Origin of the sequence: Nocardia sp. CY15 (genome assembly GCF_009829295.1) — a bacterium.
In the GTDB taxonomy this organism is placed as follows: Bacteria; Actinomycetota; Actinomycetes; order Mycobacteriales; family Mycobacteriaceae; genus Nocardia; species Nocardia sputi.
Genome location: NZ_VUOT01000004.1, coordinates 56,173 through 286,858, shown reverse-complemented (window position 1 = coordinate 286,858; position 230,686 = coordinate 56,173). Strand labels below are relative to the sequence as shown.

Genomic DNA, 230,686 nt, shown 5'->3' with positions numbered 1-230,686 from the left:
TGGTCTCGGAGAACTTGCTGGGCAGCAGTGCCGGGATGGTCAGCGCGACGAGACCGATCAGGCCGAGCGTGTAGCTGTAGCGGGCCAGGGTGCGGTAGTCGCGCAGGGCGATCAGCAGCGTGATGAACACGAGCGTGCCCAGCGCGGTCCACAGGATCTGCTGCGTGGCGTCGGGCGAGGGGATCGCCCACGAGTTGTACGCGGCAGTCTGCTGATCGGCCAGATCGAGCCGATGGATCAGCACGAGACCGAGCCCGTTGAGCAACGCGACGATCGGCAGCAGCAGCGGATCGGCGAACGGAGCGAACCGCCGCACGGCCAAGTGCGCGATGGCGAACAACGCCAGATAGGCCAGCCCGTACTTGGCGATGTCCCAGGTGATCGACTGTTCCTGACTGGCCTCGACCAGGAACAGGGACACGGTGGTGATCACCGCCGCCGCCGCGAGGAGCAACAGCTCGACATTTCGTCTGGTGCTCGGCGGTGGCGCGGGAGCGAAGCCGCCCGGGGGACTGGGAAAAGCTCCAGCCGACGGCGGTGCCGGCGCGGACATCAGTCCGTCACCCGGCAGTTCTCCCCCGTGGTCTGGGGGTTCGGCGATGCGCTCGACGGCGCGGCAGGAGCCTCCGACTTCGTCGGCGTCTTGATCTCGGAGCCTCTGGCGTCACCCGGTTCCGGCGCCGGGGCCGGCGCGGGTGCACCGGTTGCCGGGGCGGGCGGCGCGCCGTTGGGCGCGGGAGGTGCGGGCTCGGCGGGCGGGACGATGCCCGGCTGCGGTGCCGTCTCCTTGACCGGGCACGGCGGCAGCAGCTCGCGCTGGGCGAGATAGGTCATCGAGTCTCTGGCCTTGTCCAGCGAACCCGGCGGCAACCCCTTGTCCACCTGATCGCGTCCGGTCTGCTTCAGATCGCTGACCTTCAACGGCTTGCACGAGGACGGCACATCCGCGCCGGGCTCGGTCAGGGTGAGTTCACCGTTGCGGGTGACGCAGCCGACCAGATTCACGTCGTGGATCGAGTAACCGAGGATCGAACCGGGCAGCCCGCGCAGGATCACCACCGAGCCGTCGTCGGCGCCGACGTAGTAGTTGCTGCGAATCATCTTGTAACCGACCACGAGCCCCACGCAGACGGCGACGACGAGCGCGAGTGCGAGCACGATCCAGCGCAGCCGGTGCGACTTCTTCGCGGGCGGTTCGGGGGCGGCGGCGGCCCGGCGCGGCGCGGCGCGCGGCGGACGCAACGCCGACGCCCGGCCCGCGGCCGTGTTGGGCGGAGGCGAGTCCTCGTCGACGCCGGACGCGGCGCCCGCCACGATCGGGTGGCTCTGCCCGTAGTCCAGATCGATGACGTCGGCCACGACGACGGTCACGTTGTCGGGACCGCCGCTGCGCAACGCCAGCTCGATGAGACGGTCGGCGCACTCGTCGGTGGTGCCCTCACGCATCGTGTTCGCGATGGTCTCGTCGCTGACCACATCGGAGAGACCGTCGGAGCACAGCAGGTAGCGGTCACCGGCGCGCGACTCGCGCATGATCAGCGTAGGCTCGATCTCGTTGCCGGTGAGAGCTCGCATGATCAGCGAACGCTGCGGATGCGTGTGTGCTTGCTCCGGTGTGATTCTGCCCTCGTCGACCAGCGACTGGACGAACGTGTCGTCCCGGGTGATCTGAGTCAGCTCGCCGCCGCGCAACAGGTAGGCGCGCGAGTCGCCGATGTGCACGAGCCCGAGTTTCTTGCCCGCGAACAGGATTGCGGTGAGCGTGGTGCCCATGCCGTCGAGCTCGGGCTCCTCCTCGACCTGATCGGCGATGGCGGCGTTGCCTTCCCGGGTCGCCGCGTCGAGCTTGCCGAGCAGATCGTCGCCGGGCTCGTCGTCGTCGAGGTGGGCGAGCGCGGCGATCATCAACTGCGAGGCGACTTCTCCCGCGGCATGGCCACCCATGCCGTCGGCGAGTGCCAGCAGGCGGGCGCCCGCGTACACGGAGTCTTCGTTGTTGCCTCGGACGAGACCGCGGTCGCTGCGCGCTGCGTAGCGGAGAACGAGTGTCACGATCGCAGCTCGATCACTGTCTTGCCGACACGGACCGGCGTGCCGAGCGGAACGCGGACGGCGGTGGTGACTTTCGCGCGATCGAGGTAGGTGCCGTTCGTCGAGCCGAGGTCCTCCACGTACCAGTCGTCACCACGCGGAGACAATCGCGCATGCCTGGTCGAGGCGTAATCATCGGTGAGTACCAGCGTGGAATCGTCCGCACGCCCGATCAGCACCGGTTGGGTGCCGAGCGAGATGCGGGTGCCGGCGAGTGAACCCTGAGTCACCACAAGAAATTTGGCGCCCTTCTGGCCCCGGCTGAAGGAAGGCAGCACCGCGGAACCGCGAGCGGCCCTGGGCTGAATCCGAATGCCGGATGCCGCGTAGATGTCGCTGCGCAATGTGCGCAGCACAGCCCACACGAACAACCACAACAGCAGAAGGAACCCCGCACGGGTCAGTTGCAGGATCAGTCCCTGCACGGCGCTCCACCTCCTGTTCGACCGTGTACGTCGGTGCCGTAGGTGCGGTTCGACCACCCCCACCAGCCTGCTGGTCTTGCCGGCCCCGGTGTCGGCGCCGCGCGTGTGTTGGCAGCATCATAGGGCCGTCGGTCGACTTCGATCACGATACGACCGACGAATCCCTCGAGAGCCATGTCGTGACCTGCACCGCGAGCTTACGGGATCAGACGATACGGATCAGGATCTCGGAGTGCCCGGCACGGATGACATCGCCGTCGGCGAGCTGCCAATCCTGCACGGGAGAGCCGTTCACCAGGGTGCCGTTGGTGGAGCCCAGATCGGACAACATCGCGGTCTGCCCGTCCCAGCGCACCTCGATGTGCCTGCGCGAGACGCCCGTGTCGGGCAGGCGGAAGTGCGCGTCCTGGCCGCGGCCGATGATGTTGCTGCCTTCCCGCAGCTGGTAAGTCCGGCCGCTGCCGTCGTCCAGCTGGAGGGTCGCCGAGTAGCCGGAACCGGCCTGCGGCGCGGCGCCGTAGCCCGGTGCGCCCGCGTACCCCTGCGGAGCGCCGTAGCCTGGTTGCTGCGAGTATGCCTGACCGTAGCCGCCCTGGTCTTCCTGAGCGTAGCCACCTTGATCGGCGTAGCCCTGGTCGCCGTAGCTCGGATCTGTGTATCCGGACTGACCATAGCCGGGCTGTCCGTAGCCCGGCTGCCCGTAGCCGGGTTCGGCGTAGCCCTGCTGGCCGTAGCCCGGTTCGCCGTAACCTTGCTGGCCGTAGCCCGGTTCGCCGTAGCCTGGCTGACCGTAACCCGGCTCGCCGTAGCCCGGCTGACCATAACCGGGTTCGCCGTAGCCCGGCTGACCGTAACCCCGGTCGGCGTAGCCGCCCTGCTGGCCGTAGCCCGCTTCGCCGTAGCCCTGCTGGCCGTAGCCCTGGCCACCCTGCTGGTAGTCGTAGCCGTTCTGGTAGTCGCCGTAACCCTGCTGCGCGTCCGGGGCCTGGTAATCCGCCCCGTACGCGCCGCCGCGGCCGTAGTCGTCGCGGTACGCGCCGTTCTGCGGACCGCCGCGACCGGCAGGTGGTGGGGCGTACCCGCGGTTGCGTGGATCGGACTCCGCGGGCTCACGGCTCGGGTCGTAGCCTGAGTTCTGCGTCATGGGGCCAGCTCCTGGTTGCGGGTTTGCAGGTCGTTGTGGCGGTGATTCGGGGCCGCGAGCCGCGCTGGCTCTGTGTCCGACGTCGGGATCGACGCGGCCACTCGCCCTGAACTGTCCGGTGTGCAGCGTAGGTGATGCCTCGAACGCCACGTGTACTTCGCCGTAGGTCTGCCAGCCTTGGTCGCGGATGTAGTCCTGGAGGTGTTTGGCGAACGCGCGGGTGGTGAGGTCGTGGTCGGCAGCCAGCTGTTGGTGATCGGAGGAGTTGATCGTGATCACATAGCTGTTGGGTGCCAGCAGATGCCCGCCGCCCAGTTCCTGGACATGGTCGGCGGCCTCGCGTTGCAGCGCCGCCTCCACCTCCTGGGGTACGACACTGCCGCCGAATGCTCTGGCGAACACGTCACCGACGGCGCCTTGCAGGCGACGCTCGAATCGCGAAACGATGCCCATCTCGGCCTCCCTTCGGTGAGCGTCTCTTCCTGATTCGTAACAACGACACGCGAGTATGGCGTGTCGTCAATCGACCACGTTCATTGCATGATATCCACGATCGTCCACACCTGTAACTCTCGGCGACGGCCCGAGGTTCCCAGGTCTGTCCAGCCCTCCGGTCAGGCCTCTGAAATGGCGATTTCGTATCCGGAGCGCGGCCGTGATACTGTCTCCCAGTCGCTCGGGCGAGTGGCGGAATGGCAGACGCGCTGGCTTCAGGTGCCAGTGTCCTTCGGGACGTGGGGGTTCAAGTCCCCCTTCGCCCACAATATCGACGCAGATCAGGGGCATAACCCACGGGTTATGCCCCTTCTGCGTCCACACAGCGGTCCACACGGAATCTGAAGGGATTCGGCCTGAGTGCAAGGACCCATGCCCAATGGGGACTACACCCCCGCATCCTTTCATGAAGTCCCCTCATCGGCGCGCAGGACGCGGTTGTCGTCGAGTGCGTCGTTGGCGTATCGATCTGCGCTACAGAATGCGCCCGATCCTCGATTTGGAGGCGGCCGCAGCCCGAGCCCGGACGTGGAGCGGCCCCACCCGGAAGGGGATCGGGTGGGGCCGCTGTATCAGATTTACCGGTCTACTTCTCCAGCTTCGCCAGCATCCAACTGCCGACGGCATGCATGTCGTCAGCGGGAATGGCGCGCGTGTAGTGCAGCGGCGGGGTTATCCAGCGGACCCGACGCCACCCGATGGATGGACGGATGACCCAACCGCCGTATTCGCGGCGAGAATTCCACTGGAGTTTCCTGGTGTAACCGGGCTCCCGGGAGACATCCCGAAACCGGTAGTAAAGGTAGAAGCGCAGCCGGAACCACCGGGTCGACCATGTGGCAGGGCCGCTACTGATGTAAGCCACCTTCATCGGGGTCAACCTAGCACGGGATGATGATGGGCGTGGTCTCCTTGCAGACCTCATCAGTCCCGGTGTCCCAGGCAGCCCGCATGACGATCTTGCCCTGCCACACGCCGGGCAGGCAGTCCAACGCCATTGCGGCGACGTGGCGAATGGGGTTAGGGATGTCCTTAACAACGGCTGGCTCCCCCTTCGGCGTGGGATTGCTGTGGCTCGACCGGTACCACAGCTGCAACGTGAGGTGGAACTCGATCGGGGCGGAATCGCATTTCACCGTGCCGCCGACGACGACGGCGTTGTGCAGCAGGTAAGGCTCCTTGTTGAAGGCGAACCCGCAGGCACCGCCAGCCGCCTGCGCGACCGGCGTGGTGGTGAGCGTCTGCCCGCCGAGCAATGCGGCGCTGACAGCGACGACCGTGACGACTGCCCGAATCGCGTTGTATCTCATGGATATCCTCCAGGTTGCGATATGCAGGTAACACTGAACGGCGGCGGTTCCGGCGATGGCGGTTCACCGCGTGTGTGGACCAGCGACCGCGGTACGTACGTCGTCCAGGGCTGGAAAACCGACCGCGACGAGCAGATCGAAATCCCGCACCGGCTGCTCATGTTCACCGCCGAGGGAACATGTCTCACAGGGTTGACGGACACCAACCGGGGCACGTTCCTCGTGACCGGCAAACTGGTCACCGATGTAGAAGCGTTGGAAATCATGAAGATCCCCGCGCACGAGGCCGCCGTCGAGGTGGAGATCGGACGAGAGGTGATGCCGGATGCGGCTGTACCAGCGTGATGGGCTCGCGGAGCTGTTCGCGGGCGCGAAACATCGCGCGTTCCACTTGGAGACACGCGACGAGTACTTGTCCTCGTCTGAGCACAGTGCCATGTCGGAGTTCCTCGCCAACGAGACGATCGACCCCGGCGGGCCCTGGTTCGAACCGTGGGCGGTACTAGTGTCGGCGACCACCGAGCGAGGCGTCGCGGTCGAGCGCGCCCGAATCGTCACCACACCGCATGGCGCATACACGCGATACCTGCTCGCACTCACCCCACACAACATTGCGGCGGGCGAAGAGGTCCGCTGGCTGCCACGCCAGGACGCGATACCAGCGGACGCGGCAGCAGATGACTATTGGCTGATCGACGACGATCTCGTTGCCTACAGCGTGTTCGACGAGAACGAGTGGTGGTCCGGTGTCGCCGCAACCACAGACCCCGTGATCGTCGGCTACGCCTGCGAACTGCGCGATCGGGTATGGGCGGCAGCGACGCCGCACCAGCAGTACCAGCAGTGACCGGAGTAGAACAGGCCAAACAGGCCCTGGGGGCGCGTCTCCGCGAACTTCGCAAGGAGGCGCGCCTCTCCGGTGCCCGGCTGGCCGATCTCGCGGGGTGGCAAGCCAGCAAGGTTTCCAAGATCGAGCACGGCCGCCAGGTCCCGACCGAGCAGGATCTCGTCGACTGGTGCCAACTCACCAATGCCGAGCTTGCACTGCCGGATCTCGTCGCCACGGTGCGCAACGTGAACGCCGCATACCTCGAATGGAAGCGTGTAGTTGCCGGTGGGCACGCCCGCCGCCAACGGCAGAGCATCGAGCTCGAGGGGGTAACACGCCTTATCCGCGGGTTCGACCCGCTGATTCCCACTGGGCTACTACAGACGCGCGCCTACGCCGAGGCTATCCTGCGCCGCTGCATCGACTTCGTCGGAGGCACCGACGATCTCGCCGAAGCAGTCGAGGCGCGAATGCAGCGGCAGCGCGTGCTACGCGAGGGCGTGCATCAGTTCCATTTCCTGATCGGCGAGGCCGCGCTGTACACCGGCGTCGGCGACGAAGCCGTGCGGATCGAGCAACTCGAGCACCTGCTCGACCTCATGGGCTTGACGCGCGTGGTGCTCGGCGTGGTGCCGAAATCGGCCGAGTTCCTGTACACGGTCACCAACTTCGTCATGTACGACCGCCGACGGGTGCACGTCGAAACCGCGACGGCACAGTTGACCATCACACAGCCCCGGGAGCTGTCCTACTACGACAAGGCGTTCGCTGCGCTCACCGAACGAGCCGTCTACGCCGAGGCCGCGCGAAAATTGCTCACTGCGGCAATGATTCGCCCCTCCGGCGTCTCGGCGTAGCGCCTGCAACGTGTGTGGACCCCGTCCACGAAACGGGCTATTCTTGCCCCGACCAATCCCGGTGAAACCCGATGAAACCCCAGTTCACGCGCTGTTGGGGTGATACGACGGTTCAAGTCCGCGGTTGCCGATGGAGCTCCTCGTCGGCGGCAGGGGACCTGTTACGCCCCTTCCACGGCCGGGAGTACGCCCAATTGCTGTAAGAACCCGAGCACGTCCTTGTCGGACCACTTCTCGGCGATCTTGCCGTTTTCGATCCGGTGGATCGCGGTTCCGGTCATCCTCAGATCGTGACCCGTCGCCGGGATTCCCGGCAGGTCTCCGGTGTGGCGACCGTAGGCGGTGAGGCGGGTGACGACCCGGTCGCCTTCGGCGAGCTGATCCTCGATCTCGTGCCGCCCGGGAGTGGCGTCCCAGAACATGCGGAACGTCTGCTTCAGGCCCTCGCGGCCCGGACCGATGCCGGGGAACGGAGGAGGCGAATGATCGAGGTAGTTCTCGGCGACCAGCTCGTCCATCGCTTCGATGTTTCCCGCGTCGATCTCGTGATAGAACCGGCGGATCAGCGCCTTGTTGGCCTCCAGCGACATGATCGACCTCCTCCTCGAGTGCCGGGCCGTGAGTGGCGGCGGCGGTCACCCGAGTCTCGCGCATCTCTGGCTGCGGCGATACAGCAACACACATTTTCAGCAGCATCGGACGTTGAAAGGTATAACAGCGAACTTTCAGCAAGGTGTCCGTTCAGTTCTGCGGACCGTGGCGGTCGACAAAGCGCTGTTCCAACGCCGCGATGACTCTCGCCTGATCCACCGCTGACGACGACGGCGCGAACTCGCCGTCGTCGATGATGTAGAAGACGGCTCGTTCGGCTGCCGGCGCGTTCTCGGGCACGGGCACGTACACCTTCCAGCCGAAGCGGAAGCGGTCGGCGGTCAGCTTCGACAGCGGGTAACCGGTGGTGTCCAGCTGCCGTCCGGTGATGTAGTCCCGCACCCGGCTGATCGCCTGCTCGGCGGGCATCGGCTCCGGCGCCGTGGACATCAGCCCCGCCACCGAGAACTGATAGAGCGCGCCGTCGATGTCGAAACGGCCGTCATCACCGAAGACCGCGACCAGTGCCGCCCGCGTTACTTTCCCCGCCTCTGCGGCGGACAACAAAGCTCCGATCGCCTCGGCCGCGTCCTGGCCCAGGCGGTCGGAAAGGGTTCCCGCTACGATCTTGATCGCCGTCTCGCGCGTCCACACGCCCGGCACCGCGGGCGCGCACTCCTGGGCGGGCGGCGACTGCCCGCGGTACCAGCGCCCTGCCTCCCACCAGTAACAGAACGACAGCAGCCCCGAGGCCGCCCGCGGATTCAACACCGGGTCGGCGACCCAGTCCGGCGCACCGCCGTACAGCTCCGGCATCGGTGCGCCCGCGTTGTAGACAGCGTCCAAGGTGGGTGCGTTCCACACGCCACCCGAGAGCACGGCCCGCCCCGCCGGAAGCGCGTGCAAGGTCGACCCGCCGCGTGCGGTGCCTTCGAACACCCCGACCCAGGGCAGCATCCGCGGCCCCCATTCCGACTTCGCGGCCACGAAGGCCGCGGCGATCGTCGTCCATCGCGCCCACATCTGCGGGAACGGCGGGAACTCGTTCTCCGCCAGCACCGCCCACACCTGCTCGGCCCGATCCTTACGAGCCTGCGCGGCGGCTTGCTGCGGAGTACGCCGCTGCCGGTCGCCATGCCCGATATACGCGGCCAGCCACACCGGCAGCTTTCCGCGCGGATACGCCTCGAGGTCGGCGCGATATGCCTCCGGCACGAACAGCTGACCGTCCGGGAAGGGCTCGTCGCCGTAGTCGTAGGCGACATCGATCTCGCCGGAGCTGGTCATCGCCATCACCATCCGCCACCACGGTTCCGCACCAGAGCCGGCCGCGATCGCACGATGCTCCCGAGCGAGGGCAAGCGCCGACTCCGGCGGGTCCACCGACATCGCCTGCTCGCCGACGGCATACACGAGCTGGGCGATCTCGCCCGCCACCGTGACCGCGAACGCCGCGTTCACCCGCGTCCACCCCGTGGGCGCGTGCGCCGCCAGCGCACGAGCGAGCGGGTGTTCGACGGTCAGCCCACCTGATTCGTCTGCCACGTCGTCCTCCTCATTGATGTCGAGCCATCCGTTATCGGCACCGCCGAGTAAGTTATGCCGACTTCGTCGGCGGTGGCACCGCGAACGTCGTAGATAGTTGGGGTACGACCTGACGTGCGGCCGAATCCGGTATCAGAGCATCGGACGACATCATCGGCCCCAATTCCTTCAGAGTGGTCAGTCTTGACGCCAGGCTCCTGTGGTCAACGCAGCAACTCTGGTGGCGTCCCAGCGTTCGGCCGGACCAGTCGCCCGTACGGCCGACTGGCGCAGATTATCCAAGCCGCCTGCGGTAGCGAATCAGGTCCTCCCATCACTCGGAGGCTTCGTACACCAACTGAAGGATTCTGGGGACACCGAGCGGTGCAGGCCGCCACGCGGGCGACACCGCCGACTGTAGGGTGCCGAGCGCGCTGTTGACGTAGTGGGCGAGTTCGACCGCCCGGTTGTCCGGCGGCCCGCCGGTCAGCCGACGGTATTGGATCAGGCGAGTGAGGTCGTGTTCGGCGCGCTCTGCGGCGTTCACCGCGGTGTATCCCCGCAGGTGCCGGGGAACCGCCCGGATAGCCGGAAAATAAGGGGCGGGAGCGCCGCGGTGCACGATGAGTGATTCTTCGTAATCGGGCGGTCCGAAGGTTGCGGAACCAAAATCCAGGACCGCGTACTTCTCCTCGTCGCCTCGGGTGACTTCGGGACCTTCGCCGTCGACGAAGAAGTTTCCCCACAGATCACCGTGCAACAGACGGAACCGCTGGGGCCGCACCGATGCGATATGTCCCTCCAGACCGTCGTACAGCGACGCGGGAAAACCCAAATTGTCTGCCACCCAGGCGAATAACGGGTCCCGCTTGCTTTTCTGGAAGTGCCGCTCGGTGTGGCCGAGAACGGTGTACAGGAAGCCTGCGGAGTCCCCCGATGCCGGCCAGTCCGGTGGCAGCGGCGGAAGCGACTCCAGCGGCACTTGCTCGAATACCTGCTCGAGTCCTCGCAGCGCGGCCTTGGGTCCCGCAGTTTGCAGAATGTCCACCCGCCGTCCGAGTCTCAAACGGGTGAGTACGGTGAAGCGTTCGGCGATATCGGGGGAATCGGCCACATACAGCACCCTGGGGATCTTGGGTGCCCGGGACACCTGGTCGATGTACCGGCCGACCGCTCCGAGGATCAGATGTTGTTGGCCTGGCCAAATCTCCATGTCGATCTGGGTGTAGTCGGGGCCGTGAAGGCGGGGGCTGGAGACAGCGATATCCCGCCACAGATCGACGTTGTTGTTGTTCCCGTGCCGACGTATTCCATGCCGTGCCGACGTCTCCCGCAGCGCCCTCGCCACATCGTCGGACATCACAATGGCACCGCGAGCTTCCCGAGTCTCGCGAGGCTCCCCGAGGTAGGTGTATTCCCCGGCCGGCCGTTTATCCGCCAGTCCAGGATGGTCGTCGCCCGCGCCGTCGGTGATCGACCATGCGCTGTCTGGAGAAGGCGCTGCCGGGCTGCTCCACACCGACGTTTCCGGGATGTTCGCGTCGTCATTCACAACCCTGAGACCGGGAGGAACGACAGACGGTTGGGATTCGTCGATGACAAACCAAAACGTTTTGGCGCCGTCGGCGTGGTGTTCGATGTCATGCGCGTGGGTTAGCGGATCCAGCAACTCGACCCCCAGAAACCACTCCTCGAACAGTGGGAACAGAGCTCCTGCGGCCTCGGACCTCGGGGCCCGGCGGTCGGTGATCGCGACTCGCAACCGCCGTGCGCCGGGATCTCCGGAGACGGTGACGTCTGAGGTGACTGTGTCGGAGTCGACTGCGGCGGGATCGAGGTGTGGGCGGCTGAAAACCTGGCTGAACAAAGTAGCGAGAGCTGATCCGGCGTTCCCCCTGTGTGACGGTGGCCACCCATCTCGCTCGAGCCGTGAAACCAGGTCGTACCGCTCGGCGTAGATGCGCGCGAAAGGTGTTCCATGGAAAGCCTCGGTCGACTTCGAGGCGCTCGCTGCCGTGGGTACCTGTGCGGTCTCATGTTCTTCCGGCTCAGTTGGTAAAGCGGTTACTACATAAGTCGGCTCCTCGGGATCCGTTGTCACATAGAGAGGTTCTTCGACATAAAGAGGTTCCTCGATCACGTAAAGAGGCTCTTCGATGTCGATGTCGGTGTCGGTGGATTGGCATCCATCGGATACCTGCAGTGCGTCCGGTGTCGTGCTGGAATGTAGTTGGGTGCGCAGCTGGTCGGCGATATTGATTACATCGAAATAGGTTGGCACCGGTTTTGTAGAGCCGTACCAATTATCGTGTGGGCGACCGAGTGCGAAAGCAATACTCTCGACCAGCTTGGTTATTTTGCTGCGTTCGGGATCGGGCGTGGTCAGCAGGTCCACGAGGCGGATCGTATCGTGCAGGACTCGTGCAGTGTCGAGTAGAACCAGCCAGGGTATTTCATATCTCTTAACTGGATCCCCCCGATCTGCGCCGGGATTGCGATGCTTGAGAACGGTGCCCTCGTAATCAGCAGGCGCAGGATGCGCCAAGCCGACGTCTACTATCTGGTACCCCGTGGCCGTCTCCAAAACATTGTCCTTGGTCACATCGGCGTGGCGGGGGAGAAGGGGCTGAGCCCGAATATCAGCGGCGTATCTCTCCATGTTGTGAGTAAGAAAATCAGGGAATCCCAGTTTGCGGAACATGGTCTGATACGGCTCGAGAGTGCGGTGACGTTGATATACTTCTTCCAGGTGTTCCTTCCTCATCAAGAAGTATTCCAGTGCATTTGTCGGGTAATCCTCGGGAACCCGCAGGTGGCCTTTGCGTCGTGGTTCAGAATCACGCTGCAGCCGCACTCGTTCGAACTGCTTGCCCATCGCGCCCAATGTCTCAATTATTCGTCTGTCGTTGAGGGAGTTCACGGGCATGCCATCGCTGCGCGGTTGAACTTCCCACAAGACGCTGCCGTCGGCGTCCGACTCCACATACAACACCCGAGGTAGCAGCAGTTCTTCGGTGCTCGGTTTGGCTTCCGCGACCGCCTGCAGGACCTCGTACTCCTTCGGCCAGAGCACGTAGTCCAGCGAATTGCGTGATCGTTTGGGTATCAGCACCGCGAAGTCGCCGATCAGGTAGACGTCTTTCTGGGTTCCCGAACGCTTTTCGCCGTACCGTACCCCGTACTCCCGCAACCCGCGCGCCACCTCGGGCGGCATCACTTCGCCATCGTCACCACCGAGGTGTCGGTACTCCTGGGCAGAACGCCGGTTCCGCAGGGCAGGATGCTCGTTCAGGAGCACGTCGGCCTGAACCACCAATATCGGTTCGTCGAAGTCGCCATCGTCTTCGGTCGCACCGCGGTTGGTGGCGACATCGGGTGTTCCTGCCTCGGTATTGCGTTCCCCGGCTTGTGCTTCGGGCGCAGGGTTGTCGTCGCCGGGGGCACCAGTGCGGTCCTCGGATGCAGGGTGATTCCCGGACTGCGCTGTGACCGCCGGCGCCGGGGTGTGATCGGTTCCAGTGAAGGCGCCGTCCTCTGGGCGGTTCGGGCCGGCGGCATGTGCCACCACTCCGTCGGGCAGACCGCGCGGCACTCCGCTGAATGGATCGGCCACTGCGGATGGCGGACCGAAACCCAGCCCATCCAGACCACGGGCACGGTGCGGCGGAAGATCCAGCACCGCAGCCGGATCGAATGGCGCATGTGTGCCGGGACCGAGCGCTTGCGCATGCCGGGCAATCCTCGGGTCGTATGCCACGTCTCGCTGATCGACCAGGGGCGCGAAAAGGTCTTCGGCCTTAGGAGTGGTGTTCGCATCTTCGACAGGCAATTTCTCATCCCTGGACTGCGCTGCGACCGATGGTGCCGGGGCGTGAGGGCTCACCGCGAATGCGCCGTCCTCTCGGCGGTTCGGGTCGGCGGCATGCGCGACCGCACCGTGGGGCACTCCGCGCGCCACTCCGCTGAATGGATTCGGAACTGGGGATGGCGGATCGAAACCCAGCCCATCGAGACCACGGGCACGCTGTGGCGGAAGATCCAGCTCGTAGTCCGGTACCGAGTCCCATCGGCCGCGTGCCCAGTACATCCACTTCGGAAATGGCAGTGGGTCGGATTCGGCGCGCCGGATCGCTTGTATCCGCTGTTCGTCCTGCCGGAAGGCTTTTTTCGCCCACGCGTCTCGTTCGGCACGGAAGTGGCTCGCGATGACGGGCAGCGCGTCCATGCCCATCATGTGGGAGACGCCGCGGAAGAGATACAGCTTTGATGTCGGGATCAACCTGGCGTTGTTATGGCTGTGGTCGACAGGTGAGAATTGGTCCGAGGTGCCGTGCACGATGTCTACCGGGACGCGGTACCGGTCGAACCGGATTCCCCAGTGGCCGGTCAGCTGAATGGCGTCGTCGGCCCATGCTTGCAGGTAGTTGCGCAACGCGCGTTGATAGCCGCGTGCGAGCTCATCGCGGTGTGTGCCCACCCACATGTGGTCCATCGTGGTGAAGGCATTCTGGTTGTAGCGGAGCAACCACTCCCCGTCCCGCGCGATGTTCTCGGCCATGTGGGTGAGCGTCGCGGCCATGGCTTCGGTGTCGGGCCTGGCATAGATCCGCTGGTTCTCCTCGGCCATAGCTGCCATCCACTCACCCATATCGTCTAGCCGCGGAGCGGTGCCCACAAGGGAGACGACCCGGTCGACGTGGTCGGGGTCGAGCGCGCCGACCGCGATGGCCACCGATCCACCGCCGGATCGGCCGAGCACGGAATAGCGTTCGAACGCGAATAGCTCGGTCGCGATGTGAATGATGTCGCGGGCGCAATCGGCCACGGTGCGCCCAGGCAGCGGATCCGAGTCGCCGTAACCGGGTCTTTCCACGACGATTACCGTGAATCCGCGATCGTACAGTTGGTGATGATCCGGCAGCGGACCATCGATTCCGACCGGTGTGCCGGGCGAGAGTAGGACCGGGTAGCCGTATGGATGGCCCAATAGGCGGAAATGAACAGTCCTGCCGTCCGGCATCCGGGCGGCGTAGAGCTTCGAAACACGGCCCAAGTCGGCAGTTTCATCGGGCTCGGGAACCGCTCGTACTGTCTCATCCGGCAGTGCTGCTCGGTGGCCTCCATGACGGGTCCGCTCGCGCCGCGCCTCGATCGAGTCGTGATCCGGTCCAACGGAAATGGCTCGCATCGAGTTCGCCGGAGCGATCTCGGTGGCCGCGCCTGTGTCACTGTCGGCGGAATCGAGCAGTTGTGTCGCCGTTCTTTCGGGAGCGGCGGCACCCCGCTGCTCTGCCTGTTCGCTCTCGGGGAGGAGCAGTCGACCGCCTGAGTCGGCTTGCTCGGTCCATTCGAAAATTGTTATGAGGAGTTCGATCTCCCCTACTTCTTCCGCGCGGCCTGCGTCAGCGGCAAGCTCGGCGACGCGGTCGATCGACCGTCGAATCTCGGCCAGCAGGTCTTGGGCTTCGGCTGGTGCCAAGGTCGCGCGGACGAGGGGATAGCCGAGCAGCCTGTTCATGGCGTCACGGTAGGCCCGTTGGTAGGCGCGTTGCGGATGGAAGACCGAGTCCATCGCTAGTCGGTGGTCCGGGCCGGCGACCACCGGCACGTCGTCGATCACTGTGCCGGTAGTGCTGAGACGGGCGAGTTCAGCCTCGATCTTGTTGTACGCCCGATTCAACCGATCCGCGCTGACCGCCTTGCCCTCCCGATGGCGTTGCACGGTGATCCCGTTCATTTCGGCCATCCGCGCCTGTAGGTTTTCGATCCGTTGGGTGGCCTCCGGGCTGGGGTCGACCGCCGCACCTCGTTCCGCGATCGGTGTTTCTGGCTCGCGATCGCGAGGATCGGGCGCGGTGGAGTGCTGTGAAGCAAGGCGGTGCGCGCTGGAGCCGTCACCGGCGGGGCCGGGCGGAACGATCAGCTTGCGGCCGCCCAGGCTACTGTCCACCCCCGGGAGAGCCGCAGCGGAGTTCCGGCAGGCCGCACAGTTCTCCAGGTGCTCCTCGACCTCGGCCCCGACCTTCCGGCCCATGCCTATGAGTGCCCACATGCCGAGTTGCTCGACTGTGGATCGGCATGAGTTCCTCGCGTGATGGGAGAGTTCGTGGAGCAAGACCCGGCCGGCTGCTAGACCCTGACGGCGCAAGTACGGACGGACGACCTCATTCAAGTACTGCACCTCGAGCGGCTTGGAGGCGATCTTGTCGAATATGGCAACGGTCAGATAGCGCGTGAGCAGGAACTCGGGGGACTGCGGTTCCAGCTCCCGGCAACCGGGATAGTGCACAGTCCACAGGGCGTCGTGGCTGAACATCAGCCACAATGCGTACTCTTCCGGAGTGAGGACGGGGTCGCGGTCCGCCACCATAAGGTTGTAGTCTTCGGCATAACGCCCCGCCACCATGAAGTTGTGCCCCTCCGCGCGTAGTAGGCGTCCCCCGACGTAGGCCATATCTCCCTGGCGAATTTGCTTGGTCTGGGGCAGCTCATCCCCGGACACTCCCCGCCAGAATTTCTCGAAAGCCGTCATCTCCTTCACATCGGCGCGATTCGACTCGCGTTCCTGCGCGTCAACCCGCATGGTCCGCTTCTTCAAGGCATCGATTTCCCCCCTGCCCGGAATGACGCGTCGTTGCTGGAGCGTCGCCGGTCCGGAAGTCGCATGGGGCGCGTTCAGCAATCTCTCGGCTCCGAGTGTCAACCGTACGGCTGCGTCGACCCCCGCGTAGAGCGGAGTCCGTCGGATCGCCCGCCGCCGCATCCAAGCTTTTCGCTCGGCGCTTTCGATCCACTTCCGGCCGGACAGCTCACCCTCGCGAGGCAGCGGGAATTCCCAGAAGTACCAGAAGATCTCCTTCCACGGACGCAACCGCTCCATGAGTTCTTCCAGCGATGGATCGGCGGGCAACACGTGCACGTCGGGCACGATCAAGTTGCGGGTGGGGTCGGCGGGCACTATCAGGCCGGCGGGAGTAATACGAATGCCGTTGCTTGTAGCCGCGTATGCACCTGACTGTCCGGTGCTGCCGACGGCGCCGGATTCTGTCTCGTGAACTGCCGAATCGGTGTGTTCCCGACCGGGCCTCTCGAACGCATGCCCATCCAGCCCCACGCTCGGATCGACCGCGTGCAGCATGCCGAAGTCGAACCGCTGCCCGCGCGGCGGCGGGACGGCGCCCTCGTTATCCCATTTCTTTCGCTCGGGTACATCGAGACCGAAACCGGCTTCCGCTTTGAAACCGGGTACCTCACCTCGCAAAGCGAGAACGTCGTCCGGTCTGTGGCCTCGCTCGTCGTCGGGCGTCTGGTCTGTGGCGTCGTCCGGTGACATGGGCGTGGAAGTTTGCGGCAACTCGCGTGCGGCTCGGAAGAGATCCTCTGGATCGCCGTCGCGAGTGGGGAAAACGGACTCGTCCACCATTCCCTGGCCGACCATCCGCATGCCCAACTCGGTTTCGTACAACGTGTGGTGGTGCGGGATCATGAACGCTGCCACAGCGCCACGGAACGCTCCCTCCCACTCTTCCGGCAGCCCCAGCCAGGTGAAGCGCGACATCAAGCGGGCCGCACTGCCCGAAATGCCAGCTGCCAGCGGGATGCCTCGCTCGACAGCGACTTCGCGGAACCATGGGCTGCCGGGTTCGAATTCGACAAGTGCCACGCCGGGGCGCCAGGTCAGTGGAACGGCATAGCGATCGGGATCCAGCGCCAGTGCTGTCGCCGCGTCCACCACTCCTTCGTCGCGGTAGACGAGCACAGCCTCGACTACTGCGTCCCCGGCGTCATCGCGGACGCGGCGACCGTTCTCGTCGTAGCGGTAGAGCGGGAGTACGTGACTGACCGTGTCGTCCTCGGCCCGCATGGTAGTTTCCAGCTTCACCACATCGACCCGGCCTCGGCGACGGGGAAGACTCGCGTCGAGGTCGAGCCGATCGATGCGCAAGGCATGCAGTTCGTCGGGGATCGCCTCGAGTTCGCGTTGTGACAGGGGCATGCCGAGCAGCGCCCAGTCCTGCACCGTCAGGTGTCTGCGCAGCATCATGTCGGGCGTACGGTTCTTGCTCGCCTCGACCCTGCCCTCGTATTCCGCGAACGCCTCGCGTGCCGCGGCGCTGTCGAGCACGGCATGTCTCACGTCGCGCAACTCGGCCGCCGTGACCGTCGGATCGTTTCGCAGGATCGATGCTCGGACGTCGCGCAGCGCGGCGACGTCCAGTCCCAGTTCGCCTGCCTTCTCCACCCAATCCGGCCGATTCACCAGTTTCGCCAGACCCTCGTCCAGCGTCGTGCCAGCGGCGGCATCGCCCAGCTGCGCGTTCCGGATCATCGCGTTGAGCACGGCCGACATCAACTCACGGGGATTGCCGTCGCGGCGAAGTTCCGCCAAGGACACCGAACGCTCGACCATGCCGCCCCACAGCTTGTTCTCCGGTGCGTAGAAAGCGGCGTCGATTTCCTCCGGCGTGGCCTCGGGATGCAGGGCGCTCAACAGCTTTCGTAGCCGGTCCAGCACTGCGACAGTCACCTCCCTGGTCTCCGGCCGCTGGTACAGCCGGCGCCCCAGTTCGACCTCGTCCCGCATGCGCAATGGTCGCCATCCGGGACGTTCCGCGGTTTCGGGTGGGGTAGCGGGTTCGTTCGTTGTCGGATCGTCCCGCGTCCCACCGCGGGCGAATCCACCGCCGTCCGCGTGGGGTTCCACCAGCCTATTTATTCGCTTGTGCTTGGAGACCGGGCCGCCACGGTCCCATGGCTTGCCCCGGTCGTCGAAGGGATCGACGAGGTCGGGGACGCCGCCGATCAGGCCGACGCGCCGGGCAGCGGCAGGTCTGCGCATCGGGGCGTCGGTACCATCGGCCGCCGCGGGTACCCGCCCCGCATCCGCTTCACCGTCAACCGTTGCGGATCGTTGCCGGTCATCGGAATCGGTGACACCTTCGGTGGCCACCGTCGTCCCCTTATTCTCGGCCGTCGCCCGGAGGTACAGCTGATCCGCGAACTGGGGCCGCGGCCGTTGCACCGCGTGGGCTTGCTCGAATGCGTAGGCGTAGCCGATCAGCGTGGGTTCGCTCCATGCCGCGGCCCGGAAGGTTATGTTGACATGCTCGCCCGCTGGATGGTCGTGGTCGGCCGGGGTGCGGCCTGCTGGGACGATGATGGCTGGGTATCCGGCCTTGTCGCCCATGATCGTTCCGTACTCGTAGACGGATACCAGTGCGGTGAGTTTGTGCTCGGCCATCACCGCGTCGATCCGGGTTTTGCTTTCGGCGAGGTCCAACTGGAGGTCTGCGTGGTATTTCGCCGTGTCGATGCTGCCCGGGTCGAGGTCTATCGCCTGCGCGGCGAGGGCGAGGTCTTGGCCGTACTTCAGCGCTTTGTCGGCGTGGGCGTTGTTGTAGGCGATGATGTCGGCCAGGTTCTTCATCGGGGCGTTTGCGGGCAGCCGCGAAAGGTATGCGTTCAGGTCGCGCTTGAATTCGTAGGTGAAAACACTCGACCAGGGCGGGTCGTTGTCTTGGAAGCTGTGTGAGGTGTCGAGATCGACGGTGACCAGGGTGGCGCCCTGGGCCTTCAGCGTATCCAGCGCCGCATCCCACAAGGGGCGCTTTATGGAACCCTCCGATTCGATCCCTACCGTCATCACGCCGATCCGGGCACCGTGGAGGGCTTCCGGATCCAGATCCGCGGTGAAATCGTGGCCCACCAAGGGATTGCTCGCGGTCGCAGGGTCTTGTGGATCGACGCCGACGAGCGCCGTCAACAACATCGCGGCTCCGGTGACGTCCGGACTGATCGCCCCTGGGGTGTCCCGGGTAGCGGCCGTGGGTACGACGCCCGTGCGAGGCACAGCACTAACAGTGGGTTTGAGCCCGACAATCGAGTTCCAGTTGCACGGAGTCGTTATCGACCCGGATGTTTGGGTGCCTACGGCGAGCGGTGCAATCCCGGCCGCGACACCGACGGCAGGTCCTGAGCTCGAACCCCCCGGTACTAGCGAGGCGTCGATCGGATTGAGGGTCTGGCCGCCGTAGGAGCTGTACCCGTAAGGAAACGTGCTGCTCAGGTAGGTCCCGAGCTCGGTGAGATTGCCGTGGCCGAGGATAACCGCGCCCGCCGCACGCAATTGCGTCACCAGAGCGGCATCCGCGGCGGGGTAGGAGTCGGCCAGAGCCACCGAGCCTGCGGTGGTCGGCATGCCCGCGATGTCGATGTTGCCCTTGATCAGGACCGGTACCCCCAACAGTGGGCCGTGCGCGGCGCCGGTCCGCCGGAGTTCGTCTGCGCGGGCAGCCTCCTCGAGTGCTCGGGGGTTGATGCCGATCACCGCATTCAATGTCGAAAGCGCCTTTATGCGTTCCAGACACAGCTGGGTCAATTGCACGCTGGTGATCTGCCCACTATCCAGCAGTTCGATCAATTGCAAGCTCGTCACCGATACGAGGTCCAGCGCTGGTAACACGTTCGGGCTGGAGTCGCCGGGCGATCGAGCGGGACCCGATGCGGTCTCGTGGGGACCGGAATCGGTCTTTTCCCGACCGGGCCTTCTGAACGCGTGCCCACCTGGGCCCACGTGCGGGCCTGACGTGCCCTCTGGATCGCTGCCCTCGACGCCTTCGTCGTTTCGCAGCGTGATCGCGGTGACCAAGGTGCCGTGCTGGAGGTGGAAGCGGCCCGAGAGTGCGGTCAGCGATGGGTCGGACGCCGCGTCGGTTGTCACCCGCGCTTCGAACGTCCCAGCCGGAGCGTCGGCGGTATCGGGATGAAGGGTGATTTCCACCTGGTTGTGCTCGAGCTGCTGCCCGGTCAGCCGGTGGTACAGGTCGATGACGTTGTCCTCGGCCGAGACCACGACCGAATCCCGGTGGAGTTCAGCCGTCGCGTGGTCTTTGGCGTCCAGGCTGATCGCTCGGTACGTTCCTGCGGGACCGAGCGCCACGGCGGCATACTTCTGCGTGCGTGCGGTGGCACCGGTGAGATCTCCTGGCCAGAGCGCTGAACCATCGTCTCCCGTCCGAATCGGCTCGTCGCCGTAGCCGAGCGCCTGGAGTGCCTGCTGGGCATTCAGCCATACGCTCAACACGGAGCTGCGCTCGTTGCCGAACGTTTCCACCGCATGGATGTCGTCCGGCAGTACGTGTCGGATCAAAGCCCCGTCGGTCGCTGTTTCGACGGACGCTGGGATTGCGTCGTCCCCCCTTACCCCCTCGGGCGATTCGACGTGCTGTGGCGGCGCTTCCCGCTTCGGGGTCGCCACCGCGTGGTCATCACCGTCGAGTAGTCCGAGGCGCAGTGCTTTCATGAAGCTCGGAATCTTCCCGCGGACTCCGAGTTTCTCGCCCAGACTTACCCGGCGCTCGCTGATGCGGCGTACCGTCATCTGCTGCCTTTCGGCGATCTGCTCATCCGTCAACCCCCCCGCTGTCAGGCGGAGCAATTCCATGTCCTTGGCGTTGAGACCGAAGAGATCCGGTGTCGCGGAGGCGGTGACGACGCTGCTGAGCAGTCCGCGACGGCGTGCCTCTACCACCGTCGGAATCGACTTGCTCACACCCAGTCTCGTGGCGGCTGTTATTCGGTGGTAGGTGACCATCCGTGGTTCCATGCCGAGTGCGGTCGCGATCTCGCTGAGCGACAGACCTTGATAAAGCAGCGTGAGCACGGTGATCTCCGAGCCGGTGAGGCCACCGCGACCGGGCAGCATCCGAATCTCCGGGGCTGAAGTGCTCGTGTCGGTCGCCTCGTCCTCACGCGATTCCGGGGACGTGAGCGAAGGCGAGTCCACCCCGGGCCGGGGATGCAGTTTGGTCCGGATTCGTGACTGCAGAACCCGTACAGTCGAGGCGGCGATATGCAAACTCTCTGCGATCTCAGCGACTGTCCGGCCCGCCGCCTGCAGTCGGTTCACCTCGAGTTCTCGATCGGTCAGGGCTCGACGAGGCGTCGGCTCGACCGGCAATGTCGCGCGCACGCCCTGTCCGGCGGCGATGGCGATACCCAACGCGCGAGCCGCGTCCCACAGGACCGGAGACTCGTTCGCGGGATCACCGGGCAGACGCAGCTGTGTGGCCGTCGTTGTCCGCTGCGCGGTCTGGAACCGGCGCAGCGGGGCTCGGTGATATGCGGGGAGTGCACTCAATTCCCGTCGCATGTCCGCGGTGGTCGCCTCGTTCCACGCCGCGATCAACGGGTCGGACTCCGAGAGACTCGCGCCGAGCACCAGAAAACGCCGGACACTCCACCACATTTCGGCGATCCGGCGATGCTCAGCAATGACGTTACGGGCAACGAGGACGACCCATTCCTCGAGACTCCGATCACCGATCTGGCCGAGATGGGCGACCACATTGCCGGCAACCTCTTCGAGAATCTCAGGCGCATGTCGGCTCCCGAGTGCACTGCCGGCCAGCTGAACGACGCGGTCGCCGAACACTTCCTGAATGCGGTGGGTGGCCTGCTCGGCGTGGCCGTTGGCGACATCCTGCGCGATGAGTTCCTGGAGTTGATGGGACGGCGCCGTGTGCGCGTTGGATTCAGGCGCAGGACTTGTGGCACCGTTTTCAGACGCCAGGATTCGATCAACCGAGTCGTCGCCGGCCTGCCCGACGCTTCCGGTCGAGCGAGATGCCGACTCGTGTGTCCCGGGACCGGCGGTCTCGGCGCTTTCACTCGAAGTGGGTCGGGATCCACGTCCACCGACCGCCCATCCCTCCGGATGTGGGCCCATCGCGTGGACAAGGCCGGGATCGAACCTCTGCCCACGCGGTGGCGGCACCGTGCCGATGTCCCAGGCTTTCCGCTCGGCAATATCCAGCGCCGACCCGGCGGCACCTGAGCGACTTTCTCGCGCCGCACTGGGTGATCGGAGCGAATCAGGCGTCGCAACCGGAAGGTCGGTCATCACCGGGTGGTGGTCGGCCGTCTCGACCGCGGCCGCCCGTGCGGCGGTCGGCCACTGCGTCGCTACGCGGTCTATTGCGGTCCGGACCAGTTCCTCGTCAGCCGCGGTCCGTGGGTCACGCACGACGACGACGGTGATGTCGTCGACTTCTCCTTCGGCGTCCGCCCGGTCGACCACCTCGGACGCGATCGCGCCGGGGTTACCGGCGTGACGGCTGACGGCGTCGCCGAGCGTCTGGAGGCCCGGCATCGTCTTCACCGCGCCGTCAGTGACTGTCACCGCGACACCGCCGCGCGGCACGGTTATCGTGCCGTCCTCGGCGACCACGGGCGCGTCGATGTCCTCCGACACCAGAACGGTCGTGATGTATTCCCCCGGCGCGGCGTGTTCGTTGAGCCCCGCCGGGATGCGGCCCTCCCGTCCGAGCGCGTATTCGATTGCGTGCCGGTAACCCTCCAGCCACGGGTTCCGCTCGAGCGCCACGCGCTCGGTTATTCCCCTCTCCGTCGCGAACATCCGGATGGACGAGTGGTCCTCGGTCAACCACATCGCATGCCGACCGTCCGTGGACGCCCAGCCCACTCGACTGTCCCCGACCCACCCAATGGTGAACCGATCCGATTCCACGATCACGACCGCGACCGTGCACTGGGGCTTGTCCGGGTGGTCGGCGTACTCCGGCTGTCGGCCGAAAGCCTGCATCTTCGACTGGACATGATGCAGCGCTTCCTGCAACAGCGCCTCCCGGGTGAGTCTGCGCCCGAACCGCGCCCGTGACCAATGCTCTTCCAGATACGCCCCGAGCTCGGTCGCCGCCTCCTGCGCCGCGCGGTGGCCATCCGGCGCTCCGCTCACCCCGTCGAACACCGCGGCAACCACAACCCGCTTCCCGCGGCGGGTGAACTCGGTGACCATCATCGCGTCCTCGTTGCGGTCGTGGGAAGCGCCCCTCTTGCTGACCCCCGCAGCGGACCGGGTTTGCCCGGCCAATCGCTCGGCACGCTCGGGTTCGTCGAGTTCCTCGACCGGTCGGCCATTCTGGTCGCGCAGCCCGTGTTTCGGTCCGAAGGCAGAGTCGCCGCCATTGGTCGATCGCGTCTCCGGGGCCACGTTCCGGGACGCCGATTCCGGGCGGCGAGCCGGATACCGCGCCAGCGCGATGGTGATGTTGCCGAATTCTGTGTTGGCCCGGGCGTGGTCGACCGATGCCCGCGCCGCGCCTGCCCGATCACCAGCACGCTGCCGGACGATCGCGCCGATCGCGTCCGGCAGTGTGCCGGCCAGCCCTTCCGTACCGGCAACCACCGTGCCGTGCTCGGGGATCCGGTGGTTGCGAACAGTGACAGCGCCGTCGCCGTGCCGTCGCCCGGCCCCGCGGACGGCCGGTTCGGCGACCGCCGAACGCACCGGGGTCAGTGGGCGTGAATGGGAGTCGGGTTCGGCGGGAACGAACAACACCTGGCTGTCGCCGATCGCGCCGGTGGTGATCCGGTCTTCTTCGACTAGAGCGAGGGCAAGCGAGCATTCCAGCCCGGATTCCGCAACGACCACCGACCGCTGCGCCGCGTCGATCGCGCCGGCCACCGCCTTCTCCGGATCGAAGCGACGCCGCCGAATTGCGCGCTCCAGGTGAGTCATCGCCTCATCTCGCGCCGCCGCAGCGCTGTCGGTCGAGCCGCCCGCCACGTTGAGCACCAGCACAACCTCGACCGGTTTTCCGTTGCGTCGCTGCAACACCGTGGCCGCCATAGCGGCCTCGCTCTCGGCCGGTGCACCTCCGTTGTCCGGTGGTAGCGCGCCGGCGTCGGCTGGGCGTAGGGCGCGCCCGCGTGCGGGGTCGGGGTCGGTGTGGGGGTTGCCAACTTGCAGTTGGTGTTGTCGTGATTCCAGGGTGCTGGTGCCAGTGAGGCGGGTCAGTTGCAGCGCGTGTGTGGTCTCCGGTGTGAAGGGTGGGTTGTCGGGGTCGTAGACGGTTTCGGGTTGTCGTGCGTGGCGGTCGTGGATCCAGATGTGTTCGCCGTCGTTGTGCCACAGCGTGAGGTGTCCGATCGGTTCGCCGACTGGGCGGGCGTTGACGAGCATTCCGGCGCCGGCTCCCAGCTCGGTGAGCAATTGGGCTATTTCGGTGAATCCGCCGTCGAACCGTTGGTGGTGGGCTCCGGCCAGCCAGGCTACTGCTGTTGGGGGCACGGGTCCTGTCACGCCGACTGGTTGTTGGACGTCGAATCCCAGGTCGCGGGCGTCGGCGAAGGCACCTACCGCGCAGACGGGGTGCACAGCGCCCTCCGAGGAGTGAGGGACATCGGCGGCGTGTGGGTTGGCCGGTGGTTGTGGCGAGCGTCCCTTGACGACGTTCTTCTCATCGGGTCGGCCGAATGCCGTGCGCAGCCTGTCGCGGGCTTCGTCGAGCAACTGTCCAGCGTAGTCGGTTGTGATCCCCAGTGAAGTGGCCACGTCATCGAGCGACTGGTCCTCCATCAGATGGAGCACTATCTGCTTCGTGAGGTTGGGCTGGGTGAGATCCGACAACGCACTGTCCAGTGTGTCCTCGAATTCCACGTCATAGGCTGCAGAAGAGGGCCCGTCCTCGTTCGTGAAAACCGAATGCGCCCTGACATCGTGTCGGCTTGTTCCGGATTCATCACCAATCGGTTCGTCCAACGACCGCACCCGCCGCGCGAGCAAGGTCCTCGCCTCGGTAACTTGGGCTGCGGTCAGGTTCGTGGCCTGCTCAATCTCGTAATTGTCGGGTTCCCGGCCGGTCTCATCGACATGCCGGTTTATATACGCGGACACCGCGCGGAGCATCTCGGCAGTTTGTTTGTCATGATCCGGATCTCTGGACTCGGCGTACGCTCTGCGCATGGAGAAAAGCGCATCCGCCAATGACAGAGCGCGCATGTTCGTACCGGGAGTGGCGTTGCGGATAGCAGAGAGAATCATCTCGTTGCCGCGTTGCACGAGATCTTCGTGCTCCCCGGCATTCCGCCATCGCCGGGCGGCGATTTCAGCGATCCAAGCATATTTTTCGAATAGCTGATCGCGAGCTGCCGCTTCCTCCTGTGATCCGACCGGGGCTTCGATGTGCTTCCATATCAGGTCGTCGTCGGTGGTGTGGCCGACAATATCGCGACGCTGATAATAACGCAGCACGGCTGCTCTCATGCTGTCTCGAGGTATACCCAGATTGTCGCGGATTCTACGCAAGTAGGTAAGGAGCGGTCTGTGTCCATCTGCACGCAGGTAATATGCGAGCTTAGCTACTCCAACTTGTGCATCGAATTCGGCTGTAGTCATTCGACGGTACAGCCGCTGTGCTTTGAGCCAATCGTTCACAGAATCGTAGGCCGCCGGATCCGGGTCTGTTTCGCCTGCTGGATCCATCCGGTATTCGTATCCCCACGCTTCGGCAAGCTCGTTCCAAGGTCCCGCACGGTGTAAAACGTGATCGTAGACCTTCAATATCTGAAGCTCTCGACTCCTTCCTATTTGGTTCTCATAGTCGCTCAGCGCGTAGGCTCGGATCGCAAATATCGACGCGGTCTCCGCCTGGGACAAGTGATTGACCGCGCGGAAGTGGAGGCTGTACTCTCCGAATGATCCGGCGACGGATGGGTTCGGGTATCTGAGAGTCGTCCTCGCCAGATGGGCATAGCATTCGGCAATTTCGTCTTCGATGACTCCGTAAGGCGGAGGTATTGTGGCGAGCAGCTTTTTTGCGATATTTCCAGACGGACGGTCTCGGCCCTTCTCGATATCATCGTAGTAAGAAGATGAAATTCCGGCCGATTGTGCGACTTCCGCCTTGGTGTATGTCTCGAATCCAAGGAAATCGCGGGCGGACTCGAAGAAATCCTTGATACGTTCACTATGGTATCTACGGCAGAACGCCAAGTATTCGCCGATATGCGCATAGCCTTCCGGGTAAGCCGGTTCACCATCTGCTGTCAGCAAAGCGGGATACATTTGTGCCACTTGCATGTAGGTCTCGCGCGCGCCGGGTACTCGGCGCAGGAGGGCTCGGACATGAGTGATCTTGAGCTGCCGGCTTCCCTCTTCTGCTGCTTTCCAGGTCCACGCGGCGTCGATCAGTTCGTCCATCTCGTGGTGCGGCACGCCGAGATATCCGCGCACTCGGTGCGTCCACGTTGTGGAATCATCGCTGTCCGGGCGGGGGAACTGTCCACTCGGCGCCGAGGCGAGTGCTGTCTGGTCGAGCCCCGCGCGTGCCAGCCACCTGTTCACCTGTGACGGCAGCAGGTGGTGCATCTCCATGTACTGAGCCATGCTCTGTCGTGGTTGTCCGGACTTGTCCGCCAGTCGCCGCCGCACCCACCGGACGAACCGCTTTTCCTCACTGGATGTTGGAGGGCTGGACTTCGATGAGCCGAGTCGTGAGTTAGCGACCTGGCCCGAATTGTGTTCGTTGGGCGCAACTCGACCGGCGTCATCGTGCGATGGATGCGGTCGTTGTGAGGTATGGCTTACCGGTTCTTCTCGGGTGGAAGCGGGATCAGCCTCCGCAGTGGAGGTCGCAAGGTCGACATCCAAGTCGATGCTGTTGTTCCGTGCCGCCTCTACCAGGTCGGACTCCGGACCTACGCCGAGCTTTCCGCGGATTCTCCGCACATAGGTCAGTACAGTGCCCTTGGCTATTCCGAGTTCCGTTGCGATCTCGCCGTATCCCGCGCCCATCGCAATCCGCCTGAGCACATCGACTTCACGCTCGGACAATTCGGGCGGGCTCGGCTCTTCCGGGTCGGCGATGTCCATGCCGCGACGCCGGGCGGCTTCCATCAATGCTTCCCGAGTCGAGGCTCCGAGCTTCCTGTGCACCTTCTGTCGGTAGGCTCCGACGGCTCCGGGCGATAACCCTAGATGCTCGGCAACAGACGCATTCGTCATACCTCTGGCCAGTAATTCGAGGACCGCTGCTTCGCGCTCGGATAAAGTTGTTTCGACGCCGCTCGGATCACCCCACCGCGACCACTCGGAGCCATCGACGTCGAGGATTCCTTCCCGGAACGCGACCGAAACAATTCCGGCTCGATCGCGAATTCCGAAAGCCCGGCCGACTCGGTCCATGATTCCCTTCACGTTCCCGGGGGAGACCGTTCGGCTCGTCGACGCCGTCATCGTCTTCGCGATCGCCGCGCCGGTGAATCCTTTCGCCGTCAGGATCAGGACGGTCCTGTCGTCGGTCGATAGTGCGATGGGATCCTTCTGTGTAAAGGGAAAATCGAGAATGTTCAGAGACCCTCTGCGTGTGGCCTCCGCTACAGCCGCTGCTTTGTTTTCTGCCCTGAATTTCGTGACAATCCCATCGATCACCTCCATTGCGGTTCTCGGAGAACATCCGACCGTTTCCGCAATTTCTGTGGCCGTCAACCCCTGAGCCAACAGCTCGAAGAGTTGGGTCTCGTTCGGGGTCAGCTTGTCGTCTGTGTCCGGAACGCCACGCTCGGCGGCGATCGATCTGGCCAGTCGCCGTATCGCACCGGACACCAAGGTTCGTGTCGCGACATCCCCGAGCGGCTTCGTCGGCTCCGCAACCGCGTTCAGCACGTGTGCTGTCTCGGTTTCCGAGCGGCCTTGCTGATATCGAAGGACCACGGCTGCTTGCTGGACCGGCCGAAGTCTATGGAAATGAGCTGCGAAGTCCTCATTGGACGCTTGGAAAAGCGCTTCGACGACAGGGTCGGACTCCTCAACACCTTCGAGATCCGTGTATGCCGCGGTGACGGCCTGCTTCAATTGCCGCAGCACGCCGTCGATGCCGCCAGCGGGCATCCCCGGCTCGGCCTGGAGGGCTGGGCGGCCACCCGAGGACTGTTCACCGGACGGGGCGCGGGAATCTTGTGCCTGGTTGTCGGGAGGTGATGCGCCGGCGTCGGCTGGTCGCAGGGCGCGCCGACGTGTCTTGTCCGGGTCTACGTGGTCGGTCGCCTGCTCCGCTCGGTGCCGCCGTTTCGGGTCGTCCCACGGCACGCGGTCACCGGGGATCTCGTCGTTGTCGATATGTCCCAGGTGCTGGTTCGGCATGTATTCGGCCCGGTTCAGGCCGGCGGCGCGGTGGCGTTCGGGGGCGAGGGGGTTGTGTCCGGGGTGATGGAACGCCATGTCGGCGTGCGGCTCGGCGACTGTGATTCCTCCTGTCGGATGTGTGGTCCCACGCTGCGCGGTTGTCTCGGTGGTCGTATCGGTTGAAAGAGCCACCTCGGGTGCGGCCGAGCTGCTTTCCTGCGCCGATCGTGTCGTTTCACCGGCTGCGGGCTCGCTGTCCGCGTGTGGCTCGGTGCGCTTCCGCGCAGGCGGCGCGGCATCCGGCAGTGGTTGCCGAACAGCGATTCCGGTGAGGATTACGCCGCCGTCGACCAGGAATCGACCGTGGAATTCGGTCAGTGGCGGGCCGTCGAGGGTGGATCGGTCCTCGACGAGCAGCCGTGCGATGAAGGTGCCCTCATCGAGATCGAACGTGATCAGCGCGTCTTCGAAGTCCAGTGCGCGGTGGGTGAGCGGGTACCACGCCTTGTAGACGCTTTCCTTGGCGGAGAACAGCACTCGGTCCCAGTGAACGCCGCGGTGCGTCCCGATGCGGCCCAGCCAAGCTTGTTCCTCGGGCAGCGCGATGCGATTTCGCAGCACATCGGAGATCGGCTCGTTGTGCGCGGCATCGATGCCGATCGATCGATGGTGTCGAGATACCGCGGCCACGTAGTACCCGGTTTTCTGGGTGAGGGTGAAGCCCAGTGTGTGGCTGATACTTCCCACGATGCCGGGCTGCCACAGAGGCATTCCGCCGGGCACGTTCCCCCCCGCGCGCAGCACCGGTTCGACCGGCACGCCCAGGCGCGCCAATGCCCGGTGGGCGCACGTGCGTCCGTACACGATCTCGCGTTCGCGCACCCCCTCCGGATCCGACTGGATCGCCTCGATCAGCACCTGTTCCTGTGGCAGTAGCGCAGCGGTGGGGTCCTCGCCGATGATCTCGGCTGTGACAACCTCGGCGGGCAGCCCGAGATCCTCGACGATCGTCCGTCCCACTGGTGCGCGCACTTGGCCGGGTTCGACGGCATTCGTCCCGGCTGTTCGCGTGTCGAGTTCGTGATATGTGGTGGTCGCCTCGATCAGGTCGTGGAGTTGGGCCGCGCGCCGACGGTCGGCGCGCTGCTCGTCGGTCAGCTCCGACCGCGGCACGCCGGCCAGCGGTGCCAGCTTGGTCCGCAACTCGTTGAGTTCTTCCCGCAGCTCGACGATGCGCAGGGAGCCCGGTTGAAGCTCTGCTGGATTGATCGACAATTCCTCGGCAACGGAGTCGCGACGTCCCCGTATCTGCTGAACCAGATCCCGGTCGGGAGTGATCCTCGCCGCATCTCGCCCGTGGACTGGGGTCGTTTCGTTCGTTTCGGGACCGAGCTTCTCGGCTGCGCCCAACTGCTCCGCGTCATCAACTTCCCTTAGCGGCACTACGGACGACAAGCCCTCGCCGGACTTGTCGAAGAAGATGGCCTGTAAACCCGGCGATCCCGGCGATGCTGCCGGTGGCACGTGATTGGCATACAGGATGCCCTCGGCCGGATTGCGCAGCTCGATCCGGACTGGGCCGTCCTCGGCGACGCGGCGCACCAGTAAGTAGGCGCGGCCGTCCGGCTCGATGACAATCGCCGATACACCATCGCCGCGATCGTCGTCTCGACCATCTGGCGACTGCCTCGAGGCGCGCAACTCGGCGTCGATTTGCCCGACATCCGTGAAACGGCGCAGCTGCCCGCCGGTTGCGGCCGCCAGAACGTCGGCTGTCGTGTGCTCAGGACGGAGACGGGTTGGTATCGCGACATCGTCCCGGCCGGTGAGGTCGCGGAAGTCCTGCAAAAGTAGTGATACGTCCGGCTCGCCCGATGCTCGCCGCTGTGCCCATCGTGCCAAGAACTCCGCCGGCGACGATCCGTCACGTGTCACCGTCAGCCAATGCAGCACTCGTGCCGGATCGGTCAACGGCAAGGACGATACGACCGCACCGGTCCTGGCTCCTTCGGCCACACCCTCGACCGAATCGAACATATCCAGGAGCGGGTGTACGAACGACAGCAGTGCGTAATGAGGTAGCAGGGCAAGCCAGTCGGTGAATTGGACCTCGGCCGGTAACAGATCGAATCCACGGTAAAGCTCGTAGGCCGCCCGCAGCATCGCCGGTGCGAGGTCATGGAGCGTCCAGTTACCCTCGTCCGCCACGACATGAATGAACTCGTGGTGCGTCAACTGGTAGATCATGTCCTCGGCCGACTCCGCCCAACGGTGGTCGGCAACTTGATCCGCCCACGACTGGGCGAATTCCGGATCGGTGAAGATTCTTCTGTTGAGCCTGATCGACGCGTAGTAGTCCCTGGTGTCAGGAGTGGTGGTGCCGAAACTTCGGGTCACGCCGAAGCCCTCGGTTTCTTCGTCGAACCTGAAATCGCGCAGTGCGAATCGGCCGCCGTATTCCGCGATCAGGTGTCGCAGCGCACGGTCGACGGATTCGACGGCTTGCACCGTGACGACCGGATCTTCCCACTCGGAGAAACGGATATGGTGGTCGTCGTACAGTTTCCGAACGATGCGGGCCTTCGCTTCGAGATCGCTCCGAGGCGGCGGCGCGACGCTGTCGCCGCGCGGTTCCGACCGCGGCTCGTCGAACCGAGCCCAGACCTCACCCCACTGCTCGACACCCGACACGGTGGCCGAGTCGAGCAGTTCCCGCACCTCGGTTCCGACCTCGGTATGGCTGAACAGCGGCGCATGCCACGTGAACAGCTCGATGTCGGGAGATCGCTCGGGACGGTATTGGTCCACGTCGAATGACACGTACAGCGACCGAGCATCGGCCTGCGTGGACATCCGCAGTGTGAGCCGAGCCTTCATGTCCTGCACGGCGGTCTGTTCCTCATACCACTCGACGCCGGACCGTTGCAGCGAGCGGGTATACCGCTCCATGTACGTCATCGCGTTGCGCCCCGCAACGCGCACCAGCTCGGAGGCGGCTTCGATCTGACTCCGATCTCGCCAGCCACGCTCGTGCATCAGGTCGCCCACGGCCGTCGCGACCGCCTCCAAGTCCTCCTCGGTCCGCAGACCATCGGGTGCGTAGAGCGGGAAGAATTCCAGGGTGAGATCCGGGTTCAGATCTCCCCGATCCGTCGGCAGATCTCGTACCGCGGCAACGGCGGCCTCGTAGGGATCGAGATAGTTCCGGCCGGAATAGCGGAACCCATCGTTCGAATCCGGAGACACGGCACCGTCACCCTGCTCGTGCTGTCGCCCTCCTCCGGAGACCCAACCACCCCCATCTATGTGGGTCTCGCTGAGCTCGTGCAGCCGTCTGCGCACTTGGCGCGGTTTTCCGAGATTCGAGAGGCCACCCTCGGAGACGGCACCGGCGCCGTCGATGTCGTTCCAGGGGGGGACGCTTGCGTGCCCGATCATGCCTACGTGCCTAGTGACATGCCGTGGTTCGGAGCCGTCGCGCTTGTTGGTGGAGCCCTCCGGTTCGACATCGGTCGGCGGTCTACGGCTCTTGTGGTCTTCACCGGAAGCGTTGCGCGCCTCGAGATGGTCGTGGTCGCCGATGATCCGTCTTTGCTTGGCTACCGCCACGATCTCCGCTCGATCACCGCTGAGGCCGAGCTTGACGCGAATACGTTCGAAGCTGTAATTCACCTTGCTCCGAGGGACACCGGCGGCCTCGGCGATCTCTCCGACGGACAGGCCTGCCGCGGTCAGCTCGAGCACTTCGACGTCGAGATCGGACAGGCCATGCCCTCGGGGAGGCGTCGCCGGAGGCGGGGTCGACCATCGGTTCCGACTTTTAACCGTCGTTCCCAACCCGGGAGTGATGGCTACATACCCCTCCACGCTCAACTGACGATAAGCCTTCTCCACGGGGCCTCTCGACATATACATAGCGGCGCCGAGTTGCTCTGCCCGAGGCAGAATCCGACCGGCCAAACGATCCGAGAGCACCGCTCGGCGCAACGCGGACAAGACCATCACTTTCAAGTTCCCCCCGGCTGCCTGCAACAACTCGCTCATCGGCGCCTCCTCCGTGAAGATCCCCAGCATCTCTTCGGGAGTAATCGGCGAAGCGACCTCCGATGGCGGCGTACCAGGCCATTGATCGCGGCTCGCTACCTTCGTTCCGACCCCTCCACGGTGGACCACCACATAACCCTCGCGGGAGAGCTGCCGATACGCGCTATCGACAACGTCTCTGGACGAGAGGCCCAAGTGCTTGGCCAATGCGTCATCGACAGGCAGCAAACGGCCTGCGGCCAACCGACCCGACAGGATCGCCGCCCGTAACGTTTGGGTCAGCGCGGTCTGCCAACTGATCCGGTCGGCAAGCTCCACCAGGGTCGCGTTCGGCGCTGCTGCGTCGAGACTGTCCAGCAACTCTGCCGGGCTCACCGGGAGCACCGCGGCGAGAGCGTGGACGGCGCGGCGCCGTAGCGACTTGGCAGCATCAGCCGTACGGTTGGCGCTGATCGCGGCCGTGGCGTCGGCAACCGTCAGATCCTGCAGAAAACGGAGTTCGAGGTACTGCTCGTAGTCGGGGTTGCCGAGTTGTCGGATGGTCCGTCGCAGCCGTTTGAGCTGGCGCTCGTCCCCATTGGCGGCTGCGTCCAGAGCCGCCTTGGCCGCTGCTTCGACCGCCAGCAATGCCTCGCCGGCGCCGGGGTCGGTGCTGGTGTCCCGAGCGTCCTTCGGATGTGGTTCGTTCCACAATCGGTCATCGCCGTTGCCATGGTGGTGGAATTCGAGAAGGTGTTGGTTGAGGTTTCGTTGTTTGTTCGCTCCGATGCCGTGTGGGCGGTGTGGGAAGTGGGCGTCGATAGGGTTGGGGTCGACATGGTGGAAGAGTTCTACCCCCGGGGGTAGCGGATTGGGTGGGAGTCCGCCCGGGGTGGTTGACGGTTCAGCCACCTGGCTGGGCGGACGCACCTGCGGCTGTGCCGCCTGCTGCGGCGGCAACTCTGCGGGGGCATCCTCCCGAGGAGATCCGGGAGCGCGCGTAACGTCGAATGGCGGAACCATGGTGCCGTCCGGTGCCACTTCGATCCGAATACATACATGCCCCTCATCACTCGTGAGCATGATGTCTCGGCCGCCCCAGACATCCCCTGTGAAACCTTGTTCGTGCAGATAGTTCGACAGCAACCGATGTGCGTGTCCGGCCGCCGCGCTGCACCCGATCAGCAGCAACTGACTTCCCGGGTGTTGGGCGGAAGCGGTTTGGAAGTAACCACTCGACCACACAATACGGCCGAATACGATTCCGTCGACGAGGACTCCCCGACGCTGCCCGGTCTGCCGATCTTCGATATTGATCAGATAGCCGTTTTCTTCTGCGTGCGCGAACAAGACGATCGGCTCAGAATTCGTATCCGCATCGAAGTACGGCGCTTTCTCGGGCTGCGGGTCCTCAGCCCACTGCGATGTCGGAGCTATATCCGGCATTCTTGTTGCCACATCCGACACCGGCCAGACGGGTATAAATTCTCGGTTTCCGGGCCTGTTGTCCGTCAGGCCCCACGCTCGGATCTCATCGGCATTTTGCTCGTCCCCTGGAAATCCTGCGCCAGAAATCTTCCCGTCGGACGAAGACACGGGAATGATCCAAATATCGTCGAACTCGAATTCGATGTAGCCACCAGTATCGTCCCAACCGTAAAAAGGAGCCTGCGGCGACGAGCCGGAGTCGACCACACCGGTGTCGGACAGCGTTGGTTCGTCTGGCTCGGACGCGGCATCGTCCGGTGCTTCGGTAGCTTCCGCTCGCCCGCGGCGGCGCTCGCTGCCGGCACGCATCTCATTCTCGAGCCGAGTGACGGCGTGGTCGGCGAGCAGGAAGTTCTCGATCGCATCGACGAGTCGCTGGAGGTCCGGGTTGCTCGTCGCATCGGCGAGCGCGCGTAGCTCTATCAGTGAATTGTCGGCGGATGCGTGGGCTGTCGGGCCAGGTTCCGATAGTCCTAGTAGGTTCGCCAATTTGCGATCCAACTCCTCGCCTGAATCTGCGAGCTGCTGCTGTGTCACCGGATCGGCCTGCGCCGCATTCGCGGCTTCGATGTCCCGAAGCACGGCAAGCCGCAGTGCGACCCAGTCGATGACAAGATCCATCTCCTGGGCTGTAGCTACCGCCGCCCAGCCTGTCTCGCTCAGCCCCCGAATCCACCCCTGAGCGATGGTCACCGCCTGTCGCACCCACCCGGCTCGCACCAGATCCGTGAGCACGCCGCCCAATGCCTCGGCGAGTTCGGCCCGTGTCGATTCCAAACGAATGCGCAGTTCTTGCAGGCGAGCTCCCGGATCATCGGCCGCGCTGTCCACAGGCGCATCGCTGCCGGTGAAAATAGCTCCCGACCTGGCCAGCCACGGATCCACAGCCCTGGTGTGGAATTCGTCGATCGCGGCGGATACCCGATCGGCGTCCTCGCCGAGGACGACATCCGTGTATTCGGCCGTGATTACGTCATCTTCGCGCGTGAGTACGAGGGTGATCCGGCCCTGCTTACCGAGAACCGGGTTGATCGAAAATACGATCGACAGCGAATCATCCGCCGGGACAACGGCCGTGACGTACATCCAAAACTGAGCGGTGGCCCCCGGGAACATAGCGCGAGCATCGGGAACTGCTGGGTGGGGGCTTTCGCCGCGCTGGTCGATCAGTTGACCGGCGGTCGGCACGCCGACCGGAATCTGCTTTCGCCACAGGTCACCGAGGATGGTGTCGTCGAATTCCACCGGTACACCGCGCTCGGCCATTTCGAACAGGCCTTGGGCGACGTACTTCAAGTCGGCCGATGCCTTCGGGAGCATATTACTGCCGAAGATAATGTATACCTGCCGACCGCCGTCGATGAACCAGTGCCCGAATGAATATACATGTATGTCGGGCTCGGGAAATGAACTGTATAGCAAGGCATGCGTTCCAGCCGGGGTCGGCATCGAGCGGTCGCCATTGGCGGTCAGGAAGAATACATCACCTTCCGGGCCGGTGGTATAGGGCGCGTCTTCGTCGTGAATCCCGCCCCCGACAGCGGTATACACATTTGTGTAGTCCAGCGATGCGGCGACTTCCGGCGTGTACATGTACTTGTCCGACGGCAGTGACACGGCATCGTATTTCGTGCGGACCCCAGTTTCTCGGCCGGTTGTGTTTGCGGCGGCATCGGCCGTGCCGGCCTCCGGTTCCGAGGTCGCATCGCCCAGTCGGCGAGTTCGTTGCGGATCACCGCCGCCATCGGCCCTGTCGCCGCTCTCGGAACCACGCGCTCCACTGCTGTCCTGTGTGCCGTCCGGATCGACGACGGCGCCTTCACCTTCGGACTCGGCTTTCCCTGTAGGCGTGCCGGTCGATGTCTGCGCCGAGATCGCAGCGGTCTCGCGCGCGGTGCGTGTGCGGCGGTTCCATGGGGTGGTGCGCGCGGTCGGGCTGTGCTGCGGCGTCGGCTCGGCGGGCTCGGTCCGCGCGATCTCCGGCACCGCATCGGTGTCGGGTGAGTCGCTAGGCGCAGGTCGGTGATCGCTAGCAGCGGCGGTACCGGGAGCCCACGGGTTCGTGGTGGATGTCGGCGTGTGTGTGGCGCCGGTGCTCTGCGACCGAGTGCCATTGTCCTGTCGATCGGGAGTGCCGGCGGTCCCCGATGCGTTGCTTGCCGGCTCCGGTTCGTGGTCTCGCGGACTCGGCGCCCCGTCTGCGGTGTTCGTTTGCGCGGCTCGATTCCAAGGGTTCGTTGCCGGAGCTGCAGCGGCCTGGGCGCTGGGATCGAGTGCGGTGGTCGCTGCGCCGCCGTCGTTGGTGCTCGTCTGCTGGGTTTGTACCTGGTCCGAGCCGCGCGTCGTCGCCGCGGTGGGATGACTGCCCCATGGTGTGCTCGAGCGGGATGTCGGTTGGGGTGTGGTGGCGTTGCCGTCGGTCGAATCGTAATCCGGTACGGCCCCGTGGACGGGCGTCGATGTAGTAGCTGAACCAGCTTCGGCGGCACCCCGAGGGCGATCAGGGCTGTCCGACGGTCGACCGTTGTTCGGCTGTCGCGGGTTGCTCGAGTAATCGGAGGCCATCGACCATGGGATGCCGTGGGCAGCAAGCGCTGCCTGTAATGCCCTGTCCGGCGGATCTCGATGGAAGACGACGTGTGCGATATCGGCGACCGGGACACCACCGTGAATTTGGGCCTCGATATAGCTGTTACGGAGAAACCTCTCCCCGCCATAATCGCGGCCGATGCCTTCGAGCCCGAAGTAGGCGAGTTCGCGATGGTTGCTCGGGGTGGCCGCGAAAGACTCGGGCTGCGGGTCGGTGATGCTGCTCGGGATCGCCTTCACGCCCCATGGGTCACCGACGCTCGCCGTTGTACGCTGTAACACAGTCGATTTGAGTATGACGTCCACGTCGCCGTGGTCTTTGGCGATATCGCCTTCGTGAGCCCACGATCCCTGGGTCGTACGAACACGGGCATATACCGGCCGTAGTGTCGCCGCCAGGTCGTGTGCGTATCCGAACAGCTTCTGTTCGATCTCCGCCCTACGCGCCAACTGCGCTCGCCCCAGAAGGCTTTTAGCCGCGGTCTCGAAAATGGTTTTGAATCTGCCGCTCTCGAGAATGCGCACCAGAGTGATGGCCCTGGTGCGAATAACGATCTCCCCGCTGAATGCCTGCCTCAGCTCCTCGGTCATCGACACACGCAGCTGCTCCGGTGTCATTCCCAGCTCCGCCGCCAACGCCGCGGCCCTGCGTTCATTGCCGACGTAACGTTCGAGGTAAGCACGCTCCCCGTCATCCGGGATGCGCCGTTCAGCCTCTGCCCGGAGTTCGGGCGCATGCGGGTCATCGGCCTGCTCCGCGTCGAGTATCCGATGGAACAGCTCCACCGCCTCATCGCTCGGCCTGCGGAAATCCGGAACCTGGCCGGCAGCGGCAGGCGACGTCCGGCCCTGTGCCGCAGGGGTGACTGCGTGGTCGGGCGTGTGCCGCTGATTGGGCGATGACGTCAGCGTTGCTTCCGCTGACTGCGTGGCCGACGGGGCAGCGTGGTCCGAGTTCTCCGGCGCGGCCTGCTCGCTGCCCGGTGTAGCCGTGCGAGGCGCAGCACCCGGCGTAGGCTCAGCTTTCTCGCCGGCCTTGTCCGGCCACAATGGTCGTCGCACAGGCGGATCGTCGCTTCCCGCGTGTGCGGAGCCTTCGGTCCCATGGCCGGAAGCGGTGGGTGACGGTTCGCCCGCATCGGGCGGGGTAGGTGGTACGGCTTGCCCGTAGGGTCGGCCCAGCCGATCGTTCTCGTCGTGATGGAAGACGCGGGGGTCGGGTCCGGCTCGGCGTCCGATGCGCTGGTTTCGGGCGGGGGTATCGAGGGCCGCGTGCGGGTCGACGTCGTCGTAGAAATGCGGTTGCTCGCGTGGAGATGGCGTCGCACCTCCTCCGACTTGCCGACCAGGCGTGGGAATGTCGCTGCCGTCGGGCTGGTCGGGTTCGGTCGCTTCCGTGACTGGTTTGGTGAACAGCACCCGGACGTGGGAATAGTCACCGAGAGAGCCGACCAGTCCTTCGAACGAGACATGGGTGAACCCGTAACGGACGGCGATCTTTCCGGTGAAGGTACCCCGGGCCGCGTCCTCCGGGGACGACCACAGATCCTGGATCAGCGCGTTGAACGTGTCGAGATTGTCGCGTTCCCCGAGACCGACTTCCCAGGCTCCCCGGATTCCTCGCACGTGATGGCCGATCTCGTCCATCATCTGGTCGAACATCACCGACCCGCTCGGCGTGCGTTCGGTTGCGTAGACGTTGGCTTCCAGTACTCCGTCACGATCGACCTCTCCCGCGATTCCCTCGGGAGGGTGGAATTCATCGATGGGCGTGTTCAAGCCGTATCTGTTGACGTACCTGTCCAGGGGGGCATGCCGGGCAGCCTGGCGCATCTGCTCGATGACCTGGTCATGGAAAGTGCCGGCACCTCCGCTCAGCAAAGCGAACTGCTGCTGATAGACCTCGATCTCCCGCTGTGTCAGGCCGTCGGCGTCGAACACGGCAGCACCGCGGCCGTCGAAGACCAACCGTTCGGAGATCTGGTCGAGCACTTGCCGTAGGTTCGAGTTCTCTCGGCGGCCCGATTCGCCATCGTCTTGATGCCGTGCGCCCGGGCCATCGGGCCGACCCAGCGGATCGTCTTCGTGGTGATGGAAGTCTTGGGAGGCGGAGTGTGCCGACCCGCGCTCTGGAGTGGGCGCAGCGTCGAGACGCGGCGGTGTCGCGGCGCGGTCGTCGTGGAAGACATCGGGTGCGTTCACCTGTGGCGGCACGAGGCGAGGCTCAGCTGCGCTGTCCTGCGCGGATGCGGAGGGCGTGGTGGGGTGGGGGACTTGCTGTGGCTGGTCATCCGCCCCGGCTGCTTGCCTGCGTTGCTCGAGGTCGGTGATTATGGCGTCGACGAATTCATCGAGCGGCAGCGTTCGATCGTCGCGTCCGGTCAGGTTCAGCTGACTCAGCCCGCTCCGGAAGTCCTGGTCCCAGAACGGGTAGATATTGAGTTCCACCACGGAGTCGCCGGAGCGGTACAAGGTCGGTTCGGCCAGGACATTGCGGAGCGACGCGTGCAGTCGCCCGCGGTTGATTCGCGCCCGATGACGCAACCCGCGGTCGATATCGTCCTGTGCGACATCAGCCGGGGCACCGAGATGGTTGTGCGGCGCGAGTGCTTTGGCGATCTTGGGGATGTCGCGGAACCGCACTGCGATAGCCAGCTCCCCAGGCACATTCAGGCGCACGTGACGTACCGGTGCGATGATCTCGGCCAGCCACTGCGGCAGCTCGTGAGCTTCCCGCAATTCGAAGGTCGAATCAGCCACTGTCACGCGGAGAAGGCGCTCGCCCGGGTTGCCGCTCTCCTCCAGTGCTACCCGAACGCTGCCGCCATCGCTGTCCTCGAGGGCGGTCACCACGCGCTCAGCGAGTTCCAACCCCAAGTCGTCGATCGTGTCGGCGGGCCAGTCGAACAGCAGCTCACTCAGCTGATCCCAGGCATGCGAGCCCGCACGCATGCGTGCCAGCTCGCTCCGGGGGTCAGGACCTTGCGCGCGCACCGTGAACTGTGTGTTGTGGGCGGGCGGGCCGGTAGTGGTGTCTTCGCGGGGGACTGGTTGCTGGTTCGCTCCGGTGAGCCCGGATGTGGTCGCGGCGCTCTCCGAGTTCGAGTTGTCGGCGGGTTCCTCGGGCTCGCCCATACCCGAGAGCTGGCCGGTGACGGGATTCTTGTAGTTGACTACGCCCCAATCGAGTCCGTCGGGTCCGAGGATGCCGGTCAATGTGCGGTGACGCCTGCGGGCGGGCCGCTCGGGGGCGAAGGGATCGACGGCTTGGAAGGACACCACCGGGCCGGGGGACGGACTGCCGCCTCCAGGACGCTTTTGTTGCGCGGGGTGGCTCGAGGGGGCGTCGGTGTTCGGCGCCGGAGGGGGAACCAGCACGCCGTTCTCGTCGTAGAGCGCGACCCAGACTTTGCGGACGACCGAATCGTATTGCGCGGCACCCGTGGAGCGGTCGATCGGCTTCATGCGGGCTATCGGGGGGCTGATTTCGATGACCGGGCCGCCGCTGTCCTTGGTGAACACCACCACGTTGTCGGTATTGACGTTCGACAGCGTTCGCACGATCGCTGTCGCTTTGGCGGGCATCTGGTCGATGAGGTCGAAAGCTCCGGTCAGGGAGGAGAACTCATGCAGGTTGTCGTCACCTACCGCCCGCGTGAGATCTCCCCGGGAATGGATGAGAGCCGTTCGCACACCGGTGGGTATGGGGACCACCTCGCGTCCGTAGCGGTCGTTGACCACCTGAAAAGCCAGTCGCGCTTCCTCCGGCTGCATGATCGACGACTGGAGGCGCGCATCAGGCGGCGTCCCCAGCAGCGCGGCCGGATCGGTGTGTCCGGGGGCCAGCGCCCGGCCGGCGCGTTCGACTTCGGTACGCAGCTCGTCGCGCCGGCGAGTCAGCTCGGCCGCGGTGGCTGGGGAGAGACCCGGTGCGGCCAACTGGTGTTCCAAGGTGAACATGCCCAGTGCGAGCGTCAGCCAATCGTGGGCCAGTGCGTCGCGTCGAGCGATATCGGCGGCCGAGCGCTCATGCTCGGGTGTTCCGGGCTGGAGTTCCCCTAGCTGGATATACGCGGCCAGACGTTCTCGCGGCACGTCGGTTTGCGGTGGGCCTTCCCGAGCAGCGAGGTCGGCTGATAATTCGCTGCCCTGAGCAGCCGCGGGCCCGGGACGATCCGCGATCTCGTAATGCTCGCCGACATCGGTTCCGCGTTTCGCCATGCGCTGCTCGGCATCGGACGCTTCGGGATCATGTGCGGCGAGTGGCTCGCCACTTTCGGTCGCAATGGGTAGGGAATTCGCGGTACCAGGGTTCTGGAAAGGGCTGTCGATCAGCACGGCTGTGACGTTGTCGTGCTCTTCCGCATCGATGGCGTGCTGCACGAACGCTCTCGCCGCACCGAGCAGATTGCCCGACGATTCCGCCAGCTTCTGGCGGAGCGTGTCGGCGATCCTCTGCTCGGGACTGTCCGCGCTCGACTCGTCTTCGTAGTAGATGTTCACCGCGCCGTCCGAGAACAGTGCTACGAATCCGTGCTCGGTGACGTCATGGACAAGGGGATTCAGCTCGCCCGATTCGGTGTCCTTACCGAGGTAGTCCCGCAGGCTCGAGGCCAGCCAGGAGTGTCTGAGCTCGTCGACACTCATACCGAGGCTCTCGGCCAATTCGACCATTGCCGGGTCGACCTCGGTCAACGGGATCGCGGGGCCGCCGTCGCGAGGAATCCAGAATGCGGGTGAATCACCGCGGGATAGTGTGATGAGCTTTGCCGAAGTGGCGATGGTGAGCACCAGCGTGGTGGCCGGCGGTACTTCGGAATCAGCGTATTTCGTCGATATCAACTCGTGAACGGCACGCTCGGCGGCCTCGAACGCTCTCTTCGCGGTTGCCTCGGGGTCCGGCCTTTCACCGCGTGCGACACGGGCTGCCTCCGTATGCAGGACTGCCGTGGCCGCTTGGGTGGCCGCCTCCGAGGCCTCTTCGCTGTGCCCTTGAGTGGACACACCGTCGGCAACTGCCGCCGCGGTCCACTGCTCGTCGCCGACTCGGGCTGTCGTGAGCCCGAAGGAATCCTCGTTCCCGTCGTGCCGCTCACCGACCCGCCCGCCCCGGTCGGTCACACCGGCTGCCGAGATCAGATCGACTTCGTGATGGTCCCGCCACGCGAACGAGCCCGCAGGCAGCCAGGGATGGTCGGGATCCACGTCGGCCGCGGCCAGTGTGGTGAGTGCCTGCTGCCGGAATGCGGCGAAATCGCCGTCGGCTTCCAGAGTCGATCGAAGCGCGACGAAGATGGCTTGCGAGCGCACCTCGCCGAAGCTCAGCGGATAAACCGGTTCCGCACCGAGGCTCACGCCGGGCAGCACCTGAAAAGTCATCGCCGGTACGGACCACAGGAATGAGTCAGGATGGGCTTGCTGATAATCACGCAGCCAGTTGAGGACCCGTACGGCATCCGCCAGGGTGTTCACGTTGGTGACGATGCCGTCATTCCTGGGTACAACCGGTCCGGCGATCTTCGCGCTGCGGACACCGGGGAACCGATCCGGTTGGTCGATGACCTCCCGCACGAACTCGCGCATCAGATCGGGCGCGGTGTCCGGAGCCGGATGAATATAGACGCGGAAGCCGCGCATCCGCGGTTCGCTGGGGCGGGAGAATCTCAGAAAGGGAAGTGCGGCAGGATCTCCGGTCACGGCAGCCAGGTCGCCGAGGCGCACCTCGAGCTCGCCGGCAGAAGTTTGCGAGTAGGCGATCCTGTTCTCCGGAGAGCGATGTTCGAGGATTTCCACCAGCTCGCGGAGATAGGAGACGGGATCAGAGGTGGAAACACCTTCCCCGTAGCCGATCTGTATGGAGTAGATCTGGAACGGCGTACCGATCTCCGCTCGCCTCTCCCATGCTTTGCGCAGCAGGATTTCCAAACTCTCGCGGGAACGGTCTGGTGCGCTCGTCCCACTCCGCTGGAAGGACAGTTCGCGCAACGCGACGATGTCGTCGAACGAGGCGTTCGGAAACATCTGCCGGAGTGCATCGAGTAGCTGCGGGGTGTCGAGAGCTACTTCGCTTCCCGCCTGCGGCGCCACGACCGGTCCGGGTACCGGTACTTCGGATGCCGTCCCCGGCTTCGGCTGTGCAGGAGCCGACCGGGGGGGCGCGTCGTCCGGCGCGCTCGGGAACAGGGCATGCGTCAGCGAGCGAACACGCTCGTCGGCAGTGCGGAAACGGTCAACCGCTGCCCTGACCAGGTCTTCTCGTCCACGCACGTAGGCGTTCCGGACGCTCGTCGCATCGGCATCGCTCGCGTTCTCGAATGCCACCCACTCCGTCGCCGCGTGGAAGTGGAAGACCAGGTTCCGCAGGCGATCCTGGGCGATCTCCGCATCCGGGTCGTCCGCTGTCCTCAGCAGTTCGTCGACTAGGCGGAACATACCGCTGAGCTTCTGATATCTCGCTATCTGCGCCGGTGTCGCTGTACGCGGATCCACCCTCGCGGCATCGCGTGCCGTCTGGAGGTGCGCCTGCAACGTCCGCAGCAGACCGATGTCGACAGTCTCCAGCAGACCCCGGTCTCCAGCGTTCGTCGGTGCGCTGGCCGGGGTCGAGTCCAACCTCGCCGCGAGCTGATCGACCCGGCTGTCGGCTTCGGCGAACCGCTGTCCGGCTTCGGCGACCCGCTGGCTGCGGTCGCGAAGGTCGAAAACCTGTTGCACTCCGCCTGAAGAAAGGTGGTTCGCGGTGGTGAGATTGTTCGCGTCCGTCAATGCCGCCAGTCGCTCCATCACCGCGTGGTAGAGCTGTACCAGTGTCTGGAAATGCGTCGGCGAGACCTGGACGTTCGGTTGACCCATCGCGGCGCGCAGCTCGTAGAGCCCGGCAAGCATCTGTTCGATCCGCTCGACCGGCTCCACCTCCGTGGGCACGCCCACCGCCGCGGCTTCGCGTTCCGCCTGGACCCCCTCGATCACCAACTCCAGTTGGTCGGTATCGACGGCGGCACGCAGTCGGGCGAGGGCATCGAGGCCGCCGTCCGCATCCTGACCCGACGTGCCTCGACCAACGCCTGGTACATCACCGGGCGGTGTGTGAAAGACCAGTGGTCCCTCGATTGGCAATCTCTTCGCATAGGGAGCTACGGCCATTGCACCGTCACCCCGCGCTACGCGCCCCGGGGGCGCATCCAACGCGTCGTCCGGGGTACCCGGATACTGCTTCGGCGCAGCCTGCGGCTCGACCGATGCGTCGGGATCCGTCGGCGCTACAGTGCGCCCGGGTTCCGGATTCCCTGCCGCTTGGTTCTCACCGAGACCGGTCACGCCATTCGCTGGGGAGTCTTCAGCCGTGGCCGCGATGTCATGTGGCGGTTCTGTCCGTGGAGGTACCTGCGACACCTGGCCGGATCGTGTATCCGAAGGGAGCTGGGGAGCCGCCGGAGAGGCGCCCGGTGCTCCGGGATCGGTCTGGGCGGTCCCCGGTGGGATGTTCCGTCGCACCTCGAACCAGATCGTCTTGCCCCCGGTGCGGGCCAGGTCTACGCCCCACGCGGTGGCCATGTCGTCCAGCAGCCCGTAGCCGCGGCCGCGCATGCCCGGTTCTCGCTGACCCGCCATCAGTGCGTCCAAATCGATGGCCTTCAGGAAGTCGTCCACCTCGAATTCGGCCGCCGCCTCGTCAGGGCTGCTTTGTGAGGTGTCCTCCAGTGCGGCGAAGTTGCTCTCCGGCTGCCACTTCGGCAGACCTCGGCTCTGGTCGGCGACCTCTACTCGCAACACATCGTCGAACAACCAGTACCGGACCTCGGCGTCCCCTGCTTCGTGCACGTGCACATTGGTGACCAGCTCGGTGACCGAAAGCTCCACGTCTTCGATCTGGTCGGTGTCCTCCCACCCCGCGCCGGTCAGCACCTCGCGGACGGCATGGCGCGAGGTCCCGACTCCGCGTGGCACCGATTCGCTCGCGAAGTTCAGCTTCACGATCGGGTCGGTCAGCACATTCGACGGGTCATGCTGCCCGGGAGATTCGAAAAGCTTGAACCACCTCTTCCTTCTTCCTCCGTGTCCGCTGCGGGCGTGCTGCCCGAAGTGACTCAACTCGTAGCCCCAAGCCGCGGCGTTCGCGTCGAGCAACGCTGTGAGCCGGCCCGCGTCCGTCGATGCGCCGGGTGCGTCGCGCACGGGCAGCGCTGGTTCGGACGCCACGTCGAACGACGGGTCGAATTCCTCGATCACCTCGACCACTACCCACCGGTTGCCGCGATCTCCGAAAGCACCGTGCCGCACCTGTGTACGCCCATGAGTCGACGACAGCAGGGCGGCCAACATCGCTTCGGCGGCATCGATGTGTCCGTCCGGGAAATCGGAGAGAGATGCACGGATGGGGGCGAACCGGCCCTCTAGCGGATCATCGTGAGAGCTGTTGTCCCGTCCCGGCCCGCGATCGCCGGTGGGTTCGGCGGAGGGCCCCGGCTGCTCGGCGTCCGGGCGCGAGGCGTCAGTGGGGTCACCATCCCGCTCGGCGACGTAGACCTGCCGGATGCTTTCGGTGGCCCTCGCTATCAGGTCCTGAGCCGATTCTTGCCCGATATCCAGTCGCGTGCACATCTCGGCCAGCGAGATGTCCTGTATGAGGTAGAGCAGCACGGCGCGCCGCGCTGCCTCGGACAGATCGGGCAGGGCTTGTCTCAGCTTCACCGCGAAGTCCTCGTCTAAGAGTTCTTCTTCCGAAGAGGAGCGGGTGCCGTCGGGTGCCACGACGTCGACCGGGAAAGTATTGTCACTCCCGTCTGGCTCGGATTCGGCGGTGCTGTGATTCGAATGCTCCAGGAATACCGGTTTGCGCAGCTGGATCCACTGTTTCGCCTTCTTGACGGTGGCGAGATCCAATCCGAGAGCCGCACCGATCTCGGCGTCATCCGGTTCGGCCGATCCAGGGACATCGGTTCGATTCCTGATGTACGTATCCACGGTGTAGATCAGCTCGAAATCCTTCGAACCGAAGTTCGGATACATCTGCTTGTAGTAGTTGAGCTTCATGGCCCAGCGGGCATTCGCCATGGCGGCCCGGGGAAATTCGCCAGGCGGAACAAAGGTACTGGTGGCCGTCGCGATGGCCTCGATGGCTCGATGGACGAGATCTTGGTACTCTTCTCCCGGCACTGTCCAGAACCGAGGCGCTGCCTCCGCAATCCAGAGATATTTTTCCAGAAGCCGGCTTCGAATTTCCCGCTCCTCGGGAGACTCTGGCCGAGTTGCTATCAGATCCCAGAGCAGGCGAGTATCCTCTTCGTCTCCGATTCCCACGTCCTGGCGGGCGTAGAATTTCTGCAAGGCCTTCACCAGGGTGTCGTTGGTGAAAGGTTCTCCCGGCAGTTGTTCATCCAGATTTTCGAGGAGGTCCCGCAGTTGCCGGAGAGCCACCACGCTCGGTGTGGTTCGCCTCTCTCGTAGTGCGACCGTGTTCTTCGTTACTCCGATTAGCGAGGCGAAATCCGACCGGCTCATTCCGTAGTAAAGACGTACTGCGGTCAGCCAATCATGAACTGTCGAGAAAAAGGCCGGGTCGGGGACGGTCTCACCTGCCGGGTCCATCCGGTAGGTGAGACCCCACGCCTCGCCCAGATCATTCCATCGGTCGATCCCGCCCCCGCGCAGAACATCACGGTACATTCGCAGAATCGTCAATTCGTCGATCTCTGCACCCTTTTTGAGACGCCCGATCTGTACTCGTGTCAGTCCGAAAACGCGCGCAGCGTCCGAGTCCTTCATCTGGTTGACTCGGAGGAAGTACCGGACATACTCGCCGAAGGATGCGACGGCGCGTGGATCGGGCAATGCCGGGGTGGCTCTGGGGAGATATGTAAAGCACTCCACAAGTTCGTCATAGGTGGCGTTGTGCGAGAACGGCGAGGCTTCGGTAACTATTCGAACCGCTGTTGCCGGGGGCCAGATATCTCCTATTTCCCATTTCTTGACGGTGCCGCTCGACTTGCCTACCGCAGCAGCCAAGTCCTCTTCCTCCAGCCCGGATTCGGTGCGCAGGGATCGAATGTATTTCCCGATATCAGAATAACCTTCGGGATATGCGGCAGCGCCGTTGTCGGTGAGTAGCTCCGGATAATAGGACGACGCATCCGTGTACATTCTCCGGGCGTACGGCACCCGACGGAGCAAGGCTCTGATCTGCTCGAGTTCGAGGTCCCGAGTCCCCTGCTCGATTGCCTCCCACGTGCCATGCGCCGCGCCTACCAGTGCGTCCATCTCCGCTGGTGCAACCCCGAGATATCGGCGCATTTCGGACAGCCACGCCGTTTTGTCGCCGTCGCCCGGCCATGGAAGCTGCCCGATCGGCTCCGCCGCGTGACTACTCGCCTCGATCCCCGCTCGTGTCAGCCATCGCCGCACCTGATCGAGCTCGAGGCGGTGCATTTCGACATACTCCGCCAGGCTTTGACGAGGCAACCCTGATCGATCGGCCAGCCGCCCTCGATACCAGTCGAGGAAGCGCTGTTCTTCGGGAGCCTGCCGCGGCTGCTCGATGTCAGCGGATGCGTGCTGTGTGACAGCCGTCCCGGCATCGGAGACGGAGGTGGGCGCGGGGGAGTCGTCCGCACGGGGCGACGGCTCCGCAGCATCCTGCCGCGGGGAGATGGGCGGCTGGAAACCGATAGGCGGCGGGTGTTGTGGTTGCCGGGCGCTTCGGTCGGTGGGTGTGGCGGGTGGTCCGCGTGTGGTCGGGCCTGCGGTGGGATCGGTGGGTGAATGGGTGTGCTGGTGTAGCAGGGCAGCGAATTCCTGAAGCGGGTCGACGAGGGCGCGGAGGCCGTCTTCTGCCTGGTTGAGCGCTGCCTCGGTTTCGGAAGTCGGTTGGGTCTGATGCTCGGCGGCGGCTTGGGTGTACTGGACGACGACGGTCTGTACGAGCGGATGAGGGGACAGGGCGTAGAGGTCGTCCTCGGGTGAGGTGTAGTAGCGGGCGCTGCCCGGGTCGCCGTTGCGGGCCGAGCGGTTCTCGGCCTGGATGTCGATGTCGCGGGAGCGGGCGGAGCGGCCCGTGACGATGACGTGCAGGCCGCCGAGTTCGCGGATGGCGTCGGAGATCGGGATGTCGACGCCGCGAGCGCCTTGCATGTTGATGACGAGCACTTTGCCGTGTTCGCCCGCGTGATCGAAGATCGCTTGCAGGTCGGCCTCGGCATCGGTGCCGTGGTCGAGGAACCATTTCGCGTCGACGGCGGTATGTGCGACGTCGAGGTCGTCGAGGAGGGTGGACAGCGGATCGACGAGATCGTTGCGGTCGGCCAGGACCAGTTGCGGTCGGCCGGTCTCCTGCATCGACTTGATGTCGGCGGCGGCGGTCTGCAGTTTCGAAGCCTCGTCCGGGGAGATGCTGTCGTCGTGGACGAAGAGCCGGGATTCGTGGAAACGGTCGATCTTGGCGACCTCGCCCATGCCGTAGCGCTGCTGTAGCTGAGTGGCGGAACCCTCGGCGGTGCCGGAAGCGCCGGTCACGTGATCGTAGTTCTCCTGGCTGAACAGTTGCTGCGCCGTGATGGATTTCGAACTGGCGGGGTCGTTGCGGATTCGCAAGCCGTGTTCGGCCTCGATGGCTTGCGCGAGGCCGCCGTTCCAGCGGCTCTCGGAGGAGGTCTGCGGATCGAAGAGCACTTTGTGGGTGGTCTGGTCGATGATGAACACCCTGTCGTTGTGCACGACGTAATGCACATTCTCCACGTATTCCCACCGTGCTGCGGCGGCCATGGCGATACGGGTCGATTCGGTCTCGGTGGGCGCACGACCGAGCAGTTGCTCCAGCTTTTGCCTGCCGTCCTCGGTCAGCCGCGCCGATCCGCCCCGTTGGCCGGGGGTTCGTCCGAAATCCGCTTCGGTGAGCCGATTGTCGCGCAGTGCCGCGGTGAGGAAATCGCGGGCATCGGTGACCTGGGCGGCAGTGGCGGCGTCGGCGAGTTGGTCGGCGCCGTCGGAGAGGATGTACTGGGTATCGGCGTGTATGAGGGCTTCGTCGATCTCGTCGATCGCCGCACTGCGGCCGGGAACCCAGTTGTCGCGTAGCGCGGCGAAGCCGACGTCCTGCTGGGTGCCGATGTAGATGGTGGGTCGGCCGGGTTCGGGGGGCCGAGGGGCATGGTCGGGGTTCATGCGGACGACATCGATGCCGTATTCGGCCAGGACCGTGACGTATCTGGCTACTTCGCGGTTGGCGAGGTTGTCACGGGTAGTGATGACCTGTACGGCACCGTGTTCGATGGCCTCGCGGATGGCATGGGCGAGGAAGACCAGGGATTTGCCCTCTCCGGCGTCCATATTCACCGGGACTCGACGCATCGCCGTCACGGCGGCGACCTGGGTCCAGCGCAGGATTTTGTCTTCGCCGCGGCGAATCACCTCGATCACCGCTGCCGTGGCGTCGGCGGGGTCCTCGCTGCGGAGCATCTCCGCGAGGGTGGCGGCCGGAATGTTGTTCAGCCGGTCGGCCTCTGGAATATCGGGTCCGGATCGGGCGTAGTAGTCCGCGAGCACCGCTTCCGCGGCCTGACGCATCGCATCGACAACTTGGTCGGCGCCCTGTTCGACCTTTGGGGAGTTGTCGACCGGGGGCTGATCATTTGCGGCATCGCCTAATTGATCGTCGGGAGTTGCCAAGGTGGCATTGTCGACATCCGGCGCGTGCGCGCCGTACGACGGGCCGATCGCGGTTCCGTTCGCGACGGCAACTGCTTGGGCGACCGGGGCGGCAGGACGCCCCACATCCGTGGTGGCGTCCACCGGGTTACCGGACTCGATGGCAATGGGGCTTCCGGTGGAGACCTCGTGCAGGTCGGTGGGCGCGGCCGATTCGGCCGCCGCTGTGTCCGGCATTCCCCCGAGGACGCCGGATTGGATGAAAGCATCATCCGCGACGCGGCGCAACCAACTGCCCACATCCTCCCCCGCGGGGACAGGCCACCGCTGTTGTTCCGCGAACCGGAACACGGTGCCGTTGATTGCCCCTGCGGCCTGCGCCAATTGCTCGTCCTGGTCGGTCGACTGCGACTCGGATACTCCCAATGCCCGGCGCACGTGGTGGAGGGTGTCGAGTCCGTACTGCTCGCGCAGCTCGTTGAACGCTTCCGGATCACCTTGTTGTGCCCGTTGCAGGAGCGAACGCTGATCCGATTGTCGGGCAGGCTTTTCGGGGCTTACATCCGACTGCGGACGTTTACGGTCAGAGCCGTCGCGCGCGGTCGTGGAGGCGCGCTGACCTTCCGCACCGACCGCTCCGGTCGCTGCGGCGCTCTCGCGCTCCCCCAGCTGCTCAGGGACCGGCGGTGTGGAGGGCTGGCCACGCTTGCGCGGCTTCGGCCGCGGATCCGGTTTCGGTGTGGGTGCCGGAGGTTCGGGCGTCGGCTGTGGTGGTGTGGGCGGCGGATCCGGTTCGGGTGAGGGTTGTTTCTTGCGCCGTCGGGGTTTGTCGCCGCCACCCATCTGGGCGATGAGGCGCTTATGCTCCGTCTTTCCACTCGGTTGGGGGGCAGGTTGGAGGTGCGGAACTCCGCCTACGGCGGGTAGACGGCTGGGGTCCTGATGATATTCGAGGGAATGCGGGTTCAGGTGCGGCCCCGCGGGTGTCTGCGGAGCACCAGGGGTCCCGGGGTTCGGTTCGGTGGCATACCGCGATGGCATGGTGAGTGACGCGGGCGGTTTGTCGAGCCCGGCGTCCAGACCGGTTTCCGGTGCGGCGACGTGGCGATCCGACAGGGGGTTGGCGATGTCCGGAGGGCGTGGTGACGCGGAGTCGGGGTTGTCGGGGTTCTGGAAGGCACGGCCCAAGCCGACGGAATCGACAGGCAGCGGACTCAGCGCGGGTGTGCGCGGGATGACAGGTATGGCGTCGGCGGGTGGTTCGTCCTCCAGCGGGTAGGAGACACCGGGAATGGTGACGTGATCTCCCGCCGGCTTTTTCTGGACGCTGTGGTCCCGGGGGTCTTCCCAAACGCTGTGCTCCCGCGGGTCTTTCCAGACGTTGTGGTCGCGGGGGTCGTCCACGACGGTTCCCGGTGGCGTGGGGAACTCCTCTGGATCTGCATCGGGTTCGTCGGCGTCTGGACGGCCGGTCGCGGCGATGGGATCCGGTGGCGTTGCGGCTGGCTGGGGGGTTTCTCCGGGGTTGTTTGTCAGGAATCCTGTGGGTTGAGTCGACGTGCTCGTGTGCGTGGCAGAACTATCCGGTGTGTAACCCGACAGCGCCGCCGGTGCGGCGTAAGGGATGGGGTTCGGCGGGGTTGCGCCAGAGGGTGTTCTGCCCGCCGTAGCTTGCGCGGAAGCGGTAGAAGGGGCTTGCGGTGACCTCGTCTGTCGCGCAGGGTCGCTCGTTTCGGCCCCGCCGCGGCCAGGAGGCTGCGGATGGCCCGGGGACGATGGGGGGTGCGTGGCGGAGTTGTTTGCGCCCGGGGCGGAAGCGGTCGACGCCGATGGTGTGGGGGCGGTATCCGATTTCGACGAGACAGGGGGGGTGCCGGAGCTGTTCGTGTCGGTTCCGGGGCGCGGCGGCGACGGCGTGGCATCCGGAACCGGCCGCGGTGGGTTCGTATGACCGACCGGGTTGTCCGCCTCTGCGGTGGGGCGTGCGGTCGCCGCCGTTGGTGTGACCTCTTGCTTCGGTGTGCTCGGCGGTACTTGGGGATTGCTCGTATCGGGAGTCGGTGATGCCTGCGGCGTGACGTCGACGGCTTGTTTCCGCGCATCCACCGAGGCGGTGGGATCGCTCGAACCCGTCTTGTCCGCGGTCGCCGTGAATTCCGCTGCCATGCGCGCGAATTCCGCGTCGACGTCGAGGAGCGGCTGTTCCTCGGGGGCGGTGGTTCCTTCCTCCAGCGTTTTGCCGGTAGACGGGGGTGTCGTCGCGTCCGGGGCAGTGCCACCGGCCGTCTGCTCCGGCGACACCATGTACAGGCTTCCGTCAGGCCCGTGCTTGATCATGTACGGACTCTCATAAGTACCGCTCCCGTCGGCGAGCACTTCGGCGCCGAACGCGGGCGTGTCCGGTTGGGCGACGGTTCCTTCGGTGATCACCGTGATCCCCCTTTGGTCCGGACGGACCTGAGGATCGCTGATCTGGAACTGACGGGTCTGCATCGGTGTCGCCGAGCCGCCCTCGGGATGTGGGACCACGGCGGACGAGGTACGTGCGACTGCGGTATCTCCCCAGGCGGGGAAGGGGCCGCCGCGTCCAGAAGACGAGGGTGACGAGGGATGCGCTGGCCCTCCCGACGGGTGGTTCGGCGCGTTCCCGGGCAAGGTGGTTCCGCCGCTTCCGTCCGGCAGCTGCCCAGGGCCGTCGCTGTCCAGGAACCGGGCGAGGTCGTTGCGCTCCGACACCGTCGCGTTGTCGAACATATCGCGGAAGATCTGCTCGCCCTCCGCCATCAGCTCGGGAGTCAGGCCGTCCGGCGGCGGCACGGAGCCATCGAACCCGGCCGCGGGCCGCCCCGGTTGCGGCGGGCCTACCTCGCTGGTGGTGGAAATACCTTCAGGACTCGCCGCCAGCGTTTGCGGCGGCTGACCATCTCCGGGCGCGGAGATCCTGGTCAGTGGCCCGGCAGCGTCCGGGGGCAGCGCCGGATTCTCCGACGCGACCCGTTCGGGCGAACCCATGTACGCACCGGTCCGAGCCGCCCGCACCGATGCCCCGAGCGACCCGACGAGGCCGGAGCCGAACCCCGTCCACACCATGGTGGCCAGGTCCTTGCCGCGCAGTTCGCCCTCTGTCAAAGCGAATGCGGTCAGGCCGCCCGCCAGACCACCGGCCATACCACCCACGCCGCCCGCGGCCACGGTGCCGAGCACCCGGCCGCCCACTCGCATCACCGCGGGCGCGACGCGACGACCGACCTCGACACCGACCAATCCACCGACGGCGCCTGCTGCCGCCCCGATCTTGACCTGCTGCCAATCCACCACCTGCCGGTGGCCTTGCGCCATCTGAACACGCTGCGCGACATAGGGAACCCCACCACCGACGGCCGTCCCGAAGAACACACCTTTCGTGGCGAGCGCCAGCCGTGGATGCTCCGCGACGAACCGCGCGGCCTTTCCCAGCATGGCCAGCACCAAGTCGCGCTTGGCGAGTTCCATCCCCGCTCTCGCCTCGGCGCGATCGGCGATCGCCTTCACGATGCTGCCGGGCGGAGGCATCGCCATATCGATGATCACCTGGGCCAGCAGCGCTCCCGCGATGCCGATGATGACGTACTGCTGGTACTCGATGGCCGTGGCGTTGTCGTACAACTGCTTGGCCATGGTGTTGTTGAACTCGATCTGCGACTGGGTGTGGGCGATGATCTTGCGGTACTGCTCTTGGATCGCCGCGCCGGTCTCCCCTTCGACCGCCCTGTCCAACCGCTCCGCCGCCGCCCGGGTCCGCTGCAGCACCACCACGAGCGTGTTCGCCGAGTCCGACCAGGCGTCCCCGTCGCGCCGCATTGCCTCCGGGTCCCCCTCCGGAAAGTGACCCAGCACCATGGTGGTCAGCCACTCGGGAAAATAGTCCGGGATCTGTACCACTAGCCGCTCGATCGCCCGCGTGCGTGCTCGATGAGCAATCGGTGCAGCACTTTCGCCGGTGCGCACGCTTTGTCGCCACGTAATTCGACCTCGGTGAACGCTTCCACCACCGCCGTCAGCGGATCGAAAAGGCCGTCTGGGAAGCAGGCCCGGATCAATTGGGCGCGCCACTGGCGGTACCCGCGCACGACCTCCGCCAAAGTGTCGCCGCGGTCCCACGGACCGCTGATGCGCCGGTACTCCATGACCAACGACCGGTGCGCCGACTGCCGGACATGGGGACCAGCGCCCGCTTCGAGTATCCGGCCGAGATCGCGCACGACGGTCGCATACATCGGCCGATCCTCCGACCCGGCCACACGCTCGCCCGACCGAATTGCGGCGCCGACCTTCTCGGCCAGCAGCACGGGACTGGCCGCTGCCACGCGGTCGAGCAGGATCCATCCGCCGGGGACCGGCTCTTCCCCCTCAACGATCTCGCGATCCCAGACCACGCGGGACACGGCGCTATCCGGCAGATCGGTGATCTCGATTCCGGCCGGCTGGACGAACGGGTATTTGCCGAGGATGGTGTCGACGGCAGCCGCGATCTCCTCGACCGTGGGCTTCGCTACGCCGGAGGTACCGAATCCGGCGATCCGCAGCTTACGGCGGGCCGCGAGCGCGTCGGCGGCGGCCACGGCATCGGGGTCGGTCCGCACGCGGGAGCGCTTCGCTCGCGTCGAGGTCGGCTTCGGCTTGCGCTGTTTGCCTTCCTTGCCGGATTTCGCCGGTTTCGCCGCGTCGGACTGGGGACCCCGGCGGTGCGGAGGGGGGACCTGGCCGGGTGTGGAGCCGCCGCGCGACCACGGCGTGCCGGGGGTGTTTCGCAGCCAAGGTGAATCGGCGGGTGGCCGCGACCATCGGTTCTCCGGCGGGCGGCGCACGGCTGCCTGGTCGGGTGCCCCTGGTTTGGGGGTCGCTGTCGCGGCGGGTGGGTTGGCCGGGGGTGGCGTCGCGGCAGGACGTGCGGCAGCAGGAGGTGCGGAAGCGGTGGGTGCCGTCGGTGTCCGGGCGCTCGGGGCGGGGTTCGGAGCGCTCTGCGTCGGCCGGTCGGGGAACGATGGTGTGGGTGTGGAGTTGGAAAATGGTTGCTGGCCGGCACTGTTGTTCGGGCCGTACTCGCCGGGGTACGGCTGCTCCGGCATCACCGGGTTGCTGCCCGGCTGGGAACCGGACTGGTTCGATGTCTGGACGGCGTCGGGGTCGGGAGTCCGGCCGGGTGCGGCGGTGCGGGGGGCGGAATCCTGGCCGATGACATCCGGCGCGACGACGGGCTGGGTCGCCGGGCTCTGCCACAGCGGTTGGTCATAGGAGGGGCTGATAACCGGGACGGAGGAGAACGGGTCCTGCTCGCGGAGTTGCGAGCCGAAGTTCTGGTCCTGATCCTGCAGGTTGTGGCCGGCGTCCGCGACGCTGCTACTCATTCCGCGCAGATTGTGGACCAGGTTCTCGAATCCGGTGATTCCCTTCTCGGCCGCGGGTTCGTAGCTGTCACCGAAGACCCGGCCCGGCTCGTCCTGGCCCCAGCACTTGCCCTCGCTCGCCAGTCTTTCCTTCAGGCGCGCGAGTTCCTGCTGTGCCGTTTCGGCGATGGCGGCGAGTTCCGGGGTCAGGGCTCGCAGCAGGTCCGCATCCACCCGCAACGATTGAGCCATACCGCGGCAAACCCTTCACCCTGCGTCAACGACACCGAGAGAAGACATTGTCCTATTGGAACTTTTTTGGCGGCGCGCTACCTCTTCCCTCATGTGGGAATGACTCGACCGGGGTCGGCAAGCCACTACTTCTGGGGTGAACTCAGCTGCGGTTCATGCAGGTCGAAGTAGGTGGCGTCGCCCATCAGCGCGTTCTCCTCCTCGAACAGCGACCGCAGATCGTCCGGTATCTCCATCTTCTCGTGTTCGCGGGCTTCGGCTTCGGAGGTGAAGTACACCGTCTCGACGAATCCGTCGTCGCCGAAGGTGGCCAGCGTGCCGCCGAGAATCTCCGGGCGTACTTCGTGCACCCGATCGCCCGACTGCGCCAAGATCTCGCGCATCCGGCGCGCGTCACGCGTGTGACCCTCGATGACCTGCACGAATCCGGCGCGGTCCGAGCCGCCGCCCATCCACTGCGTGACATCGGCGCAATCCATGAAGGTGACCGGGCCGTCGAAGCATTGCTTGGTCTCCTCCCACCAAGCGCCCTGTTCGGGACGCTCGCTGTTGCGGCGGGCGGCCTCCGCGGATTCGAATCGGGCCAGCGCGATGAAGGTGCCGTCGTCGCACAGTCCGCTCGTCGTGCCGAGATAGCCGACGGCTCCCGGCTGCAGTTCCTCGTTCCACCGATCCATGCATCGGCGCAGGCGGGCGGGGTCGGCGGTTTTTCCTTGAATGACTTGGATGAACATCGGTTCCTCCTGGGGCGGAGTGACCACTCCGCGGTGTCGCCGGCCCGTCACATCGTGGTCCACCGAGGGGCGGGACACCGCACGGCCCGCGACGGCGGCCGGCGCACAGTCAATCGTTCGCCGCTCGGTGGCCGCACGCAAGTGCCGGACGCCGGTGCATCGATGAGGCATCGGCCCAGCGGAGAATCGGGCTACGCGCCCGCCGAAGTCGTGCGGCAAGCAGGACGAATCGGAGCGGAAGCGGCGGCCTGGCCGCTCGCATTTCCGGCGGTTCTCCACCAGGCCGCTCAGGCGGCGGAAAGAGGCGTTTCGGCGCAGCGGGCTGCCGCGTTGTCGCGTTCGGCGATGCGGGCGTACAGCCGGATCAGCACCTCGCGCAGGGTGAGGCCCAGCTCGGCGGCGTGAATGGCGGCCACTTCGAGGGCGAGGTCGCTGGTGAGCGTGCGGGGATCGCTGAGCATTTCGTCCAGGACCATGCCGCTGACTGCCTGTGCGCGAGTCCATCCTACGGTGGGCAGCCAGCTCAGTTCCCAGACTTCGCCGGAGGAAAAGGAAAGCAGCCGCGCGCTTTCCGGGGTGATGTCGCTGGTGATGATCGAATCGGTGATGTCGAGTGCCATGATCCGCTCTCATTCACTCTGTTCCGGGATGACGCGGACCCGCCGCTCGTCACGGGGACGGTGGCCGTGCTCGGCCACGGCCCGAACGCGGCGGAATCGTCCGTGCCTGAATTGCTCGGGCCCGAGGGTCTCGGGCAGATCGGCGCGAGCGGCGGAAGTCGGTCGATCACGCCTGGCCGCAGGTGCGGCCCGGCCCGCGCCATATCGAGGTATCCGTGTCCGGCACCTCCTAGAGCTATCGGGCCACCGAGGTCGGCGAATGTAGGTGGAACACGTTGCGCCGAAATCGAATTGCGGTGGCTTTGACACAAGGCTAGGTAAGGACACCTCGTGCTGTCAATGAAGCTTCAACGCTTTCTGAAGATACTTCTTAAGCGTCAGAGTTCGAGAATGGTCATATGGCTCAACAGATGTCACGATCTGTGGTTTCTCATCACTGGGCGGACCTTGTGAAGCGGAAATTCGAGCTTGTGTGGCAGTCTGGCTTCACTCGGCTTCGGGTCGCTGCTCGTGCGGTCGAATCTCTTGTTGGCAACGAAATTCGGCGAAAGCGTTTCATCCGACGCCGCTTGACACTTGATGATTAGAATGTCGCAACGTGACACTGCGTGAGCATGCGTACGCAAGGTGCAGGATGGAGGCTCGGTATGGCTGGCTCCGGCTCCCGTGAGCAGGTCGGCAACTTGGTTCGCAGGCTACGACTGGAACGCGGCTACACCCAGGCGACGCTCGCCACCAGGGCGGGCTGCTCTCGCAGTCTCATTCAGCAGATCGAGAACGGCAGCCGGATTCCGCCGCTCGCACTGCGGGAACGTCTGAGCCTCGCCCTCGGCGCGGAATTGCCCACCGACGGCAGCGCCGATCCCGCGACCGATCCGACCAGTAGCGCCTACTACGACCTGCGAATGCGATTCAACGTGCTGCTGGGCAAAGATCCCGAATTGGTGGAGCGGGCGCTGGGTATAGCGCAGAGCCTGATCGACGCGTCCGGGGCGCGAGAGGAGATCGAGCCGCTGCGATCTATCGCCGATCGGCAGTTGGAACGCGCCGAAGAGATTCTCGCGCAGATTCCCTCACGCAGTGCCACGGTGTGGGAGTGGAACACCGTCATCGACTGGCTGACGATCCTCGAGCAGGCCACCACGTCGGTTCGTGCGATCCATACCGCGGACCTGGGCACGATCGGCGGGGACGTCGGCGACGACTATCACGCGGCGATCCTGCGCCTGGCCGACAAGGCTCATCCGCCGAAAATCGATGTGCGACGGATGTACGTGCTCGATGACATCTCCGATGTGTGGCCCTATGACGACAAGTTGTGGAAACAGGCGCGCTCGGGCGTGGAAAGCGTGCTGGTCAAGCGCGAGTACGCGCGCAACGCGCAGAGCATGCTGGTGGTCGACGACCGCTACGTCGCGGTGGGCGAGTACGACTACTCGCGCCAAGCTCGGGTGGCGACGCGCTTCTCCGCGCTGAAGCACGACGTCGCGTTCGCGGTCCGGCGGTTCGAGAAACTCTATGACCTCCGACGCGCCGGATCGGCCGTCGTGGTCGACCAGATCGTCGCGCAGCCGCCCTTGGCGGAGTTCGACCGGCTCTCCGACGGCGACTGCCGCACCCAGTTTCGCGCCGCGCTGCAAGACAAATGGAACACCGTGCCCGCACCGGGAGACTATTCAGAAGGCGAGGTTCCGTGACTCAGAGCCAGGTGCTCACCGATCCGCTCGCCGACCTGGCGACGCTGACCAATCGTTCCGAGGCCAGGAAACGGGAAGTGCGCGGGCGGATTTCGCGGGACGCGTGGTTCGCGGGCACCGGCGGCCGCCGCTATTCCGGCGTCATCGACGCCTACCACGGCGAAACGGGCCGGGCGCCGGACGCGCACGCCGTCGCGGCGCTGGATCGAGCGTGGCGGGAGAGCCTGCACATCGCGCCGTCGGCGGAGTATCTCGACGGCAGGCTGTACGACAAACGACAGCCGCTGATCCTGCGCGAGCTGGCGGCCCGCAGGCTGTTCGACCGGCTGTCGCACCCGGTGGAAGGTGTGCCCGGCGTCCGGGTGCACGCCGAAGAGGTGATCGTCTGCCCGTACTCGAGCACGATGCTCCTGGAGGAGGCCGTGGCCACCCTGGCCAGGCCCGGCGGGGTCATCGTGTGCCCGGAGGGGTTCTACAAGAGCTCCAGCATTCACGTGGAGAAATCCGGCTTGCGGATCGTGTCGTGCCCGGTAGCCCCGGACGACGCGTTCAAGATCGATCCCGCCCGGCTGGCCCGCTGCCTCGACGAGCTGCGTGCCACAGGCGAACTGTGCGGCGTGCTGCTCACGCTGCCGGGCAATCCGGTGGTCGCGGACTACACCGCGGCCGAGCTGGCGCAGATCGGACGGGTGCTGCTCGACTGCGGCGCTCCGGTCATCTGCGACATGGCTTTCGACCGGCTGGTGGCCTCGCACATCCCGATCGCCGCGTTGCACGTGGAGACCGAGCAGGGCATCCGGCGACTGTATGACGTCATGCTGACCATCACGGGAAACTCGAAGGGCTACAACGCCTTCGGTCCCTGCAAGATGGGTGCGGCGTGCACCGGCGATATCGTGTGGCTGGAGCGTATCCGCAAACGGCTCACCATCTCGTTCCAGCGCGAGACCACCCATCTGGCGCGTGCGATCCTCGAGCACACTCCCGAGGATTACTTCGACCGAAATCACATGCTGATGCGGGCGCAGATCGACCGGGCTCGCGGTCACATCGCCGCGATCAACAACCGGTTCGGGGCCGATGTGCTGCGACCGCTGGGCAACCCGGAAGGGATGTTCGTCTCGCTGGTGTTCGATCGCATTCTGCTCGACCGGGCGGGCGTGCACACGAGTGCGCAGGTGGAGGACATGGTGCTCGCCGTGGCCGGTGTCGACAGCGTCGCGCTGGACCGGACCGGCTCGCTGCGTCCCGGCGTCCGGTTGAACGTCCTCGCTCCGCGCAAAGCGCCCCGCCACGAATCGCCCGCTCTGATCGAGGAACTCTTCGACCGGCTCGAGCAACTGATCCGCGATATCGCAGGCGGACTCACCTATCGCGAAGCGCTGGCCGATCGCGGCCTGACCGCCCTCGTGGCGGAATCCGGGGCCACGCGGTGATCGTCGGGGTGCTGCGTGAGACGGCTCCCCGGGAGACCCGCGTGGCGCTCACACCGGAGGGCGTGCGCACACTTTCGACGGCGGGACTCCGAGTCGTCGTGGAGGCGGGCGCGGGGCAGGGTGCGGGGTTCGCCGACGCGGCCTACCGCGCGTCCGGGGCGGTCGTCGCGGATCGCGCCACGGTATTCGAGCGCGCGGGCATCGTGGTGTGGGTGAAACCCCCGGCGTACGAATTGGACTCGTTGCCGCTGCGCGCGGGGACGACGCTGGTGGGCTTCCAGGATCCGCACTACCGCCGCCACGAGATCGATCGGTTGCGCGCCCGCGGTATCGAGTCGGTCGCCTTCGACCGGGTGCCGCGCGACGAGACGACCACCGAGATCGACGCGCTGACCACCATGAGCCGGATCGCGGGCGGGGTGGGTTACGCCGAAGGCAGGCGATTGCTCTCCCCGTCGCGGCGCACCGGCCCGGTCCGGGCTCTCGTGCTGGGGTGCGGGGCGGCCGGGCTCGCCGCGATCGCGGCCGCGCGCACGTTCGATGACGAGAAACCGACGGCGGTCGGTAATCGCCTCGCGCAGCGGGACGCCGCGTTCGAGGCGGGCGCCGGGCGTTTCGTGCCGAACCGGGACGACAACGCGGCACTGCTGGAATCGCTCGCCACGACGACGCCCGACCTTGTCGTCTGCACCGCCGTGCACCGTGGCTCCCCGGCCCCCCGTCTGCTCGACCAAAAGGCTTTGGACCTGCTCGGCCCGGGGGCCGTGGTCGTGGACCTCGTGGCCAAGGCGGGCGGCAATTGCGTCGCGACCGTCGCGGACCGGACCGCCACCCTGCCCAACGGCGTCGTCGTCACGCATCGCTCCAACTATCCGGCCAGCCGTCCGGAGCCGGCCAGCCATGCCTACGGTTCGGCGGCGGCCGCCATGGTGCTGCGGATCGCCCGGGGAACGGCGGATGTCCCTTGACGCTGGATGAGAACGTGTTCTAATTTTTGGCATGCGCAGATTTGACGGCCGCCGCGTGGTGGTGACGGGAGCTGGATCCGGCATCGGTCAGGGCATCGCCCTGCGGCTGCTGGACGAAGGGGCGCAACTGGTCGCCGCCGACATCGACGCGGCGGGCCTGGCGGCCACCGCGGAAAAGGCGGGCGACGGCGCCGAACGACTGCGAACGGTCGAGGTCGACACGTCCGATCCGGCTTCGGTGCGCACCGCGACCGCGGCGGCGCTCGACTTCCTCGGAGGACTGGACGTGCTGGTCAACGCGGCGGGCATCCTGCGCCCCGCGCGCACCCACGAGATGCCGCTCGAGGTGTGGGACCAGGTGATCAGGGTGAATCTCACCGGTACGTTCCTGATGACCCAGGCCGCGCTGCCCGCCCTGCTGGACACCGGCCGTGGCGTGGTGGTCAACATCTCCTCGACGGCGGCCTTCAGCGCGGCCCCCTACCTCGCCTCCTACGCGGCGTCCAAGGGCGGCGTGACGGCCTTCACCCACGCCATCGCCCTGGAGTACGCCAAGCAGGGCTTGCGCGCGGTGAACATCGTTCCGGCGGGCATCACCAGCGGTATCACGACGAAGTCCATCCTGGATCAGCCCGAAGGGTTCGACCCGCAACTGTTCTCCCGGATGACCGGATGGCTGAACGGGGGAGCGCTGGGCAGCCCGGAGGACATCGCCGGGGTGGTCGCCATGGTCGCCTCCGACGACGGGCGGTACATGACCGGCACCGAGATCAGGGTCGACGGCGGCGCGCTGATGTAGTCAGCGGGGCGTCGCCACCAGAAGGTGATGTGGGATCGGCGTATGCGCCGGCCGCCGGTGCTCGACGTAGCAGCCCGCCTGTTCCAGCGCCGCGATGACCTCCGGCACCGGACGCAGTGTGAAGCCGTAGGACGTGAACGGGAGCTTCGCCATCGCGTCCGGGTCGCCGATACCGATCACCAGACGGCCGCCCGGCCGCACCACCCGCGCGAGTTCGGCGCAGGCCGCCGTGAGATCCGGGACGAAATAGACGGTGTTGACGGTGATCGCGGCGTCGAGACCGTCGTCGGGCAACGGCAGCGCGGTGAGCGAACCCTCGATCAGCCGCAGGCGACCGGCTTCGATATCGCGCGCGTGGCCCGAGCGGGCTCGCGCCAGCATGTCGGCGGAGATCTCGACGCCGTGCACCACGCCGTCGGCCCCCACCCGCTCGAGCAGCAGGGAAAGTCCTGCTCCTCCACCGAATCCCACGTCCGCGACGGTGCTGCCCGGCACGATGGCCGCCGCCTCGACCGCCCCGGCGATCGCGGACTTGTTGCCGCGATTGAGCGCGAAGGCGATACCTTTGCCGAGCACGCCGTGGGGATTCCCGAGCTGGCCGGCCAGGGCGGACAGCAGACGGGCCCGGACAGAGTTCATGGCGCCCATCGTAGCGAGCGGGCTGTGCCGCCTCGCGCCCTCGAAACACCGATTACCGCGAGCGAAGGATGATCCGAATGCGCCGACCGGTGATGCTTCTCGCCGCCTGCCTACTGGCCTTGCTGCCCGGTCCGTCCGCATCGGCGGCCGAGCCTTGGGGGCCGCTCGCTGCGCCGAATCCTTTCCTCGGACCGTCCGGCACCGCCACCATGCACGGCGACGCGGGGTCCTCGGACGTGACGCCGCTCGCCGGTCCGGCCGCCCGCGCCGCAGTGGTCGGTGCGTATCCGCTGGCCTCCGCCTGCCCCACGCTGTTGGAAGGATCGGACCGTCTCGTGGTCGCCCTGTGCACCGCTATCGCGGGACAGATCCCCACTGTGCATCTGCTCGACCCCGCGGCGCCGGGGCCGTTGGCGTACTCGCTGGCCGCGCTGCCGTTGACCAGAGGCAGCCTCCTCGGCGGGGTGTACGCCTACCTGGATCAGGCCGACCGCCTGGTGGTCGTGGACGGCTCCGACCGGTTGCTGCGGGTGCGGCACGAGCGTGACGCGGCAGGGACATGGCGGCTGATCGGCGAACACTACGCCGATCTCGGCTCGGTGATCCCGTCCTGGGACAACGTGACCGGCCTCGTGCCGGACTGGTCGGGCAATGTGTGGTTCGCGACCGGCCAGGCAGTCGTCGGGTTCGTCACCACGACCGGGCGGGTCACGGCGATGGCGCTGCCCGCGGGAGAACACGTGGCCAACAGCATCTCCGCTGCGCCCGGCGGGCAGGTCGCGGTCGCTACGACGCACGCGTTGTACGAAATGCGCGTCGGCGCGTCCGGCGGTCCGGAGATCGTGTGGCGTGCGGCGTACGACCGGGGATCGGCGCGTAAGCCGGGGCAGCTGAGTTGGGGGACCGGCTCGACACCCACCTACTTCGGGCCGGAGACCGGCGCCGACTATCTGACCGTCGTGGACAACGCCGACGAACAGGTGCACGCCCTTGTATTCCATTCGGGTAGCGGCCGATTGGTGTGCTCGGTTCCGGTGCTCGGCGCGGGTGGTGCGGGGAGCGAGAACTCGCCGGTCGGGATCGGCCGCTCGGTCTTCGTGGCGAGCACCTACGGTTATCCGTACCCGGCACTGCCCGAGGGAGCCGGTCCGGCGGTGCCGCCGAGCGCGCCGTTCACCGGCGGGATGACGCGGATCGATGTGGCCGCCAACGGATGTCGCGTGGTGTGGGAGAACACGGTTCGCAGTGCGGCCGTACCGCGTTTTTCCACCGCCGACGGCGCGCTCAACACGGTCGCGCGCATCGGCCCCGACCACACCACACCGATCGACGGATACGCCTTCACCGTCCTGGACCCGGAAACCGGTGCGGTCACCGCGTCGCACCCCCTCCCCGGCACCGTCGTCGACGATCCACTTCAGACCGCGCCGCTGATCACCCACGACGGCCGCCTGCTGCAAGGCACGGTCACGGGAATCCTCCGCATCGGCTGAGCCCGATGACGGGAGAAGGTGACTCGGGTCACCAAGCGTCGAGTGGTCCGTGGCTGTCTTTCCGGTTCCGGACCCGCGCATTGCGCGAGCGGTCTTCGGCGGTTGTGGCACTGTGACGTGCGTCTCTCGAAGCTGGTTGTGGCCGAGGTGATTTCGCGAGGTCCCGGCTGCTGAGGGTGGGGGTGAGGCGAAGATCACATACCTCGTTGTGGTTGCGGCCGAGGTGCCGACGGGGTGCGCGAAGCGGGGATGCGCGGGCACTTTTTCGCAGCCGGTTAATCCGGAGCCTGTCGGGGAACTGGCCGGTCTTCCTCGGGAGCCACTATGTCCTTACCCGGTTTATTACCGCGTAAACAAACTTGTGGTCTCTTTCCATTCCTCGGTTGTCAGCAACTGGCAATTTGTGCATATGAACGTGCAGGTGGGAGTGGGTGCCAGCAAACCGTAGAGGGGTCTATCTCGATGCTCGGCTAACTGCTGGGAAGAGTTCCGAACCGTTGCCGAGCGCGATTCCCGACGATCTTTCGGCGGCTTCGCCGGGACGGCGCACACCTAGTGAAACCGCTATTTCGCGGGTCGCATGCGGTTAGCTGGCACGGGGCGAAAGGGTGGCTTCGCAAGGGTTTGCTGGAGTGCTGCTTTATACGCTTGACCTCGGCGGGGAGGGTTGCGTAGGGATAACGATTGTGTAGAGTTGACGGTAACGCTGGCCGCAGCTCGAGCACGACTCGCTGCGGCCAGCGGAACTCAATCGGGGGAGTTCTCAACCAATCTGGAAGCCACGTAGCTACCGATTGTCCCAGCGGCGCCACTCAGGGTGTGCTGATTGTTGGCTGTGTCACAGGTGATGGTTGCCCGCTCGATACCGGGGCCTTCGGGTTCGCGGGCTCGATGACGGCTCGGCGGCCCAGCCCGAACACGTACACCAGGAACAACGCCTCGGCGGTGAACCCGATGGCGATGCGGATCGGCGCGGGCAGCGGGCTCGGCGTCACGAATCCTTCGATCCAGCCGCAGACCAGCAACACCCCGACCAGCCCGAGCGCCACGGTCGCGGTCGCCCGTCCCTGCCTGGCCACCGCCTCCACCCGGCTGAGCCGGCCCGGATCGATCAGCGTCCAACCGAGTTTCAGGCCGACGCCGCCCGCGACGAACACCGCGGTCAGCTCCAGCGTGCCGTGCGGAAGGATGAAGCCGAAGAACGAATCCAGCCGCCCCGCGTCGGACATCAGCCCCGCGGTGACACCCAGATTGAGCGCGTTCATGAACAACAGGTAGATCGCGGGAAGGATCAACACCCCGGTGAACAAGGCGATCGCCGCGACCCACGCGTTGTTCGTCCACACCTGCGCGGCGAAGGCGCCCTGCGGATGCTCCGAGTAGTACGTCTCGAACGCGCCGCCGGGCGCGGTGAGGCTCGCGGTGTCGCTCGGAATGCCGAGCACGTCGCGCGCCGAATCGAACCGGTCCACCCAGATCGCCAAGCCGGCCGAGACGAGCAGGAACGCCGCGGCGACGCCGACCCACCACGGCCAAGACCGGTACAGCGCCGCCGGGAAGCGATGGCTGAAGAACCGGCCGACCTCCCGCCAGGTGTCGGCTCGCGTCCCCAGCACCCGGCCCCGCGCACGCGCCAGCAGTGCACTGAGCCCGGCGATCAACTCCGGGTCCGGGCTGTGCGACTGCAGTCGCGCCAGCTGCTGGGACGTGCGGCGGTAGAGCATGACGAGTTCGTCCGCCTCCGCGCCGGTCAGCTTGCTCCGCTTGGACAAGTAGTCGAGCCGGTCCCACGCCCTGCGGTGCGCCAGGCTGTATGCGTCCACGTCCATTCGGTTGCCTCCCACTCCCACCGGTCGCAAGAATGCTATCGACATGGCTGAATTCACCACCGGCGAAGCAGTGGCCCTGGAGCTGCCGATCGCTCGCATCCCCACCAGGGCCACCGCGTTCCTGATCGACGTGCTGGCCCAGTGCACGCTCGGGTTCGTGCTGCTGCTGGCGATCGTCACGTTGCTGCTGCCCGCGGGTGTGGACTCGGCGTGGCTGGAAGTAGTGACGCTGGTCACCATCGTGACCGTGCTGGTCGGGTACCCGGTGACCTGTGAAACCGCCTGGCGCGGGCGGACCCTCGGCAAATTGCTGCTCGGGCTGCGCGTGGTGCGCCAGGACGGCGGGCCGATCGACTTCCGGCACGCGCTCACCCGCGGGCTGGCGGGCGCGATCGTCGACTTCTGGATGCTCGGCGGGTTCGGCGCCATCGCGGTGGTGACCTCGATGTGCTCGCCCCTGGCGCGGCGCATCGGTGACGTGCTCGCGGGCACCGTGGTGGTGCACGCGCAACGACCACTGCCGCCGCCCGCGCTCGCCATCGCGCCGCCGTGGCTGGCCGCGTGGAGCGCCCAGCTCGACCTGGCCGGGCTGCCGGAGGATCTCGCGTTGGCGGTGCGGCAGTACCTCACCCGTTTGCGTACTTTGACTCCCGCGGCGCGGCATCATCTCGGCACGGCGCTCGTGGCCGAGGTGTGCGGCCGGTTGCGCGTCGCGCCCCCGGCCGAGTGCCCGCCGGTGCAGATCCTCGGTGCGGTCATCGCCGAACGACAGCGCCGGGCGCTCCCGCCGCCGCTGTTCCCGGTGTTCCCGCCGCGGCTGCCGGCGCCCGCAGGTCAGCCGTTCGCGGCGACGTAGTCGTCGATCTCGCGGAGAAAGACGTCCTGACGAGCGGGCGTGATCCAGGAGGCGCGGAAGGAGTTCCTGGCCAACTCGGCCAGCCGATCGGTCCCGAGACCGGCGTGCTCGGCGAGTGCGAGGTAGTTGTCGGCCACGTACGCGCCGAAGTACGCGGGGTCGTCGCTGTTGATCGTCACCGTCAGCCCACGGTCGAGCAGGCCGACGATCTCCTGCGCCTTCATCTGCGCGGTGACGAAAGAGTTCGACACCGGACAGCAGGTGAGCGGGATGCCGTTGGACCGGGCCAGGTCGACCAGGCGATCGTCCTCCACGATGTTCGTGCCGTGGTCGAGGCGGTCGACGGCGATGTCCTCCAGCGCCTGGCGGATGTGTTCGATCGAGTTCGGCTGGTCGATGTCGCAGTGCATTGTCAGCAGGAAGCCTTCCGCGCGGGCGCGCTCGAAGACGCCGGCGAACTTGCTCGGCGGGTTGCCGCGCTCGTCGGAGTCCAGCCCGACCCCGAGGATCCAGCTCTTGTACGGCAGCGCTTCCAGCAGCGTCGCCATGGCGAACTCCGCGGAATGGTCGCGCAGGAAGCACAGGATCAGCTCGGCGGAAATCCCCAGCTCCCGCCGCGCCCGGGCGATCGCCGACCGATATCCGCTGATCACCGTCGGGAACGGAACCCCGCGCCCGGTGTGCGCCTGCGGATCGAAGAACAACTCGACATGACGTACGCCTTGGGCGTGCGCCCTGCGCAGATAGTCATAGGCCAGGTCGTGGAAGTCCTGCGGGAGCAGTAGTACGCGCATTGCCGGGTAGTAGACCTGGAGAAACGACGTCAGGTCGTGGAACCGATAGGTCTGCGCGACCTCGTCCACGTTCTTCTCCGGCAGTTCGATGCCGTTGCGCCGAGCCAGGCGGAACTTCAGCTCCGGCTCCAGCGTCCCTTCCAGATGCAGGTGCAACTCCGCTTTGGGCAGTCCGCGGACGAAGGCGGCGAGATCCGGTGCCATGGGGACATGATCCTCCTAGAGGGCGCCGGACTGCTTCAGTTCCAGGTATTCGTCCGCCAAGGCCTCCGGCAACCGTTCCGGGGACGCGGCCACGACCGCGATCCCGATGCGGCGCAGGGATTCCTGGACCAGCGCGCGTTCGGCGAGGACGGATTCGGCCGCGGCCGCGGCGTAGAGGTCGGAAAGGTCGTCGCGCCGGGTGGCGGCCGCGGCGATATCGGGGTCGGTCACCGAGACGATGAGCACTCGGTGCCGCTGCGCGAGCACCGGCAGCACGGGCAACAGGTTCTCCTCGACCGCGGCGCCGTCGAGGCTGGTGAACCAGACGACCAGGCTGCGCCGGCGGGTGCGCTGAATGGCCGCGCGCACCAGCGCGGCGCTGTCGGTGTCGACCAGCGCCGGGGTGACCCCGGCCATCGCGTGCATGAGCTTGTGCTGCAAGCGCTTTCCGCCGACACCGCGGACCTCGGCGCGCGGCTGCCGGTCGAAGGCGAGCAGGTCGACCGAGTCGCCCGCGGCGGCGGCCAGACCGCCGAGCAGCAGGGCGGCCTCGATGCTCGCGTCCAGGCGCGTACCGTCGCCGACCCGACCCGCGCTGACCCGGCCGGTGTCCAGCAGCATCAGCATGTGCCGGTTGCGCTCGGGCCGCCAGGTGCGGACCAGTACGTCGGTGGCGCGTGCGGTGGCGCGCCAGTCGATGGCGCGCACGTCGTCACCGGCGACGTACTCGCGGAACGAGTCGAATTCGGTGCCCTGGCCACGCAAGTTGGCCACATTGCGGCCTTCGAGATGTTGCAGCCGTTCGACTTTCGACCGCAGCAGCCGTTCGGCGCGGAACGCGGGCAGCGCGCGTACCCGGGCGGGCACACTGCGCCGTGTCTGCCTGCCTGCCAACCCGAGGGGGCCGAGCAGGCGCACCGTGACCGGTCCCGCGACCCGATCGCCACGGTAGGTGGGCGTGAGCGTGGTGCGGAAACGGACTTTGGTGCCGGGGGCGAGTTCCAGCCGGTGCGTGCGGTTCTCGGGACGGGCACTGTCGGGCCAGTCGTCCCACACCGTGCCGCGCAGCACGCGTGTTCCGGCGTTGACCGCGACGAGTTCCACCTCGGCGGAGCGCCCGAGCCGCACCGTGGTCAATGCCTCGCGGGAAAGCGTCAGATCTCGCGCCCGGCCCACGGCCAGGAGATCGAAGAGCAGCCCGGCCGTCAACACACACGTCACCACCACGACGCCGAGCAGGGACGGCATGACCAGAGTGACGAACAGGGCCGCCATGCCTGCCGCGGCGGCCAGCCGACCGGTGACGACCATCCGCTACACCGGGACCGGAACCGACAGCAGCAGCGACGACAGCACGCCCTCGGTGGTCACGCCGTCCAACTCCGCCTCCGGGCGCAGGTGCAGGCGGTGCCGCAACACGGCCACCGCGACGGCTTTCACGTCGTCCGGCGTGACGAACCCGCGACCGTTGAGCCAGGCGAACGCGCGTGAGGCCGCCATCAGCGCGGTCGCCCCTCGGGTGGAGGCGCCGTGCTGCACGGCGGGGGAGGTGCGGGTGGCCCGGCACACGTCGACGGTGTAGGCGAGCACCTCGGGGCTGATCGTCGTCTTCGCGATCGCGGCGCGCGCGGCGCTGATGTGCGCCGGTCCCGCCACGGGACGCAGGCCGGCGGCGGTCAGGTCGCGTGGATCGAAGCCCGCGGCGTGGCGTTGCAGGATGCGGAACTCGTCCTCGCGGCCGGGCAGGTGGATGTCCACCTTGAACAGGAACCGGTCCAGCTGTGCCTCCGGCAGCGGATAGGTGCCCTCCTGTTCGATCGGGTTCTGGGTGGCGACCACGACGAACGGATCAGGCAGCGGCTGCGGCTTGCCGTCCACCGAGACCTGTCGTTCCTCCATCGATTCCAGCAACGACGACTGGGTTTTCGGCGGCGTGCGGTTGATCTCGTCGGCGAGCAGCAGGTTGGTGAACACCGGACCCTGCCGGAAGGTGAACTCGGCGGAATGCGGATCGTAGATCTGCGATCCGGTGACGTCGCCGGGCATCAGATCCGGGGTGAACTGCACTCGCGCGTGGTCCAAGTCCAGTGCGGTGGCCAGCGCCCGCACCAGCAGTGTCTTGGCGACCCCCGGCACGCCTTCGAGCAGCACGTGGCCACGGCACAACAGCGCGAGCACCAGGTACATGACCGCGCTGTCGTTGCCGACCACCGCTTTGCCGATCTCTGCGCGCAGGGCGTGGAACGCGGCGCTCGCCTGCTCGGCCGTCGGGGTGGTCTCGGTGCTGGTCATTCGATCTCCTGTGGTTCGCGGGCGCTCCGGCGCGCGGGGGGCCGGACAAGAATTGGGCGAGAGGGTCTCATCCGACCTCCGATTCGATCCATTCGAGCTGAGCGGCGACCACTTGTAAGGTCCCCGGATCGGGCACGGGGCCGAACAGCGCGGCGCCGATCCGGGCGGGGTCGGCTCCGATGCGAGCGGCGACCACGGCGACGATCCGGTCCGGCGCCGTGTCCGCCGTGATGCCGAGCGGGGAGCGGACGCGGCGCAGCGTGGCCGCCCGCAGCTTCCCGGCGACGTGGTCGTGGTCTTTCGAGCGCCGGTAGAGGGCGGCCTGTCCGGCGAGCAGTTCGTTCGCCGCCACCTCGACCGGACGTGGCTCGCGCACCAGAGCGCCCCGCCTGCGGGCACGCCACCACACCACCAGCGCGGCGGCGATCAGGAACTGCAAGCCGCCGTAGAAGACCGGTGCGAGCAGCCGATCCCAGAGCGGGTCGTCGCCCGCTCCGAAACCGGGGCCGTCGTAGGAGTCGTCCGGCGGAGGGGCGTCGGGCAGATCCGGCGGCGGTTGCGGTTGCGGTGCGGTCGGCGCGCCGCACGATTGCAGTGCGCCGTAGGCCAGCACCAGCAACGCGGCCGTCGCCGCGAGTACGCCCCAGAACCGTGGGTCGCGCAGCAGATTCGGCAGCGGTGGCAGTTTGCGCCTGGTGCGCGGCGCCTTCTCCACCGCTTCGACCTCGGTCGGTTCCGGTGCGGGCGGCGGCGCGGAGGCGGAGAACCGGTCGGCGTATTCCAGCCTGCGGTATTCGTCCTCGGTGGCGCGCCGTCCGCCGTACACGACCTCGTCGAAAGTGTGCGCGGCTGGCTGGATCTCGGTGGCGACCTCGAGCGGCAGCACGGTCGTCACGTCGTCGGCGGTCTCCCGCGCGGTGCGCGAGCGCCGGACCTCGAGCACGCCGCCCTGTTCCAGGCCGCGCAGCACGGCACGGAAGCGTTCTCGCAGGGCACGGTCGAAATCCCGGTGCCGGGCGGCCGTTTCCGCCGCGGCGCGATGGTCGGCGGCGGCGCCGAGCCACGGTGTGCCGGGAGCCGGATCGCCTGCCGTGTGAGGACCTTCGGTCAGAGCGATCTCTACCGGGTCCGGCGCCGGTGGGATCCGCGGATCGCTCATCGCGTCTCCTGCCGGGGGATGCGAATGTCCATTCCCTCCCTGCGGCAACGACGGTCGACGTAGCAGACCACCCGTGCGGAAGCCTCGACCACTTCGCCGAATGCCGTCAGCAGCAGCACCGCCGACGTGGCCAGCACGATGACCGGCCACCGGTGGGTGCCGGAGAAGTCCGAGACGAACAGCGGGATGGCCAGCAACGGGATCGCGAGCAGCCCGTACAGTGCGCGCTGGGCGATCCACAACCCGGTTATCGACCACTCCGCGCCCTCGGCGAGCAGTTTCGCGCGCGCTACGCCGTGGCGGTGCGAGGTGTGCTCGGCGAACAGCACCGGCGCCGCGACCCAGCGGCGGGCGCGCAACCAGCCCAGCCAGATCGCCGCGAGCGGCAGCGTCACGATCAGCACGCCGCCCACCGCGAGGACGCCGAGGCCCACCAGCGTGAACAACAGCTGGAACACCAGCAGCGGGCCGAGGGTCGCACCGAATCGGCGCAGGGCGGTCCGCAGGCCGATCGGTGCGCCGCCGACGGTCGCGAGTCCGAGCGCCACGGTCGTGCCGCGCAACGCGAACCGCAGCAACCACGCACAGGCCGCGGTGGACAGGATCGCCGCCCAGGCGGTGCCGGAGTCGGAGCCCTCGGTCAGCCCGGAGACGCCCGCGGTCACCGCGACGACCACGGCCTCGGCGATGAACAAGCCCGTCACGCCCGATCCGGCCAGGGCCCGGATGTTGGCCTGGATCAGCGCGAACGGCACATCGAGCAGTTCACGGAAACTCAGCGGTCGGATCGGCACCGTCGTTCCAGGAGACCCCGGTACCGGATCTGTTCCCGCCCCGACGGCGCCGGCCGGTTCGGCGGCTGGCAGCACGGGCCGAGTCTAACCGTCACCGCCGCAGCAGGCGGTCCACCACGTGCCGGTAACGGGCCGGATCGATGGACGGAAGGCCCAGCAGCGCGCGCAGGTATACGCCGTCGCCGACCAGCCGGATGATGTCGGCCTGGACCGGGTCGGCGACCTCCTCGTCCAGACCGTCCGACCAGGAGTTCATCAGTTCCACCAGTGCCTGCTGTACCTCGTCGGGCTCCGGTGTGGCATCGATGGTGCGCATGGTCGCGAGCATGGATCGGTAGAGCTCGAGTTCGACCGCTTCCGCGGCGTCGTCCGGGTTCGGCGTCTGGAGGTACCACTCGGCTACCGAGCCGCCTTTGGCGACGGCGCTGTCGAGTTGCTTGCCCGCCCGCTCGGCCAGTCTGCGCACCAAGCCCGCCAGCAGCGCGTCCTTGCTCTTGAAGTGGTAGAGCAGGCCGCCTTTGGAGACGCCCGCCGTGGCCGCGACGTTCTCCAGCGTCACGTGCGACATGCCTTTTTCCAGCAGCAGGGTCTCGAGCGCGTCCAGGATGCGGTCGCGGGTGTCAGCCGTCACGCATTCGACTATACCGTCTGGACGGTCGGTCGATTACTATACCGTCTGGACGGTAAGAAGAATTGACGACGGAAGTCGAGAAAGACCATGACCACCGAGACCGCGCACATCCCCGGACGATCGGCCGGTCCGCCCCGAGCGGGGACCCGCGAGTGGGCCGGATTGTCCGTGCTCGCGCTCGCCTTGCTCCTACTCGCCGTCGACGCGACCGTGCTGGATCTGGCCGTGCCCGCGATCAGCGCCGATCTCGCGCCGACCACGCCGCAACTGCTGTGGATCATCGACGTCTACTCGTTCGTGCTGGCCGGGTTGCTCGTCGTCATGGGCAACCTGGGCGACCGGATCGGGCGGCGCAGGTTGCTGCTGCTCGGCGCGGCCGGATTCGGTATCGCCTCCGCGCTCGCGGCGTGGGCGGTGACGCCGGAGATGCTGGTCGCGGCACGCGTGTTGCAGGGTGTCGCCGGCGCCACGCTGATGCCCGCGACACTGGCCCTGATCAGGTCGATGTTCCTCGAACCGCGCCAGCGGACCGTCGCGATCGCGGTGTGGAGCGCGATGGCGGGCGGCGGCGCCGCGGCCGGACCGCTGCTGGGCGGCTGGCTGCTCGAGCACTACTGGTGGGGTTCGGTGTTCCTGGTGAACCTGCCGGTCATGCTGGTGCTGATCGGTCTGGGTCCGGTGCTGATCCCGGAGTCACGTGATCCGCGGCCCGGTCGCTTCGATCTGGTCAGTGCGGTGCTGTCGATGTCGGCGCTGGTTCCGGTCGTGTACGCGGTGAAGGAGTTCGCGGCGCACGGTCCGAGTCTCGGCACCGCCGTGATCGGCGCGATCGGTGTGCTGGCCGGCGTGTGGTTCGTACGCAGGCAGCGACGGCTGGCGCAACCGATGCTCGACCTGGCGTTGTTCGGGCTGCCGAAGTTCCGTACGGCGGTGCTGACCAATCTGCTGGCGGTGTTCGCGCTGGCGGGTGTGCTGTTCGTCGGCTCGCAGTACCTCCAACTGGTGCTCGGCCGCTCACCCATGCAGGCGGGATTGCTGCTGCTGCCCGGTCTGCTGGCCGGCATGATCGCCTCGCTCGTCGCGGCATGGTTGGTGCGGCGCCTGCGGCCGGGCGCGGTGCTCGGCGGTGCGCTGATGACGGCGGCGGTGGGCGCCGCCCTGTTCGGACTGCTCGGCCCCGACGCGGCCACCAGCACGACCCCTTTCGTGCTCGGCTTCCTGTTCATCGGGGCAGGTGTCGGTGTCGCGCTGACCGTGTCCTCGGATCTGGTGGTCGGCTCGGCGCCGGCCGAGCGCGCGGGCGCGGCCGCCGCGGTGTCGGAGACCGCGTACGAGGCCGGCGTCGCTTTGGGCGTCGCGGTACTCGGCAGCGTGGTCATGGCGATCTTCCGAAACGGTCTCGACCTGACCGGCGTGCCGGGCGATCAGGTCAGCGTCGCCTCCGAATCCCTGGGCGCTGCCACCGCTTTCGCCCGTGAACTGCCGGAAGCCACCGGGAAGGCGTTCCTCGTCTCGGTGCACGAGTCCTTCGTCTCGGGCATCCACTTCGCGGCGATCGGCACCACGTCGATCCTGTTGATCGCCGCGGTGGTGGCGTTCCGATTGCGCAACGCTCGTGCGTAGTGGATCGCACGGCGAACGAGAGCGAGGCGCTGAACCAGTGGTCAGGAGCCGTCCGCGGACCGGGTGCCCGAGTCGGGTGCGTACTCGGTCTGAAGGGGCGGACCGGGAAGCGGCCGCGCGAGCCGGGTCGGGGCGAGGCGGCCGCGCAGGGTGACGGATTCGCCGAGCTGCCAGCGTCCGGCTTCCGGTCCCGCGGCGGCTTCCACCGTGGCGCCGGACGCGAGCAGCAGGCCCTGGTGCTTGGCGAGTTCACACAGGCGAGCGGCCTCGTTCACCGCGTCGCCGATGACGGTGAACTCGTAGCGTTGATGAGCGCCGACATTGCCGGCGACAACTCGCCCCGCGGCCACTCCGACAGCGGCCGCGAAGTCGCCTGCGGTGGTGTCGAGCCGGGCCCGGATCGCGCGGGCGGCCGCCAGCGCCGCACCCGCGGCGTCGGACAACGGCGTCGGCGTGCCGAACACGGCGAGGGCGGCGTCACCTTCGAACTTGTTGATCAGCCCGCCGTGACGTTCCACTTCGTCCACCACGATCCCGAAGAACCGGTTGAGAAGGGCGACCATCTCCGGCGCCGGAATGGTCGCGGCCATCGTCGTCGAGCCGACGATGTCGATGAACAGGGCCGCCGCGTCGGTCTCCACGCCGCCGAGGGTTGGGTCACCCGCCAGCGCGGCCGCGGCGACCTCCCTCCCGACGTGCCTGCCGAACAGGTCCCTGATCTGCTCTCGCTCGCGCAGCCCCTCCACCATGTGGTTGAAACCGCTCTGCAGCTCACCCAGTTCGGTGCCGTCGTAGACGGCCAGCGCGACATCGAGATCGCCGTCCTCGACCTGACGCATCGCCCGGCGCACGCCGAGGATGGGGGCCACCGTCGCGGCCAGGGTCTGCGTCATCAGCAGCAGACCGAACACCAAGGTCGCTCCGCCCAGGGACAGCACACAGACCGCCAGCCGGGCTTTGGTGACGTCGTCCATCACGAGCGCAGAGACCGCGAGCACCATCATCCCGGCCACCGGAACGCCCGAGCCGACCACCCAGACCACCAGTGCGCGTCCGAAGACGCCGATGCCGCGGCGTCGGCCGGAAGCCGCGGCTTCCAGCACCCGGGCCGTGACGGGACGCAACGCGAACTCGATGATCAGATAGCTGTTCGCGCAGACCACGATGGCGCTGATCGCGATGCCGAACGCGACCTTCGGAATCAGCCGCGGCTCGGCCAGGCCGTACAGCGTCGTCAGCAGGACGAGTCCGCCGAACCACAGCAGCGCTTGATCGCGTACCAGCCTGCGCGGTATCGCCGTGGTCGCGGCCTGCTCCTCCTCGGTCGGGACGCGCTCCGGGTCGGTGGCCCACCGCAGCGCACGCAGCCCGCGCGTGGTGCCCCACCAGAGTCCGATCAACAGCGCGCAGGCGGCGTACAGCGGTGCGGCGAGCACGTCGAGCAGTAGGAGGTCGCGGCTGAACACCGACGGCCCCGGCAGTACGAAACCGACCAGGACGATCGACACGACCATGCCCGTCAGGTTTCCCAGCAGAGTGGGGACGGTGAGCAACAGCTGGATGCGGACCCGTCGCAGCCCCGAGGACTCCTCAGCGGACCCGAGCAGTCGCGACCCCCATGGCGCCGCGGCGAGCGTCGCCTCCCTGTGTTGCATGGGTGAAGCGTAGGCCGCCCGGCGACCCACCGCCGCCGGTCGTGCCCGCCCTGGCGTGGCCCGCGCTCAGGGCGGTCGAGCAGCCCATCCGACGCGGCGCGTTCGACTTCGCGCCGCACAGCGGCGGGCCAGGGAGCGGCTGCGCCGATCGAACGAGCAGTTCGTCCGCCGGTAGGCAATCGACGCTTCACGTGGCTGCCCCCGCTCTCGCCGCCACAGACCGAGCGGCTCGACCGCCAACTGTTGCGAGCTGGTCAGCGGCCCGGCGGGATCGGAGCCGGGAAGTTCTGCGCGGCGGCCGAGCAGTTCATTCCGGTGGGTGCTGGTGAGCCGGGGCGTTGGATCGCTGCCTCAGCGGCCCGGCGGCAGTTCGCGGCGGTCGGAGCCGGGGAGTTCAGGGCGCTGCTGTCCCGGCAGCTCTTCTCGGCGGGCGCCGGTGGGCAGACCGTAGCCCGCGGCGCCGGTCGGCGGAAGCGAGGAGTACCGAGGGGTCGGCGGCGCGGTGTAGTCGGCGTCGACAACGGTTGCAGCGACGTGCTGGGCGTGCGCGATCTCGGGCGAGCCGGGCTGAAATGGGTAGCCGACGGCCTGCGGATGCGAACTCTGGCCGTCGACGGTGACCTTGCGGGTGCGCCGCAACGTGAAGGTGATCTCCTCGACTTCCTCGAATGCCTGCCGCGCGGTACGCAGCGGATGCGTCGCCGTGTCGAGCGCGTTGGCGACGAACGACGGGACCAGCGGCCGGATGAAACGGGCCGCGGTGTCGGTGAACGGCACCGTGCCGATCAGCGGCAACTCGAGACCGCCGCCGCTGGGCGGCGCCGCCGGTGTGGCGGCGACGGTCACGGGGGCCGGTAGGTTCGGCGTCACCTCGGGGGGCATGGCGCTGTCCTTTCGATCGTCCGCCGTAGCGGCGGGAAGTTCGGGGCGGCGCGGCGGCTCGGTGATACCGATCTCGATGCCGCCGATGGCCGCGATGATGCGAGTGCGCTGCCGCTCCCGGTCGATGGCCGAGTCCGCCTCCACCGCGAGGCGGGCGGCGGTGAGCTGCTGTTCGGCGCGCAGGGCCTCGGCCTCGGCGCGCACTTCGGCCTGCTTGACCGCGATAACCGCATCGGCTTCGCGCTCGGCGCGGTCGTACACCGTGCGCGCCGCGTTGTGCCGGTCGAACGACGTCTCTCCCCGCCACCATCGCAGCACCAGAGGCAGCAGGGCCAGCGTGACGAACGCCCCGATGAGGAGAACGCGCAGCGGCGGCGCGTCGTGCACCGTGTAGTCGTTCATCGCTTGCCAGCGCGCGCCGAGCCCTCGGTCGGCGTCGTCGAAGGCGGCGGTTCGTGCGGCCGAGAGGTCGTTCTGATCGGCGGCGATCCGGCGGTCGGCGGCGTCGACCCGGCCCTGCGCGGCGGCGAGCTGCTTGCGGGCGTCGTCGAGCATGTCGTTGGCCGTCTGCGTCTCCGGGCCGCGGCCGGGCACACCGGTGATCCTGGTGCGGGGGCACTCCGGGGCCGGGTTGTACTCGCAGCGGGCGATCACGAGGGCCTGGTCGATATCCGTCTGTGCCTTGCCGATCGCCGGTTCGAGGGCAGCCCGGTCGGCTTTCGCCCGGTCCAGTTCGCCCTGCGCCGCGACGACCCGTGGCGCCGAGTCCACCGACCGTTGCGCCTTCTCGTCCAGCAGCCGATCGACGGACCCGCTGAACAGCACGACCGCGGCGAGTTCGGCGATCAATCCGCCCGCCAGCACGGCCACCGCGACGCGCGCGGTCATCCCGAGCCGATCCGGTCCTCCGCTCGGCCGCGCCGTGGCCAGAGCCCGCGCGAGCGTGCCGGTCAGTGTGGCGACCAGGATGCCCGCCGCGAGCGCGACCCACCACGGCCACGTGGACGCCGCGACCGCGGCGCCGACCGCACCGGAGATCGTCGCGAACAACGCCACCACAGCGCCGGTGACCGCATACCCGGCGCGCTCGTGGCGATCGGTGATCGCGCTGGTCCGACCCCCGCCGAGCCAGGTGAACAAGCCGGTGACGGTCATCGGAATGCACATCCTCTACGTCCCAGGCGCTTTCGCGGGCGCGACGAAACTGTCACGGATTCGTTGTGACAGCGTGACAGGCGCGCCGGGCTCGCAGCGAGCAGGGGCGGCCGGATGTGTCCAGGCTCACAGATCGTCCGAAGCGGGACGGGGCGTGGCGGGTGGATGCGCCTACGCTGGCGCGGTGATTCCGTTCCGTGCGAGCCATCTCGGGAGGTCAGGGCGTGCGCAGAGTCGGGTTGACGTTGCTGGCCGCGGCGTTGCTGATGTGGCCGGCTAGCGCAGGGGCCGCCCCGGCCGATCGGTCACTGGACCGGCTGGTCGCCTTGGTGGTCGAGCGCTTGGACACCGCCGACGCGGTGGCCGCGGCGAAGTGGATGGCCGCCGGTGAGCGCGGCATCGAGCCGACCATCGATGATCCGGCCAGAGAAGCGGAGGTCTACGACGCGATGGCCCGGTTCGGCAACGGTCGCGATCTGCCGGAGAATTGGGTGCGGCAGGTGTTCTTCGGACAGATCGAAGCCAGTAAGACGGTGCAGCGCGGATTGATACTGCGGTGGCGTTTCGACCCCGCCGCCGCGCCCACCGCACCGGCAGGCCTCGCGTCGGTGCGCCCGATCATCGACCGGGTGAACGTCGAGATCCTCGACGAGTTGACCGCGCGCCGGGCCGAACTGGTCGCGCCGGACTGCCCGGAGCGATTGGCCCGCAGCGTCTTCGGTGTGTTCACCACCGGCCGCGGCGACGCCCTGCACCGGGCGGCGCTGGTGCGGGCCTCCGCATCGCTCTGCCCCGTGTAGTGCCGGTCGGCGCCGCCCGGAGGGCCGTGCCGGAAAGATGTGTCCAACACCACTTCCCGATATTTGCTGGTTATGTGCTGAATCCCACATCGGACAAAAGAGTCCGGACGGTCGGATCCTATTAACGGCATGTCACACCCGTGTCGTAAATATCTCACCGGCCGGATCTCCGAGTTAGCCGCCGCCACATGGTTTGCCGGGCACCGGCCGGGGGAAATCCATTTCGATGCAGGTGAGGGCGGTTTCCCGGCCTGGTGAGGAAGGTCTCGGGTCGGTGTCGCGCGTCGGTTTCCCCAGCTGGCACCGGGTGCCATGGGGATCGATCGCACGGCAGGCGCTGCTTTACACTGGACAACGCGCACACGTGGAGGACCCAATGCAGAAGCCCAGCTAAACCTGGTTATTAGCGAAACCTAAGTTGGTTGGGCCCTGGACCTGACTTATCGTTTGCTCTTACGCCGAACACAGAACGTTCGGCTACCTCGCCCGCTCGGGCAGCCCCTAGCCGGTGCTCAGCGTAGCGGGAGGGCACCTGCTCGGAGGTAAGGATCTTGTTAGGAATCCGTTACCGAAGGGCACCCACTACGTCACAGAAGCGGGTGGAAACAACTGCAGACCTGACTGCACGCCGAAGACCATCAGCGCGGCTGGCTTCGGAACGTACGGGCGCAGTCTTGTACGGAGGCGTTCGACGAAAGGCCGTTTTTCTTCGAAGGCCCACTTTCTTGAAGGCAGAGGCATGACGCAACTTCCTGGCCACCGGTCACCTGGACCCATGGGGCTCTACGACCCGGCGAACGAGCACGACGCCTGCGGCGTCGCATTCGTCGTCGACATGCACGGCCGCCGCAGCCGCGACATCGTCGACAAGGCTATTACGGCTCTGTTGAACCTGGAGCACCGTGGCGCCGCGGGCGCCGAGCCCAACAGTGGCGACGGCGCGGGCATCCTGATCCAGGTCCCCGACCGCTTCTTCCGCGCCATCGTGGATTTCGAGTTGCCTCCGGAGGGCTCCTACGCCACCGGTATCGCCTTCCTCCCGCAGGCCCGTCGCGAAGCCGCGCGCGCCGCCTACGGTGTGGAGAAGATCGTGAAGGAAGAGGGTCTCGAGGTCCTCGGCTGGCGTGAGGTGCCGATCGACGAGTCCTCCCTCGGCGCCCTGGCGCGCGACGCCATGCCGACCTTCCGGCAGATCTTCATCGCCTCGCCGAAGAACGCTTCCGATCCGCTGTCGGATATGGATCTGGAGCGCCGCGCCTATGTCGTGCGCAAGCGGGTCGAGCGCGAACTCGGGTCGGCCGGTGCGGGTGAGGGCGCGGTCGGCAGGGAGTCGGTCTACTTCCCGAGCCTGTCCGGGCAGACCTTCGTCTACAAGGGCATGTTCACCACGCCGCAGCTGCGCGCGTTCTACCTGGATCTGCAGGACTCCCGCGTGGAGAGCGCCCTGGGCATCGTGCACTCCCGGTTCTCCACCAACACCTTTCCCTCCTGGCCGCTGGCGCACCCGTTCCGCCGGGTGGCGCACAACGGTGAGATCAACACCGTCACCGGCAACGAGAACTGGATGCGCGCCCGCGAGGCGCTGCTGCGCAGCGATGTCTTCGGCGTCGACTCCGCGGGCAAGAACCGGCTGGAGAAGATCTTCCCCATCTGTACCCCGGGGGCGAGCGACACCGCCCGGTTCGACGAGGTGCTGGAACTGCTGCACCTGGGCGGCCGCAGCTTGCCCCACGCCGTGCTGATGATGATTCCCGAGGCATGGGAACGCAACGAGACCATGGATCCGCGGCAGCGGGCCTTCTACGAGTACCACTCGATGCTGATGGAGCCGTGGGACGGCCCCGCATCGGTGTGCTTCACCGACGGCACCGTCGTCGGCGCCGTGCTCGACCGCAACGGCCTGCGGCCCAGCCGCATCTGGGTGACCGACGACGGCTTGGTCGTGATGGCCTCCGAGGTCGGCGTGCTGGACATCGACCCGTCCAAGGTGGTCAAGAAGGCGCGTCTGCAGCCGGGCCGCATGTTCCTGGTCGACACCGCCCAGGGCCGCATCGTCGGCGACGACGAGGTCAAGTCCCAGCTCGCGGCCGAGCACCCGTACCAGGAGTGGCTGGACGCGGGTGTCTCCCGCCTCGCCGACCTGCCCGACCGCCCGCACGTGCACATGTCGCACGACCGCGTGCTGATCCGTCAGCAGATCTTCGGATACACCACCGAGGAGCTCAACCTGCTGATCTCGCCCATGGCCAAGACCGGCGGCGAAGCGCTCGGCTCGATGGGCACCGACACTCCGATCGCGGTGCTCTCGGCTCGCCCGCGCCTGCTGTTCGACTACTTCTCCCAGCTGTTCGCGCAGGTCACCAACCCGCCGCTGGACGCGATCCGGGAAGAGGTGGTCACCAGCCTCAAGCGCAACATCGGCCCGGAGGCCGACCTGCTGCACCCGGGGCCGGAGTCCTGCAACATGATCGCGCTGGAGCAGCCGATCCTGGACAACGACGAGCTGGCCAAACTCGTCCACATCAACGACGACGGATCGCACCCCGAGTTGCGCTCGGTGGTCGTGCGTGGCCTGTACCCGGTGAAGAAGGGTGGCAAGGGTCTGCGCAAGGCGCTGGAGGCGATCAACACCCAGGTGTCGGCCGCCATCGACGGCGGAGCGCGGATCATCGTGCTGTCCGACCGCGAGTCCAACGAGAAGCTGGCGCCGATCCCGTCGCTGCTGCTCACCTCGTCGGTGCACCACCACCTGGTGCGCGAGCGCACCCGCACCATGGTCGGCTTGGTCGTGGAGGCCGGTGACGCCCGCGAGGTGCACCACATGGCCACCCTGGTGGGCTTCGGCGCCGCCGCGATCAACCCCTACATGGCCTTCGAGACCATCGAGGACATGCTCGAGCGCGGCGCCCTGGAGATGCCGGGTAGCACCGGCGATCTTGCCGCCGACTACCGCAAGGCGGTCGCCAACTACAACAAGGCCGCGGGCAAGGGCGTGCTCAAGGTGATGTCCAAGATGGGCATCTCCACCCTGGCCTCCTACAACGGCGCCCAGCTGTTCCAGGTGATCGGCCTGTCGCAGGACCTGGTGGACGAGTACTTCACCGGTCTGCGCTCGCACCTGGACGGCATCGGCCTGGACGAGATCGCCGACGACGTCGCGCAGCGGCACCGGGTCGCCTTCTTGGAGAACCGCAACGAGCGCGCGCACCGCGAACTCGAGGTCGGCGGTGAGTACCAGTGGCGGCGCGAGGGCGAATACCACCTGTTCAACCCGGACACGGTGTTCAAGCTGCAGCACGCCACCCGGTCCGGTCAGTACTCGATCTTCAAGGAGTACACCAAGCTCGTCGACGACCAGTCCGAGCGGCTGGCCTCGCTGCGCGGTCTGTTCAAGTTCAAGCACCGGGCGCGCAACCCGATCCCGATCGAGGAGGTCGAGCCGGCTTCGGAGATCGTGAAGCGGTTCTCCACCGGCGCGATGAGCTACGGCTCCATCTCGGCCGAGGCGCACGAGACGCTGGCGATCGCGATGAACCGCCTCGGCGGCCGGTCGAACTCGGGTGAGGGCGGCGAGTCGCCGTCGCGCTTCGAGCCGGAGGAGAACGGCGACTGGCGGCGCAGCGCGATCAAGCAGGTGGCCTCCGGCCGCTTCGGCGTGACCGCGCACTACCTGACCAACTGCACCGACATCCAGATCAAGATGGCCCAGGGCGCGAAGCCCGGCGAGGGCGGGCAGCTTCCGGCGCACAAGGTGTATCCGTGGGTCGCCGAGGTGCGGCACTCGACGCCGGGTGTCGGCCTGATCTCGCCGCCGCCGCACCACGACATCTACTCGATCGAGGATCTGGCGCAGCTGATCCACGACCTGAAGAACGCCAACCCGCAGGCGCGCATCCATGTGAAGCTGGTCGCCGAGCCGGGCGTCGGCACCGTCGCGGCGGGCGTCTCCAAGGCGCACGCCGACGTCGTGCTGATCTCCGGTCACGACGGCGGCACCGGCGCCTCGCCGCTGACCTCACTGAAGCACGCGGGCGGTCCCTGGGAGCTCGGTCTGGCCGAGACCCAGCAGACGCTGCTGCTCAACGGGTTGCGCGACCGCATCGTCGTGCAGGTCGACGGCCAGATGAAGACCGGTCGCGACGTGATGATCGCCGCGCTGCTCGGCGCCGAGGAGTACGGTTTCGCCACCGCGCCGCTGGTGGTCTCGGGCTGCATCATGATGCGGGTCTGCCACCTGGACACCTGCCCGGTCGGCGTCGCGACGCAGAACCCGGTGCTGCGCGAGCGCTTCACCGGCAAGCCGGAATTCGTCGAGAACTTCTTCCTGTTCATCGCCGAAGAGGTCAGGGAGCTGCTGGCCCAGCTGGGCTTCCGCACGCTGGACGAGGCCATCGGCCGGGTCGACCTGCTCGACACCTCCAAGGCCAAGCAGCACTGGAAGGCCAGCAAGCTGGACCTGTCGCCGATCCTGGACGACGTCGAGACGGCGTTCATGTACCAGGACCGCCGCTGCACCAAGTCCCAGGACCACGGCCTGGACAAGGCGCTGGACCAGCAGCTGATCGTGCAGAGCCGCGACGCGCTGGAGCGTGGTCAGGCGGTGAAGTTCGAGACCAAGATCACGAATGTGAACCGCACCGTCGGCACCATGCTCGGGCACGAGGTGACCAAGCTCTACGGCGGCGCGGGCCTGCCCGACGACACCATCGACATCACCTTCACCGGGTCGGCGGGCAACAGCTTCGGCGCTTTCGTACCCGCGGGCATCACGCTGCGCGTGCAGGGTGACGCGAACGACTATGTCGGCAAGGGCCTTTCCGGCGGCCGGCTGGTGGTGCGCCCGTCGCTGGACGCGCCCGGCGAGTTCGCCTCGGAGCAGAACATCATCGCGGGTAACGTGATCCTGTTCGGCGCAACCAGCGGTCAGGTCTTCCTCAGCGGTGTGGTCGGCGAGCGGTTCGCCGTGCGCAACTCCGGCGCCACCGCGGTGGTCGAGGGTGTGGGCGACCACGGCTGTGAGTACATGACCGGTGGCCGGGTGGTCATCCTCGGCGAGACCGGACGTAACTTCGGCGCCGGTATGTCCGGCGGCGTGGCGTTCGTCTTCGACCCGAACGGTACCTTCGCCGCGAAGCTCAACCCCGAGCAGGCCGACGCCGTCGAGCAGCTGGCCGGTGACGACTTCACCTGGCTGCACGACATCATCACCCAGCATCGTGACCAGACGGGTTCCGCGGTGGCCGATCGCATCCTGAGCGATTGGTCGCAGCAGGTGAACCACTTCGTGAAGGTCATGCCGCGCGAATACAAGAAAGTTTTGCTCGCCATCTCCGAAGCTGAGAAGAGCGGCAAGGACGTGGACGAGGCGATTATGGAGGCCGCACGTGGCTGACCCCCAGGGTTTTCTGAAGCACACTGCACGGGAACTGCCCAAGCGGCGACCGGTGCCGCTGCGCCTGATGGACTGGAAAGAGGTCTACGAGGAGAACTTCTCCCATCAGACCCTGCGCACCCAGGCCAGCCGGTGCATGGACTGCGGTATCCCGTTCTGTCACAACGGCTGTCCGTTGGGGAACCTGATCCCCGAGTGGAACGACTTGGTCTACAAGGACCACTGGCGCGAAGGCATCGACCGGCTGCACGCGACCAACAACTTCCCGGAGTTCACCGGGCGGTTGTGCCCCGCGCCGTGTGAGGCGTCCTGCGTGCTCGGTATCAACCAGGATCCGGTCACGATCAAGCAGGTCGAGGTCGAGATCATCGAGAACGCCTTCGACGAGGGCTGGGTGACCCCGGTCTACCCGACCCGCCTGACCGGCAAGAAGGTCGCCGTCGTCGGTTCCGGCCCGGCCGGTCTGGCCGCCGCGCAGCAGTTGACCCGCGCCGGGCACACCGTGACCGTGTTCGAGCGAGCCGACCGCATCGGAGGTCTGCTGCGCTACGGCATCCCGGAATTCAAGATGGAGAAGCGCTTCATCGACCGCCGTCTGGCGCAGATGGAGGCCGAGGGCACCATCTTCAAGACCGGCGTGAACGTGGGCGTGGACATCACCGCCGAGCAGCTGCGCGAGCGGTACGACGCGATCGTGCTCGCCGGTGGCGCCACCCTGGCGCGTGACCTGCCGATCCCGGGCCGCGACCTGGACGGTATCCACCAGGCCATGGAGTTCCTGCCCTGGGCCAACCGGGTGCAGCACGGCGACGACGTCACCGACGAGGAGGGGCTGCCGCCCATCCACGCGAAGGGCAAGAAGGTCGTCATCATCGGCGGAGGCGACACCGGCGCGGACTGCTTGGGCACCTCGCACCGGCAGGGCGCGGCGAGCGTGCACCAGTTCGAGATCATGCCGCGTCCGCCCGAGGAGCGGGCCGACTCGACCCCGTGGCCGACCTACCCACTGATGTACCGGGTTTCCTCGGCGCACGAGGAGGGCGGCGAGCGGGTGTTCTCGGTGAACACCGAGCGCTTCGTCGGCGCGGACGGTAAGGTGACCGGTCTGGACGCGCACGAGGTCAAGATGGTCAACGGCCGCTTCGAGAAGGTCGAGGGCACCGACTTCACCCTCGAGGCCGACCTGGTGCTGCTGGCCATGGGCTTCGTCGGTCCCGAGAAGCCGGGCCTGCTCACCGATCTCGGCGTCGGCTACGACCAGCGCGGCAACGTGCAGCGCGACAAGAACTGGGCGACCAACGTTCCCGGCGTCTTCGTCGCGGGTGACATGGGTCGCGGCCAGTCGCTCATCGTCTGGGCCATCGCCGAAGGCCGCGCCGCGGCCGCGGGCGTCGACCGGTACCTGGAAGGCGAGACCGCCCTTCCGGCGCCGATCACCCCCACCATGGTGGCTCAGCGCTAGATCCCCTCTCTTACCGGAGCGGAAACAAAGGCGCCTGTGGACAACTTGTCCGCAGGCGCCTTTTCGCGGTCGACCGCCGGTTTCGCCCGGTTGCCATCGGACCAGTGACGGGAATTCGACACACTGCGAGGTTCGAATGGCATTGCGGTGGTTGTGGCCCTATTGTTATCTCGGGCGCGTTGCTGATCTTGGGATGTGGGTAAGGGTGCACGTCATCCGTCCGGATGACTCGTGTTCACCTGGCGTGCACTGGAACGACATCCGGTGAGTTCAGCATTGACGCGGCAACTCGGCGGGAGTTCGACGAGGGCGAGGTTTGGAGCGGTATGCAGTGGAAGAAGATCGTCGCGGCTCTGGGCGCGTCCGCGACTGTGATGTCCGGCTTGGTTTTAGGCAGCGGTTCGGCGAGCGCCGCTCCCGGATGCCCGAGTCTGTACGTGGTGGCGATCCCCGGCACCTGGGAGACCGGGCGGGACAAGACCCCGCAGCCCGGCATGCTGTCCGGCGTCACGCGGGGCCTACCGTCCTCCGCAAAGGTCGACTACGTCACCTACGCCGCCACCGCCTTCCCCTGGGAGGGTGAGGTTTACGGCAACTCCAAGAAAGAGGCGGTCGACACCGCGCGCGGTCTGATCGCGAACATGGCGCAGGAGTGCGGCGCCACCAAGATCGCGCTGGTCGGCTACAGCCAGGGCGCGGACGCCGCCGGCGATCTCGCCGCCGAGCTCGGCACCGGTCTCGGTGTAGTGCCGCCCGACCGCGTCGCCGGTGTCGGCCTGATCTCCGATCCGCGCCGTTCGCCCACCGACATCCAGGTCGGCCCCGTCGCCGCGGGCGCGGGCGCGGGCGGTCCCCGGGTCGGCGGCTTCGGCTGGCTCAGCGACCGCACCCGCACCATCTGCGCGCTCGACGACCTCTACTGCGCGACTGCGACCGACGATTTCGTCACGCGGTTCGCAGGCTTCCTCGCCCAGGCGTCGGATGCCAACCCGGCCAATATGTGGCGCTACCAGATCGAGGCGGGCAACATTCTCGGCGACCTGATGACCTCGGGCGGTGTCCCGATCCTGCAGGCGCAGCTGACCGACTCGGCCAACCAGAAGCGCGCCAAGGACCTGGAGCGCTTCTACAAGTCGCAGGCGCACACCCTGTACGGTAGCTACCCCGTGGGCGGCGGCCAGACGGCCATCTCCTGGATGCACAACTGGATCGCGGGCATGGCCTGAGTCATCCGAAACCCAGGGCCCACCTCCGAGTTCGGAGGTGGGCCCTTTTCGATGTGGTCGACCGACTAGCTCGACCCGGTCGGCGGCAAATCGTGCCGGAAGTGTTTGATCACCGGACCATCAGGTCCCGGGCAGTCGCCCGGCCCGCGGCGCGGGCCGTCATGCCGTTCGTGGCGTTCGAAATGGCGGGGGCGACCATCGATCTCGGCGCCCTGCTGCGGCGCGTCCACCACGTGTACCTCGCCACGATCGACGGGGGTTTCAGCGGACGCGGTCGCCGCGAGGGCGGCGAGCGGGACGACGATCAGCGCACCGGCGACGGCGACCCTGGTGAGACGCCGCAGCGGCGTAGCGGTTTTGGAGAGCGACATGGAATTCCTTTCTCTCGAACGGTGAGCCGCTGTTTCGCCAGCGGCTCACCGGTCCCATCGAAGGTTCCGTCACTGGGACACCGGTGCGATGGTCCTGGCAATCGGCTGTGAAAGCTCAGCGCGTCGCGATATTGCGCGGCAACAGGTCCCAGACATGCCCGTTCTCGTTGACGGTGGCGGCCATGCGGCGTCCGGTGCGGGAGAACAGGATCCGGGTGATCGAGCAGTAGTCGACGGGAAAGGTCAGCGGCCTTTCCAACCCGAGGACCTCTTGCAGTAGCACGTTGACCACACCGCCGTGTGCGAAGGCGACGACCGTGTCGGCCGGATCGGCGGCCGCGACGATATCGGCGACGGCGGCGTGCACCCTGGCCTTGAACGCCGCACCGTCCACCTGCAGCGGGAGATGCCCGGCCTTGATCCGCTCATAGGCGTCGCGGAACTCGACCTTGGCATCCTCGATCGGAATGTAGGCGGGCAGATCGCGATCGTATTCGGCGAGATCGTCGACGATCTCGACGCCGAGTCCGAGTTTCGCGGCCGTCGGCGCCGCCGTTTCCCGAGCCCGCCGCTGCGGGCTGCTCACCACCCGGGAGACGCGATGATGACCGAGCGCCCCGGGCACCCGCTCGGCTTGCTCCAACCCCACCGGGGCCAACTCCGGATCGGCCGGCCCGCCCGAACTGAGCATCCGGACCGGCTGGGCGTGGCGAACGAGAATCAACTGCACCCGTCTCACTCTGCCGCATGCCCCTGACCTGTTCCATCCGGCCCTGTGGAGCCTGCGTCCGGCTCTGTCGGGTGACATACTCGGAACATGACCGTCGAGCCGTTTCCGCAGTGGCTGCGTCCGCCGCCGGGCGGATTCGTCGCCGAGGATCTCGATCGCCTGCCTGATCTTCCCCCCCACACGGAGCTGATCGACGGGAGTCTCGTTTTCGTGAGTCCGCAGGCGAAGTTTCACATGCTGGTCATCACCCTGCTCGACTCCGCGCTCCGTCATTTCGCTCCGGCTCACCTGCGGGTGCGGCGGGAGATGACGGTGACGCTCGGGCGGGATCAGCGTCCCGAACCCGACCTGCTGGTCATCCATGCTGACCGGGACGGCGGTCCGGAGCTCACTTCCTATCGAGCCGACGACGTCGTCTTGGCGGTCGAAGTCGTGTCGGCGGAATCGCGTACTCGGGATCGAGAGCGTAAGCCACAACTGTATGCCCGAGCGGGGATCGCGCATTTCTGGCGAGTCGAGAATGCAGAGGGCCGCCCGGTTGTCTATGCCTACGAACTGGATCCGGCCACGACGACATACGCGCTCACCGGCATCCACCACGATCGCCTGAAGCTGACCGTGCCGTTCGATATGGATATCGACCTCACCGAGATCGATCGGCTGTAAACCCGGTCGCCGGGCTCGGTCGGACGAGTACTCCGGCGGGACCGCCAACTCGGCGGTTCTTCGCTGCGGTATGGCACGCCGACTCTCGACATCCGGCTCACACTGCGCTGACGGCCCGGTTCGCGTCGTGCGAACGGGCCGTCGACGTCTGCCGCTACTGGCTCTTCTTGCGCTTGGTCAGCAGGTAGATGCCGCCGATGATCAGCGCGACCACCAGCAGGCAGCAGATCGCACCGAAGATCAACCCGCCCCTGCTGCTCTTCTTCTTTTTGGCGGCGAGGTCGAGCGCGGAGTTCCATGTGTCCGGGCTCGCCCACACGGTGTGGTCCAGCAGGCTCGCGTTCGTCAGCAGGTCAAGGTACATATCCGAACCCCTTAAGGTGTATCGGCCTCCTCCCGGAGCCGAATCTCCAAGGGTAGCCGTCCGATTCGCTCGATGAGAACTCTTCCATGGCGAAGGCTCGGTCAGCGTGGTTTTACCAACGGGAACGGCAAGGTCTCGCGAATGCTGCGTCCGGTGATCAGCATGACGATCCGGTCCACGCCCATACCGAGCCCACCGGTCGGCGGCATGGCGTGCTCGAGCGCCTGCAGGAAGTCCTCGTCGAGTTCCATGGCCTCCGGGTCCCCGTTGGCCGCCAGCAGTGACTGCTCGGTGAGCCTGCGTCGCTGGTCCACCGGGTCGGTGAGTTCGCTGTAGGCCGTACCGAGTTCGACGCCCCAGGCGACGAGGTCCCAGCGCTCGGCGACGCCGGGGATATTGCGATGCTGCCTGGTCAGCGGGGACACCGAGGTCGGGAAGTCGATGTAGAACGTCGGCTCCTCGGTGCGGGATTCGACCAGGTGCTCGTACATCTCCAGCACCACTTGGCCGGCGTCCCAGCCGTGCTGATAAGGCACTTCGGCCTGCTCACACAGTTCGCGCAACTCCTCGACCGTGGTCTGCGGCGTGATCTGCGCTCCGATCGCCTCCGACACCGCGCCGTGCACCGTCTGCACACGCCACTCGCCGGAGATGTCGACCTCCTCGAAGGTCCCGTTCCCATTGGGCCGCAAGGCCACCATCGCGCCGTTGGCGGCGATCGCGGCGTTCTGGATCAGCGTGCGGCAGGTGTGCATCATGCGCTCGTAGTCGCTGTGCGCCTCGTAGGCTTCGAGAATGGTGAACTCGGGGTTGTGGCTGAAGTCGACGCCCTCGTTGCGGAAGGTCCGCCCGATCTCGAACACCTTCTCCATACCGCCCACGCACAGCCGCTTCAGATAGAGCTCGGGCGCGATCCGTAGGTACAGGTCGAGGTCGTAGGCGTTGATGTGGGTGACGAACGGCGTGGCGTTGGCGCCACCGTGCACCTGTTGCAGGATCGGCGTCTCCACTTCCAGGTAACCCCAGGAGTTCAACGAGTCCCGCAGTGAGCGCACCACCGCGCTCCGCTTGGCCAGCACCTCGCGGATCTCGGTGTTGATCGCCATGTCGACGTAGCGCTGCCGCACCCTGGCCTCGGGATCGGCCAGCCCCTTCCACTTATCCGGCAGCGGGTGCAGGCACTTGCCCAGCATCCGCCAATCCGCCGCGAGCAGCGAGAGCTCACCACGCCTGCTGGTCCCGATCTGGCCGCTCACCTCGATCAGATCACCAAGATCGAAGAACTCGCCGAACTCGGCGCTGCGGTCGGCGCCGACCCGGTCGCGATCGATGACCAACTGGATGTCGTCGGTCCAGTCGCGGACCACCGCGAAGATCACGCCGCCGTAGTCGCGGATGCGCAGCAGCCTGCCGCAGACCCGGACCGTGGTGCCGCGCGGGGAACGCCGCGCGTCGGCGACGGTATGCGTCGGCGGATAGGCGACCGGGTAGGGATCTATACCGGAATCGGTGAGCCGCGTCAGTTTGTCCATGCGCACGCGGACCTGTTCGGGCCTGCGCGGCAACTGCTCCTCACCCTCGATCTCCGCGATGTCCGGCGGGCTGCCGTCGGCGTGCAGGCCCGTCACGGTCGCGGGCACGGCGGTGTGCACGCCGGTGTGCGTCGCGGTGTCGGGCTCTTTGCCGAGCCGCGGCAGGAAGCCCTCCGCCAAGGCGCTGGCCACCGCGACCCGCGGCAGCTGCCTGCGCTCTTCGAACAGGAAGAACCGGGGCACCCAGTGCGGCTGATACTTCACGTTCGAGCGATACAGCGCCTCGAGCTGCCACCAGCGCGAGAAGAACAGCAGCACGCCCCGCCACAAACGCAGCACGGGACCGGCCCCGATCTGGCCGCCCTCTTCGAACACCGAGCGGAACACGGCGAAGTTCAACGACACCTTGGTGATGCCGTACTGCTCGGAATTGAGCGCGAGCTGCGAGATCATCAGCTCCATCACGCCGTTGGGGCCGCCGGGGTCGCGGCGCATCAGCTCCAGCGAGGCGCCGGTGCGGCCCCACGGAACCAGCGACAGCATGCCGAGCACCCGGCCCTGCGGGTTGACCGCCTCGACCAGCAAGCAGTCGCCGTCCAGCGGATCGCCCAATCTGCCCAGCGCCATGGAGAACCCGCGCTCGGTCTCGGTATCGCGCCAGTGGTCCGCGCGGGTGATGATCCGGGGGAACTCCTCCGCCGGTATATCGCGGTGCCTGCGAATGCGCACCCCGACACCGTGTCTGCGCAGCCGGTTCGCGGCCTGACGCACCGGCTTCATCTCCGGACCGGCCAGCGAGAAGTTCCTGGTGTCCAGAATGGCTTCGTCGCCGAGGCGCAGCGCGGACAGACCCGCGCGCCGGTACGCCGTCGCACCGAGTTCGCTCGCTCCCATCACCGCGGGAGCCCACCCGAATCGATCCGCTTGCCGCAGCCAGGCGTCGATCGCCTGCGGCCACGCCTCGCGAATGCCGACCGGATCGCCGCCGGCCAGGCAGACACCCAGCTCCACACGGTAGGTCACCGCGGCCTTGCCGCTCGGGGCGAATACCACCGCCTTGTCCCGGCGTGTGGCGAAATAGCCGAGGGAATCCTCCACGTCCGAGCGCTCCAGCAATCCGCGGATCGCCGACTCGTCGGTGCCGGTCATCGCGTTCGCCGCCCGCTGCGAGCGCAGCAGGACGATCACCGCCGCCAGCAGCGCGGCGGCGCCGAACAGGCCGAGCAGGAAATTGACGAACGGCGGAGGATGCCCGTCGAAGTGCTCGTTGTCCGCCAGCACCGCCGCCGTCACGCGGTAGATCGCCCAACCCGGTCGCTGCACGCCCGGCGGGAGGCTGCCGGGGAACAATTCCACCAGGCCCCAGCCGAGCAGCGCGCCGCCCGCGAGACCACCGGCCAGCACGCCGAGCGCCTTCCACCCCGCGCCGCGGCGCACCTTGGTGTAGAACTCCGGCCATGCCGCGATCAGCACGCCGATGACGGCGAGGTGCACCACCATCGCCACCAGCGCGTGAATGCTGCCCCGCTCGGCGAAAGTGACGCCGTTGATCACCGCGTAGATGGCGAGATAACCGACCAGCAACCACCAGGCGATTCGTTTGCGGCTGGCGATCGCGCCCGCCGTCAGGCCGACGACCAGCGCCCACATCAGATTCGTGTCCGGCGCGTCGAAGTAATAGGTATCGATATAGTGGCGCGGCACGTGGGTCAGGAAACGCAGTCCGGGCGAGAGGCTCCACAAGAAGCACAGCACCGCGAATACACCGAGCGTCGACCCCGCGATATGCGGCACTTCCGAAAGGCGTCCGTGACCCCGGTGTGGAACCGGTGGAGCCGGTTTTTCCGCGGGTGGTCCGGTGTCGAGATGTTGCTGGGCTTGCGTGGAGGTCACGGAACCAGTGTGTACGTGAGTGTGTCAGATTTGCCAAGCCTGCGGCGCGCGTGTTTGTGCGGTGTTTGCGCGGGCGGGACTTCCTCGCGGCGTCTGCCCTGCCTGGGCGAGCCGAAGGCGAACTTTCCTGATTTCGCTGTGACCTGGGCGAATGAGTCGGCCAAATCGGCGTGAATTCGATCTGTGTGGTCGGGACGGTGGGATTTCCGTGCGGTGCGTGAGGTACGGCTCGAGTTGCCCGGAGATCGCAGCGGCTGTGGGGCGGTGTTCGGCGAGTTCGAATGGCGTAGTAAGTATTTAGTCCATGTCGGAACCAGTCGAAGTACCGATCGATGAGGACGTTATTCGGCTCGGCCAGTTTCTGAAGCTGGCCAACATGATCGAATCCGGTTCGGAGGCGAAGACGGTGATCGCCGCCGGATTGGTGCGGGTGAACGACGAGGTGGAACTGCGGCGCGGGCGCCAGCTGCACGTCGGTGACGTGGTCGCCCTCGCTGGGCACAAGGCCATCGTGTCCGCCTGAGCGCCCGGATGCTGGCGGCGGCCGGCGAAGACCCGGCGCGCCGCCGAACCGGCTCAGCCCTCGGCGCGCACGACGATGCCGTCGTGGTCGCTGTAGAGCATCTCGCCGGGCACGAAAGTGATCCCGCCGATCTCGACCGGCACATCGCGGTCACCACTACCGGTCTGCGTGCTCTTACGCGGATTGGTGCCCAGCGCCTTGATGCCGATGTCCAGGGTGCGCAGGATGGCGGAGTCGCGGACCGCGCCGTTGACGACGACGCCGGCCCAGCCGTTCTCGACGCCGCGCCCGGCGATGATGTCGCCGACCAGCGCCGTGTGCACGCTCGCACCGCCGTCGACCACCAGCACCTTGCCCTCGCCCGGCTCACCGAGCGTCTGCTTCACCAGCAGATTGTCCTGGAAGCAGCGGATGGTGGTGATGCGTCCGGAGAACGCCGCACGCCCGCCGAACTGGATGAACTGCGTGTCGCAGCTGCGGATGTCCGGGCCGATCTCGTCGGCCAGGTCGGCGGTGGCGATTACATTCTGCGATTCGGTCACCGGGCTATTTTGCCGCGACTTCGTCACGGCGTGTTCGCGGCCCCTTCATGGCTCGCGTGCGAGCGACCGATGAGCCGGTGGACCGCCACAGATGGCTTCGGCGCCGTGCGGTGCGCGGAGTTGTCCTCGCGCGTCGTCGCTCGACGCGCGCCATATCTCGGCGGTCCGCGGCGCTATCGGTGTCCGTAGCGCAGTTCGTACAGGTCGCGGTCGTGGTCGGTGATCTTGCCGTGGTCGACCAGTTCGGGGTTCAGGCCGTGCTGGACCAAGCGGAAGCGGCGCCAGACGTAGCTGAGCGCGACCGTGAAGACGACCAGCGGAATGATCATCATCACGATCAAGCCGATTTTCAGGGGCAACGGCCCGGGGAACAGCAGCACCAAGGCGAAGAACGGGATGATCGGCCCGAGAAAACGGACGAGATATCGCTCCATGGCCCCGTGTCCGACGAGGTCGTGGATGACCCACTCGTGCAGCTCCTCGGGGAGCTCGCGGCCCAGATCGTAGGCGATCCGTTGCCTTAACGTGGGGCTTTCATACCTCCAGGCTATGCCCGTGAGATAAGTCACCGCTAGGTCCCGATGCGGCTCAGCCTCGTCCGTGCCTGCGCTCGTAGTCGAGGCGTTCCCGCTCGTCCCGTAGGCGGGCGTCGGCGTCCGCGAGCGCGGGATCGAGACCGTTCTTGATCAACCGGTGACGCCGGTAGACGTACAGCAGCGCCACGGTGAAATAGATCAGCGGGATGTACAGCAGCGCCATCATCGCCAGCCCCATCCACAACGGGCCGGGCAGCAACAGGAACAGCATGAGCACCGGCAGCACCGGAACCAGGAACCGCAGCAGATAACGCCGCGTAGCGCCGGGACCGACCAAATCGTCGCGCACCCAGTCGGACATCGATTCCGGCAGCGTGCGGCCACAGATGTAGCCGATCCGCTGACCGAACGAAGGTTTGGCGCTCACCACTTCAGCATCCCGACCGCGCTGTCACACGCGCAACTCCTACCTTCGGGCGTGAAATGCGGCTATCTGGGTGACCAGGTTGTGCGTGGTGTGCTGGACGGCGATCTTGACGAACGGTTCGATGGTCTTGCCCAGCGCTCGCCCCGCCAAGCCTCCGGGCACCCGGTAGTCCACGATCGCGTCGACCGTGCACAAGCCCTCGCCCTTGTCGTGGAACAGGAACGTGGACTCGACATCGAAGCCCTTGATCGACTTGACGCCGATCGCGTAGTCCTTCTCCCAGCGGACGACCTCGATCCGCGACTTCAGCGAGGCGGGCCCCAATTTCATGTGCCCGTCGAAAGTGGCGCCGAGTCCTTCGGTCTGCGCACCGACCGGGGTGAAGGATTGAATGCCGTGCAAGAAGCGCGACAGGTTCTGGTAATCGTTCACGTATGCGAACGCGGACTCCGCCGAGGCCGCGCAATCCTCGACGATCTTCACTTCGGTCATGCGCAAACACTAACCGGCGTGGCGATTCGGCTCAGGCGGTGACCGCGAGCGTCGCGGCCAGGCCGAAGGCGAGCGCCATCACGACCACCTCGGTGACCGCGCGACGCAACGAGTCCTTCGCGTCCATCCGGTGGCCTGCCGCCCGCGGCACCCAGCTGCGCCGCCACCACCAGCCGAGCGCGAGCAACGCGAGCAACACCGCGGTCTTGGCGAGCAGGATCCGGCCGTAGCCGGTGCCGACGAACGCACCCATCCCACCGACCCGGACCAGTCCGTTGATCAGCCCGGTCACCGCGACGACCGCCACCAAGGGCAGCGCCACCGCCGAATATCTCGGCAGCGCCACCGCCCACTCGCCGCGGGTCCGCACGACCAGTACCAGTGCGATCAGCAGCCCGAACCAAGCGCCCGCCGCCAACGCGTGCACCGCGGCGAGCACCGAGCCGAACGCCTGCTGCGACATGTGTCCGGTGATCGGCCGCAATGCCAGCGCCACCGCGGCGAACACCAGGACCAGGTCGGCGGAGGTGGACTCGGGCCGCCGGAAGGCCAGCGCGGACCCGGCGGCCACCGTCGCCACGCCGACCAGGATGGCGATCCCCACCTGTCCACCGCTGACGTCCACCAGGTAGGTGCCGAAATCCGCGGCGCCGAGTTCGCTCACCGGAACGCCGACCACTTCGGCCGCCTCGAAGATCAGCACGGCGAACTCGGCGACCGCCCAGATCCCGGCCAGGACCGCGAGCAGACGCCACGGTGTCCGCAGGCGCGGCGTCACCCTGGGCAGAGCGGCCAATCCGAGCGCGGTCGAACCGACCCCGTCGGCCACGACCCGGACCACCGCCTCCCCGGGCAGTGGCCCTGGCAGAATGAGCACCCAGGCGAGTGCGACCCCGAGCAGCGCGGCGGGGACGGTTGGTAGCAGTGCGGGCCAAGGCGTGACGCGGGGAGCGCGCCGAGCGCCGCCCCGGCCGCCGATCTTCACCTCGCTCACCGCTTCGCGCCGCGGCTCCTGCCGCCGAACAGCGCGAACGCGAGTCCGCCGCCGAACAGCGCGACCGCGCCGGCGACGAACACCCACAGCGGAATCCCGCCCGAGTCGTCGGAGCTGTCGCCGGCTTTGGCGTTCGGTTTCGGTCCCGGCGCGCCGTTGCCCGGCTTACTGAGCGTGAACTGGCGCTTGCCGCTGACCGGGTGCCCGTCGGCCGAGGTCACGCGGTAGGCGATGGTGTACTCGCCGACCGGACCCAGCTCGCCCAGAGCGACGCTGACCGTGTTGCCCTCGACCACCGGCTCACCCTTGGACCACAGATTGCCGTCCGGCCCGACGACGGTGAGCGACGGGAAGCTGGGTTGCAGTTCCTCGTTGAACATGACGCTGACGCGCGCCGGGCCGCTGTCCACCGTCGCTTTGTCCTCCGGGACGCTTCCGGTGGCAGCGGAGTGCGCGGCGGCGACTCCGGTCGCGGCGACGCCGAAGCCGAGCAGGAACAGGCCCGTCACGAGGGCGCTGAGCAGGCGGCGGGTCATGCGCGCCGCCCGCGGATCACGTTCCCGAGGCCGAGCGCGACGCCGAGCAGGCCGAGCGCGAGGCCGATGCCGCCGAGCCAGCGGGCCGTGTCGTCGCTGTGGTCGACGTCGTCGTCGGCGGCTTCGCTGCTCACCTTGTGCCCGTCCGCGTCGTGTTCTTCACCGGCGGTGAGGGTCATCGACGGGGCGGGACGCTCGGGTTCCTCGCCGTCCTTGTCGACCGGCTGGTCCCACTTGACCACCTTGCCGTCGGAATAGGTCTGCTGGGCGGGGAAGCTGACCGAATCCAGTTCGGGCAGCGGACCGAGGGACACCGCGAAACGCTGGAACTGACCGGGCGGAATGCCCGGGGCGCCCGGGTCGGCGGTCCAGGTGATCGCGGTGACCTCTTTCTTGTCGTTGCGTTCGACCTTGGCCGACCATCCGGGAATCGGTTCGGTGCGAGCGGATTTCAGGTTGGGCAGGGTGACGGTGAGCGCCGTGGTGCTCGCGGTGTCCGATTCGGTGGGGACCCGGAAGGTGGCGACGGTGTATCCGCCTCGGGCCGCGCCGGGGGCGTCCACCGTGACGTGTGCCGCGGCGGTGCCGCCTGCGAGCAGAACGAGAGCCGCGGTGGCCGTCGTCGCGACGGCGCGCGAAATCGAGCTGTGCATGCTGAAGCCTTCTGTGCGAAAGGAATGGATGTCGGAGGATCAGCCCGACACCGGCGGGGCGCGGGGGCCGAGCGCACCGTGGGGAGCACAGCGATATGGCGGAAGGCCGGGATCCGGCCGGTGCGGCACGATGGTGATCCGCGCCCGCCGCGGCGGTGCGAGGATCGCGCGCAAGGCACCGGAGGCGGCGGTGTAGAGCCGCTCGGCAAGCACGATCAACGCCGCGCAACCGACCGTCGCGACGGTATGCGCGAGCAGCATTCCTCCGGTCGGCAGCGGCGGATGCGTCGCCGCGGTGGCGCCTGCAGGGTGGGCATGGTCGAGGAGTACCGACAACGCGGCATGACTGAACAGCTGACCGGCGCCGAGCAGTCCGGCGACGACGGACGGCCGCGAGCGTCCTCGCACGGCTCCCGCCGCGGACCCCACGGCGGCGGCGATCGACAACAGCAGTGTCAGCTCGGTGGAGCCCGGCGCACCTCCACCCGCGGCCCCGTGTGCCGCGACGGCGAGCACTCCGACGAGCACGCCGATCAGACCACCGCGCAGGTGGCCGGTGATCGGGTGCGGGGACATCGGTACGAGGAAGGTCAGCGCACGCCGAGCCGGGCCAGGATGTCGGACTCGATCCCGGACAGCTCGTGGGAGATCGACGCGTGCACCGACCGGCGACGGTTGGCGGGCATCTGGTCGGAGGTGTGCACGGCGGCGGTCAGGCTGCCGAGGCGGTCCTTGGTGGCGGCGACGAACTTCTGCGTCTCGCCTTTGTCCTTGCCGTTCTGCCCGCTGATCTTCTCCAGCGCCGCTTCGGCATTCGTGATGCGCGCCTGGAGCTTGGCGCCGTGCCCGGAGAAGTCACCGAGCTGGTCGATCCCGACGCCGAGCTGCTGGGCGCGGCGGGTGTCGAGCTGCCCGCGCAGGAGGGTGGCGCCGCGATAGGCGAGCGGGGCGAGCACCGGGATGAGCACGCGCGCCACGCCGAGGTACTTTTTCACCTGGCCAGCGCTGAACGGATCGCGTTCGGCCTTCGCCGCCAGCTTCAGCGCGGCTTTCTCCTCCGCCTGGAATGCCGCGATCTGCGCTTTGGCGACCTTGCGCTGGGTGCGGGCCTCCGCGCGGCGAGCCTTGCGGTCGTTCTTCGCGGCCAGCTTGGCCTCGATCGCGGCCTTGTGCTTGAGGGCTTTCGCCTCGGCCCTGCGGCTCGGCCGCCGCTTGCGCTTCGTGAACAACCCCATCGAAGGCCCTCCGTCATGCTGGTTCGCCATGGCAGTACGACGCCGGGGAAGCCCGTCCGCCCATGTCACACGCTTTGCCGTTACCCTATCGGGTCCATGGTGGCAGCTGCGAGGGTAGTGCGGCCCGCAGGCGCTGGAATTCAACACTGTCGGGGGTAGGGACCATACTGCATAGCGTGGATTCGGACATCGGTGACCGGGATGGTCGCAAGCGCAACGGAACGGCCGTCGATCGGGCCACCGACGTGCCGACCGCCTTCATCGATGCCAGGGCGTTGATCGGTTGCCGCCACCGCCTGCGTCTGGACGCCACGCACCCCGAAGCGCTGGTGGGCATCGCCGAGGACGCGGGCGTGCGCCAGCGCCGGGATGCCGCCGCAGCGCACCGCAGCCGGGTGCGCGACGCGCTGGTCGGCGCGGACCCGGACGCCTGGGTGGTGATCGATCCGGGGCTGCGCGCCGCCGAGCGTGCCGCGGCGACGATGCGCGCCTGCGAAGACGGCGCGCGACACATCTGGGGCGGACTACTACCGCAGGAGCCCGACACCGGTAGGCGCGGGGGCGCGGAGATCCTGCTGTGCGACGCCGAGCGCGGCGGATACATCCCGATCATCGTGGTGAACCACAAGGTGACCGACCCGCGCCAACCCGAGCCCGCCGACTTCCACCCCACCACCTCCGACCCCTATCACTGGAATCCGCAGCCGGATCCGCACCGCAAACTGCGTCAGCAGCCCCGCGACCAGCAGCGGCTCGCTCATTTGCACCGGATGCTGCAACGTCACGGTCTGGCCAGCCCCGCGCTGGTCGGCGGCGTGATCGGCTTCGACTTCGACCGCATCCTGGTGCACGATCTGGCTCCGTTGCTGGCCGACTACGACCGCCGCTACGCCGACCGGATCGCGGTGGTGCGCGGCGAGCTGCCGACCGTTCCGTCGAAGGTGCCCGAGTGCAGGCAGTGCCCGTGGTGGACGCGGGGGATCGAGGGTCCCGGCTGCGAGGGTTGGCTGATCGAACATCGCGACGTCAGCCTGGTGGCGCCCGGCTCGCGCGCCGAGGTGCTGCGCAGGCACGACGTCGAGACCATCGACGAACTCGCCGCCTGGGTGGGCGATGATCCCGAGGACTGGCAACACGGCCCGTTCGACGAGGCCGTGGTGACGGCGCGAGCGTGGATCGCTGGGGCGCCGTTGGTGCGGCGGGTCGAGCGGGTGCGGGTGCGACGGGCGGACGTGGAGGTCGACGTCGACCTGGAGAGCTTCCAGGAGTACGGCGCGTACCTGTGGGGAACGCTGCTGAACGGCGTGTACCGCCCCTTCGTCACCTGGGACCCGTTGCCCACGGAGGACGAGGGCCGCTCCTTCGGCGAGTTCTGGACTTGGCTGATGAGGGTGCGCGCCGAGGCGGCCGCGGCGGGTAAAACGTTTGCCGCGTATTGCTATTCGCGTACCGCCGAGGACAAGTGGCTGTACGAGTCGGCACGCCGGTTCGCGAGCCGCCCCGGTGTGCCGACGGTGGAGCAGGTGCGCGCGTTCGTCGACGGGCCGCAGTGGGTGGACATGTTCCAGGCCGTCTCCGACCAGTTCATCTGCCCGAATGGCAAGGGGCTGAAGAAGATCGCTCCGGTCGCCGGGTTCTCGTGGCGCGATCCCGAGGCGGGCGGCGAGGCATCGATGAGCTGGTACCGACTCGCGGTCGGTTACGACGGCGCCACGCCCGACCAGACCCAGCGCACCCGATTGCTGGAGTACAACGAGGACGACGTCCGCGCCACCCAGGTGCTGCGCGAATGGATGACCACCCGCGCCGACGAAGAGGTCCCCGGTCTCGCCGATTTCCGGCAGGTTCCCCTGTTGCGGCCGCACGCGGCCGTTCCGGGTGGCGCCGTGGTGCCTCCTTCGGCCACGTAGTTCGGGCGCGGCGGTACGATCGCGACGTGACAGAGCACGTCGAACAACTCGAGTTCCAGGCAGAGACCCATCAGCTGCTCGAGCTGATGATCCATTCCGTCTACTCCAACAAGGACACCTTCCTGCGGGAGCTGATCTCGAATTCCTCCGACGCGCTGGACAAGCTGCGGCTGGAGTCCTTTCGGGACAAGGATCTGCACGTCGACACCTCCGACCTGCACATCGAGCTGGAGGTCGACAAGGACAACCGGATCCTGACCGTCCGGGACAACGGCATCGGCATGTCGCGCGCCGAGGTCGTCGACCTGATCGGCACCCTCGCCAAGTCCGGTACCGCGGAACTGCGCAAGAAGCTGAACGAGGCCAAGTCCGAGGCCGCGGCCGAGGAGCTGATCGGCCAGTTCGGCATCGGTTTCTACTCGACTTTCATGGTCGCCGACAAGGTCTCCCTGACCACCCGCCGGGCGGGGGAGACCACCGGCACCCGATGGGAATCGAGCGCGGGCAGTTCCACCTACACGATCGAAGAACTCGACGAGGTGCCGCAGGGCACCTCGGTCGCGCTCCACCTCAAGCCGGTGGACGAGGAGGATCACCTCTTCGACTACACCCTGGAGTGGAAGCTGCGCGAGATCGTCAAGAAGTACTCCGACTTCATCGCCTGGCCGATCCGCATGCAGGTCGAGCGGACCGTCACCGAAGGCGAGGGGGAGGACGCCAAGGAGACGACCATCCTCGAGGACCAGACGCTCAACTCGATGAAGGCGCTGTGGACGCGTCCCAAGAGCGAGGTCTCCGACGAGGAGTACAAGGAGTTCTACAAGCACGTCAGCCACGGCTGGGACGATCCGCTGGAGATCATCCCGTTGAAGGCCGAGGGCACCTTCGAGTACCAAGCGCTGCTGTTCATCCCCTCGCACGCGCCCTTCGACCTGTTCACCCGTGAGCACAAGCGCGGTGTCCAGCTCTACGTGAAGCGGGTGTTCATCATGGACAACTGCGAAGAGCTGATGCCGGAGTACTTGCGCTTCGTCAAAGGCGTGGTGGACGCGCAAGACCTGTCGCTCAATGTCTCGCGGGAGATCCTGCAGCAGGACCGGCAGATCCAGATGATCCGCAAGCGGTTGGTGAAGAAGGTGCTGTCCACCGTCAAGGATCTGCAGGGCGCGGAGGACCAGACGAGCTACCAGACGTTCTGGAAAGAGTTCGGCCGCGTCCTGAAGGAGGGTCTGCTCTCGGACTTCGACAACCGCGAGACCATCCTGCAGGTCTCCTCGTTCGCCTCGACGAACTCCGAGACGGAGTTGACCACGCTCGCCCAGTACGTGGAGCGGATGCCCGAGGGGCAGGACACGATCTTCTACATGACCGGCGAGACCCGTCAGCAGGTCGAGAGCTCCCCGCATCTGGAGGCGTTCAAGGCGAAGGGCCGCGAGGTGCTCATCCTGACCGACCCGGTCGACGAGATGTGGGTCGGCTCGGTGCCGGAGTTCGACGGGAAGGCGTTCCAGTCCATCGCCAAGGGCGAGGTCGATTTGGAGACCGAGGAGGAGAAGAAGGCCTCCGAGGCGCTGCGTGAGCAGCAGGACAAGGAATTCGCCGACGTGCTGGCGTGGCTGGGCAAGACGCTGGAACACAGCGTCAAGGAGGTGCGGCTGACCAACAGGCTCACCACCTCCCCGGCGTGCCTGGTCGGTGACGTGTTCGACTTCACGCCGATGCTGGAGCGGATGTACCGGGCCTCGGGTCAGGCGCTGCCGGAGAGCAAGCGGATTCTGGAGCTCAACCCGACGCACGCGCTGGTCACCGGCCTGCGCGACGCGTACGCGGCCAAGAAGGAGGAGGCCGAAGCGGGCACGGCGACCGAACTGTCGGAGACCGCCGAGCTGCTGTTCGGCACGGCGGTGCTCGCCGAGGGCGGCGAGCTGAAGGATCCGGCGCACTTCGCGCACATCCTCACCGATCGGCTCACGCGCACGCTGTGAACCGTTCGCGGCCGGAGGACCACGCCGAGGTCCTCCGGCCGCGCGCCGGGTCATGTTTCGGCCATTTTCCGGTTACGGTGACCGTCGAGGTGGCATATTCGCAGGACTGGGGAGTTCGCCCCCGGGTGGCGCGGTTAGATGTGGATGCCTGAAAGGATTCTCACGACATGTCCGCAAACCCGCTCGCCGTCGCGGAGCCATGGGATCTCGTCGCCGACGGATATGCCGAATTCGCGCCCGCGATCATGGGACCGTTCTCGGCGCGTGCGCTCGAGTTCGCCTCGCTCACACCCGAGTCGCGGATCGTGGACGTGGCGGCGGGACCGGGCACGCTGAGCCTGCTGGCCGCTCCTCATGTGGCGCACGTCGAGGCCATCGACTTCTCCGAGTCGATGATCGCGCGCTTGGCGCAGGACGCCGCCGCCGCCGGGCTGGCGAATATCCGTGCGCGAGTCGGTGACGGACAGGATCTGCCGTACGAATCCGATCAATTCGACGCGGGCTTCTCCCTGTTCGGACTGATGTTCTTTCCCGAGCGCGCGCGAGGCTTCGCCGAGTTGTTCCGCGTGTTGCGTCCCGGCGGCACGGCGGTGGTGTCGAGCTGGGCGCCGATCGCGGACTCGCCGCTGATGCGGATGATGTTCGGCGCTTTGACCGCGGCCGATCCGAATATCCAGGAGCCGCAACCGAACTTCCTGAGCCTGGAGAATCCCGAGCTCTTCGAATCCGAGATGCGCGGCGCGGGTTTCGAAGCCGTGTCCATCCAGCGGCATTCGATCGCGCTCACCTTCGACAGCCCCGAGGAGATGTGGGAGACCATGGTGCGCAGCAGCGCCCCGTTGGAGCTCATGCGCCACAGCGTGAGCGCGGAGGTCTGGGCTCGGCGCGCCGCGGTGATGAAAGCGTTTCTCGCCGAGAAATACCGACCGAACTATCCGTTGTCCACCACGGCGTATCTCGGTATCGGACACAAGCCGCAGGGGTGAAAGACAGCGGCGCGCGGTCCTTCCGGGGGAAGGACCGCGCGCCCGCGGGATGGTGGCGTGCGATTACCGCGGAGCCATGCGCAGCGCGCCGTCCATGCGGATGGTCTCGCCGTTCAGGTAGTCGTGCTCGACGATGTACTGCGACAGCTGCGCGTACTCGTCCGGGCGGCCCAGGCGGGACGGGAAGGGCACGCCCGCCTCGAGGCCCTTGCGGTACTCCTCGGTGACGCCGGCCAGCATCGGGGTGTCGATGATGCCGGGGGCGATGGTGTTCACCCGGATGCCGAACTGGGCCAGGTCACGCGCGGCCGGAACGGTCATGCCGTGCACGCCGCCCTTGGAGGCCGAGTAGGCGATCTGACCGATCTGGCCTTCGAACGCGGCGACCGAGGCGGTGTTGATGATGACGCCACGCTGGCCGTACTCGTCCACGGCGTCGGTCTTGGCGATCGCGTCGGCGGCCAGCCGCATGACGTTGAAGGTGCCGAGCAGGTTCACCGTGATGACCGTGCGGAACAGCTCCAGGTCGTGCGGGCCGTTCTTGGACAGGATGCGGCCGGCCCAGCCGACACCGGCGCAGTTGACCACGATGCGCAGCGGCGAGCCGGACTCGACGACCTGCGCAACAGCGGCGCTGACCTCGTCGTTGCTGGTGACATCGGCGGGAATGAGGGTGACCCCGGCGGGGACGTTGTCGCCGGCGCGCTCGATCGACTGCGGTACGTCGAGTCCGAAGACGGTGGCGCCGAGATCGGCGAAACGCTTGGCGGTGGCGGCGCCGAGGCCCGATGCGCCTCCGGTGACAATGGCGGCGGAACCCGAAATCTCCACGATGGTCCTCTCGTTCGTGACAGCCAGTTGGCCTTTCGTCAATTGCACCCTAACCGGTGCTCGGCGCGCGGCCCTGCACGGCTCCCTCGCCCGCTGCCACGGCGCGTGAACCCGTGTCGCCGACGCGCACCCCTGTCCCGTGAACCGGCCGAACCGACCGCGCAGAATGGAGCAGCCCAGTCAGCTCGACCGGATAGCGGAGTCACCGTATGACCGAATCGGCCCTCAGCGCACGCCTACCCCGGGGCAGGCACGGCCTACCCCGAGAGCAGGTGATCGCCTCGCAGCGCGAGCGGATCCTCGTCGCGACGGCGGAGGCCATGGCCGAGAACGGGTACATCGGAACGTCGGTCGCGGCGATCCTCAAGCGGGCGGGCGTGTCGAGGGAGACCTTCTACGAGCAGTTCCGTTCCAAAGAGGACTGCTTCGAGGCAGCTTACGAGCGCGCTGTGCAGCTACTGCTCGACCGGATCGCCGAAGCCACCGATACCGAAGAGAGTCCGGCCGACGTGGACGCCATGGCTCGAATGGATCGGATCTTCTACGCCTATCTGCAATATCTGGTGGACGACCCGGCCAGCGCGCGGCTGTTCTTGGTCGAGGTCTTCGCGGTGGGGTCCGCGGCCATCGCGCGCCGGGCCCAGCTGCAGGAGCGGTTCGTGGAGCTGATCGCCGCCGTGCTCGACGCGCGGACCGAGCAGCAGCGTTTCGCCTGTCAGGCCTTGGCGGCCGCGATCGGCTCGATGGTCACCGCTCGGATCGCGGCAGGAGACTCCGACGGTCTGCTCGCGCTGCGAGAACCACTGCTGGATCTGCTGCGCCGGGGTGGCGGACTGTATGGAGCTGCGCTGTGCTCATGCGGCGAGCCATCCGCGTGAGCAGCAGCGCCGCACCGGCCAGCGTGGGAGCGAGCGCGGCGAGCCCGGCGACGGCGGCGCCGCCGAGGGCCGGTGCGCTCGCGCCGAGCAGGGTCGCCGCACCGAAGTAGAGGAACAGCAGTCCAGAGCCGATGCCGATCGCGTGCTCCGGCAGGTGCTTGCCGACCAGGATGCCTGCCGCGATGGCGAGCGCGTCGGCGGCGACCATGCCGATGGTCGAGCCCAGCCAGACGCCCACCCAGTCGTAGTCGGTGGCAAGCGCGGCGGTCGCGAACATGGTCCGGTCGCCCAGTTCGGCGAGCAGGAACGCCGACAGCACCACGAGGAACGGCGCGCCGGCGGCCCTCGGCGTCTTGGGCGCGGGATCGTCATCGCCGGGGCCGAAGTGCTCGCGCAGGGTCCACAGGCCGACGGCCAGGAAGGTGATCGCGGCGATCAGCGAGATCGCCCTGGTGGGCAGGGCCGAACCGAGGAAATGGCCGACGCCGACCGAGATCAGGTGTACCGCGGCCGAGGCCGTCGCGATGCCGCCGAGCACCACCCACCAGCGATAGCGCAGCGCGAACGTCAGCGCCATCAATTGGGACTTGTCGCCCAGCTCGGCGAGAAAGACGATGCCGATACTCAGCAAGACGGTGGCGATCATGTGTGGCGGCTCCCAGGTCTCCGGCCTGCCGGTCGGAGATATGGATGGCCTCCGGCCGACAACGAAAGGTTGTCCAGGCCGAAGGTCTCGCCCACCGACGGAAAGCCGGTTCACACAGCCGGACCCGGCCCATGGCAGGGCGGCGGGTCAGTATGTCGACTGTGCGATTGGGGGCTACTCCCCTTCGCTGCTCCCGACTCTACCCGGCGGGCGCAGCTCTTGCCAACCCGTTGTAATCGAAATCGCAATGCGCACAATAAGTTTGGCGATCCACGTGGCAAGTTTCGGTTACCCTCACGCGGCCAGCAGCATAGCCAGAACCGCGGTGTCGGGATCGCTGATCGGGTCGAGTCCGACCCGGCTGACCAGGGAGGTGACCGTTCCGTCCGACTCCGCCTCGACCCAGGCGGCCCGGTGCTCCAGCCCCAGATGGGGCACGCCGGGCAGCAGGACGCAGCCGGATGCCGCGCCGGCGCATTCGGGCAGCGACGGCCGGGTTTCGGAAGGAGGATGCAGCACCAGCAACGCCGGTGGCACATGCTCGGCGAACCGGCCCGGCTCCAGCGCTTCCTCACCCACGACGGGACCTTCGGCCAGCACCAGGCCGACGGTGCCCGGAGCGGGGTCGTCGGGCAGGTCCTCACGGACGCCGAACACCGTGGAGGTCGTGAGCAGCCCCGGCAGCGTGGCCACACGCACCGCGAGCACGAGTACTTGCGCCCACTCCTTGGTGGTGTCCGGCCAGCGTCCGGAGATCACGAAGCCTCGCAGGGATCCGCGCGCGTGGAACGGCGTGATGCCGATCGGTTCGTTCGTGCGCATTTCTGCCTCCCGTCGTCTCACCGGGGGCGACCTTGCCCGTCCATTTGGTCTGGATTCCCGAATATGAACCACGAGTCACCTGGCACACAAGTACCAAAGAGTGCCAATCGGACACTCGGAGGCCGTGGGGGCAGCAATCGCGCTGCGTACCCGGCGGATCGGGCTCGACCTCGCCGGCTTCCGATTCGTGGTGGGTGGACGGATGTTGCGGGCAAAGCGCCCGCGCAGCCGGGAAACAGAACGGGTCCGCGAACCCGGCCGCGCGTGGCGCGACGGATTCGCGGACCCGTTCCGGTGTGCCGAGCGGGCTCAGCCGAAGATGAGACCCTTGGCCTGCGAAGTGGCCTTGGCGAAGCGCTCCTGCACGTCGGCCCAGTTGACGACGTTCCAGAACGCGGTGACGTAGTCCGCCTTCACGTTCTTGTACTGCAGGTAGAAGGCGTGCTCCCACATGTCGACCTGCAGCAGCGGGATGATGCCGAGCGGAACGTTGGCCTGCTGGTCGTAGAGCTGGAAGGTCAGCAGCTTCTGGCCGAGGGTGTCGAAGCCGAGCACCGCCCAGCCGGAGCCCTGCAGACCGTTGGCCGCCGCGGTGAACTGCGCGCGGAACTTGTCGAACGAACCGAACTGGTCGTCGATCGCCGCGGCCAGTTCGCCGACCGGCTTGTCACCGCCGTTGGGGGAGAGGTTCTTCCACCAGATCGAGTGGTTGACGTGCCCACCCAGGTGGAACGCGAGGTTCTTCTCGTGCAGGAAGATGGCGCTGTGATCGCCCGACTCGCGAGCGGCTTCCAGCTTCTCCAGTGCGGTGTTCGCACCGGCGACGTAAGCGGCGTGGTGCTTGGAATGATGAAGCTCGTTGATCTGCCCGGAGATGTGGGGCTCCAGGGCGCTGTAGTCGTAATCCAGATCTGGCAGCGTGTACTCAGCCACGATGTCCCTTCCTATGTCGGGCTGGTTGTGCCCGTTGTTCCGTGCACAGCCAACCATCATTCGTACACCCGGTCGATTCCAACCTGGGCCGACGTTCGCACATTCCGGTGACGCCGCTCACACCCGGCGGGTCGGGCGTCGTCACATCACGCACAACGGCACCACAGGAAACGCACGCGTAGCATCGAACCATGTCGTGGTACGACGAACTAGTGGGGCGTCTGAGCCTCCCCGAACCCGCCATGGTCACTCCCGAACAAGCCTTGCCCGGCCGGGCGGAACCGCTCGACGTGCCGGATACCCATTACGTCAACGGCCACCCGATCCGTCCGCCGTTTCCCGATGGGCTGCAACTGGCGGTCGTCGCGATGGGCTGTTTCTGGGGCGCCGAGAAGAGTTTCTGGGAACTCGACGGCGTCTACACCACAGCAGTCGGTTACGTCGGCGGGTACACGCCGAATCCCACCTACGAAGAGGTGTGCAGCGGGCGGACCGGTCACACGGAAGCGGTGCTCGTCGTATTCGATCCGGCGGTGATCGATTACGCGGGCATCCTCAAGCACTTCTGGGAGAGCCACGATCCCACCCAGGGGATGCGCCAAGGCAACGACCGTGGCACCCAGTACCGGTCGGCCGTCTTCACCTTCGGGACCGAGCAGGCCGACCTCGTCCGCTCGACGGCGGAGGTATACGGCAAGCGTCTGGCCGCGGCGGGATACGGCCGGATCACCACGGAGGTCGCACCGCTGCCCGGACTGGCGGCCTTCTACTACGCAGAGGGCTATCACCAGCAGTACCTGGCGAAGAATCCCGGCGGATACTGCCCGGTGCACGCGACCGGCGTGAGCTGCCCTGTGGGCTTGGAAGCCTGATCGCCCGACAAGGGAGAACCGCGCATTCGAGCGCGGATGCGCGGTCCCCGCGACGAGTAGCAACCGGGCCGATTACAGCGGCGGAGCGATGCCTGGACGAGTCGCACGTGGATCGCCCGCGTCGTGCGCCTGCCACCATCGCGCACCGCCCGCGATGAAGTCTTTCAGTGGGATCTGCTTGCCTCGCGCGTCGTACACGACGATGTCGTCGAACCACACCCGGACATCCAGCTCGCGCGGATCGATACCCTCCTCCTGCGAGAACTCCAGAACGTGCGCGGATTCGTGATCATCGATCCGGGTGTCGAAGCTGAGCAGCTCGCTCCACAGCGCCCAGCCGCTGTCATCGATATCGATGAACTCCCAGCCGTGCAGCCGCCCGCCGCCGAAGCTGCGGATGGCCTGGTCCAAGCCGTCCAGGCGCAGCGGCAGCACCCTGGGTGCCAGGTCATCCCAGTGCTGGGTCCGCAGTGAAGCGGCGACCCGGCTCACGCCGGTCAGTGTCACCTGCACCCGGTAGTCGTCGGCCGCTGTCCCCTGCTCCGGGAGAGTCAGTACTTCCAGGTCGAGCCGCAGTTCGTTGGCAGCCTCGTCGACGGCGAGACCGAGGCACGCGGCCTCGGACAACGCGACGTTCAGCCCTGCGGTGTCCATTCCGTGGCGAAGCCCCCTGCTCACGTTCATGCGCCCCAGGCTAGGCGATCGCCGTCGCCGAGGACGGGTTATTTCCGCGGCGATCCGGATTTCATGGAACCGAATGCGCCCCCGCCCCGTCCAAGTAGATATCGGAGCCTCCTCGGCCGCAGGTTCCGAGGTCGGCGACGAATGGCCGCTCCGGGATGGACATGGAGGGGAGTCCCGGATCGGTCATTCGCATCGCGCGTTAGGGAGTGAATCGGGTCACCCGTCAGGTAAAGGGTCCAGTTACGGACCGAAAGCCCGAAAACGGCTCGAAATAGTAGCTACTCGGTTGCCTGGGCGCCTGACCATTGCGGCGGAGTGTCCTCGACGGCCGCGCCTTGTGGATCAAACTGTGGATTATGTGGATAACTTCGACGGAGTTATGCACAGGTCGCATCGAGCGGGCGCGCGGTCGAGTTCCGGAGAGGAGAACATACCTGAAGTCGAAGGTCGCTGTCGAGGGCGTCCCCGGGCATGGAACTGCACGGCGGTCCGCCGCCCATGGCAGGATCGAAACTGTGACGAGCCCCCACGTTCCGTCGGTCACGGTGGAGGACCTGCCTGCCGTATTCGACAGCAGCGCGCCCGCGTCGGCCGACCAGCCGCGACCGGTCCTGCTCGACGTCCGTGAGGACGACGAGTGGCAGCTGGGGCACGCTCCGGGTGCGATGCATATCCCGATGGTCGACGTGCCCGCCCGGATCGATGAGCTGGAGTACGACGCGGATCTCTACGTCGTCTGCAGGCAGGGCGGCCGATCCCTGCAGGTGGTCGAATACCTCACGCACATCGGGTATCAGGCCATCCAGGTCCGAGGCGGCATGGTGGCGTGGCAGCAGGCAGGCCGCCCGCTGGTCGCGGAGGGCGGCCACGAGGCGAAGATCTACTGACGAGAGAACGAGGTGCGCGGGTGAGTACGGTGGTGCAACCTTGTGCGCGTTGCGGTGCGCGCTGGGCCGTGCAAGGGGCGCCGATGCACTGGTGCCCGCGTTGCCGCGGCGTGCTCCTTTCGCCCGCGCCGATCGACGCGCCCGCCGCCCGCCGCAACTACCGCTGGGTGGCGCGCAAACCCGACCACCGCGGCCGCCGAGCGCAACCGCCCGCCCCGACGATCACGCAGAGCCGGACGCCCCGGTACACGCAGATCCCGCGCTGGGGTCTGATCGATCCGCCCCCGCAAGCCAAGGGCGCGGTACGCCGTCCGCTCGGCAAACTGACCGACTCGGTGACCGGACTGCTCCTCGCGACAGTGTGCGTGTTCGCACTCGCGGCTGTCGCAGAACTGGTGCGCTACGCGGTCTTGTTGCACAACCGGACGCGCCTGATCCACCCCGCCGCGCTCTTCGCCTCGGACGCGTTCGTGATCGGCACCGCGGTGCTCGGGATCGTGCTCGCGCTGCTGGCTGCGTTGGCCACGGTCGGAAGGTTGATCGAGATCAGGCGGTCGGCCTACGCCGCCGCCGGGCGGCGCGACCCGCGTTCGCCGCGAGCGCTCGCGGCCGGGTGCCTGGTCCCGGTGGTGAACCTGGTGTGGCCGGGAATCTTCCTGAGCGAAGTGGCCGCGCTCCAAGGCGACCCCCGTGCGCGCGGTGCTATCCGGATCTGGTGGGCCGCCTGGGCGTTCAGCGGCCTCCTCGCGGCCGCCGCGCTGCTGTGGCGTTCCGCGGATTCGTTGCAGGCCAAGGCCGACGGCGTGCTGTTCACCGCCTTCACCGACGCGGTCGCCGCGGCGGTCGCGCTCCTGACCCTCTGGGTGCTGCGCACGATCGAGGGACGTGACCTGCTCGGTCGTACCCGGTCCACGCGCCGCTGGTTGATCGCGGTCGATCCGGCCGTGCCGGTGATCGAGCCGGTGCATCCCGGCGGACGGGAAACCGCGGCCGAACCGGCGCGCGCCGAGCTGGACGCCGCGACGCACGAGGACAACGGTGCTGAGGACCGTGAGCAGAAGGAGGTCATGGCCAAGTGAGCCACGGCAGTCGCGCGCCATTCGTCGTCGCGCATCGAGGCGCCTCGGCGGCGCGTCCCGAGCACACGCTCGCCGCCTACGAGCTGGCGCTCCAGGAAGGCGCCGACGGCGTCGAATGCGATGTCCGGCTGACCAGGGACGGGCATCTGGTGTGCGTGCACGATCGCACCGTCGACCGGACCTCCTCGGGCAGCGGGCTGGTCAGCGAGATGACGCTGGAGGAACTGCGGGCCCTCGACTTCGGCTCCGACGGCGCGCCCGCCTCGGTGCTGACCCTCAGCGAGTTGATCGGCCTGGTGCTGGACTGGCGCAGCAGGCCGACCAAACTGTTCATCGAGACCAAGCACCCGGTCCGATACGGCGCGCTGGTCGAGAACAAACTGCTCGCCGAGCTCCAGCGGTTCGGCATCGCCACCCCCGCCTCGGCCGACCATTCCCGCGCGGTCGTGATGTCGTTCGCCGCCACGGCGGTTTGGCGCATTCGCCGCGCCGCGCCGCTGCTGCCCACCGTTCTGCTCGGTGAGTCGTCGCGCTACCTGGGCGGGTCGGCCGCCACCACTGTCGGCGCGACCGCCGTCGGCCCCTCGGTGAAGACCTTGCGTGAGCACCCCGAGTTGGTCGACAAGGCCGCCGCCGCGGGCCGTGCCACCTACTGCTGGACCGTCGATGATCCGCACGACGTCCAACTGTGCGCCGACCTCGGTGTCAGCTGGATCGCCACCAACCATCCCGGCCGTACCAAGTCGCTGCTCCCCGCTGCCTGAACCGGATCCGGGTGACTCTCTGTCGAGGCTTACCCGCAGTCGACCACCACCGCACGCGATAACAGCTGCCCCGAGTGCCCGCCGCGTCCGCGCTGAAGTCGCCGACGGCGGTCGATTCCACGCGAGCCATAATGGCCGCGAACACCCAGCGCCACAGGCGCTGGAGGAACGAACACAGGTGTAGGTTGACCCCTCGTGGGTAAAAGCAAGCGCAACAGTCCTAAGCCCGGCGGAAACCGGGCGCAGCGTCTCGCCGAGCGGCGAGCGGCGCAGGAGCAGGCGGCGCAGGCCGTCACGCGTCCGTTCGAGGGCTTGGCCGCGGAGTGCGATCTGGTCGCGCTGCGCGAATTCGTTCCGTCGGCCACCGCGCAGCTGACGCTGTCGCCCGCGATCGCGGCCGAGCGCCCGGTCGTGCTCGGCACGGTGCTGCCCGGCGCGGTGGCCGCGCTGGTGCGCGCCGGTGACGAGCCCAGCGGCTACGTCGGCGCGCAGGTGCAGTTCCAGGGCGCGGACCCGGCCGCCGACCTGGCCGCGGCGATCCTGTGGACCCAGTCCGCCGAGCCCGGTGATTCGCTGACCTCCGTGGAGAGCGTCGCGGGCGGTCCGCGGCTGGCCGATGTCATCGATCCCGCGGCGAGCCTGGAGCTGACCGTCCACCAGGACTTCGACTGGTGGGTGCCCGCGGGCGTCGAGCCCGACCCGCAGGTCGCCGCCACCATCGAGCAGGCCAAGCAGGCGATCATGCCTTCGGCGCGGCTCGGGCTGGACGCGGACGCGATCGGCGCCGCCTGGTGGGTGGACGCGGGGGAGAAGGCGCATATCCGCTGGGTGCGCCCCGAGGACGAGGACGCGCTCATGCTGGCGCTCGCTCGCGTGCACGCCGCGGGCGGTCTGCATCTGGGTGAGGGTTCCCGCTTCGCCGGGTCGTTCCGCACGCACGGCGTGCTGGTCCCGGTGTTCGACCTGGACCACGAGCGGCACCCCGACGAATGGGTGAAACCCGCGGCCGAATTCGGTGCGCGCCTGTCCGAGGCGCTGGCCGTCGACGCGCCGTTGACGGCCGAGGAGCGGCGCTCCCGCGACGGCTTGCGGTCGCGTCAGGTCACTTTGCGCTGAGTCGCGATCCCCGGCATTACGTGAGAAACTTCTGCGTCCTCGGCAGCTGATCCGTATTGCGATTGCCGCCGATACTGCTGGAACTTAGGGAAGACTCACCGAACTGCTGCGTAATGTGGCGAAACCGTCGTCGCGATGCCGCGGATCGACTCGACGCCGATAGCAACCATGAATAGCGATAGGCCCGGTTCCGTGGCGGAAACCGGGCCTATCGGTATTTCGGCGATTTCCGTCAGACGGAGCCGCCTGCCACCGAAGGCGCACCGGAGGCATCGCTCGGGCCGCTCATTTCCCGGGCGACGAAATCCTCCAAGTCGAACAGGTTCGACCCCGCGCGATCGGCGATCGTGAGGAGGGTGGTCATGTTCGCGACTTCCTCGACCTGTTCCTTCAGGAACCATTGCATGAACTGTTCACCGAGGTAGTCGCCTTCTTCTCGAGCCGTGCTCGCCAGCTGGATGATCTGTTCGGTGACCGTCTTCTCCTGGGCGAGCGCCAGCGCGATCGGCTCCCTGGCAGTCTCGAACCGCGATTTCGCGGCGTCGATACCGGAGATCTCGATGCTGATATCCCGGTCCAGGAAGTACTGCACGATCATCATCGCGTGATTGCGCTCTTCGACCGCCTGCTTGTAGAACCGCTTGGCCAGCTGCGGCAGATCGGCATTGTCGAACCACACCGCAATCGCGATGTACTGATGCTCGGCATTGAATTCGTGCCGAATCTGATCGTGCAACAGGCTATGGAATTTGCTGCGTGGGGATTCCGGATGGCTTGACATGGCATCGACATTAGCGCTGGTCAAGTCGCGTGTCATCCAAGTGCAGCCTTATTGAGGCTAGTGTTGCCTAATTAATTCCGCGCTGTTCCAGCCATTTTCGGCGCCGGGATATCGGTGCGCGGCCGCGTCCGCATCTCGCGGGCCACGAACTCCTCGACGTCGAACAACTGCCCGTCGGCGCGGTCCAGGACAGCCAGCAGTGTGGTCATCCCGGCAACGCTCTTGACTTGTTCCTCGAGGAACCACCGGATGAATCGTTCGCCCAGATAGTCGCCGGAGGTGCGGGCAGCACGAGCCAGATCACCGATCTGAGTGCTGCGGGCCTGCTCGATTCGCAGCAGCACAGCGACTGCGCCGCGCGGGCTTTCGAAGGTCGATTCGATCTCGCCCAACCCGCCGATCCGCACCGGGAGGTCCCGGTCGAGCAGGTACTGCACCATGCGCAGCGTGTTGCCGTGATGCTCGCGGGACCTGGCGTAGGCGTGCCCGGCCAGCTGCGGCAGCCGGCGTGAGTCGAAGTACACGGCGGCGGCGAGATATTGCTGGGCAGTGGTGAATCCGTGACGGATCTGCGTGCGCAGCAAGTCGGGGAAGGACTCGTCGGCATCGTCGGTGTCCGGCATGGCACAGACGCTACCGCGTCAGCAGATCCTCCGGGATGGCGCGGTCGTCGGCCAGCGCGTCGAAGAACCGGCTCGCCTTCTCCTTGTCCCACAGCACGACATTGCCGCTGGCGGTGTCGTCGAATCCGCCGACCGGCACCGCCGTGGCGACGGTCTCGCCCCGCAGCGCCCAGCCCAGCCCGCCGAGGTGCCAGATGTGGTCGCCGTTGTCGACCTTCAGCGACTTGGCGGTGTCGGAGGCCAGCGGCCAGAGCTTGAAGGGATTGGCCAGGGTGGCGCCGCTGGTGGCCTTCTTCAGCAGGGCGGCCATGAAGATCCGCTGGTTGTTCATCCGGTCCAGATCGGCGAGCGCGGTCGCGCGGCTGCGGACGAAACCGAGGGCCTGCGGGCCGTTGAGGCGCTGGCAGCCCGCGGGCAGGTCGATGCCGGCGAGCGGGTCGTCGATGGGCTTCGGGACGCAGACGTCGATGCCGCCGAGCGTGTCGACCACGCTGGCGAAGCCACCGAAGCCGATCTGCGCGTAATGGTCGATGCGCAGGCCCGTGGCGATCTCCACGGTCTGCACCAGCAGCGCGGGGCCGCCGATGGCGAACGCGGCGTTCAGCTTGTCCTTGCCCTGGCCCGGAATGCTGACGTACGAGTCGCGCGGCAGGCTGACCAGGGTGGTCTTGCCCGATTTCGGCACATGCACGAGCATGATCGTGTCGGTGCGCTCGGGGCCGACCTCGCCGCCGGTGGCGAGTTCCCGCTCTTGCTCGGGGGACAGGCCGCCGCGGCCGTCGGAGCCCACCAGCAGCCAGTTCGTGCCGGGGGTGTCGCCGACGCGCTGGGCGTAGTTCGCGAGCGCGGGGATGCGGTTGAGCGAGTTGTCCAGCTTGATGACGGCGCCGACGGCGGCGAGCACCAGGACCAGCACGATCACCAGGAACCAGCGGAAGGGGTGGCGCTTGCGGCGCGGTCGTGGCGCCCGAGCCGGGCGCGCCCCGCGCGGCGGCACCGGCGGCGGGCCTTCGCGATACGGGCGCGGTTCGCGGGTCGGTGCGTGGGGCGGCCCGCCGTCGTAGCGGACCGGCCGCTGGGTGCGGGCGTGGGGCGGACCTTCCTGATGCGGAACCGGGCGCTGGGTAGGGGCGTGCCTGCGGGCCGGGGCAGGCGGCGGCATGCGTCGTGGCGGTTCGGGGGGCACCTGCGAATATGCCAGCGGGTGTGCGTGGGGGCCGGCCGTTCCGTCGCGCCGCATGACCTGAGTGGGCTCGATCTGCGGCGGGCCACCGGATGCCGGAGGGGGCATGCGGCGGGGCATCGGAGGTTCACCGGGCCTGCCGGGCGGCGGCATCCGGCGCGTACGCGCGTTGCGCTGGGGGTCGTCGCCATTCATCACTGTGACTCTACTTATCCGGCCGTTGTGAGGTGCCGCATGTGGACACCGGGCGCACGCGGAAACGGCGCTGCTTCGTAATTCGCCGACCGCACCGGACCGTTAGCGTTCCGGAGGGCACAGTTGCGTCACGGGAGCCATGAAACATGGCCGCGCAGAACGGTGTAACCGATGTAGGCGACCGCGTCGATGGTCGCGTGCGCGAGAACCAGCGGCCACAGCCGGTTCGAACGCTGCCAATAGCGTCCGAATATGACGCCCATCACAAAATTTCCCAGGCCGCCGCCCAGTCCCTGATACAGGTGGTAGCTGCCGCGCAGCAGGGCGGAGGTCAGCAATGCCGAGTTCGCCGACCAGCCGAGCTGACGCAGCCGAGTGAGCAGGAACGCCACCACGATGATCTCCTCGGCCAAGGCGTTCGCGCAGGCCGAGAGGATCAGGGCGGGCAGCCGCCACCAGTAGTCGCCGAGCGAGGCGGGCACGATCGTCACGCTGATGCCCAGGGCGTGGGCAACGAGGTACAACCCCAATCCCGGCAATCCGATGAGCGCGGCGAGCGCCGCGCCGGGCAGTACGTCCGCGCGCCAGCGAATCCGGTTCGCCAGCCCGATCAGCCGCGGTCCGAGGCCGCCGCGCCACAGCAGATACAGGCCCAGCGCCGCCCACCCCACCAGGCGCAGCACGCTGAGCAGCTGGAACAACAGGTCGATGGTGGACTGCGTGGATCGAGAGGGGTTCAGCGCGACCGTTCGACCGCCGACCCCGCCCGGGGCCAGCGCGCTCTCCACCAGCGAGAGCGCGGCACCGAGTCCACTGAGCCCGAACGTGACCAGCAGCACCACGGCGATCTCGAGTTTGATCGCCAGCCGTTGCCGATCCGTCGGCTCGGCCTCGTCCCACTGGGCATCGGACTCCGCGCGCATGGGTCGAATCTATTGCGCCCGTCCGGCGCGGTGTGCGGCGCGTCAGCGTCGGAACCCCTCCACCGGCCGGAACTCGGCGTCGGTGTCGCCCACTTCGTTGCGGTACCACGTCTCGCGCCGCGATCGCTGGACCCGGTCGGCCAGCTGGTCGAGACCGGGCACCAGTCTGCGTGCGGTCTCCAGCGCGAACAACACCGGCCACTGCGCGATCGGATGCAGCACCCAAGGGAAGCGCCGGGGCATGCGGTGACTGCGATAGGTCGCGGGCGGCAGCCAGAATGCCGTATAGCCGATCTGCATCCGGTAGTTGATCTCGTCGCGGATTCGCTTGCGCCACGGCGTGTTCGTCTTCGGCGCGAAGGCGGGTAGGTACGACTCGACCAGTTCCGCGCCGTCCGATCCGGCGGTGCGGGCTCGCTTGACGAACGCGGCGAACATCAACTGCACGGATTCGCGAAAGTTCGCCGGATACCAGTCCGGCTGGACGCCGAGCAGGTGACCGACATAACGCCAGAAGTGCAGGGTCGCCTCGATCTCGCGGATCGTGGTCTGATGACCCACGCTCCACAGCGCGAGGCCGGGCACCAGGCTGCCCGCCATCAGCGTCAACGTCGCGTCGCCCACGCTGATCGGCACGCCCCACGCCGCGTGATCCCATTCCGGCCGCTGCATCAGCTTGCGCCGGATGAACACGTGCATGATCCGCACGCGCATGGCTGTCTGCCTGCCGCGGGCGCCGGGCGCCAACCCGCCCGGCTCGGAGACGTCGATCCAGAAACGAACCGTCTCCATCTGCCGTTTGTGCGCCCGATCCCCGGCGTAGCCGCCGGTGTAGGACAGCGGTTTGGTGATCGAACTCTCCGAGTACATCTCCAACGTGCTGGTCGTCGCGAAGCTGAATACCGAAGTGCCCCAGCGTCGGAACACCTTCGCGCCGTGCTCCACCGCGGCGAGGTCGAGCCACGCGGGCGGGGTCTCGAACTCTCCGAACAGCCGGATCAGTGAGGCGGGCGCGTCCGGGACCGCGGCGACTCCGTGCGCGAGCGCTCGGTCCAGCATGGCCCGCCCCGCTTTCGGTCCGATCGGCCCGAGGTAGACCTCGTCGACGAATGCCTCGGCGACCGGATCGGCCTGGTAGTAGGCGGCGGCGAAACGCTGGACCAGTTCCTCGGACGGTTGCGGGTCGAACCGGAAAACGGCGCGCCACAGCTTGCGCGCTCGTTGGACGCGCGGGTCGCCGAGTTGATCCCAGTAGCGGAATTCGGTGGGAACGGTGCCGTCGGGGACGGCGGCGATCGTCGCGGGCGCCGTGCTGTCCTGAGCCATGACTCAGCCTAAAATGAGCGAATGCTCACCTTCTACTCGCTTTTCGACCAAGAACCCGCTGATGTCCGCAGAGGGTGATATCCGGCGAAAAAGCCCGAAACAAGAGCGAGCTAGAGAAACTCGCGATCGCATATTGCACTCCGCTACTCAGCTTTTCGCCGAGCGCGGCGTCGACAACACCTCGACCAACCGGATCGCGGCCCACGCCGGTATGAGCATCGGTTCGCTCTACCGGTACTTCGCCGACAAAGAGGAGATCCTCGCGGAGTTGCGCACCCGGTTGCTCGCCGAGCTGGAGGAGCAGTTCACCGCCGCGGTGCTCACCGGGCTCTCGCTGGACCCGGGCGAGTCGTTCGCGCTCAGCCTGCGCGGCATCGTGCACGCGCTGATCGAGCGTCGCGCGCTGGTGCGCGCCCTGGCCGCGCGGGCGTCGCTGGACCGGCTCGGCTTCGGCGAGCTGGAACGGCGACTGCTCGTGCTGACCAGGGCTTACCTGCTGCATCTGCTCGGACCGCTGCCCGACGACGAACTCGACGTGAAGGCGTACGTCATGGTCAGCGTCGGCCTGGCCAGCAGCCTGCGGATCGGGCTCGACCCGCCCGCGCACCTGGACCGTGAGCGCCTGGTCGAGGAAACCGCGGCCATGGTCGGGGGCTGGTTGCGCCCGTGAACCGATGGATCAGATACGGCGCAGGCCGTTGAGGAACGGGCAGCCGGCCAGCATGCGTACCGCGCGGCTGAGCGCCTCGATGTCGTCAGCAGGCGCGCTGAACGGCAGGCGGAAATCGTGGTCGCCGTCGTGCCCTTCCACCCGCAGGGTGAGTCCGTAGCGGTCGATGGCCAGCGGGTGCACGACGCCGTGCTGCAGACGCGGCGGCAGGTGCCTGGCCAGCTGGGCGACGACGTCGGCGTGGTCGGCCTGCATGTGCTGTAGCCACGCGGATTCCATGGCGCAGAACGGGTCCGGCGCGGCCAGCCGTAACTCCTCGCTGCTCACCGATTCCGCGCCGGTCGAGTCGGCCACCACCGCGGAGTCGATCACCAGCCGCAGCAGGGTGGCGCCGAAGCCGATGTCGAGCAGTGCGGGATGCGGGTGCTCCTTGGCCACCTCGGTGGCCAGTGCGCGCTGCGCCTGCGTGGGCACCGCGCGCACCCAGCCGCGCAGCCAGACCAGTGCGCGCACCGGCTCGCGCAGCGGCAGCGGGGCGTGGTCGGTGAGCTCCAGCACCGCGGGCGCACCCTGCTCCCCGGAGTTGCCCGCCAGGAGCGCGGCGACCGAGGCTGTCGGCACGGCGATCACCGCGTCGCCACACTGCCGTACGTGGTGCACGGACGCGGGTGTCGGATCGATGCCCGGCATGGCCAGCACCGCTTGCTCCGCGTGGGCGCACGCGCTGCGCACCCGCTCGGCGGTGGACGGTGCGACGGTCGGGGTCGGACGCGGCATACAAACCTCCGTGGAGCGAGCGGCGCTTCAGCGTATTGATTAGGTTACCCTAAGCTAAGTGACGTTGTCCGCTTCCGCAAGCGTTCCGATCGACTCGAGCGCGACGAACTGGGTCGAGACGGCTGGGTCGGGGTTGTTACGGTGAGGGCGTGTCGGAAGGGTCGGAATCCGGAGAACCGGTGCTGGTGACGTTGTCGACGCCCGCGCGGCGCAGTCTGGTCGACGGATTGGTTCGCAACATCGGCGCAAGCCCCGCCGCGCCGACTCTGGAGCTGGACGCTGCGGACAACGAGATCGCCGACTTCCTCGCGCACGTGGCCCACTCCGATACCGGCTTCGTCGCGCGCACGTCCTCCGGCGAGCGCGCGGTGGCCATTGTCGCGGCCACGGCCGCCGCCCTCTGCGGTGACGACATCGGCACCGCGCTGCGCAACCCCGATATCGCCTTTCTGACTTCCCTGAAACCAGCGGCCGTCGAGGCGGTCCGCTCCGTCCTGCTCGCCGTCGAGACCGAGACAGGCGACCAGGTGAACGACGCGTTGCGTGTGCTCAACGGAGGCTGAACGCCGCTCGGGCGGCCGTCGAACAGATACCGGGCGTGGGCTTGGCCCTTGCAATCGGTGGGGAGCCGGGCGGGTGCGCAAGTAATGTCGTAACCGTGCCGCGAATCGCGTACTTCGGGCCCTCCGGAACCTTCACCGAGATGGCCCTCGCAGAACTCGAATCCTCGGGAGCCTTCGACGGACCCGTCGAGCGGATTGCCGCGCCCAGCCAAGGGGCCGCGCTGGACCTGATCCGCTCCGGTGACGCGGACGGCGCCGTGGTGCCGATCGAGAGTTCCGTCGAGGGCTCGATCTCGGCGACGCTCGACTCGCTGGCAATCGGCCCGCGTCTGCAGATCGTGGCCGAGACCGAACTCGAGGTGAGCTTCACCATCCTCGGCAAGCCGGGCACGGCGCTGCCGGATGTGCGCACCCTCGCCGCGTACCCGGTGGCCGCCGCCCAGGTGCGGCTGTGGGTCGCGCGACACCTGCCGCAGGCGCGGTCCTACATCTCGGCGTCCAACGCCGCGGCCGCCGAAGACGTGGTGGCGGGCCACGCCGATGCCGCGGTCTCCACCGCGCTGGCGGGAGAACGGCTGGGGTTGATCGCACTGGCCTCCGGGGTCGCCGACCACGAGCAGGCGATCACGCGTTTCGTGCTGTGCACCCGGCCCACGGTGGCGCCGCCTCCCACAGGAGCCGACCGCACCTCGATCGTGCTGGAGTTGCCGAACATACCGGGCTCGCTGATGCGCGCCTTCGCCGAATTCGCCACGCGCGGCATCGATCTGACCAGGATCGAGTCCCGGCCCACTCGAACCGGTATGGGCACCTACCGTTTTTATCTCGACTGCGTCGGGCACATCGACGATACGGCGGTGGCCGAGGCGCTCAAGGCGCTGCACCGCACCGCGCGGATCCGTTATCTCGGGTCCTGGCCCGCGACTTCGGCCGGGGGCACGCCGCCACCGTCGGACGAAGCGGCGGCGGAGTGGTTGATTCAGTTGAGAAAGGGGATGGCGGACCTATGACCGGCAGGTTGATTCTGGTCCGGCACGGAGAGACCGAAGGTAACGTCGCCAAGCTGCTGGACACCAGGATTCCCGGATTGCCGCTGACCGAACGCGGTGCGGCACAAGCCAAAACGTTCGGTGAGGGTCTGCTGCGCCCGCCGAAGGTGTTGTTCTCCTCTGCGGCGCTGCGTGCGCGTCAGACCGCGAGCTACATCGAGGCGGCGACCGGTGTCGCGGCGATGGTGCTCGATGGATTGCACGAGGTACAGGCCGGTGACCTGGAGGGACAGCACAGCGAGGAGTCGCACCGAACCTTCCAGCGGATCTACCGTGCCTGGCACGAGGGCGATCTCACGGTTCGGGTACCCGGTGGCGAATCCGCGCAGGACGTCTTGGACCGTTTCCTGCCCGCGATCGCCGAATTGCGGGACACCTATCTTTCGCCCGACGACGACGGGCACGGCGACGTGATGGTGGTCACTCACGGCGCCGCCATGCGGCTGGTCGGCCGCACGCTCGCGGATGTACGCCCGCCGTTCACGACGAACAATCACTTGGACAATACCGAGACCATCGAGTTGGTACCGATGCCCGATGGTGGGTGGGAATGCATTCGCTGGGGCCGGTTCACGCCGCCGTTCGGATATGACGTCTCGCCGACCTCCGACGATCCGATGGGCTAGCGACGGTTGCTCGGTGGTTCAGGAAAGCTTCGGATTGGTCGGGAAATCCTCGCGTTCCGGCAAAGAGGTGATCAGATCTTGCACCGCCGTGCGCAGTCGCGCGGGGGTTCCGCTGCTGAGTGACGTCCACTTCACGCCGTCGTCGGACTTGCTCGCGGTCGCGATGAATCGTCCTGCGCGCGTATTGAAGACGGCGATGTGGTTGTCTGCCACGTCTCGGGTGCCGTCCCCGTAGATCACCCCGACGATCTCGGCGTACGAGTGGATCTCGACCAGGGCCGCGGCCAAGGTCTTCGCATCGTGCGTGGGGTTGCCGACCTTCGTCAGCCGTTGCGCGGTGGCCGCGGCGTCGCCGGTGTCGCCGAAGATTGTGGCGAGCTCTTCGGTCGGAGCGTTCATCCCGTACAACTCGAGCGGCTCGGCGTAGCCGAGTGCCGCGAGAACCGTACCGGGCAGATCGATTCCGGCCTCATCGATGACATAGGAGTCCTGTCCCCGAAGGGCGACGACCGGGAGGTCGGCGCCCTTCGCCAGACAGAAGCGGCTGACCCACCCGTCGACGACCAACCGCAGCGCGATGATCCAGTGAGGCCGGTTCAGCGCGCGCAGCCGATTCTCCAAGTCGCGGTGCAGCGCGCCATCCAGGATCAGCTCCCGCTGCGCGAGCGACTCGGCGGCCGCGTCCATCGCCGCTCGGTGATCGGTCACGTTGTCGTAGCGTGCCCGAGCGTTCAACACAACGGGAACTTCGATCTGCAGTTTCTCGATGAGAAACTGCATCTCGTCGAGCGACAGGACGACCGACTCGAGCGTCGACGGGCCGCGGCCCGCACCGAGTACGGTCACCTACCCGTCCCGCTGAAGCCACCGCCGATGACTCCATCGGCGGTGAGACGGCCGTCGTTGAAGTGCTCGGTCGACCGCAGGTAGTCCCGACCGTTGTGCTCGGTCTCGTCGTCCTCGTCGCTGCGGACCTGGTTACCGAGCAGGGGGTTGCCGTTGCCGGTGTTCGCGGGCCGGACCGGCGCCGCGTCGACGGCCTTGACCGCGACGGTTTCCTGCACCGGAGCGGAGCCGCCACCGATCGTGCCACTCGAGCCCCAGCCTTCCGGCAGCTTGAGCGAGCCGTTGCTGATGCCTGCCGCCGAGCCGAGGCCGGAGAAGGACACCGCGCGGGTCGCCGCGCCGGCAGCGGTGGCCGCCGCCCCGGCGCCCATGGCCATCGGAGCCATACCGGAGAAGGCAGGCGCGGAGGTGCTGGTCGCCGCGGCGATCGCGCTGCCTGCGACATTTCCGACGGTGGAGACACCGGTGGTGGCGATCGAGCCGACGGCCTGAGCGGCTTGGGTGGCAGCGCTCGCCACGCCGGGGTTGCTCAAGAACGCCTGGGTGGCGGCGACGGCCGCCTGGATCGGATCCGCCGGGACCTCGCCGGCGGTGTCCGCCGCCTGTTCGGGGCTGGCCGTTCCTGCGCCCTTGGCGATCGGCGGCGGCGGCGCGAACTCGGCAGGCGTGGCGACCATGGCGCTGGTCGCGGCCTCGTAGGTTTCCATGACCAGCGCGGCTCGGATGTCCATGGCGTGCCTGGCGACCTCCGCGACCTCGAACGCGCCGCTGAGCACGCCCGGTGGGTTCGCCGACGCGGCCAAGGCGGTGTTGACGGCCGCGATCTCGGGTGGGCTCGGCATCGCCAGCGAGGCGACGGTGTAGGCGGTGGCGTTCGCCGCGGCCTTCGCGCCCATCGCGGCGGCTTGGACGCCCTGCTGCTCGGACCAGCCGAGGAAACCCGTGAGCTTGCTCAGCGCGGCGATACCGTTGATGCCCTGCATTCCGACGCCGAGTTCGGCCATCACCCTGGCGACGGTCGTCGTAGCGTCGACCCAGGCGGCGGTGAGACCGCCCCAGGCGGTGGCGGCGGCCGAGATCGGAATCGCGTGCGCGCCCGCGTGAAGGGTGGCCGAATTGATCTCCGACGGGCGCGCAGCCCAGATCACCCCGGTGACTCCTGCAACCATGTTCGATTTCTCCCCTGCTTCAGCTGATGGAACTGTATGCCCGAACTACACCTGGATGGCGCTGATGCCGGCGGCGCGCACCACATCACCGGCGACATGCTGGGCCAACTGCGTGCGCAGCGTCGCCGCCGCGTGGTGGCATTCCAGGATCGCCTGCGCGATCGCACGGTCGTGCGACATCGCGCCTTGGTTGAAATGGCTCGCGCTGAGGAAGGAGACCTCCTCGGCGCCGGAGGGCAGCACGTGCGTCGCGGGCGCGGTGATCGCCGCGGCGGCGGCCAGACGTTCGGCGACGAGGTCGAGTTCGGCCGCGGCGGCGAGAATGGCTTCGGGTGCGATCAGTACATGTCCAACCATGACTCGACTCCTTCTAGTGGCTGTGGGGCGGAACCACGAGAATTCCCCCTTCGAGTGATAGGACGCGACAGCAACGCGATCGGTTCCATCGAATCCCCAATTTTTCGATCTCCGTGCCGATTACACACCCCTCGCCAGGGGCGCGCAATACAGCTCGTTCAGACTAGCCCCATCCCAGCTGATGCAGGCGGTCTTCGTCAATGCCGAAATAGTGTGCGATCTCATGGATCACGGTGATCGCGACCTCTTCCACCACCTGCGACTCGTCGGCGCAGAGTTCGAGAATGGCGTCGCGGTAGATGGTCACGGTGTCGGGAAGCGCTCCGCCGTATTGGCTGTCGCGTTCGGTGAGGGCGATGCCGTGATACAGGCCGAGCAGATGCGGATCCTCCGGATTGCGCGGCTCGATCAGCACGACCACATTCTCGATCGCGCGGGCCAGCTCGGACGGGATGAGATCCAATGCGTCGCCGACCAATTCCTCGAACCGGTCGGCGGACATCGAAACGGGCATCGGCGCTCGGCTATCTCGGCTGGGGCTGCGGCGGCAGTGGGGCGGCGCCGGGCAGCGGCGTGGGCGTGGAACGGCCGCTGTTCGGCGGCGGCACCGGAGCCTGGCCGTTGATCAGGATGTCGCCTCTGGCCGAACCGGTGATCGGCGCGAAGCCTTCCCGATCAGCCCCCTTGCCGATCATGCAGTCCAGCTTGCGGCTGCCCGCCATCCAACTGCGGGCGTCGATGTAGTCGAAGAACAGCGTGAGCGTCTTGTTGCGGATGACGTCCGGCGCGCCCAGGTACTCGGTCGAAGTGCGGCCGCACTCCTCCTCCATGAACTTGTCCTGGTCGTCTTTCGCGGGCGGGCCGCCGGTGAAGTGGGCGCCCAGATCGATGGTGGAGACGATCTCCACGGCGTGCGGCTGGGCGCAGTCCACGGGATCGGTGGGCAGGTTCTGGTTGATGCCCAGGCACACGCCCGGCCCGTACACCCTGGACTGATCGTGCTCGGTGGCGCTGCCCGCCGACGGCGGGGTGCCCACGCTGGCCGCGACCTGCAAGCCGCAGCGCAGCGTTCGGTCACCGTGCTGCCAGCCGTCCGGACTGGGGTACATCAACCCGACGATGTACTTGCCGCGCGGATCGAAGCGGCCGGACATGTACTCCTGCACCGCGGGCACGCAGTGCTCTTCCTTCAGCTCGGTGAGCCGCAACGAGTCGGGGAACCGCGATCCCGGGCCGAACTCCTTGCCCGGATAGCGACTCATATCGATGTCGGCCGCGACCTCGAACATGTGCTTGTTCGAGCAGTTGACCTTGACCAGGTCGGACCGGTCGGGCTTGGTCCAGCTCAGGCAATCGCCCGTGGCGGCGGTGCCGAACTCCTTGTCCAGGACGGGCGGCGCCGGCGCGGCGGGATTGTGGGCTTCCAGGCCCTTCTCGTTGTCGAAGCCGGTCACGAACAGCGTCACCAGGGCCGCGACGACGGCGCCGACGGCTACCGCGAGCAGGCCCCAGCGCAACGTGTGCGCCGAGAGATGCAAGTCGCGCAGCTTGCTGTCGGCGAGCGCGGCCTTGGCCGAGTCGAACGAGCGCCGTACCGAGTCGGCGCGCGACGACGCGCCGCGCTTGGGCGCCTGCGGGGACCGGGACACATGTTCGGAGGACATCGCGGTCCATCATGGCAGCGTCCGTGCCGGGGTGCCACGACCTGCCCCGATCGGCGCGGCACCGGCGCGTCGCGGTCAGCCGCGCAGCGCCGACAGGAAGACTCCGGGCAGCCGGGCGGGGTTGGCATCGGCGTAGAACTCGGTGAGCCTGCGCCCGGTGATCGCGGCGGTGGCGTTGTCGACGAACCACGGCGGCTTCGGGGAGAGTGCGAGTTCGCCGCCCAGCAGCGAGCGCGGCGCGGGCCGGAACGGTCCGCGCACGATCGTGCGCTCGACATCGTCGAGCAGCAGGGCGTTGTGCACCACGCCGATCCCGCTCTGCACGTCGTCGAGGGTGTGCCCGGGAAAGGCGCCCCAAGCGGCCCGCGGCGTCAGGAAAGCCAGCCCGGTCCAAGTGTTCACCGCGATCGCGCCGTAGCGCAGCCGCTCGATGGCGCGGTCGAAGGCGATGCCGAGCCTGCGAATGGTCGTCGGATGGGCGAGCACGTTCGCGCCGAGCGTCCCGGTCAGCTCGGCATTCGCGAAGTCCACCGCGCGCTGCAAGAACTCACCGCCCGCGTAGGGCAGCTCCACCACGCCGAGCACGGGGGAGAAGTACTCCGTGCGCAGCAGCGGCGTGCCGGTCGGCGGCAACCCGTCGACCAGCACCCGCCCCGCGCCGAGACGCTCGGCCTCCGGATACGAGGCCAGCGCCCCGGCGACACGGGCGTCGCTGCCCGGGTAGTACGCGGTGCGCTGTGGCGCTCGTTCCATCGCAAGGCGCAGCTCGGCGAGGAATTCGTCCTTGCGGTCCCACTCGGAGCCGATCACCACCGCCTGCGCGGCCACACAGTTGTAGCCGCCGTTGTGCAGCCGCTGCGTCGCCACGTGCTCGGCCTGGTAGCGCAGGTCGGCGGCGGACCAGTCGCCGGGTACCACGATGGTCGGCGAGACGCCGCCCAGCTCGCTGGTGATCGGTTTGTCCAGCAGGGGCCGGTTGTCCTTCTTGCGCTGCGCGCCCTCCGCGCCGGGGCCCCACACGATGGCGTCGTGGGTCTGCGCGCTGCCGGTCATGTGCACGTGCGCGACATCGGGGTGGCGCACCAGGTAGCCGCCCTGCTCCGCGCCGCCGGTGAGGATTCGCAGCACGCCCAGCTCCAGCAGCGGTTCGAACACCATCTCGAACACGGTGAACAGCGGGTCGGTGATCGGGTTGAGCTTCAGCGCGACCACCCGGTTGTGCGCGAACAGCTCGTAGAGCGCGTCCAACGGCGGAATCGAGGTGATGTTGCCCGCGCCGAGCACGGCGCCGATCCCGCCGGTCGCGGTGGGATCGAGCTGGCCGAGTCCGGCCCGCTTGCGCGCGGTGCCCGCGTCGACGCCGGGCCGCAGCCACACCTCGCCGCGGAAACCGTTGAGCAGCAGCCGGTCGTAGACGCCGAGCGGAAGGATCGGCACCGCGACCCGTCCACCCGGAGCTTCCCGCAGCGTGATATCGGTCAGCGGGCTGCGCCCGGTCTCCAGTGCGGCGAGGGTCGCCGACAGCGCGGCGGTGGCCTGGAGCAGGGTGAGCGGGCCGGACATCCATTCCTCGCCCGCCGACGGGGAGTTCTCGTCGAGGTCCTTGACGACGCACGCGGCCCGCACCCAGTCCTCGGCGAAGCGGCCGCTCCGGGCGTGGATCTCGTCGAGCAGTTCGCGGCGGCGGCGCAGCGGGGTCGCGGCCCAGGCTTTCTCGCCCGCCGCGAGGTCGGCCAGCGCGTTGTCGATGGCGGTCTCGTCGAAAGGGGTGCCCACAAGCCCACTATGCGCGCGATCGAGCGCCGATGGACCGCATCCTGGGATATCGGGGTGAAACGGCAACACACCGACCACTAGGCTGGTGGCTCATGATCGACCTCCGATTCCTGCGGGACAACCCCGACGCGGTGCGCGCCTCGCAGCGGGCCCGCGGCGAAGACCCCGCCCTCGTCGACGCGCTGCTCGAGGCGGACGCGGCGCGGCGCGCCGCGGTGGCCACCGCGGACAACCTACGCGCCGAGCACAAAGCGATGGGCAAGCTGATCGGTAAGGCGAGCAAGGAGGAGCGGTCCGCGCTGCTGGCGCAGGCGTCGGAGATGTCGGTCAAGGTCAAGGAGGCCGAGGCCGCCCAGCACGCCGCCGACGCCGATCTGGACGCCGCGCACCGCGCCATCTCGAACGTGGTGCAGGAAGGCGCGCCCGCGGGCGGCGAGGACGATTACGTCGTCCTGCAAACCATCGGCACGCCGCGGGAATTCGACTTCGAGCCGAAGGATCACCTGGAGCTCGGCGAGTCGCTGGGCCTGATCGACATGGAGCGCGGCGCGAAGGTATCGGGGGCCCGGTTCTACTTCCTGACCGGTTACGGCGCGCTGCTGCAACTGGGTCTGCTGCAACTGGCCGCGCAGAAGGCCGTGGCCAACGGCTTCACCATGATGATCCCGCCGGTGCTGGTGCGCCCCGAGGTCATGGCGGGCACGGGGTTCCTCGGCAGGCACTCGGCCGAGGTCTACCACCTCGCCGACGACGACCTCTACCTGGTCGGCACCTCGGAGGTGCCGCTGGCGGGCTACCACTCGGACGAGATCCTCGACCTGAGCGGCGGGCCGAAGCGGTACGCGGGCTGGTCGTCGTGTTTCCGCCGGGAGGCGGGCAGCTACGGCAAGGACACTCGCGGCATCATCCGGGTGCACCAGTTCGACAAGGTCGAGATGTTCGTCTTCACCACGCCGGACCAGGCCGACGCCGAACACGAGCGCCTGCTCGCCTGGGAACAGGAGATGCTCGCGGCGATCGAGGTGCCCTACCGGGTGATCGATGTCGCGGCCGGTGATCTCGGCAGCTCGGCGGTGCGCAAGTTCGACTGCGAGGCGTGGGTGCCCACCCAGCAGACCTATCGGGAACTCACCTCGACGTCCAACTGCACCACCTACCAGGCTCGCCGGTTGAGCATCCGCTATCGGGACGAGAACGGAAGGCCGCAGATCGCCGCCACTTTGAACGGCACGCTCGCGACCACCCGCTGGATCGTGGCCATCCTGGAGAACCATCAGCAAGCCGACGGGTCGGTTCGTGTGCCGCCCGCGCTCGTCCCATTTGTCGGTACCGACGTGCTCCAACCGTCGAACTGACTACGCGCGAATGACGTTCAGGTGAATAGCCAATCGTTCGCCATGCCGGATTCCCGGGATGTGGCAACCGGCGGGATTCCTTATGTTTAGGCTATTCATCGTGCGAGGAATCGGGTCTCGCGGCGATACCCGAACCCGGGTGCGGGCCGCGTCTGCGTTGGCGACGGCTATGGTCATGGCTCGGACCACCGGGGCGTTCTACGTCATGGGCGGTGTGCTCGGTTTACTGATCACCGCCATCGCCCCTGGCGAGGAGGGTAATCGGCCGCTGGTGGGCGGAGCGGCGGCGGTAGCGCTGGCGCTCGGTTTGACGCTGCTCGCGTGGGGGCCGCGCCTGCCGCATTCGATCCATCACGTCTACGTGGCGATCGCGACGGTACTGGTGACGATCGCGGTGCACTCCTTCCCGAACACCGTGGGCGCGATCAGCCTCGCGGCGTTCTACGTGTTCATCGCCTGCGATGCCGCCCTGTTCTTCGCCTGGTCGCAGGCGGCAGCCCATATCGCGTTCGCCTTGGTGCTGTGCCTGTGGGTGCTGCCCGCGCGGCCGGTGACTCCCGGGCTGCCGTGGTGGGCGGGGCTGATCCCGGCAGGCGTGACCTTCGGCGTCGGCGTCGTCGTCGGGATCCTGACCAGGATGGCGTCCGAAGCCGACATCGATGTGCTCACCGGCCTGCTCAACCGCCGCGGCTTCGACCGGGCGCTGAACACCGCGATCCAGCAGGCCACCAGGACGGAGCAGGGACTCGCGCTGGTGCTGGTCGACCTCGACCGCTTCCAGAAGATCAACGACCATCTCGGTCACCGCGCCGGTGACGCCGTCCTGCAACGGGTGGCCGACACCTGGTCGAAACTGCTGGCCCCCGACCAGCGCCTTGCGCGCTACGGCGGCGACGCGTTCGCGTTGCTGCTGCCGAACACCACCGAGCAGGCCGCGATCCTGCTCACCGAACAGCTGCGCGCGGCGGTGACCACCGGCTGTTCGGCAGGCGTGACCTCCTGGCAGCCGGGGGAGTCCGGGTCGCTGCTGGTCAGCCGTGCCGACGTCGGCCTGTACCGGGCCAAGCAGGCCGGACGCAATCGGACGGTGCTGGAGTCCTCCCGGCAGTTGCCGCTCGCGGTGGAGCTGCGCGAGGCCATCGACCGCGGCGCCCTCGACGTGCACTACCAGCCGATCGTCAGTCTGACCGAAGGCGGCGGCAAGGCGGTGGGCGTGGAGGCGTTGCTGCGCTGGTCTTCCAGCGCGCAGCCGGACGTCACCACCGAGGGCTTGATCCGCGTCGCCGAGGAGTACGACCTCATCGCCGATCTGGACGAGCTGGTGCTGCGCCGCGCCTGCGCGGACGCGGCACGGTTGCAGGAAACCTTCGCCCAGCTCGACCTGACGCTGAACGTGAACGTCAGTGGGCTGGAGCTGGCCGAAGCCGGCTACGCCGACCGGGTGGCGGGCATCCTCGCGAGCACCGGGTGGCCCGCCGATCAGCTGGTGCTCGAAGTGACCGAGAGCGAGCTGGCCGCCGAATCGCAGACCGCGATCGAGAATCTGCACACCCTGCGCGACCGGGGCGTGCGCATCGCCATCGACGACTTCGGCACCGGCTACTCCTCGCTCAGCAGGCTTGCCACCCTGCCGAGCGACATCCTCAAGGTCGACCAGTCCTTCGTCGCGGCGATCCGCTCGGACTCGCCCGCGCCGCCGTTGCTCGGCGTGATCGCCGCCCTGTCCAATGCGCTGGACTTGCAGGTCATCGCCGAGGGCGTGGAGACCGAGTACCAAGCCGCGGTGCTCACCGAACTGGGCTTCGCGCTCGCGCAGGGCTACCACTACAGCGATTCGCATCCGGTGTCGGAGCTGATCAGCGACCTGAACGAGAACAAGGGCCGGGTCGGCCCCGGCGTCACGGATCGGGAACTCGGCCACGGGGACTCGGTCGCCGCCAACGGCTGGGTGCCGCTGCCGTAATTCGCTTGACGGCGCGAGCCGACCGTGAGCATGCTGTTGCACATGCGTTTGCTCATCTATGGCTGTTGATTCGCCCGATCGCTGCGCGCCCGTTCAGCGGGTAGCGCGCGCACGCTCGATCTGCGCTCGCTGACGGTTCGGGCGGTGCTCTTCAAGAGCATCGGTGAACTGATTCCGCTGTACGCGCTGTATGCCCTGCTGTTCGCCGACCACGGCATGAGCACGGGGCAGATCTCCCTGCTGTTCGCGATCTGGTCTGCCACCTCGTTCCTGCTCGAGGTGCCCTCCGGTGCGTGGGCCGACACCGTCTCGCGGCGTGGGCTGCTCGTGCTCAGCGGCGTATTGCTGACGGCAGGCTTCGCGCTGTGGACCGTAGCGCCCTCCTTCGGCGGTTTCGCCGCCGGTTTCGTGCTGTGGGGTACCTCGGGCGCTCTGGCCTCCGGCACGTTCGAGGCGCTGCTCTACGACGACCTCGCGGCCCGCGGTGAAGCCGCGGCCTACCCGCGCATCCTCGGTTACACCCGCGCGGGCGCGGAAGCGGCCGTCGTCGTCGCCATCGTCGCCGCGACGCCCCTCTACCTCTATGGCGGCTATGCCCTGGTCGGCTGGTCGAGCGTCGCGGTCGCGGCCCTGCACACGCTGATCGCGCTGTCGCTGCCCACGGCGCCCAAGGCGGTCTCCGCTACGAATGTGGACGATCTGGAAGACGAGGAGCAGGCATCGCCCGCGCAGCCCGCTGGCGTGTCCGGTGCTCTGGTCGTGGATGAGCGCACCGGAGAAGGCGAGTTCGCCTCCGAGGTCGCGGTGATCGAGCCGGGAAACCTCGCGAACCCCGCGCGGCCGTTCGCGCGATACCTCACCATGCTGAAGGCCGGTGTGGGCGAAGCGGTTCGGGTGCGGGCCGTGCGCTGTGGCGTGCTGCTGGAGGCGCTGTTGTTCGGGATCACGGCGTTCGACGAGTACTTCGCCCTGCTGGCGGAGGAAGCGGGCGTCTCGACAGCCGTGGTGCCGCTGCTGGTCGGTCTCACCGTGCTGGGTTCGCTGACCGGTTCGGTACTGGCGGGGCGCACCGAAGGGATGTCGGGCCGGACGATGTCGGTCGCGGTGGGTTTCGCGGGTCTGCTGTTCTTCGCCGGCGCGTTGGTCGCCGGGCTCGCGACCGGCCGTCCGGACGCTGTTTACCCGCTGACCGGTCTCGGCTTCACGGCGATCGGAATCTCCTACGGCATCGTCTACAACGCCGGAATCGTCGCGGGAGCCCGTCTTCAGGACGCCATCGAAGGCCCGGCCAGGGCCACCGTCACCTCCGTCTCCGGGCTCCTCGGGGAGGTGTTCGCCCTGGTGGTCTTCGGTTTCGCCGCCCTGGTGACGCTCTGGTTCTCCATGTCCACCCTCCTGGCCCTCCTCGGTGGGTCCATCCTTGCCATAGCCACCCTCGCCCCGCGCTGGCTTCCTTCCCATTCCGACTGACCGCGAGTGGCACCGCGAACATGAGCCGCTCGTCGCCGGGGTCCGTTGGGTAGCGTGCGGGTCGTGAGTGCGCAGGCGAGGGTGGGACTGGTTTTCGGGTTCGGGATCGGTGCCGGTGTCGCGGTGCAGGGGCGGATCAACGGCGCGCTCGGTGCGCGACTCGAGGACGGGATCGCCGCCGCCACCATCAGTTTCGCCACCGGACTGCTGGCGCTCGCGGTGGTGTTCGCGGTGAGCGCGCGCCAGCGGGACGGCATGCGGCAGGTGCGGCGCGCGTTGTCCGACGGCGCGTTGCGGCCGTGGCAGTTGCTCGGCGGTCTGTGCGGCGCGTTCTTCGTCGCGTGCCAGGGTCTGACGGTCGCGGCCATCGGGGTCACCGCGTTCACCGTGGCGACCGTCGCGGGCCAATTGCTCAGCAGCCTCGTGGTCGATCGGCTCGGCCTCGGCCCGAGCGGCCGCACGCCGGTCACCGCGGTACGTCTGGCCGGTGCGGCGCTCGGCGTGGTCGCGGTGCTGATCGCCGGATCGGGCAACACCGGCGCGACCGATGGTGGTCTCTCGGTTCCCGAAGCGCTGCGCGGCACCCCGACGGCGTTGCTGATCGTGCTGCCCGCGCTGGCAGGCATCGGCCTGGCGTGGCAGCAGGCGGTGAACGGCAAGGTCGGCGCCGTCGGCGGATCTCTCTCGGCGGCGATGGTCAATTTCTGTGTCGGGTTGGTCGCTCTGCTCGTCCTCGCGGCCGTGGTGACCGCCGCTACCGGCGGTCCGGCCGAATTCCCCGCCGAGCCGTGGCTGTATCTGGGCGGGCTCATCGGCGTCGCGTTCATCGCGCTGGCCGCGCTGACGGTTCGCTGGATCGGTGTCCTGCTGCTGGGGCTCACTTCGGTGGCGGGGCAGTTGCTGGTTTCGGTGATCCTCGACGTACTGGCCCCGACCAGCGCGGGCCTGTCGGTCACCGCGGTCATCGGCTGTGTGCTGACTCTGGTCGCGGTCGCCGTCGCCACTCGCTCGCAGTCCTGAGGACACTCCTCGCGCATTCATGTCCGAAGCGCATGAATGTGGGAGGGTGCGCTCATGCTGATCGAATACGGTGTGTGGGTTTCGCGGCTGGGTCTGTGTGTCGTTTTCGGGCTGTCGGCGTGGGGCAAGCTGGCGGATCGGAGTGCGACGCGGCAGGCGGTGGGCGATTTCGGGATACCGTTGCGCTGGGCGCCGACGGTGGCCTGGGGGCTGCCGATCGCCGAGTCGATCATCGCGGCCGGCGTGTTGCTTCCGTGGGTATCCGGCGTGGCCGCGCTGGCGGCGCTGCTGTTGCTCGCCGTCTTCACGGCGGCGATCGCTCGCTTGCTGCGGCGCGGTGAGCATCCGTCGTGTTCCTGCTTCGGTGGTGCGAGCGCCGCGCCGATCGGGCCGAAGACGCTGATACGCAACGGCCTTCTCGCCGCGCTCGCCGTAATCGTCGCCCTCGGCGCGCAGACACATCCGCGGGTGCCGATGAGCCTGCCCGCCGACAACGCGATCGGCTGTGCGGTGGTGGCCGCGCTGGTCGCGGTGCTGGTATGGCTGGCGGGTGAGCTGCGCATCCTGCGCCGCCGGGTGGACGAGCAGGCGCTGTCCACCTTGGGGGCGGAGGGCTTGCCGGTCGGGGCGGTGGCGCCGGAGTTCGAATTGCTCGATACCGAGGGCAGGAAGACCACGCTCGAGGATCTGCTGGCCGCGGCGAAGTCGGTGCTGCTGGTCTTCGTGCATCCGGGCTGCGAGCTGTGTGCGGCGCTGGCCCGGGAATTGCCCCGCTGGCACGCGCGAACAGCACACGCGCTGACGATTGTCGCGGTCGGCAACGGCGATGCCGCCGAGCAAGCCGCCTGGGGTATCGAGCAGGGATTGGGCGCGATCCCGTCTCTCGTGCAGCAGGGCAACGAGGCGGCCCTGCGTTACCGGGTGCGCGGCACCCCGTCCGCGGTGTTGATCGACCCCGACGGACGTGTCGCTGCGCCGGTCGCCAGAGGTGGCATCGCGATCCGGGAGCTGACCGGCAAGGTGCGATCAGCGCCGCGTAAGCCGCAGCGCAGCAGGATCACGGCGGGAATCTAGTTTCGGGGCGTACCTCTTTTTCGCCGCCGAGACCGACCCGAGCCCGGTTATCAGCTGTTTGGCAAATTATCAGCAAATATTGGGCTCGGCGCGGATAGGATCGAGTCGCACCGGTGCGGAATTCGCCATCCATCGACAAGAGGACCCACCGACAAGAGGGGAAGACATGGCGCTCTTCGCATTCACCGACTACTCGGGCAAAGAGTTCATCATCCAGTTGAACAACCAGCAGCGGATCGAGGAAGCCCGCCGCATCCTGACGGGTGACGAACAGATGTCCGTGCACGTCATGGGACGGATCCGGAAGCTTCCGGCCCCCTACAACCCGGGCTGGGACTTCCATCTGGACCCGGAGACCATCACGTTCTTCACCATGGCGATCGAGGTCTGCGACGCCAGCATCATGTACGTCAACGACCACCTGGACGAGGCGTGTGGCGCATTCCTGCCCGGCTGTATGTGGTGCCCGTGGTCGTCGAGGCTTGTCCGCGAAGTCACCAATATGTAGAAATCTCTCGGCAATCGCTTCCGGCCGGCGTGTACGCGCCGGCCGGAACGCGGGGTTCAGTCGAGCTTGCGCGAGCGCAGTTCGTGCCCCTTGGACGTCTTGCAGCGACCCGACTCCAGGTCCCACTGCCAGCCGTGCAGGTTGCAGGTGAGGGTGTTGCCCTCTACAACTCCGAATTTCGACAGGTCCGCCTTCAGGTGCGGGCAGCGGCGCTGCACCTCCCATCCACTGAGCTCGGCGGAGGCGGAATCGTCGTGCGCCTCGGCGAACCAGCCGTCGGCGTAGGCGATGCGCTCGTCGGTGAGGCACTTGAAGAAGGTGTAGAGGAACTCGTTGTACCCGCCGATCCGCCAGGCCTGGAAGCGGGTGGACAGGAAGATGGTGTTCACCCAGTCCGGCTCGCGGTCGCGCAGCACCGTGCGCACGAGTTCCGGCGCGATGCGGAAGCCGTAGCGGTAGCGGCCCTCGCCTTCGATCGGCTCGCGCACCGTGCGCTTGGGAAAGTCCAGCACGATGGTTTCCTCGCCGATCACCAAGCCGACCGGGTAGCCGATGCCGTCGCAGATCACATCGCTCTGCGACATGATCGGCTCGAACAACTTCCGCAACGGTTCCAGCAGCGATCCCTCGCCGCGTTCCCACGTCGCCTTCTCGGCCTCCAGCACCGGCGCGAGCCGCTGCGCCATCCGCTCGATGTACTCGGCCTTGTTGTCGTAGATCTCGGCGGGGTCACTGGGATGGGTCAACGTCAGCTCGGCGCCGCGCACGTCGGCGACCGAACCCGGGATCATGAGGATGCCGCCCGCGTTTCCGTGGATCTGCATCTGCTCCAGGAACACCTTCTGGTCGGGGAAGATGTTGCCCTCGTCGCCGCGATCGTCGTTGAGGTAGCGCAGCTCGTCGTCCAGGAACACCGGCGGACCGGCCGAAGGCACCACCCAGGTCGCGCCGACCTGCTCGATGTAGCTGCGGGCCCGGTCCATGCCGCGCTGACGCTTCTGCTTGCCGAAGTTCGACTTGGTGCGGGCCGGGATGTCGTAGACCATCGGGTACCAGATCGCACCCGAGTACTGCAGCAGGTGGATGTCGACGTGGCCGAACGCGTCGTGCAGCACGTCCATGTCGACCGGTCGCGCGTCGTTCATGTTGAAGCAGGTCGTCTCGCCGTCGGAGACGACCAGCCCCGAATCGCCGATCGGGCCGTCGGCGGGCGCGCGCAGCGCGATGATCATGATGTCCAGGTCGCCGCCGGGACCGGTCACCGTGTGCTTGACCGAGTCCTCCGTCTCGAAGAACTTATGGAAGCCCAGTTGTTCGAGCTCGCGCCGCAGGTCGGGCACCGGGTAATCCGGCAGCAGCACGGTCGCGGCCTTGTTCACGTGCTCGGTCAGCGTCCGGGCGTCGAAGTGGTCGCGGTGTAGATGCGAGACGTACAGGAAGTCACATGCCCCCAGCTCGTCCCAGTCCAGCTGGGTGTTGTCGGGGAACGGGAACCAGGAACCGAAGTACGCGGGGTTCACCCAGGGATCGCAAAGGATCGACCCGGCCGCGGTGCGGATATGGAATCCGGCGTGTCCGACGCTGGTGATCTGCACTAGCTGCTCCTCCTGCTGTTGCCAGCCAACCAGGGTAGTAGTTATGGCGAGACGTCGCCGATGCAGTAGCCGTCCGGCTCGGACCGCAAGGTGAAGGTGCGGGTCTGCGTCACGCCGGAGGAGTTGGTCACCGGTACGAGCACCGCGATGTAATCGGTGTTCACCTGCTCCGACCGGATCTGCTGGTCGGCGAACTCTGTGGCCCCGGTGAGCACGCCCTGGTTGTCGGCCAGCGGGGCGGGGCTCGGACGCCCGGTGCCTTTGGGGTCCCAGGTCGCCGGGGACGCCTTACAGATCAAAGGGTAGTCGCCCTCTTTGTCGGCGGGGTCGAGCGGAGTGCCGACGAAGCGCGACAGGTACCGGCGCACCGTGTGGCGGGCATCGGCGTCGTTGTAGGCGATCTCCGCGCCCGCCGCGGCGACGCGTGGGCAGGCATAGCCGGTCTCGATCTCGGCGCGATCCGCAGCGACCGTGGTCGTCGAGCTCTTCCAGACGACCGCCTGCTCGGTCGCCGTGCCGGGCTGCGCCAAAGCGGTGAGGATCTCCTGCTGGTCCTGGTACATGTCGGCCACGTTCTTGGGCGCGACGGTCCAGCACTTCTCCTGCATTTCGGCGATGGTGTGCGATCGCAGGTCGGCCGCCCAGCGCTGCATCGCGGTGGCGGCGGCGGGCAGCCCGGTGACCGCGCCGACCGGTGGAGCGTCGGCGGGGACCGGGGGCAGCGCCGAGGTGCTCTGTGGCGGCGTGGTCGGGACGGCGGCGGGTGGTGTGGTCCGGACGGCCGCCTGCGGCGCGCTCTCCTCCGGAATGCCGACCACGGAGTCGCAACCGGTCAGGGCGACCGTTCCGATCAGGATCAAGCCGCCGATGAGCGCACCCCGGGCGGCTCGCCCGGCGGACGCCCGAGTCCGAACACTCGCTGAACGGCGGTCGTACTCGCGCGGTACCGGTCGGGCGCGTTCCACTTCGACGATCCTCTTCTCTCCGGGCGTTCGGTTCGGGCTGCTCACGCGTCCTGGCTCCGGTGCGGCTCGATGGCGGCGATCTGCCGGTGGGGGCGGGCAGCGACTACGCTAGCGGACTTGTGGAACCCGTCTATCGGACGATCATCGGGCTCGCCCGAACCGTCTTCTTCATCGAAGGTCTGAAGTTCACCGTCAAGGGTGATGAACACATTCCCGCCCGGGGTGGCGCCGTGCTGGCGGTGAACCACACCGGCTACATGGACTTCACCTACGCGGGCCTGCCGGTGCGCACCCCGAAGCGCTACATCCGGTTCATGGCCAAGAAAGAGGTCTTCGACGACAAGATCTCCGGTCCGATCATGCGGGCGCTCAAGCACATCCCGGTCGACCGTTCGGCGGGCGCGGACTCCTACAAGGCCGCGGTGGAATATCTGCGCCGGGGCGAACTGGTCGGCGTGTATCCCGAAGCGACGATCAGCCGCAGTTTCGAGATCAAGGAATTCAAGTCCGGCGCGGCGCGCATGGCCATCGAGGCGGAGGTGCCGATCATCCCGATCGTCATCTGGGGCGCGCAACGGGTGTGGACGAAGGGTTTCCCGAAACGGCTCGGTCGCACCAACACGCCCATCTCGATCGCGGTCGGCGAGCCGATCCAGCCATTCGAGCCCGCCGCGGAACTCACCGCCGAGCTGCGCTCGACCATGCAGGAGATGCTGCTGGACCTGCAGAAGGACTACGTGCACGAGCCCGGGGCGTACTGGGTTCCGGCCCGACTGGGCGGCAGCGCTCCTACCCTGGAAGAGGCGGACGCGATGGACGCCGCCGAAGCCGAGGCGAAGGCCGCCCGCGAGGACGCGGCGGATCAGTAACGGGAGCTGTGATGGCGCGGGAACCGGTCTACGACATCCTCACCGGCTTGGCCCGCGCCATCTTCTTCGCCCAGGGTCTGCGCATCGATATCGAAGGGCAAGAGCACATTCCGCGCTCCGGCGGCGCGGTGGTGGCCGTGAACCACACGGCCTACCTCGATTTCATGGAGGTCGGACTGGTCGGGCGGAAGTCCGGCCGCAATGTCCGGTTCATGATGAAGGCAGAGCTCGAGCACGGCATCGTGGGCTTCCTCATGAAGCACTGCAAGGCGATCGGCGTCGACCGCACGGCGGGCGCCGAATCGTATGCCCGCGCGGTGACGGCGCTGCGCGAGGGCGAGCTGGTGGTGGTATATCCCGAGGCGACGATCAGCCGTAGCTTCGAGCTGAAGGAATTCAAGTCCGGCGCGGCGCGCATGGCGGTGGAAGCCGACGTCCCGATCGTTCCGCTGGTCATCTGGGGCGCCCACCGGATCTGGACCAAAGACATTCCTAGACAGCTCGGCCGTCACAAGTTCCCGGTGCACATCCGCATCGGCGACCCCATCCCGCCTGCCGAACCGGCGGAAGAACTCACCGCCACCATGCGCACCCGCATGAACGAGCTGCTGGACCGAGCGCAGCAGAACTACCCGATGCAGCCGGGCGCCCGCTGGGTGCCCGTCCGGCTGGGCGGGACTGCTCCTACTCTCGCGCAAGCCGCCGTCCTGGAGCGGGAGGAAATGGAACGGCGACGCCGGGCCAAAGAGCGCCGACAGGGCGGCACCGCTATCGGATCACCCTAGGTACGGTCGCGTTCTTTTCTCTGCGTGATGCCGCAGGCGGAGGCGGACCGACTCGTGCACGGGTTCGTCTGCGAGCTGTTCGACCGAAAAGAATCGGACGTCGGTGGACTCGTCACTGACCGTCAACCGCCCCCCGACTACCTTGCCGTAGAAGGTGATGTTGAATTCCTGGCGCACCTCACCGTCAGAGTAGGCGATGGCATGCTGCGGATCAGTGTAGATACCGAGGAGACCGGTGATTTCGATATCGAGTCCTGTCTCTTCCTTGGTCTCCCGAATCACGCACTGCTCGAGGGTTTCGCCGATCTCCATGGTGCCGCACGGCAGAGACCAGTTGCCCGAATCGGCTCGGCGCTGCATGAGGATCGCGCCTTCGTCGTCGACGACCAGAGCGGACCCACCCGGAACCAGACTATTGGCTCTCGGAGCGGCGGGATCTCGGTAGTAGTCGCGTCGATTGACCATCTCTGCCTTTGATCGGGATAGCGAAGCGTCCGGCCGGGCGCGATGGTTCTCCGGCCCGTGGTTCGATCGTTACGCGTGATTCAGACGAGCATTCCTTGGATTTCGGCAATGCGCCGGTCGAGACGTGCCGAGTGCGCGGTGTCGGCTGCGGTCTGTGCCTCGCGAATGGTGGCCCGTGCCGCGTCCAGGTCACGAGTCTTCAGGTATGACTCCGCGAGCCAGGTACGGTACAGGGCTACCTCACGGACTCGCTCGGTGGAGAGTTGCTCGATCGCTCCGGAGAGTAATGAGTGTGCCTTTCGGGGCTCGTCCAGTTCTACGAAGCACCTGCCCGCCATCACGTCTATCTCGGTACGGTCCACCCAATACACCCACTCGGGCTCGGGAATGTCCGGTGAACGGCGGTCGTAGGCGTCGTCCACCGCATCGAGCGCTCGCTGGGCTGCGTCGGGATCGCGTGTGCGTGCGCATGCCCACGCCAAGCGGTCGGTGAGCAACGACCGGACTACCGGAGGCGCATCGGTCGCTCCCTTGACGGCGGTGCGTGCGAGCAGCGCTGCCTCGTGCGGGTTGCCGACATTGGCGATCTGATAGCTCAGACTCGACAGCAGTTGCGCCGTCAAGACGCGGTCTCCGGCGTCATCAGCCGCTGACGCACCGCTCAGATACAGACCTTGTGCGTCGCCATACCTGCCTGCGTCGCTCGCTACCCAGCCCGCCAGTTGGGCGAGTTCACCGGCTACGACCAGCAGTCGCTTGCCCACTCGTTCGGAATAGCTGCATTCGGTGATGACCTCCCGCGCGCTCTCGAACTCTCGTAATACCAGCGGGAATAGTTCCTCTCCGCCGATGCTGTCATCCAGGTGCCGCAGTTCGACCACGCGGCGTTCCATCTCGGTCGCCAAGGAATCGCCCACCCGTCTCCCAGCGGAGGCATGCGTCTTCGGTGCGGAGTCTGCCACCAGCCATTCGTGTGCGATACGGATCGGGTCCGGTGAGGGGGTCATGAGGGCGCTTATCGGGATGTTCAGCGCGCGTGAATAGCCGATGATGTGTTGCTGTTTCACCTCCCGCTGCCCGTTCTCCAACATACCGAGCAACGACTTGCTGTAATTCGTCTTCGCCGCGAGCGCGGCCAGGCTGACTCCTCGGCTTTGCCTGGCGGCCCGGAGCAGTGATCCAGGATTCTCCATCGATCCCACGCACCCCGATTCTGTGGACTTTTGTGGACGGCAAATCGACTCCGCGCCAAACGGATTCATTCGAGACTACTACGTAGCGCCTGGTAGCGGGCGGTCCGAAGCGCAGTCGGGTCGCCGCTCGCATCAATTGTCTTCGAATAAGAGCGGGGGTTTACGAATGGAAGCTTGGGGCGACACTCCACTGTCACGGTGCCAGTTCTATCGGCGGGAATGCGGTCTGCCTGCCGTGATCGACCCTCCCGAACTCGGTCGGATCGTGATGCGTGCGGGATCGGTGTGGGCGATGACGATGCCCGCTCGGCTGGGGCAGGCGGTCAAGGCGCACATGCAGAGCAGAGGTGTGGCGCTGGGACCCGTTGTCGGGCATCCGCGTTCGGGACGGTGGACGTTTCTCATCCAGCCGGATCTGCCCGATGACGTGCGGCTGTTCGCCGAGTTGTTCCGGCTGGACGTGGCGGTCGCGCGGGCGGGAGCGACGATCGCGCTGCCTTCGCCCACAGCATCGGTCGGTGCGATCAGGCGCTGGATAGTGCCGCCGCGCAGTGGTTTCCGTCCCTCGGGTGCGGTCGTGGTCGAAGCCGTTCGGGCGTGGGCGGACCAGATGCCGCGTACTCGGCGGGGGTCCGGAATGGCTCCCCATGCCGGATGAGGAGATGCGCGCTCGGCGGTTCCTCAGCGTCGAGGAGTTGCGACCGGCTCGCGCACGATAATCCGCACTGGCCTGTCTCCGATCCCGAGAGTGCGAGGCAGGCGCTCGAGCTGCACCGCGACTGCGATTTCCTCTCCTGCGCGACGCTCGTCGCGGCCGTGATCGTCAGCCGTGAGAACTACCGATACTTTCGCCGCGCCTATACGAACGCCGTCGAAGCTCGACGGCATCGCTCGGCGCCAACTCTGGGATCAGGTGCGTGATGTGCGGCGATTCATCCACGAATTCATCGGAGACGGACGTTCACGTCAGTGTGTTCCTCCACGGTCTGAGGCTGGATTTCGCCGCGTGCGTCACGGCGGCGATGACGTTCGCGCGGGAGTGGCGGCACGCGCATTACCCGGATGCGGTGGAGATCCTTCTCGATGGAGTAGAGGGCTTACCTCGTTTACCTTGCAAACGCTTGTACTGCGAGCGTCCGCTCTACCCGCCGACCGGAGGTGAACGAATGCCGACCTCCCGTGCCGCTACGCCGACTCCGAGTCCGGACAGTCGGCAAATCCGGAAAGGTCCGGAGTCGGACTTCGAGATTCGCCAGGGTGGGTCCGATCAGCGCAGGTGAGTGAGGGCACGACAAGGAGAAGGGGTGGGGATCTCACCCCGAAGGAACGACGTCGGCGCGACGCCCATCAGCCTGCGGAAGTCGGCCGTCATATGGGACTGGTCGTAATAGCCCGTGGCGGCCGCGAGGTCGGCCCACGGTGTGTCTTCGGCTCGGGAGAGAACGCGCCGAAGGCGGGCGATACGGACGAAGTGCTTAGGAGAGACGCCGATTCCGCTGGTGAACAGGTTGCGGAGCTGACGCTCGCTGACGGAGAGCCGCGCGGCCAGCGCGGCGATCGGGAGTGGGTGGTCGGCTCCGATGGCGGCCACGGCGGCGGTGAGCAATCGGCGGTGGGCGCGGTAGGCCGGGTTGTCGGGAATACGGCGCGGCAGCTCGTCCTCGAGGTACGCGACGACCTCGTCCTGTTCGAGTTGGATCAGCTCGGTGGCCAGGTGAGCGGCAGGACCGGGCAGGTCGCGCAGTCGCACCACGCGATCGGTCAGGTCCGCCGCCGAAACCCCGAGCAGGGCGGGGACCGCACCCGGGGCCAACCGCAGCCGAAGGCAGCCCGCGGGTTTGCTCGCGCGCGAATAGATCGCCTTGGTCTGCGGCCCGACGACGAGCGCGACACGGGTATCGCCGGTCTGCGTCCGCATGCCGCGGGGATAGCTGTCGGCGTCCCCGCCCTCGCTGTGCTCGGCGCGGAGCACGATCGTGGCCGCCGTCTGCGGAATGTGCGCGAACGATTCGGGCAGGTCGCGCACCGTCGGGATGCGGCCGGATTCGGTCAGCCAGGCCCGCAGCGAATCCGGCGCCGGTGCGGACTCCTCCATCAGCTCGGCGGTCACGACGGACGGGCGCAGCAGGGTGGTCACCGCATCCACTGTAGGCAGCGCAGGCCCGGCGAGGTGTGCCGAAATTTCCTAGAGACCAGGGCGTATGCCCCGGCACGGTGGTTCGCATGATCGTGATCACCGGTGCCACGGGCACCATCGGAAGTGAAATAATCCGGCAGCTCGCCGAACGCGGTGAGCCGGTCCGGGCCGTGACGAGGGACCCCGGTCGTGCCCGGGTTCCGGCGGGCGTCGAAGTAGTGCGTGGTGACTACTTCGACCTCGCGTCCATCGCCGAGGCGATGAGCGGCGCGCGGGTGGCCTTCTTCGTCGGTGTGCTCGGACCGGAGTACGTGGAGGCCGATCGAGCCCTGATCACCACCGCTCGGGACGCGGGGGTCGGCCGCCTCGTCAAGCTCTCCGCCATCGGTACCGGCGATGCCGGACTCGGCCGCGTCGGCACGTGGCATCTATCCGGCGAGCAGGCCGCGCGAGACAGCGGCGTCGAATGGACGATCCTGCGTCCGAGTTCCTTCGCTTCCAATACGTTGAGCTGGGCTGATGCGATTCGCTCCGGGCAGCCGGTGCCGAATATGACCGGTGATGCCGCCCAAGGGGTGATCGATCCCCGCGATGTCGCCGGGGTCGCCGTCGAAGCATTGGTGTCCTCTGGGCACGCGGGCCGGATCTACGACCTCACCGGTCCGGAACTGCGCACCACCCATGATCTGGCCGCCACCTTGGCTGCCGTCGCGGGTCGTCCGGTGGATGTCGTGGACATTCCGGAAGCAGAGGCGCGCGAATACATGCTGGCGTCCGGAATGTCCGTCGAATACGCGGACGGGGCACTGGCGGGCCAGGCTTACGTGCGCGCGGGAGGCAATGCGATCGTCACCGCGAACGTGGCCCGAATTCTCGGCCGCGCGCGGACATTCGCCGAATGGGCGACCGACCATGCGAGTGCGTTCGGCGCTGTCGAAAGCGCACAGTAAGCTGTCTGTGATTGGCATCGCATCGAATTGCCGAATGCTGCCTGCTCGGCAAGGGTGACATGACCGGCCGAAGGGCCGGTGCGCTTACATGAAAAGGGGATTCGGATGCGTCGACGGGTCATGACCGTCTTGGTAGCGCTCGTTGCGGGAGGTTCGGCCGCCGCGTTCGGTGGCGCGAGTGCGTCCGCGGTGGCGGTGAACCCGTTCCCGGGTGGTACGGAGGTCTACTTCGACAACAACGAATCCGCGGCGATCGCCAACCTGAACCTCGGGCCCGCGCTGAGCCAGGTAGCCGTCGCTTGGTCGCCTGGAGCGAAAGCGCTGCTCGCGGAGGGCATCACCGAGCACGCCCGGTGGGCGGGCGAATCCCCGACCGGCGGGGTGTCGATTGAGGTGTACGGGTCGTTCCTGCGGCCCGATCTGGTCACGGTGACCACGCTGCGCGGCTGAGCTGTTTTTCCATTTCGGATTTCGGTGTGCCGGGGGTACGCTCGCCCATGGCGTTATGCGCATGCTTTGCCGGAATCGGCGTCACTCGGGCGTAGAGCTCGGGCGGCGGCTGCGAGCAGGCATGCGGCGACGCACCTGGCCGCTGGATGCCGCGCAACCTGCGCTGCGCGTTCGGCGAATGCCCACATGGAGACCTCCTGGCGGTTGCCCGGACGGGACGACACTACGCGTGCCGTCCCGTCCGGTGTTTTTCGTTATCGCGCTGTCGATCGGAAGCTACGCAGCCGCAGGCTGTTGGTGACCACGAAGACCGAGGAGAACGCCATCGCCGCGCCCGCGAGCATCGGGTTCAGCAGGCCCGCCATCGCCAGCGGGATCGCCGCCACGTTGTAGGCGAAGGCCCAGAACAGATTGCCCTTGATGGTCGCGAGCGTGCGGCGGGACAGGCGGATCGCGTCCGCTGCCGCCCGCAGGTCACCGCGGACCAGGGTCAGGTCGCCCGCTTCGATGGCCACGTCGGTGCCGGTGCCCATGGCCAGCCCCAGATCGGCCTGGGCGAGTGCGGCGGCGTCGTTCACGCCGTCGCCCACCATCGCAACCACTTTGCCCTCGGCTTGCAGCCGCTTGACCATGTCGACCTTGTCCTGCGGCAGCACTTCCGCGATCACCTCGTCGATGCCGACCTGCGCGGCGATCGCGTCGGCGGCTGCCCGGTTGTCGCCGGTCAGCATGATCGGTGTCAGGCCGAGGGCGCGCAGTTGGGAAACCGCCTCCGCCGAGGTCGCCTTCACCGCATCGGCCACCACGAGCACCCCGCGGGCCTTGCCGTCCCAGCCCACCGCCACGGCGGTCTTTCCCTCGGCTTCGGCCGCGCGCATCGCCTGGGTCAGGTCGTCGTCGAGGTGCTGTGACCAGTCGGCCAGCAGCCGGGCCCGCCCGACGAGCACCGCATGGCCGTCCACCATGCCCTGCACACCCAGGCCCTCGACGTTCGCGAAGCCCTCGACCGGCTTCAGCGAACCCACCCGCTCGCGGGCACCCTTGGCGATGGCCTGGGCGATCGGGTGTTCGGACGAGTCCTCCAGCGCTCCGGCCAGTTCCAGGATCCGCGAGACCTCCTCGCCTTCGGCGGGGACGACCTCGAGCAGGGTCATCTTGCCCGCGGTGATGGTGCCGGTCTTGTCCAGCACGATCGTGTCGACCCGCCGCGTCGACTCCAGCACCTCGGGGCCCTTGATCAAAATGCCCAGTTGCGCGCCGCGTCCCGTGCCGACCATCAACGCGGTGGGCGTGGCCAGACCGAGCGCGCACGGGCAGGCGATGATCAGCACCGCCACCGCGGCGGTGAACGCCGCGGCCACGGACCCGCCGGCGCCGAGCCAGAATCCCAGCGTCGCGACCGACAGCGCGATCACGATCGGCACGAAGATCCCGGAGATCCGATCGGCCAGCCGCTGCGCCTGTGCCTTGCCGGTCTGCGCGTCTTCCACCAGCTTCGCCATCTGCGCCAACTGGGTGTCGGAGCCGATCCTGGTCGCGCGCACCACGATCCGGCCGCCCACGTTGACGGTCGCGCCGACCACGGCGTCGTCCGCGCCGACCTCCACCGGCACCGATTCACCGGTGAGCATCGAGGCGTCGACGGCCGAGGAACCTTCCACCACGATGCCGTCGGTGGCGATCTTCTCACCGGGCCGCACCACGAACCGATCGCCGACCGCCAATTGCTCGACGGGAACGCGCTGCTCGGTCCCGTTGCGGAGCACGGAGACCTCCTTGGCCCCCAGCTCGAGCAATGCCCGCAGCGCGGCACCCGCACGCCGCTTGGCGCGCGCCTCGAAGAAGCGCCCGGCCAGGATGAATGTGGTGACGCCCGCCGCGGCTTCGAGGTAGATGCTGCTGGTGCCGTCCATCCGGGAGATGGTGAACTCGAACGGATGTGTCATGCCCGGGGTGCCCGCGGTGCCCCAGAACAGCGCGTACACCGACCAGCCCAGGGCGGCCAGCGTCCCCATCGACACGAGGGTGTCCATGGTCGCGGCGCCGTGGCGCAGGTTGGTCCACGCCGCGCGGTGGAACGGCAGCGCGCCCCACACCACCACCGGCGCGGCCAGCGTCAGCGACAGCCACTGCCAATTGGTGAACTGCAAGGCCGGGATCATCGCCATGGCGATCACCGGCACCGACAGCGCCAGCGAGACCAGCAGGCGGGTGCGCAGGGCGGCGGGGTCGTCCTCGGCGACGGCCTCCTCCGACCGTTCCGGCTGGGCGGGAAGGGCGGCGGTGTAACCGGCCTGTTCGACGGTCGCGATCAGCTCGTCCGGTGAGACGTCACCGGTGACTTCGACGCGGGCCTTTTCAGTGGCGTAGTTCACGGTGGCGGTGACACCGTCGAGCTTGTTGAGCTTCTTCTCGATGCGCGCGGCGCAGGACGCGCAGGTCATTCCACCGATCACGAGTTCGACCTGCCCGGAGGGCGGCGGTTGTGTCGCGGTGGTCATCGTGGTTGCTCCGTTCTGTGCGACGCGGTGCGGACGGTCGGCGGGTCAGTGTCCGTGACCGTGCGGCGCCGGCTGCTGACCAGTGTCTTCTTCGTGGGTCGATGCGTCCACGGCGGGGGTGCCCGGCGCGACGGTCAGGGTGAATTCGGCGGTACGGACCACGCCCTCGTGCTGGAAGTCGAGGAACAGGCGGTAATCGCCCGCGCTCGGCGCCGTGACGGCGAAGGTGATGTTCGGCCCGGCCGCGGTGACACCGTCGCCAGGGTGGCCTTCGGGATGGACGTGCAGGTAGCCCAAGTCGGCGGCGCGCAGTGCCACGAGGTGGCCGTAAGCCCCGAGGTAGGGCTGCAAGTCGGTCACCGGTTTGCCCGCGCGGCTCACCGAGAGCGTAACCGTCGAGGTCCGGCCGGGGACGACGACGCCGTCCAGCGTGATGGTGTAGTCGCCGACGGCGGCGGTCGAGGTCGCGGCAGGCAGGGGCCGGGGGTCGTAGGCGCCCGCCACCCGCAGGTCCGCGCCGAGAGTCAGGTTGTCGCCGCCCTCGGGAGTGAAGTCGGCGAATACCCGGTAGTCGCCGCCGCGGGGGAGATCGAGCGGGACGCTCCAGGTTCCGTTGCCGTCGAGCACCGGATGCACGTGCTGGTAGCCGACCATGTCGCGCCGCACGACGATCAGGTGCAGATCCTTGTCGTGGGTACGCACGTAGCGAGTGACGGCCTTTCCGTCCCGGTCGAGGATGCGCAAGTGCAGCGGCGCGTTCGCCGCGGCGGTGGTCTGGGTCGTGTCCAGCCGCAGGGTGTAGCCGCGGTCGGTTGCCATCATTCCTCCAGGTAGTGCGTCGGGGTGGACTTCACCCCGGTCGGCGGGGCCACCCTCGTGAGCTGCCGCGTCATGGGCGGCGGATTCGGTGGGCTCCGGCCCGATGACCGAACCGGTCGCGAGGGCGAGCCCGAAGATCGCGGCGAGGCCGAGGGCGAAGCCGCCGAATTTGGTGGATGCGTTCATCGGTGTGCTCCGTCCGTCAGTCGGCGACGGCGTAACCGGCGCGCTCCACGGCGGCGGTGAGTTCGGTGCGCTCCACCGGGTTCGCGCTCTCGACGGTCACCAGTCCGGCGGCGAGATCGACGGCGACGGATTCGACGCCGGAGATGCGGCCGATCTCGGTGCGCACCGAAGTGGCGCAGCCCCCGCAGGTCATGCCGGTGACGGTCACGGTGGTGGCGGTACTCATGGTCGTTCTCCTTGTGCGGTTGTCCGTGCTTCCTATTTACCTTACCCCCCTAGGGTATATTTTCGTCAAGCCCGGCGCAGACGAAAGCCCGGTCCGCGACGAAGGTCACGGGCCGGGCTCGGCGTGCGGGTCCGGAGGACGATCCGCATACTGCGGTCTTCCTGCTCTCTGCGTCCTGGATCCGTTTCAGGTGCCAGGCAGGCGGCGGATGAAGATGTGGCCCTGCTCGCGAGTGCCGCCCCGCAGAGTTGTCGCGGGACGGCAGTTGCTCGGTTCGAGTGGAATGGTCGGGCGCGAGCGGTGGCTGAGGGCGCTGCTCACGGATGCCGCCCCGCTGGGGTGTCGCGGGGCGGCAGTGATCAGGTCGAATGCAGGTTGCGTGCCGTGGGTGAGGTTTCGGTCGTGGCCGGGTCGGGATAGGTGCCGAACAGGCGGTCGGCGGTGCCCGAGCTGGTGACCGTGAACCAGTAGTGCTCGTTCTTGTAATGGTGATGGCGATGGTTGCGCCAAACCGCCCGGTACAGCGCGCGTTTCGGCTTGTAGTCGGTGTGGATCAGGTAATGCGTCCACTCGTAGCCGAGGCCGAGCAGGGTGATGGTGATCAGGAAGGTCAGCCCGAGGCCCAGGCGCGGGAATGCGAACACACCCAGCGCGATGAGCACGACGACCAGCACCGACAGCGTCTTCGTCGGGATGAAGATCAGCGGGATGTCGCGCGGATCGACATGGTGCTCGCGATGCTTGCGGGCCAACTCGCTGTCGATCGCGATCGGACCGAGCCGCCGTGGCCGCCAATGCAACACGGTGACGTGCACGATCCACTCGAAGACCGGGAAAGCCGCCAGCATCACGGCGGGAACCAGCAGATCCGTCGGCTGCCAATCGCCGACGACGAGCCGGGCGATCAGTGCGCCCACCAGCGTGGTCCCGATCATCCACGGCGAGGGGTGGCGGAGGAATTCGGCGAAAGCCTGGCCGAGGGTGAGTCCACGGCGCAGCGCCCGCTCGTCGCGGCGCACCCGCGCCCGTGCCTGGACCTCGACCGGATCGCGATCGGATGCCTTGGGTTTCGTCATGGTGGTTCCTAGCTGTGCGTGACCGGCGGTCCGCCGAGGACCTCGATCAGAGCGGTGGTCGCCGGCTCGAGCAGCGCTCGAGCGCTGGTGGCGGCCTTCTGTGGCCGGCCCGCCACGATGGCGGCGGCCAATTCGCGGTATGCCTCGACGTTGCCCACCTCGGCGGACATGATCGGGGCCAGCGCCGCGAGCGCCGGTTCATAGGCGGCGCGCAACATGTTGAACATCAGCCGGAACACGATCGAGTCGGCGGCGTCCACCACGTGATCCCAGAACTCCATCGCGTGCCGCTGCTGGGCGATCGGATCTTCTTCGGCGGCGAGCGCGTCGACCGAGGCCTCCAGCAGCGGGCGTACCTCGTTCGCTCCGACCGCTCCGACCCGGCGCGCGGCCAGCTCCGCCACCTTCGGCCCGTTGTGCAGCCGGGCCTCCAGAATGCTGCGCGCGACGGCCGGGTCCAGTTCCCCGGCCTGTACGAGCAGCCTGGGCAGCACCTCCAGCCCCGCGCCGCGCCGATAGTCCAGCACCGTCGTGGCGTCTCCCTGCCGCACGGAGACCAGCCCGGCGGCGGCCAGCCGCTGTAGCGCCTCTCGGACCGCGGGCCGGGACACGCCGAGCGCCTCGGCCAACTGCCGCTCACTGGGCAATGTCGCTCCGGGCGCCAGCTCGCCGCTGAGCACGTCCGCGGCGATCTGTTCGAACACATCCGCCGACACCGACCGCTTGACCACAGGTTGCAACGCCATGGCTCCACTGTGCGCCTTACTGGTCAGGAGGTCAAGTGGTCAGACCAATTCGGTCGCGGGCGTTGTCGGACGGGCTGCTCTGGTAGCGTCCGGCGCCGTGAGTGAAATCCCCACCGCCGCTGACGAGTCGCGGTTCTGGAGCATCGTCGAGTCGGCGTGGGAGCGGACAGGCGCCGAGCCTGCCGCGCTTCGGAAAACATTGATCCACCGGGAGAACGACGACGAGGCATACGCCATCGACGAGCATCTGAACGCGTTCCTCGACCATCTGCGTGCGCTGAGTGCGGGGCTGTCGGCCGAGGAACTCACCGTGCTGGACCGGGTGCTGGAGCGGAAACTGTACGACATCGACCGCGCCGACATCCAGCAGGTCACGGACGGCTCGGACGACGGCTTCCTGTACTGCCGGGGGTTCATCGTCGCGATGGGTCGTGACTTCTACGACGCCGTGGTGGCCGACCCCGAAGTGGCTGTGCTCGACGCGGAGTGCGGGGCCATGTGCTACTTCTTCGCCGATCTGCACCGAGAACGGTTCGGCGGCTTCCCGGCCACCGGTTCCGGCATTTCCCGGGAGAGCGTTTCCAATCCGGCCGGTTGGGGACTGACGAAGTAGCATCCGCCCGATTTCACGTGGGGTCGGAGCCTCCGATGGCGGAGAGCCAGATCGAGCACCCGGCGGCGACGGTGGTGGCGGCGAGGAAGGCGGGAAGGCCGCCCCCGTCGAGGTAGACCCACAGGAGCGCGGCGATGGGGGCGGCGACGGTGGATTGCGCGTCGAGCAGGAGTCGGCGGCGCAGCCGGGTGGACTTCGCGATGAGAACGGGCGCGTCGGGGTCGGGACGGGTGGGGTTGTCGATGAGGCGGCCGGGCGGCTCGACGTCGCGGATGCGTCCGGACGGGTAGAGGCGTCGCCCGTCGACGTGGATCGCGCGGTCGAGTTCCGCCTCGTTCTCGGTAAGGGTGACCAGTGCCGGGTCGAAGTAGACCGGAAGCCAACGCGGCCGGCCGGTGCCTTCGACCTGCAACCACGACCGGCTGACCAGGCGATGTTGCTGTCGGAGGCGAGTCACCCGCGCCGTTCGCGCGCTGCCCGAGCGCCAGAACGGAAGCGCGCCGAAGGCGACGGCGAGCCGATACCCCGTGTAGCCGACGATGCCGAGCGCGACGGCCGAAATGGCCGCCACTTGATCCAGAGTGCCGAACGGCGCCCAAGCGGCACAGACCGCCAGGGCGCCGAGCGTCACCGTGAGTGGATAGGCCAGCGGGTGGCCCGATCCGAAACTCACTTCAGGAAACCGATTTTCGTGTAGTCCAGTGACGCGAGACCCGCGGCGCCGTAGTTCGCCAGGTCGGCGCGCACACCGACGTTGCCCGCGGACTGCATCAGCGGCAGCGAATGGCCTTCCTCGAACACCGTGCGGTCGACCTGGTTCGCCAGCTCCATCGCCTTCTTCGGGTCGAGTTCGGACACCGTCTGCTCGATCAGCGCGTTCAACTCCGGCGACCCGATGCGGCCGTAGTTGCCCTGCAGATCGTTCGGGTTGTAGCCGTAGATCTGGTTCAGGCTGCCGAGCGGGAACGGGTCACCCACCCAGGTCCACTGCCCGACGTCGAAGTTGCCCGGCTGGATCACCTCGGTGAAGAAGCCCCTGCCCGGCTTGGTCTCGATGTTCATCTTGACGCCGATCGCGGCCAGGTTCTGCTGGATGATCTGCGCGATCTGCACCCAGGTGTCCTCCTGGTACATGACGTCGCGGAACTCGAGTTTGCGGCCGTCCTTCTCGCGGACGTCGCCGTTGAGCTTCCAGCCCAGGTCGTCGAGTTCCTTCGCCGCGGCCGCCGGGTCGAAGCCGAGGCTGTTGTCCTGGTAGCCGGCCTGACCCTGGATGTACACGTGGTTGTTCAGTGGCTTCGGGTTCTCCACCAAGCCGTTCTGGATGGCGGTGACGATGCCCTGCCGGTCGATCGCCTTCGAGATCGCCACGCGCAGCTTCTGGTCGGCGAGGATGGAACCGGGAGCCCCGTTGAACGTGAAGTGGTTCCAGCTGTTGCCGGGAGCCCGCCGGATGGCGATGCCGGGGGTGTCGCGCGCGGTGCGCAAGTCGTCGCGCGTGCCCAGCCCGACCGCGTCGATCTCGTTGTTCTGCAGCGCGGGCAGTTGCGCGGCGGCGTCGAGCACGCTGAAGGTGATCGTGTCGAGCTTGGGAGTGTCACCCCACCACTTCGGGTTGCGGCCGAGCACGATGCGTCCCTGCGCCCGGTCGGTGGACTGCACGATGAACGGTCCCGCGGTCAGCGTGATGCCGTCGACGAGGCTCTTGTTGAACGCCTCGGGCGTAGCGGTGACGGACTTGGGGAACAGGAAGGTGTTGCCCGCGAATTGTCCCCGCCACTCGGCGTAGTGCTTTTTGAACGTGATGATCGCCTGCCGGTCGTCGACGCCGCGTTCGACCTTCTCGACCCGGTCGAAGCCGCTGTTGTTGGCGATCAGGAACGACTTGTCCGCGCCGCTGAGCGCGTTGGCCTGGGACTGGATGTCCTCCCAGGTGATCGGGGTGCCGTCGGACCACACCGCCTTGGGATTGATCGTGTAGGTGACCTGCTGCGGTTCGGTGCTGGTCAGCTGGATGTCGGTGAAGTAGTCGGTGTTGATCGACAGCTCGCCCGCCGCGTTCGTGCGGAAGGCGCGTGGCATCATCGGCCGTTCGAGGGCGCCGGTCTCGGCGTCGTTCCCGTCGTTGGACAGGGCGTTCCAGTTCGCGGGGAACGCCGAGATCGCCAGCCGCAGGTTGCCGCCGTCGCGCAGCTCGCCGACGTCGTGCGGGTTGATGTCGTTGGTGGTGCCGAGTTCGGCGGCAGAGCCCGCGGGAGCGCCCTCGTCGTCCGAACTACATCCGGAGGCCACCAATCCGATCGCGACGGCGGCGACCGCCAGTCGTGTCGTCAGTGAACGAATCCGCATGGTCCGCTCCTTCCCGCAGCGCTGCTGCGTGTCTACTTCAGGAAACCGATCTTGGTGTAGTCGTAGGACGCCAGTCCGGGAGACCCGTAGTTGGCGATGTCGGCGCGAACGCCGAAGTTTCCCTCGGATTGGGTCAGCGGTAGTGAGTGGCCCTCTTCGAAGACCGCGCGATCGACCTGATTGGCCAGTTCGATGGCCTTCGCGGGATCCAGCTCCGAAAGGGTGCGATCGATCAAGGCGTTCAGCTCCGGCGACCCGATGCGACCGAAGTTACCTTGTAGGTCGTCAGGGTGGTACGCGTAGATCTGCGGGAGGCTGCTCAGCGGGAACGCGTCGCCCGAGAAGATGAACTGGGCGGCGTCGAAATCACCGGGTTGGATGACGTCGGTGAAGTAGCCCGCGCCCGGCCGGGTGTCGATCTGCAACCCCACCCCGACGGCCGCCAGGTTCTGCTGGATGATCTGCGCGATCTGCACCCAGGTGGGGTCGTTGTACATCACGTCGCGGACGACCAGCTTGCGGCCGTCCTTCTCGCGGACGTCGCCGTTGAGCTTCCAGCCCAGATCGTCGAGTTCCTTCGCCGAGGCTGCCGGATCGTAGCCGAGACTGTTGTCGCGATAGCCCTCCTGCCCTTGCAGGAAGACGTGGTTGTTCAACGGCTTCGGGTTCTCCACCAGGCCGTTCTGGGTGGCGGTCGCGATGCCCTGCCGGTCGATCGCCTTCGAGATCGCCACGCGCAGTTTCGGGTCGGCGAGGATGGAGCCGGGGGCCCCGTTGAACGTGATGTGCCGCCACCGGTTACCCGGCGCCCGGCGCACGACCAGCCCCGAGGTGCTGCGGACGGTCTTGACGTCGTCGATCGTGCTCAGCCGCACCGCGTCGAGTTCGTTGTTCTGCAGTGCGCCCACCCAGGCCACTCGATCGAGCACGCTGTAGGTGATGGTGTCCAGCTTCGGCCGCTCGCCCCACCACTTCGGGTTGCGAGCCAAGACGATGCGGCCCTGGGCACGGTTGGTCGACTCGACCACGAACGGGCCCGCCGTCGGACCCATGCGGTCGACCAGGCTGTGGTTGAACGCCTCGGGATCGCCGGTCACCGACTTCGGGAACAGCGCCATGTTGCCGGCGAACTGGCCGCGCCACTCCGCGTACGGCTGCTTGAACGTAATGACGGCTTGCCGGTCGTCGACGCCCCGTTCGACCTTCTCGACCCGGTCGAAGCCATTGGAGATAGCGATCAGGAAGCGCTTGTCGGCGCCGCTCAGCGCGTTGGCCTGAGAGCGGAGGTCCTCCCAGGTGATCGGGGCGCCGTCGGACCACACAGCCTTCGGATTGATCGTGTAGGTCACCTGCTGCGGATCGGTTCCGGTCAACTGGACATCGGTGAAGTAGTCCTTGTTCACCGTGAGCTGGCCCGCGGCGTCGGTGGTGAACGCGCGCGGCATGAGCGGCCGCTCGATGTCGCCGATCTCGCCGTCGTTCCCGTCGTTGGACAGCGTGTTCCAGTTCGCCGGGAACGACGTGGTGGCCAGGCGCAGGTTGCCGCCCTCGCGCAGTTCGTCCGGGCTCCTCGGATTGATGTCGCTGGTGGTGCCGAGCGCGTCGGACAGCCCCGTCGCCGACTCGGCGCCGTCCGCGCCGCACCCCGCTACCACGAGTCCGAGCGCGACGACCGGAACCGCCCAGCGCGCCGAGCGTGGCCGGGTGCAGCCTCGCGTGGATCGGATCCGCATCGCGCTCTCCTCTCTACCGACTCACGGCCGGCACCGGCACCGCATCGATCAGCGCCCGCGTGTACTCGTGTGTGGGCGCCGCGAAAATCTGCTCCGCCGAACCGTATTCCACGATCTTGCCGCGATACATGACGGCGATGTCGTGCGCCAGGTTCCGCACCACGGACAGGTCGTGCGAGACGAAGAGGTAGGACAGGCCGCGCTCGGTCTGCAGGTCGCGCAACAGGTTCAGCACACCCGCCTGGATGGAGACGTCCAGGGAGGAGACCGGCTCGTCCAGCACCAGCAGCTCCGGATCCAGCGCGAGCGCGCGGGCGATGCTGATGCGCTGCTTCTGGCCACCGGAGAAGTCGGCGGGGTAGCGGTCGGCGTGTTCCGGGCGCAGCCCGACCTGCTCGAGCAATTCCGGTACCCGGCGAGCGATTTCGGCCCGTGACCGCCCGTCGATGCGCAACGGCTCGGCGAGCGCGTCGAAAACCGGCAGGCGCGGGTCCAGCGAGGCGGTGGGATCCTGGAAGACGATCTGCATCTTCCGGCGGATCTCCCGCCTGCGCGCCTTGCTGAGCGAAGCGACGTCGCTGCCCATGATCTCGATGGTGCCCGCCTGTGGGGAAACCAGGTCGAGGATCTGCGTGAGCGTGGTGGATTTACCGGAGCCGGACTCGCCGACCAGCGCCAACGTGCGCCCGGCACGCACCTCGAAGCTGATGCCGTCGACCGCCCTGACCTCGCCCTTGCGACGGCGCAGCAGCACACCCGAGGTGATCGGGAAGACCTTCACCAGGTCCGAGACCCGCAGCACCACCTCCGAATGCACCTCTGCTTCGGCCTCCGGCTCGGCGATCTCGCGGCTATAGGCCTCGAACAGCGCATCCGTGCCCACCTCGGCAGTGCGTATGCAGGCCGCGCCGTGCCCGGGATCGATCGGCTCCAGCGGCGGTTCCGCGGCCCCGCACTCTTCGATCGAGATCGGGCAGCGCGGGGCGAACGAGCATCCCGGCGGCAGCGAGTGCATGGCGGGCGGCGCACCGACGATCGGGATCAGCGGACGCCGCGGCGGGCCGTCCATACGCGGGATCGAGCCGAGCAGTCCGACGGTGTAAGGCATCCGCGGCGCGTTGAACAACGCCGTGGTGGTAGCGGTTTCGACGATCTTGCCCGCGTACATGACCGCGACGCGGTCGGCCAGCGTCGCGGCGATGCCCATGTCGTGGGTGATCATGATGACACCCGCTCCGGTGATGTCGCGCGCCTTGCGCAGCAGGTTCAGGATCTGCTTCTGCACGGTCACGTCGAGCGCGGTGGTCGGCTCGTCGCAGATGATCAGCCCCGGATCGTTCGCGATCGCCATCGCGATGACCACGCGCTGGCGCTGGCCACCGGAGAACTCGTGCGGAAACGCCTTGGCCCGCACCTCCGGATCCGGGATGCCGACCAGGTCGAGCAACTCCACCGCCCGCTTCGTGGCTTCGCTCCTGCCCATCTTCCCGTGCGCGAGCAGGGCTTCCGCGATCTGCTCGCCCACCCGGTAGACCGGTGTGAGCGCGGAGAGCGGGTCCTGGAACACCATGCTGATGGAACTGCCGCGCAGCTTGGACAATTCGCGATCGCCGAGACCGAGCAGCTCCCGGCCGCGGAACCGGATCGACCCGGTGATCCGCGCCTGCTCCGGCAGCAACCCCATCACCGCCAGCGAGGACACCGACTTGCCCGAACCGGACTCACCGACGATGGCGAGCACCTCGCCGTCGGACACCGTGTAGGTGACTCCGCGGACCGCGTCGATCCGGCCCTCCTCGCTGGGGAAGGACACCCGCAGATCGGTGATCTCCAGCAGTGGTGCGGCCGCGGTCGTCTCGGCCTTCTTCTCGGTGGCGCCCGCGCCTGTCATGCTCGATCCTTCTTCTTCTTCGACCGTGCCCCCTTGGCGCCGGGATCGAACGCGTCGCGCAGTCCGTCGCCGACCAGGTTCGCGCAGAGCACCGTGAGGATCAGCAGACCGCCGGCGAACAGGAACAACCAGGGATAGGTCAGCGCCGATTTGGTGCCCGCCGCGATCAGCGAACCCAGCGACACGTCCGGCGGCTGCACACCGAAACCGAGGAAGCTCAACCCGGTCTCGGCCATGATCGCCGAGCCGACGGTGAGGGTGGTGTCGATGATCAGGATCGAGGCGATGTTCGGGATGACGTGGCTGAGGATCACCGTGCGGGTGGGCGCACCCATGTACCGTGCGGCCCGGACGAATTCGCGATCACGCAGACTCAGGGTCAGGCCGCGCACGATCCGCGCCGAGATCATCCAGCCGAAGCAGGACAGCAGGACGATCAGCAGCAGGATGGAACCGCTGCCCTTGGTGCGCGGCGCGAACAGCGCGATGATGATGAAGCTCGGCACCACCAGCAGCAGATCGACCAGCCACATGATCGCGCGGTCGGTCCAGCCGCCGAGCAATCCGGCCAGCGAACCGGCGGTGGCCGCGATCGTGGTGGACAACAGCGCGACGCACAGGCCGATCACCAGGGATTTCTGCAATCCGCGCAGGGTTTGCGCGAGCACGTCCTGACCGATCTGGGTGGTGCCGAACGGATGATCCAGGCTCGGCGGTTGCAACAGGGCCGTGTAGTCCAGTTGCTGGTAGTCGTAGGGCAGCAAGGGCGGCAGCGCGAAGCTCGCGACGAACAGCGCGATCAGGACCAGGCCGCCCGCGACGGCGGGCTTGTTGCGCAGGAACCGCCGCAGGACCAGCTTGCGCCGTCCGGTCGCGGTGACCTCCGGAGCGCCCTGGACGATGATTTCGGCTTCGGTCATGCTGCCCCTCCTACGGGCCGGTCGCTCATCCCACACGCACCCTGGGGTCGAGGAACGCGTACACGATGTCCGACAGCAGACCCGACACCAGCACGACCAGTCCGGCGAACGCGGTGACCGTCACCACCACGTAGAGGTCCTGGGCGTTGATCGAGTCGACCAGCCATTCACCGACGCCGTGCCAGCCGAAGATCTTCTCGGTGAACGTCGCTCCGGTGATCAGGCCGCCGAGGCTGTAGGCGAACAGCGTGGCCATCGGGATCAGCGCCGTGCGCAGGCCGTGCTTGTACAGCGCCTTGCTGCGAGTGAGGCCTTTCGCGCGGGCGGTGCGGATGAAATCGCTCTGCAACACATCCAGCATGGCATTGCGCTGGTACCGGCTGTAACCGGCCATGGCGCCGAGAGCCAGCGCGGTGGTGGGCAGGATCAGATGCTGGACGCGGTCGAGCAACTGCGGCCAGAACCCGTCGATCCTGCTCGCCGACGTCTCGCCGGTATAGAGGAAGATCTGCGATCCGGTGAGCGAATTGATCTCCAGCGCACCATATTTCAGCAGCGTCGCGAGCAGGAACACCGGCGTGCTCAAAACGAGCAGCGACACCACCGTCGTGAAGTAGTCGCTGAATTTGTATTGCCGGATCGCGCCCGCCGCGCCGATCAGAACGCCGAGCACCGTGCCGACCAGTGAGCCGACGATCAGCAACCGCAGGCTCACCGCCACCCGCCGTGGCAGCTCCTCGCTCACCGGCTGACCGGCGAGCGTGGTGCCGAAGTCGCCGTGCGGGATCCCTTTGATCCAGGTGAGGTAGCGCTCCGGAATCGGGTCGTCGAGATGCAACTCTTCGGCCTTGGCGTCGATCACTGCCTGTGGCGGGCGCGGATTGCGTTGTTCGAGACTGTCCAGCGGCCGGAACGTCAGAGACGCCAGACTGAACGTCAGGAACGAAGCCAGCAGCAACAGCACGACATAGTTGAGCGCGCGTCGTAGCAGGAAGCCGGTCATCAGTCCTCTGGTCTTTCGGCTGGACGTGCCAGCGTCGGTATTAGTCCCCGATCATAAGGACGTGCTTGCGGGCGCGCGTGCCACATGACATCCGGGCATGTCCGAGTATCGTCCGGCCACGGGGGCCGGGCACGGGCCCGGAGTCGTCCGGCAGGATGGAATGGGTGACGCCCCCGCACCTGCCCAAGCCGAAGATGGTCGCCACCGATGTGGACGGCACGCTCATCGATCACGACGAGCGGGTGACCGCGCGGACCAAGGCGGCGGTAGGCGCCCTGATCGCCGACGGTGTGCCGTTCGTGCTGGCCACCGGGCGGCCGCCGCGCTGGATCGATCCGGTGGTGCAGGGCCTGGGCTACGCGCCGCTGTGCGTGTGCGGCAACGGCGCGGTGATCTACGACAGCGCCACCGACCGGGTGCTGGCCAGCATGACGTTGGACGTGCCGACGCTCGCCTGGCTCGCCGACCTCGCCGAGCGGGCGTTGCCGGGCTGCGGTCTCGCGGCCGAACGCGTCGGTGAGAGCGCGCACGACGCGGTGACGCCGCAATTCGTCAGCTCGCCCCAATACGAGCACGCCTGGCTGAATCCCGACGACACCTCGGTCGCCCGCGAGGAGGTCATCGACGCGCCCGCCATCAAGATGCTGATCCGACTACCGGGCGCGCGCAGCTCGGACATGCGCTCGGTGCTCGCGCCGCTGATCGGCGAGCGAGCCGACATCACCTACTCGACCGAGCACGGGCTCATCGAACTGTCCGCGCCCGGCATCACCAAAGCCGCCGGTCTGACCGTGGTCGCCCAGCGGCTCGGCGTGGACGCGGCCACCATCGTCGCGTTCGGCGACATGCCCAACGACGTCCCCATGCTCACCATGGCGGGCCACGGCGTCGCCATGCGCAACGCCCACCCCGAAGCCCTGGCGGCCGCCGACGAGATCGCCGAATCGAACTCCGACGACGGCGTCGCGCGCGTCCTCGAACGCTGGTGGGTATGAGTTGTGTTCGATTCGCCGCGCTTTCGCGCTGTCTGTCCGCGGCCCTGACGCGGAACGCGTATCGAAACGACTCGGAGCCCGGCGTATAGCCGAGCTCCGAACCGTGTGTCATCTGCGAAGTTGTTCTGGTTCAACCCTCGGGTGAGGGTGAAGCGGCTGGGGCCACCGCGGCCGGGTCGGTGACTGCGGGTGCCGAGCCGTGAGGGGTGTGAACGGCAGCCGGGTCTTGTGTGTTCGCGGGCGCCGGACCGATCGGGGTGGGACTTCCCGCCGGAGCGGGTGGCCGGGGGAGCGGGGTACGCGCCTCTGGAACCTGGTTGACAGCTGGTGCGGGGGCACTACCGGGAATAGAGACCGACGGGGCCGAGGCATCGCCCGGAACTGGGGTGCCGCCCGGAGCGGGCGCATTGCCCGAAGCCGGGGCACTGCCGGGAGCTGGGGCACTGCCGGGAGCTGGGGCACTGCCGGGAGCCGGGGCACTGCCGGGAGCTGGGGTGCTGCCAGGGACCGGGCCACTCCCGGGAACTGGGGTGCTGCCGGGAGCGGGGGTGCTGCCAGGGGCCGGGGCACCGTCCAGAACCGGCGCGCTCAGGTGAGCCGGTTCGCGGTCAGGAGCTGGGGCGCTCACCTGAGCCGGGGCGCTGCCCGGAAGCGGGGCGCTCATCTGAGCCCCGACCGGTTCGCGGCCCATCTGTTCCTGGTATGTGTCGTTGTAGGTCTTCCACACTGTGGTGACGATGCCGGTGAGCTGGTTGAGGATCAGGGAGCCGCGCTCGAAGTCCGCGCGCAGGCCGTCCGGGACCGGGTAGGCGTTGCGCAGCGGTAGCCCGAGGACGCCCGTTTCGGCGCCGAGTTGCAGGAAGCGGTCCAGGATCGTGCCGAGAACCTCGACGACCCGACCGTCCGCCGCGGTGTAGACGTATCCGTTGGAGAACTTCGCGTACTGCCGGCCCTGTGCGGTGGGCAGCACGTCGGACCGGGCGGTGCCGAGTGGTCCGTTCGGTCCGCCGGAGTGCGACCAGTGCCTGGCGATGATGTTGTCGTGCACCATGTTCAGCAGCTTCGTGGTCAGCGCCGCGAGATCCGCCACGTCGGATTCGTCGATCGCGGGAAGTTGGCTGTTGTGTCCGCCCGAGGCGCCCGGAGTGCCTGCGGCGATGTCGCGGATCCGATCCATCAGCGCGTATGCGGCGTCGCCGGGGCAGGTGGTGTTGCCGACGTCGCGGTGTGCGAAGACGATCGGCAACCGCACCGCCTCGCCCCGGGCATACGGAGTGAACGAGGTGCCCTCCGAGTACATCGTGGTGGAGCCTTTGGGGTCCAGACCGGCGACCTTGGTGCGCCAGCCCACGAAAGCCCCGATCGCCTCGATCGCCGCGTCCGTCGGTTGTTCGGACTCGTAGTTGCCCATCAGCGCGACGCCCGAGGTGTTCTCGTTGAAGCCGCCCGCGTGTGCACCCTGCACGGGCCGGTCGAGACCGCCGGAGCGTCCTTCGAAGACCTGACCGTACTTGTCGACCAGCGCGTTGTACCCGATGTCGCACCAGCCCAACGTCTTCGCGTGATAGGTGTAGATCGCGCGGACGATCCCCGCCGACTCGGACTTGCTGTAGTCGTTGCGGCCCGCGGTGTGGTGCACCGTGACGCCGCCGAGGTTGTCGTCATAGGTCGGCTGGTCACAGCGGATGGACTCGTCGGCGCCCCACTGGGCGCGGGTGATGACGCTCGGCCCGCCTGGCAACGGCGCGGCGACGTCGTGCAGCGAGCCGTCGACGGCGCCGCGGCCCGGATCGATGAGCACGGCGGTCAGGTCTGCGACCTGCTGGGCCGGATCGTCCGGCCGCGGGACGGGTTGTCCGGCCGGAGTGTCCGGCTGGGCCGGATCGTCCGCGATCGGGCCAGGCTGCGCCACCGGCCGGATCGTCGGAGCCGCTGATTGCTCGCGGGTGACCAGCACCTGTACGGCGTTCGTGTTGCCGACGTAGATCGGTTCGGTCCCGTCGGTCGCGCCCGGGCCGGAACGGTCGGTGCGATGGGTGTCGACCGGTTCGGTCTCGTACCACGGCCCCCACGTGCCGTCGGGCTGCCGAGCGCGGATCGTGGCCTTGGTGTCCGCCAGCTTTTCGGCGGTGAGCGCGACCATGCTGAACGGCGTGTCGCTGGAGAGTTCTTTGACCTGGGCCCCCACCTGGCTCATCAATTCGGGGGTCACAGCCCCAGGAGACAGCGCGGGAGTGTCGGGCGTGGTTCCGGGCTGGAGCCGGCCGGGATCCGCGATGAATCGGACACTACCTGTGGTGGGTTGGGAAATTGTCTGAGCAGGAAAATTCGAGTTTTCGGCCCGCTGGCTCGAAGCGATCTCCGGGACGGAGGTTTGGTCGGAATTCGAGCTGGGTAGTCGTATTCGCTCGGATAGCCGTCCATCCGGTGGTAGCGGTGGTCGGTCCGGCATCGCGATGGACTCCGGAGTCGGCAGCATGCGCAGGTCGGAAAGGCGCAGCTCAGGCAGGGCCAGCCCGGTGAGTTCGCGCAGCGGTAAGACGATATCGGGAGCCTGCGTGAGCGCTACCTCGGCCAGTTCGGCCGATACGGCGGCCAGTTCGCTGTTGGTGGCGGTGCGGTAGTCGGTGGAATCGCTGGGCGCGAGCGTGGCGAGCGGGGCCGCGACCGCGAGGGTGGTGACCACCGGGAGTACGTAGGGACGTTTCGGTTTGCGGTACCGCACGAGCGTCTCCAATCAGGTCGAACCAGTGATCATGAGTGATTCCGGGGTTACTTCCTGATGTATCAATGGTCACAATAGCCACAATTGTCACATTGCTAAACCTCTTGTTGAGGATTATGTGATTGCCTGAATGTAGCTCGTTGATTGCGCGTGGTCGGAGAACGTGTCCGAAAGGTTACGGATCAACCCCGTCCTGGAATGTCCTGGCAAGTGAACGAATGCATCGTAGAGCGAGCGTGCAGGGGACAAGAGTGCTGGTAATAAGGAGTTTCTTCGAACGTCGATCCCGGATGCGGAGTCGGCGAACCATCCGCCGCGCAGCGCTGAACTCCATGTTGCTCAGCGGCATCGGGCTTATCGCTGGCACAGTGCTGTCCAGCTGGCCGGAAGGGGCTCCCTACCGACCTTTGGTCGGGCCGGGGCACGGGCGCGGCATGAGTCAGGTCGGTGCGTTCGAGAGCGCGCGGCAGGGCTGGGGAGCCGAACGCATCCTCGCGCGCTACTACCCCGGTGCGGCGCTCGCCACCGTCGCGCCCGCAGCCGTCCGGGTGCGGCTCATGGCGCAGGACGACTCGTCCCTGGACGCCTTCGCCGCCGCCGGTGCGCGGGTGGCGGGCCGGGAAGTCACACCCGGCCAGGCCGCGCACCTGACGCCTCTGCCGGGCGGTGGCGCGAATGTGGTCGTCACGCACGGCTGCGACGGCGAGGTGCTGTGGCAGGCAGCGACCGACGACCCCTGGATTCACCCGATCGATCCCAGCCCGAATCGCCCTGCGGCGGAACATCTCACGCTGTGTGGTGGTTCGGCGTATCGCGGTGCGCTCGGCGTCGCCCTCGAGGACGGCGCGGCCCGCACGATCAACCAGGTGGACGTCGAGGACTATCTGCTCGGTGTGGTCCCGGCCGAGGTGCAGGCCAACTGGGCGGACAAAGGCGCGGCCGAGGCGCTGCGCGCCCAGGCGATCGCGGCGCGTTCGTATGCCCTTGCCGAACAACGTTATCCGTACGCGCGGACCTGCGACACAACTGCCTGCCAGCGGTATCCGGGTACCGCGAAGGAGGATTCGCGAACGTCGGCAGCGGTCGCGGCCACGGCAGGCGCCGTATTGCTGCGCGAAGGCCGGATCCTGCGGGCGGAGTACTCCGCCGCGCCGGACGGTGCGGAACCCGCCGGCATCGACACTCTCGACGTCGGCCCCGCGCCCGGTGAGCTGGTGACCACCGCCCCCACCGAGGATCCGCGCGAGCAGGCGTCGGTTACCGAGTCGGCGATCGACGCCGAATACCGCCGCATCGGCGGCGCGAGCAGCGGAATCGGTGCGCCGCTCGGTCCCGAGATGATCCTGCCGCAACGGGCGGGCACCTACCGGCACTACACCAACGGCGTCATCGTCGTGACGCCCGCGCTGGGCGCGCAGGTCGTCGACTACTCGCGGATGTTGCAAGTGGTGCCGGAAGCACCAGGAGCACAGGGGATCCCGCCCAGTCACGCACCTGCTGCGGGTGACTCGCCTCGACTTGGCGGTGCGGTGGGACTTGGTGGTGCGGCGGGATTTGGTGGTGCGGCCCAGCCTGGTGGGGCGACGCAGCCCGGTAGTGCGGCCCAGCCTGGTGGGGCGACGCAGCCCGGTGGTGCGGCCCAGCCTGGTGGTGCGGCCCAGCCTGGTGGTGCGGCGCAACCCGGTGGTGTGACGCAACCCGGTGGTGTGACGCAGCCTGGGGGTGTGGCGCAACCCGGTGGTGCGGCCCAGCCTGGTGGTGCGGCCCAGCCCGGAGGGGCGGCCCAGCCCGGAGGGGTGACTCACCCCGGCGACGCGGCCCAGCCCCGGAGGGCGACTCAACCGACGGTGTCGCCGCACTAGGCGGTACAACGACGTCCGCTGGGCGTCCGCCAATGCTGGGGCGGTGCCCGCTGATGGCAGCGGCCGTAAGCGGGCACGGCCTCTGGCAGGCCGATGATTCGCCAACCGAGGTTCCAGCCGATCTGGTGTCTAGGGCACGGATTCTTTTGATGCGGCTGGTGGTGGCGCGGAACTCACATAGCGGGCTTTCGGCAGCCGCGTCCACGTTCGCGCTGCGCTGGCGGTCGAGAAATCGCGGCGAATCAGGGGTTGACCTTGACGTAACGTCAACTTGCATGCTCGTTATACCGACGAGAGCAAGGAGGGAGGACAGGTCATGGTCACCGGGGAATGGTCCATTCAGGATCTGGCGAAGGCGGCCGGTACCACCAGTCGCACGCTGCGTCACTACGGGCAGCTCGGGCTGTTGCCGCCCAGCCGGATCGGCGCCAACGGGTACCGCTACTACGACCAGGGCTCCCTCGTGCGGTTACAACGCATCCTGCTGCTGCGCGAACTCGGCCTCGGCCTTCCGGTCATCGCCGAAGTCCTCGCCGGAGAGCAGGACACCGCCGCCGCGCTGCGCACGCACCTGCAACTGCTTCGGCAGGAACAGGATCGGATCCGGCGGCAGATCGAGTCGGTGCAAACCACGCTGCACAAGACGGAAAGAGGTGAACAACTCGTGGCAGCAGAAGTTTTCGACGGCTTCGACCACACGAAGTACAAGGACGAGGTGATCGAGCGCTGGGGCAAGGAGGCCTACGAGAGCGGCGACCGCTGGTGGCGCTCGATGTCCGACGCGGACCGGAAGGCCTTCCAGCAGACCCATCTCGACATCGCCGCCGACTACGGCCGGGCGCACGCCGACGGGCTCGCGCTCGACAGCGACGAGGTGCAGGCCATCGTCCAGCGCCACTACGACTGGATCGGCGTCGGCTGGCAGGGGCGGCCGGTGGTGAAGGAAGCCTTCATCAACCTGGGCGAGATGTACGTCGCCGACCCGCGCTTCGCGGTCAACTACGACGTGCACGGCGCGGGCACCGCCGAGTACGTGCGGGACGCGATGAAGATCTACGCCGAGCAGCGGCTGTAGATCCCGCCTTACCGACGGCCGGTACGCGCACCCGCGTACCGGCCGTCATTCATTCCGGGGTCGAAGTGCGGTCGCCCCGTCCGAGCGCGTGCATCAGTTGGTCTTCGGTGATCGGGGGGACCGGGAGTGGATGGGCGGCCTCCGCGCGTAGGCCGTCGAGTACCAAGCCGAGGTGGCGCCGCCAGGCTTCGGGGGCGATGTGACCCGTCGCCTCGACGATTCTGGTGTGTGACCAGGTGATGAAGGCGATGTCCTCGAGTACCCAGTCGGCGCGCAGGACGCCGGCTTCCTGGGCGCGGGCGATGATCCGGCGCATCAGGCCGTGGCCGTATTCCTGTGCCCGAGCGATGGCGCGGCTGGGGGCGGTGCGAACCGCCAGTTCGCTGAGCAGCCGGTCGGCGGCTTGCAAAGCGCAGACCCGCTCCACCAAGTAGACGAACGACTCCCAGGGATCGTCGATGGCCAGCGCGTCCTCGGCGATGCGGCTGCCCGCTTCGATCCGGTCCTCGACCGCGGCCGCGATGAGGTCGTCGCGGGTGGGGAAGCGGTTGTACAGGGTGCCGATGGCGACTCCCGCGCGCGCGGCGATCTCCTTCAGCGGTGCGTCGAGACCGCGTTCGGTGAAGACCGCGCGGGCGGCGGTCACGAGCGCGTCCCGATTGCGCTGGGCGTCGCTGCGTAACGGCTTGTCCACGGCCCGATCCTACAAATCCGGCTGACAAAGCCGGGTCACTCCATATGTTGAGCATGGGTTCAAGTTGCGATAGTCTCGGCTGTGAACTTGAACTATGTCTCAACTTAAGCGGGAGGGAAAATGGCCGAGACGATCGCGATCTTCGGGTACGGCCCCGGGCTCGGTGTCGGCACGGGACGGCGATTCGGACGCGAGGGATTCCGGGTGGCGGTCATCGGGCGTGACCCCGAGAAGGCGCGGCGGCACGCCGAGGAGCTGACGGCCGAAGGCGTCGAAGCCGCCGCCTTCCCCGCGGACGTCACCGACGCCGCGCAGGTCACCGGGGTGATCGAGAACATCGAGGCGACCTTCGGGCCGATCGACGTGGCGATGCACGGCGCGGCGGGCAACATGAGCGACCGGCTGCCATCGACGCTGGAAGTGGACGTCCCCTCCCTCGCGGTGCCGATGGCGCTGAAGCTGCACTCACCGATCCTGGTGACAAGGGCCCTCGCGCCGGGCATGGTGGAGCGCGGCGACGGCGCGCTGCTGTTCACCTCGGGCTCTTCGGAGTATTTCCCGGCGCCCTATCTGGCGAACTTCGGCATCGCCCTGGCGGCGCAACGCGGTTACCTGCGCCAGCTGGAGATCGAACTGCGCGGCACCGGCGTCTACGTCGGATTGCTGAACATCGGCGCGCTGATCGAAGGCAGCAAGGCCGCGCAGATCGTCGACGAACATCCCGAACTGATCCCCGAGGGTCTCGAGCTCGTACGGATCAGCGCGGACGAACTCGGTGACCACTACTGGCGGCTGTACACCGAGCGGGACGAGGTCGAACTCGACGTCGGCTTCCCGGCCTGAGCCCTGCCCACGCGTGGGAAAGCCGCCTTGATCGCGCCACGGCTCGAGGCGGCTCGCGGAGCGCTGCGAACACCGCGGAACCGGGCGCGACGAGCCGGCCAGGGGAGTAAACAGCCGGTCAGTTGCCAGCGGAATCCTTTTCAGCGAACAACCGGCGAAATCCAGAGGTCGAGGGCGTGAAACCGGGTGCGGCGAGCGGTGCCGCTCGGCGCACTTCCGACTCCACCCGGACGCGCCGGGGACTTCCGATACTCTGGGCTCCCGTGACCGTCGCATCGTCCCCCGGTAACTCCGTCCATTCCGCCTCACAGTTCGATCTGATCGTCGTCGGCTCCGGATTCTTCGGGCTGACCGTTGCCGAACGCGCCGCCACCGTGCTGGGTAAACGGGTTCTGGTGATCGAACGGCGCCACCACCTCGGCGGTAACGCCTACTCGGAGCCGGATCCGGAGACCGGGATCGAGATCCACAAGTACGGCGCGCACCTGTTCCACACGTCCAACAAGCGAGTGTGGGACTACGTCACCCAGTTCACCGAGTTCACCGGCTACCAGCACCGCGTCTTCGCGATGCACAAAGGTCAGGCCTACCAGTTCCCGATGGGCCTGGGTCTGGTCTCCCAGTTCTTCGGCCGCTACTTCTCGCCGGAGGAAGCGCGCAAGCTGATCGCGGAGCAGGCCTCGGAGATCGAGACCAAGGACGCGCAGAACCTCGAGGAGAAGGCGATCTCGCTGATCGGCCGCCCGCTCTACGAGGCGTTCGTGCGCGACTACACCGCCAAGCAGTGGCAGACCGACCCCAAGGAACTGCCCGCGGGCAACATCACCCGGCTGCCGGTCCGCTACACCTTCGACAACCGCTACTTCAACGACACCTACGAGGGCCTGCCGCGCGAGGGCTACACGAAGTGGCTGGAGAACATGGCCGCCTCCGATCTGATCGAGGTGCGGCTGAACACCGACTGGTTCGAGGTGCGCGAGCAGCTGCGCGCCGAGAACCCGGACGCGCCGGTCGTCTACACCGGGCCGCTGGACCGCTACTTCGACTACAGCGAGGGTGAGCTGGGCTGGCGCACCATTGATTTCGAGACCGAGGTGCTGCCGGTCGGCGACTTCCAGGGCACCTCGGTGATGAACTACAACGACGCGGACGTGCCCTACACCCGCATCATCGAGCCCCGCCACTTCCACCCCGAGCGCGACTACCCCGCCGACAAGACCGTGATCATGCGGGAGTACTCGCGGTTCGCGCAGACCGGTGACGAGCCGTACTACCCGATCAACACACCGGAGGACCGGGCGAAACTACTGGCCTACCGTGAGCTGGCCAAGAAGGAGACCGCGGCGGCGAAGGTCGTCTTCGGCGGCCGCCTCGGCACCTACCAGTACCTGGACATGCACATGGCCATCGGCAGCGCGCTGAGCATGTTCGACAACGTGCTCCAGCCGCACCTCGCCGACGGCGCGCCGCTCGTGGACCAGGAGGCTTAGGAGCACGATGACCGCCCAATCCATTCTGGAAGACATGACCACCGAGACCCGTGCGAAGTCGCTGTTGCAGCGCATCATCCTGCCCCGGCCGGGTGAGCCGCTGGACGTGCGCACGCTCTACGTCGAGGAGTCGCAGACCAACGCCCGGCGCGCGCACGCGACCACGCGCACGTCGCTGTCGATCGGCGCGGAGTCCGAGGTCTCGTTCTGCACCTACTTCAACGCGCTGCCCGCGAGCTACTGGCGGCGCTGGAGCATCCTCTCGTCGGTGGTGCTGCGGCTGGAACTGGCCGGTCACGGCCGGGTGGACATGTACCGCTCCAAGGCCGACGGCTCGCGAATCCACGTGCAGGGCAAGGAATTCGCGGTCGCGACCGGCGCCGACTCGGTGGTGGTGGAATTCGGGACCGACCTGGCCCCGTTCGAGGACGGCGGCTGGATCTGGTTCGACATCACCACCGACACGGCGGTCACGCTGCTGTCCGGCGGCTGGTACGCGCCGGTCGAGGCGCCCGGCGAGGGCAGCATCGCGGTCGGCATGCCCACCTTCAACCGGCCCACCGACGCGGTGAAAACTCTCGCCGCCCTCGGCTCGGATCCGCTGGTGCTGGAGAAGATCGAAGCCGTCATCATCCCCGACCAGGGCACGAAGAAGGTCGTCGACGAGCCCGGATTCGCGGAATCGGCGGCGGCGCTCGGTGATCGTCTGTCCATCCACGACCAGCCCAATCTCGGCGGCTCCGGCGGCTACAGCCGGGTCATGTACGAGGCGCTGAAGACCACCGACGCCGAGTACATCGTCTACATGGACGACGACATCGAGATCGAGCCCGACTCGATCCTGCGCGCGCTGGCCTTCGCCCGCTTCGCCAAGTCGCCGGTGCTGGTCGGCGGCCAGATGCTCAATCTGCAGGAGCGCTCGCACCTGCACGTGATGGGCGAGGTCGTCGACCGCGGCATCTTCATGTGGACCGCCGCGCCGAACGTCGAGTACGACCACGATTTCTCGAAGTACCCGCTCAAGGACCGGGACAACTCGAAGTTGCTGCACCGGCGCATCGACGTCGACTTCAACGGCTGGTGGACCTGCGTGATCCCGCGCCGCGTCGCCGAGGAACTCGGCCAGCCCCTTCCGCTGTTCCTGAAGTGGGACGACGCGGAGTACGGACTGCGCGCCCGCGCCGCCGGATACCCGACCGTCACCCTGCCCGGCGCGGCCGTGTGGCACATGGCCTGGAGCGACAAGGACGACGCCATCGATTGGCAGGCGTACTTCCACCTGCGCAATCGCCTGGTCGTCGCCTCGCTGCACCTGCCGGGCAACGGGCGCGCCATGGTCGTCAACACGATCAAGGCCACGCTGAAGCACTTGCTGTGCCTGGAGTACTCGACGGTCGCGATCCAGAACCTGGCCATCCGCGACTTCCTCGCCGGACCCGAACGGCTGTTCCAGCTGCTGCCCAGCGCGCTGGGCGCGGTGCACGAACTGCGCAAGCAGTACCCGGACGCGGTGATCCTGCCCTCCTCCACCGAACTGCCGCTGGCCAGCCACATCGGCGTCGGAGCTGTCGGCGAGCCCGCCAACCCGATCGCCAAGGTGGTCCGGCTGGCCAAGGGCGTGGTGCACAACTTCCGGCCCGCGCACACCGATCATCACCAGACCCCGCAGCTGAACGTGCCGACGCTGGACGCGCGCTGGTTCCTGCTCTCGCAGGTGGACGGCGTCACCGTCACCACGGCCGACGGCCGCGGCGTCGTCTACCGCAAGCGTGACCCCCGCCAGGCGCTCGGCCTGTTCAAGGAGGCCATGCGCCTGCGCAAGGAGCTGGCCGCCCGCTTCCCGGAGATGCAGCAGCGCTACCGCGCCGCCCACTCGCAGCTGACCAGCACCGCGGCGTGGGAGAAGGTCTTCGGCATCGACACGAAGGGTGAGCAGCAGTGAGTCTCGGAGCGAGCGCGGCCGACGACGCGGCGGTGAGCCTGCCGCCGCAGCGCGCGAACGGCCACGGCGGCCCGGTATCCGCGCCTCCTCTGGACGAGCGTGCCACGACCGCGCCCCCGGAAGTCGCGATCATCAACGCCGTGCAGGCCGCCCTCGGCGGCAAGCCCGCCGTGGTGTCCGCCGCGCGCGGCATGTCGCACTTCGGTGAGCACGCGCTCGGCTGGATCGGCATCGCCGCCGCCGGCTGGCTGGTGGACAAGCCGCGGCGCAGACAGTGGGCCGGGGTAGCGGTCGGGGCGGTCGGCGCGCACGCGGCCTCGATCGTGATCAAGCGCGTCGTTCGCCGTCCGCGCCCGAACGACCCATCGGTGCAGGTCAACGTGGGGACGCCGAGCAAGTTGAGTTTTCCGTCCTCGCACGCGACCTCGACCACCGCGGCGGCCGTGTTGCTCGGCAGATTGACCGGGCTACCCTTGCCAGCGGTGCTCGTCCCCCCGATGCTGCTTTCCCGGGTGGTCCTCGGGGTGCACTACCCCTCCGACGTGCTCGCCGGTTCCGCGCTCGGCGCCGCGTCCGCCGCCGCCCTGCTCGCCGCCGAAAAGAGACTCGACAGTGACCGCACAAGAAAGAGCCTTGGTTGACATGAGTGAAGAGCCGACCGGCGCCGACCTCGCCGAGGCGGTAGTCAAGGGTCCGCCCAAGACGCTGGCCGGCGGTCTGTTCAAGGCAGTCCGTCCGCGGCAGTGGGTCAAGAACGTCCTGGTGCTCGCCGCCCCACTGGCCGCGGGCACGGCCACCGACGTCAACGTGCTCGCGCCCGTCGGCATCGCCTTCGTGGTGTTCTGCATGGCGGCCTCGGGCATCTACCTGGTGAACGACTCGCTCGACGTGGAAGCCGACCGGGCGCACCCGACCAAGCGGTTCCGGCCGATCGCCGCGGGCGTCGTCCCGGTGAACCTGGCCTACCTGCTGTCGGCGGCGCTGCTGGCCGGATCGATCGCGGGATCCTTCCTCGCGTCCTGGCAGCTGGCCGTCGTGATGGCGGTCTACATCGGTATCCAGCTGGCCTACTGCTTCGGACTCAAACACCAGGCCGTGCTGGACATCTGCATCGTGTCCTCGGGCTTCCTGCTGCGCGCCGTTGCCGGTGGCGCGGCGGCGGATATCGAGCTGTCGCAATGGTTCCTGCTGATCATGGCGTTCGGCTCGCTGTTCATGGCGGCGGGCAAGCGCTACGCGGAACTGCAGATCGCGCTGGGCACCGGCGCCAAGATCCGCAAGTCGCTGGAGTACTACACGCCCACCTACCTGCGCTTCATCTGGACCCTGGCCGCGACGGCGGTGGTGGTGTTCTACGGGCTCTGGGCGTTCCAGCAGGACGGCATCAAAGACACCAACTGGTTCGCGATCTCGATGATCCCGTTTACCATCGCAATCCTGCGTTACGCGGTCGACGTCGATGGGGGCGAGGCCGGAGAACCAGAGGAGATCGCGCTGGGGGACCGAATCCTCCAGTTCCTCGCAATCGCCTGGATCGGAGCGGTAGGTGTCGCTGTCTATCTCACCTGACGAGATGCTGGTGGCGGAGCAAACGGAATACGCGGCGAGGCGGTCGGCCGATGAGCCGACGGGCTCCGTGTCGCGGTTCGTACGTCTATCCCGAGCCACGTTCGTCGGTGGGATCGTCCTCACCGTTGTCCTTTTCGCGATCGGAGGCTGGCAGCGGCGGTGGATCGCCGACGACGGTCTCATCGTGCTGCGCACCGTGCGCAACCTGCTGGCGGGCAACGGTCCCGTCTTCAACGCGGGCGAGCGCGTCGAAGCCAACACGAGCACCGCGTGGACCTATCTGGTCTGGTTCTTCAGCTGGCTGACCCAGGCGCGGCTCGAGTACGTGGTGCTGGGCGTCGCGCTCACGGTGTCGCTGGCCGCGGTCGTGTTCGCCATGCTCGGCTCGGCGCGGCTGTGGAGCGGCACTCGCGCCGGGCTGTTGCTGCCCGCCGGTGTGCTGGTCTACATCGCACTGCCTCCGGCCCGCGACTACGTCACCTCCGGCCTGGAGAGCGGTCTGGTGATCTGCTGGATCGGCCTGCTGTGGTGGCAGCTGATGCGCTGGAGCCAGGCGAAGACGGTGCGCCTGCCCGGCCTGCTCGGAGTGGTCTTCCTCGCCGGGCTCGCTCCGCTGATCCGTCCGGAGATGACGCTGGTCGGCGCGCTGGCGCTGTTGATGATCTTCCTGGCCCCCATGCCGGAGAGCAAGCTGCGGCCGATCGTGCTGCGCGCGGCGATCGTCGCGGTGGCCGGGCTGGTCCCACTGGGCTACCAGATCTGGCGGATGGGCTACTACGGCCTGCCCTACCCGAACACCGCCGTCGCGAAAGACGCGGGCGGCGCCAAGTGGGGGCAGGGGTTGACCTACCTCTGGGACCTGGTCGGCCCGTACTTCCTGTGGGCGCCGCTGCTGGTGCTGTTGCTCGCCGGTGTGCTCGCCGCACGCGGGCGCGCGGGCGGGACCGCGGACTCCGATGGCGAACAGACGCGCGGATGGTCCGTCGGCCGAGTTCGGGAGCGGCTGCGCTCGCCGGGTGCCGTGGTCGCTCTGGTCCTCGTGAGCGGTTTTCTCCTGACCTTGTACGCGCTGCGGGTCGGCGGCGACTTCATGCACGGCCGAATGCTGCTGCCGCAGCTGTTCCTGCTGGTGCTTCCGGTCGCGGTACTTCCGATCCGGGTGCCCGTCGGCGGTGTGCGCGCGGACTGGTCCTTCGCGGCGCTGGCGGTCGCGTTCGTCGGCGTCGCGGGCTGGGCGCTGTTCGCTGCCGACACCACCGCGATCAAGACCGGCACCAAGATCACCTCGACCGGCATCGTCGACGAGCGCGTGTACTACGTGCTCAACACCGGGCACGATCACCCGATCCTGGCCGAGGACTACCTGGACTATCCGCGCATCCGCGCGATGGTCAACGACATCACCGCCAGCCCGAACGGCGGCCTGCTGCTGAATTCGCCCTCGTTCATGTTCTGGTATGTGGCTCCGCCGCCCCAGCCCATTCCGGCAGGTGGCGCCGGGCACACGGTCTACTTCCTGAACCTCGGGATGACCAGCATGAACGTCCCGCTGGACGTGCACGTGATCGACCCGATGGGCCTGGCCTACCCGCTGGCGGCGCACACCGACCGGCTCGTCGACGGCCGGATCGGGCACGACAAGAGCCTGTACCCGGACTGGGTGGTGGTGGACACCGGCATGGTGGACAAGAAACCGTGGATGCCCTGGTATCTCGACGAGAAGTGGGTGACCCAGGCGCGCACCGCGATGTCCTGCCCCGATACCCAGGCGCTGCTGATCTCCTCCCGCGACCCGCTCACCTTCGAGCGCTTCCGGCACAACGTACGCAACGCGCTGCGGTTCGCGAAGTACCGCATCGACCGGGTACCGAAGTACGAGATCCAGCGGTGCGGACTGGCCGATCCGTTCCCGCAGCCGATCGCGCGACGCTGAACCGAGGAAGTACGCCGGGCCCGGAGCACGCCGCCCCATGGCCCGTCGTGCGGGTTCGACAAAAGTGGCGTACGCCGCTTTATCTCTTTTTGATAACGCCGCCGTGCCGGTACCGATATACGCTACGACCGTATGCCCGGCCTGGCGTCCATGGGTCGCGGGCATCGGCGGGTTACCGTGTGGACGGCTTGCCGCTGTCGCTTGTGAAAAACGAAAGGTCGAAACTGATGCGAGGCGTTATCGGGCGTCGTCTTAATACTCGAAAAGCAGGGTCCTGGCTCAAGCGGTCCGTGCTGGTGTCGCTGGCTGTTCTGCTGCCGCTCGGGGTGTCGGTGGCAGGCCCCGCCGCCCCGGCGTCCGCGGCGTTCAATCCGGATGGCTTCGACTTCTGGGTCGATTCCGAGATGGGGCCGATCAAGTCGCGCGTCTTCCGCGCCGCCGACGGCAACACCGGGCGCGTGGTGTACGCGCTGGACGGTATGCGGGCGCGCACGGATCTCAACGGCTGGGAGATCGACACCGAAGTCGTGCGCGAACTCACCAAGTGGAACATCAACGTGGTCATGCCGGTCGGCGGCCCGTCCAGCTTCTACGCCGACTGGAACGGTCCCAGCGACTTCTTCGGCCTGGGCAGCTCGGGCTCCTCCTCCACCGGCTCGGCGAACTCCGGCTCCGGCCTGCTGACCGGTTCCGCGGGCGGACCGGGCAAGGCCAGCACCTACAAGTGGGAGACCTTCCTCACCAACAACCTGCGCTGGGCGTTGCGCGACCGGCTCGGGTTCAACCCGAACGGCAACGGCGTGTTCGGCCTGTCCATGGGCGGCAGCGCCGCGCTCACCTTGGCGGCCTACCACCCCGACCAGTTCCGTTACGCCGGTTCGTACTCCGGTTACCTGAACATCTCGGCGCCGGGCATGCGCGAGGCGCTGCGTGTCGCGATGCTGGACGCAGGCGGTTTCAACATCGACGCGATGGCGCCGCCGTGGGGCCCGCAGTGGCTGCGGATGGACCCGTTCGTGTTCGCGCCGCGACTGAAGGCCAACAACACACGCCTGTGGGTCTCCGCCGGTAGCGGTCTGCCGACCGCGGCCGACGGCCTGAGCTTCAACACGCTCAACGCGATGGGTCTGGAAGCGCTGGCGCTGGCCAACACCCGGGCCTTCCAGGTCCGCATGCTGACTCTGGGCGCGAACAACGTCACCTACGACTTCCCGGCCGTGGGTGTGCACAACTGGAACTACTGGGCCGAAGAGGTCTACCGGATGATTCCGGATCTGTCCGCGAACATCGGGTAATAAGCCCGTAGTCGAGACCCGAAGACCGCTTTGCGCCACTGGCGCAAAGCGGTCTTTTCGGCTTTCGGACGGTGATCCGTGGCTACGTCGGCAACGAATGGAAGAGAAAACGGCTTCGGTAGTTGTGGTCTGGATCACCATCCAGCAACATGAAGGCATTCGTCGCCGATTGATAGGCGAACAACATGCACTGAGGTCGACCCGTCCGCGACTCGGCGGAGGTCGCGTCCCGGTGTCCGATGAGGGTTCTGGTGGAGATCGCTAGACATTTGCCGATCAGGCCGCCCGAGGGAAAGGTCGAATGTGATGCGAAGTGCGGGCAGGAAGCGCGGACCCGATAGGTCCCGAACCGCCGGTTCGTGGTTACGGCGGTCCGTCCTCGGCGTCGCGGTCGCGATGCTCTTGCCGCTCGGCACGACCATCGCGGGCACCGGTGCCACGGCGTCGGCGGCGTTCAACCCCGCCGCCTTCGACTTCTGGGTCGAATCCGGCATGGGGCCGATCAAGACCAGGATCCTGCGCGCCGCGGACGGCAACACCAATCGCGTCGCCTACGTGCTGGACGGCATGCGTGCGCCGGAGAATCTGAACGGCTGGGAGATCGAGACCAACATCCCGGAAGTACTGGCCAGCTGGAACATCAACGTAGTCATGCCGGTCGGCGGCATGTCGAGCTTCTACGCCGACTGGATCGCGCCGAGCGAATTCTTCGGCATCCCGGCGGGCAGCGGCTCCAGCAGCGGTTCCGGCGGTCTGAACGGGTTCGCGGGCGGGCCGGGCAAGAGTTACCGGTACCAGTGGGAGACCTTCCTGACCAACAACTTGCGCTGGGCGCTGCGCGACCGGCTCGGGTTCAACCCGTATCGCAACGGCGCCTTCGGTTTGTCGATGGGCGGCAGCGCCGCGCTGACCCTCGCGGCTTACCACCCGGACCAGTTCAGCTTCGCGGGCTCGTTCTCCGGCTACCTGAACAATTCGGCGCCGGGCATGCGCGAGGCGATTCGCGCCGCCATGTTGGACGCGGGCGGCTACAACGTGGACTCGATGGCCCCACCGTGGAGCCCCCAGTGGCTGCGCATGGACCCGTTCGTGTTCGCGCCCAACCTCGTCCGCAACGGCACCCGCCTGTGGGTCGCCGCCGCCAGCGGCCTGCCCGCCGCCACCGACCCACCGAGCTTCGGAACCCTCAACGGCATGGGACTGGAGACCCTGGCGCTGGCGAACACCCGCGCGTTCCAGGTCCGGATGTCGACGCTGGGCGGCGGCAACGCGGTCTACTCCTTCCCCCCGTTCGGAATTCACGCCTGGAACAACTGGTCCGACGAGGCCAAGCGAATGATCCCGGATATGTCGGCGCACATCGGCTGAGTTCGATTCGCGGCGCGTGTTGGTTTCGCGGCGCCTGTGTGGGTTTGCAGCGCCTGCGGCGCTGCGTGTTCGCGGCCCTCTTATGGCTCGTGTCCGAACGGGCGAGATTCGCGACTTCGTCGCATGCGCTTCGCCCGCTCGGACACGAGCCGGGCCGCGAACGGCGCTCGTAAGACTCGCACCCGAGAGGGTTCCGATGGTGCGAATCTTGCGCTTTTGCTCAGGTTTACCGGCAAGAACGGCGTTCGTTGGATTGTCGGATTGTGCTGGTCGGTGAGCCCTACTCGAGAGTTGATGCCGGAGGCGCTGGATGACGCACGGGTGCCAGGAGTGGTCGAGCTACGGGCTCGGCCGCCCCGGCGGGGCCTGCCTAGCGTTTGCTATGTGATCGCTGATGTATGGTCATCGGTGGTAGTAGTTGTTTGCTCGAGGTTCGCACCGTGGCAATCACAGCAGATCTCGGGCCCGATCACGGTCCGGTCACGGGCCGGAAGCGGGAATGCATCCCGTCTCCTGGACGCGCGTCCGGGCAGCCGGGTGTGGCCGATGTCGGGATTGCGAAGATCTCGGGTCGGTGACAGTTCTCGCCCGGAGCGCAAATATCTTGCGATCCAGGACGACATCACCGGGAGAACGCGATAAGGTCACCGCATCATTACCTTGCGTGAACGGATGGATTTCGGCCAGTGGAAAGACCCCGGATCTTGCTAAAGCGATGGGCGTCGAATATCGTCCAGCGAGCGCAAGTGTGACCAGATCGTTGTAGCGCCGTCACGGAATCGGATTGTCGGGACCGGGTCCGTGACGCGCGTCTCGTTGGCAACACGGGTGCCGCTTCGCCCCTCGGGTGGCGGATGGCACCACAACAGCAGAAAGAGAGCAGGATTCATGCGTTTCGGCAGGGCGGCCGCGCCGAAGAGAACACCGTCGGGACGGCGAGGCGCGCCTCGTAGTTGGCGTAATCGAATTCTGGCTGTCGGTGCCGCCGTACTGGCGCTACCGACCGCCGCAGGCCTGGCGACCCCGACTCTCGCCACCGCGGCGCCGTCGGCGCACGCACCGGTGTTGCGAGCACCCGCGGGTGGCTTCGAGGACCTGATGGTCCCCTCGAGCATGGGCCCGATCAAAGTCCAGGTGCAGTGGGCCTCGCGCGGCGGCAACGCGGCGCTCTACCTGCTCGACGGTCTGCGCGCTCGCGACGACCGCAACGCCTGGTCGTTCGAGACCAACGCGTTGCAGCAGTTCGCAGGCGACAACATCACCCTGGTGATGCCGGTCGGCGGCCAGTCCAGCTTCTACACCGACTGGTACGCGCCGTCGAACCTCAACGGCCAGAAGACCACCTACAAGTGGGAGACCTTCCTCACCAAGGAACTCCCTGCCTTCCTGGAGGGCTACGGCGTCTCGCGCACCAACAACGCGGTCGTCGGCCTGTCCATGGGCGGTAGCGCGGCGCTCGCTCTCGCGGCCTACCACCGCGATCAGTTCAAGTTCGCCGCCTCCTACTCGGGCTACCTGAACATCTCCGCGCCGGGTATGCGCGAGGCGATCCGCATCGCGATGCTGGACGCCGGCCGCTACAACGTCGACTCGATGGCGGCGCCGTGGAGCTCGCAGTGGCTGCGGATGGACCCGTTCGTGTTCGCGCCGCAGCTGCGCGGTCTGCCGATGTACATCTCGGCGGCCAGCGGCCTGCCGGGTCAGTTCGATCAGCCGAACTCGGCGGTCGGGGTGTTCAACACCGGTAACGCCATGGCGCTGGAAGCCCTGTCGCTGGTGAACACCCGCGCGTTCCAGGCTCGCCTGAACTCGCTGGGTATCCCGGCCCGGTTCGACTTCCCGGCCGCGGGCACCCACTCCTGGAAGTACTGGGAGGGCCAGCTGTTCGCCTCGCGCAACATGATCCTGGACGCCACCGGCGCCTGGTGATCTGAGCCACCTGCACGCATTCAGGCCGCACCGATTCGGTGCGGCCTGAATTGCGTTCGGGGGCAGTCCCGATCGCGACATAGCGAACAGAGTTTGCTGCGCAGCGCGTGTCTTCAGTGATCATTGCTATAACGAGAGTACAAAGCTCTTGTGGCAGGGATTATGCGCGGTAGCTGGGGCACACGTGGGCGTCTCGGCGTTCGGTCGGCACGCGAGCGGCTCATGCTGCTCGCCACCGCACTGGTTGTCCCCCTAGCCGCGAGCATGTCCGTCGAGGCTCCCGCCGCCGCGGAACCCACGGTGGCCGCAGCCGCGCCCGCGCTCGAGAAGGTGCGGTGGCTCAGTGACCGTCGCGTCGCGATGTGGGTGACCTCGCCGTCCATGGGCGTGCCGATCCAGGTGCAGCTGCTTCTGGCCAGGGACTGGAACGCCCGCCCCGAGGCCCGTTTCCCCGTCCTGTTCCTGCTCGACGGCCTGCGTGCGACCGACGACGAGAACGGTTGGACGAAGGAGGCGGGGGCGGTCGATTTCTTCGCCGACAAGAACGTCACCGTCGTGCTGCCGGTCGGCGGGCAGTCCAGCTTCTACTCCGACTGGCTCGAGCCGGACAACGGCCGCACCTACAAGTGGGAGACCTTCCTGACCAAGGAGCTTCCGCCGCTGCTCGAGAGTCACTGGCGGGCGACGAACGTGCGGGGAGTGGAAGGTCTGTCGATGGGGGGCACGGCCGCGATGTTCCTCGCCGCCCGCAATCCCGGCTTCGTGCGGCACGCCGCGTCGTACTCCGGCTTCCTGACCACGACGACGCTGGGCATGCCACAAGCTATCGAGTTCGCCATGCGCGACGCGGGCGGATTCGACTCCGCCGCCATGTGGGGCCCGCAGACCGGCCCGGCGTGGGAGGCACACGACCCGTACGCGCTGGCCGACAAGCTGCGGGGGGTCAGTCTCTACGTCTCCAGCGGCAGCGGCGCGATCGGTCCCTACGACCAAGCCCTGGGCATTCCGGGAATCAGCACCAACGTCGCGGGCATGGGATTGGAGATCCTGTCCCGGCTCACCTCGCAGAACTTCGTGACCAAGCTGTCCAAGCTGGCCATCCCGGCACAGGTGAACTACCGCCCCTCCGGTACCCATTCCTGGCCGTATTGGGATTTCGAGATGCGTCAGTCCTGGAACCAGGCGGCGCTCGCGCTGGGCGTCGACCAGGGCAAACCGAACTGCCAGACCAGCGGCGCGATCGGTGCGGTGGCCGCCGCGACCGGCTGGCTCGGGGAATGCCTCACCGGCGAGTACGCGGTGGCGGGTGGAACGGCTCAGGACTTCAAGGGCGGCCGGGTGTTCTTCACCCCGGACAGCGGCGCGTACCCGGTCGGCGGCGTGCTCGGCGCCGGTTACCAGGCGGCCGCCGGACCCACCGGCGCGCTCGGGTTGCCGACCAGCGAGGAGCGCGCGCCGGCGGACGGCCGCGGCAGGTTCCAGACCTTCCAGCACGGCTCGCTGTACTGGACGCCGCAGACCGGCGCGCACATGGTCCGTGGCGCGATCCTCGAGGAGTGGGCCAAGCAGGGGTTCGAGCGCGGCCCCGCCGGCTACCCGATCGCACCGGAGATCAGGACGCCGAGCCGCGACGGTGCGGTGCAGGCGTTCGAGAACGGTCCGTTCTACTACAGCCAGGGCACCGGCGTGCACCGTGTCCAAGGACTCATCTTCGACAAATACGCCCAGTTGGGCTTCGAGAACAGCCCGCTCGGATTCCCGCTCGCCGAGGAGCAGGCGCTGAGGGATCTGGGCCGGTTCAGCCGCTTCGAGGGCGGCAACATCTACTGGAGCCCGGTGTCGGGCGCGTGGGCGGTCCGCAATGGCCCGATCCTGGACGCCTGGCGCGAGACCGGTTACGAGAACGGCAAACTGGGCTATCCCACCGGTGACGAGTTCCCCATCTCCGAGGGCTTGCAGCAGAACTTCCAAGGAGGATTCATCACGGTGCGCGACGGCAAAACGGAAGTCCACAGCCTGTGAGAGCCGGTCGAGACACGATGCGAGATCACCCGCCACGTGACGGACGCAGCCCGGCTCGAACACGAGCTATGAGAGGCCCGCGAACGCGCCGTGCGAGGGCGCGGCAAATCAGACACAGCTAGCCTGGGGGGCGACCCGACCCCCGCTCAGCGACAGATCGAGGACAAGAATTCATGCATCGGACCCGTGGAAAGGTATTCGGCGTGGTTGCGGCGATCGCTGCGACCGGCCTGCTCGCCGCGTGCGGCGACAATGATTCGACCGCGACGAGCACGCCGACGCCTACCCGCACCACGGCGGCGGCGACAACGACGCCGTCTGCCGCGCCGTCGCCCGCCGATACGGGGCAGCCCGCTCCCGCGCCGGAGGAGCCGCCCACGACGACCGTGGCGCCCGAGCGCCCGCAGCCGGTGCCGACCGAAGCCGTCCCGCCCGCGGACACCTCCAAGCTCACCGACAAGGACAAGCGGTTCCTCGACGAGCTGTCCAAGCAGGGTGTCACGCCCTCGACCCCGGACATCGCGCTGAGCATCGGCGCCTACGTCTGCCAGGGCACCGCCGCAGGCGCGTCCGACCAGGATCTGATGACCTTCGTCAACGCCATGGCGGGTTCCGATCCGTCCTTCGATCCGGCCAAGATGCCGGTGGAGAAGGCCGGGCAGATCTACATCTCGACCGCTCGCGCCACGTACTGCCAGTGAGTTCGCGTGCCCGTTCGACCTCCCGCCGGTCCAAGCCGGCGGGATGTCTCGTCGCGGTCGGCGTCGTCCTGCTGATCGTTCTGGTGGTCCTGCTGCTGTGGTATCTGTTCGCGGGGCGTTTGCGCCCGCCCGGCCCGGGGCCGAAGCCGCCGGAACGGCCGACCTCGCAGCCCGCCAGCTGTCCGGACGTGCAGATGATGTCGGTGCCCGGCACCTGGGAGTCGAACAGCTTCGACGATCCGCACAATCCGACCGCCAATCCGGTGTCGCTGATGCTCAATGTCACCGGCCCGATCGCCCAGCGGTTCCCGAGTGACCGGGTGGAGGTATACACCGTTCCGTACGTCGCGCAGTTCTCCAATCCGGTGGCGATTCCGCCGGACGGCCAGCAGTCCTACAACAACAGCCGATCCGAGGGCACGCAGCGGATGATCGACGTCATGGCGGCACGTCACCGGGAGTGCCCGTTGACGACGTACGTGCTCGCGGGATTCTCCCAGGGGGCGGTGATCGCGGGTGACGTCGCCGCGCAGATCGGCGCGGGCGACGGCCCTGTGCCCGCCGACCTGGTGCTCGGCGTGGCTTTGATCGCCGACGGACGCCGCACCGGGGAGAACGGTCCGGGCCAGGCGATCCAGATCGGCACGCCTCCGCCCGGGGTGGGTGCCGAAGTAGCGCTGAGGGGGTTGAACGTGCCCGGCATCACGATGACCGGTCCGCGTCAAGGGGGCTTCGGCGCGCTGGCCGATCGCACCTACACGATGTGCGCGCCGGGCGATCTGATCTGCGACGCGCCGCGGGAGGCACTGAGCCCGTGGAACATCCTCGGCAGCGTGAACGCCCTGGTCCGCGCGGCGGGGAACCCCGTGCACGCCCTCTACAACGGTTTCGTCGTAGACGGCGACGGCACCACCGCGACGCAGTGGACGGCCAACTGGGCCGCGGGTCTCATCGAAGCAGCGCCGCATCCCCCTCATTCGTGAAAATTCACAGGCCGTGAGATACCCCGCACCCGATTGGCGTGACAAGCACAACTCGAGTCGGGAAGCACGCTGTAAAGTGCGCTGGTGATCGCGACGCCGGGCGCCAGCGCAGCGCAGACCGAGGGCGGGCGTCGCGCCCGTATTTTCCTTACAGCCAGGAGCATGAGTTCATGACAGAAGCCGCCGCACCGGCCACCACGGAGAGCCGTGACGCGGATGCTGCGTTGACCGCGCTGGGCACTCCGCTGCGCCCGTTCCGCTTCGCGGCGGCCGGCGAGGGAAACAAGCAGGAGGGCGGTGCGCGCAAGTTCGTACAGACCGCTCAGCAGGCCGAGGAGTACGGCTTCGACACCTTCGTGGTGCCCGATCACCTCGGCGAGCAGATCGGGCCGATCGCGGCGCTCGGCGCGCTGACCCAGGCCACCGAGAAGATCCGGCTCGGTACGTCGGTGCTGGCGAACGGCTTCCGCCACCCCGTCGTGCTGGCCAAGGATCTGGCGACCATCGACGTGCTGTCCAAGGGCAGGCTCGAGGTCGGCCTCGGTGCGGGCTGGATCAAGGAGGAGTTCGAGAACGCGGGCATTGCCTACGAGTCGCCAGGTGTCCGGCTGGAGAAGCTGGACGAGGCGCTCACCATTCTCGACGTGCTACTGCGCGGCCAGGAGTGCACCTTCGAAGGCAAGCACTACCAGGTCCGCGGCATCAAGGGGACGCCGCGGCCGCGGCAGGGCCCGCGCCCGCCGATCTGCACCGGCGGCGGCGGTCCGAAGATGCTGCGCCTGGCCGCCAAGCACGCCGACATCGTCTCCGTCGTTCCGGTGACCACCAAGAACGGCAAGGGCCTGCTCTCCGGCATCACCATCGAGAAGGCCGTGGAAAAGGTGAATCTGATCAAGGAGGCCGCCGGTGACCGGTTCGCCGACATCGAACTGAACTGGGCCATCACCGCCGTCGTGATCACCGACGATCGCGAGAAGACCGCGGAGATGGCGTTGTCGGCGTTGGACCGGGGACTGCACCCGAACCTGGAGGTCGACGTTCAGCTGTCCGTCGAGGACATCCTGAACTCGCCCTACGTGGCGATCGGGACATTCGAGGAGATCGCCGAGCAGATCCGCCGTGTGCGGCAACTCACCTCGATGTCCTACGTCGGTGTATTCCCCACCCAGATGGACGCGTTCGCCCCCGTTATTCCCCTGCTGCGGGACGAGTGAGCCGGTCTTCTCTGTAACATGACCCTGGTTTGAGTACATCTAGCCGATAGCGGTCACCGCGCAGACCGCACAAAATCTGCAGGCCGGCTCTGCACTTGGAGCACCCGCGGGCGAAAGCGAGTCGGGGCCTCACAGGTAAAAGCGGCGTTCTCGCCGTCTTGCTGCGTGTGCCTCGGAGGAGAAGAAGGAATGGAAGAGACTTTCGACGACTACCTGGACGAAACCGGGAACATCCGCATTCCCGAGGATCACACCCTGGTTGATCACGTCGAGAAGCACACCCGGAACGACGCGAACACCCTGGCGTATCGCTACATCGACTACTCGCGCGAGCGCGACGGCGAGGCGCAGGAGCTGACGTGGCGTGAGTTCGGTATTCGGCTGCGCGCGGTGGCCGCTCGACTGCAGCAGGTGACCAACCCGGGCGACCGGGTCGCGATCCTCGCGCCGCAGGGCTTGGACTACGTGATCTCCTTCTTCGCCGCGATCTACGCGGGTACCATCTCGGTCCCGCTGTTCGACCCGGACGAGCCCGGTCACACCGATCGCCTGCACGCGGTGCTGGGCGACTGTGAGCCCTCGGCCATCCTGACCGCGAGCTCCTCCGCGGCCGGGGTCCGGCAGTTCTTCCGCTCGCTGCCCGCCGCCCAGCGCCCGCGCATCATCGCGGTGGACGCGATCCCGGACAGCGTCGGCGAGAGCTGGGTGCGGCCGGACATCGCGATCGACGACATCGCCTACCTGCAGTACACCTCGGGCTCCACCCGGGTGCCCGCCGGTGTCGAGATCACCCACCGCGCGGTGGGCACCAACCTGCTGCAGATGGTCGACGCGATCAACCTGGACTGGAACTCGCGCGGCGTCACCTGGCTGCCGCTGTTCCACGACATGGGCCTGTTGACGGTGATCCTGCCCGCCGTGGGCGGCAAGTACATCACCATCATGTCGCCGAGCGCGTTCGTACGCCGCCCCTACCGCTGGATCAAGGAACTGGCCGCGGTCTCCGACGGCGCCGGAACCTTCGCCGCCGCGCCGAACTTCGCGTTCGAGCACGCCGCGGCGCGTGGTCTGCCGAAGAACGGCGAGTCGCTGGATCTGTCCAACGTCATCGGTCTGATCAACGGCAGCGAGCCGGTGACCACCTCGTCGATGAAGAAGTTCAACGAGGCGTTCGCCCCCTACGGCCTGCCCAAGACCGCGATCAAGCCCTGCTACGGCATGGCCGAGGCGACGCTGTTCGTCTCCGCCACCAAGGCCGAAGACGAGGCGAAGGTCACCTACGTCGACCGCAAAGAGCTCAACGCGGGCCGCATGGTGAAGGTCGACCCATCCCACGAAGACGCGATCGCGCAGGTGTCCTGCGGTTATGTCGCGCTCTCGCAGTGGGCGACGATCGTCGATCCGGAGTCGGTGGAGTCCGGTGGCGGCGGCCGGGAGCTGCCCGACGGGCACGTCGGCGAGATCTGGCTGCACGGCAACAACATGGGCATCGGCTACTGGGGTCGTCCCGACGAGACCGCGGCGACGTTCCAGAACAAGGTCACCGAGCGCCTGCCGGAGGGCAGCCACGCCGAAGGCACCGAGCCGGACGCGAACTGGATGCGCACCGGCGACTACGGCGTGTACTTCGAGGGCGAGCTCTACATCACCGGCCGCGTCAAGGACTTGGTGATCGTGGACGGCCGCAACCACTACCCGCAGGACCTGGAGTTTTCCGCGCAGGAGGCAAGCACCGCGCTGCGGCCCGGCTTCGTCGCGGCCTTCTCCGTGCCCGCCAACCAGCTTCCGCCCGAGGTGTTCGAGCAGGGCAGCCATTCCGGCCTCCAGTTCGACGCCGACGACGCCTCCGAACAGCTGGTCATCGTGGGCGAGCGGGGTCCGGGTGCGGGTAAAGCCGATCCGCTGCCCATCGCCGACGCGGTGCGCGCGGCGGTCTCGCAGCGCCACGGCGTGACCGTTCGAGACGTGCTGCTGGTGCCCGCGGGCTCGATCCCGCGCACCTCCAGCGGCAAGATCGCCCGCCGCGCCTGCCGGGCGGCCTATCTGGAGGGAACGCTGCGGGGTGGTTACACCCAGCAGGCTTTCCCCGATGCACCGGAAGAGTAATTGCCAGGGGCGGCCTCGGACCGACCATCGACGCTCGGCGCCGACCTTCCCACGCGCCGGGCGTCATTTCACGGTACGCCCGGTACGCAGACAGGTAGCTTGAGGAATTGATGGCTGACAACGAGGGCACGCCCCCCCAGACGACCGACACCCCGTCCGCGGAGACCGTCGCCGACGCGGCGGCCCCGGCCGCGTCCGCCACGGGCGGCGCGCCGACCGACATGTCGGTGGCGGAGCTGCGTGAGTGGCTGCGGCGCTGGGTCTCCGAGGCGACCGGGCAACCGATCGAGCAGATCACCGTCGACCGGCCGATGGAGGAGTTCGGGCTCGCCTCGCGCGATGCCATCGCCCTCGGTGGCGACATCGAGGAACTGACCGGCGTGATGCTGAACGCGACGATCGTGTACCAGCATCCGACCATCGCCGCGCTGGCCGAGCGGATCATCAACGGTGAGCCGGACGTGCCGGAGGAATCCAAGGACGACGCCTTCTACACCGCGGGCTACCGTCCCGGCGAGGCGCACGACATCGCGATCGTGGGTCTGTCGACCCGACTGCCCGGCGCGGGAGACACCCCCGAGTCGACGTGGGATTTCCTCATCGGCCGCGGTGACGGCATCCGGGAGCGGCCGGAGGGACGCTGGTCGGAGTTCATGGCCGAGCCGCAGCTGGCGGAAGCGATCGAGAAGGCCAACACCAAGGGCGGCTACCTCGATCAGGAGGTCGTCAAAGGCTTCGATGCCGAGTTCTTCGCCATGTCGCCGGTCGAGGTCGAGCGGGTCGATCCGCAGCAGCGCCTGATGATGGAGCTGACCTGGGAGGCCCTGGAACACGCCCGGATTCCGGCCAGCGATCTCAAGGGCGAGCCGGTCGGCGTGTTCATCGGCTCCTCGGGCAACGACTTCATGCTGCTCGCGGCGCTCGGGCTGGGTAGCGAGCGCGATCCGAACGTGCCTGCGTCGGCCGAGGCGTACGCGATCATGGGCAGCGTCAGCTCCATCATCCCGAACCGGGTCTCCTACTTCTTCGACTTCCGCGGCCCGTCGGTGGCCGTCGACACCGCGTGCTCGTCGACGCTGGTCGCCGTGCACGAGGCGGTGCGGGCGCTGCGCAACGGCGAGGCCGACCTGGCGCTGGCCGGTGGCGTGAACATGCTGCTCGCGCCCATGGCCACGCTCGGTTTCGACGCCAACGGCGGCGTAGCCAAGGACGGCCACATCAAAGCGTTCTCCAGCGACGCGGACGGCATGGTCCGTTCCGAGGGCGGCGGGCTGGTGGTGTTGAAGCGCCTGGCCGACGCCGAGCGCGACGGCGACACGATCTACGCCGTGATCAAGGGATCCGCGGTCAACAACGACGGCCGGTCCAACGGCCTGCTCGCCCCGAACCCGGACGCGCAGGCCGAGGTCCTGCGCCGCGCCTACCGGGACGCGGGCATCGCACCGTCCTCGGTCGACTACATCGAGGCGCACGGCACCGGCACGCTGATCGGTGACCCGATCGAAGCGGACGCGCTGGGCCGGGTGGTGGGCCGGGGGCGTGACGCCGACAAGCCCGCGCTGCTCGGTTCGGCCAAGACCAACTTCGGTCACCTGGAGTCGGGCGCCGGTGCGGCGAGCCTGGCGAAGGTGGTGATGTCGTTGCAGCACAACGTCATCCCGCCGAACATCGGCTTCGCCGGCCCGAACCCCTACATTCCATGGGACCAGGCGCACCTGAAGATCGTCGACGAACCCACCGAGTTCCCGCGCTACAGCGGCAAGGCCACTATCGGTATCTCCGGCTTCGGCTTCGGCGGCACCAACGCGCACATCGTCGTGCAGGAGTACGTGCCTGCCGCGTCCGAGACCCAGGCGCCGTTCTCCGAGCTCGAGGCACAGCTGGACGAGGAAGCGCTGGAAGACCGGGAAGCGGAATCCGACGCCATCGACGCGGTGGCCGAGGCGGCCGTCGAAGCCTCCGCGCCCGTCGCCGAATGGACCTCCGAGCGCACCGAGCCGCTGCCGCAGATTCTGCCCGTGTCGGGTTACCTGCCGTCACGTCGCCGCCGCGCGGCCGCCGAGCTGGCCGACTGGCTGGAGTCCGAGGCGGGCGCGCGAACCCCGCTCGCCGACGTGGCGCGGTCGCTGGCCAAGCGCAGTCACTGGCGTTCGCGTGGCGTGGTACTCGCCAAGACGCACGAGGAGGCGATCGCGGGACTGCGCGCCATCGCGGCGGGCAAGCCGGGTCCGGGCGTCTTCACCGCCGACGCGCCCGCGGCCATGGGACCCATGTGGGTGCTCGCCGGTTTCGGCGCGCAGCACCGCAAGATGGGCAAGCAGCTCTACCTGGAGAACTCGATCTTCGCCGAGGCCGTCGACGAGGTCGACGAGCTGGTGCAGGACGAGGCCGGATACTCGGTGCGCGAGCTGTTCCTGGACGACAGCCAGGACTACAACGTCGGCACCTCGCAGGTCGGCATCTTCACCATCCAGGTCGGCTTGGCGGCTCTGCTGCGCGCGCACGGCGCGGAGCCCGAAGCGGTGGTGGGCCACTCCATGGGCGAGGTCGCGGGCGCGTACATCGCCGGTGGTCTCGCACTCGAGGACGCCGTGCGCGTGATCTGCGCCCGTTCCCGCCTGATGGGCGAGGGCGAGCAGATGATCAGCGACGACGACGTGCGCAACATGGCGCTCATCGAGTACAGCGCCGACGATGTCGCGAACCTGCTGCCGGACTACCCGGACGTCGAGGTCGCGGTGTACGCGGCGCCGACCAACACGGTGATCGGCGGCCCGCAGGAGCAGGTCGCGGCGATCGTCGCGCAGGTGGAGGCGGCGGGCAAGTTCGCAAGGGTTCTGCAAACCCGCGGCGCGGGCCACACCTCGCAGATGGATCCGCTGCTCGGCGAGCTGGCCGCGGAACTGGCCGGCATCGAGCCGACCAAGCTGAAGGCCGGTCTGTACTCGACGGTGCACAAGGAGCAGTACTTCCGCACCGGCAGCGACCCGATCCACGACGAGGACTACTGGGTCAAGAACATGCGCCACAGCGTGTACTTCACCAACGCGGTGAAGCTCGCGGTGGACGCGGGCCACACCACGTTCCTGGAGCTGGCGCCCAATTCCGTCGCCCTCATGCAGGTGCTGGGCACCACTTTCGCGGCGGGCGTGCACGACGCGCAGCTGATCCCGACGCTCAAGCGCAAGGAGGACGAGTCCGCGGGCGTCATCGCCGCGCTCGCCCAGCTGTACGTGCACGGGCACAAGGTGGACCTGTTCTCGCTGCTCGGCACGGGCGATTACGCCGACGTGCCGCGAACCACGTTCGTGCGCAAGGAGTACTGGCCGAAGGTCCGGTTGTCCACGGGTGGCAACGGCCGGGTTCCCGGCGCGCACGTCGCGCTGCCGGACGGCAGGCACGTGTGGGAGGTGCAGGCGTCCGCCGTGACCGATCTCGCCGCGTTGGTGACAGCCGCCGCGGCGCAGGTGCTCGGCGACGTCTCGCTGGGCGCGGCGATCCCGCACGCGCCGATCCCGGCCGCGGGCACCCTCACCACCACGCTGACCCCGCATCCCGGCGGCGCCTCGGTGCAGGTCCACGCCAAGGAGGGCAACGCCTTCCGCTCGGTGTTCGACGCCGTCGTCACCTCCGGCGCCCCGCTGCCGGAACTTGTTGCGGCCGAGCCGATTCCGGCGATTGCCGCGCAGACGCAGGGCGATGCCGACATCGAGGTCGTGGAGACCTTCGGTGACCGCTGGGATCCGAACGGCACGCAGACCGTCGAGGAGCGGCTCGCGCTGATCGTCGCGGAGTCCATGGGTTACGCGGTCGAGGATCTGCCGATGGAGATCCCGCTGATGGAACTCGGTCTGGACTCGCTGATGGCGATGCGCATCAAGAACCGCGTCGAGTACGAGTTCGACATCCCGCAGTTGCAGGTGCAGGCCGTGCGCGACGCCAGCCTGCACGAGGTCGGCAAGGTGCTGCGGTACGCGATCGAGCACCGCGACGAGGTGCAGGCGATCGCCGAACAGCAGGCCGCCGACAAGGCGGCGGGCGGCGCCGGCGAGTTGACCGTCGATGCCGACTTCATCGCCACAGCTCGTGCCGCCCTGGCCACCGGAGCCGACCCGGTCGCCGCGGTGGCGGGCGCGTCGCCGGACGCCGGTACGGCCGGGGAGGTCGATGCCACACCGGAAAGCGCGGTCGCAGAGGCCGATTCGGCGCCCGCGGCAGCGACTACGCCGGATGCGAACAGGGCTCCCGAAACCGACACTGCTCCCTCCGCCTCACCGGTTGCCCAGGCGGCTCCGGCGGCGGTGTTCGGCGGCGCGCAGCAGCCCACCGACGAGGACGACGTCCCGCCGCGCGACGCCGCCGAGCGCCTGACCTTCGCCACCTGGGCGGTTGTCACCGGTAAGTCGGCCGGAGGCATCTTCAACACGCTGCCGATCCTCGACGAGGACACCGCGGAGAAACTGGCCGCGCGCCTGACCGAGCGGGTCAAGGCCGAGGTCACCGTCGACGACGTGCTCGACTGCGAGACCATCGAGCAGCTCGCCGACATCGTCCGCGAACTCCAGGACAGCGGCGCGGATGTGGACGGTTTCGTCCGTCCGTTGCGACCGCGCGCGGAGGGCTCGAACGCCGTGCCGGTGTTCGTGTTCCATCCGTCGGGTGGGAACACGCTGGTGTACGAACCGCTGATGAAGCGACTGCCCGCCGAGACGCCGATGTACGGCTTGGAACGGGTCGACGGGTCGATCGAGGAACGGGCGCGCCAGTACCTGCCCGAGCTGCGCAAGATCCAGGGTGACGGTCCGTTCGTGCTGTACGGCTGGTCGCTGGGTGCGGTGCTGGCTATGCAGACCGCCCAGTTGCTGCGCGCCGAGGGTGCGGACGTGCGCATGGTCGGCCTGATCGATCTGGCCATCCCGACTCAGGGCGAGGACAACAGTCCCGAGGAGCGCGTGCGCCGGATCGAGCGCTACCAGGCGTTCGCCAAGAAGACCTACGGTGTCGACGGCGAGCTGGACCGTGATCAGTTGGAAACGCTGGCAGCGGCCTCCGACGAAGAACAGTTCAAGATGATCAGCGACCTGATCAAAATCAGTGGCGCGAAGATCCCCGGTGGCGTGCTCGAACACCAGCGCACCTCGTGGATCGATAGTCGCCATCTCGCTCGGACGCAACCCTCGCACTACGACGGCAACGTCGTGCTCTACCTCGCCGATCGCTATCACGACGGGATGATCGAGCTCGAGCCGCGCTTCGCCGACCGAGTGCCGAACGGCGGCTGGGACGAGTACATCCCGAATTTGGAGGTCGTCCACATCGCCGGCGACCACCTGCAGATCATCGATGAACCGCGGATCGGGAAGATCGGAGCCGACCTGACCGCGAAGCTCGCCGCGATCGAGGCGAAAGGGGCCAAGTGAGCACTACTGCCGAAAAACTCGCCGACCTGCGCAAGCGACTGGAACTAGCGCAGGAACCGGCGGGTGAAGCGGGGGTCGCCAAGCGAGCGAAGAAGGGTATCCCCAGCGCCCGCGACCGGATCAACATGCTGCTCGATCCGGGAACCTTCGTGGAAATCGGTGCGCTGGTGCGCAAACCGGGTGATCCCGCCGCGCTCTACGGCGACGGCGTGGTCACCGGGCACGGCCTGGTGGAAGGCCGGCCGGTGGCGGTGTTCTCGCACGACCAGACCGTCTACGGCGGTTCGGTCGGCGAGATGTTCGGGCGCAAGGTGGCCGGGATCCTCGAGTACGCGGCCAAGGTCGGGTGCCCGGTGGTCGGTATCAACGACTCCGGCGGCGCGCGCGTGCAGGAGGCGGTGACCTCGCTGGCGTGGTACGCCGAGCTGGGGCGGCGGCAGGAGCCGTTGTCCGGTCTGGTTCCGCAGATCTCGATGATCCTCGGCAAGTGCGCGGGCGGCGCCGTCTACGCGCCCATCAACACCGACGTGGTGGTGGCGACCGAAGAGGCGTACATGTTCGTCACCGGGCCGAAGGTGATCCGGGAGGTCACCGGCGAGGACGTGAGCCTCGAGGAACTCGGCGGCGCGCGCAGCCAGGCGGAGTACGGCAACATCCACCACGTCGCCAAGGACGAGACGGCCGCGTTCGAGTGGGTGCGCGATTACCTGAGTTACCTGCCCACCAGCTGCCAGGAACTGGCGCCGATCGTCAATCCCGGCTTGGAGCCGGAGACCACCGACAGCGACCTGGAACTGAACTCGATCGTCCCGGACTCCGACAACGCCGGGTACGACATGCACGAGATCCTGTTGCGCATCTTCGACGACGGCGCCTTCCACGAGGTCGGAGCGTCGGCGGGCCGCAACGTCATCACCGGGTTCGCCCGGGTGGACGGACGCAGCGTCGGTGTGGTCGCCAACCAGCCGATGGTGTACGCGGGCGCGCTGGACGCGCGTGCCTCGGACAAGGCAGCGCATTTCGTGCGCCTGTGCGACGCGTTCGAGATCCCGCTGGTGTTCGTTGTCGACACGCCCGGCTTCCTGCCCGGCGTGGAACAGGAGAAGATCGGCGTCATCAAGCGTGGTGGCCGCTTCCTGTTCTCCTACGTCGAAGCGACGGTGCCGAAGGTCACCGTGGTGATCCGCAAGTCCTACGGCGGCGGTTACGCCGTGATGGGCTCCAAGCAGCTGGGCGCCGACGTCAATTTGGCCTGGCCCACCGCGCGGATCGCGGTCATGGGCGCCGAGAGCGCGGTCAGCTTGATCGGGGCCAAGCAGATCGACGCCGCGCCGGAGGACCAGCGCGCGGCGATTCGCCAGCAGATGATCGATTTCTACAACGCCACGGTGGCGACGCCGTGGGTGGCCGCCGAGCGCGGATACATCGATGCGGTCATCGAGCCGTCGACGACCCGGCTCGAACTGCGTCGCGCGCTACAGCTGTTGCGGGACAAGTCGCTTGCCCGCAACCCGCGCAAGCACCACCTGCTGCCGCTGTAGCATCCGGAACACGATCGGGCCGCAACCCCTCTGAGGTGCGGCCCGATTCGCGTCGTATGTGCCGAAAGATCAGCCGACGGTGGCGGATTCGATGACGACGTCATCGACCGGCACGTCTTGGTGCATGCCCGCCGAGGACGTGGCGACGCCCGCGATCTTGTCGACCACCTCGGTGCCTTCGCTCACCGCACCGAAGACGGTGTAGCCCCAGCCCGCGGGGGTGGGTGCGGAGTGGTTGAGGAAATCGTTGTCGGAGACGTTGATGAAGAACTGCGCGGTGGCCGAGTGCGGGTCGTTGGTACGCGCCATCGCGACGGTGTACTTGGTGTTCTTCAAGCCGTTGTTCGCTTCGTTCTGGATCGGGGCGTTGGTGCCCTTCTGGCGCAGACCGGGCTCGAACCCGCCGCCCTGGATCATGAAGCCGGGGATGACGCGGTGGAAGATCGTGCCGTTGTAGTGGCCCGCGTTCACGTAGTCCACGAAATTGCGCACCGTGTTCGGCGCTTTCTGATCGTCCAGTTCGAGGACGATCGGTCCGTAGTTCGTCGTGAGATTAACCTTGGTCATAGGCCCACCTTTCCATTGTGCTCGTCATCGGTCAGCACTACGGGGTCTGTTGGCCGCCCATAGCGGGTTCCGGGCGACATTTTCCAGCCCGTCGGCACAACATTCTGGCAGTCTGTTCCGAACATACTGAGGACCCGGGATTTCTCCCGGCCACGCGCCGCCCGCGCGAACAGACGGGCAGATAGCATTGCCAACCGTGCCCGACGCCGCAACCGCTGTTCTGACGAAACCACCCGCTGCCCCGGTGGTGAACCCGAACGATTTCCGGACCGCCCGCCTCATCGCACTCCTGGCCGGGTTGCTCGGCGCTCTGTTCGCATTGGCGACGCCGTTCTTACCGGTCACGCAGACCACCGCGGTGCTGAATTGGCCGCAGGGTGGCACGATCGGCAATGTCCAGGCGCCGCTGATGTCGCAGGTCCCGATCGACCTGAAGGCGACGATCCCGTGCGAAACGATCGCCCAGCTGCCCGAGCGGGGCGGCATGCTGCTGGCCACCGCGCCGCCGCAGGGCGACCGGGCCGCGCTGGAGGCCCTGTTCGTGCGGGTCTCGGAGACATCGGTGGACGTGATCGACCGCAACGCGGTCGTGGTGTCCGCCGACCGGAGCCGCATGGGCGAGTGCACGTCGCTGAGCATCAGCTCCGACAGCGAACGCACCTACGGTGTGTTCAACGGGCTCACCAAGCAGGTTGAGCGGCCGGTCGAGGGTGGGGCGCCCGGGGCGAGCGAGCTGGTCACCGTACCGGTGGAGGGGCAGCTCAGCGGCGATCTGCGGCCCCAGGTGGTCGGCGTGTTCTCCGATCTGAAGGGCGCGGCGCCCGCCGGACTGGCGTTCGACATGACGGTCGACACCCGGTTCTCCTCGAGCCCGACCGCGATCAAGCTGATCGCGATGATCGCGGCGGTGCTGTGCACCTTGATCGCGCTGGCGGCGCTGGCCCGTCTCGACAGCAGTGACGGGCGCGGGCACCGCCGGTTCCTGCCCGCGAACTGGCTGAAGCCGACCTGGGCGGACGGCGCGGTGGTCGGCACGCTGCTGCTGTGGCACTTCGCGGGCGCGAACACCTCCGACGACGGCTACATCCTCAGCATGGTGCGGGTGGCCCCGCACGCGGGCTACATGGCCAACTACTTCCGCTGGTACGGCGTGCCGGAGGCGCCGTTCGGCTGGTACTACTACGTGATCGAGGTCTTCGCGGAGATCTCGACGGCCAGCCCCTGGGTGCGGTTGCCCGCGCTGGCCTGCGCGATCCTGTGCTGGCTTGTGATCAGCCGCGAGGTCGTGCCCCGCCTCGGCCGCGGCGTGCGCACCAGCAAGGTGGCGCTGTGGACCGGCGGACTGGTGTTCCTGGCGTTCTGGCTGCCGTTCGACAACGGCCTGCGCTCGGAGCCGATCGTCGCGCTCGGCGCGCTGCTGACCTGGGTGTCGATCGAGCGGGCCATCGCGACCGGTCGCCTGCTGCCCGCCGCGGTGGCCATCCTGGTCGCGGCGTTCACGCTGGCCGCCGCGCCCACCGGCCTGATGTGTGTGGCGGCGTTGCTGGCCGGTATCCGTCCCATGGTGCGCATCGTGGTGCGCAAGCATCGGCGGTTCGCGGCGGTGGGCGCGGGACGGTGGGGTTCGACGCTGCCGCTGCTCGCGCCGATCGCCGCCGCGGGTGTGCTCGTGCTGACCGTGGTCTACAGCGACCAGACGTTCGCGGGCATTCAGGAAGCCAACCGAGTGCGTCAGGTGACCGGGCCGAACCTGGCCTGGTACGAGGACTACCTGCGCTACTACTACCTGTTCGTGGAGACGGTCGACGGCTCGCTGTCGCGCCGGTTCGCCTTCCTGGTGATGCTGCTGTGCCTGTTCACCACCATGCTGGTGCTGCTGCGGCGCAGGCAGGTGCCGGGTATCGCGAGCGGGCCGACCTGGCGGCTGATGGGCGTGGTCTTCGGAACCATCTTCTTCATGATGTTCAACCCGACCAAGTGGACCCACCACTTCGGCGCCTACGCGGGCATCGCGGGCTCGCTGGCGGCGGTCACCGCGGTCGCGGTCTCGGCGAGCGCGCTGCGGGCCCGTAAGAACCGGGCGATTTTCCTGGCCGGGTTGCTGTTCGTGCTGGCGGTGGCGTTCTCCGGCATCAACGGCTACTGGTATGTCTCCAGCTTCGGCGTGCCGTGGTTCGACAAGCGCATCTCGCTGCACGGTTACCAGTCGAACACCATCATGCTCATGCTGTTCGGCTTGGCGCTCGCGCTGGTCGGCTGGTACACGCTGCGGGAGGACTACACCAAGCCGCAACCGTCGGCGAAGACGGCGCGCGGAAGGCGCATCCGCCGGTTCGCCGCGATTCCGCTGACCGTGGTCGCCGCGCTGATGGTCGCGCTCGAGGTGCTCTCGCTGGTCAAAGGCGCGGTCTCGCAGTATCCGGCGTACTCGCTGGCCCGGTCGAACATCGACGCGCTCGGCGGAAGCACCTGCGGCCTGGCCAACGACGTGCTCGTGGAGCCGGACCCCAACGGCGGCAAGCTGGAGCCGATCATCGATCCCGCGCGGCCGCTGACCAATCCGGCCGACCCGCTCGCGGGCGTCGATCCGGTCGGATTCGACCCCAACGGCGTGCCCAACGATCTGTCCGCCGACAGTGTCGAGGTCAAGCCGGGCACCGGCAACACCTCCACCCAGTCGGTCGGCGCGGCGTTCGCGGAGGGGCAGAGCGCGGGCACCGGCGGCGGTCAGGGCGCGCTCGGCGTCAACGGCTCCACCGTCGCCCTGCCGTTCGGCCTGGACCCGGCGACCACGCCGATCCTCGGCAGCTACCAGAACGGCGTGCAGCAGCCCGCGAACGTCACTTCGAGCTGGTACCAGCTGCCCGCCCGTTCGGCGGACAAGCCGCTGGTGGTGATCTCGGCAGCGGGACGCATCCTCTCCTTCGACGACACCGGCGCGATGAAGTACGGCCAGTCGCTGACCGTCGACTACGGCAAGCGGCTGCCCGACGGCAGCGTGCAAAAGCTCGGTACCTACCTGCCGCGCGACATCGGCCCGTTCCCGTCCTGGCGCAACCTGCGGGTGCCGGTGGACGAGATCGCGCCCGACGCCGACGCGGTCCGGATCGTCGCCAACGACCCGATCCTGATCGGGGATCAGTGGCTGGCGTTCACGCCGCCGCGGATGCCGGAGTTGCGGTCGCTCAACAGCTTGCTGGGGTCGCAGCAGCCGATTCTGCTCGACTGGGCGGTGGGCTTGCAGTTCCCGTGCCAGCGGCCGTTCGATCACCGCAACGGCGTGGCCGAGGTGCCCGGTTACCGCATCCTGCCGGACCGTCCGCTTGCCATCAGCTCGACGAACACCTGGCAGGCCGAGGAATTCGGCGGCCCGCTCGGGTTCGCGCAGATGCTGGCGAAGTCCGTAACCATGCCCACCTATCTGAAGGACGACTGGGCGCGTGACTGGGGCTCACTGGAGCGCTACGACCAGTACGACCGCAACGCGGCCCCGGCGAAGCTGGACACCGGCACGGTGACCCGCTCGGGCTTGTGGTCCCCGGGCAACCTGCGAGTGTTCTGATCCACCGGGGGATCCCGGACAGCACAGGGCCGTCGCGTCGGTATAACCGCCGATCCGACGGCCCTGTCGTTGTCACCACGCGGCCCGAGCCGCCCGCCCGCTGAGCGATTTATACACACATCAGTGTGTACGCGCTGGGGAGACTGAACCGAGCGGGCGATTTGACCGATACCGACGTCGAAACCGCACTCAGCCGCCTCGCGCGCGCCACTGACTCGCCATCCGCTATTGAACCTGACCAAAGGTGCCTGGACCCGGCGGGCTGCGTTCAGGCTGAGCGATGCTCTCTATGTCGAGTTCGCCGAGCAACTGGACATCCCGTTGATCACCACAGACGGCCGCCTCGCTCGAGCATCCGCACGCGCCGAGGACATCCGCGCTGCGGCGCACTGGCGAGAATAGCGTCAGCTGCGAGCCGGCTATCGGGCTGAGCGGCGCCCGAGCCCAGACACAGGGCCGCCGCGCAGGAGAATCCCGCGCGGCGGCCCTGCCGTGTTACGCCGGTGCTGTACCGGGCGCTCAGACCTTCAGTCGAAGACCGAGCTCGCGCCGGAGCACTTCTTGCGCAGGGAGGCGGCCGAGCACGCGCAGCACCGCAGGCCGCAGCTCCCGTTGTTCCTCTTCGCTGAGCAGTCCGACAAGATCGCGCAGATCCATATCATCGAATGCCGTTGTCATGGCATTCAGATTAAGGTCGGCGACCCGATTCGTCCTGCGATGCATAGCCACAGGTGGGAGCATATTTTCAGACCGGACAACCGGTTTACTGCCCGGAACGGTCGTAACGCGCCCGCGCGGCGATCACCTCGTCCATGCGCGCCTCCGCCCACGCTTTCACCGCGCTCATGACGGGCTGGAGGCTGTGGCCCAGCGCAGTGAGTTCGTAGTCGACGCGAACCGGGACTTCCGCGGTGATCCGCCGCTCCACCAAGCCGTCGCGCTCCAGTACGCGCAGCGTCTGAGTGAGCATCTTCGGGCTCACGCCCGCGATGGTCCGGTTCAGCTCCGCGTAGCGCAGCGGGCCGTCGGCGAGCGCGGCGAGCACCAGGCTCACCCATTTGTCACTGATGCGGTCCAGCAACTGCCGGGTGGGGCACTCGGCGATGTACGCGTCGTATCGCTGTTTGGCCATGTCACGGCGCTGCGCCGCAGTCATCGTCGCCATCGGAGCACCTCGCTGTCTCTAATGCACTTCCAGGTAACTACTACCCGACAGATAGTAACTGCTCTTAGGTTGGTCGGCGGACGAGAGAAAGGAACGTCATGCGTGCAGTAGTAGTCCGCCGGACGGACGTGGTGGAGATCGTGGAAGTGCCTACGCCGCAGCCGGGTCCGGGCACGATCCGCATCGCGGTCGCGGCGGCGACGGTGAATCCCGTGGATTTGATGGTGCGTGCGGGTGTGGGCGGCACGCCGTTCGCCGCGCCGCGCGAGCAGTGGGGGATCGGCTGGGATGCCGCGGGCACGGTGGACGCGATCGGAGCGGGTGTCACGGAGTTCACCGTGGGTCAGTCAGTGATCGGCATCAGCGACCGGCTCGACGTCTCTCTCGGCGCGCAAGCCGACTACGTGGTGCTGGAGGCCGGGAACGTCGCGCCCGCTCCGCTTTCGGTGTCCGCGGTGCAGGCGGCCACGATTCCACTCAACGGTCTCACCGCGATCCAGGCGGTGCGCGCGCTGGATCCGGCGTCCACCGACACGCTGCTGGTCACCGGAGCGGCCGGAGCGGTAGGCGGTTTCGCCGTCGAACTGGCGGCGGCACGCGGAGTCCGGGTGGTCGCCTCGGCCTCGCCCGCCGACGAGGACACGGTCCGTGCGCTGGGCGCCACCGATTTCGTTCCTCGCGAGGCGTCCCTCCCCGATGCCGTACGCACGCTGATCCCCGGCGGCGTCGATGCCGCCCTGGACGCCGCCGCACTCGGCCCGCAGACCCTCGCGGCAGTGCGCGGCGGCGGGCGGTTCGTGTCGATCAGCGTTCCCAACACCCCGATCCCGTTGCGTGGCATCGATGTGCGCACGGTCCTGGTCCGGGCGGACCGTGCCCAACTCGACGACTTGGTCGCGCGAGTGGATGCGGGCGAACTCACCCTCCGCATAGCCGAGACCCTTCCCCTCACCTCCGTCGCCGACGCCCACCGACGCCTGGCCGCCGGAGGCCTCCGCGGCCGCCTGGTCCTAGTACCCTGATCAGCCGTTACCGGGCACACGGCCGCGTAGTCAGTGGAGTCATCGACGGTGGGACGCTGTGCGATTCGGTGCGCATCAGCGTCCCACCGCCGGATCAGCGGATGCGGATGGGGTCGTCGTTGGAGAGGCCGTCGCGAGTTTCGACGGTGACGTCGATGGTGGCGGGTTCGGCGTCCGGATCGTAGAGGGTGAATCTTTCGAGGGAGCCCCAGTCGCGTGCCCAGTCGCGGTCGAGGTAGGTGGGGACGGTCTGGGATTTCAGAAGCAGGCCGGTCCAGCCGAGTGGGCCGCCGCCGATGTCGTCCTGCCAGGCGTTGGAGGCGTCGGAGCCGACGCGGTCGGGCAGGATTCGCCACTGCGGGATCTCGCCCACGCCGTCCTTGTGGTCGAACGGCCGCTGGCACGGGAAAGCCAGACCGACGTGCCAGTCGAGCAGTACCGGATCCCGCGATCCCACCACGGAATTCAACGTCGCCAGCTTGGGCAGCCGGGGCGGGGTGACGGCCAGCCACTGCTTGGGCGTGATGTCGTTGTCGACCGCGACCAGCCGCACCGCGTTCACTTCCACCGGCAGCTGATCCAGCGGCACCCGCAGGTTGCGCCAGGACGGCGCGGGACCGATGTCCAGCGGGTCGATCGAGCCGAGCGTGCGCACCTCGCCGTCCGCGCCGCGGACGCCGTACTCCAGGTGCAGTTCCTGCCCGTAGGTGAGCACGCCGTCGGCGTCGACCGACCGGATCCGGCCCGCAGCGGTGATCGCGAGCACCTGGTAGGCGGGGTCGTGGCGCATGCTGTCGGTCAGGTCGAGCCGGTACCACTGGGTGGTCAGCTTCGCCTGCTGCTGTTCGCCGTCCTGGTAGCTGCCGAGCACCGGGGTCTCGGCCGGGTCCAGGCCGAACGGCAGAGCGACGGAGCTGCCGTTGACGCCCACCTGCTCGGTGGTGCCGCCTCCGGTGCCCGCGCCGGTGGTCTTGGTGGTCTTGTTCTCGGAATCCCCCTCCACCGAGTTCGCGCCGCCGCTGACCGTTTCCTCGGCGTCGGCGGTGAGGTCACGCGCGACCCCGTTCGGTGTGAATCCCTTGTTCTGCGCCGCCAATCCGTCCGCGGGCGATCCGGTCAACGGTTGCAGCAGCGAATCGGCGGTGTCGGTCTCCACCAGCACTTCGTTCGCCAGGGCGCACGAATCCCCGCGCATCGATTCCACGTTCGACTTGGTGATCGAGTACGCGGGGTACTGCGTGGCCGCGGCTTTGGTGAGTGAGGCGATCTCGAATATCACCAGCAGTGCGGCGGCCACGGTCAGCGGTGCCGACGCCCAGCGATCGAATCGGCGTGGCGCCGAGGCGTTCTCGCGCCGGTACGGCTCGCGGTAGTGCTGCCAGATGGCCACCAGCAACGCGACGCCGCTGAGGCCGAGGAACAACGTGGACAGCCCCTTACCGGCGATCAGCGGCGCTTTGTCCCACCACGGCACACCGTAGCTGGACACGTACCACCACCCGTTCGATCCGGTGAAGGTCACCGCGAGCAGGAACAGCACGGCGGCGGCGAACAGGGCGCGGTTGCGCGGCGAGCGAATGCCGGTGGTGCCCACCGCGACCGCGGCGAGCGCGGCCAGCGATCCGGCCAGTCCGGCGTACACGCCGAAGTGGTGCGTCCACTTGGTGGGGGTGAACATCATCAGGAACAGCGACGCGAACACGATGCCGAGAATGCGCACCGAAGGGCCGCGAGAGGTGCCGGGAATCCGTCCTTTGCGCAGTACTTGCAGCACGCAGACCAGCAGGCACAGCAACATCACCAGCACGCCGAACCGCCGCGCCAGCGAACCGTCGGGCGAAAGCATGAGCAGCGAGTCCCAGCGGGTGCGCTCGTCGAACCACGCGACGTTCGGGCCGACGATCGTGCGAACGCGGGTGGCCTCGAGCACCGTAGCCAGCGTCTGGTCGGCGAAGATCACGATGAGCACCAGCGTGCCCGCGGCAAGGCCCGGTGCGAGCAGCGCGGCGAATCGGAAGATCGTGGCAGCTCGGGACGGCTTGCGCACGTCCGCGGGCGCGTTCACCGCGGCCGCGGCTTCGGCGGAGCCCGCGGCGGCCGCGTCCGCGTCGGGGCCGGTCCGGACCGGGACGACCCCGCGCGCACGTTTGATGATGATCAGCAGCACCGGTCGCGAGCCGGCGATCAGCGCCGCGATGCAGATCAGACCGGTGGGACCCGCCGCGAGCGAGAACGCGGCGATCAGCACGGCCACCGCGGCGGGCAGCAGCCGTCCGGTCGCGATGGCGCGTTCGATCGAGCACCAGGTGAGCAGCGCGCCCGCGGCGATCAGCGGCTCGGGGCGCAGACCGTTGTCGTAGGGCAGCCAGAAGGCGAGGAACACCAGGCCCGCCGTCCACAGCGCGACCTTGTTGCGCCGCACCCTGGCGCCGAGGCGCGGCAGCACCTCCCGGCTGATCACCAGCCAGCAGATCACCCCGGCCAGCAAGGTGGGCAGCCGCATCCACAGGCTGGCGTCGGAGATCCGCGCCATCCAGGCCAGCACCTCGTAGGACCAGCCGAACGGAGCCTCGGGCACCGCGAACCATCGGTAGTAATTCGCCATATAGCCCGCGTGCTCGGAGGCGCGCGCCATGTTCAGGATGTAGCCGTCATCGGAGGTGTTCGCCCCGATGACGTGCCACAGCGCCAATATCCCCAGCACGACGCCGTCCGCGGGAGTGACCCGCCACCAGTGCGCGGGCAGGAACCGCCGCGGTTTGCGTCCGTCGGTTGTGTCCAGCAGATGCAGTGCGACGAGAGCGACCAGCGTGAATACGGCGGCGGCGATCATCGCGGCCAGCTTCAGCGGCGACGGCGTCGAGGAGAAACGGGAGTCGATGTCGGCGTGCACCTGCGCGCCGGTGAGCCGCCCGGCGTCCAGATCGGTGAACACGCCCACCATCTGCGGCCGGATGTCCCGGGTGACCGTGGACCGGAACGGCGTGCCGTCCTGCCGGGTCACGCCGGTGAGTTCGGCGGTCGTCGCGGCGGCGTTCGACTCGATGTCTAGCGTGGCGCAGGAGCCGACCTCGGCCAGCGGCGCCGACAGCAGTGGGACGTCCCGCAGCACAACCGACAGCGCTCCGTCGGCGACCGAGACCACCAGCCCCTTGGTTGCCGCCTGACCGGAGGCCACCGGAGCGGTGGACAGCAGGGTGCCCGCCGCTCCGATCTCGCCCGTCAGCGAGCAGGGCAGCGTCGCGCGAAACCGCAGCGGCTCGTAGGACACCAGCGGCGCCGCGACGCTCGCCGCGCCGGGCTCGGGCCAGTCGAGGCTCGCCCGATCCTGCCGTACCGGCAGCAGCGGAGCCAGCAACGCCAGCAGGAATCCGAGAAGCCCGGAGACGAGGGCGATCCAGCGGATACGGGTGAACGCTCGAGAAGATCGGTCCGGTCGCACGGTGGTTGATGCTAGCTACCGTCCGGTGTGATCCCGACTGCCCCCGACGAGCGCAGCGTATGAACGTCCCAAAGCCATACGTCCTCGACTCGCGTCGGCGTGAATCCGAGCAGCTGAGTGACGGTCTCGCGCAGCACATCACCGTTCTTCGTCGCGGGCAGCACCAGGACGTCGGCGTGCCAGTACCGCAGATCCTCCAGCGCGCGGGCACGCACGTCGGCGTCGATCGGCGGCACCACGCCGGTGTCCTGCGCCTGTACCAGCAGCGCGGTGGTCGGGCGGGTCTCGGGGCCGTAGATGCCTTTCCCGGTCGTGCTGGTCGGGCCGACGAAGTAACCACCCGCCAAGGGGAAGGAGAAGCCGGCGTCGGCTTGCCACCGCAGCGCCCGCGCGTCGGGCGGCCGGGGCGGCGGCACCATGACCACCGAGCCGTCGCCGACGTAGCGGCGGACCGTGCCGTCGGCGAAGAAATCCGGCGTCGGCGCACGTGCGACCACCGGCAGAATGGTCGGCGTCAGCGGCAGCAGCGCACAGGTGACGGCGGCGAACCACGCGAGCGGCTTCCAGTCTCCGGCCGATTGCCTCCAGGTGCGCACCGCCTGTTCGCTCGCCAGCGCGAGCACCACCGCGATGGCGGGAATCGCGGCCATGCTGAGCCTGCTCTCCAGCACCGTGTTCAGCAGCGGCACCTTTTCGGCCCATCGCCACGGCAGTTCGATGCCGGTCGGCTGTTTGCCGATGGTGGCGACCGCGCCCAGCGACAGCACGCCGAAGACCGCGATCACCACGCCCGCGGCACGCACCAGACGGTCGCGCCACAGCAGTCCCAGCGTGAACACCACCAGGAGCAGCAGCGGCCAGCCGAAGTACGCGTTCTGCTCGGTCGGGTTGATCGCCACGTTCTCCCCGGGCGCGAACACCCCGCCCAGCGATTCGGACGGGAACTGCACCAGCGCTTCGAGGTCGTTGCCCATCGGCCCGTGGTCGATCGAGCGATAGCTCTGCGGACCGAAGAACTGCCACCACAGCGGGATCTCGGCCAGCGCCAGCGTGATCACGGCGGCCAGCCCGAGGGTGGGGGTGATCCGCCGCGTCACGCGCAGCGCGGTGCCCGGCGCATGCAGGTAGTAGACGACCGCGAACAGCGAGAACGCGAGCACGAAGATCAACAGCGGTTCCTCGCCGAGCGCGATCTGCATGGCCACCAGCAGGCCGAGGACGACGGCATCGCGCACCCGTCCGTGCGGCCGGTCCGGCTCCGTCCCGGCCGCTCGTCGCGCCATCCGGATCAACCGGCCCGCGATGATCGGGAGCAGCAGCAAGACGACGAAGTTCGGGTGCGCGTTGGCGTGCGAGATCATTCCCGGCGCGAAGCCGCAGAACAGTCCCCCGATCACCGCCGCGACCCGTGCGTCGACGAGTTCCCGGGCGAAGAGGCGATACCAGGCGAACGCCGTCCCGGCCAGGCCGAGGGTGAGCACGAGCACGAACGTGACAGTGGGTCCGAAAAGCAGGGTGATCGGTGTGAGCGGCACGCCGACGCCGAACATGGCCGTATTGGCCATCATGTTCACCCCGGCCGGGAAGTTCTGCAGGTGCGTGCCGAGGGGGTTGCTCAGAGTCGCCACCGAGTGCGCCGTGACGGCGAAGAACCACTCCCACATCGTCTGGTCCTGACCGCTTTTGATCAGGTACCCGCTGTCGGTGTCGCGCCACTGGCCCGAGAGCACCGCCGCGGCCAGCGCCAGGTAGCCGACGCCGACGAGCGGATCGCCGCTGATTCGAAGGCGGGGCATCCGGCGGGCGCGCACGGGGCGGGTGAGCACTCCGGCCGCCGTCGCCTCGTCCGCCGCGACCGCGACCGCCGCCGATCCCGCCTGTTCGCCGGACTCGACGTCCTGTGCTCGTGTCACCCGGGCATCACTCCTCGACAGCGCCTCCGTACCCAACCACGCTGTGCGTGGACCGACAAACGAGAGGAGTAACCACTTCGCGCGAGTTCAATCGCAGCGAATTCGGGGGAGTGGCGGAGGTCAGGTCAGCGGCGGACGGTGACGAGGGTGAACGGCCCGATGTCGGTGGTGGTGAAACGCGCGTCGGCGAACAGTTCCTTGGGGAAGCTCACCGTGTAGCGAGCCACATTCGGGTCGTTCGGGTAGACGTCCTTGGCCAGCCGCAAGGTGTAGGCGTCGCCGCTGCGCCGGAACAGGAACGCGTCCGGCGCGCGCCACGGGCTCGCGGCCAGTGCGTCGAGCAGTTCCTGCGGCGTCTTCAGCTTGCTCCAGCCCTCGATGGCTCCCGCGCGGCCGGTGAAGTCGGCGAGCGGATTGGCGTAATGCGAGGTGAGCGCTTGGAAGCCGAAGTAGGGATAGAAGGACAGGAAGCTGGTGTCGGCGGTGAGCACCACCGTGTCCGAGCGCGGTCGACCGGTCTGCGCGGTGAGCGCCGCGTCTACCTTCGGATAGAACGACACCGCCGAAGGGGCCCGTTGATCGGCCCGCTTTCCGTCGCCGTCGGTATCCGTGTAGGCGGTGGTGATCTCCGAGGCCAGGACGTGCGGGATGTGCTGGGCGAAGGCCAAGGCGCCGATCGTCGCGACGACGATCGCCATCAGCCGGAACCGGGCGGGCTCGTTCAATGCCTGATAGATCGCCCGCGCGCCTTCGACGAACCCGAACGCGCCCGCGACGGACAGCAGCACCAGCAGCACCGGCTCGAGGCGGAACGACAGCAGCGTGGTGCCCGCCGCGGTGACCGCCATGGACAGCAGCGTCCAGAGGTAGATCGCCGCCACCCCGATCCCCAGCGCCTGGGCCCGTCGCGACGACGCGGCGCGCAGCACCAGCCACACCGTGCCGAGCAGGCACAGTGCTCCGAGCAGGGAGAACTCGAACATCGGCAGCGGCAGCCGCGCGCCCGCTTCCGGCAGGTAGTGCAGGGCGGTGCCAGAACTCGCGGTCGTGCTGCGCAGCGCCTTGGCCAGGTACGGCGCCCACACGAGAAGGGCGACGAGACCGGAGATCATCGCGATCACCACCAGCCGAGACAGCGGCGGCACCGCCGCGCGCCACGCGGGTCGGCCCGAGCCGGTTGCCGCGCGGGCGCGGCGTGGATGGTCGGCGGCGCGCTGCGAACGCACCGCGAGCACGGCCGCCAGCAGCCCCATCACAGCGACCGCGAAGGCGGCGACCAGGAAGTAGAGGGTGTAGAACGTGGCCGCCCAGCCGAGAAACAGTCCGGTGCCGACGACCGCGCCCCAACCACCGGCGGTGCGATCGGCATCCTCCGCCGTCGAGCCCGACCGGACGTCCTCCTGCGGCCGGTACAGCGCGCCCCAGGCGAGCACGAGCACGGGCGGCAGCAGCACCACGATGACCGCGCTGTACGCCTCGGGCGCGGCATAGGCCACCGTCACCGCTGTGCTCGCCGCCGCGACGCCCACGGCCCAGTCCGCGCGGATCAGCTGCGACCACAGCACCAGCGCGACGACCGCGGCCACCGCGAGGAAGCCGATCGCGTACGGCTTGAACACCTCCCAGCCGTCCATGCCGAGCAGATTCGCCGCGCGCCCGCCGATCCAGAACCAGCCCGCGGGGTAGAACGGCGGCAGATCCGCGTACGTCATGTCGCGCAGCGCCGCGGAATCGGTGAGCCGGGTGAGGAATCCGGTGCGGAATTCCTGATCCACCGAGACGCCGAACAGATACAACTCGGTCGCCGCCAGCGGCATGCCGAGGGTGAAGGTGACGAAGGTCGAGATCCCGGCCCAGGACAGCAGTTTCGCGGCCCACGGCCACTTGTGCAGCCGTAGCAGCGCGATCGCGACCGCGAGCATCACCGCCGCGCCGACCTGCCCCACCGTGGTCAGCGCCCTGGTCACGTTCGAGGAGTTGAACGCGGGCCACTGCACCATCGAGAACGCGACGAGCCCGGCGGCGGCCACCACCGCGGCGACGGTCGCCGCGAGCGCGGCCTCACCGGCTCCGGAGGCGACCTGCCGCAGCAGCAGCGCCGTCCGGCTCGGCGGGCGCACCGGCTCGGCGGGGCGCGGGGGCGCGTCACCCGTCGTGGTCACCGTGCTCAACGGACCGCTCCGCGCTCGTCACACTCGATTACTCGCATGGCGCCTCCGGAATCACTGGGTCGACTCGTCGAACGATAAATGCCCGCGTGATCGATGACCACGCGGGCACCGGGTCCGAGCCCGTTCGCCGAGACTCAGATCGGCAGTCGGCGGAAGATCGCGCGCGGGACGTGCCGCAGCACCATCATCACGTAGCGGAAGCCGCCTGGCGCCCAGACCAGTTCCTTCCCCTTCTGGGAGGCCGCGACCGCCAGCGCCGCCACATCTTCCTTGTCGACGGTGAGCGGGGCCTCTTTGACATGCGCCGAGAACTTGGTCCGCACCATCCCCGGCCGGATCACCAGCACGCGCGGGCCGTGCGGGCGCAGCGCCTCGCCGAGGCCGAGGTAGAAACCGTCCAGGCCGGCTTTGGTCGACCCGTAGACGAAGTTCGAGCGCCGCACCCGTTCACCGGCGACGGAGGACAGGACGATGATCCGCCCGAAGCCCTGCGCCTTCATCTTCTCGCCGACCAGCACGCCGACCGAAACCGCGGCGGTGTAGTTGACCTGGGCGACCCGCACCGCCTTGCGCTGGTTGCGCCACAGTTCCTCGGGGTCGCCGTCGAGGGCGAAAGCGACGATGGCGACGTCCACGTCGCCCGTGTCCCACGCGGCGTCGATCACCTTGGGGTGCCCGTCGGTGTCGAGCGCGTCGAAGTCGACGACGTCGACCTGGCTCGCGCCCGCTGCCTTCATCTGGGCGACCGCGGCCTCACGCAGCGGATCGCCGGGCAGCGCCGCGAGGGTGATGCGCGCGGGCCCCTTCTTCAGGTACTCCGCGCAGATTGCCAAGCCGATCTCCGAGGTGCCACCCAGCAGCAGAATCGACTGCGGGTTACCAACGGCATTGATCACTGCAGCTCCAGCCTTCTCGCCATATCGGACATGAAAACGCCTGTGGGATCGACGCTGCGGCGGACCTTGATCCACTCGTCGATCCGGGGATACATCTTGTGGAAGGTCTCGGCGGTTGTCCGCGAGTCCTTCGCCGTGTACAGCCGCCCGCCGAACTCGAGCACCCGCCGGTCGAGTTCGCCGACCAGCTCGTTGAGGCCCGGCTTGATCGGGAAGTCGACGCAGATGTTCCAGCCCGGCATCGGGAAGCTCAGCGGGGCCTGGTTGCCCGGCCCGAACAGCTTGAACACGTTCAGCGCCGAGTAGTGCCCGGACGCCTGGATATCGATGATGATCCGCTTGAACTCCTCGACCGCCTCGGTCGGCACCACGAACTGGTACTGGAGGAAGCCGTTGGAGCCGTAGCCGCGGTTCCACTCCGCGATCATGTCCAGCGGGTGATAGAACTGCGTCAGGTTCTGCACCTTGCCGGTGTAGTTGCCGCCCATCCGGTAGTACGCCTCGCCGATGGACATCAGCGTCAACTTGTTCATCGTCCAGTTCGGGAAGATGTCCGGGACGGTCATCAGCTGCGGCGCGTCGAACTTCAGCGGCTTGCTGCGCAGCCGCTTGGGCAGTTCGTCGAGCTTGGCCAGCCTGCCCCGGGTGATCGTGGCGCGGCCCAGCTTGGGCAGCGGACTGATCACGTCGAACCAGGCGCTCGAGTAGGTGTAGTTCGACTCGCTGCCGTCGCTGTGCGCGGCGATGGTCTCGTCGAGGGTCGTGGTCTTCACGCCGTCGTTGAGGAAGTAGGCGGTCTCCGTCGGCACCATCTCGATGGTCGCGCGCAGGATGATGCCGGTGAGCCCGTTGCCGCCGACGGTGGCCCAGAACAGCTTGGCGTTGCGCTTCGGCGTGATGTGCTGCACCTGCCCGTCGGCGGTCAGCAGATCGATCGAGCGCACGTGGTTGCCGAAGCTGCCCTCGCTGTGATGGTTCTTGCCGTGGATGTCGGAGGCGATCGCGCCGCCGATGGTCACCTGGCGGGTGCCGGGTAGCACCGGCACCCAGAGCCCGAACGGCAGCGCGGCCTTCATGAGCTGGTCCAGGCTGACGCCGCCGTCCACGTCCACGATGCGGGTGTCGCGGTCGATGCGGTGGACGTTGTTCAGCGCGGTCATGTCGACGACCAGGCCGCCCGCGTTCTGCGCGTGGTCGCCGTAGGAGCGGCCGAGGCCGCGGGCGATCACGCCGCGCCGCAGGTGGGCGGGCTTGCCGTCGTTGTCCTCGGCGACCATGGCCACAGCCTTGGCGATCAGTTCGGGATCGCTGGTCGAGAGCACTTCGGAAGAGGTGGGTGCGGTGCGACCCCACCCGGTCAACGTACGGGTGCGCGTCGGGAGAGTGAACGCGTTCCCGGCGGCGGGGTCGTCGTTCGTGACGCCGGCGCCCTTGTCGTTCCCGGTTGTCTTGGTGGCGGTCGGAGCTTTCGTGGACATCGGCATAGAGGCTACAGGTATGACGGCAGATGGGGACGGGGTCGCTACACCCATGGGTAGTGACGTACGCGTCGTTCAGAACCGAATCCGTGCGGTCGCCTGTTCGCCGCTACGCTCATCGGCGTGCAAGCCGAACCCCACCTGCCGCTCCCGGCAGAGTTGCCGCTGGTCGACGAGCCTGGCGGCGCGAGCGACGGGCCCGAAGGAGGCAGCGTGCGTAACCACGCAGGGTCCCGGGAGCGCCGAATCGAACAGAGCACCGATGTCGACCTCAAGACGCAGATCGTCCGGTTCACCCTCACCGGCGGATTCTCGGCCGTCGTCGACTACGGGCTCTACAGCCTGCTGCTCAATCTCGTCGGCCTCCCGGTCAACGTCGCCAAGTCAATCGGATTCGTGGCGGGCACCACGACGGCCTACCTGATCAATCGCCGCTGGACCTTCCAGGCCCCGCCCAGCCGCGCCCGCTTCCTCGCCGTCGTCCTGCTCTACGCGGTGACCTTCGCGGTGCAGGTCGGCATCAACGCGGGCCTCTACTTCACCCTCCCCGAGGAATGGTGGCGTCAGCCGCTGGCCTTCGTCATCGCCCAGGGCACCGCGACCGTCATCAACTTCGTCGTCCAGCGGTTGGTGATCTTCAAGATCCGCTAGATCGGGGACGAACCCGGGCTCGGAGCGATTGCACTTATAAGTGCAAGAGGTTACGTTGGGTAGTACCTGCGAGAGCGGAGAGGAGTTCGAGTCCCATGGGTGCATCCGGCATTCGCCACGAAAAGGCAGTTCTGTCGATCAGTGCCAGTGAGGTGGAGCAGGCTCGGGCTTTCAAGGATCGAGTGGAGAAGGCGCGCGGTGCCGCATCGGCGCACGCGACTATCGCAGTCGAAGTCCGGGATGGGGAGTCTGTCAAGATGCCCGCCGAGCTCACCGCGTTGATCGCTCAGATCCTCGACCTCATCAGCCGAGGCTGCACCGTAACCGTGGGCAGTCTCCCGAACGAGGTGACTACGACTGTCGCCGCCAAGATGTTGGGTGTCTCGCGGCCGACCTTGATGAAGCTGGTGAACGAGGGCAAGCTGCCTTCCCACAGGGTCGGTTCGCACACGCGTCTTTTCAGCAGGGATGTTCTGGCGCACAGAGAGATTCAGCGTGCTGCGCAACGGAAGGCGTTTGATCGGCTGCGCGAACTCGAGGACGAGCTCGGAGTGGTCTACTGACCGCCAGGGCGCTATCTGGTCGATCCTGTAAGCGCTGAGTGGCGCTCCGTCCGCTTGTACGATGTCCGTCATGGTCAGCGGGCGGGGGACGAACGTTCTTGTCGATGCCAACGTTTTGTTCTCCCGCACGCTACGGGACTGGCTGGCGCTGCTCTACCTTCATCCAGGCAATGAGATGTTCGAGGTCATGTGGACCGACGACATCATGGTGGAGTTCCACTATCACCTACGTAAGAAGAATCCCTTGCTGGATGACGCCCAAGTCGGCGGCGTGCGACGCACACTCGAGAACACGTTCGAGAAAGGGCGGATAACGGATTATACGATCGACCGTACCATCGCCTATCCCGACGTGGATGATGCTCACGTCCATTGCGCTGCGGTCTATGCCGATGTCGACATCCTTCTGACCGACAACGTCGAACACTTCACCCGCATGGACGATCTTCCGTACGAGATCTACTCGGCCGACGATTTTTTCGAACTCATCGATGACTCGGCACCCCAGATCGTCCGGGCGGTCACAGCGGAACAACTTGTCTACTACGTTCGCAGGAGCGATACCAGCAGCGTCTCACTACCGGAGAGACTGAAGGCAGCCGGAGCGCCGGCCTTCGCCGAGCGCGTACGACAACACCTTCAAACTCTGGACATCAATGCTCTTCTCCGCGAGCCGACCTGACACGGGGTAACCGTGGCGACCGAGCGGGGTTGACCGGCGAAGGGCGTCAGAGTGTCTCAATTCATCAGCTTGCCGGTCTGATTCACTTCACGCAGTGCCGCCCAAGCATCCGCTACCGGACCTACGTGCCCGAGCTTGTCGGGATTGTTCACCGTGCGGATCGTCTGGATCTGTCCGTCGAGGATGTCGAGCGCCCAGGTGTTGAGGACCTTGCCGTCCCGGTCGCGGAAGATCGCGCCCGGCTGGCCGTTCACCTGGTGCGGCTCCACATGCGCTCCGATCCGGGCGAAAAGCGGGAAGAGCGCGGCGAGCGCTCGGGCCACGTTCTCGGCGCCGACGAAGCGGTCGGCCCATTGCGGGGCCTTGCCGCCGCCGTCGCCGACCATCTGGACGTCGGCGGCCAGCAGCGCGGTCAGCCCGTCGACGTCCCCGTCCCGGAAGGCGTCGAGAAATCTCCCGGCGAGCTTCTCGCGCTCGGTTCGGTCGGCTTCGAATCGGGGCCTGCCGGTGTCCATGTGGCGGCGTGCCCGCACCGCGAGCTGTCGGCACGCGGCCTCCGAGCGCCCCACGGCGGCGGCGACTTCGCCGAATCCGAACCCGAATACCTCCCGCAGCACGAACACCGCGCGTTCGAGCGGGCTGAGCCGCTCCAGCAGCAGCAAAGCCGCCATCGACAACGAGTCGGCCAGCTCCGCCGAGCGCTGCGGGTCCTGGTAGGGGTCGGCCAGCAGCGGCTCGGGGAACCACGGCCCGACGTACTCCTCCCGGCGAACGCGTGCCGAGCGCAGCACATCGATCGAGATCCGGCTCACGGTGGCCGACAGGAACGCCTTGGTCGAGTCGGGTTCGGTCGGGGAAGCCGCGAAGCGCAGCCAGGTCTCCTGGACCGCGTCCTCGGCTTCGCTCACGCTGCCCAGGAGCCGGTAGGCGATGGAGAACAGCAGTGGCCGAAGCTCCTGGAACTCCTCGATCCGACTCACGCCTGCTCCTTCTCGATCCTTGGTAGCCACGGGGCGCGGCGTGGCTGTCGCCCGCGCCCCGGTCCATAGTGGGCAGGCATCACCAGGGCACCGGGCCTTCCGCGCTGAAGAATCCGGCGGTCGGTCCGTCCGCACCGAGCGTGGCCAGGCGCACCAATATCGCGGCGCCCTCCGCGACCGTGAGGAACCCGGTGTGATTGTTGCTGTCGGTGTCGACGTAGCCAGGGGCGACGGCGTTGACCAGGATGCCTTCCTTCCGCAGCTCGTTGGCGTAGTGCACGGTCAGGGCGTTCAGCGCGGACTTGGACGGCGAGTACGCCGCCGACGGCAGCAGCGCCGCGAAGGGGCCGTCCGGGTCGCTCATGAGGGTCAGCGACGCGGCGTGACTGCTGACGTTGACGATCCGCGGCGCCGGTGACCGTCGCAGCAGCGGAAGCATGGCATTGGTCACCGCGATCACCCCGAAGACGTTGGTCTCGAACACCGTCCGGACCATGTCCAGGTCGACAGAGCTGGGGACCTGATCATAGGCGTCCGCGGGGGAGACCTGTCCGGAGCCGGTGATGCCCGCGTTGTTGATCAGCACGTCGAGGTGGCCGAAGCGCTCCTCGACCTGCCGCGCGGCCTCCTGGACGACGGTCTGATCGGTGACGTCGAGGGTGACCGCGTGCGCGTCGCCGCCGGTCGCTCGCACCGCCGCGGCGGCCTCTTCGCCGCGCCGGGAGTCCCTGGCGCCGATCAGAACCGTCATGCCCAGCGCGGCGAGTTGTTCGGCAGCCCCACGGCCGATTCCCTTGTTCGCTCCGGTGACCAGTGCCACCTTCTGGTGTGTGATCTGCTCGCTCATAGTCTGCTCCTTGCTCGGGGAGGCGCGTTCTTCTCAGAACCTGTCGGAACCCGAGACGAGACAGCTCGACCGCCTGTGACATGCGGACGGAAAGCGGACCGGTCGGCGTCAGTAGATGACCAGCCGTGCCCTTACGGATGGGACCGTCCTCGCTGTCCGTGCCGAACTCGAGGAGCGTGTGAACAGGCCGATCGCGGAGCCTTACCGACCGCTACGAACCCCCCGCCGTTCGAAAAACTCTTCGCATACTGGACGGAGATATGGATCAGCGACGCATCTGATCCGGGTGGAATCAGACCTTGAATGAATGCAGGCGTGCGGTCGCGAGGGTCTGTAGTGCGCCGAATGCTTCGAACGTGCCCACAGGTTGAAAACCGAGACGGCTCGCGAGTTTCAATGAACGGTCGTTGGCGGTTTGGGTGACGATCAGAACCGGCTGGTCGGGCAGTTCGGTGGCGGCGGCGCGCAGCACGGCGGACGCGGCTTCGAACGCGAACCCGGCACCCCAGGCATCTCGGCGAAGGACATAGGTCAGTTCCAGTTCTTCGCCGTCCTCGGTCACGTGTCCGGGTTGATCGGCAGACCGGCGGCAGAGCATCAGCGTCCCGATGAGGAGATTCGTGTTGTTGTCGGCGATGACGTAGACACCGGGAGCGGCTGTCACGTTGGCGATGCCGATCGCGTTGAGGTACTGCTCGACGTCGCTGCGAGAGCGTGGACCACCGAGGTAGGTCCGAACCGCGGGATCGGTCTGTAGGTCGATGAGTCCCGCACGGTCATTGTCATGCGCCTTGCGCAGCACGAGATGATCTGTAGCGATCTCCGGGGCGGACAGCGTAGGAAGTCGGCTCATGGGAACCATTCTGTTCGACGCCGAACATTCAACCGCGCCAACCTGATCGAAGGGGATCATCCCTCACTCGGCGGACGCCATGCGGCGGCCGACTGAAGGTGCATTGCCCACGTCCACAGTCTGACTGTATGGAACTATTCGTACTTCGATCGCGTTACTGCTTCATACCTCCATCGCGCCCGGATCCCGCGAATACGGCTGTGGCTGGGGCATCGGGACGGGCGCGGGCGGCACCATCCCCTGGGGAACAAACGGAAACGCTGGAACGAGCGGCGTGAGCGCCACCTCGACGCCCAAATCCATCTGCGCGCGACTGAAGACCTCTATGGCTTGATCGAGCGTTCGCTCGATGGTGATGGCGAGCTTGTATTCGACATACGACGCGAGACCGCCGGTAGACGGACGTTCGGTGTAGGAGGCGGGCACCGCGCGATCGAGGTTGGCCGCATTCAATGTGTCCTGCAATCGATAGACCAGATCCTTGACCTGTTGTAGGGCCGTTGCACCTATGGTGGCGGCTTGTTGCGCGGTGGTGACCGCGGTGCCGTCGGTGCCGTGCCACGCCGCCGAATGACCTTGCAGGAGATCCTGGGAGGTCGAATATGTTGCGGCGGCGAACCCGGTCAGTCTGGTTGTCGCGTGGGACGGTAGCAAGGGCGGAGCCGCAGGCGGACTTTTGGGCGGGGGTACCGCGTACTTCGGGGTGCCCAGTGTGTCGGCCAGATCTTGGAAGACAGTTCGGGCCTCGATTGTGTAGTCGGCCAGTGCCTTCGATACTCGAGGTGGGGGTTCGAGCGGCACCTGCCAGCCCTTGGGCTTCGGCTTGGGCGGAGTAGGTGACGGTCCCGGGGAGGGTGAGGGCGTGGGATCGGTTGTCCCCTCGGGCAAGTCGATTTCCATCGAGCCACCCTTCTGCCGACCGTCGAAATCCGGGATCCAGCCTCCCACTCCAACCTGTGCCGTGGGCTCCCAGCACCGGGAGTGGGTGAGGAGCTAGCGTGAGCAGCTGTCGCGACCAGGTATCGGGTGTGCTCCTCATTCCACATCGTGGAGAAGCACGAAAAACGGCCCGGCCATCGACTTCCTTCGTCAGTGGGCCGGGCCGTTTTGTTGTATTCGCTAGGGCCGGTCTAACTCGCCGTCCGTCACGCCTGTGGTGAAGGCATCCCAATCACTGGGGGTGAACACCAGTGCGTGGCCGGTCGGGTTCTTCGAGTCGCGAACGCCGACGTGCCCTCCTGCGAGGAACGCGACCTCGACGCAATCCTTGGACGGCCCGCTGCGGCGGCTCTTGAACCACACAGCGCCGGATAGGTCTACGTTCACGGAACTAGCTCCTCTGCGATCTTGCGGAACAGTTTCCTGCTCTGTTCCCTACTCAACGCCATGCGTTCGATGTCCGCGAACGCATCGCGATACTGCGCTACCTCTTCGTCTTTCTCCAGGTAGAGGTCCCCGATGTAGCCCTCAACGTACACGACGGGTGGTTCTGTGAGATGTGTAGTTTTGTGTGGCGGGAACTCCAGGATGGTGAATGAGCCGACGAACAAGCCTGGGTGTGTCCGAGCGTCGATCGGGACTACGCGAATGGAGATGTTCGGCTGGTCGCCAACCTCTGCCAAGTGGTCCAGCTGCGCTGTCATCACAGCCTCGCCGCCAACCGCGTGGCGCAGGGCGGCTTCGTTCACGATCACGTTTATATGGGCGGGGTTGGTTTTGGCTGTAAGGCGAGCCTGTCTTCTGGCTGCGAGTTCCAGACGCAGATCCACCTCGTCTGTGCGCGGTGTAGGTCGTTCAACCCAGATAAGTGCTCGCCGGTACTCGGGGGTCTGCAACAAGCCCGGCAGTAGCGTCGGTTGGTAGCCAATCAGCGTGGACGCGGCCTGCTCCAGCCCAACGAACAGGTCGAAGTCCTTGGGAATCGCGTCGCTGTAGGCATGCCACCAACTCTTGTTCTTGGCCTCATCGCAAAGCGCCAGCAGTGCATTGGTGGTCTTGTCGTCGGCACCGTACACGTCGCAGAGGCGCTCGATGAAGAGTCGGTTGATCCTGACAGGCTGTCCGGTCTCCATACGCCAAAAGGTCTGCTGAGATACGCCGATCTCCTTCCGCGCACTCTCTGAGCTGATCCGTGCTTCGGACCGCAGAGTTCGTAGCTGTCGGGCGAGCAGACGGCGCGGGATGGTGGAGCCAGAGCCAGTCTCGGTAACCAATTGTTCACACTCCTAACGGGTTGTGCTCATTCTGGATTACATCCTTCTTGCAAGCTGGATTCTTAGGAAGATGTAGGCGCAAATTCGTTCAGGATTCTTCCAGAACGCATCCTCTGGTGGTCTCCTAGAACTGCGCTCGGCGGCGAGAGCTGTTGTCCCATCGAGCCTTTGCGCCCTCGTTCCCCGCGGTTCCCGACGCCAACCGCCGAGTCCGGGCGCGCTCCACATGACGTTCGATCCGAGTAGGGGGCTTTCGAGATGGACCATCAGCCGTTCGAGGACACTCCGGTGTCGCGGTGCCAGTTCTACCGGCGGGCATGCGGTTTGCCCGCTGTCATCGACCCGCCTGGGCTCGGGCGGATCGTTGTGCGTGCGGGGAGCGTCTGGGGCATCACGATGCCCGCGCGGCTGGGGCAGGCGGTGCGGGCGCACCTGCACGGCCAGGGCAATTCCGTAGGACCGATCGTCGGTCATCCGCGCTCGGGCAGGTGGACGTTCCTGATTCGGCCCGATCTCGGTGAGACCGACGATATGCGGCTGTTCGCCGAGCTGTTCCGGCTGGATGTGTCGGTTGCGCGTGCGGGGGCGACTATTGCGCTGCCGTCGCCTACCGCGTCGGCGGGGGCGATTCGGCAGTGGATCGAGCCGCCTGCCAACTCGTTTCGCCCCTCCGGCGTCGCTGTCGTGCGGGCGATCCGGGCGTGGGCTGATCAGATGCCCTGGCGTGGCTCGCGTTCGATGCCGCGAAGCGGTGACCAGCCGTTCGAGGTTCGCGGGTGATGGTCGCGAGCGTCATCGCCGGGGTCGCCGTCCTGTGGTTCACGGCGAACTACTTGATCGCGATGGCGGTGCTGGAGCGTCGCATCGGTCACGAAAGGGTGTGCTGCGAGCGTCCGCGCGCTGCCGAGGTGGCGGGCACTGTGACGTGGATGCAGGCCCGGGCGTTGCCCACCACCTGCCCGCTGGTCGTCGAGCGTCGAGTGTCGGCGTGAACGGCCCCTGGTCCCGCCTGCCGGGAGAGGAGGGGACGGGATCATCGCCCGTCCCCGGAGTGCGTTCGCCGGTCGGGCCCGACCCCACCCGCCCCAGCATTGCCCGCGTCCACGACTACAGCCTGGGCGGTAAAGACAACTACGAGGTCGACCGCCGTTTCTTCCACGACATCCTGCGGATCGCCCCTCGGATGCGAGAAGTGCCGCTGACGACACGGCGTTGGCTCGACCGCGTCGTGCGCTATCTCGTCTGCGAAGCGGCAATCGACCAGATCGTGGACATCGGAGCCGGACTGCCCGCCTTCCGGAACGTTCACGAAGTCGCGCATCAGCACGAATCGCGAGCGCGGGTGGTGTACGTGGACAACGACCCGCTCTGCTGCACCCACGGCCGTGCGCTGCTCGCACGGCATGCGGGCGTCCAATACGTGCAGGCCGATCTCACGCGACCGCGAAACGTCCTGTCCGAGACCGCCGATCACCTCGAGCGAGATCGGCCGCTCGCGGTCATCCTGTCCAGCGTCCTGCACCATGTGCCCGAGGAACTCGACCCCGCCCGGATCGTCCGCGAGTACACCGAGATCCTGCCGCCCGGTTCATATATCGCGCTCAACCATTACCTCGACCCGGCCGACAATCCCGTCGCCCATCGGCTCGCCCGTGAACTCGAGAACCGCTTCGTCCACGGGCTGGGTTCGGGCTGGTTCCGCCCTCGCGAACGGATCGCCGCCTTGTTCGACGGTCTGGAACTGGTCGAACCCGGTCTGGTCGAGGTGGGCGACTGGTGGCCTCACGGCCCCGCGTTGCGCCCGCGATCTCCGGAGGAACGGCTGATGCTGGGCGGGCTGGGGCGCATACCGGCTCTCAGGCACCGGTGAACAGCGAGCCTGCCAGTTCGGTCTTCTCCGCCTTCGCGCCGAAGTAGTCGCCGCCCTTGGCGCGGACGTTGTCGGTGCCCCACTCGCGCTGTTCGCGCGAAGCGGGCACCAGGTGCGGGATGTGCTTGCGGCAGTGGATGTACGCCTCTTCCACGTCGACCACCACCCAGTGTTCGGCGGCGCGGCCCTTGTGGTTGACGGGCAGGTCGGGCACGACGCTGCGGAGGGCGGGGTCTGAGACGATGTGTGCCGAACCGTTGATGTGCAGTCCGATGAGGTCCCGCACGAAATCGATGAGCAGGATCCCGACGTGCGGGTTCTCCAGAATGTTGCCGAGACTGGCCATCACGCCGTTGCCACGATATTCCGGGTAGGCAATTCGGCGCTCATCGATGACGTGCAGAAAACCGGGTAACCCGGCCCGGAAAGTCGAGTCGCATTCGCCGCGTTTGTCCGCTGTGGCGATGAACGCCATATCCATCCGGCCGATGAATTCGATCATCGTCGGATTGAGCCGATCGAGCACCTGATCGTCGTAGAAACGCTGGGCTCGATCTTGTGTTCCGTACCGTTCCTGCAGCTCACGCTCGCCATCGCTGCCGTTGTGTGTGCCGGGCATTGCCGCCCCCTCTGGTCGCCGGAATCCGGGGTCCGCCAGGCTCGACGTTGAACCGCGGCCGCACCGAGATCGCGCCAATTTTAGATGAGGAGCGCACGGTAAAACGTCGAAATCCACGTAGATGATGCCCGCGATTCCCGTGTCACGCAAGGATTTCCATAGATTAGCTAAGAGCCGACCGGCCGGAATTATTTCCGGCCGGTCGGGATTTGCCAAGTGATGTGCGGTGCCCTCAGGCGGGGATCAGGGTGACCGGAACCCCGTTGAACACGGCATTGCCGGAGGGTGCGTCGATCACCGAATCGTCGGTGAGCACATTGGCGTTGACGCCCGCGTGCTCGCGGGCCACGGTCTGCGTGCTGTCGATATGGCCCCAGCCGTGCGGCAGGCTCACCACTCCGGGCATGATGGCCTCGGTCGGCTCCAGCGGGACCGTCAGCGTCCCGGCTGCGGACTTCACCACCGCTCGGTCGCCGAGCCCGAGTCGCGCCACGTCGGCCGGATTGATGTGCAGGGTGCAGCGATTCGATCCGCTCACCAGCGTCGCGATGTTGTGCATCCAGCTGTTGTTGGACCGCAGTTGCCGCCGCCCGATCAACACGATCTCCGGGGCGGCGTCGGACAGACGCGCCCGCATCCGTGCCACGTCGTCGAGCAGTGGCTGCGGGGCCAGGTCCACGCGTCCGGTCGCCGTGCGCAGCACGCCCGGCAGGCGCGGTTGCAATGGACCGAGGTCGATGCCGTGCGGGTTGTCCAGCAACACTCGCAGGTTGAGTGTGCCGCCGTTCCATTCGCCGTGCGGCCCGAGGCGCAGCATCAGGTCGATGCGCTGCTCGGTGCTGGTCTCCCCGATCAGGTCGCCGCGCCGGTCCGCGAGCCCGGCCTTCTGCAGCAGGCCCGCGATCACGAATTCATCCACAGCGGTGAGCGGATCGATCCCATCCGAGCCGCGGTGCGGCCTGCCGGTCAGCGCGGCGGCCAGACGAGCCAGCACGGCAGGCTCCGACGGCCGGTCACCCAGCGGCACCAGCGGCCGCGAGTAGCGGGCGTAGTTGCGCACGGCGAACTGCAACAGCGCGAAATCGTAGTGCGCGGACTGGGTCGGGCGCGGCGGCGGGAGGATGACGTCCGCGTGCCTGGTGGTCTCGTTCACATAGCGGTCCACGCTGACCATGAAGTCGAGCTGGGCGAACGCTTTGTCCAGGCGCGCCCCGCTCGGCGCGGACAGCACCGGGTTCCCGGCGACTGTGATCAGCGCGCGGATCTGGCCTTGCCCCGGTGTGATGATCTCGTCGGCGAGCGTCGCGACGGGCAGTTCGCCCATCGCCTCGGGCAGCTCGCGAACCCGGCTGGTCCACCGCCCCGTGCGGAACGGCCTGGTGCGCGGGATGCCGCCGGCCGCGGCGGTGGCGAACATCGCGCCGCCGGGGGAGTCGAGGTTTCCGGTCAGCGCGTTGATCGCCTCGACGAGCCACTGGGTGATGGTGCCGAATTCGGCGGTGCAGGTGCCGATGCGGGCGTACACCGCCGCGGTCGGGGCCGCCGCGAGCTCGCGGGCGAGCCGCACGATCGTGGCCGCCGGGACGCCCGTGCGGGCCGAGACCGTTTCCGGGTCGAACGCGGCGGCGGCCGTGCGCAATTCCTCCAGCCCGGTCACATCGACGCGCAGGTCGGTCAACTGCTCGGCGAAAAGCGTGTGCACGATGCCGAACAGCAGGTAGGCATCACTGCCCGGCCGGATGAACAGGTGCTCGTCGGCCAGTTTCGCGGTGCGCGTCACCCGGGGATCGACCACCACGAAACGGCCGCCCCTGCTACGTAGCGCCTTCAATCGGCCCGGAAAATCGGGTGCGGTGCACAGCGAGCCGTTCGACTCCAGCGGGTTCGCACCGAGCATCAGCAGATAATCGGTGCGGTCCAGGTCGGGCACCGGCACGGTCAGCGGGTCACCGAACATCAGCCCACTGGCCACCTGCTTGGGCATCTGATCCGCGGTGCTGGCCGAATAGATGTTCCTGGTGCCCAAGGCGCGCAGCAGGATCGGCACGTACAGCGTGCCCGCCACAGTGTGAGCGTTGGGATTGCCCAAGTAGGCCGCGGCCGACTGGTTTCCGTGCTCGGCCACGACGGCGGGAAACCGCTCGGCGATGTAGTCGAAAGCTTCGTCCCAGGTCGCGGTGCGCCAGGTATCGGTCGCGCGATCACGGATCAGCGGTTCGGTGACCCGGTCCGGGTCCTCGTCGAGATGGCCGAAGCTGGCCCCCTTGGGACAGATGAAGCCCTTGCTGAAGGGATCGTCGCGGTCGCCGCGGACGGAGGTCACGTGGTCGCTTGGGTCCAGGGTGATTTCCAGGCCGCAGACCGCCTCACAGAGCGGGCAGGTCCGCAGCAGATTGCGCGATTGCGTGATCGGGGCCATACCCCATCTTGGCGTCCGGCGGTGGAACTGAAAAGAGAACGCTTGAAATCGGCGACGCCAAACGACCGGTACCCGGCGGCGCTCCGGGGTGGGGATCCGGAGCGCCGGGACGGATACCGGTCGCAAACAGGCCGGGTAGCGCGGCCCCGACCCGCGATCAGCAGGCGAAGTCGATCAGAAACGCGTCGTTCAGCAGGCGATGGTCAGCTTCGCGCGGCGCGACGCGGTGGCGGCGCGTACGGCCGCGGCGATCGCGACGACCGGCGGCACCCAACGGGCCTCGGCGGGCGACACGCCCCAGCAGGCCGAACCGACCGAGAGCTGGGTGGGCGGCAGCGGGATGCCCGCGCCGTCGGTGTACACGGTGGCGCCGGCCTCGCGCAGCGCCTGCAACGCCATCTCGGCCTTGCGGACGCCGGTGACGAGGTGGATCTCGCGTCGCTCCGAGCCGGGAATCTCGATCACCGCGCCGGAGAGGTTGTTCGCCCGCAGAAAGCGGCGGACCTCGCCGGCCAGTTCGCCGGAGACCTCGATGCCGGACAGGTCGTCGTCGGTGATCAGGCTCAGACCGTTGGCCGTTTCGGCGACCGTCCACCCGCGCTGGTTGTAGTCCTGCGCAGCGGCGGTCAGCTCGGCCGCCGTGACGGAAGTCGGAAACGTGGTGCGCACTGTCTTCTCCATTCCCCGGTAGATCTCTGGGTCCTGCATTCATGGGTCGTATCGGCGGGGGCCGCCGCGAGCGTTACGCGAACTTCGGAAGAATTTCCGGAGTGTCGCCTACGTCTCATTTCCGAGGGGGTTCGTCCGCGTGCGGCCGGGCACTTCCAGGTGGCTCGTAATGGCTGCCACGCAGCTATATTCGGCCGCGAGCCGGACCGCTCGCTGTGCCGGAGCTGCGAGGCTGCTGTGGATGGTGTGATTGATGTTGCCGTTGCGAAAATTCCGGTCCCGTGCGCTTCCGGCTGGATCCGGTCGCCTCGGGCGAGGAGGATTCCGGCATGAGCGTCAGGCCTGGAGGCGGTAGTTCACGTCACCACGGAGGGCCCGCGCATGCCGAGGAGGACACAGCATGAGCGTCAGGCCCGGAGGCGGTAGTTCACGTCACCACGGAGGGCCCGCGCATGCCGAGGAGGACACAGCATGAGCGTCAGGCCCGGAGGCGGTAGTTCACGTCACCACGGAGGGCCCGCGCATGCCGAGGAGGACACAGCATGAGCGCCAGGCCCGGAGGAGGAGGACACGAGATGAGTGACGAATCCGACGGCATCGGTGCGCCCGTCGAGGGCCAGGCGGCGGACGCGGCGGAGTTCGAGGCCGAATCGCGCTGGCTCGCGTGGAAGGAGTCGGCGGCCGAGCGGCGGTCGGGGGCCGCCGCCGACGAAGAGGAGCACCCCGAGCCGTTCCGCAGCCCGCGCGCGTTCGTGCAGTGGAGCTCCGCGGCCGCGCGCGCCCTGGTGGACGTGCAGTTCCACCGCCCGGCGACCCGCACGCTCTTGCCGCTGGCCTACATCCTGGGGCTGGTGTTCGCCTTCGCCGTCCCCATCACGCTGACGGTTTCGGCGTGGCGGGTGTCCGCGGTGCTCGGCGTGCTCGCGGCGGTGCTCGGCGTGCCGCTCGGCCTGACCATCGCGGCCGCCGTCCGGCTGATGCTCGAGTTCCTGGTGAACGCCTCCCGCCTGGCGACCAGGGTGGAGCACATCAGCGAGCTGGCCGATGATCTGTTCCAGGCGTTGTCGGACGTGGCCGAGCCGGTCAACCAGTTGTCCGAAGACGTTCGGGCGGTGCAGTTCTGGCGCTTCCGCAAGCGAAACCCGCGCAGGTAGGGGACGAAAACGCGCCGTCCGGAAGTGTTTTGACTCGCTGGAGACAACGACCTGGCTGAGACACGCACAGTGACCAGTGTGAGTTTCACTGTCGACAATGCTGTTCGGATACCCGGCACATCCACCGTGGGTGTCCGGGAGGGTGGGTCGCGTCGCAGACCGGGCATGGTTCACGGTGCGGCCGGACAAGGGCGAAACAGGGGGGAAGCATGGCTTTACCGCAAGGGACGACCGGTTCGACCATGCCGAGGCGGCAGCTCGGCAGGCAACTACGCGATCTGCGCAATCGGGCCGGGATGACCACTCGGGTGGCCGCGCAGCAGCTGGAATGGTCGGAGGCGAAGATCTGGCGGATCGAGACCGGGCAGACCTCGCTGCGCGGCCTCGATGTCGAGGCGATGTGCAAGGTCTACGGCGCGCCGCCCGAACTGCTCGAACCGCTGCGCGCGTTGGCTCGCGACACGAAGGCCAAGGGATGGTGGACCTCCTACGGCGACGTGATCCCGGAAGGCTTCGACGTCTACATCGGGCTGGAACAGGCGGCCACCAGGCTGTTCACCTTCGAGAACGAACTCGTCCCCGGCCTGCTGCAGACCGAGGGCTACACCCGCGCGGTGTTCGCGGCGGCGTATCCGGAATTGTCCGCCGACGAGATCGACCGCAGGGTGGGGTTACGCCAGGCCCGGCAAGCACTGGTCACCCGCGCCGACGCGCCACTGCGCCTGGACGCGCTGATCGATGAGGCGGTGCTGCGACGGCGCATCGGCGACCCGGCGGTCGCCGCCGAGCAGCTCGACCACCTGCTCCGCATGGGCGAGTTGCCGAACATCCGGATCCGGCTGGTGCCGATGGACTGTGGCTATCACGACGGCTTGACCTCAGGCCGATTCGTCTTGCTGGAGTTCCCCGGAGTGCGTTCCGGTGAGCCGCCCGAACCGCCGGTGGTGTACGTCGAGGCGTTCACCGGGCCGGTGTATGTGGACAAAGAGCCTGAGATCGCGCGTTTCCGCAGGGCATTCGCGAGTATCGAGGCGGCGGCGGTCGACGCTCGCGCGGGCATCGAGAAGGCACGCGCGTCGCTGTGAACCGGACCTCTATCCGGCGCTGATCAGCACTTCGGCGGGCCCGGCAGATCCCAGGTATCGCTCAGCACGGCCCGGTGGGTGGGCACGGCCTGTTCATAGACCTCGCGGCCCTTCTCGGTGAGGCAGACGAACACGGCGCGACGGTCTTGCGCGCACATGGTGCGCCGGACGAGACCGTCGCGCTCCAATCGGGCGACGGCCCGCGACAGCGCGCTCTGGCTGAGGTGGATGTCGCCGGCCAGATCGCTCATCCGGTAATCGCCGCAGTTCGCGTCGACCAGCCGATCCAGAGTCTCGAATTCGCTCAGCCCGATGGAATGACCGTTCTGCAGCGCCTTCTCGAGCGCGCAACTCACCGCCGCGTGCCGGTCGAGCAGCTCCCGCCACTCCCCAACCAGCCCGGTGGGCGCGGCAGCGCCCCGGGCCGTTTTCACGGTGGTCGGCTTCGACATGGCCCCATCTTAGTGGGCACGCCATGTTCATGCAACTGCATCTTATGTGTTGGCATTTAATGCGCACGCATGTAATCTTCCCCGCATGACTTCACCGGCAACGCTCTCGGCCGCGCAGGCGACCGATCCGACCAGATGGTCAGCCCGGCTTTGGGGCATGCTGATCACGCTGTGCATCGTGCTGTTCCTCGACGGCCTCGACGTTTCGATGATCGGCGTCGCCCTGCCGTCCATCGGCGCGGAACTCGATCTGTCCACGTCCACCCTGCAATGGCTGGTCAGCGGGTACGTGCTCGGTTACGGCGGTCTGCTGCTGCTCGGCGGCCGCACCGCCGACCTGCTCGGGCGGCGCAAGATCTTCCTGATCGCGCTCGCGGTCTTCGCGGTCGCGTCGCTGGCAGGCGGTCTGGTCAGCTCCGGCCCGCTGCTGATCCTCACCCGCTTCATCAAGGGCCTCGCCGCCGCGTTCACCGCGCCCACCGGCCTGTCCATCATCACCACCAACTTCGCCGAAGGACCGGCCAGGAACAAGGCGCTGTCCATCTACACGGTGTTCGGCGCGGGCGGCTACTCCATGGGCCTGCTGTTCGGCGGGCTGATGACCGGCGTCGGCTGGCGCTGGACGTTCCTGCTGCCGGTGCCGATCGCGGTCGCCGCGCTGGTCGCCGCCTACGTGCTGGTGCCCAAAGACAAGCCCGCCGAGGAAGGCGGACACGACCTGCTGGGGGCGCTGCTGTCCACCGCGGCCATGCTGCTGCTTGTCTACACGGTGGTGGCCGCGCCGGAAGCCGGATGGGCGTCGGCGCGCACCATCGGCTCGTTCCTCGCGGTCGTCGCGCTCTTCGCCGGATTCGTCGCGGTGGAGAAGCGGGTGCGCTACCCGCTGGTGCGCCTCGGGATCCTGCGCAAGTCCTCGCTGGTCCGCGCCAGTCTCGCGATCGTCGCGGTGGCGGGCTCCTACTTCAGCTGGCAGTTCATCGTCACCCTCTACATGCAGGACACCCTCGGCTGGTCGCCGCTGAAGCTGGCGATGGCGCTGCTCCCGGTCGGTCTGCTGGTCGTGCTGTCGGCGTTCTTCTCCGACAAGCTCGTGGATCGTTTCGGCACCGGGCCGGTGATCGCGGTCACCATGGTCGTGATGGCCGTCGGCTACCTGCTGTTCCTGCGGCTGGACACCGCGCCCTCCTACCTGACGATGCTGCTGCCCGCCGTGCTGCTCATCGGCATCGGCTGGGTCGGTTTCCCCGCCATCAACATCCAGGCCACCAACGGCATCGATGACGATGAGCAGGGCCTCGCGGCCGGGGTGTTGCAGACGTCCATGCAGGTCGGCGCGGCCATCGTGCTGGCGGTGACCACCGCAATCATCGCCTCCGGCGCGCACGCCGACATCTCCGCCGCCGGGATGCTCGACACCTACCGCCCGGGCCTGGAGTTCGCCGCGGGCGTGTCCATCGTCGGCGCGCTCGTCGCCCTGCTCGCCTTCACGCCGCGGTCGCGCGGCCGGGAGCGGGCGGCGGAGGAGACGAAGGAGCTGGAACTCGTCAGCTGACCGTCGTACCGGTCGCCGAGCGCCGTCACCACACCGGGTGGCGGCGCTCGGCGCTGTCTCGCAGTCGCTCTGCCGGTGCGGGTTTCGACCGGCTATGTCCGCTGTGCCGTCAGCGGCTCAGGAAAATGGCGGCGCGACAGTGTCTTTCGCGGAGCGGACGAAGGTGAGTTCACGGCCGTCCCGCCCCACCCGCGGCCACTCGATGCTCAGCGTGGGGTCGAACGCATCGATGTTGTGGTCGAACTCGGGCTGATATTCCAGGGAGCACAGGTAGGTGACCGTCGATCCGTCTTCCAGGGACAGGATCGCGTGGCCGAGTCCTTCGGACAGGAACACCGAGCGGCGGTCGACGTCGTCGAGCAGCACGCTGTCCCAGCGCCCGTAGGTCGGCGAGCCGCGGCGCAGATCCACGACCACGTCGAGGAACGCGCCGCGCACACAGGTCACGTACTTGGCCTGACCCGGCGGGTCCTCGGTGTAGTGGATGCCGCGCAGCACCCCGGCCGCCGACACCGAACAGTTCACCTGCCGCAGGTCGAACGGCCGCCCCGTCGCCTTCTCGAACTCCGAGGCCTTGAACCCTTCGAGGAACATGCCGCGATCGTCACCGTGCTGGCGCGGAGTGATCACCCACGCGCCGGGCACCGCGAGTTCCCGGAATTCCATGCTCACCAGTCCCGTCCGCGTTCGAGCAGATCGAGCAGGTAGCGGCCGTAACCGGAACGGACCATCGGTTCGGCGAGCCTGCACAACTGATCGTCGTCTATGAAGCCCATCCGCCAGGCCACCTCCTCGGGCACGCCGATCTTCAGGCCCTGCCGCTCCTCGATGGTGCGCACGTAATTGGCCGCGTCGAGCAGGGAATCGAAGGTGCCGGTGTCCAGCCAGGCGGTGCCGCGGGCGAGCACGTCCACACTCAGCCGATCCTGCTCCAGGTAGGCGCGATTGATGTCGGTGATCTCGTACTCGCCCCGCGCCGACGGACGTAGCGAACGGGCGATCTCCACCACGTCGTTGTCGTAGAAGTACAGGCCCGGAATGGCGTAGTTCGACCGCGGGACCTTCGGCTTCTCTTCGATCGACACCGCGCGTCCCTCGGTGAACTCCACGACGCCGTAGGCGGTCGGGTCGGACACCCAGTAGGCGAACACCGCGCCGCCGTCGATCCCGTGGAAGCGATTGAGACTGGTGCCCAGGCCGGGGCCGTGAAAGATGTTGTCGCCGAGTACCAACGCCGCGCAATCACCGCCGATGTGGTCGGCTCCGAGGACGAAGGCCCTGGCCAGGCCGTCCGGCTCCGGCTGGATGACGTAGCTCAGCGACAGCCCGAGCTGGGCGCCGTCGCCGAGCAGCCGCCGGAACGCCGCTGCGTCCTCGGGGGTGGTGATCACCAGGATGTCCCTGATCCCCGCGAGCATCAGCGTGGAAAGGGGGTAGTAGACCATCGGTTTGTCGTAGACCGGGACCAGCTGCTTGCTCACCCCGCGCGTGATCGGGTGCAACCGGGAGCCGGTGCCGCCCGCCAAGATGATTCCGCGCATGCATGGAGTCTGCCAGTTTCACGGCGCCGGGATTCGGTGAGGTTCCGAGTAGTCCTCGATTCGGTCACGATCGTTTCGCTTCCGGGGGTATCGAGCGATTCTGTTGCGTAGGTCACGGTGCGCGTGGTGTTCTGAAAAGACACTGCGTGAGATGTCAGCGCCGACAGCTCGCCTGGGCGACCTCGGTCCGGTCGTGATTCGGCGCGCCAGTTGTTAGGTAGGTGCGCGATGGCGAGCAGAGACGGCGAGCCCGGCGTGGTGATGAATCCAGAAGGCCCCAGCGCGCAATCGCGCTTGCTGCTGGCCGCCTGCATGGGCGTGGTGCGGCCGATGCTGCGGACGCTGCCGGTCACCAGGGCGACCATTCCGTTCGGCGCCGCCACGGTGGACGGGCTGGCGCGATTGCGTCCGCAGCCGCAGGGCATCGATCGAGAACAGGTGACGCTGCACGGTCTGCGCTTGGAGATCCTTCGCCCGGCCGGTGCGGCGCGTGCGCTACGCCACGGCGCGGTGCTCTACATGCACGGCGGCGGCTTCGCGATCTGCAGTACCCGCAGCCACCGGCCGATCGCCGCGAGCCTGGCCCGCCGCACCGGGCTGCCAGTGATCAACGTCGAGTACCGCCAGTTGCCCGGCACGCGCATCACCCACTCGGTGCACGACTGCCTGGCCGCCTACCGCTGGCTGCTGCGCCATGGCGCGGATCCGGCGCGGATCGTCTTCGCGGGCGACTCGGCGGGCGGATACCTCACCTTCGCGACGGCGCTGCTGGCCCTGGAGTCGGGACTGCCCGCGCCGGCCGGGTTGGTCGGCCTGAGCCCGCTGCTCGACCTGGACTACGCGGCGAAGCGGGACTACGTGAATGTTTCGCGAGACCCGTACATCCCGTTGTCGGCGTTGCAAGCGGTGGTGCGCATCGGCGCCGAGGTCGACGGGTTGCTCGATCCGAGTCTTTCGCCGGTCAACGCGACGCTGTCCGCGCTTCCGCCCGTGCTGCTGGTCGCGGCGGAGGACGAGGTGCTCCGGTTCGATTCCGAGTTGATGGCGCAGCGGCTCACCGCCGCGGGCGTGCCGAACGCGCTGGAGCTGTGGCGCGGCCAGGTCCACGCCTTCATGAGCATCGCGCCGGGCCTGCAGGAGAGCAGGGCGGCGTTGGCGCGGGTCTCGCGTTTCGTGCGGGCCCGCGTCGCGGACGACCAACAGGCACGAACGGCTTGACCGTTCGGCCTTTCGAGGCGAGCCTCGCCCCGCATCGCGCCGGGACGGGGCTCGCGTCCTGTCCAAGGTGCGCCGTTCGGCGCGTGCGCCCAGGGCACTCTGGATTCGGATCGATGTTATCTGTTCTTGATAGTGCAGGTCAGCCCGGGGAAAATCAATAAGTTCCATTTTGTTCAGCGAGTGTTCACCTTCGGGCCAGCGATAGGAATAACGGAGCCCCGCCCGCGTGATAACGCGGACGGGGCTTCCGTTTTCGAATTCAGTTGTGTGCGTTCAGCCGATGCTTACTTGGCGGGCGTGAACGGCTGGTTGATCGTGGTGAAGTACTGGATCGCCGCACCGATCGCGACCGGGGCGGTGATCAGCAGCTGGCCCGCCAGGGTGCCGAGCGCGCCGATGGCGAGGATGCCGCCGAGGCAGCCGATGGCGGCGGCCGGGATGAACGGGCCGAACAGGCCGATGATGGTCGCCGAGGCAACGGTGGCGCCGGCGATGCCGCCGAGCACGCAACCGACGGCGCCGCCGCCGATGCCGCCGACCAGGGTGCCGATGGCGGCACCGGTGGAGATGGTGTCCTTCAAGCGGTTGAACGCGGCGACCTCACGGTCGTACTCGCTCTTCCACGGCGCCTTGTCCTCGAACGGGAGGGCGACCGGCTTGTAAGTCGCGTGCGCCAGGTCGAACTGCGGGGTCAGGGTGGCGGTGCGGTCCGCGATCTCGGCAGCGATCGGGAACTCGAACTCGTCCACCCGGAAGGTCAGCGGCATGCCGGTGAGGACATCACCGTTGGCGGCCTTGACCTTGAAGACACCATCCTCCACGACCATGGAACCGGCATCGGTCGAGATGATGGACTGGGTGTCGGTGGTCTGCGCGGTGAAGTTCACCGCGCCGTTTTCGGCTTCGGCGGCCGGAGCCGCGTTCACGGTGCCGGCGGTGACGCCGAGGGCCGCGATCAGCAGTGCCGACGTCGCGGCGAATTTCCTCATCAGCATTTGTTTGGAACCTCGATGTGAAAGCGTTCGGAGGGGACTAGATGAGCAAAATCTAGACCAGCTAACGAGTGGTGAACCCGTTGTGACTATTTATTCAAATTTTGTTCACCGCCGTGACTCACGACATGGTGGGGTCGCGGAAATGTGGGGGCTGACCGGGGATTTCCAGAAATAGACCGCTCCGCGCGTTCCAGCCTCTGGGAACAAGGTGAGACGAAGGTCACAGTTGGAAAACCTGGTGGGCCTTCCGCCGCACCGGTTCCCGAGTCCGTCGTCGGGGCGACCCGGCCCCACGTACAGTCATGGGGTGCGATTGCTCGTCACCGGCGGCGCCGGGTTCATCGGCGCGAACTTCGTCCAGCAGGTCGTGTCCGACCATCCGGATACGACCGTCATCGTCCTGGATGCCCTGACCTACGCGGGGAACCGGGTCTCGCTGGGGCCGGTGGCCGACCGCATCGACTTCGTGCACGGTGACATCGCCGACCTCGACCTGGTGGACGAACTGGTCAGCGGGGTCGACGCGGTGGTGCATTTCGCCGCGGAGTCGCACAACGACAACTCCCTCGCCGAGCCGTGGCCGTTCGTACAGACCAACATCATCGGCACTTACTCCTTGCTGCAAGCCGTGCGCAGGCACGATGTGCGCTACCACCACGTGTCGACCGACGAGGTCTACGGCGACCTCGCCCCGGACGACCCGGCGTTCACCGAGACCACGCCGTACAACCCGTCCAGCCCCTACTCGGCCACCAAAGCCTCGAGCGATCTGCTGGTGCGCGCGTGGACCCGCTCGTTCGGCGTGCGGGCCACGATCTCCAACTGCAGTAACAACTACGGGCCCTATCAGCACGTGGAGAAGTTCATTCCGCGCCAGATCACGAACTTGATCGATGGCGTGCGTCCTCGGCTCTACGGGGCGGGGCACCAGGTACGCGACTGGATCCACGTCGACGACCACAACCGCGCCGTGTGGGAGATCCTGCGCCGCGGCCGGATCGGGCAGACCTATCTGATCGGCGCCGACGGCCAGCTCGACAACAAGTCCGTGGTGCGGATGATCCTCACGGAATTCGGCCGCGACCCCGACGATTTCGACCACGTGACCGACCGGCCCGGCCACGACCAGCGCTACGCCATCGACGCCACACTGCTGCGTTCCGAACTCGGTTGGCGGCCCCGGTACGCGGACTTCCGCGCCGGCTTGGCGGCGACCATCCGGTGGTACCGGGACAACGAAGCCTGGTGGCGCCCATACAAGGCCGACACCGAGCGCGCCTATCTCGCGGCAGGCGAGCGGACGCTCAGCACGGCGGGCGACTGAACGACAGTGGCGCCCCGGGGACCAGCCCCGGAGCGCCACTGTCGAATTCTCCTGCCGCTCAGCCCCACACGATGGTGTAGTACTTCGCCGCCGCCGCGACCAGCGCCACACTCGTCGCCACCAGTACGGTGACGGCCGGGCCCAGCGCGGGGGTCTTCCCCGCGGAATCGGTGAGCCGCAACGGCATCCAGCGCAGCAGCACCGCGAGCGCGACGATCGCCAGGGGCACGAAATAGCGGCCCTGCACGCCGTCGACGATGTAGTAGCCGACCGGCGTGAACGACATGTAGAGGGTCACGTAGATCATCGCGACGCTCGCGGCCATGGTGAGCGCGACGATCAGGGTGCGGCGGAAGGCCGGAGCGGTCATCCGTTCGGCGATGCCGATGCTCACCGCGAACGCCAGCAGGCAGGCCAGCATGGAGAGGGCGGGCACGTCGACGTAGGCGAAGCCGAGTTCCCCGAAGAACTGACTGAACCAGCGCTGGTCACGCAGCGCGATGCTCTCGCCGAACACGTGCGCGAACTCCGGTGGATCGCGCAGGATGCCGCTGAGCTGGTCGCCCGGACGCACCGAGTGCCACTGGTGCTGCGGCCGCATCAGGCCCATGCCGTCGCCGGTCGGCGCCGCGATCTTCATCCACACCGCGAAGGCGAGCGCGCCGGTCGCGGCGAACGCCCACGGGATCCCGCGCCGCCAGCCACTGAACCCGAACCGATCGGCGGGCACCAGGGCCACCAGCAGCGCGAGCAGCACGTAGGTCGGCTTGCTCACCGGCAGCAGGATCGTCGCGGCCAACAGCGCGCCGATCTCGACCCGGTTCAGTCGCTCGCCGAGGAACATGGCTTTCACCAGCAGCGCGGAGACCATGATGGCCAGCGCGTTGGTCATCGTGTCGGCGGTCACCGTGCCCGCTTGGAACACCGCGATCGGCAGCGCCGCGACGGTGAACGCCAGCCATTGCACCCGGTGGGCGCGCAACGCGTACAGCCCGAACCCGACCACCGCGAGGTAGGCCACCAGCCCGGCGAGGCGGGTGAGCAGGAGCAGGCCGCCCACGTCGAGTCCGAAGAGCTCGCCGAGGCGGATGCCGATAGCGGCCGGGATGTAAGGGACCGGCGAGTAGGCGGCGGTATTGGTGAACCAGACCGGTTCGGTGGCGTCCGAGACCGCGGCTCCGGTCAACTGGTCGTAGCGGCCGGGGTCGCCCACCATGGGGTCGGGCTCGTCCGGGTTGGTGGTGTAGTCCTTCAGCGCGTAGCCCATGAGCACGGTGATGCTGGACGGGACATCGCCGCCGTAGGCGACACCACGATCGTCGTGGATCCGCTGGGGCAGCAATCCGCCGTGCGCGACTTGGTAGGCCCGGCCGAACTGCGTGATCTCGTCATGACCCCAGAACGGCGGGGTGAGGACGGTGAACAGCGCGCCGAAGATCGTTGCCAGCAGGGTGAAGGCGATCGTCGCCCCGCCTAGTCGCGTCACCATTCGGTGTGCGAAACCTCGGGCCGCCCGGTCCGTGCCGGTGGCCTTCGCGGCCTCGGCGTCCACCGCCGGTAGCGGTGCGGTGTCGGTCGCGGGTAGCGGTGCGGTGTCCGCGGGCTCGTTCAGATCCTTGTCCGGCGTCGCGGTCGGATCCGCCGAGGTCGTCAACGCAGGGCTCCGCCGTCACGGGCAGCAGCGCCGTCGCCGGAGGTGCGGAAGTCCTCCGCGCCCACCGCGGCGTAGCGCAGGTAGACCAGGCGCGCGGCCTCGTGACGGGAACGGCGGATGCCGTCGAGGATCAGGCCCGCGGTCCACGCGAGGCTGCCGAGCAGCAACAGCGTGAAACCGAGGAACAGCGTCGGGAATCGCGGCACCTCGTGGGTGTTGTAGAACTCGACGACGATCGGAATGGTCAGGATGATCGACACCAGCCAGCTCAGCGTGCCGAACAAGCCGTAGAACGCGACCGGCCGCTCGTGCCGGGCCAGCCCGATGATCAGGGCGAGGATCTTGAACCCGTCGTGGTAGGTGCGCAGTTTGCTCTCGCTGCCCGCCGGGCGATCGCGGAAGCCGACCGGAACGGCGGTCTGCGGCACCCGCAGGTGCAACGAATGCACGGTGAGCT

At 67.4% G+C, this 230,686-nt stretch carries 165 protein-coding genes, 1 tRNA gene and 1 pseudogene (2 of these 167 running past the window's edge); 74 read left to right on the top strand and 93 right to left on the bottom strand.

Translation table 11 applies throughout. From position 1 onward, the window contains the following. The 4 genes from GVY39_RS09030 to GVY39_RS09015 all read right to left on the bottom strand — a co-directional run. On the bottom strand, positions 1–553 hold the beginning of the coding sequence (locus GVY39_RS09030; RefSeq protein WP_159922262.1) for an FtsW/RodA/SpoVE family cell cycle protein. It extends 932 nt beyond the left edge of the window; 553 of the gene's 1,485 nt are visible here — the first part of the coding sequence; its start codon is at positions 551–553; its stop codon lies off the left edge, out of view. Next, positions 553–2,052, bottom strand: coding sequence for a PP2C family serine/threonine-protein phosphatase (locus GVY39_RS09025; RefSeq protein WP_159922264.1), 1,500 nt, complete (start codon positions 2,050–2,052; stop codon positions 553–555). Before GVY39_RS09025 ends, GVY39_RS09030 begins: the two co-directional genes overlap by 1 nt. Continuing rightward, on the bottom strand, positions 2,049–2,516 hold the full coding sequence (locus GVY39_RS09020; RefSeq protein WP_014980860.1) for an FHA domain-containing protein: 468 nt from the start codon (positions 2,514–2,516) through the stop codon (positions 2,049–2,051). The genes GVY39_RS09025 and GVY39_RS09020 overlap by 4 nt, the downstream gene beginning before the upstream one ends. Positions 2,517–2,721: 205 nt before the next feature. Continuing rightward, the gene (locus GVY39_RS09015) at positions 2,722–4,113 is read right to left on the bottom strand and encodes a DUF3662 and FHA domain-containing protein (RefSeq protein WP_159922266.1); all 1,392 of its coding nucleotides are present in this window, start codon (positions 4,111–4,113) and stop codon (positions 2,722–2,724) included. 225 nt (positions 4,114–4,338) lie between these two features. Between GVY39_RS09015 and GVY39_RS09010 the strand changes: the two genes are divergently transcribed. Continuing rightward, positions 4,339–4,421 (top strand) — tRNA-Leu (locus GVY39_RS09010). Between the two features lie 320 nt (positions 4,422–4,741). Here GVY39_RS09010 and GVY39_RS09005 read toward each other — a convergent pair. Both GVY39_RS09005 and GVY39_RS09000 read right to left on the bottom strand, forming a co-directional pair. Further along, positions 4,742–5,026 carry a hypothetical protein gene (locus GVY39_RS09005; protein WP_159922268.1) on the bottom strand — a complete coding sequence of 95 codons (285 nt, stop codon included), beginning with the start codon at positions 5,024–5,026 and terminating at the stop codon, positions 4,742–4,744. Positions 5,027–5,036: 10 nt separating this feature from the next. Further along, entirely contained in the window at positions 5,037–5,465 is a 429-nt protein-coding gene (locus tag GVY39_RS09000) for a hypothetical protein (protein WP_159922270.1), read from the bottom strand. A 21-nt stretch (positions 5,466–5,486) separates the two neighbouring features. On the opposite strand from GVY39_RS09000, the gene GVY39_RS08995 reads away from it, so the two are divergent. Genes GVY39_RS08995 through GVY39_RS08985 form a run of 3 tightly spaced genes read left to right on the top strand, consistent with a single transcriptional unit; the run spans position 5,487 to position 7,151 of the window. After that, positions 5,487–5,810: a hypothetical protein gene (locus GVY39_RS08995; RefSeq protein WP_159922272.1), complete on the top strand. Its 324-nt coding sequence runs from the start codon at positions 5,487–5,489 to the stop codon at positions 5,808–5,810. Continuing rightward, positions 5,791–6,312 (top strand): DUF6879 family protein, encoded by a 522-nt coding sequence (locus tag GVY39_RS08990; RefSeq protein WP_159922274.1) that lies wholly within the window; start codon positions 5,791–5,793, stop codon positions 6,310–6,312. Before GVY39_RS08995 ends, GVY39_RS08990 begins: the two co-directional genes overlap by 20 nt. Continuing rightward, complete coding sequence (locus GVY39_RS08985; RefSeq protein ID WP_240679456.1) at positions 6,273–7,151, top strand: helix-turn-helix transcriptional regulator; 879 nt, start codon at positions 6,273–6,275, stop codon at positions 7,149–7,151. The genes GVY39_RS08990 and GVY39_RS08985 overlap by 40 nt, the downstream gene beginning before the upstream one ends. A 161-nt stretch (positions 7,152–7,312) precedes the next feature. Here GVY39_RS08985 and GVY39_RS08980 read toward each other — a convergent pair whose 3' ends face one another. The 6 genes from GVY39_RS08980 to GVY39_RS08955 all read right to left on the bottom strand — a co-directional run bounded on the left by GVY39_RS08980 (position 7,313) and on the right by GVY39_RS08955 (position 55,902). Beyond that, positions 7,313–7,741, bottom strand: coding sequence for an ester cyclase (locus GVY39_RS08980; RefSeq protein ID WP_159922277.1), 429 nt, complete (start codon positions 7,739–7,741; stop codon positions 7,313–7,315). Positions 7,742–7,892: 151 nt separating this feature from the next. After that, entirely contained in the window at positions 7,893–9,287 is a 1,395-nt protein-coding gene (locus GVY39_RS08975) for a hypothetical protein (RefSeq protein ID WP_159922279.1), read from the bottom strand. A gap of 313 nt (positions 9,288–9,600) precedes the next feature. Continuing rightward, a complete protein-coding gene (locus GVY39_RS08970; RefSeq protein ID WP_159922281.1) occupies positions 9,601–52,851 on the bottom strand; it encodes an alpha/beta fold hydrolase in 43,251 nt (14,416 codons plus the stop codon). Continuing rightward, positions 52,851–54,548: a WXG100 family type VII secretion target gene (locus tag GVY39_RS08965; protein ID WP_159922283.1), complete on the bottom strand. Its 1,698-nt coding sequence runs from the start codon at positions 54,546–54,548 to the stop codon at positions 52,851–52,853. Before GVY39_RS08965 ends, GVY39_RS08970 begins: the two co-directional genes overlap by 1 nt. A gap of 125 nt (positions 54,549–54,673) precedes the next feature. Further along, on the bottom strand, positions 54,674–55,282 hold the full coding sequence (locus GVY39_RS08960) for a hypothetical protein (RefSeq protein WP_159922285.1): 609 nt from the start codon (positions 55,280–55,282) through the stop codon (positions 54,674–54,676). A gap of 287 nt (positions 55,283–55,569) precedes the next feature. Then, entirely contained in the window at positions 55,570–55,902 is a 333-nt protein-coding gene (locus GVY39_RS08955) for a hypothetical protein (RefSeq protein ID WP_159922287.1), read from the bottom strand. Positions 55,903–56,549: 647 nt separating this feature from the next. Here GVY39_RS08955 and GVY39_RS08950 point away from each other — a divergent pair. Genes GVY39_RS08950 through GVY39_RS08935 form a run of 4 tightly spaced genes read left to right on the top strand, consistent with a single transcriptional unit; the run spans position 56,550 to position 60,802 of the window. Then, complete coding sequence (locus tag GVY39_RS08950; RefSeq protein ID WP_159922289.1) at positions 56,550–57,599, top strand: helix-turn-helix domain-containing protein; 1,050 nt, start codon at positions 56,550–56,552, stop codon at positions 57,597–57,599. Then, positions 57,596–59,035 carry a pyridoxal phosphate-dependent aminotransferase gene (locus tag GVY39_RS08945; RefSeq protein WP_159922291.1) on the top strand — a complete coding sequence of 480 codons (1,440 nt, stop codon included), beginning with the start codon at positions 57,596–57,598 and terminating at the stop codon, positions 59,033–59,035. The genes GVY39_RS08950 and GVY39_RS08945 overlap by 4 nt, the downstream gene beginning before the upstream one ends. Further along, entirely contained in the window at positions 59,032–60,003 is a 972-nt protein-coding gene (locus GVY39_RS08940; protein WP_321212403.1) for a hypothetical protein, read from the top strand. Before GVY39_RS08945 ends, GVY39_RS08940 begins: the two co-directional genes overlap by 4 nt. A 31-nt stretch (positions 60,004–60,034) precedes the next feature. Further along, a complete protein-coding gene (locus GVY39_RS08935) occupies positions 60,035–60,802 on the top strand; it encodes an SDR family NAD(P)-dependent oxidoreductase (protein ID WP_159922295.1) in 768 nt (255 codons plus the stop codon). Here the strand turns inward: GVY39_RS08935 and GVY39_RS08930 are convergent, their stop codons facing one another. Then, positions 60,803–61,441, bottom strand: coding sequence for a class I SAM-dependent methyltransferase (locus GVY39_RS08930; RefSeq protein ID WP_159922297.1), 639 nt, complete (start codon positions 61,439–61,441; stop codon positions 60,803–60,805). 77 nt (positions 61,442–61,518) lie between these two features. Here GVY39_RS08930 and GVY39_RS08925 point away from each other — a divergent pair, with 77 nt between their 5' ends. Further along, the gene (locus GVY39_RS08925; protein WP_201295179.1) at positions 61,519–62,934 is read left to right on the top strand and encodes a hypothetical protein; all 1,416 of its coding nucleotides are present in this window, start codon (positions 61,519–61,521) and stop codon (positions 62,932–62,934) included. An 812-nt stretch (positions 62,935–63,746) separates the two neighbouring features. On the opposite strand, the gene GVY39_RS08920 is transcribed toward GVY39_RS08925, so the two are convergent. Then, positions 63,747–64,763: a stage II sporulation protein M gene (locus GVY39_RS08920; protein ID WP_159922301.1), complete on the bottom strand. Its 1,017-nt coding sequence runs from the start codon at positions 64,761–64,763 to the stop codon at positions 63,747–63,749. 43 nt (positions 64,764–64,806) lie between these two features. Here GVY39_RS08920 and GVY39_RS08915 point away from each other — a divergent pair, with 43 nt between their 5' ends. Further along, the gene (locus tag GVY39_RS08915; protein ID WP_159922303.1) at positions 64,807–65,619 is read left to right on the top strand and encodes an RDD family protein; all 813 of its coding nucleotides are present in this window, start codon (positions 64,807–64,809) and stop codon (positions 65,617–65,619) included. Here the strand turns inward: GVY39_RS08915 and add are convergent. The 6 genes from add to GVY39_RS08885 form a co-directional block, all read right to left on the bottom strand. Beyond that, entirely contained in the window at positions 65,598–66,617 is a 1,020-nt protein-coding gene (add, locus tag GVY39_RS08910) for an adenosine deaminase (protein ID WP_159922305.1), read from the bottom strand. The two genes, GVY39_RS08915 and add, sit on opposite strands and share 22 nt — an antisense overlap. A gap of 15 nt (positions 66,618–66,632) precedes the next feature. Further along, a complete protein-coding gene (locus tag GVY39_RS08905; RefSeq protein ID WP_159922307.1) occupies positions 66,633–67,928 on the bottom strand; it encodes a DUF58 domain-containing protein in 1,296 nt (431 codons plus the stop codon). Positions 67,929–67,931: 3 nt separating this feature from the next. Further along, positions 67,932–68,909: a MoxR family ATPase gene (locus tag GVY39_RS08900; RefSeq protein WP_159922309.1), complete on the bottom strand. Its 978-nt coding sequence runs from the start codon at positions 68,907–68,909 to the stop codon at positions 67,932–67,934. Positions 68,910–68,976: 67 nt separating this feature from the next. Next, positions 68,977–70,068, bottom strand: coding sequence for a DUF4129 domain-containing protein (locus GVY39_RS08895; protein WP_159922311.1), 1,092 nt, complete (start codon positions 70,066–70,068; stop codon positions 68,977–68,979). Beyond that, positions 70,065–70,937, bottom strand: coding sequence for a hypothetical protein (locus GVY39_RS08890; RefSeq protein ID WP_236565344.1), 873 nt, complete (start codon positions 70,935–70,937; stop codon positions 70,065–70,067). The genes GVY39_RS08895 and GVY39_RS08890 overlap by 4 nt, the downstream gene beginning before the upstream one ends. A gap of 16 nt (positions 70,938–70,953) precedes the next feature. Then, the gene (locus GVY39_RS08885; RefSeq protein WP_159922313.1) at positions 70,954–71,493 is read right to left on the bottom strand and encodes a TetR/AcrR family transcriptional regulator; all 540 of its coding nucleotides are present in this window, start codon (positions 71,491–71,493) and stop codon (positions 70,954–70,956) included. A gap of 87 nt (positions 71,494–71,580) precedes the next feature. On the opposite strand from GVY39_RS08885, the gene GVY39_RS08880 reads away from it, so the two are divergent. Beyond that, positions 71,581–73,116, top strand: a complete 1,536-nt coding sequence (locus tag GVY39_RS08880) for an MFS transporter (protein WP_159922315.1) — start codon at positions 71,581–71,583, stop codon at positions 73,114–73,116. Between the two features lie 41 nt (positions 73,117–73,157). On the opposite strand, the gene GVY39_RS08875 is transcribed toward GVY39_RS08880, so the two are convergent. Further along, the gene (locus GVY39_RS08875) at positions 73,158–74,771 is read right to left on the bottom strand and encodes an adenylate/guanylate cyclase domain-containing protein (protein ID WP_159922317.1); all 1,614 of its coding nucleotides are present in this window, start codon (positions 74,769–74,771) and stop codon (positions 73,158–73,160) included. 351 nt (positions 74,772–75,122) lie between these two features. After that, positions 75,123–76,808, bottom strand: a complete 1,686-nt coding sequence (locus GVY39_RS08870) for a DUF4407 domain-containing protein (protein ID WP_159922319.1) — start codon at positions 76,806–76,808, stop codon at positions 75,123–75,125. A gap of 224 nt (positions 76,809–77,032) precedes the next feature. Between GVY39_RS08870 and GVY39_RS08865 the strand changes: the two genes are divergently transcribed. The 4 genes from GVY39_RS08865 to GVY39_RS08850 all read left to right on the top strand — a co-directional run bounded on the left by GVY39_RS08865 (position 77,033) and on the right by GVY39_RS08850 (position 85,688). After that, positions 77,033–77,608, top strand: coding sequence for a chorismate mutase (locus GVY39_RS08865; protein WP_159922321.1), 576 nt, complete (start codon positions 77,033–77,035; stop codon positions 77,606–77,608). A gap of 739 nt (positions 77,609–78,347) precedes the next feature. Continuing rightward, complete coding sequence (gltB, locus tag GVY39_RS08860) at positions 78,348–83,000, top strand: glutamate synthase large subunit (RefSeq protein WP_159922323.1); 4,653 nt, start codon at positions 78,348–78,350, stop codon at positions 82,998–83,000. After that, entirely contained in the window at positions 82,993–84,462 is a 1,470-nt protein-coding gene (locus GVY39_RS08855) for a glutamate synthase subunit beta (RefSeq protein ID WP_159922325.1), read from the top strand. The genes gltB and GVY39_RS08855 overlap by 8 nt, the downstream gene beginning before the upstream one ends. 326 nt (positions 84,463–84,788) lie before the next feature. Further along, entirely contained in the window at positions 84,789–85,688 is a 900-nt protein-coding gene (locus GVY39_RS08850) for a cutinase family protein (protein WP_159922327.1), read from the top strand. Positions 85,689–85,753: 65 nt separating this feature from the next. Here the strand turns inward: GVY39_RS08850 and GVY39_RS08845 are convergent, their stop codons facing one another. Both GVY39_RS08845 and GVY39_RS08840 read right to left on the bottom strand, forming a co-directional pair. Beyond that, the gene (locus GVY39_RS08845) at positions 85,754–86,059 is read right to left on the bottom strand and encodes a hypothetical protein (protein WP_159922329.1); all 306 of its coding nucleotides are present in this window, start codon (positions 86,057–86,059) and stop codon (positions 85,754–85,756) included. A gap of 115 nt (positions 86,060–86,174) precedes the next feature. Beyond that, a complete protein-coding gene (locus tag GVY39_RS08840; protein ID WP_159922331.1) occupies positions 86,175–86,789 on the bottom strand; it encodes a histidine phosphatase family protein in 615 nt (204 codons plus the stop codon). A gap of 87 nt (positions 86,790–86,876) precedes the next feature. Here GVY39_RS08840 and GVY39_RS08835 point away from each other — a divergent pair, with 87 nt between their 5' ends. After that, entirely contained in the window at positions 86,877–87,455 is a 579-nt protein-coding gene (locus GVY39_RS08835; RefSeq protein WP_159922333.1) for a Uma2 family endonuclease, read from the top strand. A 154-nt stretch (positions 87,456–87,609) separates the two neighbouring features. Here GVY39_RS08835 and GVY39_RS08830 read toward each other — a convergent pair whose 3' ends face one another. Both GVY39_RS08830 and lysX read right to left on the bottom strand, forming a co-directional pair. Then, entirely contained in the window at positions 87,610–87,819 is a 210-nt protein-coding gene (locus tag GVY39_RS08830) for a hypothetical protein (RefSeq protein ID WP_159922335.1), read from the bottom strand. A gap of 101 nt (positions 87,820–87,920) precedes the next feature. Continuing rightward, positions 87,921–91,244 carry a bifunctional lysylphosphatidylglycerol synthetase/lysine--tRNA ligase LysX gene (gene lysX, locus GVY39_RS08825; RefSeq protein WP_159922337.1) on the bottom strand — a complete coding sequence of 1,108 codons (3,324 nt, stop codon included), beginning with the start codon at positions 91,242–91,244 and terminating at the stop codon, positions 87,921–87,923. 304 nt (positions 91,245–91,548) lie between these two features. On the opposite strand from lysX, the gene GVY39_RS08820 reads away from it, so the two are divergent. Continuing rightward, entirely contained in the window at positions 91,549–91,767 is a 219-nt protein-coding gene (locus GVY39_RS08820) for an RNA-binding S4 domain-containing protein (RefSeq protein WP_159922339.1), read from the top strand. Positions 91,768–91,820: 53 nt separating this feature from the next. Here GVY39_RS08820 and rraA read toward each other — a convergent pair whose 3' ends face one another. The 9 genes from rraA to GVY39_RS08775 form a co-directional block, all read right to left on the bottom strand. Further along, positions 91,821–92,309 (bottom strand): ribonuclease E activity regulator RraA, encoded by a 489-nt coding sequence (gene rraA, locus GVY39_RS08815; RefSeq protein ID WP_159922341.1) that lies wholly within the window; start codon positions 92,307–92,309, stop codon positions 91,821–91,823. A 173-nt stretch (positions 92,310–92,482) separates the two neighbouring features. Beyond that, positions 92,483–92,878: a DUF5313 family protein gene (locus tag GVY39_RS08810; protein WP_236565345.1), complete on the bottom strand. Its 396-nt coding sequence runs from the start codon at positions 92,876–92,878 to the stop codon at positions 92,483–92,485. 19 nt (positions 92,879–92,897) lie between these two features. Further along, positions 92,898–93,272, bottom strand: coding sequence for a DUF5313 family protein (locus GVY39_RS08805; RefSeq protein WP_370523777.1), 375 nt, complete (start codon positions 93,270–93,272; stop codon positions 92,898–92,900). 39 nt (positions 93,273–93,311) lie between these two features. Further along, on the bottom strand, positions 93,312–93,764 hold the full coding sequence (locus tag GVY39_RS08800) for an SRPBCC family protein (protein WP_159922345.1): 453 nt from the start codon (positions 93,762–93,764) through the stop codon (positions 93,312–93,314). Positions 93,765–93,795: 31 nt separating this feature from the next. After that, positions 93,796–94,749 (bottom strand): CopD family protein, encoded by a 954-nt coding sequence (locus tag GVY39_RS08795; RefSeq protein WP_236565358.1) that lies wholly within the window; start codon positions 94,747–94,749, stop codon positions 93,796–93,798. A 5-nt stretch (positions 94,750–94,754) separates the two neighbouring features. Further along, positions 94,755–95,294 (bottom strand): copper resistance CopC family protein, encoded by a 540-nt coding sequence (locus tag GVY39_RS08790; RefSeq protein ID WP_159922347.1) that lies wholly within the window; start codon positions 95,292–95,294, stop codon positions 94,755–94,757. Then, positions 95,291–95,947: a YcnI family protein gene (locus tag GVY39_RS08785; RefSeq protein ID WP_159922349.1), complete on the bottom strand. Its 657-nt coding sequence runs from the start codon at positions 95,945–95,947 to the stop codon at positions 95,291–95,293. The genes GVY39_RS08790 and GVY39_RS08785 overlap by 4 nt, the downstream gene beginning before the upstream one ends. 39 nt (positions 95,948–95,986) lie before the next feature. Then, positions 95,987–96,523 (bottom strand): hypothetical protein, encoded by a 537-nt coding sequence (locus GVY39_RS08780; RefSeq protein WP_159922351.1) that lies wholly within the window; start codon positions 96,521–96,523, stop codon positions 95,987–95,989. Between the two features lie 14 nt (positions 96,524–96,537). After that, complete coding sequence (locus GVY39_RS08775; protein WP_159922353.1) at positions 96,538–97,182, bottom strand: DUF6474 family protein; 645 nt, start codon at positions 97,180–97,182, stop codon at positions 96,538–96,540. A gap of 245 nt (positions 97,183–97,427) precedes the next feature. On the opposite strand from GVY39_RS08775, the gene GVY39_RS08770 reads away from it, so the two are divergent. The 3 genes from GVY39_RS08770 (at position 97,428) to GVY39_RS08760 (ending at position 102,063) form a co-directional block, all read left to right on the top strand. Then, on the top strand, positions 97,428–99,092 hold the full coding sequence (locus tag GVY39_RS08770) for a TM0106 family RecB-like putative nuclease (protein ID WP_159922534.1): 1,665 nt from the start codon (positions 97,428–97,430) through the stop codon (positions 99,090–99,092). 26 nt (positions 99,093–99,118) lie between these two features. Next, on the top strand, positions 99,119–101,077 hold the full coding sequence (htpG, locus tag GVY39_RS08765) for a molecular chaperone HtpG (protein WP_159922355.1): 1,959 nt from the start codon (positions 99,119–99,121) through the stop codon (positions 101,075–101,077). 167 nt (positions 101,078–101,244) lie between these two features. After that, positions 101,245–102,063 carry a class I SAM-dependent methyltransferase gene (locus tag GVY39_RS08760; RefSeq protein WP_159922357.1) on the top strand — a complete coding sequence of 273 codons (819 nt, stop codon included), beginning with the start codon at positions 101,245–101,247 and terminating at the stop codon, positions 102,061–102,063. Positions 102,064–102,126: 63 nt separating this feature from the next. Here the strand turns inward: GVY39_RS08760 and GVY39_RS08755 are convergent, their stop codons facing one another. Beyond that, a complete protein-coding gene (locus tag GVY39_RS08755; RefSeq protein ID WP_159922359.1) occupies positions 102,127–102,894 on the bottom strand; it encodes an SDR family NAD(P)-dependent oxidoreductase in 768 nt (255 codons plus the stop codon). Positions 102,895–103,103: 209 nt separating this feature from the next. Here GVY39_RS08755 and GVY39_RS34955 point away from each other — a divergent pair. After that, positions 103,104–103,319, top strand: a pseudogene (locus GVY39_RS34955) (helix-turn-helix domain-containing protein); the annotation flags it as partial. Positions 103,320–103,641: 322 nt separating this feature from the next. Here GVY39_RS34955 and GVY39_RS08745 read toward each other — a convergent pair. From GVY39_RS08745 to GVY39_RS08735, 3 genes are all read right to left on the bottom strand, one after another. Next, positions 103,642–104,418, bottom strand: coding sequence for a TMEM165/GDT1 family protein (locus tag GVY39_RS08745; protein ID WP_159922361.1), 777 nt, complete (start codon positions 104,416–104,418; stop codon positions 103,642–103,644). Positions 104,419–104,712: 294 nt separating this feature from the next. Beyond that, a complete protein-coding gene (locus GVY39_RS08740) occupies positions 104,713–105,240 on the bottom strand; it encodes a peptidase (protein WP_159922363.1) in 528 nt (175 codons plus the stop codon). 309 nt (positions 105,241–105,549) lie between these two features. After that, entirely contained in the window at positions 105,550–106,173 is a 624-nt protein-coding gene (locus tag GVY39_RS08735; protein ID WP_039794275.1) for a superoxide dismutase, read from the bottom strand. Between the two features lie 191 nt (positions 106,174–106,364). Between GVY39_RS08735 and msrA the strand changes: the two genes are divergently transcribed. After that, positions 106,365–107,045 (top strand): peptide-methionine (S)-S-oxide reductase MsrA, encoded by a 681-nt coding sequence (gene msrA, locus GVY39_RS08730; RefSeq protein ID WP_159922365.1) that lies wholly within the window; start codon positions 106,365–106,367, stop codon positions 107,043–107,045. A 72-nt stretch (positions 107,046–107,117) separates the two neighbouring features. On the opposite strand, the gene GVY39_RS08725 is transcribed toward msrA, so the two are convergent. Next, positions 107,118–107,729, bottom strand: coding sequence for a hypothetical protein (locus GVY39_RS08725; RefSeq protein ID WP_236565346.1), 612 nt, complete (start codon positions 107,727–107,729; stop codon positions 107,118–107,120). Between the two features lie 515 nt (positions 107,730–108,244). Between GVY39_RS08725 and GVY39_RS34305 the strand changes: the two genes are divergently transcribed. From GVY39_RS34305 to GVY39_RS08705, 4 genes are all read left to right on the top strand, one after another. Further along, positions 108,245–108,616, top strand: a complete 372-nt coding sequence (locus tag GVY39_RS34305) for a rhodanese-like domain-containing protein (protein WP_321209767.1) — start codon at positions 108,245–108,247, stop codon at positions 108,614–108,616. A gap of 20 nt (positions 108,617–108,636) precedes the next feature. Then, positions 108,637–109,695 carry a DUF4328 domain-containing protein gene (locus GVY39_RS08715; RefSeq protein WP_236565347.1) on the top strand — a complete coding sequence of 353 codons (1,059 nt, stop codon included), beginning with the start codon at positions 108,637–108,639 and terminating at the stop codon, positions 109,693–109,695. Then, complete coding sequence (locus tag GVY39_RS08710; RefSeq protein ID WP_159922369.1) at positions 109,692–110,459, top strand: glycerophosphodiester phosphodiesterase; 768 nt, start codon at positions 109,692–109,694, stop codon at positions 110,457–110,459. The genes GVY39_RS08715 and GVY39_RS08710 overlap by 4 nt, the downstream gene beginning before the upstream one ends. 195 nt (positions 110,460–110,654) lie before the next feature. Next, the gene (locus tag GVY39_RS08705) at positions 110,655–111,575 is read left to right on the top strand and encodes a DUF5926 family protein (protein ID WP_159922371.1); all 921 of its coding nucleotides are present in this window, start codon (positions 110,655–110,657) and stop codon (positions 111,573–111,575) included. 232 nt (positions 111,576–111,807) lie between these two features. Here the strand turns inward: GVY39_RS08705 and GVY39_RS08700 are convergent, their stop codons facing one another. The 5 genes from GVY39_RS08700 to GVY39_RS08680 form a co-directional block, all read right to left on the bottom strand. Continuing rightward, entirely contained in the window at positions 111,808–112,356 is a 549-nt protein-coding gene (locus tag GVY39_RS08700; protein WP_159922373.1) for a ferritin, read from the bottom strand. A gap of 71 nt (positions 112,357–112,427) precedes the next feature. Continuing rightward, positions 112,428–112,979: a ferritin gene (locus GVY39_RS08695; protein ID WP_159922375.1), complete on the bottom strand. Its 552-nt coding sequence runs from the start codon at positions 112,977–112,979 to the stop codon at positions 112,428–112,430. 10 nt (positions 112,980–112,989) lie between these two features. Next, positions 112,990–114,357 carry an LCP family protein gene (locus tag GVY39_RS08690; RefSeq protein ID WP_195069836.1) on the bottom strand — a complete coding sequence of 456 codons (1,368 nt, stop codon included), beginning with the start codon at positions 114,355–114,357 and terminating at the stop codon, positions 112,990–112,992. Positions 114,358–114,485: 128 nt separating this feature from the next. Further along, entirely contained in the window at positions 114,486–115,280 is a 795-nt protein-coding gene (locus GVY39_RS08685; protein ID WP_159922377.1) for a CPBP family intramembrane glutamic endopeptidase, read from the bottom strand. 42 nt (positions 115,281–115,322) lie between these two features. Next, positions 115,323–116,606, bottom strand: a complete 1,284-nt coding sequence (locus GVY39_RS08680) for an oxygenase MpaB family protein (RefSeq protein WP_159922379.1) — start codon at positions 116,604–116,606, stop codon at positions 115,323–115,325. A 133-nt stretch (positions 116,607–116,739) separates the two neighbouring features. On the opposite strand from GVY39_RS08680, the gene GVY39_RS08675 reads away from it, so the two are divergent. Continuing rightward, positions 116,740–117,276, top strand: a complete 537-nt coding sequence (locus tag GVY39_RS08675; RefSeq protein WP_159922381.1) for a TetR/AcrR family transcriptional regulator — start codon at positions 116,740–116,742, stop codon at positions 117,274–117,276. Positions 117,277–117,285: 9 nt separating this feature from the next. On the opposite strand, the gene GVY39_RS08670 is transcribed toward GVY39_RS08675, so the two are convergent. Beyond that, a complete protein-coding gene (locus GVY39_RS08670; protein WP_159922383.1) occupies positions 117,286–118,053 on the bottom strand; it encodes a DUF2470 domain-containing protein in 768 nt (255 codons plus the stop codon). Between the two features lie 149 nt (positions 118,054–118,202). Between GVY39_RS08670 and GVY39_RS08665 the strand changes: the two genes are divergently transcribed. The 3 genes from GVY39_RS08665 (at position 118,203) to GVY39_RS08655 (ending at position 120,291) form a co-directional block, all read left to right on the top strand. After that, complete coding sequence (locus tag GVY39_RS08665; RefSeq protein ID WP_159922385.1) at positions 118,203–118,616, top strand: hypothetical protein; 414 nt, start codon at positions 118,203–118,205, stop codon at positions 118,614–118,616. Between the two features lie 95 nt (positions 118,617–118,711). Then, positions 118,712–119,626, top strand: a complete 915-nt coding sequence (gene pheA / locus GVY39_RS08660) for a prephenate dehydratase (protein WP_159922387.1) — start codon at positions 118,712–118,714, stop codon at positions 119,624–119,626. Further along, on the top strand, positions 119,623–120,291 hold the full coding sequence (locus GVY39_RS08655; protein ID WP_159922389.1) for a histidine phosphatase family protein: 669 nt from the start codon (positions 119,623–119,625) through the stop codon (positions 120,289–120,291). The genes pheA and GVY39_RS08655 overlap by 4 nt, the downstream gene beginning before the upstream one ends. Before the next feature lie 18 nt (positions 120,292–120,309). Here GVY39_RS08655 and GVY39_RS08650 read toward each other — a convergent pair whose 3' ends face one another. The 6 genes from GVY39_RS08650 to GVY39_RS08625 form a co-directional block, all read right to left on the bottom strand. Continuing rightward, the gene (locus GVY39_RS08650; protein WP_159922391.1) at positions 120,310–121,137 is read right to left on the bottom strand and encodes an ESX secretion-associated protein EspG; all 828 of its coding nucleotides are present in this window, start codon (positions 121,135–121,137) and stop codon (positions 120,310–120,312) included. After that, a complete protein-coding gene (locus GVY39_RS08645) occupies positions 121,134–122,306 on the bottom strand; it encodes a PPE family protein (protein WP_159922393.1) in 1,173 nt (390 codons plus the stop codon). Before GVY39_RS08645 ends, GVY39_RS08650 begins: the two co-directional genes overlap by 4 nt. Positions 122,307–122,351: 45 nt before the next feature. Continuing rightward, entirely contained in the window at positions 122,352–122,663 is a 312-nt protein-coding gene (locus GVY39_RS08640; RefSeq protein ID WP_159922395.1) for a PE domain-containing protein, read from the bottom strand. Positions 122,664–122,826: 163 nt separating this feature from the next. Further along, complete coding sequence (locus tag GVY39_RS08635; protein ID WP_159922397.1) at positions 122,827–123,177, bottom strand: metallopeptidase family protein; 351 nt, start codon at positions 123,175–123,177, stop codon at positions 122,827–122,829. Positions 123,178–123,187: 10 nt separating this feature from the next. Continuing rightward, positions 123,188–124,327 (bottom strand): septum formation family protein, encoded by a 1,140-nt coding sequence (locus GVY39_RS08630; protein ID WP_159922399.1) that lies wholly within the window; start codon positions 124,325–124,327, stop codon positions 123,188–123,190. Between the two features lie 75 nt (positions 124,328–124,402). Beyond that, entirely contained in the window at positions 124,403–126,103 is a 1,701-nt protein-coding gene (locus GVY39_RS08625; protein WP_159922401.1) for an aldehyde dehydrogenase family protein, read from the bottom strand. 92 nt (positions 126,104–126,195) lie between these two features. Between GVY39_RS08625 and serS the strand changes: the two genes are divergently transcribed. The 6 genes from serS to GVY39_RS08595 all read left to right on the top strand — a co-directional run bounded on the left by serS (position 126,196) and on the right by GVY39_RS08595 (position 133,493). Next, positions 126,196–127,458 (top strand): serine--tRNA ligase, encoded by a 1,263-nt coding sequence (gene serS / locus GVY39_RS08620; protein ID WP_159922403.1) that lies wholly within the window; start codon positions 126,196–126,198, stop codon positions 127,456–127,458. Positions 127,459–127,633: 175 nt separating this feature from the next. Next, a complete protein-coding gene (locus GVY39_RS08615; protein ID WP_236565348.1) occupies positions 127,634–129,421 on the top strand; it encodes a bifunctional diguanylate cyclase/phosphodiesterase in 1,788 nt (595 codons plus the stop codon). Positions 129,422–129,565: 144 nt separating this feature from the next. Continuing rightward, positions 129,566–130,891 (top strand): MFS transporter, encoded by a 1,326-nt coding sequence (locus GVY39_RS08610; RefSeq protein WP_195069829.1) that lies wholly within the window; start codon positions 129,566–129,568, stop codon positions 130,889–130,891. Between the two features lie 63 nt (positions 130,892–130,954). After that, positions 130,955–131,911, top strand: coding sequence for a DMT family transporter (locus GVY39_RS08605; RefSeq protein ID WP_159922407.1), 957 nt, complete (start codon positions 130,955–130,957; stop codon positions 131,909–131,911). Between the two features lie 54 nt (positions 131,912–131,965). Next, the gene (locus tag GVY39_RS08600) at positions 131,966–132,985 is read left to right on the top strand and encodes a MauE/DoxX family redox-associated membrane protein (protein ID WP_159922409.1); all 1,020 of its coding nucleotides are present in this window, start codon (positions 131,966–131,968) and stop codon (positions 132,983–132,985) included. 166 nt (positions 132,986–133,151) lie between these two features. Continuing rightward, on the top strand, positions 133,152–133,493 hold the full coding sequence (locus GVY39_RS08595) for a calmodulin (protein ID WP_159922411.1): 342 nt from the start codon (positions 133,152–133,154) through the stop codon (positions 133,491–133,493). 56 nt (positions 133,494–133,549) lie between these two features. Here the strand turns inward: GVY39_RS08595 and GVY39_RS08590 are convergent, their stop codons facing one another. Continuing rightward, positions 133,550–135,088, bottom strand: a complete 1,539-nt coding sequence (locus GVY39_RS08590) for a Rieske 2Fe-2S domain-containing protein (RefSeq protein WP_159922413.1) — start codon at positions 135,086–135,088, stop codon at positions 133,550–133,552. A gap of 41 nt (positions 135,089–135,129) precedes the next feature. Next, on the bottom strand, positions 135,130–136,053 hold the full coding sequence (locus GVY39_RS08585; RefSeq protein ID WP_236565349.1) for a hypothetical protein: 924 nt from the start codon (positions 136,051–136,053) through the stop codon (positions 135,130–135,132). A gap of 119 nt (positions 136,054–136,172) precedes the next feature. Here GVY39_RS08585 and GVY39_RS08580 point away from each other — a divergent pair, with 119 nt between their 5' ends. Beyond that, on the top strand, positions 136,173–136,922 hold the full coding sequence (locus GVY39_RS08580) for a 1-acyl-sn-glycerol-3-phosphate acyltransferase (RefSeq protein WP_159922417.1): 750 nt from the start codon (positions 136,173–136,175) through the stop codon (positions 136,920–136,922). Positions 136,923–136,933: 11 nt separating this feature from the next. Next, positions 136,934–137,707 carry a 1-acyl-sn-glycerol-3-phosphate acyltransferase gene (locus tag GVY39_RS08575; protein ID WP_159922419.1) on the top strand — a complete coding sequence of 258 codons (774 nt, stop codon included), beginning with the start codon at positions 136,934–136,936 and terminating at the stop codon, positions 137,705–137,707. On the opposite strand, the gene GVY39_RS08570 is transcribed toward GVY39_RS08575, so the two are convergent. Next, positions 137,699–138,172: an NUDIX domain-containing protein gene (locus GVY39_RS08570; protein ID WP_159922421.1), complete on the bottom strand. Its 474-nt coding sequence runs from the start codon at positions 138,170–138,172 to the stop codon at positions 137,699–137,701. The genes GVY39_RS08575 and GVY39_RS08570 overlap by 9 nt on opposite strands. A gap of 80 nt (positions 138,173–138,252) precedes the next feature. Then, positions 138,253–139,365 (bottom strand): helix-turn-helix domain-containing protein, encoded by a 1,113-nt coding sequence (locus GVY39_RS08565; RefSeq protein ID WP_159922423.1) that lies wholly within the window; start codon positions 139,363–139,365, stop codon positions 138,253–138,255. A 166-nt stretch (positions 139,366–139,531) separates the two neighbouring features. Between GVY39_RS08565 and GVY39_RS08560 the strand changes: the two genes are divergently transcribed. Continuing rightward, the gene (locus tag GVY39_RS08560) at positions 139,532–140,023 is read left to right on the top strand and encodes a DNA-directed RNA polymerase subunit beta (protein ID WP_159922425.1); all 492 of its coding nucleotides are present in this window, start codon (positions 139,532–139,534) and stop codon (positions 140,021–140,023) included. Positions 140,024–140,632: 609 nt separating this feature from the next. Here the strand turns inward: GVY39_RS08560 and GVY39_RS08555 are convergent. After that, positions 140,633–141,502, bottom strand: coding sequence for a helix-turn-helix domain-containing protein (locus GVY39_RS08555; RefSeq protein ID WP_201295180.1), 870 nt, complete (start codon positions 141,500–141,502; stop codon positions 140,633–140,635). Positions 141,503–141,588: 86 nt separating this feature from the next. Between GVY39_RS08555 and GVY39_RS08550 the strand changes: the two genes are divergently transcribed. Together GVY39_RS08550 and GVY39_RS08545 are read left to right on the top strand one after the other, a co-directional pair. Further along, a complete protein-coding gene (locus GVY39_RS08550) occupies positions 141,589–142,452 on the top strand; it encodes an NAD(P)H-binding protein (protein ID WP_159922427.1) in 864 nt (287 codons plus the stop codon). 120 nt (positions 142,453–142,572) lie between these two features. Continuing rightward, on the top strand, positions 142,573–142,902 hold the full coding sequence (locus GVY39_RS08545) for a hypothetical protein (protein ID WP_159922429.1): 330 nt from the start codon (positions 142,573–142,575) through the stop codon (positions 142,900–142,902). Positions 142,903–143,156: 254 nt separating this feature from the next. On the opposite strand, the gene GVY39_RS08540 is transcribed toward GVY39_RS08545, so the two are convergent. The 5 genes from GVY39_RS08540 to GVY39_RS08520 all read right to left on the bottom strand — a co-directional run bounded on the left by GVY39_RS08540 (position 143,157) and on the right by GVY39_RS08520 (position 148,456). After that, positions 143,157–145,403: a cation-translocating P-type ATPase gene (locus GVY39_RS08540; RefSeq protein ID WP_159922431.1), complete on the bottom strand. Its 2,247-nt coding sequence runs from the start codon at positions 145,401–145,403 to the stop codon at positions 143,157–143,159. A gap of 45 nt (positions 145,404–145,448) precedes the next feature. Further along, positions 145,449–146,408, bottom strand: coding sequence for a hypothetical protein (locus GVY39_RS08535; protein WP_159922433.1), 960 nt, complete (start codon positions 146,406–146,408; stop codon positions 145,449–145,451). Between the two features lie 16 nt (positions 146,409–146,424). After that, on the bottom strand, positions 146,425–146,634 hold the full coding sequence (locus GVY39_RS08530; RefSeq protein ID WP_159922435.1) for a heavy-metal-associated domain-containing protein: 210 nt from the start codon (positions 146,632–146,634) through the stop codon (positions 146,425–146,427). A 359-nt stretch (positions 146,635–146,993) separates the two neighbouring features. Then, positions 146,994–147,710, bottom strand: coding sequence for a sterol desaturase family protein (locus GVY39_RS08525; protein ID WP_159922437.1), 717 nt, complete (start codon positions 147,708–147,710; stop codon positions 146,994–146,996). A gap of 8 nt (positions 147,711–147,718) precedes the next feature. Next, positions 147,719–148,456: a FadR/GntR family transcriptional regulator gene (locus GVY39_RS08520; RefSeq protein ID WP_159922439.1), complete on the bottom strand. Its 738-nt coding sequence runs from the start codon at positions 148,454–148,456 to the stop codon at positions 147,719–147,721. 97 nt (positions 148,457–148,553) lie between these two features. Between GVY39_RS08520 and GVY39_RS08515 the strand changes: the two genes are divergently transcribed. Continuing rightward, a complete protein-coding gene (locus GVY39_RS08515; RefSeq protein WP_201295181.1) occupies positions 148,554–149,069 on the top strand; it encodes a DUF4240 domain-containing protein in 516 nt (171 codons plus the stop codon). A gap of 13 nt (positions 149,070–149,082) precedes the next feature. Here GVY39_RS08515 and GVY39_RS08510 read toward each other — a convergent pair whose 3' ends face one another. Genes GVY39_RS08510 through GVY39_RS08485 form a run of 6 tightly spaced genes read right to left on the bottom strand, consistent with a single transcriptional unit; the run spans position 149,083 to position 156,965 of the window. Further along, positions 149,083–149,742, bottom strand: a complete 660-nt coding sequence (locus GVY39_RS08510) for a hypothetical protein (RefSeq protein ID WP_236565351.1) — start codon at positions 149,740–149,742, stop codon at positions 149,083–149,085. Further along, positions 149,739–151,418 carry an ABC transporter family substrate-binding protein gene (locus tag GVY39_RS08505; protein WP_159922443.1) on the bottom strand — a complete coding sequence of 560 codons (1,680 nt, stop codon included), beginning with the start codon at positions 151,416–151,418 and terminating at the stop codon, positions 149,739–149,741. Before GVY39_RS08505 ends, GVY39_RS08510 begins: the two co-directional genes overlap by 4 nt. A 32-nt stretch (positions 151,419–151,450) precedes the next feature. Further along, entirely contained in the window at positions 151,451–153,151 is a 1,701-nt protein-coding gene (locus GVY39_RS08500; protein ID WP_159922445.1) for an ABC transporter family substrate-binding protein, read from the bottom strand. Between the two features lie 13 nt (positions 153,152–153,164). Further along, positions 153,165–155,042 carry an ABC transporter ATP-binding protein gene (locus GVY39_RS08495; protein ID WP_159922447.1) on the bottom strand — a complete coding sequence of 626 codons (1,878 nt, stop codon included), beginning with the start codon at positions 155,040–155,042 and terminating at the stop codon, positions 153,165–153,167. Continuing rightward, positions 155,039–155,962 carry an ABC transporter permease gene (locus GVY39_RS08490; RefSeq protein ID WP_159922449.1) on the bottom strand — a complete coding sequence of 308 codons (924 nt, stop codon included), beginning with the start codon at positions 155,960–155,962 and terminating at the stop codon, positions 155,039–155,041. Before GVY39_RS08490 ends, GVY39_RS08495 begins: the two co-directional genes overlap by 4 nt. Positions 155,963–155,987: 25 nt before the next feature. Then, positions 155,988–156,965, bottom strand: coding sequence for an ABC transporter permease (locus GVY39_RS08485; protein ID WP_159922451.1), 978 nt, complete (start codon positions 156,963–156,965; stop codon positions 155,988–155,990). Positions 156,966–157,120: 155 nt separating this feature from the next. Between GVY39_RS08485 and GVY39_RS08480 the strand changes: the two genes are divergently transcribed. Next, positions 157,121–157,960, top strand: a complete 840-nt coding sequence (locus tag GVY39_RS08480; RefSeq protein WP_159922453.1) for an HAD family hydrolase — start codon at positions 157,121–157,123, stop codon at positions 157,958–157,960. 130 nt (positions 157,961–158,090) lie between these two features. Here the strand turns inward: GVY39_RS08480 and GVY39_RS08475 are convergent, their stop codons facing one another. Beyond that, entirely contained in the window at positions 158,091–160,685 is a 2,595-nt protein-coding gene (locus tag GVY39_RS08475) for an N-acetylmuramoyl-L-alanine amidase (RefSeq protein ID WP_159922455.1), read from the bottom strand. 434 nt (positions 160,686–161,119) lie between these two features. On the opposite strand from GVY39_RS08475, the gene GVY39_RS08470 reads away from it, so the two are divergent. Both GVY39_RS08470 and GVY39_RS08465 read left to right on the top strand, forming a co-directional pair. After that, positions 161,120–162,547, top strand: coding sequence for a SpoIID/LytB domain-containing protein (locus GVY39_RS08470; protein ID WP_236565352.1), 1,428 nt, complete (start codon positions 161,120–161,122; stop codon positions 162,545–162,547). A gap of 316 nt (positions 162,548–162,863) precedes the next feature. Then, positions 162,864–163,622 carry a MerR family transcriptional regulator gene (locus GVY39_RS08465; RefSeq protein ID WP_159922457.1) on the top strand — a complete coding sequence of 253 codons (759 nt, stop codon included), beginning with the start codon at positions 162,864–162,866 and terminating at the stop codon, positions 163,620–163,622. Between the two features lie 49 nt (positions 163,623–163,671). On the opposite strand, the gene GVY39_RS08460 is transcribed toward GVY39_RS08465, so the two are convergent. Next, positions 163,672–164,316, bottom strand: coding sequence for a TetR/AcrR family transcriptional regulator (locus tag GVY39_RS08460; RefSeq protein ID WP_159922459.1), 645 nt, complete (start codon positions 164,314–164,316; stop codon positions 163,672–163,674). 120 nt (positions 164,317–164,436) lie between these two features. Between GVY39_RS08460 and GVY39_RS08455 the strand changes: the two genes are divergently transcribed. The 16 genes from GVY39_RS08455 (at position 164,437) to GVY39_RS08380 (ending at position 190,672) form a co-directional block, all read left to right on the top strand. After that, positions 164,437–165,159, top strand: coding sequence for an SDR family oxidoreductase (locus tag GVY39_RS08455; protein WP_159922461.1), 723 nt, complete (start codon positions 164,437–164,439; stop codon positions 165,157–165,159). Between the two features lie 263 nt (positions 165,160–165,422). Further along, complete coding sequence (gene glf / locus GVY39_RS08450) at positions 165,423–166,649, top strand: UDP-galactopyranose mutase (protein ID WP_159922463.1); 1,227 nt, start codon at positions 165,423–165,425, stop codon at positions 166,647–166,649. Positions 166,650–166,656: 7 nt separating this feature from the next. Then, positions 166,657–168,591 (top strand): glycosyltransferase, encoded by a 1,935-nt coding sequence (locus tag GVY39_RS08445; protein WP_159922465.1) that lies wholly within the window; start codon positions 166,657–166,659, stop codon positions 168,589–168,591. A gap of 89 nt (positions 168,592–168,680) precedes the next feature. Further along, positions 168,681–169,232, top strand: coding sequence for a phosphatase PAP2 family protein (locus tag GVY39_RS08440; RefSeq protein ID WP_159922550.1), 552 nt, complete (start codon positions 168,681–168,683; stop codon positions 169,230–169,232). 1 nt (position 169,233) lies between these two features. Next, a complete protein-coding gene (locus GVY39_RS08435) occupies positions 169,234–170,160 on the top strand; it encodes a decaprenyl-phosphate phosphoribosyltransferase (protein ID WP_159922467.1) in 927 nt (308 codons plus the stop codon). Between the two features lie 4 nt (positions 170,161–170,164). Further along, complete coding sequence (gene zomB, locus GVY39_RS08430) at positions 170,165–172,093, top strand: flagellar motor control protein ZomB (protein ID WP_236565359.1); 1,929 nt, start codon at positions 170,165–170,167, stop codon at positions 172,091–172,093. 227 nt (positions 172,094–172,320) lie between these two features. Then, positions 172,321–173,388: an alpha/beta hydrolase family protein gene (locus GVY39_RS08425; protein ID WP_159922554.1), complete on the top strand. Its 1,068-nt coding sequence runs from the start codon at positions 172,321–172,323 to the stop codon at positions 173,386–173,388. 306 nt (positions 173,389–173,694) lie between these two features. Then, the gene (locus GVY39_RS08420) at positions 173,695–174,756 is read left to right on the top strand and encodes an alpha/beta hydrolase family protein (RefSeq protein WP_159922469.1); all 1,062 of its coding nucleotides are present in this window, start codon (positions 173,695–173,697) and stop codon (positions 174,754–174,756) included. An 888-nt stretch (positions 174,757–175,644) separates the two neighbouring features. Beyond that, a complete protein-coding gene (locus GVY39_RS08415) occupies positions 175,645–176,685 on the top strand; it encodes an alpha/beta hydrolase family protein (protein WP_223519919.1) in 1,041 nt (346 codons plus the stop codon). Positions 176,686–176,847: 162 nt separating this feature from the next. Further along, positions 176,848–178,707, top strand: coding sequence for an alpha/beta hydrolase-fold protein (locus tag GVY39_RS08410; RefSeq protein ID WP_370523781.1), 1,860 nt, complete (start codon positions 176,848–176,850; stop codon positions 178,705–178,707). A gap of 173 nt (positions 178,708–178,880) precedes the next feature. Next, a complete protein-coding gene (locus tag GVY39_RS08405; protein ID WP_159922473.1) occupies positions 178,881–179,408 on the top strand; it encodes a DUF732 domain-containing protein in 528 nt (175 codons plus the stop codon). After that, the gene (locus GVY39_RS08400) at positions 179,399–180,391 is read left to right on the top strand and encodes a cutinase family protein (protein ID WP_283779666.1); all 993 of its coding nucleotides are present in this window, start codon (positions 179,399–179,401) and stop codon (positions 180,389–180,391) included. The genes GVY39_RS08405 and GVY39_RS08400 overlap by 10 nt, the downstream gene beginning before the upstream one ends. Positions 180,392–180,561: 170 nt before the next feature. Continuing rightward, positions 180,562–181,605 carry an LLM class F420-dependent oxidoreductase gene (locus GVY39_RS08395; protein ID WP_159922477.1) on the top strand — a complete coding sequence of 348 codons (1,044 nt, stop codon included), beginning with the start codon at positions 180,562–180,564 and terminating at the stop codon, positions 181,603–181,605. A gap of 189 nt (positions 181,606–181,794) precedes the next feature. After that, positions 181,795–183,711: a long-chain-fatty-acid--AMP ligase FadD32 gene (gene fadD32 / locus GVY39_RS08390; protein ID WP_159922479.1), complete on the top strand. Its 1,917-nt coding sequence runs from the start codon at positions 181,795–181,797 to the stop codon at positions 183,709–183,711. 110 nt (positions 183,712–183,821) lie between these two features. Then, complete coding sequence (pks13, locus tag GVY39_RS08385) at positions 183,822–189,131, top strand: polyketide synthase Pks13 (protein WP_159922481.1); 5,310 nt, start codon at positions 183,822–183,824, stop codon at positions 189,129–189,131. Next, a complete protein-coding gene (locus GVY39_RS08380; protein WP_159922483.1) occupies positions 189,128–190,672 on the top strand; it encodes an acyl-CoA carboxylase subunit beta in 1,545 nt (514 codons plus the stop codon). The genes pks13 and GVY39_RS08380 overlap by 4 nt, the downstream gene beginning before the upstream one ends. A gap of 69 nt (positions 190,673–190,741) precedes the next feature. Here the strand turns inward: GVY39_RS08380 and GVY39_RS08375 are convergent, their stop codons facing one another. Next, positions 190,742–191,239, bottom strand: coding sequence for a peptidylprolyl isomerase (locus tag GVY39_RS08375; RefSeq protein ID WP_159922485.1), 498 nt, complete (start codon positions 191,237–191,239; stop codon positions 190,742–190,744). A gap of 196 nt (positions 191,240–191,435) precedes the next feature. Between GVY39_RS08375 and GVY39_RS08370 the strand changes: the two genes are divergently transcribed. Further along, on the top strand, positions 191,436–194,801 hold the full coding sequence (locus tag GVY39_RS08370) for an arabinosyltransferase domain-containing protein (protein WP_159922487.1): 3,366 nt from the start codon (positions 191,436–191,438) through the stop codon (positions 194,799–194,801). A 519-nt stretch (positions 194,802–195,320) separates the two neighbouring features. Here GVY39_RS08370 and GVY39_RS08365 read toward each other — a convergent pair. Both GVY39_RS08365 and GVY39_RS08360 read right to left on the bottom strand, forming a co-directional pair. Beyond that, the gene (locus GVY39_RS08365; RefSeq protein ID WP_159922489.1) at positions 195,321–195,530 is read right to left on the bottom strand and encodes a hypothetical protein; all 210 of its coding nucleotides are present in this window, start codon (positions 195,528–195,530) and stop codon (positions 195,321–195,323) included. Between the two features lie 34 nt (positions 195,531–195,564). Further along, complete coding sequence (locus GVY39_RS08360; protein ID WP_159922491.1) at positions 195,565–195,966, bottom strand: helix-turn-helix domain-containing protein; 402 nt, start codon at positions 195,964–195,966, stop codon at positions 195,565–195,567. A 98-nt stretch (positions 195,967–196,064) separates the two neighbouring features. Between GVY39_RS08360 and GVY39_RS08355 the strand changes: the two genes are divergently transcribed. Then, positions 196,065–196,988, top strand: a complete 924-nt coding sequence (locus tag GVY39_RS08355; protein ID WP_159922493.1) for an NADP-dependent oxidoreductase — start codon at positions 196,065–196,067, stop codon at positions 196,986–196,988. Between the two features lie 94 nt (positions 196,989–197,082). On the opposite strand, the gene GVY39_RS08350 is transcribed toward GVY39_RS08355, so the two are convergent. From GVY39_RS08350 to GVY39_RS08330, 5 genes are all read right to left on the bottom strand, one after another. Then, positions 197,083–200,430 (bottom strand): arabinosyltransferase domain-containing protein, encoded by a 3,348-nt coding sequence (locus GVY39_RS08350; RefSeq protein ID WP_159922495.1) that lies wholly within the window; start codon positions 200,428–200,430, stop codon positions 197,083–197,085. An 11-nt stretch (positions 200,431–200,441) separates the two neighbouring features. Beyond that, positions 200,442–202,256, bottom strand: coding sequence for a glycosyl transferase (locus tag GVY39_RS08345; RefSeq protein ID WP_370523780.1), 1,815 nt, complete (start codon positions 202,254–202,256; stop codon positions 200,442–200,444). Between the two features lie 212 nt (positions 202,257–202,468). Next, positions 202,469–204,463 carry a galactan 5-O-arabinofuranosyltransferase gene (locus tag GVY39_RS08340; protein ID WP_370523779.1) on the bottom strand — a complete coding sequence of 665 codons (1,995 nt, stop codon included), beginning with the start codon at positions 204,461–204,463 and terminating at the stop codon, positions 202,469–202,471. 185 nt (positions 204,464–204,648) lie between these two features. Further along, complete coding sequence (locus GVY39_RS08335) at positions 204,649–205,410, bottom strand: decaprenylphospho-beta-D-erythro-pentofuranosid-2-ulose 2-reductase (protein ID WP_159922499.1); 762 nt, start codon at positions 205,408–205,410, stop codon at positions 204,649–204,651. Further along, positions 205,407–206,888 carry an FAD-binding oxidoreductase gene (locus GVY39_RS08330; protein ID WP_321212397.1) on the bottom strand — a complete coding sequence of 494 codons (1,482 nt, stop codon included), beginning with the start codon at positions 206,886–206,888 and terminating at the stop codon, positions 205,407–205,409. Before GVY39_RS08330 ends, GVY39_RS08335 begins: the two co-directional genes overlap by 4 nt. A gap of 213 nt (positions 206,889–207,101) precedes the next feature. On the opposite strand from GVY39_RS08330, the gene GVY39_RS08325 reads away from it, so the two are divergent. The 3 genes from GVY39_RS08325 to GVY39_RS08315 all read left to right on the top strand — a co-directional run bounded on the left by GVY39_RS08325 (position 207,102) and on the right by GVY39_RS08315 (position 208,784). Further along, a complete protein-coding gene (locus GVY39_RS08325) occupies positions 207,102–207,539 on the top strand; it encodes a GtrA family protein (protein ID WP_370523778.1) in 438 nt (145 codons plus the stop codon). A gap of 95 nt (positions 207,540–207,634) precedes the next feature. After that, on the top strand, positions 207,635–208,102 hold the full coding sequence (locus tag GVY39_RS08320; RefSeq protein WP_236565354.1) for a helix-turn-helix domain-containing protein: 468 nt from the start codon (positions 207,635–207,637) through the stop codon (positions 208,100–208,102). A 61-nt stretch (positions 208,103–208,163) separates the two neighbouring features. Further along, positions 208,164–208,784 (top strand): PIN domain-containing protein, encoded by a 621-nt coding sequence (locus GVY39_RS08315; RefSeq protein ID WP_201295182.1) that lies wholly within the window; start codon positions 208,164–208,166, stop codon positions 208,782–208,784. A gap of 56 nt (positions 208,785–208,840) precedes the next feature. Here GVY39_RS08315 and GVY39_RS08310 read toward each other — a convergent pair whose 3' ends face one another. The 6 genes from GVY39_RS08310 to GVY39_RS08285 form a co-directional block, all read right to left on the bottom strand. Beyond that, positions 208,841–209,764, bottom strand: coding sequence for an RNA polymerase sigma-70 factor (locus GVY39_RS08310; RefSeq protein WP_159922502.1), 924 nt, complete (start codon positions 209,762–209,764; stop codon positions 208,841–208,843). A 79-nt stretch (positions 209,765–209,843) separates the two neighbouring features. Then, complete coding sequence (locus GVY39_RS08305) at positions 209,844–210,611, bottom strand: SDR family oxidoreductase (protein WP_159922504.1); 768 nt, start codon at positions 210,609–210,611, stop codon at positions 209,844–209,846. A 292-nt stretch (positions 210,612–210,903) separates the two neighbouring features. Continuing rightward, entirely contained in the window at positions 210,904–211,413 is a 510-nt protein-coding gene (locus GVY39_RS08300) for a GNAT family N-acetyltransferase (RefSeq protein WP_240679455.1), read from the bottom strand. A gap of 213 nt (positions 211,414–211,626) precedes the next feature. Next, on the bottom strand, positions 211,627–212,364 hold the full coding sequence (locus tag GVY39_RS08295) for a hypothetical protein (RefSeq protein ID WP_159922506.1): 738 nt from the start codon (positions 212,362–212,364) through the stop codon (positions 211,627–211,629). 219 nt (positions 212,365–212,583) lie between these two features. After that, positions 212,584–212,790 (bottom strand): DUF397 domain-containing protein, encoded by a 207-nt coding sequence (locus GVY39_RS08290; protein ID WP_159922508.1) that lies wholly within the window; start codon positions 212,788–212,790, stop codon positions 212,584–212,586. Continuing rightward, on the bottom strand, positions 212,787–213,677 hold the full coding sequence (locus GVY39_RS08285; protein WP_159922510.1) for a helix-turn-helix transcriptional regulator: 891 nt from the start codon (positions 213,675–213,677) through the stop codon (positions 212,787–212,789). Before GVY39_RS08285 ends, GVY39_RS08290 begins: the two co-directional genes overlap by 4 nt. A 258-nt stretch (positions 213,678–213,935) precedes the next feature. Between GVY39_RS08285 and GVY39_RS08280 the strand changes: the two genes are divergently transcribed. Genes GVY39_RS08280 through GVY39_RS08270 form a run of 3 tightly spaced genes read left to right on the top strand, consistent with a single transcriptional unit; the run spans position 213,936 to position 215,547 of the window. Further along, positions 213,936–214,457 (top strand): DNA-directed RNA polymerase subunit beta, encoded by a 522-nt coding sequence (locus GVY39_RS08280; RefSeq protein ID WP_236565356.1) that lies wholly within the window; start codon positions 213,936–213,938, stop codon positions 214,455–214,457. Further along, positions 214,454–214,669, top strand: a complete 216-nt coding sequence (locus GVY39_RS08275) for a hypothetical protein (protein ID WP_159922512.1) — start codon at positions 214,454–214,456, stop codon at positions 214,667–214,669. Before GVY39_RS08280 ends, GVY39_RS08275 begins: the two co-directional genes overlap by 4 nt. A 59-nt stretch (positions 214,670–214,728) precedes the next feature. Next, entirely contained in the window at positions 214,729–215,547 is an 819-nt protein-coding gene (locus tag GVY39_RS08270) for an SAM-dependent methyltransferase (RefSeq protein ID WP_159922514.1), read from the top strand. Here the strand turns inward: GVY39_RS08270 and GVY39_RS08265 are convergent. The 3 genes from GVY39_RS08265 to GVY39_RS08255 form a co-directional block, all read right to left on the bottom strand. Then, positions 215,534–216,166, bottom strand: a complete 633-nt coding sequence (locus GVY39_RS08265) for a pyridoxamine 5'-phosphate oxidase family protein (RefSeq protein WP_159922568.1) — start codon at positions 216,164–216,166, stop codon at positions 215,534–215,536. The two genes, GVY39_RS08270 and GVY39_RS08265, sit on opposite strands and share 14 nt — an antisense overlap. A 232-nt stretch (positions 216,167–216,398) precedes the next feature. Continuing rightward, the gene (locus GVY39_RS08260; protein ID WP_159922516.1) at positions 216,399–218,585 is read right to left on the bottom strand and encodes a molybdopterin-dependent oxidoreductase; all 2,187 of its coding nucleotides are present in this window, start codon (positions 218,583–218,585) and stop codon (positions 216,399–216,401) included. A 189-nt stretch (positions 218,586–218,774) separates the two neighbouring features. Next, on the bottom strand, positions 218,775–219,293 hold the full coding sequence (locus GVY39_RS08255) for a hypothetical protein (RefSeq protein ID WP_223519962.1): 519 nt from the start codon (positions 219,291–219,293) through the stop codon (positions 218,775–218,777). A 536-nt stretch (positions 219,294–219,829) separates the two neighbouring features. Between GVY39_RS08255 and GVY39_RS08250 the strand changes: the two genes are divergently transcribed. Together GVY39_RS08250 and GVY39_RS08245 are read left to right on the top strand one after the other, a co-directional pair. After that, positions 219,830–220,408 carry a DUF4282 domain-containing protein gene (locus tag GVY39_RS08250; RefSeq protein WP_159922573.1) on the top strand — a complete coding sequence of 193 codons (579 nt, stop codon included), beginning with the start codon at positions 219,830–219,832 and terminating at the stop codon, positions 220,406–220,408. Positions 220,409–220,650: 242 nt separating this feature from the next. Further along, positions 220,651–221,493: a helix-turn-helix transcriptional regulator gene (locus GVY39_RS08245; protein WP_240679454.1), complete on the top strand. Its 843-nt coding sequence runs from the start codon at positions 220,651–220,653 to the stop codon at positions 221,491–221,493. Between the two features lie 23 nt (positions 221,494–221,516). Here the strand turns inward: GVY39_RS08245 and GVY39_RS08240 are convergent, their stop codons facing one another. After that, positions 221,517–221,945 (bottom strand): MarR family winged helix-turn-helix transcriptional regulator, encoded by a 429-nt coding sequence (locus GVY39_RS08240; protein WP_159922577.1) that lies wholly within the window; start codon positions 221,943–221,945, stop codon positions 221,517–221,519. Positions 221,946–222,030: 85 nt separating this feature from the next. On the opposite strand from GVY39_RS08240, the gene GVY39_RS08235 reads away from it, so the two are divergent. Continuing rightward, complete coding sequence (locus GVY39_RS08235) at positions 222,031–223,497, top strand: MFS transporter (protein WP_159922579.1); 1,467 nt, start codon at positions 222,031–222,033, stop codon at positions 223,495–223,497. Between the two features lie 117 nt (positions 223,498–223,614). Here the strand turns inward: GVY39_RS08235 and GVY39_RS08230 are convergent, their stop codons facing one another. Next, on the bottom strand, positions 223,615–224,163 hold the full coding sequence (locus GVY39_RS08230; RefSeq protein WP_159922680.1) for a dTDP-4-dehydrorhamnose 3,5-epimerase family protein: 549 nt from the start codon (positions 224,161–224,163) through the stop codon (positions 223,615–223,617). Positions 224,164–224,165: 2 nt separating this feature from the next. Then, positions 224,166–225,038 carry a glucose-1-phosphate thymidylyltransferase RfbA gene (gene rfbA / locus GVY39_RS08225; protein WP_159922581.1) on the bottom strand — a complete coding sequence of 291 codons (873 nt, stop codon included), beginning with the start codon at positions 225,036–225,038 and terminating at the stop codon, positions 224,166–224,168. Between the two features lie 228 nt (positions 225,039–225,266). On the opposite strand from rfbA, the gene GVY39_RS08220 reads away from it, so the two are divergent. After that, on the top strand, positions 225,267–226,256 hold the full coding sequence (locus tag GVY39_RS08220) for an alpha/beta hydrolase (protein WP_159922583.1): 990 nt from the start codon (positions 225,267–225,269) through the stop codon (positions 226,254–226,256). A gap of 284 nt (positions 226,257–226,540) precedes the next feature. Here the strand turns inward: GVY39_RS08220 and GVY39_RS08215 are convergent, their stop codons facing one another. After that, positions 226,541–227,251, bottom strand: coding sequence for a hypothetical protein (locus GVY39_RS08215; RefSeq protein WP_159922585.1), 711 nt, complete (start codon positions 227,249–227,251; stop codon positions 226,541–226,543). A gap of 307 nt (positions 227,252–227,558) precedes the next feature. Between GVY39_RS08215 and rfbB the strand changes: the two genes are divergently transcribed. Beyond that, positions 227,559–228,575, top strand: a complete 1,017-nt coding sequence (gene rfbB, locus GVY39_RS08210; RefSeq protein ID WP_159922587.1) for a dTDP-glucose 4,6-dehydratase — start codon at positions 227,559–227,561, stop codon at positions 228,573–228,575. Positions 228,576–228,633: 58 nt separating this feature from the next. On the opposite strand, the gene GVY39_RS08205 is transcribed toward rfbB, so the two are convergent. Together GVY39_RS08205 and GVY39_RS08200 are read right to left on the bottom strand one after the other, a co-directional pair. Continuing rightward, positions 228,634–230,229: a DUF2142 domain-containing protein gene (locus GVY39_RS08205; RefSeq protein ID WP_159922589.1), complete on the bottom strand. Its 1,596-nt coding sequence runs from the start codon at positions 230,227–230,229 to the stop codon at positions 228,634–228,636. Beyond that, positions 230,226–230,686, bottom strand: partial view of a glycosyltransferase gene (locus tag GVY39_RS08200; protein ID WP_159922591.1) — the 3' portion only. Its footprint extends 532 nt past the window's final position; only the last 461 of its 993 coding nucleotides appear in the window; the start codon falls outside the window, past its right edge; the stop codon is at positions 230,226–230,228. The genes GVY39_RS08205 and GVY39_RS08200 overlap by 4 nt, the downstream gene beginning before the upstream one ends.

What these genes read in the sequence shown, in the direction of transcription:
- GVY39_RS08950 (WP_159922289.1), top strand. Translation starts at nt 56,550, where the DNA reads ATGGCTGGCTCCGGCTCCCGTGAGCAGGTCGGCAACTTGGTTCGCAGG.
- GVY39_RS08455 (WP_159922461.1), top strand. Translation starts at nt 164,437, where the DNA reads ATGGCCGAGACGATCGCGATCTTCGGGTACGGCCCCGGGCTCGGTGTC.
- GVY39_RS08800 (WP_159922345.1), bottom strand. Translation starts at nt 93,764, where the DNA reads ATGACCGAAGTGAAGATCGTCGAGGATTGCGCGGCCTCGGCGGAGTCC.
- GVY39_RS08930 (WP_159922297.1), bottom strand. Translation starts at nt 61,441, where the DNA reads ATGAACTCTGTCCGGGCCCGTCTGCTGTCCGCCCTGGCCGGCCAGCTC.
- GVY39_RS08355 (WP_159922493.1), top strand. Translation starts at nt 196,065, where the DNA reads ATGCGTGCAGTAGTAGTCCGCCGGACGGACGTGGTGGAGATCGTGGAA.
- GVY39_RS08410 (WP_370523781.1), top strand. Translation starts at nt 176,848, where the DNA reads ATGCGCGGTAGCTGGGGCACACGTGGGCGTCTCGGCGTTCGGTCGGCA.
- GVY39_RS08990 (WP_159922274.1), top strand. Translation starts at nt 5,791, where the DNA reads ATGCGGCTGTACCAGCGTGATGGGCTCGCGGAGCTGTTCGCGGGCGCG.
- add (WP_159922305.1), bottom strand. Translation starts at nt 66,617, where the DNA reads ATGGCACCGGATCTCGCCGCCTTCGTCCGCGGACTGCCCAAAGCGGAG.
- GVY39_RS09005 (WP_159922268.1), bottom strand. Translation starts at nt 5,026, where the DNA reads ATGAAGGTGGCTTACATCAGTAGCGGCCCTGCCACATGGTCGACCCGG.
- GVY39_RS08745 (WP_159922361.1), bottom strand. Translation starts at nt 104,418, where the DNA reads ATGATCGCCACCGTCTTGCTGAGTATCGGCATCGTCTTTCTCGCCGAG.
- GVY39_RS08955 (WP_159922287.1), bottom strand. Translation starts at nt 55,902, where the DNA reads ATGGCACTCGACATCACCGATTCGATCATCACCAGCGACATCACCCCG.
- GVY39_RS08740 (WP_159922363.1), bottom strand. Translation starts at nt 105,240, where the DNA reads ATGCGCACGAACGAACCGATCGGCATCACGCCGTTCCACGCGCGCGGA.
- GVY39_RS08925 (WP_201295179.1), top strand. Translation starts at nt 61,519, where the DNA reads ATGCGCCGACCGGTGATGCTTCTCGCCGCCTGCCTACTGGCCTTGCTG.
- GVY39_RS08520 (WP_159922439.1), bottom strand. Translation starts at nt 148,456, where the DNA reads ATGGCGTTGCAACCTGTGGTCAAGCGGTCGGTGTCGGCGGATGTGTTC.
- GVY39_RS08760 (WP_159922357.1), top strand. Translation starts at nt 101,245, where the DNA reads ATGTCCGCAAACCCGCTCGCCGTCGCGGAGCCATGGGATCTCGTCGCC.
- GVY39_RS08435 (WP_159922467.1), top strand. Translation starts at nt 169,234, where the DNA reads ATGAGTGAAGAGCCGACCGGCGCCGACCTCGCCGAGGCGGTAGTCAAG.
- GVY39_RS08870 (WP_159922319.1), bottom strand. Translation starts at nt 76,808, where the DNA reads ATGACCGTCACCGGCTTGTTCACCTGGCTCGGCGGGGGTCGGACCAGC.
- GVY39_RS08905 (WP_159922307.1), bottom strand. Translation starts at nt 67,928, where the DNA reads ATGGTCGTCACCGGTCGGCTGGCCGCCGCGGCAGGCATGGCGGCCCTG.
- fadD32 (WP_159922479.1), top strand. Translation starts at nt 181,795, where the DNA reads ATGGAAGAGACTTTCGACGACTACCTGGACGAAACCGGGAACATCCGC.
- GVY39_RS09015 (WP_159922266.1), bottom strand. Translation starts at nt 4,113, where the DNA reads ATGGGCATCGTTTCGCGATTCGAGCGTCGCCTGCAAGGCGCCGTCGGT.
- GVY39_RS08915 (WP_159922303.1), top strand. Translation starts at nt 64,807, where the DNA reads ATGGCTGAATTCACCACCGGCGAAGCAGTGGCCCTGGAGCTGCCGATC.
- GVY39_RS08965 (WP_159922283.1), bottom strand. Translation starts at nt 54,548, where the DNA reads ATGGCTCAATCGTTGCGGGTGGATGCGGACCTGCTGCGAGCCCTGACC.
- GVY39_RS08875 (WP_159922317.1), bottom strand. Translation starts at nt 74,771, where the DNA reads ATGCAACACAGGGAGGCGACGCTCGCCGCGGCGCCATGGGGGTCGCGA.
- GVY39_RS08395 (WP_159922477.1), top strand. Translation starts at nt 180,562, where the DNA reads ATGACAGAAGCCGCCGCACCGGCCACCACGGAGAGCCGTGACGCGGAT.
- GVY39_RS08240 (WP_159922577.1), bottom strand. Translation starts at nt 221,945, where the DNA reads ATGTCGAAGCCGACCACCGTGAAAACGGCCCGGGGCGCTGCCGCGCCC.
- GVY39_RS08485 (WP_159922451.1), bottom strand. Translation starts at nt 156,965, where the DNA reads ATGACCGGCTTCCTGCTACGACGCGCGCTCAACTATGTCGTGCTGTTG.
- GVY39_RS08560 (WP_159922425.1), top strand. Translation starts at nt 139,532, where the DNA reads ATGGAAGCTTGGGGCGACACTCCACTGTCACGGTGCCAGTTCTATCGG.
- GVY39_RS08980 (WP_159922277.1), bottom strand. Translation starts at nt 7,741, where the DNA reads ATGTCGCTGGAGGCCAACAAGGCGCTGATCCGCCGGTTCTATCACGAG.
- GVY39_RS08230 (WP_159922680.1), bottom strand. Translation starts at nt 224,163, where the DNA reads ATGGAATTCCGGGAACTCGCGGTGCCCGGCGCGTGGGTGATCACTCCG.
- GVY39_RS08550 (WP_159922427.1), top strand. Translation starts at nt 141,589, where the DNA reads ATGATCGTGATCACCGGTGCCACGGGCACCATCGGAAGTGAAATAATC.
- GVY39_RS08880 (WP_159922315.1), top strand. Translation starts at nt 71,581, where the DNA reads ATGACCACCGAGACCGCGCACATCCCCGGACGATCGGCCGGTCCGCCC.
- GVY39_RS08265 (WP_159922568.1), bottom strand. Translation starts at nt 216,166, where the DNA reads ATGCCCGGCACACACAACGGCAGCGATGGCGAGCGTGAGCTGCAGGAA.
- gltB (WP_159922323.1), top strand. Translation starts at nt 78,348, where the DNA reads ATGACGCAACTTCCTGGCCACCGGTCACCTGGACCCATGGGGCTCTAC.
- GVY39_RS08535 (WP_159922433.1), bottom strand. Translation starts at nt 146,408, where the DNA reads ATGAACGCATCCACCAAATTCGGCGGCTTCGCCCTCGGCCTCGCCGCG.
- GVY39_RS08235 (WP_159922579.1), top strand. Translation starts at nt 222,031, where the DNA reads ATGACTTCACCGGCAACGCTCTCGGCCGCGCAGGCGACCGATCCGACC.
- GVY39_RS08850 (WP_159922327.1), top strand. Translation starts at nt 84,789, where the DNA reads ATGCAGTGGAAGAAGATCGTCGCGGCTCTGGGCGCGTCCGCGACTGTG.
- GVY39_RS08280 (WP_236565356.1), top strand. Translation starts at nt 213,936, where the DNA reads ATGGACCATCAGCCGTTCGAGGACACTCCGGTGTCGCGGTGCCAGTTC.
- GVY39_RS08700 (WP_159922373.1), bottom strand. Translation starts at nt 112,356, where the DNA reads ATGTCAAGCCATCCGGAATCCCCACGCAGCAAATTCCATAGCCTGTTG.
- GVY39_RS08985 (WP_240679456.1), top strand. Translation starts at nt 6,273, where the DNA reads ATGGGCGGCAGCGACGCCGCACCAGCAGTACCAGCAGTGACCGGAGTA.
- msrA (WP_159922365.1), top strand. Translation starts at nt 106,365, where the DNA reads ATGTCGTGGTACGACGAACTAGTGGGGCGTCTGAGCCTCCCCGAACCC.
- GVY39_RS08525 (WP_159922437.1), bottom strand. Translation starts at nt 147,710, where the DNA reads ATGACGAAACCCAAGGCATCCGATCGCGATCCGGTCGAGGTCCAGGCA.
- GVY39_RS08470 (WP_236565352.1), top strand. Translation starts at nt 161,120, where the DNA reads ATGAGTCAGGTCGGTGCGTTCGAGAGCGCGCGGCAGGGCTGGGGAGCC.
- GVY39_RS08790 (WP_159922347.1), bottom strand. Translation starts at nt 95,294, where the DNA reads ATGACCCGCCGCCTGCTCAGCGCCCTCGTGACGGGCCTGTTCCTGCTC.
- GVY39_RS08935 (WP_159922295.1), top strand. Translation starts at nt 60,035, where the DNA reads ATGCGCAGATTTGACGGCCGCCGCGTGGTGGTGACGGGAGCTGGATCC.
- GVY39_RS08695 (WP_159922375.1), bottom strand. Translation starts at nt 112,979, where the DNA reads ATGCCGGACACCGACGATGCCGACGAGTCCTTCCCCGACTTGCTGCGC.
- GVY39_RS08820 (WP_159922339.1), top strand. Translation starts at nt 91,549, where the DNA reads ATGTCGGAACCAGTCGAAGTACCGATCGATGAGGACGTTATTCGGCTC.
- GVY39_RS08775 (WP_159922353.1), bottom strand. Translation starts at nt 97,182, where the DNA reads ATGGGGTTGTTCACGAAGCGCAAGCGGCGGCCGAGCCGCAGGGCCGAG.
- GVY39_RS08490 (WP_159922449.1), bottom strand. Translation starts at nt 155,962, where the DNA reads ATGACCGAAGCCGAAATCATCGTCCAGGGCGCTCCGGAGGTCACCGCG.
- GVY39_RS08570 (WP_159922421.1), bottom strand. Translation starts at nt 138,172, where the DNA reads ATGGTCAATCGACGCGACTACTACCGAGATCCCGCCGCTCCGAGAGCC.
- GVY39_RS08830 (WP_159922335.1), bottom strand. Translation starts at nt 87,819, where the DNA reads ATGTACCTTGACCTGCTGACGAACGCGAGCCTGCTGGACCACACCGTG.
- GVY39_RS08670 (WP_159922383.1), bottom strand. Translation starts at nt 118,053, where the DNA reads ATGCCGCGTCCGACCCCGACCGTCGCACCGTCCACCGCCGAGCGGGTG.
- pks13 (WP_159922481.1), top strand. Translation starts at nt 183,822, where the DNA reads ATGGCTGACAACGAGGGCACGCCCCCCCAGACGACCGACACCCCGTCC.
- GVY39_RS08305 (WP_159922504.1), bottom strand. Translation starts at nt 210,611, where the DNA reads ATGAGCGAGCAGATCACACACCAGAAGGTGGCACTGGTCACCGGAGCG.
- rfbA (WP_159922581.1), bottom strand. Translation starts at nt 225,038, where the DNA reads ATGCGCGGAATCATCTTGGCGGGCGGCACCGGCTCCCGGTTGCACCCG.
- GVY39_RS08575 (WP_159922419.1), top strand. Translation starts at nt 136,934, where the DNA reads ATGGCGCGGGAACCGGTCTACGACATCCTCACCGGCTTGGCCCGCGCC.
- GVY39_RS08900 (WP_159922309.1), bottom strand. Translation starts at nt 68,909, where the DNA reads ATGACCAGCACCGAGACCACCCCGACGGCCGAGCAGGCGAGCGCCGCG.
- GVY39_RS08315 (WP_201295182.1), top strand. Translation starts at nt 208,164, where the DNA reads ATGTCCGTCATGGTCAGCGGGCGGGGGACGAACGTTCTTGTCGATGCC.
- GVY39_RS08465 (WP_159922457.1), top strand. Translation starts at nt 162,864, where the DNA reads ATGGTCACCGGGGAATGGTCCATTCAGGATCTGGCGAAGGCGGCCGGT.
- GVY39_RS08215 (WP_159922585.1), bottom strand. Translation starts at nt 227,251, where the DNA reads ATGCTGATGAGGAAATTCGCCGCGACGTCGGCACTGCTGATCGCGGCC.
- GVY39_RS08895 (WP_159922311.1), bottom strand. Translation starts at nt 70,068, where the DNA reads ATGAGCGATCCGCGGATCCCACCGGCGCCGGACCCGGTAGAGATCGCT.
- GVY39_RS08785 (WP_159922349.1), bottom strand. Translation starts at nt 95,947, where the DNA reads ATGCACAGCTCGATTTCGCGCGCCGTCGCGACGACGGCCACCGCGGCT.
- GVY39_RS08615 (WP_236565348.1), top strand. Translation starts at nt 127,634, where the DNA reads ATGGCTCGGACCACCGGGGCGTTCTACGTCATGGGCGGTGTGCTCGGT.
- GVY39_RS08540 (WP_159922431.1), bottom strand. Translation starts at nt 145,403, where the DNA reads ATGACCACCGCGACACAACCGCCGCCCTCCGGGCAGGTCGAACTCGTG.
- GVY39_RS08835 (WP_159922333.1), top strand. Translation starts at nt 86,877, where the DNA reads ATGACCGTCGAGCCGTTTCCGCAGTGGCTGCGTCCGCCGCCGGGCGGA.
- GVY39_RS08420 (WP_159922469.1), top strand. Translation starts at nt 173,695, where the DNA reads ATGCGAAGTGCGGGCAGGAAGCGCGGACCCGATAGGTCCCGAACCGCC.
- GVY39_RS08220 (WP_159922583.1), top strand. Translation starts at nt 225,267, where the DNA reads ATGGCGAGCAGAGACGGCGAGCCCGGCGTGGTGATGAATCCAGAAGGC.
- GVY39_RS08250 (WP_159922573.1), top strand. Translation starts at nt 219,830, where the DNA reads ATGAGTGACGAATCCGACGGCATCGGTGCGCCCGTCGAGGGCCAGGCG.
- GVY39_RS08685 (WP_159922377.1), bottom strand. Translation starts at nt 115,280, where the DNA reads ATGCGCGCGGAGTCCGATGCCCAGTGGGACGAGGCCGAGCCGACGGAT.
- GVY39_RS08600 (WP_159922409.1), top strand. Translation starts at nt 131,966, where the DNA reads ATGCTGATCGAATACGGTGTGTGGGTTTCGCGGCTGGGTCTGTGTGTC.
- GVY39_RS08655 (WP_159922389.1), top strand. Translation starts at nt 119,623, where the DNA reads ATGACCGGCAGGTTGATTCTGGTCCGGCACGGAGAGACCGAAGGTAAC.
- GVY39_RS08960 (WP_159922285.1), bottom strand. Translation starts at nt 55,282, where the DNA reads ATGTTCATCCAAGTCATTCAAGGAAAAACCGCCGACCCCGCCCGCCTG.
- zomB (WP_236565359.1), top strand. Translation starts at nt 170,165, where the DNA reads ATGCTGGTGGCGGAGCAAACGGAATACGCGGCGAGGCGGTCGGCCGAT.
- GVY39_RS08630 (WP_159922399.1), bottom strand. Translation starts at nt 124,327, where the DNA reads ATGTCCTCCGAACATGTGTCCCGGTCCCCGCAGGCGCCCAAGCGCGGC.
- GVY39_RS08445 (WP_159922465.1), top strand. Translation starts at nt 166,657, where the DNA reads ATGACCGCCCAATCCATTCTGGAAGACATGACCACCGAGACCCGTGCG.
- GVY39_RS08360 (WP_159922491.1), bottom strand. Translation starts at nt 195,966, where the DNA reads ATGGCGACGATGACTGCGGCGCAGCGCCGTGACATGGCCAAACAGCGA.
- GVY39_RS08260 (WP_159922516.1), bottom strand. Translation starts at nt 218,585, where the DNA reads ATGGCCCCGATCACGCAATCGCGCAATCTGCTGCGGACCTGCCCGCTC.
- GVY39_RS08635 (WP_159922397.1), bottom strand. Translation starts at nt 123,177, where the DNA reads ATGCCCGTTTCGATGTCCGCCGACCGGTTCGAGGAATTGGTCGGCGAC.
- GVY39_RS08690 (WP_195069836.1), bottom strand. Translation starts at nt 114,357, where the DNA reads ATGAATGGCGACGACCCCCAGCGCAACGCGCGTACGCGCCGGATGCCG.
- GVY39_RS08645 (WP_159922393.1), bottom strand. Translation starts at nt 122,306, where the DNA reads ATGGTTGCAGGAGTCACCGGGGTGATCTGGGCTGCGCGCCCGTCGGAG.
- GVY39_RS08330 (WP_321212397.1), bottom strand. Translation starts at nt 206,888, where the DNA reads ATGTCCACGAAAGCTCCGACCGCCACCAAGACAACCGGGAACGACAAG.
- GVY39_RS08415 (WP_223519919.1), top strand. Translation starts at nt 175,645, where the DNA reads ATGCGTTTCGGCAGGGCGGCCGCGCCGAAGAGAACACCGTCGGGACGG.
- GVY39_RS08725 (WP_236565346.1), bottom strand. Translation starts at nt 107,729, where the DNA reads ATGAACGTGAGCAGGGGGCTTCGCCACGGAATGGACACCGCAGGGCTG.
- GVY39_RS08565 (WP_159922423.1), bottom strand. Translation starts at nt 139,365, where the DNA reads ATGGAGAATCCTGGATCACTGCTCCGGGCCGCCAGGCAAAGCCGAGGA.
- GVY39_RS08680 (WP_159922379.1), bottom strand. Translation starts at nt 116,606, where the DNA reads ATGGCTCAGGACAGCACGGCGCCCGCGACGATCGCCGCCGTCCCCGAC.
- GVY39_RS08530 (WP_159922435.1), bottom strand. Translation starts at nt 146,634, where the DNA reads ATGAGTACCGCCACCACCGTGACCGTCACCGGCATGACCTGCGGGGGC.
- GVY39_RS08480 (WP_159922453.1), top strand. Translation starts at nt 157,121, where the DNA reads ATGGAATGGGTGACGCCCCCGCACCTGCCCAAGCCGAAGATGGTCGCC.
- serS (WP_159922403.1), top strand. Translation starts at nt 126,196, where the DNA reads ATGATCGACCTCCGATTCCTGCGGGACAACCCCGACGCGGTGCGCGCC.
- GVY39_RS08255 (WP_223519962.1), bottom strand. Translation starts at nt 219,293, where the DNA reads ATGCAGGACCCAGAGATCTACCGGGGAATGGAGAAGACAGTGCGCACC.
- GVY39_RS08405 (WP_159922473.1), top strand. Translation starts at nt 178,881, where the DNA reads ATGCATCGGACCCGTGGAAAGGTATTCGGCGTGGTTGCGGCGATCGCT.
- GVY39_RS08780 (WP_159922351.1), bottom strand. Translation starts at nt 96,523, where the DNA reads ATGTCCCCGCACCCGATCACCGGCCACCTGCGCGGTGGTCTGATCGGC.
- GVY39_RS08495 (WP_159922447.1), bottom strand. Translation starts at nt 155,042, where the DNA reads ATGACAGGCGCGGGCGCCACCGAGAAGAAGGCCGAGACGACCGCGGCC.
- GVY39_RS09000 (WP_159922270.1), bottom strand. Translation starts at nt 5,465, where the DNA reads ATGAGATACAACGCGATTCGGGCAGTCGTCACGGTCGTCGCTGTCAGC.
- GVY39_RS08295 (WP_159922506.1), bottom strand. Translation starts at nt 212,364, where the DNA reads ATGGAAATCGACTTGCCCGAGGGGACAACCGATCCCACGCCCTCACCC.
- GVY39_RS08505 (WP_159922443.1), bottom strand. Translation starts at nt 151,418, where the DNA reads ATGCGGATTCGTTCACTGACGACACGACTGGCGGTCGCCGCCGTCGCG.
- GVY39_RS08320 (WP_236565354.1), top strand. Translation starts at nt 207,635, where the DNA reads ATGGGTGCATCCGGCATTCGCCACGAAAAGGCAGTTCTGTCGATCAGT.
- GVY39_RS08920 (WP_159922301.1), bottom strand. Translation starts at nt 64,763, where the DNA reads ATGGACGTGGACGCATACAGCCTGGCGCACCGCAGGGCGTGGGACCGG.
- GVY39_RS08595 (WP_159922411.1), top strand. Translation starts at nt 133,152, where the DNA reads ATGGCGCTCTTCGCATTCACCGACTACTCGGGCAAAGAGTTCATCATC.
- GVY39_RS08995 (WP_159922272.1), top strand. Translation starts at nt 5,487, where the DNA reads ATGCAGGTAACACTGAACGGCGGCGGTTCCGGCGATGGCGGTTCACCG.
- GVY39_RS08425 (WP_159922554.1), top strand. Translation starts at nt 172,321, where the DNA reads ATGCGAGGCGTTATCGGGCGTCGTCTTAATACTCGAAAAGCAGGGTCC.
- GVY39_RS08245 (WP_240679454.1), top strand. Translation starts at nt 220,651, where the DNA reads ATGCCGAGGCGGCAGCTCGGCAGGCAACTACGCGATCTGCGCAATCGG.
- GVY39_RS08640 (WP_159922395.1), bottom strand. Translation starts at nt 122,663, where the DNA reads ATGGTTGGACATGTACTGATCGCACCCGAAGCCATTCTCGCCGCCGCG.
- GVY39_RS08845 (WP_159922329.1), bottom strand. Translation starts at nt 86,059, where the DNA reads ATGTCGCTCTCCAAAACCGCTACGCCGCTGCGGCGTCTCACCAGGGTC.
- GVY39_RS08500 (WP_159922445.1), bottom strand. Translation starts at nt 153,151, where the DNA reads ATGCGGATCCGATCCACGCGAGGCTGCACCCGGCCACGCTCGGCGCGC.
- GVY39_RS08545 (WP_159922429.1), top strand. Translation starts at nt 142,573, where the DNA reads ATGACCGTCTTGGTAGCGCTCGTTGCGGGAGGTTCGGCCGCCGCGTTC.
- GVY39_RS08375 (WP_159922485.1), bottom strand. Translation starts at nt 191,239, where the DNA reads ATGACCAAGGTTAATCTCACGACGAACTACGGACCGATCGTCCTCGAA.